This is a genomic window from Streptomyces sp. V3I8 (assembly GCF_030817535.1).
Classification (GTDB): domain Bacteria; phylum Actinomycetota; class Actinomycetes; order Streptomycetales; family Streptomycetaceae; genus Streptomyces.
This window is the reverse complement of record NZ_JAUSZL010000002.1, coordinates 1-230686: the sequence shown is the minus strand read 5'-3', so window position 1 is coordinate 230686 and position 230686 is coordinate 1. Positions and strand designations below refer to the sequence as shown.

The following is a 230686-nucleotide window of genomic DNA, read 5'->3' as shown; positions in this document are numbered from 1 at the left end:
CAGTGGCCGGTGGCGTCGAGCGTGACCAGCGTCGACCCGGGGACCGCACGGTGGACGAAGGCACCGACCTCGCGCGGGGCGATGGCGTCCTGGGTGCACTCCAGGACCAGGGTCGGCACCTGTACGTCCTTCAGCTGGTCCCGCGAATCCGAGGTGAACGTGGTCCGGGCGAAGACGCGTGCCATCTCCGGGTCGGTGGCGCAGAAGCTGTTCGTCAGCTCCTCGCCCAGCTCGGGCCGGTCCGGATTGCCCATGATCACCGGTGCCATCGCGGCCGACCAGCCCAGGTAGTTCGAATCCAGGGACGCCAGCAGCTCGTCGATGTCCTGCTCGCTGAACCCGCCCCGGTAGCCGTCCTCGTCGATGTACCGGGGAGACGGCCCGACCATCACCAGGGCCCCGATGCGCTCCGGGACGAGGGCCGCGGCCAGGACGCCGATCATCGCGCTGACCGAGTGCCCCACGAAGATCGCGTCGCGCAGGTCGAGCGCCTCGCACACCTCCACCACGTCCCGGGCGTAACCGTCCAGGGTGGAGTAACGGTCCTGCGAGAACGCCGACAGGTCCGAGCGGCCCGAACCCACGTAGTCGAAGAGCACCACCCGGTAGTCGTCCGCCAGAGCGGGCACCGTCAGCCGCCACATGTTCTGGTCGCAGCCGAAGCCGTGCGCCAGTACCACCGTCGGTCCCGACGGGTCACCTGTGACGGTGACGTTGTTCCTGCGCTCGACATCCATGGTCGTCACTCTTCCAGACCCCGTTCGTCAATTCGTCGTCCGTCCGCTGCGGCTGCGCATCGGCCAATCCTTCACACCTACCCTTCACTTGCCGCACAAACATCAGGGCGCCACCGCCCTCTCGCAGGTGACCCGGGGGTCGGTGACCCGAATGAGCCGTACGGCGCGGGGCGAAGGCCGCGCTTCCTCGCCCGTTTCACCGCGGCGCGCCCGCTGCAGCGGTGCTTCGTGACCGACGAACCGGCCCACGCGAACGCGTTCGTTACGATCGGCGGGTGACTGAGAGAAGAGAGCCGGCGAGCCGTCGGCAGCGTCCCGCCAAGCCCGCGCTGTCCCGGCAGTGGATCGTGGACACCGCCGTACGGATCATGCGTGCCGAGGGGCTGGAGAAGGTCACCATGCGCCGGCTCGCGAAGGAGCTGGACACCGGCCCCGCCTCGCTCTACGTCTACGTGGCCAACACCGCGGAGCTGCACGCGGCGGTGCTCGACGCGCTGCTGGGCGAGGTCGACCTCGCGGAGGAGGGGAGCGGGGACGGCTGGCGTGAGCAACTGCTGGCCGTGCTGACGTCGTACACCCTCGTGCTGTTCCAGCACCCGCAGCTCGCGCGGTCGGCCCTGGTGGCGCGCCCCAGCGGTGCGCACTACTTCCGGCTGGTGGACCGCGTCCTGGACCTGCTGGCGCGCGGCGGGGCCGATGTCGGGCAGGCGGCCTGGGGGGTCGACCGGCTGCTGCAGATGGCCACCGCCACCGCCGCCGAGCAGTCCACCCGGGACCAGGATCCCGCGGCCCAGGACGACTGGGACACGCTCACCCGGGCCCTGCACGCCGTGGACGGGTCCAGGTACCCCGCGATCAAGGCCCATATGCCTGCCCTCATCAGTGGCGCGGACGGGCGGATGAGCTGGGGTTTCGAGGTACTGATCAACGGCATCACGAGCACCCCCGTTCTCCGCGCCGACGGCTGACCTCCCTCCTCGATCCTCCTCGGGCCTTCTCGAGCGACGCCGGATCCCGCGAACGCCGTTCCGCTCCGGTCCGTGCGTCGCGCCACCCTCGGGCGAACTTGTTCGTGACGAACATGTTCGTTACGGTGAGGGTGTCGCAGAGGCACCGCAGGCACGCACTTCAGGAGGCACCCATGAACACCCATGTCCCCGTCGCGATCATCGGCGCAGGGCTCGGCGGCCTCACCGCCGCCCGCGTCCTGCACGTCAACGGCATCGAGGCGGCCGTCTTCGACCTGGAGGCCTCGGCACAGGCCCGCACCCAGGGCGGCATGCTCGACATCCACGAGGAGAGCGGGCAGGAGGCGCTGCGTGCCGCCGGCCTCTTCGAGGGCTTCCGCGGGATCATCCACGAGGGCGGTGAGGCCATGCGCCTGCTCGGCCCGGACGGCACCGTCCACGTGGAGGAGAACGGCGGCGCCGGCCACGGCCGCCCGGAGGTGGACCGGGGAGACCTCCGCGCGCTCCTGCTCGGTTCGCTTCCCGACGGCACCGTCCGCTGGGGCAGGAAGGTCACCGGCACCCGCACGCTGGACGGCGGACGCCACGAGGTGACCTTCGCCGACGACTCGACCGTCACCACCGACCTCCTCATCGGCGCCGACGGGGCCTGGTCGCGGGTGCGGCCGCTGGTCTCCGACGCCGAGCCCGCCTACACCGGCATCTCCTTCGTCGAGACCGACCTGCAGGAAGCGGATGTCCGACACCCCCGCAGCGCCGCGGTCGTCGGCCGCGGCTCCCTCTTCTGCCTCGGCGGCCCGCAGGCCTTCCTCGCGCACCGGGAGAGCGACGGCAGCCTGCACGTCTACACGGCGCTCAGGGCCGACGAGGGCTGGCTGGACACCGTCGACTTCGGCGACACCGCCAAGGCCAAGGCCACCGTCCTCGGCCGCTTCGAAGGCTGGGACGAGGGCCTGCGCGGACTCGTGGCCGACGCCGACGGTGAGCTGGTACCGCGTCTGATCCACGCCCTGCCGGTCGGACACCGCTGGCCCCGCGTCCCGGGGGTGACGCTGCTGGGCGACGCGGCGCACCTGATGTCACCCTTCGCCGGCGAGGGCGCCAACCTGGCCATGCTCGACGGGGCCGAGCTCGGTCTGGCGATCGCCGCCCACCCCGGCGACATCGAGGCGGCGCTGGCCGCGTACGAAGAGGCCCTGTTCCCGCGCGGCACGGCGTCCGCCGCCGAATCCGCCGCCCATCTGGAGACCATGTTCGGCGAGCACGGGCTGGAGCGCATGGTCGAGTTCTTCACCGCCGGACCCGGCGGATCCGGCGCCGCATAGGGGGGTGCCGAGTTCCCGGAGGGGCCCCGGGAGTCATGGACGGGCCGCCACGGGGAAGCCGACGGGCATGGACGCAACGACAACGACGCGCGCACGGCGCCTGGTTGCCCTGCTGGCGGTGGCCCCTCTGGTTGCTGCGTGCGGTGGGGGCTCCGGCGGGAGCGACGGCGACGACGGCTCATGGGCGGCCGGGGCGCGGCCGGTCGTGCCCCGCGGCGCCGACCTCGTGATCAGCACCGACAACGGGGTACGGCTGCGGCCGGCCGACGGTGACCGGGTCGGTGTCGGGGGACATGTCCGGCACGCGTGGTCACACCGGGACGGCACCTGGGTCCTCGACCTGTCGTGCCCGACGCGGGACGGGAACGGCGCCGGGGACGATGCCGAGGACGGGAGCGGCGACGAAGAGGGCCGGGAGTGTTCCCGTATGCCCGAGGTCGACGTACCGGACGGCACGTCCGTCACGGTCTCCGCGCGCAACGCGGGCATCGACGTGGCCGGGGTCTTTGCGGCACTCGACCTCACGACCGTCAACGGCGACGTGACCGTGACCAGGTCGGGCCGAAAGGACGCGGCCGTCCGGCTGGAGACCCGCAACGGATCCGTGCGCGCGGGCACCCTGCGCGCGGGCGAACTGCACGCCGAGACGGTGAACGGCGATGTGACGCTCGGCTGTGCCACCCCGCCGGACGGCGTCGGCGCCGTCTCCACCAACGGCTCGGTCCGGGTCACCGTGCCGCACGACGCGCCCGCCTACCGGATCGCGGCGACCACCGACAACGGCCGCCCGACGGTCACCGTCCCCACCGGCGGAAAGGACGACCGCAGCATGACGCTCACCACCGTCAACGGTGACGTCACGGCCGGGGTGGAGTAGGCACGTACCGCTCCCGGCGGGTTCACGGCCCGACCGTCAGGGGCGCCGCACTCGTCCTGTCCGACGACGGTCCGGTCTCCAGCAGGATCTCGCCCGCCTCCACGCCCGAGGTGAGGTCGCGCGTCACCGAGGCGAGCGTGTCCGCGTCGATGCCGAACACGGCCTCGGCGGTCTCACCCGGCCGCAGCGGAACACACGTGAACCCGCGCAGTTCCCGCGTCCTGGGCCACGACGAACCGCCCGACAACCGCCGCACGTACAACTGCACGGTCTCGGACACCGGCCGCTCTCCCGTGTTAGTGACGGAGACCGTACAGGTCAGGGTGGGTGCCTGCGCGGACACGGACGTACGCGACAGCCGCGGTGGGCCGTAGGCCACGGTCGTGTACGACAGCCCGTGGCCGAACGGGTGGCGGGCGGACGCCGGTTGGTCCACATAACCCCGGTAGCCGTGGTCCTTGCCGTTGTAGAAGACGGGCAGGTGCGCCGCCGAGCGCGGGACCGAGACGGGCAGGCGCCCCCGCGGTTCGGCCCGGCCGAAGAGGACGTCGGCGACCGCCCGGCCGCCCCACGGCCCCGGGTACCACGCGCTCAGCACGGCCCCCGCCGTACCGGAGAGGTCCGGCAGGGCGTGCGGGCGCCCCTGGACCAGGACCACGACGACCGGTGTGCCGGTAGCGGCCACCGCCTCGATCAGCCGCAACTGACCGGTCGGCAGCGTCAGTTCGGCCAGATCGACGCCCTCGCCGCAGGTCATGCCGCTCGGCGTGGCCGAACCGACCCGCGCCGCGCCGTTGTCGTCGAACGCCGTGGAGCCGTCACGAGCGCTGGAACCGCCCAGCACCAGCACGGCCACCTGCGCCCCGGCGGCCAGGGCGACCGCTTCGGGGATGCCGGAGAGATCGTCGCCGGTCGGCGCGCACCCGGCGGCATGGGTGACCTCGACGCCCTCGGGCGCGGCCGCGCGGATGCCCGCGAGGACGGTGACGCCGGTCCCGGGCCGCTGGGGCGCGGTGTAGTCGCCGATCTGGTGCGGTACGGAGTCGGCGTTGGGCCCCAGTACGGCGATCCGCCGGGTGGAAGGCGTCAACGGCAGGGTCCGTCCGTCGTGTTCGAGCAGGACGACACAGGCCCTGGCGATCCGCTCGCTCAGGTCCCTCACCGGGAAGGGCGGTTCGTGGACGGGGCGCCCGGACGCGTACGGCTGCTCGAAGAGGCCGAGGCGGAACTTGAGCGTGAGGACCCGGGCGACCGCGGTGTCGAGCGTCGCCTCGGGAACGAGTCCACGGGTGACGGCCTCGGCCAGCCGGGCGTAGGAGGCGTCCCACAGGCTCAGGTCGCAGCCCGCCGCCAGGGCCGTGGCGCCCGCGGCCACCGGGTCGCCGGTGAGGCGGACCAGGCGGTCGACGGCGCCGCCGTCCGCCATGACGATCCCGTCGTGACCCCACCGCTCGCGCAGGAGCCCGGTCAGCAGGGACCGGTCGGCGACACAGGGCAGGCCGTCCAGTTCGTTGTACGCGGCCATCACGCCGGCCGCGCCGGCCCGGACGCCCGCGCGCGCCGCCGCGAGGTGGATCTCGTGCAGTTCCCGCGGCCCGAGTTCGGTGGCCGCGCTGTTGCGTCCGCCGACCGTCGCCCCCTGCCCGGCGAAGTGCTTGAGGACGACCGCGGTGTCCGCCCTGCGCATACCGCGCACCAGCGCCTCGGTGAACCGGGCCGCCAGGTACGGATCCTCGCCGAAGCACTCCTCGGCGCGGCCCCAGCGCGGGTCGCGCACCAGGTCGAGGGCCGACACGAGCGCCACATGGCCCCCACGCGACCGCAGTTCGGCGCCCGCCGCCTCGGCGGCGGCCTCGTACAGGCCGGGGTCCCAGGTGGCGCCCACGGCGAGGTTCACCGGCAGGACGGTGCCGTCCAGGGCCTGGTGGCCGTGCGGCACCTCCTCCACGAACAGCACCGGCACCCCCAGGCGGGTGTTCTCCACGACGTACCGCTGCACGTCGTCCGAGACCCGGGCGCCGTCGGCCGCCGTGATGCCGTCCGCGAAACCCACGCCGGACCAGGGGTCGGCGCGCTGGAGCCCGTAGAGGGCGCCCATGCCGTCATGGGCGGCGACCTCGGCACGGAAGGCCTCGGTGAGCCGGTGCCCACCGGACGGCGTCCGCCCGTCATGCCCCTCGGGCGTCCGCTCGTACGCGTCCCAGCCGTACAGGCGCTGGTTGACCTGGCCGACCTTCTCCCGCAGGGTCATGCGGCCCAGCAGGTCGCGCACCCGGGCCCCGGCCGGCGCGTCCGGGTCCCGGTAGAGGGGCCGGGTCATGTCAGCTCCAGGACGACGACCCCGTACGGGGCGAGCCGTACGTCGGTGACCTGCTCACCGGTGGACATGTCGTGCAGGGTGCCGGCCGCCCGCGGGCGTACGGTCAGCTCCTCGGCGCACTGGCTGACCAGCCACACGAAGCGCCGCCCGTCCTCGTGCACGAGCAGGTCGGCGCCCACGTACGGGCTGTCCACGGTGACCGGGCGGACGGCGCCGGCGACGTCCGCGAGCGCCGCGTACAGACGGTGGGTCTGCTCGGGGTTGACGTGCGCGGTGCGGGCGGCCATGTGCTCCAGCGGGTAGGTCGCGAGGACGGTCCGCCCCCGTCCCGTCTCGCGCACCAGCAGGGCCGGCCGGCCGTGCCCGTCCACGGCGACCACCCGGGCGTCGCGCGGGACGACCGGCAGATAGGCGCGGCTGTCCTCGTTGCCCGCCACCGGGAAGGTGAGGGTCTCGCCCGCCGTGAGCGGCCCGAAGTCCTGCGTGAACGTCATCTCCAGCACGTCGTCGGTCACCGGCTCGGCGACCCCGTACGACAGTTGCAGTTCGACCCCGAAGAGTCCGTCGAGGTCGTCGAACCACGGCCCGCGCGTGCCGGGGTGCTCACCGGAGCAGAACGACAGGTAGACCGTCGCCCCCTCCTGCGCCCGGCGGGCCAGTTCACGCCGGGTACGGGTGGTCAGCTGCCGGGTGGCGGGCAGCAGGTAGAGCTTGGCACGGCCGGGCAGGCCGTCGGCCTCGCGGACCAGTCCGGCCGGCAGGTCGGCGGCGCGCGCGGCGACGTACGCCTGGTGCAGCGAGGTGAAGATCAGCGGCCGGTCGGCGGGCCTGCTGTACGGGTATCCGCGCTCCAGGAACGAGGGCACGACCAGGGCGGCGTCGGTGTCGGCCCGCCTGCAGCGGGCGAAGTCCACCGCTTCCAACACGTCGGCGAACGCGGCGAGTTCGAGCAGCGGAGCCTTCGGCGCGCCCTCGCTGTCCGTGATGCCGAAGTGCATCTCGAAGGGGTGGTGGTCGTACGGCGAGCGGTCCCACAGGCCGTCGTAGTCGGTGTTGTTCCAGGCGATCCAGCCCGTGGCACCGCCGAGCAGGCTGTTGTGCAGGGTCTGGCGGTAGTAGATCCCGGCGTTCTCGGCGGACACGGTGTCGGTGGAGAGCCCGAACTCCTCCAGTACGACGGGCTGTTCCGTCACCGATGCCAGCTCGCACTCGAAGGCGGCCCGGTGGTGCTGGCGGGGCCGGTCGGTGTCCGAGCGGTAGACGTGCGGGCCGACGAAGTCGACGTACTCGGCGGTGTCGCGCAGCGAGAAGCCGTTGTCGCGGCCGGTCACCTCGATGCCCCAGGCGCCGTCCCCGAGGGAGACGGGCTGGGTGCCGCCCGCCGCCCGTACGGCGTTGCACATGGCCTGCGCCCAGGCCGTGACGACGTCGGACGAGGGCGGGTTCTCCTGGTAGACACGGCCGTAGCCCGGCATCTCGTTGGTGACGAGCCAGCCGGTGACCGCGGGGTGGTCCTTGAAGCGGCGGGTCATCTGCGAGGCGAACCACGCCTGGCGGCCGACCATCCACACGTCCTCGTACAGGTCCCGTCCGCCGCGCCAGACGGGGTCCCAGTTCTCGCCGGACATGTGGCCGACGATGAAGGTCGGCACGGTGCCCATGCCCGCCTCGGTGTGCGCGTCCAGGAAGTCCGCGAAGCGTTCGCACAGGACCTCGTCGACGCGGTGCGGCTCGGGGTGGAAGTCGGGCCAGTAGAAGAAGGAGCGCGTCATGGTCAGGCCGTGCTCGCGCAGCACCCCGAGTTCCTCGCGGACCGTCTTCGGGTCGTAGTCGCGCCACATCAGGGGACCGCCGGTGCGGGACCAGAAGTTGGCGCCGAGCCAGGGCAGTACGGCGGAGTCGTGGGTCAGGTGGGCGCTGTGGCGTCGCATGGTCCTTCTCGGATCGATCGGGTTCTACGGGCGCGGGTGCGAGTACGGGTACGGGTACGAACGCGGGTCGGCGACGGGGCGGGAGCGGGGACGGGGGAGCGGTCAGCGGGGCACGGGGCCCGTGGACTCGCGGACGACCAGACGGGGCCGGTCGTCGAGCCGTTCGGCCTCGACGTCCTCGCCGCAGCGGGCGAGCAGGACCCGCGCGGCGGCGGCGCCGACGCGTTGCACCTGCTGGTCGACGGTGGTCAGCCGCGGGTGGAGCCAGCGACCCAGGGGCAGATCGTCGTAGCCGACGACCGAGAGGTCGCGCGGGACGCGCAGGCCGGCGCGCTGCGCGGCTCCCATGCCGCACACCGCCATGGAGTCGTTGGCGTAGACGACGGCCGTGGGGCGGTCGGCGGTGGCCAGCAGCGCGTCGGTCGCGGCGACCGCCGACACCTGCGAGAAGTCGGTGTGCAGCACGGCGACCGGCCGTACGCCCGCGGCACGCAGGGCCGAGTCGAAGGCACCGAGCCGCAGCCGGGTGTGCTGCAGCTCCTCGGGACCCGCCACGTAGGCGATGCGCCGGTGGCCGAGCCGAAGCAGGTGGGCGACGACCTCCTCGACGCCGGCCCCCTGCTGCCCCAGGCCGACCCTCGGCACGGCCGCCGCACGGTCGGGGGCGCCGAGCAGCACCGCGGGCAGGCCGAGCCGGGTCAGCAGCGCGGGCCGGGGGTCGTCGGCGCGCGCGTCGGTGAGCACCGCGCCGTCCACCCTGCCCTCGGCGGCGAGCCGCTCGTACAGGACGTTCTCCTCCTGCGCCCCCGCGACCAGGTGCAGCAGCAACCCGTAACCCCGCGGGGCGAGTTCGCCCTCTATACCGGTGATCAGCTCGCTGAAGTGCGGGTCCGCGCCCAGGACGTCGGTGGGGCGCCGCACGACCAGGGCGAGCGTACGGGTGCGGGCGCTGCGCAGCGCGGCGGCCGGCGCGCTCGGCGACCAGCCCAGTTCCAGCGCGGTGTCGAGGATGCGGCGGCGGGTCGCCGAGGACAGCCGGCCCTTGTCGTTGAAGGCCTGGGACACGGCCGCGGTCGACACACCGGCGGCCGCCGCGACGGCCTTGATGGTGGGACGCCTGCTGCCGGGCCTCCCCGGGGCGCCGGGCCCGTCGGTCGGCGTGCTCACATCTTCACCGCCCCGCTGACGAGCGCCTGCTGCATGCGCTTCTGCAGCAGCGTGTAGACGACCCACACCGGTACGAGCGTGAGGACCGTGCCGGCGGTCAGGACACCGTAGTCGGTGCCGGTGATCGACTTCAGGGTGGGCAGGGCGACCTGGACCGTGCGCTGCGCCGGGTCGGGCCCGATGATCACCAGCGAGTACAGGTACTCGTTCCAGAAGGTGAGGAAGTTCAGCAGCAGGACGGTCGCGATGCCGGGCATGCACATCGGGACGTAGACGTGCCGCAGGACCGCGAACGTGGAGGCGCCGTCCATCCGGGCGGCCTCCTCCATCTCCTTCGGGATGGTCCGCATGAACTGCATCAGGATCACCACGGACAGCGGCATCGCGGTCGCGGGCAGGAACAGCACCATGAACGTACGGGTGTGGAACAGCCCGGTCGCCGCGGCCAGCAGGAACGTCGGGAAGAGCGCCGCGAAGGTGGGGACGAGGAAGCCGAGCGAGAAGACCTTCTCCACGGCCGACGCGAGCCGGCCGGTGGACCGGGCGAGGGCGAACGCCGCGGGCAGCGCGAGCCCCAGGGTCAGCACGAGCGCGAGGACCGTCACCAGCGTCGAGTTCACGACGGCGAGCCCGAGGTCGGCGCTGTCGAAGGCGGTGCGGAAATTGCCGAACCCGAACGAGGTGGGCAGGGCGAAGGGGTGCGCGAAGATCTCGTCGTTCGTCTTGAAGGCCGAGGCGAGGAAGTAGTACAGCGGCACGATCAGCAGGACCGCGTAGGACCACACCAGGACGTGCGCGGGCAGCCAGCGCTTGCCGAGCTTCATGGTGAGCGGCTCCGATCAGTAGTTCTGGCGGAATGCGCGGCGGATGGTGAGCAGTCCGGCGAGCCCGGCGAGGAAGAGGACGACGCCGACGGTCTGGCTGTAGCCCAGGTCGGCCGCGATGAACGCCTTCTGGTAGACGAGGAACGACAGGGTGGTGGACGAACTGCCCGGTCCGCCCTGGGTGAGCAGCAGGACGTGCTGGGCGGACCCGAAGAGCGTCCACAGGAACTGGAGCATCGTCACGACGCCGACGTAGTCGCGGATGACGGGGAAGTGGACGAGCCACATCGTGCGCCAGTGCCCGGCGCCGTCGAGCTGCGCGGCCTCGCCGAGTTCCTCGGGCACACTGCCGAGCCGGGCCGCGAACAGCACGGCGGTGAAGCCGATCCCGGCCCACACGTCGAGCGCGATCAGACAGGCCAGGGCGGTGGACGGCGAGGCGAGCCAGGCGTCGGTGAGCGAGCCGAGGCCGACGGACTCCAGGGCGCCGTTGGCGAGGCCGTCCGGGGACAGGGCGGCGTAGAAGACCATGGCCTTCGCCGGGGTCGAGATGAGCCCCGGGATGAAGAGCAGGTAGCGGATCACCCGGTGCCCCGGCGGCTTCTGCGCCACGTAGTAGCCCAGCATGTAGGCGCACACGATCATGACCGGCAGGGCGACGGCGAGCTGGACGGCGGTGTTGCGCACCGCGTCCCAGAAGACCGGGTCGTCCATGACCGTACGCACGTTGCCGAGGCCGGCGAACGACACCGGCTGCAGCATGCCCGGCCAGTGCAGGACGGCGACCACGAAGATCGCGACCAGCGGCCCGACCATGAAGACCAGGTACCAGATCAGGGCCGGCACGGCGAGGACGGTGCCGCCCTGCCGGGGCGGGCGCCGGCCGGCGGTGGCGGACGGCGGGCCGGGGCGGCGGACCGTGGTGTCGCCCGGTGTGGGCGTCAACGTCGTCATGCGGTGACTCCGATGGACTGGGGCGCGGGACGCGGGGGAGGGGGCGGCGACAGGTGCGGGGGCGGGGCCTGGGGTTTCACGCGGAGCGGTACGCGGCTTCGAGCGCGGCCCGCACCTTCGCCGCGCCGGTGCCGCGGGTGAAGGAGGTACTGGTCGCGGTGATGAGCGGCTGGGTCGCCGCGGGCGGCACGTACACGTCGGGCAGCAGGACCTGGCTCACGTCGTCCCCCAGCCGCTGGGCGGCCGCGACCAGCGGGAAGTCCGTACTGACCGTGTCGGAGCGCAGCGCCATGTCGCGGCCGCTCTCCCGGATGAACCGGGACACGGTGTCCGGGCGGTACATGAACCGCAGGAACTTCTCGACGGTGTCGATCTTCTTCGTGCCGTTCGGACTGATCCAGAAACCGATCAGGGTGTACGTCCGCAGGATCGTCGGGCGGTCGTGGGCGGCGCCCGGGGCGAGCGGCCAGCCGCCCACGTCCGTGTGGCGTGCGACCGGCCCGGGCACCTTCGCGAGCGCCGACGACATCGCCGACTGGATGGCGGCGGACCCGGTGTTGTACTGCGTGGTCATCAGGTCCGAGGTCAGACCCTGCGCCTTGTCGACGAACACCCCGGCGTCACGCAGCGCCACGAAGTACTCGATGCCCTCCTTCGCGCCCCTGCTCCCGCTGAAGTCGCCGGTGGAGTAGACGTGCCGCGCCTCGTCCTCGGTGAGGAAGGTCTGGATGATCTGGGCCAGGAGTTTCTGCCCGGTCCAGTCGTTGCCGCCGGTGGTGACGGGGCCGATGCCCTTGGCCCGCAGTCTGCGGGCCGCGGCGATCAGCTGGTCCCCGGTGACCGGGATCTCGTCCACGCCCGCCCTGTCGAGGAGCGAGCGGTTGTAGGCGACCGGCCAGTTGGTGGCGAAGTAGGGGAAGGCCCGCAGCCTCTTCCTGTCGTCGGTCCAGGCGTCCAGGGCCACCGGCAGGACGCGCTCGCGCAGCCCCCAGTCGTCCATGTACCCCTGCACGTCGACCGTGGCGCCGACATCGGTCCAGGCCAGGGTCTTGTCGTAGAGGTTGACCATGACGACGTCCGGCTCCTTGCGGGCCAGCCGGGAGGTCTCGTAGACCTGGGCGAGGTCGTCGCCGTTGACGAGGTTCCTGACCTTGAGCCCCGGGTTCTCCTTGCGGAAGCGGTCCAGGGAGGCCAGATAGGTGGGCGACCCGGGTGCGGTGGTGCCCAGCTGGCTGTGCACCACGAGTGTGTCGGGATCGGAGTCCGCCGCGGCCAGCGCGGAGCAGCCGGACAGAGCGGGCAGGGCGGTCGCGGCGGTGAGGCCGGAACCGGCGGCGAGGAAGCCGCGCCGAGTCAGCGGTGGGCGCACAGCGGGGTGTCTCCAACCATGGCGGTTAACGAGTGGTTAATCGATGTACCTGCGGAAGTGCGAGGACTTTAGGAGGGGTTCCGCGTGCGGTCAAGACCCGGAAGGGACCGGTCGAAGATCCTGGGCGGCTCCGAAGGGTCCCGGAAGGGCTCCGGGGCCTTACCTCAGCGGTGCTTTCTCCTGGTCCGTCCGGCCGTCCGGCCGGCCGTGCCGTCGGTCGCCGTCGGGATCCGGCAGTCCAGCCGCACCAGCGGCAGCAGGCCGCTCTCACCCTCTGGGGAGCCGCCGACACGAAGCCCCACTCGGTCCGGGTGGAGGTCGGGTACGGGGACCCCTGGGTGTGCCAGGAGCGGCCACCAGGCGGTCGCCGCTCCTGGCCCCGGCGCTGGCAACGTGGTCGGGGAGAGCGGACAGGTCGAGATCGGCTGTGGCGGCGGACGGGATCGCCGTCAGTGCCACGAGGGCCGTTCCGGCGGCCGGCAGTCTGTGTCTGCCGGGACGCATCAGGCGCACGGCGTTCTTGATCGGTCGATCGCGAAGCGGGCGGCTGGATCTCAGCCACTCGGTCACCGTCGCGGGAGCGGGTGACCGGGGTGCGCCCTTGACAGGGGCGCCCATCCGCGACGTACTTTCATTCCGCAACCGTCAGGAGCGGCCGACCGGCTGAGCGATCCGGCTCGGCGAAGCCGCAGCAACCACGCGTGGTGATCCACGGCGTCGGCGCCCGCCGACGCCAGGACCGATGGGAGTCACCTTGAGGGCGTCACACGGCGGGCCGGTCCGCAGCGCGGTCGCGCTGCCGGTCGGGACGAAGCGTCGGCACGTGGACCTGTGCCGGACGCACGCCGCGCTCTGTAGCTGACCCCTCGTTCCGGAACGGCCCCTCGTTCCGGCTTCCCCGCCCGGCAGGCCGCGTGCCTGTGTGCCCGGGTGCCCGCGTACCTGTGTGCCCGCGTACCTGTGCGCACGCGTGCCGCCGCAGCCCTCGCCCCGCCGGCCGTGTCCGATCCCGCCGTACCCGGACGACCGCGCACGGCCGGAGTTACCCGCCCTCCCCTGGACGCCACTCGTGACCTGTGACCTGTGATCCATGACCTGTGATCCATGACCTGTCACCCGTCACCCGGTGAGATTGGACGATTCGTGAGCGCAGAACGCCCCAGGACGCTGAAGACCGTGACCGGAGCAGGCGGCACGTCGGAGACCTACGACCTGGCGATCGACCCGACCCGATCCACCCTCGACACCGCCGTGGAAGTGGCGAAACTCGCCGAGGCCGCCAGGATCGACGCCCTGTTCACCGCCGATCTGCTCAGCTTCGACGCGCAGGGCCCCATCGGGTCGCAGGAGCCGCTGGTCTTCGTCTCGGCACTGAGCCAGGTGACGTCGCGGATCGGCCTGATCGCCACCATGTCGAGCACGTTCCAGCACCCGTTCAACCTGGCCCGGCTGTTCGGGACCCTCGACCACGTCAGCAACGGGCGGGCCGCCTGGAACCTGGTGACCTCCTCGATCGGCGAGGAGAACTTCGGACCGGGCGAACTGCCCGGCCCCGAGGAGCGTTACGCGCGTGCGGCGGAGACGCTGGAAGTGGTCAACGCGCTGTGGGACAGCTGGGAACCCGGTGCGCTGACCGTCGGCGCGGACGGGAAGGCGGTACTGCACCGCGACCGGGTGCATCCGATCGGCCACGCGGGCCGGTTCTTCACCGTGGCGGGCCCGCTGAACATCCCGCCGCTGCCGCAGCGCCGCCCGGTACAGATCCAGGCGGGGCAGTCCGAAGCGGGGGCGGCGCTGGGCGCCCGGTACGCCGAGATCGTCTTCACCTCACTGCCCACCCTCGACATCGCGAAGGACTTCACGCGCAGGATCCGCAGCCGGGCGGAGCGGTTGGGGCGGGCCGGCGGACTGCCCCTGATCTTCAGCTCGCTGCACGCCACGTACGGTGCCACCGAGGAGGAGGCGCAGCGGCTCGTACGGGAGAGGCGCGAGGCGATCGACTTCGAGCGGGGCCGCGCCCAGGTGGCGGACATGCTCGGTGGCGGGGTCGACCTGTCGGAGATCCCGCTCGACTCGAAGCTGCCGGAGAGCCTGCTGCCCGATGTCACCTCCGTGAACCGCCGTCGCGGCCGGGTCGAGATCTTCGCCGGGTACGCGCGACAGGGTTACACACTGCGTGAACTCGTCATCGCCGCCCAGGACACCGGACACTGGGCCGCGGCGGGCACGCCCGAGCAACTCGCCGACGCGGTCGAGGAACGGTTCCGCGCGGGTGTCCTCGACGTGATCACGCTGAGCGGCCTGGCGGACCCGCGCCAGCACGACTTCGCCGTGAACGGCCTGCTGCACGAGCTGCGCAAACGGAAGATCGTCGCGAACGACTACACGGGCACGACGCTGCGGGAGAACCTGGGCCTCGAACTGCCGGCGCGCGCCGCGGCGCCCGTCCAGGTCTGACCGGGCCGGGCCCGGCCAAGGTCGGGCCGACGGTGCTGCGGGCGGTACCCGTCGGCCCGCTTACGGGCGTGTCGGCCTGCTCGTCCGGCGGCAGGTGTCGGAGGCGCGCCGTCCCCGAAGGCGGGCTCGGGCCGGTCCGGAGCCCTGGCGCGAACGCGAACGCGAACGCGAACGCGAACGCGAACGCGGATGCGGATACGGCTCAGGGGAGGGGCCAGTTGCGCAGAGCGGCGTCGGCCAGCTCCTGGAGCTCATCGCGGCAGACACCGCTCGCGGCCTGCACGGCGATGCCGTAGCCGATGGTCGTGACGTAGCGGGCCAGCAGCCCCGCATCGGTGCCCGCGGGCAGGTCGCCGTCGTCGACGGCTCGCTGGAACCGCTCGCGGACGTGGGAGTAGCCGTCGTTGCGCCAGGCGACGAGGAGGTCGCGGATCTCCTGCCCGGAGTCGCTGGCGGTCAGGGCGCTCTGGACCCCCAGGCATCCCTGGGGGTCGGTCGGGCGGGTGGTGGTCCGCACGGTGCCGGCCAGGAGCGCGGTGGCGACCTCGAGGGCGGTCGGCTCTTCGAGGGCTCGGTCGAGGTACGCGCTCGGGCCTTCGCTGTAGCGCTCCAGAACCTTGCGGAACAGCTTCTCCTTGTTGCCGAACGCCGCGTACATGCTCGTGGTGGAGATGCCCATCGCGTTCGTCAGGTTGGCGGTGCTGGCTCCCTCGTAACCGTGCTTCCAGAAAACCAGCATGGCGCGCTCGAGGGCCTCCTCGGTGTCGAAGCCCCGCGGTCGGCCGATGGAGCCGCTCTGTCTCGTCTGCACCCGCCCAGCCTACCGCTTCTGCAGCGATCGCTGCAGAAGTGCTACCGTTCGACTTCCGTAGCGATCGCTACAGAATTCGAAGAGGGCGGAACCATCCATGGCAACCATGGGAATCACCGGCGCGGCCCCCTACCCCGGGGAAAGGTTCATCCCATGTCCGACAGTGATCTGAGCGCGTTCTACCTGCGCTACGTCGAGGCGCTCAACGCCCACGAGTTCGACGGTATGGACGAGTTCATCGACGACCGGACCACCCTGAACGGTGAGCCCGCCACCCGGGACGACCTCGTCTCGGTCCAGAAGCATGACGTGGACGCGGTTCCGGACCTCCACTGGGAGCTCAAGGAACTGCTCTTCGACGGTGACCGGCTGGCCGCGCGTCTGGTCAACACCGGTACTCCGGTGAAGGAGTGGCTCGGTGTGTCTCCCACCGGAGCCTCGTTCGAGATCGTCGAGTACGCCGTCTACCAGGTCCGCGACGGGCGGTTCGTGCACATGACCGCCCTGCACGACGCCGGCGAATTGCTCCGGCAGCTGGCCGGCTGACCGACCGGCCGGTTGACCGACCGAACGCCCCAGAGACATGCGGAACACCGCCGACGGCCCGCCCGGGCCACCTGATGCGCAAGGACACACAATGACCATCACACTGATCACCGGAGCCAACAAAGGCATCGGCTTCGAGACGGCCGCACAGCTTCTGGCGTCGGGCCATGTCGTCTACATCGGCGCGCGTGACGTCGAGCGGGGTGAGAAGGCCGCGGCGGCACTCGGCGCACGGTTCGTGCAGCTCGACGTGACCGACGACGCCTCGGTGGGCCGAGCACTGGCGACGATAGATGCGGCCGAGGGGCGGCTCGACGTCCTGGTGAACAACGCGGGCGTCCTCGGGGCCGGAATCACCGACGGCCCCACGGCACTTCGGGCTTTCGACACCAACGCGGTGGGAATCGTACGGGTCACGGAGGCGGCACTTCCCCTCCTGCGCAGATCGTCGAACCCGACCGTGGTCAACGTTTCGAGCAGTGCCGGATCGTTCTGGGCCGTGACGAATCCGGACCGGCCTGAATTCGGTCTGCCGTTGGCGCTCTATTCCGCCTCGAAGGCGGCGGCCACCATGCTCACGGTCCACTATGCCAAGTCCCAGCCGGGCATCAAGTTCAACGCGGTCGAGCCCGGCACCACCGCGACCGACATGACCGCGGCGTTCGGAATCGGCAGGACGCCGCAGGAGAGTGCCGCGGTCGTCGTGCGCTTCGCGACTCTCGGCGCGGACGGCCCGACGGGAACGTTCCAGGACGAGAACGGGGAAGTGCCCTGGTAGAAGCGGTGCGGGGATGAGCACGAGTGAGGGGCAACCCAGGGGGCCGCCCCTCAGCCGTCCGGGACAGGGGCGCGGTGACACCGCCCTGGACGGCGACGACCACGACTGCGGCCCCGCGGTCGGGGCCGGCCTACCTGGCCGCCTACCCGGCCGCCTGCGCGGCCGGGCCGGACCGCCTCCGACGGGCAGGAGGCGGTCCGGCCCTCACGACGACTCGCGCACCACCAGCTCGGTGGGCAGGACCACATGGCGGCGTGGTTGCTCCGGGTCGCCGATCTCCTCCAGGAGGATGTGCGCGATCGTGTTGCCGATCTCCTCGACCGGCTGGCGCACGCTGGTGAGGGACGGGTTGGTGTGGCGGGCGATGATGGAGTCGTCGAATCCGACCACCGCCACCTCGTCCGGAACGCGGCGCCCCTGCCTGCGCAGCTCCAGCAGCGCCCCCGCCGCCATCACGTCCGAGGCCACGAACACGGCGTCCAGTGACGGGACTTGTTCAAGGAGTGAACGCATCGCGGCCGCGCCGCCCTCCTCGGTGAAGTCGCCCGAGGCGGCCAGGTGCTCCGGCGCCTCGTGGCCCGCCTTCTCGAGGGCCTCGCGCCATCCCTGGAGCCGGCTGCGCGTCACGTCCATGTCGAGGGGGCCGCTGATCGTGGCGATGGTGCGTCGCCCCCGCTCGAGCAGATGGGCGACGGCCGCCTCGGCCCCGCCCGCGTTGTCGGAGTGCACGTGGCTGAGCGACTCGTCGGGGGAGCGGCGCCCGGCGAGCACCGTGGGCAGCCCCATGTCCTCCAGCAGCCCCGGCAGCGGGTCGTGCTCGTGCACCGAGACCAGGAGCACCCCGTCGACCCGCCGTTCCGCCACCGACTCGGTCAACTGGTCCCGCTCCAACTGGTCGCGTACCAGGACCAGTTGGAGCTGTGTCCGGGTCTTCGCGAGCGCGGTGCTGACCCCGCGGATGACGGCCGAGAAGTAGGGTTCGGAGCCCAGCCTGCTCTCCGACTCGGGGATCACCAGGGCCACGGAGTTGGTCCTGCTCGTCACCAGGCCCCGGGCGACCGAGTTCGGGACGTAGTTCAGTTCCTCGATCGCGGCGAGCACGGCGGTCCTGGCCTTGTCGCTGACGAGCTCCGAGCCGTTGATGACTCGTGAAACCGTGGTGCGCCCGACGCCGGCGCGCGCGGCCACGGTCTTGATGGTCGGGCGCTGTCTGCCTCCCATGCCGCCTCCTCGCTCGCGCGGTGTCCGAGCCGCTGTCACCTGCGCATTGTGCCAGACCCGTGGGAGGCCGGCGGGGGCCGTCCCGCGGGTCCGCGGACGACGGGGCGCCACGGGCGCGACATCTTTCGGCAACGAAGTCGTTTCAACTTCTTGACAGGACCCTTTTGCGGCGGCCAGGCTTCGGGCCTCTGAGTGGGCACGTTCCCATCGGCATTTGGGAACGTACCCACCGGACAAATCGGGTCTTACGGAGCGGACCGTAGGACTCGAACTCCGGTGCGTCAGCGCCGCCGCTAGGAGGACGAAATGGGCAAGGTCCGAAGGATGTCGCGTACACGAGCCGTGGCCGCCGTATCGGTTGTGTCGGCTCTCGGTCTGGTCGTGGGCTGTGGCAGCAGTGACGGCGGGGGGACCGGCGGGGGGAAGAAGGACGGCAAGGTCACCATCACCATGGGGCTCTTCGGCGTCATGGGGTTCAAGGAGACCGGGCTGCTCGACAAGTACATGAAGGAACACCCCGACGTCGTCATCAAGGCGGACGTCGCGGGCGACGAGCAGACCTACTACACCGCCCTGCAGACCCACCTCGCGGCCGGCAGCGGACTCAAGGACATCCAGGGCATAGAGATCGGCCGGGCCAAGGAACTGTCCGACACGCAGCAGGACAAGTTCGTCGACCTGGCCGGCGCGGCCGGGACGGACCACTTCCTGCCGTGGAAGCAGAGCCAGGTCACCACCGAGGACAAGAAGGTCATCGGCCTGGGCACCGACATCGGCCCGATGGCGGTCTGTTACCGCAAGGACCTGTTCGAGCAGGCGGGTCTGCCCACCGACCGCGACGAGGTCGCCAAGCTGTGGGAGGGCGACTGGTCGAAGTACGTGGACGCGGGCAAGAAGTTCAAGCAGAAGTCCAAGGCCGACAAGGTCGCCTTCATGGACAGCTCCAGCGGCCTGTTCAACGCCATGATCTACGGCGACTCCCAGCAGTTCTACGACAAGCAGGGTGAGCTCATCTACGGGACCAACCCCGTCGTCAAGAACGCGTGGAAGCTGGCCTCCGAGGCGGCCACGTCCGATCTGACCGCCAAGCTCCGCCAGTTCCAGCCCGGCTGGGACCCCGGTCTGGCGAACAGCACCTTCGCCACCACCGTCTGCCCCGCGTGGATGCTCGCGCACATCAGTGAGAAGGCGGGCCCGGCGAACAAGGGCAAGTGGGACGTCGCCAAGGCCCCGAAGGGCGCCAACTGGGGCGGCTCGTTCCTCGGGGTGATGGAGAAGAGCCCCGTCAAGAAGGAGGCCCAGGAGCTCGTCGCCTGGCTCACCGCGCCCGAGCAGCAGGCCTACCTCTTCGAGAAGATCGGCAACTTCCCCTCCTCGCAGAAGGCGCTGGAGATGCCCGAAGTCGTCGACGCCAAGTCCGACTACTTCGCGGGCGCCCCCATCGGACAGATCTTCGGGGACGCGGCCAAGGAGATCCCCGACGAGCAGGTGCTCGGCCGCAAGGACGGCACCATCAAGGACATCTTCTCGCAGGGCCTGACGCTGATCGAAGCGCAGAACAAGACGCCGGACGAGGCCTGGAAGACCACGGACAAGCGCATCGAGAAGGCTGCCGGCTGACCTCGGGCCAGGCCTGGGCCTCAGCCCCGACGGCTGACGCCCGACACCCGACGACCAGCCCCCGACGTCCGCCTCCGCAGCCGCCCGGCGACCCGCTCACCATCCGTGCGGGCCGCCGGGCCCCTGCCGGCCCCGCCCCTTCACCCTCCAGGAAGGACGCCTTCCGGTGGCCATCTCCACCTCGACATCCCCAGACGGTGCGCCCGCCGCCGCCCCGCCGGACGGGACCGGCACCGGCGCGGAGCGCCAGCGCCGCCGCACGCTGCTGCACCGGCTCGACCTGCACGGCGCCCCGTACGCCTTCGTCGCCCCGTTCTTCGTCGTCTTCGCCGCCTTCAGCTTCTACCCGCTGATCTACACCTCGTGGATCTCCCTGCACCGCGTGGAACTGTCCACCCTGAACGTCATGGAGTGGGTCGGCTTCGACAACTACACGGCCCTGTGGGAGGACGACCGCTTCTGGAACGCGCTGCTCAACACCATCACCATCGGCGTGCTGTCGACCGTGCCGCAGCTGATGATGGCGCTCGGACTCGCGCACCTGCTCAACTACCAGCTGCGCGGCTCCACGTTCTTCCGCGTCGCCGCCCTGACGCCGTACGCCACGTCGGTGGGCGCCGCGGCCCTCGTCTTCACGATGCTCTTCGAGCGCGACTTCGGCATGATCAACTGGATGCTGAGCCTGGTCGGCATCGACAACATCGACTTCGAGAACAACAAGTGGGCCGCGCAGACGGCCATCTCCACGATCGTCATCTGGCGCTGGACCGGCTACAACGCCCTGCTCTACCTCGCCGCGATGCAGGCCATCCCGCGTGACCGCTACGAAGCCGCGGCCATCGACGGCGCCTCGCGCTGGCAGCAGTTCCTGAAGGTCACCGTCCCCGGCATCCGCGCCACCATCGTGTTCACCATCGTCCTGTCCACGATCGGCGCCACCCAGCTCTTCGGTGAACCCCTGATCTTCGGCCAGGGCCCGAACGGCATCACCGGGGGAGCGGACAACCAGTACCAGACGCTGGGACTGCTGCTGTACGAGGAGGGCTGGAAGAACTACCAGATGGGCCGGGCCGCCACGGTCGCCTGGGCGATGTTCCTGCTGCTCATCGTCGTGTTCGCCGTCCAGCAAGTCGTCAAGCGCGTCCTGGCGCGCAGGGCCTGACCGGGAGATCCTCATGACCACAGACAGCATCCCGGTCCGGACGGCGGACGCACGCCCCGGGACCGCACAGAAGAAGCCGGGCAAGGGCACCGCGCCCCGCGGCCGCAACCGCATGCTGTTCCGGCACCCGGGCGCCGGACGCCAGCACCACGCGGGTCCCGTCGCCTACATCCTGCTGGGGATCGCGGCGTTGTTCTCGCTCTTCCCGCTGTACTGGACGATGGTGGCGGCGTCGACCGACAACACGCGCGTGACCCAGACGCCCCCGCCGTTCCTGCCCGGACCGCACCTCCTGGACAACCTCGGCAAGGCCTGGCAGGACGCCGCGCTCGGCAAGGCCATGCTCAACAGCCTGATCGTGGCCGGCGTGATCGCCCTGTCCACCGTGCTGTTCGCCACCCTCGCCGGCTTCGCCTTCGCGAAACTGCGCTTCAAGGGCCGCAACGTCCTGCTCATGCTGGTGATCGGCACGATGCTGGTACCGCCGCAGCTCGGCGTCGTACCGCTGTTCATGATGATGACGGAGCTGGGCTGGGGCCAGAAGCTGCCCGCCGTCATCTTCCCCACGCTCGTCAGCGCCGTCGGCGTGTTCTTCATGCGGCAGTACCTCACCGAGGCGCTGCCCGACGAACTCATCGAGGCGGGCCGGGTGGACGGTGCGCACTCCCTGCGCATCTTCTGGAGCATCGTCCTGCCGATCGCCCGGCCGCCCATGGCCGTGCTGTTCATGATCACGTTCGTGCACGCCTGGAACGACTTCTTCTGGCCGTTCATCGTGCTCGACATGACCAACCCGACGGTGCCCGTCGCCCTCACCCAGCTCAGCGCGGGATATGTGCGCGACCAGTCGCTGATCATGGCGGGCGCCCTGCTCGGCACGCTCCCGCTGCTCGCCATGTTCATCGTCTTCGGCCGTCAGATCGTCGGCGGCATCATGCAGGGAGCGGTCAAGGGATGAGCGGCCCGCCGCCCTCCGTCTCCCGTGGCCCTCCCGCGCCCCGGACCCCGCTACGCCCCTCCCGTCCCGCAGTACCTCTGGAAGGACTCCCGTGACCACCGTTACCCGACGCGTCGCGCCCGCCCCGGAAAACACCACCGCCGTCCGTTTCCCGCCGGGGTTCACCTGGGGCACGGCGACCGCCGCGTACCAGATCGAGGGCGCCGCCCGCGAGGACGGCCGCACCCCCTCGATCTGGGACACCTACTCGCACACACCCGGCAGGGTGCGCAACGGCGACACCGGAGACGTGGCCACCGACCACTACCACCGCTGGCGCGAGGACGTCGAGATCATGGCGGACCTCGGGGTGAGCGCCTACCGGTTCTCGCTGTCGTGGCCGCGGGTGCAGCCGACCGGCCGCGGCCCGGCCGTCCAGAAGGGGCTCGACTTCTACCGGGCCCTCACCGACGCACTGCTGGAGAAGGGCATCGAACCGGTCGTCACGCTCTACCACTGGGACCTGCCCCAGGACCTGGAGGACGCGGGCGGCTGGCCGGAGCGCGTCACCACCGACCGGTTCGCCGACTACGCGACGCTGGCGGCCCGCGCGCTGGGGGACCGGGTGAAGACCTGGACCACCCTCAACGAGCCCTGGTGCAGCGCCTTTCTCGGATACGGCTCCGGTGTGCACGCCCCCGGCCGCACCGACCCGGTGGCGGCCCTGCGCGCGGCGCACCACCTCAACCTCGCCCACGGCAAGGCCGTTCAGGCGCTGCGGGCCGAACTGCCCTCCTACGCCCGGGCGTCCATCACGCTCAACATCCACCACGTCCGCGCGCTGACCGAGGCGGCCGAGGACCTGGACGCGGCGCGCCGGATCGACGCGCTGGCCAACCGCGTCTTCACCGGTCCGCAGCTGGAGGGCGCGTACCCGCAGGACCTCATCGAGGACACGGCCGGCCTGACCGACTGGTCCTTCGTGCAGGACGGCGACGTCGCCACGATCCACCAGCCGCTGGACTTCCTGGGCGTCAACTACTACACGCCCACCGTCGTCTCGGCCGCCACCGACGGGGCGAGCCACGGCTCCGACGGCCACGGGGCCAGCGAGCACAGCCCCTGGCCGGGCGCCGACCACGTCGCCTTCCACCGTCCCGAGGGCAGCACCACCGCGATGGGCTGGGCGGTCGATCCCAGCGGTCTGTACGACCTGCTGACGCGGCTGAAGGCGGACTTCCCCGCGATGCCCCTGATGATCACCGAGAACGGGGCCGCCTTCGACGACTACGTCAACCCGGAGGGCGAGGTGGCCGACCCGGACCGCATCGCCTATCTGCGGGGTCACCTGGCGGCCGTGCAGCGGGCGATCGTGGCCGGCGTCGACGTGCGGGGCTACTTCCTGTGGTCCCTGCTGGACAACTTCGAGTGGGGCTACGGCTACAGCAAGCGCTTCGGCGCCGTCTACGTCGACTACCCGACCGGCCGGCGCATCCCCAAGGCCAGCGCACGGTGGTACGCGGGCGTGGCCCGCACCGGCACGCTCCCGGACGGGGGCGCCGAGCAGCGGTGAGTCCGCCGTGACGTGCGACGTCAGCGGTGTGCCCCGGCGCGCAGGCCGTCGATGATGACGGTGAGCATACGGCGGCCGCGTTCCGGGCACGCGGGTCCGCCGTCGTTCCTCCACAGGCAGGACCCCAGGAGCATGACCTCGTCCGCCGCGGCGTCCGGCCGCACCTGCCGTGCCTCCTTCCCCGCGCGGAGCAGCAGCTCCAACGCGGCGACGAGCGGCGGGTGGTGGCGGCCGGGACGGGTGGCGGCGTCCACGGCCAGGGACGCTCCGTGCGCGCCGTCCGCGTCCGCGGCGAGGCGCTCGAACCAGAGCCGGAGCGCCTCCAGCGGCTCGTGCCCCGACAACAGGCGCGCGGCGGCGGCGACGAGCGCCGCCAGCTCCTCCTCGTAGACGGCCAGGAGCAGGGCCTCGCGGTCGGGGAAGTGCCGGTACATCGTTCCCTGGCCGACACCGGCCGCCTTCGCGACGGCCTGCAGGCTCGCCGAGCGGTCGCCGGCGAAGACGGCGCGTCCGGCCTCGATGATGCGGGCGCGGTTCTCCCGGGCGTCCGATCGGGGAGCACGTCCAGAGGGTCGCATCCGCGTCCGCCTGCCTTCCGTCCGGTCCGTGACCCGCCTTCAGGGGGCGCGTCCCCACACGCCGGGGTCCGCACGGAGGGAACCCTGTGATCACGTCACCGGCGCCGCCATTCTGCTCCACTTGTTGGCCGTATGACAAGTTTGTTGTACGGTTCGGCCCATGACCACCGCCACCCGCCGTACGCAGAAGCAGCGCCGTGAAGAGGCCGAAGCGGCGCTGCTCGGTGCCGCCGCCGAACTGGTCGACGAGCAGGGGGTACGCGCACTGACGCTGGCCCGGGTGGGGGAGCGGGCCGGCTACAGCCGCGGGCTCGTGACGCACTACTTCGGGTCGAAGCAGACCTTGATCGAACGCCTGGCGCACGCGGCCCAGGCCGGATTCGTGCCCGGACTGGACGGCCTGCCCCCGGGGCTGGACCGGCTCCTGCGGCTGATCGACGGTTACGTCGCGGGACTGGGCCGTATGGGACTGCTGAACAGGGTCTTCCTCAAACTGTGGACCGAGGCCGCCACGGCGCCCGAACTGGCCCAGGTCTTCCGCCGGCGCACCGAGGCGTTCCACGACGACCTGTGCGAGGACCTCACTGCCGGAATCGCCGACGGCACGATCCGCGCCGACGTGACACCCCGCCTGACCGCGATCGCCCTCGTCGCGCAGCTCCGCGGGATCGGCATGCAGCGGCTGGTGGATCCCGAGCGCGTCGACACGGAACTGCTGCGGAGCCAGGTCACCGGGCACTGGTCCCGGGCGCTGACGCGGACCTGACCGTCTTCCGGGCCCGGTGGGAGCCGGGCCGACGGGGAAGGGACCGGCAGGGGAGGGGTTGGCAGGTTACGGAACCTTGACCCATTCCAGCGTACGTTCCACGGCTCTCTTCCAGCCGGCGTAGCCCTCCGCCCGTCGCTCCTCGGACCATTGGGGCTGCCAGCGCTTCGACTCCTGCCAGTGCGTGCGCAGTTCGTCGGTGTCCTGCCAGAAGCCGGTGGCCAGCCCCGCCGCGTAGGCGGCCCCGAGCGCGGTCGTCTCGGCGACCACGGGACGGCTCACGGGGACGCCCAGGACGTCGGCCTGGATCTGCATGCAGAGGTCGTTGGCGGTGACTCCGCCGTCGACCTTGAGCACGTCGAGGTGGACCCCGGAGTCCTGTTCCATGGCCTCCACGACGTCACGGCTCTGGTAGCAGATGGCTTCCAGGGTCGCCCGCGCCAGGTGCGCGTTGTCGTTGTAGCGGGCCAGCCCGACGATCGCCCCGCGGGCGTCGGAGCGCCAGTACGGCGCGAACAGCCCGGAGAAGGCCGGGACGAAGTACATGCCGCCGTTGTCCTCGACGGTACGGGCCAGCTCCTCGCTCTCGGCGGCGGTCTTGATGATCCTCATCTGGTCGCGCAGCCACTGCACGGCCGAACCGGTCACCGCGATGGACCCCTCGAGCGCGTACACCACGGGCTCGTCGCCGAACTTGTACGCCACCGTGGTGAGCAGACCGTGCTGCGAGCGGACCAACTCGGTACCGGTGTTGAGCAGGAGGAAGTTGCCCGTGCCGTAGGTGTTCTTGGCCTCACCGGGCGCGAAGCAGACCTGTCCGACGGTCGCCGCCTGCTGGTCGCCGAGCACGCCCCCGATGGGGACGGCGGCGCGCAGCGGCCGCGAGGTGCGGGTGACGCCGTACGCCTGCGCGTGCGACGAGGGTTTGATGGCCGGCAGCATGGCCCGGGGGATGCCGAAGAAGCCCAGCAGCTCGTCGTCCCAGTCGAGGGTCTCCAGGTCCATCAGCATGGTGCGGCTGGCGTTGGTCACGTCGGTGGCGTGGATGCCGCCGTCCGGGCCGCCCGTGAGGTTCCACAGGACCCAGGCGTCCGTGTTGCCGAACAGGGCGTGGCCCCGCTCCGCGGCCTCGCGCACCCCGTCGACGTTCTCCAGGATCCACTGGACCTTGCCCGCGGAGAAGTACGTGGCCGGTGGCAGCCCGGCCTTGCGGCGGATGACGTCACCGCGGCCCGAGCGTTCCAGGGCCGCGGCGATCGCGTCGGTACGGGTGTCCTGCCACACGATGGCGTTGTAGTACGGGCGGCCGTCGCGCGGGTCCCAGACGACCGTGGTCTCGCGCTGGTTGGTGATGCCGATCGCGTGCAGGTCGGCCGCCGACAGGCCGCCGTAGCGCAGGGCGTTCTGCATCACCGAGTTGGTGCGTTCCCAGATCTCCACCGGGTCGTGCTCCACCCAGCCCGAGCGCGGCAGGATCTGGGCGTGCTCCAGCTGGTGCTTGGCCACCTCGTTGCCGGTGTGGTCGAAGATCATGAATCGGGTGCTGGTGGTGCCCTGGTCCACCGCGCCGATGAAGTCCGCCATGGTTCGCCGCCTCCGGCCGTCGTGGTCGGTCCGTGCCCTTGTGTTCTTGTGCCTGTGTTCTTGTGCCGCCGTGCTCCTGCGGTCAGTCCTCCGGTGCGGGCACGCGTCCCGGCGGCTCGGTCCCCGCCGAGGGCAGGAAGCGGCCGATGAAGACCTTGTACAGGCCCGCGCCGAGCAGGCCGCCGATCAGCGGGCCGATGATGGGCACCCAGAAGTAGAGGTTCCCGTACTGGTCCCGCCACGCTCCGCCGTAACCGGTGAAGAAGCTGGCCAGGCGCGGTCCGAAGTCCCGGGCCGGATTGATGGCGTACCCCGCGTTCGTCCCCCAGGCCATGCCGATGGCCACCACGACCAGGCCGATGACGAACGGCGCCAGGTTCGCGCCCGGCGGTGTGTTCAGCAGGTCCGTGATGGCCATGATCAGCAGGAGCAGGATGGCCGTGCCGATGACCTGGTCGCGGAAGGCGCCCCACTCGTGGACCGGGAGAGCGGGGTTGCCGTTGCCCGGCAGCGTGGAGAACACGCCCTGGGTCTTGAGGGTGTGCCCCGGGTCGGCCTTCGCCAGCGCCTCGCTGTAGTTCCAGCGGACGAGGAGCGCGGCCACGAAGGCGCCGGCCGTCTGGGCCAGTGCGTACGGGGCCACCTTGCGCCACGGGAATCCCTTGAACGCGGCGAGTGCGACGGTCACCGCGGGATTGAGATGGGCGCCGCTCAGCCTCGCCGCCACGTAGACACCCAGGGTGACACCCAGCCCCCACGCCCAGGAGATGCTGTCGTGGTCGCCGAGACCGCCCGCCGGATCCGTCAGGGCGCCACCCGCGGACACCTGCGCCACCACACCGCAGCCGAAGAGGATCAGAATCAGCGTGCCCGCGAACTCGGCCGACAACTCGCCGACCATACCGGACCGAATGCGCCGCTCAGCCATGGAAGCTCACCCTCCGCCGGCGTTACCGGCCGTCGACCGCTCCAGCGATATCTGTCAGGCTAGGGCGGTTCACGGGAAAGTGCATTTCATGACTTGACGGACCTGCCGCACTCGCTGTGCGCTCCGTGGCCGGGGCCGGCGGCGGGAACGGCCGCCTGTCCCGGTGGCGACGTAGCCGATCCCGAGCGGTCCTGTCACCGTTTCGCGTGCAACTTCCCTGTATGTCGGGGGAGTGCGTCAAGTCAATATGATGCGCACGGTCGCACATGCCTCACGGCGGGGCCTTCGAGCGCTCCGGCCGACGGGGACACCGTGGGGTGGCAGTTCGGTCGGCCCGGCCTGGTGTCGGGGGCCGCACCGTTCGCACTGGTAGCCGTGGTGGCCGCGCTCAGCGTCCTGGTGCCGGACGGTGACGTGCCCTCCTGGCCGGAGTACGTCTCCAGCGTCGTGCTCCTGTTCCTATGTGCGGGAACCTTCCTCCTGCCATGGCGACGGCTGCCGGCGTGGACCCCGGTTCTGGTGCCGCTGATCTGGTCGGTGCTGTTCCACCGCCGGTGGGCGCCGGCATACGTGGTGGTGGCGGTGGTCACCGTCCAGCTGGTGTCGTCCGTCGCCCAGGCCGTGCCCGGTGACGTGGTCCTCAGGCGCGTGCTGCTCTGGAGCGCCCTCAGTGGACTGATCACCGTGGCCGCGCATGGTCTGCGGGACCGTATCGCCGCCGATCTCGGCGAGAGCATCGTGCGCAGGATCTTCGAAGCCGGGCTGGATCTGCACGGCACGGCCGCGATGATCGGCGAGGGGTCGGCGCAGCGGCGGCTGATGCGGGGAGTGGCCGAGCTGGACGCGGTCATCAGGGCGCTACGGGAGAGTGTGTTCGACGTGAGTGACGAGGTCGACGCGGCGACCGACGCCTGTGCCGCCGAGGGGCCCGGTCCCGACGGGCGTTGACCGGCGCCGTCCCTCCCGTGAGCAGGCCGCAGGCCGCCGGTGGGAGGCCGCCGGCCTCAGAGGGTTGCCGCGTGGTCGGGTACGTAGGTCTGCAGCTCGCGCGGTGGCCGCTCGTAGCCGGTCGAGGGCGGGCGCGCCGGCAGCTCCAGCACGGGTGGCGGTACGTCGTGGTAGGGGAGCGAACCCAGCAGGTGGGCGATCATGTTGAGACGGGCCCGCCGCTTGTCGTCGCTCTCGACGACGAACCACGGCGCCTCGGGAATGTCCGTGTGGACGAACATCTCGTCCTTGGCCCGTGAGTACGCCTCCCAGTGGGTGATCGACTCCAGGTCCATCGGGGAGAGTTTCCAGCGCCGCACCGGATCCTCGAGCCGGCGCCGGAACCGCTCCTGCTGCACGGCGTCACTCACCGAGAACCAGTACTTGCGCAGCACGATCCCGTCCTCCACCAGCATCCGCTCGAAGACGGGGCACTGGCGCAGGAAGCGCTGGTACTCCTCTTTCGTGCAGAAGCCCATGACGTGCTCGACACCGGCCCGGTTGTACCAGCTGCGGTCGAACAGCACGATCTCGCCGGCCGCGGGGAGGTGTTCGGCGTAGCGCTGGAAGTACCACTGGGTGCTCTGGCGTTCGGTGGGCCTGGGCAGGGCCGCGATCCGGGCGACGCGCGGGTTGAGGTGCTCGGCGACCCGCTTGATGGTGCCGCCCTTGCCCGCGGCGTCGCGCCCCTCGAAGACGACGACGAGCCGGGCACCCTCCGCCCGTACCCATTCCTGAAGTTTCACCAACTCCGTCTGCAGGCGCAGCAATTCGCGCTCGTACGGTGTGCGCGGCAACTTCGCCGCCGCCTTCTTGTCGGCCATGCCGCCTCCACCCGCCGGGTCGAACGCCGAACGCCAGGACAGCACCGTACTGACCGTTCGGAGGATCGCGCACCCCGGGGAACCGCACGGGCGCCCCGGCCCGGCCGGTTCCGCTGCGGGGTCCACGACCGGTCCTACGTGATACGCCGCTCCATCCGCTCGTACCGGCCGTACCGGCCGTACCGGCATGCCGCGAACAGGCCGGCCCGCAGCAGCCGTCGGGCGGTCTCTCCCGCTTGCAGCGTCTCGCCGTGGACGTACGGCGCCCCCGCGCGTGCGGCCTCCGAGCGGGCCACGGCGGACAGGACCTCACCGGTCCGTCCGGAGCCGCCGAACTGGAAGCCGAGCTGGGTGGCGTAGCACCTCGCCGCGGCGGTCTTGGCCGTCAGGACGGCACCGATGTCGGCCGTCAGCTCGGCCGCCGCTCCGGCCTCGTCCCGGTCCGCCGCCCGGACCGCCGCCCGGGCGATGTAGGGGACGTCGCGCCACCGGCCGACCCGCGCGTACGGCACGGTGGCGGCGACGGCGCGGGCGGTGAGCAGGTGGTCGACGTGGTCCCCGATCCCCAGGGGTGCGAGCACCAGGTCGGCCGCTGCCAGGTGGGGGGCCAGCAGCCGCGGCAGCTCCGTCCCGGCCGGGTCGTCGGGGTGCGGGGGCGTGAACAGTTCCGGCGCGCTGCCGTACCCGCGGTGCGGGGCCTCGGGCAACGGCAGGTGCACCGGGGCCGACGTGCCCAGTGCCCGCTGGGCGGCGCGGTCCTCGGCGCGGCGCAGCGCCATGTAGTCGACGTCGGCCGCAAGTCCCTTGTCGAGCTGGGTCGACAGGGCGAAGGGGCCGGGGTCGTCGACCGACGCGGTGAAGCAGGTGACGACCCGCACCCGCCAGCCGGCCCGGGCCAGCAGCGCCAGGATCCCGCCTGCGGAGAAGACCGCGTCGTCCAGGTGCGGGCTGACGGCCACGGCGGTGGGGACGTCCGGCGCGGGCGGGGGCGCGTTCACAGCAGGTGGGGCTCGTAGCGGAACCGGCAGGACAGGTCCACGGGGGGCGGCGCGGTCCGCTCCGCGGCACCCGCCGTGATCTGTGCCGAGACCTGCTCGGCGACCTGTTCCGCGGTTCGCACCGTGGCGGCGGCCCCCATGGTCCGGTGCACGGCGGGCACCGCGATCCGCGCCGCGGCCGGCCGCGCGCCGGGCTCCGCGACCCGGCCGTCGGACCCGCCGCTCCCGCGACCGGGCAGCCCGGTTGCGTCGTGCCGAGCCCGCCCGGTCCCGTCAACCGGAGCCGTCCCGGTCCGGTCGGCCGGAGTCTGCCCGGTCCCGCGGACCGGAGCCTGCTCGGTTCCACCGGCCGGAGCCTGTCCTGTCCCGCCGACCGGAGCCGGTTCGGGTCCGTCGGCCGGAGCCGTCCCGGTCGGGGCGGCCTTCGTCGCCCATGCGGCGCACACCTGCTCGTACACGGCGCCGATGCGCGCGGCGGCCACCGGCCAGGACCACCGGGCCACCACCTGCCGCAGGGCGGTCTCCGCCAGCCGGTGCCGCAACTGCGTGTCGTCGAGCATCCGGCCGACGGCCGCGGCCAGCGCGTGCGGATCGTGCGGCGGCACCAGCAGCCCGTTGACGCCGTCCCGTACGCAGTCCACCACCCCGACCGTGTCGGTGGACACCACCGGCAGCCCGGTCGCCATCGCCTCCAGGATGGTGTTGGAGAAGCCCTCGGCCCAGGTGGGGCTCACGAAGACGTCGCCCCTGCGGTAGACCTCGGGGGCGTCGTGGTAGCCGGTCGGGCCCAGTACCTCCACCGCGTCGGCCAGGTCGGCCCGCCGGGCCCGGCGCCGCAGCCGGTCCAGGTCGGGTCCGGCACCGGAGACCAGCAGCCGCAGCCGCCTGCCCTCGGCGAGCAGCAGCCCTACCGCCTCCAGCAGGTCCAGCACGCCCTTCCGTACGTCGATCCGGCCGTGGTACAGCAGCACCGGCGGATCACCGGCCGTACCCGGGCGGCGGCCGGGCACAGGACGGAAGCGGTCGGTGTCGGTGGCTCCGGGGACCACCGTGAAGCGCTCGGCCGGCACCCCGTGGCGGGCGGCGACCTCGGCCCGGAAGGAGGGCGAGCCGATCAGCAGGGCCGGGGTGTCCCGCAGCACGCGGCGGATCGCCGCGCGGTGGGTGGTGCAGCAGGTGCCGACCCAGTGGCCGTCGCCACCCTGGATGGAGACCACGGCCGGGACGCCGAGCCGGTCGGAGGCGTCCAGCACGGCCAGCCCCGGCGGATATCCGTACTGCGCGTGCAGCACGTCGAGCGGTTCGCTCGCGTGCAGGCCGGCGATCGTGTCGGACAGCGCGGCCACGTCGGCCTCGAAGTCCGCGGGCAGCCCGGCTCCGACGGCCTGCTCGCCCAGGGACTCCATCGCGACCAGACGCACGCCGTCGGGGACCCGTTCGGGCGGGGGAGGGCCGCCGCCGTAGACCGCGCGGCCCTGCCGGTCGCCGCGGTACTGGGACACCAGGACGACCTCGTGTCCCACCGCGGTCAGGGACCGCAGCAGGTTCTCCGCGTAGGCGCTCATGCCCGACACGGCCGGCCAGTAGCGGCGTGAGACGAAGCAGATCCTCATCGCGCGACCTCCGATGCGGCCACGCCGTGCGGGACGGACGTGCCGGAAGAAATGGAAGGGATGGGAGGGACGGATGCGGAGGGCATGCCGGACGGCGGGGCGGAGGCGCCCGGGACCGTGTCCTGGGCGCCGTCCGCCCAGGTGCGCTCGGCGTGTCGCATCGCCTCCAGCGCGGCGGGCACCAGCGTGTCGGCGCGGTGCGCGTCGCGTGACAGCTCCAGGCTCACCAGACCGCCGTACCGCACGGTGCGCAGCGCGCCCAGGACGGCGGGCAGATCCATGTCGCCCTCGCCCGGCGCGCGGTGCTCGTGCCGGCCGCGGGGCATGTCCTCCACGGCGACCGCACCGAGGTCCCCGGCGTGCCGCCGTACCGCCTGATGCGGTGTCAGTTCGCCGGTGACCAGGCAGTGTCCGGTGTCCAGGGCCAGCCGCAGGCCCGGAGCGAGGGCCGCCAGCCGGGACCAGTGCGCGCAGTCCTCCACGAGCATGCCCGGCTCGGGCTCGAAGGCCGCCGGCACACCCCGCTCGGCCGCGTACGCCACGACGGCGCGCACCCCCTCGGCCAGGTGGTCCCAGGCCGCCGCGCCGGGGGAGGTGTCGGTGCCCGGCGCCGGTACGCCGGCCCAGAACGAGACCGCCTCGCTGCCCAGGTCGGCGGCGATGTCCACGCACCGGCGCAGGAACGACAGCCGGCGGGCCCGCCCGGCCGGGTCGGCGGTGACCAGGGTCGGCTCGTGCTTGCGCCGCGGGTCCAGCAGGAAACGCGCCCCGGTCTCCACGGTGCTGCCCAGACCCAGCCGCTCCAGACGCCGGGCCAGCGCGGCGGTGCGGGACACCAGGTCCGGTGCGAACGGGTCGTGGTGGGCCACGTCCACGGTGAGCGCGACCCCGTCGTACCCGGTGTCGGCCAGCAGCGACAGCGCGTCGTCCAGCCGGTGCGAGGTCATGCCGTTGGTGTTGTAGGCATAGCGCAGGCCGTCGGCGGAGGTGGTCATCGCACGGCCCCCGTCCCCGTTCCCGCTGTCATTCCCGCCGCCGTACGGGCCACCGCGTGGCGGTCCGGTTCGCGGTAGAGGGGATACAGCTCCCCCACCGTCCTGCGGGCGGCGTCGACGTCGAACCAGGCCGGGCCGCCCAGCCGTTCGCGGCCCTCGGCGGTCAGGTGCACCGGCCGTGCCCCGGAGTGCGGGACAGGACCCACCCCGGCCAGCGGATGTCCGCGCTCGACCAGCCGCCGCACACCGCGTTCCCCGATCCGCGCGTACGACATCGTCTCCACCTCCATGCCGGGGACGAGCACCTTGACCGCGTGGGCCCCGGGCCCGCCCGTCGAGACCACCAGGACGTCGAAGTCCGCCAGCCGCAGCAGCAGGTCGTCGAGGAGAGCGGCGGGGTCGTCCAGCGAGCCGGCCGGCACGGTCGGCAGGGACGAGAACGGCACGGTGGAGCGCCGGGACAACACGGTGGGCTCCAGCAGCTTCCGCAGGCGTACGGCGTCCATGGCGGCCCACGCCGTCATCTCCCGCAGCGCCCGGGGTTCCTGCGCCGCCAGGGGGACGGACATCTCGCGCTCCAGGTAGCCGGGCGGGGCGATCCGGGCGACCTCGGTCAACGGGCCGTGCGAGAAGGTCTTGCGCGCCCGGGAGGACATGTACTCCGTGAGCGCCTTGCGCAGCGCGACCTCCCGGTCCGGGTGGGCGGCCTCGCCGCACGCGGTGAGCGTCAGCGGTGTCGAGGATCCCTCCGGGCCACCAGGGGCGTCCGTGCCGACGACGTGGACGTCGGCCAGACCGAAGCGGGTGGCGGCGAGCTTGGGCAGCACCTCGACCCCGGCGTCCCGCAGCCGGTCGAGCAGGGAGAGCGTGACCGGATCGGTCACCGCGTCCAGGCCGATGACCACGCCCTCGTCCATGGCCCGGTGCGCGGTGGCGTTGCCGTCGCGCTGCAGGATCTCCAGGAGCGCGTGGGACACGGCACGCTCGAAGGTGTCGCCGGCGCCCAGCCCGTTGGTGATCGGCGTGGTCAGCCGGCCACCGGGCGGCGGGTCGCCGGGCAGGTCGGAACCGCAGGTCGCGGCGGACTCGGCGGGCACCAGCACCTCCTCACCGGTACGCAGCCGGCGCGCGGGCACCCAGTCCAGAGGGCGCTCGGGGCCGTAGTCGGCGCCCGCGGGCAGGACGAGTTCCACCGGGTCGGCGACCCGGTCCCGGCCGCGTTCGCGCACCAGCTCCGCGTAGGAGGCGCGACGGCGGCCGGTGCGGGCCAGGTGCCGGGCCAATAGGACGGTCTCGGTGAGCTCGCCGTAGGCACCGACGCGGGCCTGGTCGGGATCCGCCCCGTATCCGTAGGCGCCCTTGCGGACACCGGCCGCGTCCAGGTGGTCGGCCGCGACGACCGGCAGACCGGTGCGGTCGGCGGCGCCGATGTCGAAGTCCTGCTGCTCACCGGGGGCGAGCGCGGCGCGGTAGGCCTCCACCACCGGATGTTCCGTGGCGGGGTCCGTCGTGGGGGTCATCGTCCGGCTCCCAACGGTAGGGCGGCCGTACTGGGCCGGCCGGTCAACTGGTGGTCGAACAGGCGCAGCACGTCCGCGGTGGTCACGGGGGCGGCGAACTCGAAGGGCGTGGCCACCGCTTCGAAGTCCAGGCCGGCGATCACCCGCCGGTAGTGGCGCACCTCGTCGTGGGAGAGCGGGATCCGGGCGTGGTAGGCCTTGTGGCAGGACAGGGCGCGGGGCACGGTGCCTGCCAGGTCGACCTTGAGGGTGTCGCCGCAGAACAGGATTCCGCGGCGCGCGTCGTGCAGCACGCAGTGGCCGGGGAAGTGACCGCCGGTGCGGTGGACGGTCAGGCCGGGCGCCAGTTCCAGGCGCTCGTCCACCGGCCAGGTCACCCGGAAGGCCTTCGTCCAGGTCAGGTCCTGTACGCCGACGGCCACCACCGGCGGCTCGAAGTGCTGTTGCAGCTGCCACAGCGCTCCGTAGCCGTGGACGTGGCTCGCGCCGAGCCGGGTGATGCCGCCGAGCCGCTCGATCTCGGCGAGCGCGTCGCGCGAGTAGTGGGGAGCCGCCTCCCAGGCGACGTTGCCGCCCTCGGCCTCGATCAGCCAGCCCGTCGAACCCAGTCCGAAGGACGGAACGGTACGGAACCCGGTGACGCCAGGCACGGGCCGGTCCCAGTCGGCGGCCAGCAGGTCCCCGACCGCCTTCTCCTCACGGAAGTCCCAGCCCTCCTCCGGCAGCGCGTTGCGCACGTCGCAGCAGACCGGGCAGGCGGGCGGGGGACCGAACCACCGTTGCCAGTGGCCGCAGTTGGCGCACGCGTACAGGGTGAGGGTCATCGTCGGCCTTCCTCGACGGTGGACGGGCCCGGTGCCCGTGCCGGCGCGGACACATGTGCCGGTGCGCGTGCCGGCACGTGTTCCGGTGCAGTCGTCGGCGCGGACGAGGGGGTCGCGCGGGACAGTGCCTCCAGCAGCAGGCGGTGCAGCGCCAGGTCGCGCCGCAGCGGCCACGGCCAGGCACGCTCCACCGGGGTGCCGCCCCGCACCGCGGCCACGGCCGCGGAGAACTCCCGCACCTGCTCGGCGAACGGGGACACACGGGTGTCGAAGGGCACCGGCACGCCTTCCCCCGTACGCGCGTCGATGTGCAGCAGCATTCCCCCGGCGTCCTGGCCGAGGGTGTCCGTCGCGGTCAGCTGCCCGCGGGTGCCGACCACTTCGAGGCGCCGCCGGGGCAGGGTGTCGGGCGTGTTGTACGCCAGGTGCAGGGTGGCCAGTACGCCGCCGCCGGTCCGGCCGGCCAGGACGGCGCCGTCGTCGACCGGGTACGGGTGCACCCGGTGCTGCACCAGCGCGGTCAGCTCCGCCACGTCGTCCCCGCCGAGCAGCACACCCACCAGGTCGAGACCGTGCGGCGCCAGGTCGAGCGCCGCCCCGCCGCCCGCCCGCGCCGGATCGGCACGCCAGTTGTCGTACGGCCGGCCGTCCGGCGACCAGGCGGGCGGCAGCCAGCAGCAGTAGGTGATGCGCACCGCGGTGACGGTGCCCAGCACCCCGGAGGCCACGGCGTCGCGCACGGCCCGGTGGGCGGGGTGGAAGCGCTGGTCGAAGGCGGTCGCCGCGAGGGTGCCCGCCCGCCGGCAGGCCGCGACCAGCCGCTCGGCCTCGCCGAGGTCGGCGGCCAGCGGCTTCTCGCACAGCACCGCAGCGCCCGCCGCGGCCGCCGCCTCGACCGCGGAGCGGTGGGCGTGGTTGGGCGTCGCGACGTACACGGCGTCGGGCCGGTAGGCGGCCAGCAGCTCGGCGAGACCGGCGGAGGTCCGGACGCCGGGGGCACGGCCCGCCAGCAGGGCGGCGGCCGCGGGATCGACGTCGGTCACGGCGACGAGCCGCGGTACGGGGCCGTCCGCGCGGCCGGCGCCACCGGCGTCGCTCGGCCCGCCCCCAGGGCCCGCGTCGCGCACACCGCTTCGACCGCGCACACCGCTTCGACCGCGCACGCCGCTTCGATCGCTCACGCCGCTCACGCCGCTCGTGTCGTGCGTGTCGCTCCGGTCACCCGCGCTGTCCGCCCCGCGTGTCCCGCCCGGACCGTCGGCGCGGTCCGCGTCGCGCGTGCCGCGCGGAACGTCCGGGCCGCCGGCGGGGCCGCCCCGGCTGCTGATCCTGCCTGCGCCGGTCGCGTCGACGACGCCGTACGGAGCGCCTGCGCGCCGCGAACCGCCCGTACCGCCCTTGCCGCTGGAGCCGCTCTCGTCACGGGGGCCGCCCGCGCTCGCCGTGCCCGTGGCGTCGCGCGGGCCGTGCGGTCCTCGCGCACCGTCCGCGGTGCTCGCGGCGGCCTCCAGCAGCCCCGGCAGGAAGTGGTCCCGGGCCACCCAGCCGCAGCCGGCGACCGCCCACCGGCACTCGGCCGGGGCGGCGGCCCACCCGTCGGCGTTCACCATCGCTCCGGGAGGTCCAGCAGCACCCGACACCGGGCGAGAGCGGTCACCTCGCACGTCAGGCGTCCGGCCCGCGCGTCGGCGAGCAGGCCGGGGGAGAGGTCGACGCGGTCGGGCAGGTAGGCGGCGGCGCCCGGCCCGTACTCGTCCCGCCACCGGTCGCCCGGCCAGCGCAGCACCCCGTCGTGGTAGAGCGGGTTGGGCCGCAGGGGCCGCCCGGGGACCGGACGGTCGGGTGCGAAGGGGCCGTACCCGGCGGGCGGCGGCGGGGTGGCGACCAGGGCGACGGCCTCGCTGCCGGCCAGCTCCGCGGCCGTGCGCGGCTGCGGCACGCGCTGCTCCAGCAAGGCGCGTGTCAGGTCCGCGTCGTCGTAGCACAGGGCCCCGGGCAGCAGCGACCGCCAGCCGTCCGGGTCCAGCGGCAGCCCGGAAACGGGCCCGGGGACCAGGGAGTTGTGGCAGTGGCCGAGGACGACGCCGCCACCGGCGGCGTACTCCACGGCACGACGGACCACCTCCGCCTTGTGCGGCAGGAAGTACAGCGCGTCGTGGCAGGCCACATAGGCCGGGCGGCCCGGCGGCGGCAGCGGCCAGGGCGCGGTGACGTCCGCGCACACCAGCCGGGCCCGGGGCGCGACGAAGTGCCGGGCCAGCCACAGCTTGGCGAAGACCACGTCGACGCCGGTCAGGTCCCGGTGCCCGCGCAGTTCCAGCTGGCGCAGCAAGTGGCCTGCGCCGCACGCCAGTTCCAGCACCGGCAACGCCGCCGGCCCCGAGCCCGGGGAGTGGCGCGCCGTCAGGGCCAGCACGGCCAGCCAGGTCGGATCGCTCCACCGGTGCAGGAAGTAGTCGCCGACCCTGCCCATGCCCAGCAACGAGACGGCCTCGCGCAGACAGGCCGCCCGCAACGCGCCGCGCAGTGTGCCGGGGGAGGGGACGGGACCGTCCCACCAGTCGTCGGCGTCGGCCAGCAGGACGAGCGCGGCGCTGTCCGGATCGCCCTCCTCGATGCCGCGCACGGCCCGTTCGCGCAACTCCTCGCGACCGGTACGCAGCCAGGGGATGCCGGCCACGACGGGCCAGCGCCGCTCCCCGTCGGTGAGGAGCCCGGGACCGCAGGAACGCAGCGGGGCCCCGTTGCCGGGACTGATCAGTCCGGACGCGACCGGCGCCGGCGAGCGCCCGGCCGCCGTACGCCCCGCCGCGGCCTTCACGCCGCCTCCGCCGCGTCCAGCACGGCCCGGTGGAAGCCTGACACCGCGCAGGGGTGTACCAGGTCAAGGTCGTCCAGCGCCTGTTCGGCGGTGAAGGCGGCGGCCCGTGCGTGATGGCGTACCTGCAGCACGCGGTCGAGGACGTCGGCGGCGTGGAACGCCCGCGCGACCGGTGCCTCGGCGGCCTCCCGCAGGGCGAGCAGTGAGCCGAGGCGCGCGGCGAGGGGGCCGGGCAGCACGGCGAGCTGCTCCTGCGTCAGGCGTGCGACCACGGCGGGCAGGTGCCCGCCGAGCAGTTCCTCCCCGCTGAAACCGGCGTCGGGCAGCACGGCGTTGTGCAGGTGGTGCCCCAGACCGAGCAGGAAGACGTCACCGGGCTCGGCGCCGAACGCCTCGGCCAGCAGCACCCCGTAGACCGCCACCGCCCAGCAGTGGTCGCCGTGGCTCTCGGGCGGTTCCACCATCAGCCGGGGCCGCCCCGGGCAGGTGGCACCCGCGCGGGGCTGGGCGCACAGGGCCGCGGCGAACTCCGGGACCGGGACCTCGCAGGCCCCGCACGGGTCCTGCGTCAGGCTCTGCAGCGCCGCGCTCAGGAGGGCGGACGTCCGCGGACCCAGGCCGTCCGCGTGCTGTGCGACCGAGCGCCCCAGTACGGCCGCCGCCTCGTCCGCCGTGAGCCCGCACCTGCGCAGCACGGGTCCGTCGACCCCGGCCAGACGGGCTCCGGCGACGGCGGCCGCACCCGCGCGCACGGCCACGTCGTGGGGATCCGCGCCGTGCGCCAGCTCCGCCCACGACCGGCGGAAGGCACGCTCGGCCGCCGACGCACCGCTGTCGGCTCCGTCCGTACCGCCACCGTCGGCGGTACGGACCCGCTTGAGGTCACCGATCTCGCGCAGCAGGGGGAGGGCCGCCCGCAGGGCGTCGCGCGGCACCTCCACGACATCCTGCCGTGACGGGCGGGGAGCGGTCTGCGTCATGAGCGCCCACTCCACCCGACCGGGTCGGCGCCGACCCGGTCCGTGCCTACCTGGTCCGTGCCGACCCGGTCCGTGCCGTCGAGCCAGTCCAGCAGGACCTGTTCCTGGCGGTGGAGGGCGTGCTCCGGGGCCTTGCCGTCGGCGGTCATGGGGGCCTTGAAGAAGTACCCGAACTGCTCCTGCACCCCGCGCTCACCGCGGCGGCGCGCCTCGGCCAGCAGCCGGACCAGGTCCAGCACCAGCGGAGCGGCCAGGACGGAGTCCCGGCACAGGAAGTCGATCTTCATCTGCATACGGCGGCCGAGGAAGCCCACGAGGTCGATGTTGTCCCAGGCCTCCTTCTCGTCGCCGCGCGGCCGGTAGTACTCGATGCGGACCTTGTGGTCCTCCACCGGGTACCCGAGCACCTCGTCCAGCACCGACTCCTTGGTGGCCGTCTTGCTGGCCAGCGAGTCGGGGTCCTCCAGCGCCTGTCCGTCGCGGTTGCCCAGCAGGTTGGTGGAGTACCAGCCCTCCACGCGCAGGGCCCGCGAGCGCAGGGCGGGGGCGAGCACCGTCTTGACCATGGTCTGCCCGGTCTTGCCGTCCTTGCCGGCGACCGGCACGCCCTGCCGCTCGGCCAGCAGGGTCAGCGCGGGCACGCCGGCGCCGGAGCTCGGGGTGAAGTTCAGATACGCCATGCCCTCCCGCAGGGCCGCGTAGGCGTAGAGCATGGAAGGCGTGACCGCCTCGTCGCCGGTGTCCAGTGCCGCCTCGAACGCCTCGACGGAGGCGAGGGCGGGCGACGCCGGGTCGGGCAGCCGCTCGGTGGACGCCAGGTTGACCACGACCACCTCGTCCAGGTCCTGGTCGTCCCGGAAACGCCGCAGGTCCTCCCGGATGCGCTCGGTCCGTTCCCGCAGGCCGTCGATGGCGACGACGTTGGCGCCGGTGACCGCGCGGCAGTAGTCGGAGTCGGCCACGGCGGGCCACGGCCGCAGCCGCTGGAGCTGACCGGCGACGGCCTCGATCTGCGCGGGTTCGAGGACCCGGTGCAGATGGGCGGCCTTGGCCAGGTCGTCGGCCGACACGTCCCAGCCGCCGAACACCATCGCCTCGTAGGGCACCAGGTCCGTGCGGGCCGCGAGCGGCAGCCCGTCCTGGCCGCAGACGCCGAGCTTGAGCAGTTCCACCCCGGCCACGGCGGTGGTGGCCACCGCTCCGCCCAGGCCGACGACCGCGGCGCCCAGCCGGCCGGCCGGGGCTCCTGCTCGTCCGTGCCGGGGAGCCCGTGCCTCGATCGGTCCGCTCATTGCTCTCTCCGTTCGACTCGCCCGCTGGACACGGCCGGTCCCCGAGGTCGGGACGGGGGACGGCCGGCAGTCCTTCGCGGTCCGCAGAAGCGGTCGTTCGCGCGGCGGTACGAGCCGCGGCGGTGACGCCCTTCAGACTCCGTGCCACCCCGCGACCACGCATCCGCGAGAAGTCGCTCGAATTCGAACGTTTCGTTCCGCCCACGGGCCCCCGCCAGGCGGGACCGCAGGCCGCACCCCCGCCCACGGCACGCCCCGAGGCGCGGCCGGGCGGGGCCGAACGAGTGAACCTGTCAGAAGACCGAAGCCCACCGGACGGACATCAGCACAGGCAGGGCCCTCCCCCCGACCCCAGCCCACCGATGTCACCGTCCCGCAGGGCACCGGCGTAGGCCTGCACCTCGTCCACGTCGCCGTGCAGGTACTCACCCCAGCCGTCACCGGCCTGGGAGCGACCGATCTGCAGGGCACCGGTGCTCTTCCAGCCGTCCGGCAGGGTCCCGGTCGCCCCGGCATGGGTGTAACCGTCGAGGTAGAGCCTGATCGCGTCGGCCGCGTCGTCATAGACCACGGCCAGACGGTGGCCCTGGCCCTCTCCTCCGTCCGCGCCCTCGATCTGGGACACCACCCTCTCGGGGGCCCCGGCCTCGTCCTTCTCCGGCATCACCAGCTGCCAGGTGTGGGCGGAGGGCTCGTAGCGCACCTTGAACGCGTCGGTGTGCTCGCCGGCCTGTGACAGCACGGTCATCGGGTGGGCGGGCTCGGAGTCCGCGAGGCGTACGACGACGCCGAGGGTGAAGCTGTCCCTGGTGTCCACGACGGGCCCGTCGGCAGCGGCGTACCCGTTCTCGCCGTCCAGACGCAGATGTCCGTCGCCGACGAGGGGCGGCGGTACGTAGGTGCAGTCGGGGTCGAGGTCCGGGATGCAGGGACTGTCGGAGCCCCGGTAAACCGAAGCTCCCGTGCCGAGCCGCAGCGGCGCGCCGCCGGACTGCTCGGGACTCGTACCGTCCGTGGCGCTGTCCAGCGACCAGTGACCGAGCAGCTCCGGCTTGCGGTAGGCCAGTTCGGCCGCCTCGTCCGGCACCACGACCCGGTCGTGCACCTGTACGTCACCGATGTCTCCGTGCCACCGGTCCCGGTAGCCGGCCGACCCGCGGGCACGCCCGATCTGGAAGGCGCCGGCCGCCTCGACGGGGGACGCCTGCGCCGCCGTACCGACCTCGTGCCCGTTGACGTACAGCCGTGCCTTCCCGGTCTCGGCGTCGTACAGGCCCAGCACCTGGGCCCATTCGCCGCTCTCGGGGGCGCCGCCGGTCACTCGCGCGCCGCCGATCGCGAACGACCAGGCGGCACCGGAGTCCTGCTGCCGCAGCCCGAGGGCGAAGCCGGGGGCCCCGTCCGCGTCCTGACTGGCGACAGTCATGTTCCGGCCGGTCCCGGCGGGACGCACCCAGGCGCTCACCGCGAAAGTCTTGCGGATGTCGGCCACCGGGACGTCCGGGGTGAGGAAGCCGTGACCGCTGCCGTCGAGGCGGGCCGTGGCGGAGGCTCCGGTGCGCGAGGGCGCCGGGCCGCCGAAGGCCACACCGGTCCCGGCCCGTGCGGCGGTGCCCGACTCGGCGCCGGCGGAGCGGGAACCCGCCGGGTCGTCCAGCTTCCAGCGGGCGACGGGAGCGCGGCCGGCCTTCACGTTGAACCTGTACAGGGACTCCCCGCTGCTCCGGCCCGCCCGGTCGATCGCGCGGATCGTCAGCGACTTGGGCCCCGAGGAGAGCGGCAGGTAGGGAAGGGTCACGGCCGAGCCCGGTCGCTCCGCGGCGACTGTTCCGTAAGGGCCGCCCGCAAAGCCGTACACGTACGACACCACGTCGTCCGAGGGCGAGTCGACGGTGAAGTGGCCGTAGACACCCACCCCGTCCACCCAGAAGACGTTCTCCGGCTCGGGGTATTCGGGAGAGGTGATCGTCGCCTTCGCCGGGCTCTCGTCGTCGTACACGAACGAGCAGACCGCCCCGTCGCCCTCGTCGCTCCAGGCGGAGGTCGCCTTGCCGTCGTTCGCGCGCACGTGCCAGGAGACGACGGTGTTCGCCGGGACGTCGTCCGGCATCCTCCAGTACTGGTGCGACCCCGACGTCAGCGTGATGGTGGTGTACGTCAGCCGCTGCTCCGCCCCGGCCGCGTCCGTCCACCAGGCCTCGAACTCGCCGCTGACCGGGCTGCTCTCGGAGGGCTGGTTGTCCTCCTCGGGGTCGTACAGCACCGCGTCGAGCCTGGGCGGCGCCGACACGTATGCCGTGTCGTCGCCGGTCGCGCAGGCCTTGCTCCCCGACCGGAGGTCCTGGACGAGCGGCTGCTTCGGCGGCAGGTTGTCCACCGCGTGCGCCGTCCCGGCGGCGGTGACGAGCAGCGCCACCGCACAGCTCCCCACCGCCGTCCGTCTGCGTCGGCCCGTCCTTCTGAACCCTGTCAACTTGTGCCTCCTGCGTGAGCGGTTGAGGCTCGTGGATCACACGAGCGCTCGAAACTAACAGGGGCAACCGACAGCGCCGTAAGGGTTTTCTCCTACGGCCCCTCAGAAGGGCTGGTCCCCGGCGATCGCCACCCGCTCGGCCACGCGCCCGTGCGGTGCGTAGTCGTTCACCGCGTAGTGCTGGGTCGCGCGGTTGTCCCAGAACGCGACGTCGCCCTGCTGCCAGCGGAACCGCACCTGGAACTCGGGCACATGGGCCTGCTGGAACAGCAGGCGCAGCAGGCGGTCGCTCTCCTCCTGGCCCATGCCGACGATCCGCGTGGTGAAGGAGGTGTTGACGAAGAGCATGCGCCGCCCGGTCTCCGGGTGCCGGCGCACCACGGGGTGTTCGACCGGCGGGAACTGTTCCTGGTACGGGGCGAGACGCTCGGCCGGGTAGAAGCGGGCGAAGCCCGGCAGGAAGTCGTGGACCGCGCGGGCGCCGTCGATACGGGCCCGCACGTCCTCGGGGAGGTTGTCGTAGGCCGCGGCCATGTCCGCCCACATGGTGTCCCCGCCGAAGGGCGGCACCTCGCGCAGTTGCAGCACCGCGCCCATCGCGGGCCGCGGCCGGAAGGTGACATCGGTGTGCCAGACGTTCTCGAACGTCGGAGCCGCCCCCGTCGCCTTGTCGAAGCGCACCACCTCGGCGGCGTCACCGGTCGCGAGCAGCGGATTGGTCTCCAGCTCACCCCAGTTGCGGGCGAAGTCGCGCTGGGCGGCGGAGGTGAGGTGCTGACCGCGGAAGAAGAGCACCTTCCACTCCAGCAGGGCACGGTTCAGCTCCTCGCGCAGCTCGTCCGTCAGGGGCCGGGACAGGTCCACGCTCCGCACCACCGCACCGATCGTACGTGCCTGTGGCACCAACTCGAAGCGTTCGTACGGGCGTTCAGGGACCCCGGTGGGCAGCCGTTCAAGGATGCGGGTGCCCTCGTAGAGCCCGTCGGCGGGTATGCGGTGGTCGCGCAGGACCGGGAAGGAGGGAAGGACGGGGGAGACGGGCGGTGTGGTGGTGGTCAACGGGAACATCTCCTGGTGATCGGGGGCGGACACGGCCGTCGAACGGAAGGCGTGGAACACCTGGCGTGGGCCCGCCCTGCGGATCGCAGGCGATGGTGACACCGGTGGCGGGGCGGGGCGGACCTCGAGCGGGGATCGCGGCGCCGGGCAGGTGGGCGGGGCGGCGGATCCGGTGGGGCGTCGGGTCAGTAACAGGAAGAGGCGGGGACCGGGGGAGACCCGACCCGGCCGCGGCGGCGCAGGAAGCACAGGCCGCGGGGAGCGCACACACCACGTGCGACACGGCTCTTCGGCCGGTCGTCACACAGGATCGGGTACGCGGTCATGACCGTCACGCTAGCACCAGCAGCCACGAACGTGGGCTTCCGGTACGGGAAGGATTCACCACAGGCGTGCTCGACACCGCCCGGCGACACGGCGACACGGCGACACGGCGACACGGCGACACGGCGACACGGTGAGACAGGTGGCCCGGTGGCCCAGCTGCCCCGTACGCACGAGAACCCGGGCGTCTCCCTTTGTGTCCCGCCACACCCGCCGCGCCCGGCCGCGCCCTCGGGACGCCGAGCTGGAACCAGGCGGCCCGCGCAAGGCGGCGGCCCGCACCGTGCCGCCGCCCGGTGACGTCCGCCTCACGTGCGGGGCGTCCGGCACGGCCGGCCACCGGCGGCCGGATCCCGGCACGGCACCCCGACGGCAGACAGTACGGCTGAGCCACCAGCCACCAGCCACCAGCCACCAGCCACTCGCGCGGAGCCGGCCCGCAGCGGCGTCCGTGCGGCAGCAGGCGGCCCGACTGCAGGCGTCCAGGCGCCCGGCGCCAGGCCGCGCCCCAGCCCGCCGCTCAGCCCGCGTTGATCTTGTCGACGGCGAAGCGCGCCCCCGTCTGCACGCTGCCGTTGACGTGGTACGTGAGGTGCGCCGTCGTGTTGCGCCCGTTGCCGCACACCGGGTCGCCCGTGTTGCAGAACTCCTTCGCCTTCGGGCCGAAGAGCGGGCTGGCCGAGTCGATGGTCCGGCCCGACAGCCGCAGCGGGTTGCCGAAGACCACGACCGCCTTGACCCGGGGCGCCAGGTCGGCCGGGATGGACCGGCCGCTGCCCAGCGTCGTACGGATGCCGAGGGCGATGTCGGTGACGCTGGCGCCCTGCGAGTAGCCGCCGAGGACGAACGAGGTGTCCGGGCAGTTCGCGGCCACGGACCTGACGTGGTCCGTCATGCGGTGGCGCCCGGCCCGGCGCTGGTCTGCGAGAAGTTCGCCGCGTAGTCGACGGCGTGCGAGGTGACGGTCTTGCCGGACAGCCCGCTCTTGATGTTCCGCACCAGCGGCGCCCCCGTGATGCCGAGCCCCGGGGCCTCGCCGGTACCCCGGGCGAAGACGACCTCGACGTCGGAGCACGGGGCCGCGGACGCCATCGAGGGCAGGAGCGTGAGTCCGGCGGCGCCGAGGGCGCCTGCGGCGGCGACGGACACGAGGGTGAGCCGGCGTCGCGATGCGCGGTGGGACATGGGGGTACCTCTTTCCTGAGCGGAGCGGTGGTACGAGCGCCCTCCGGGGATCCAGTGGGGACCTGTACGGCGAGCGCAACAGCAACGTAGGAAGCTCCGCGCCCCTCGCGTATCAGTGGAATCACCAGTGGCCCACCGGCGGTCCACTGTTGGACAATCGGTCAGTAATACCGGCGATCGCACCCGAGTGCGTCCGTCGCTCGCTACGCTCGGCACAGCGAGGCCACAGGGAACGGTGCTGCACGTGAGCCATGAAGCAACTCGGACGGACTCCGACCACCAGGCCGACCACCGGACCGAACACCCCGGCGGCGAGCCACCGCAGGCGCCCGCCGGTCCGTCCCCGACACCCGCCGAGCTGGACCAAGGGCTCCTGCTGCTGCGGGACGGCCCGGTCGCCGACGCGTACAACCTGCTCCTGCTCACCTCCACGGCCCTGCGTACCGCCGACCCGGCCCTGGCGCGCACCGCCTGCGTGCACGCCATGCTCGCCGCCTGGGCGGCCGGCGACCGCGACGGGTACCACAGGGCCCTCGACGACCTGTGCGCCCCCACCGGCCCGGCCGGCCCGGCCGACGCCCTCTGGCGCGGCTACCGCGACGGGATGCGCTGCGTGGTCGACGGGGACTTCGCCCGTGCCAAGGAGCTGCTGCGTCCCGTGCTCGGCGTGCTGACGACGCGGACCGGACTGCCGGGCCTGATGTCGGCCGGCACGATCGCGCTCATGCTGGGCGACCTCGCGACAGCACGCCAGCTGCTCGGCACCGCGCTGGCCACCGCCCGCGCCGACAGGGCGACGGCCCTCGTGCCGCGCATCCTGGAGCATCTGGCGTACGCCGAACTGCGTGAGGGCAGCTACCACCAGGCCCGCGTACACGCCGAGGCCGGTCTGGCGGCGGTCGGCGAAGACGGGCAGCGGAACGTGGCGGCCGGTCTGTCGGCCGTGCTCGCGCTGGCGGCCTCGATCGCGGGCCGGCCGGCGACCGTCGCCACGCACGCCCAGGCGGCCCTGCGCGTCGCCCACGCCCACGGACTGCGCCAGACGAGCACCCTCGCCGAGTGGGCGCAGGCCCGCGCCGACCTCGGGCACGGCAACGCCGACCACGCCGCGGCCCGGCTCGCTCCGCTCGTCCACGCAGGTCCGCGCCAGGGCCATTTCGGCCTGTGGGTGATGGCGGTGCCCTGCTACGTCGAGTCCGCGGTGCTCGCGGGCCACGACGTCGACGCGCAGGACATGATCGACCAGTACGCCGTGTGGGCGGCCATGGGCGCCGACCCGCAGGCCCCGGCGCTGCTGTCGCGCTGCCGGGCGCTGGTGGCGGGCGACGGGCGGAGCGAGGAACTGTTCACCGAGGCCCTGGCGCGGCACGAGAAGGTCAACGGCCCCTACGAGCACGCCCGGACCCATCTCGCCTACGGCATGTGGCTGCGGCGCAGGCGCCGCCCCGGTGAGGCCAGGACGCAACTGCGCGACGCCGTGCTGGGGTTCGAGCGGAGCGGCGCGGACGTGTGGACCGAGCACGCCCGCGCGGAACTGCGCGCCGCGGGGGAGACGCCCGCCGCCGCCCCCGAACCCGGACCGCTGAACCTGCTCACCCCGCAGCAGTTGCGCATCGCCCGCTGCGTCGCCGAGGGCGCCACGAACCGCGAGGTGGCCCGGCAGCTGTCCATCAGCACGCGCACGGTCGAGTACCACCTGCGGAACGTCTTCACCCACCTGGGAGTACGCTCCCGGGTCGCCCTCACCCGGCTCCTCACGGACTAAGGGTGTTGCAGAAGGCCGTGATCATGCAGGCTGAACTGGGCTGTTGGTGTGTGCTGGTCATGCGGTGAGGCCGAGGTTGTGCATGCGGGCGACGGCCTGGACGGCGTGGTGGAGGCCGTCGCCGCGTTGCCGGCAGTCGCGGAGAATCTTGTAGTTCTTCATGCGGGAGAAGATGTGCTCGACGCGGGCGCGGACCTTGCGGTGCTGCGCGTTGTCCTCTTCCTCGCCTTTCAGCAGGGGCCGTCCGGGGCGTTTGCGGTGCGGGACGATCAGGCCGGTGTTGATGTAGGCGCCGTCGCCGAGGACCGTCACACCTGCGCAGGTGTTGGCCAGGCCGGAGCCCCGCGAGGCTTTCGCGTCCGCCGTGTTGCCGGCACTGGGCGGGCGGTGGCCACGACCAGGCGCGTCTCGACGTCCACAATGACCTGCACGTTCGCCGAGAACCGGTAGTTGCGGGACGAGGCTCCGATCTTGCGGTCGCGGACCGGGACGAGGGTGCCGTCCACTCCCGGACCGCTTTCAGCAACCGGCCGAACTGATCGACCCGCAACCCGGTGAACGTCTCCACCCACACCCGCTCGGCCCTCAACACCCCAGCCATACACCGGATATGCCCAGATCACGGCCTTCTGCAACACCCTTTAGAGCGTGCCCTGTCAGGACACGCCCTAGCTCGGCCCGGCTTAGCTTCCGGCCATGGCGATGACCAGTTTGCCGCCCTTCGGGCGCTGCTCGCGCTCCAGCTCCGTCAGGGCGGGAATCGCCTCGGCCAACGGGACCGTACGGGCGATGGGCAGGCGCAGGGTTCGGGCCACCTCCTCCAGGTCGGCGGTCACCGGCCGGGCCATCATCACCCGGAACGGGCCGGGCAGTGCGCTTCTGATCATTTTGGCCGGGGTCGGGATGATGTCGATGATGGTTCCGCCGGGCTTCAGCAGCGTTCGGGCCGCGGCGAAGGGAAGCATGCCGGGCGTGTCGAGGACGAGATCGAACCGTTCCGCGAGGGCAGCCGGGTCGAAGCCGAAACCTACGACGGGCTCGACGCCGAGCTCGTGGGCCTCGTCGGCCGCAGGGTTGCGGCAGCTGCCGGCGACCGAGGCTCCCCGTGCCCGGGCGAACTGGGCGGCGGCCCGGCCCACCCCGCCCAGGCACCCGTTGACGAAGACCGCCTGCCCGGGCCGGATCTCCGCCGTGGCCTGATAGGCGGTCACGCCCACGGTCGGCAGGGCGGCGGCCTGCTCGTACGAAAGGTCCACCGGTTTGAGCACGACCACCTTCTCCGGGGCCGTCACCATCTCGGCGAACGCCCCCGCCTGCCGGAACCGAGCCTGGCCGAGTACCGCGTCGCCGGCCTTCAGGCGGGTGACGCCGGCGCCGACCGCCTCGACGACTCCGGCGAAGTCGTGCCCCATCGCCCGGGGAAAGGAGCGGCCGGTCATCAGCTTCATCTCGCCGTTGCGCATCTTCCAGTCCAGCGGGTTGGAAGCCGCCGCTCGGACGCGGACGAGAACCTCATCCGGACCCGGGCGTGGTGGCTCGAACTCAGCGAGCCGCATCACCTCCGGGCCGCCGTAGCGGTCGTATTCAAGGCGCTTCACGAGGCGTATTCGTTCGAGATCTCGGTGGCGTAGTTCTTCCAGAGCGGTTGCATGGTCTCGGCGTTGACCGGCTGCCCGGAATCGATCATGGCCTTGAAGTCACGGAAGTACTGCACATACAGATCCGGCGTGAAGGTGTTCAGCATGACCGCGTTCTCGTCGCCGACGTTGGCGAACGTGTGCGGCGCCCCGGTCGGCACGATGACCCAGGTGCCCGGCCCGGCGTCGTAGTGGTCCTCGCCGACGGTGAACCGGAAAGTTCCCGCCAGCACATAGAAGCCCTCGTCATGCTGGGCGTGGCGATGCTGCAACGGGCTCGGGGTGCCCGGCGGAATGGTGACCTCGGCGAACCCCAGCCGGTGGTCGGTGTGTTCGCCGTTCTCCAGGATGCGGATCTGCTGCGCCCCGCTGCCGAGGATCTCGCCTTCACCGGGGCGGACGATGTTTACCTTCGCCACGACTTCTCCTATTGCTCTTGCCTGCCTTGGTCACCACCATCCTTGTCCGGGCCGGCTGTGCGCGTCTTGGTCGTCCGTGCACGGTTGCTGGTTACCAGTGCACGGGCGTTGTAGCCGTACGTCGCCTTGAAGAGCTTGCTGAAATGGGTGGGATCGGAGAATCCCCATCGGGCGGCCACGGCGGTGACCGTACGTCCGCTTCCGGTCAGCTCGGCCCGGCAGCGCTCCAGGCGGCGACGGCGGATCAGGGCCGCGACGGTGAGCGGCTGGTCCTCGAACAGCTTGTGCAGCCGGCGTACGGATATGTTGTGGGTGGCGGCGATGCCGGGCGGGGACAGATCGGGATCGGCCAGCCGGGCCTCGATGTAGCCGGCGATCCGGCTCCGCAGCCACTCGTCCGGGGCCGGTTGCTCGTCGCCGAGCCGGGCCTCCAGTGCGACCGCGATCAGCTCGACGACGGCCGCCGCCGACCGCAGCGCCTCCGCCTCGCGGAACTCGGTCGCCGACCACACCGACTCCCGGGCCAGCACGGAGACGAGAGCGCCCGGGCCGTGGCTGCCGTCGATGCGTACGCCGATGAGCCGGTCGATCTGCGCGGGCCGGATCCGAAGCTCCCGGCGCGGAACCAGGATGGTGACGTGCGTCGCGGCGGTGCTCTCGAATTGGAGCGTACGCGTGGGATCGAGCAGTACCAGGTCGGTCGGCCCGAGTTCGGCGTCGCCGCGCCCTTGCTCGATCCGCGTCCGGCCCCGGGTCATCACCTTGATCGCCAGGTTCTCACCGTCAGAGGCGTCGCGCTCCCGCCCGATGCAGGTGCTCTCGGGCGTGTCGAGGGAGACCAGCCGCAGCGGCCCGAGTTCACGGGTGGTGATCCTGCCCCGGAAGCCGGCCCCGGCCCGCTTGTTGATCAGCGGCGGAAACCCGCTGGCGGCCAGCTCGTCCTGGAACGACTCAAGGTTGCCGATCACCGGTCAATGGTAACGGCGACATTTCTGCTCAGGCACGGTGTTCGGCGGGGGGTTACGGCGGCGCTGACCCGCATCTGCTCCACCAGGCTCTGATGCACGCGGTGGACGGCTCAGTCGCGTCGGCTGTAGCGGTACACGGTCGCGGTCCCGATGCCGAACCCGGCGGTGAGCTGAGCGTAGGTATCACCACACCGCAGGTGGGCCAGGGCGAGCAGGGTCTGACGTGCGGGGGAAGGCGCCGCCAATGCCCCGCCCGTTCGACACGGTGTGGTCCATCGGTCTGCCCGTGGCCCACATCGTGTCTCATCGGATTCTTCGCGGTGATCCAGATCCAGGAGAGGTGGGTGGCGGTCCCCTGTGGTTACTTGCGGCCCACCACCCCCGCCAGAAGCTGCGCCGTGCCCTCGGGCGACTCCACCTGGAAGTGGTGGCTGCCCAGGTCGACGAGGGTGATGTCGAAACGGTCCCCGTAGCGGTCGATCGCTTCCTGCTCTGTCAGTTCTCGTATCGCGAACACGGTGATCGGCTGCTTCGTCTCACGCAGCGCTGCGTCCATGTCCCAGTGCACCAGACCCTCGATGGCCCGCAGGCCGGCGGGCTGCCGTACGGCGACCATCTTTTTGAAGTAGGTGTCCTTGAGGGCTTGGTCGGTCCCGGCGGGCGAGCCTCCCTCGACCAGGCCCCGCACCGTTGCGGCGAAGTCCTCGCGGAACATGTGCTTCATCGCCTTGGTCTGCTCCTCGCTCTGCGCCGGGAACAGGCCCAGGTAGTGCAGCGCGTCGAGGGCGACCACGTGCGAGACCGTGTCCGGGAACTGTCGGCCGGCTTCGACGGCGACCGCCCCGCCCAGGGAGTGCCCGGCCACGACCGTCGTGTCCACCGATTCGGCTTCCAGCACGGCGGCTACGTCACGAGCGAATTCCTCGATCGTCCAGTCGTCCCGCGTCGACCGAGACTCGCCGTGCTCGGCGAGGTCGATCGCGAGGACTCGGTAGGTGTCGGGCAGATGATCGGTGACCGCGTCGAAGTCGTTCCGGCTGCATCCCCATCCGTGGATGAGCGTAAGGGTCGGCCCCGTGGCCGGGCCGCTGACCGTGTACCGGATGGTCGTGTGGTCCCCCCGCTGAACCTCGAGGTTCTCCCTGGTCCTGTGTGCGGTAGTCACAATGTCTCCTTTTTGGGAATGGTGAAGAAACCTATGGGTTGGTGCGGTGACGCCGTTCGGCACCTCAGTTGCACGGGACGCTCTGCGGGACCATGACCTCGTGGCGCTTCGCCCGTACCTGGTTCAGGCGCAGTACGAAGGCGGAGGAGGCGATCACCACGATGGTCAGCGCGGAGATCTCGGCGGCCGGCCTCAGACCGATGTTGGTGACGGCGATTCCCCCGAGTACGGAAGGCACGCTGTTTCCCAGGTAGTTGATGACGTTCGCCATGGCGAACACGGCCCCGCGCTCATGCGGCTTGGCCACGCGGGCCAAGGTGCCGAAGGTCGCCAGCACCGACGCGCCGAAGCCGATACCCGAAACGACGGTGCCGACGGCGGCCAGCCAGGCGAGGTCCTGCGTCACTCCGGCGAGCGATGTCAGGGTGCCGAGCCCGAGCAGTGCGGACGAGGGGGCCAGCAGCGAGGACGCCGGCCGGGAGCGGAGCAGGCTGATCGCGACCGCTCCGGTGCCCGCCAGGAGGGTCACGACGACACCGCCGATCAGGTGGCTGTCCAGTCCCAGCAGTTGGGCCGCGACGGACGGGCCGAGCGAGAGGTATATCCCGGCGAGTGCCCAGGCGGCGATCCCCGCCGGCACGAGTGGGACAAGGTCCGCTCGCAGGTGCGCGGGCATCGCGACCCGCGGGCGCAGGGAGGCGACGGCGCCCGGCCGACGGGGTGACGTCTCGGGGGTGAGGGCGACGATCACCGCTGCCGCCGTCATTCCGGCCAGCAGCAGTGCGTAGATCAGCCGGGTCGGGGACGGGGCGAACTGCACCAGCGCGCCACTGCCCAGAGCGCCGAGCGCGAGTCCGCTCAGGGGCGCTATGGAGGTGACGACGCCTGCCCGCCCGCGCGAGGGTTCGAGATCGACGAGCATGGCGCTCAGGGTGGTGGTCGCCGCCCCGGTCGCGATGCCCTGCAGGACCCGTGCGGCGGACAGGACGAACACGTTCCCGGCGACCAGGAACAGGACCAGTGCGACCACCTCCAGTGCGATCGCGGCAGCGAGTACCGGCCGGCGGCCGAGGTGGTCCGACAGTCCTCCCACGGTGAGCAACGTGGTCAGCAGACCGAACACGTACAGGGCGAAGACGACGGTCAGCGCCCACGCCGCGAAATGCCACTGCTGCTGGTAGATCACGTAGAGCGGCGACGGCGCGCTGGAAGCGGCCAGGAAGAGCATGAAGACGGCGGCTACGGCGAGGAAGGCACCCTTTCCCGGGCGGCGGTCCGAACCGCGGGCCGCTGGTACGTGCTGTGTTCTCGTGCCGTACGCCCTGCCGCCCTTACGGTCCCCGGCAGCGCGGTGTGCGATTGTCATCAGATTTTCCCCTCATATCTCCGGTTGCGACTCTGATCTCACAGGGCGCGGTAGTACTGGTTCGGCCAGGACGAGGGGTCGTCGCGCCGGTGGCGCAGGACGAGGTAGGGATCGCGCAGCCAAGCACGTCCCATCAGCACCGCGTCCGCCTGGCCGCTCGCCACGACCTCGCCCGCCAGCGACAGGTCGCCGATCTGCCCGACCGGGGCGACCGGGAGCCCCGAGGCCTGCTTGAGCGTCTCCGCGAACTCGACGTGAACCCCTTCACGCACCGGCGGCCGGGCCTGTGCGTCCTGCACCAGCACCCCGGAGGTGACGTCGAGGAAGTCGATGCCCACGGCGGCCAGTTCCTTGGCGAATGCCGCCGCCTCCTCGATGGAGACGCCGCCCTCGACCCAGTCCGTGGCCGTGATGCGGACGAAGACGGGCTTCTCCGCCGGGAAGGCCTGCCGAACGGCTCGGGCCACGCGCAGCGGGAAGCGCATCCGGTTCTGCAGACTTCCGCCGAACTCGTCCGTCCGGTGATTGGACAGGGGGGAGAGGAACGCGTGGAGGATGTATCCGTGCGACGCCTGGATCTCGGCCACCTGGTATCCCGCCAGGTGAGCCATCTCGGCCGCGTGGGCGAAGTCCGCGACGACCGCGTCGATGTCGGCGTGGCTCGCCTCCTGCGGAAGGCTCAGGTTCCCGAAGGGAACTGTCGACGGCGCGACCGTCTTCCAGCCGCCGTCAGCCACGCCCACCGGGTCGTTCTGGCCCAGCCCGACCCAGGGCAGCTGGTGCGACCCCTTCCGGCCCGCGGCCTGCAGCTGGATCGCGGGAACCGCACCCTGCTCGGAGATGAACGAGACCAGACGCCGGTGCGCGGCGGCCTGCTCTTCGTTCCAGATGCCGAGGTCCGCCGTCGTGCACCGGTGAGCCGGCCCGACGGCCGTGGCCTCGACCATGACCAGCCCGGCTCCGCCGACCGCCCGCGCCCCGTAGTGCACGAGGTGCCAGTCGGTCGGCTTGCCGTCCGCCGCTGCGGAGTACTGAGCCATCGGGGACATCCACACACGGTTGGCGACCGTGACGTCCCGCAGGTGCAGGGGACTCATCTCGGGGCCCGCGAAAGGTGTACCGGACACAGGGGAACTCACTTCCTGAGACACGCAGACCTCGCAGTGGTCGTTGCGTTTGTGGGCTCAACGTAGCACAAACGCATCTACCACTGCACTAAAAAAGCAGTGATCAATGCGATACTGGTCTCATGACCACGCCGACTTCTCCCGCACCCCACGCCGGCAGCCGTCCCGGCGGCCGCTCCGCCAAGGTCCGTGCGGCCGTCCACCGGGCCGTCCAGGAGGTGGTGAGCGAAGACAGTCTCGACGTACTGACGATCCCGGTGGTGGCCGCCCGCGCAGGCGTCCACGCCACCACGGTCTACCGACGCTGGGGCTCCATCGGCGATCTGCTCGCCGACGTCGCGACCAGCCGCTTCTCCGGCGACATCGTCGTGCCGGACACCGGAAGCCTCCGCGAGGACCTGCAGCGCTATGCGTTCGACCTCGCCAGGGACCTCGGCGACCCGGACACCCTCGCCCTCGTACGCGCCACCATCGGCACCGGCGGAGAACAGGGCGCCGCCGCCTGCCGCGGAGAACGCGAGCGAGGGCTCGAAGCCATCCTGGAACGGGAACAGGCCCGCGACGGCCGGCCCCCGACCCTGGAACACACCACGGACGCCCTGCTCGCCCCCCTCTACTACCGGGCCGTCTTCACCAACGAGCCCCTCACCCCCGAATGGACACGCACCCTCGTGTCACGCCTGCTGCCCGACTGACCACGGCCAAACTCCCAGCTGGAGGCCCCTGCCCCTGCCCGCAGGGTCCCGGGGTTCCCGGACTCGTCCGGATCTCAGCCGGCGAGGGGGATGACGCGGAACGAGCACGGCACCTGTGGGTCATGAAGCTCTTCAGACTTCATGACCCACAGGTGCCGTGCTCACTCGTTGCTCCGCCCTGTCCGTGCCCGCGGCGCCGCCCGTCGCGCTCCGTCCGCACCCCGTCCGCGTCCGGTCCGGCCGTGGGCCCTGTCGCCGGAGTGAGGGTCCGGAGTCCGTCCGGTGCCCGAAGGACCGCTGAACCGTCTGGCCGAGGTGCTCGACCCGCGCTAGAACATCGAGAAGGCCGGGCGCTGGAGCAAGGACGTCACCTTCGGGGACGCAACCCCCAGACGCAGCCGCTCGTGGGAGCGCGTGGCCGAGATGATGATCCGCTTGAGGTGGTGGTGCGGTTACCGGGTCAGGTCGACGCCGGTCGCCTTCGCCAGGTAGCGGGCGATCTCCGACTGATCGGGGTTCTCCTCGCCGAGGTCGGCGAGCACTGTCCGACAGAACTGGACACAGGCCTGCGACACCGTTGGCGACAGGCCCAGCAACATCGACAGGTCCAGGGCGTTGGTGATGTCCTTGACGGGCCTTGACCCTTGATCCTTGATCCTGAACACGGGTTATGCGGCTTTGGCCGGCCTAGTTGATGTTGTTTCGAGTGCTCGCTCGTAAGCGATCGGGCTGTGGTGGCCGAGGCTGGAGTGCCGTCGGGCGGTGTTGTAGCGGTGCGGCCGGCAGAAGAGGTCCGGGTGAGCCTCGCGCTCGGTGTCCCAGGCCCGGTGGCCTTGGAGGATCTCTCATTTGCAGGTCGAGTTGAACGACTCGGCGGGTGCGTTGTCCGCGCTGGAGCCGATCGCGCTCATGGCCCGGGTGACGCCGGCCGCGCGGCAGGCGTCGGCGAAGGCCCGGCTGCAGTACTGGGCCCCGTGATCGCTGTGAAAGACAGCACCGGCGAGGCTCCCACGGGTCCGTCCAGAGGAAGGTAGGTAATGTCGCCGACGTGCTGGATGTTCGTCTGGTCGGCGGTGAAGTCACAGCCGATCAGGTCCGGGACCTTCGCGGCGGCCGGGCCGGGGATGGTGGTGCGGTGCCTGCGGCGCAGGCGGAGCCCGGCCGGCCCGGTCGTCTTCATGACCCGCGCGACGCGCTTGTGATTCACCACCTCGCCGTTCTCCCGAAGCTCGGCGGTGATTCTGGGGACGCCGCAGGTGCCGTCCCAGGCCCGGTGAACCGCGCGTATCCGGGCAACGAGTTTCACGTCGGCGGCCCGGCAGGCCGCCCTGGCGGCTGCTGTCCCGCACCAGCAGTAGAAGCTCGAGCGGGCGATGCCGAGGAGGGTGCACAGCCGCTTCACGTCGTAGCGGCACTGGTGGTCGGCGACGAACTGGAAGCGGTTCACCAGCGCGTCTGGCCGGCGAAATACTTCGCGGCTCTGCGCAGGATCTCGCGTTCTTCCTCCAGCTCGCGGACCTTTTTGTGCAGAGCGGCGTTCTCCGCCTCCAGCGGCATGGGCGACTCGGCGGACGACTCCGCCCTCGGGGTGGAGACCCCGCGGAAAAGCTCGCCTCGGTGAGAACCTCGCTGCGCGGCCCACCCATCCGGTTGCATCATGATGCACCGCCGCCTCGCCCGCGACTATGAGATCAAACCCACCCACTCCGAGAGCATGATCTGCTTCGCGATGATCTCCAACCTCGCAAAACGAGCAACCGGCGAAACACCCATAAATTGGATGATCCATGAATTATCCGGTCTTCAATTGGAACGTCTTCTCACCAGTGAAGTTCGAACAGCAGCACCTGCGAGTGGCTGATGCTGTGACCGCATAGGTTCGCCGGGTGGATGTCTTACAGGTTGTTGACGTAGAAGTTGGTGAGCCTTTCGACGGCGGCGTCGACGTATTCGGGCTCGTCGTACATCTCGTAGTGGCCGGCGCCGTCGATCGTCATGAGGTCGACCGGGTTGGGGGCCAGTTTCCACAGCTGCATGCCCATGTCGTAGGAGCCGGTGTTGCCGATGCGTCCGGCGAGGATGACCTGCAGGGGCTGGGTCATGAGCTGGTCGATGAGGTGGAAGGCGTCGTAGCCCAGCAGGAGGGAGTCGCTGCGCAGGAGGCGCCGGTTCGTGGAGTGTTCGTTACCGCCGCGCTCGGTGCGGTAGTAAGTGACGGCCTGAGTGGTGTCGATGTCGGTCAGGCCCGCTGCCGTGGCGTCCTCCAGGGTGTCGGGCAGCCAGTTCACGCGGGTCGCCTCGCCGGATCGGGCTTCTTCGATGCGCGCGCCGGCAAGGGCGTCGAGTGCTGCGGCCGGACCGTTGGGGGAGAAGCTGCGGAACGCGGCGCCGATGTTGACGGGGACGACGGTTCCGACGGCTTTGATGCGGTGGTCGGTGCGGGCGGTGTGCACGGCGTAGCCGCCGCCGGCGCAGATGCCGAGGACGCCGATGCGCTGCGGGTCGATGCCGGGGGTCGTGGTGAGCGCGTCGATGGCGTAGGAGATGTCCTCGCCGCGGCGGTAGGGGTCTTCGAGGTCGCGGGGCTCGCCCTCGCTCTGGCCCTGATGGGCGGGGTCGAGGACGAGCGCCGCGATGCCGCGGGCGGCGAGGCGGGAGGCGTAGTTGGCGCCGATCTGCTCCTTCACGCTGCTGCCTGGGGTGGAGAGCACCACGGCGGGCAGCGGTGCGCTGCTGTCGGCGTTGTCGGGCAGGTGGAGGTCCGCGGCGAGGTTGATGGGACCGCGCGGGATCGTGAGGTGCTGAAGCATGAGCGGCTTCCTTCGTGAGATTGTTGTTCCGTAGATGCCCAGTACGAAACGCGTACTAGTACGATTTGAAACTAATACAGAACTGTACCACTTGGGAAGGGGAGTCGCATGGCGGTCGACGGGGCGCAGCTGTGGACGCTGAACCAGCGGCTGCTGGCAGTCGTGATGGATGCCTGCACGCAGGAGCTGGCCGAGCTCGGGTTGGAGACGAAGGAGTTTTTCGTCCTGGCCGAGGTGGAGGCATCGCCGTACCCGGCCGAGATCGCGACCGCGCTGCTGCTGCCCAAGGCGAGCGTGACGGTCTACGTCCGCAACCTCGTCGCCAAGGGGTTCATCCGGCGCGAGATCGACGACGCGGACCTGCGGCGTCACCGGCTCGTACTAACCGCTGAGGGCACCGAGGCGCGGGATCGTGCACTTGCAGCCCTCGCGGCGGAGTATGACCGCAGGCTGGCGAGAATCACTCCGCGGGACCGCACCGAGCTGCAGCGCATCCTTCAGGAGATGCTCTCGCCCGCATGAGTTCCATGGTCACGAGCGGTTCGCTCGCCCGGTGAACCCCTGCTCGCCAGTGCTGTGACCGCGTAGATTCGTCGGATCGTTCAGGCTGCGGTGGCGAGGGGGCGTCTGCCCCAGTGGATCCCTCGAGTAGCAGCCGTGGAAGTAGCGCACCCCGTGGGTGGGGTGGTACGTCGCGGGATGCCGCTCGGGTCGGCCTTGCTCGGCCCAGCACGACCCGGCGGTCGGGCGGATGCCCAGGGGCCCGAACTCATCGAACGCGAACACCCGGTCCGGGAAGCGGTCCAGGACGTGCTCGATGCGGCCGAACTTGGCGTCGCGCTCGGGGCCCGGTGACTCTTTCCAGGTCTTGGTGCGCTGGAAGGTGATACCGCGGCGGGCGAGCAGGCAACGTAATGCCTCGCAGCCGATGCATATGACGCGGCCGTGGACTTTCCGCAGGTAGGCGGCGGGGCCCTTGCGCTCGTAGAAGCGCACGGCGGACGACGCCAGTCCGGTGCGCGCCCGCAGTTCGGATATCGACAGCTCACTTATTGACTTGAACCATGGTTCAACCTGGATGTTTGTCGACGTGAAGATCACGCATGCCGCGCCCCGCGGAAAAGGGCGAAGGAGACTGCTATGACGACTTCGAGTACGCGCATCGCCGTAGTGACCGGAGCGGGCCGGGGGATCGGGCCGGCGATCGTGCGGGCACTGGTCGAGGACGGATTCACCGTCGTCGCGGGCAGCCGCACGATCACCGATGACCTGCGGACCGCCACCCCGGACGCGTTCGCTGTCGATCTGTCCAGCGCCGACGGTCCCGGCCGGCTCGTGCGGAATGCTGTCGAGCGGCACGGAGGGATCGACCTGCTCGTCAATAATGTCGCCGGCACGTCGACACCGGCCGGTGGATTCCTCGAACTCGACGACGCCGCATGGCATCACACGTTCGAGATGACGGTCATGTCGGCCGTGCGCACAACGCGCGCGGCGCTGCCGAGTCTCCTGAACCGCCGAGGCGCGGTGGTCAACATCGGTTCGGTCAACGACCGGCTGCCACAGCCGCGTCTGGTCGCCCAGTCGGCAGCCAAGGCCGCGCTGTCGAACCTCGGCAAGGCACTGGCCGAAGAGTTCGGTGGTTGGTGGAGTCGACCGACACCGGCCAGTCGATGTCGTCAACCGCATCCGCCCGGGCCCGGGCCGCCCGGAGCATCCGCTCGAAAGTGCCGTCCAGGGCCCACCGGCGAAACCGGGTGTGCAGCGTGGCCCACGGGCCATACCGCTCGGGCGCATCCCGCCAGGCCGTGCCCGTGCGGAACTTCCACACCGTCCCGTTCAGCACGGTCCGGTCGTCCAGCCGCTTCCGCCCCCGCGACGACTCAGGCGCAACGACTCAGGCAGCAGCGGCCGGACGACATCCCACTCCTCATCGGACAGTTCATGACGACGCATCACCACACCGTGATCCACTACGCAAGATCTTTTGAAGACACTGTTCAGTCCGCCAGTCGGCCGGCCGCCGTCAACGCTCCCAGCGCACTGGCCTGGGTGCGCCAGTCCGACGGGTTCGGGACGGTCCCCGACCAGCGTTGGCCGAGGCGGTTGAGCGTGTCCCGGTCGGTCGTCCAGACCGAGTCGGCCTGCTTCGCCAGGTACGTCCCGTACCTGGCCGAGCCGGTGGCGTCCGCCAGGTCCGCGAGGTGCCGTACGAAGATGCCCTTGAACTGTTTCTGGTTGTCGTCGCAGGAGGCCGTGCCGAGGTCGCAGGACTCCGTCAGCACGCCGCCGCGGGTCAGCGCCGGCGAGGAGATCGCGGTGTCCGCCAGCCGCTCGGCCGTGTCCAGGTACCGGCCGCTCCCGGTGGACCGCCACAACTGGGTGAAGGCGCCGATGGCGAGTCCCTGGTTGTAACTCCACACGGTCTGCCCGTTGTTGGCGCAGCCCGCGGTGATTCCGTCGTTGACCAGACCGGAGGAACCGATCATCCCGCTGGCGAGGTACCAGTCGGCCGCCGCGGTCGCCCGGCCGCCCCACACGGTGTCACCGCCGATCCGCTGGTGCAGCGAGGTCGTGAGCCAGAGGTACAGCCCGTTGGTCACGGCGTTCTTGTAGGTGCGCTCCCGGTCCCACCACACACCGCCGCCGCAGGTACCGGTGTCCCAGTAACGGTGCACGTAGTCCGTGATGGTGACGGCCTCCTCCAGGTAGCGCCGCTCGCCCGTGTGGTCGTACGCCGCCAGCCAGGCCACCGCCCACCAGCCCGCGTCGTCGATCGCCCGGCTGATGAAGTGGCCCTCGATCGGATCCGAACCGCGTCCGCCCGCCGGGAAGGTGCCCCGGTTCTGCTCGTAGGTACGGGCGATCACCCAGTCGTAGTCGTGCCGGCCGCTCTGCTCGGCGAAGTCGATCACCGAGGTGAGCGCGACGGCAGAGTTCCACCAACTGCTTTGCCACCAGCCCTCGTTCGTGTGATACGAGGCCATCAGCGCGTCTGCCGCCGCGCGGGCCCGGGTCGGTGCGGGCCTGGCCCAGGCCGTGCAGCTGCCCTCCTGGTGCGCCGCCTCGCGGCCGCAGGCGCGGACCGCCCCGCCGTACAGCAGACCGCGCGGGTCCCGGGTGGCGAACATCGCGGTCCGGGTGGAGGCGGCTCCGGCCGGCACGCTCGTGCGGCCGAGGGAGGAGCCCTCGGGGTGGCTCGCGCCGCCGTCCCAGGAGCGGTCCAGCCATATCTCGTCGCCCGCGCCGCCGTTCGCCACGACGCCCCAGGCCATGCCGCTCCGGTGGTCGACGTGCAGGCTGATGGCGCGTCCGAAGAGGCTGGTGGCCGGGACGGGGGTGTCGTCACCGGCCGCGGTGGATGGGTCGGCGCCGTCGCAGGACGTGCCGTCGCACACCTTCGGGTACACCCAGTCGGTACAGGTCACGCCGGCGGCGTCACCGCAGGCCCGGATCCAGCCGCGCCGATGCCCGACCGGGTCGGTGATGTTGTGCATGAGGGTACGGGTGCCGGTCCACGAGCCGGGGACGCTCGCCCTGCCGAGCAGGCCCTCCCAGGTGGCGCCCCGGTCCCAGGAGCGGTCCAGCCAGACCGCGTCGCCGGCCGTGCCGCCGTCGATGCTCGCCCAGGCCATGCCGTCCGGGTCGGAGACGTGCAGGCGCACGACCCTGCCGTTGACGGTCCTGTCCGGCACCGGGAACGTGTCCCGTTGTGCCTTCGAGGGGTCGAGGGTGTCGCACGCCAGCGCGCAGACCGGTGTCGCGGCACGGGCGGGGGAGGGCAGGGCGACGAGGCCGGTCAGGGCGAGCAACAGGGCCAGGAGTGCGCCGGGGAGGGGGTGGGGGCGTACCGCCATGACGTATCACCTCTCTGGAGGAGCCGCAGGTGCATGCATTCCCCACATAAGGCGTGCTCATGTCAAAAGGGTGGCTCGGCTCGTCTCCGGATCGGCCGGACCCGGGGCTTCAGGCGAAGGCCGCGGCGAGCAGGTCGAGGAGGAGCGGTGCGCACGGGTGGGCGTCGTGGCGCGGGGTGATCGTGTAGATGCCGCGGGTCGGGGGATCGACGAGGGGCACGGTGGTGACGTCGGCCCGCAGCGCGCTTGTCAGCACCCCGGGGACCAGCGCGATGGCGTGGCCGGTGGCGACCAGGGCCAGCTTGCCGGGCAGGTCGGCCGCGGAGAGGTCGATGCGGGCGTCGACTCCGGCGCGGGCGGCGTGCTGTCCCAGGAGGGCGGCCGAGCCGTCGTTGTCCTCGGCCCAGGTCCGGTCCGCCAGCTCCCGTATGTGCACCGGGCCGTTCCCGGCCCGCGGATGGCCGACGGGCAGTACGACGACCATGTCGTCGAGACCGAGGAACCTGCGCTCGACGCGCGGGTCGTGGAGCAGACCGGGTGGTGCGTCGGTGACGACGGCGATGTCGAGGTCGCCGGCGGTCACGCGGTGGTGCAGTTGCGCGCTCAGGCCGGGCAGCAGGCTCCACCGCCGGGGTCCGGTCCGTTCCAGCAGGGCGCGGACGGCCCCGGGGACGACGCCCGCGGCCAGGGACGGGGGAGCGCCGACGGCCAGCAGCCGGTCGGCGGTCCCGTCGCGCACCTCCCGTACGGCGCGGACGGCACGGTCGGCCTCGTCGAGCGTGGCCAGGGCGTGGCGCCGGAAGACCTCGCCGGCGGGCGTCGGACGCACGCCTCGGGCATGACGCCGGATCAAGGCCGCGCCGAGCTGCCGCTCGAGGCCGGCGATCTGCCGGGAGACGGCCGACTGCGTGTGGTGGAGTTCGGCGGCGGCGGCCGACAGCGATCCGAGCCGGCACACGGTCACGAAGGTCCGCCACACCGTCAGTTCCATGGGGGAAGTATCCCCGTCGACCAGCCGGTATGCGGCTGTCGCAGGGGATCCGTGCGAGATCTGCGCTTGTCGCAGGCATCGGCCTGCACCACGGTGGCGGACATGACCGCACAGCACGCGACCGCACAGCACGCGAACGCACAGCACACGACCGCCGTCCTCGAACCGCTCCGCGCCTACATCCGCGGACACGCCACGGGCGACCCCGTCCACTTCCGGGAGGCGTTCCTGCCCACCGCCCACATCGAGGGGGTCCGGGACGGCGTGTTCGTCTCGTGGTCCCTGGACGACTACTGCGCCCTCTTCCAGGGGGAGCCGGCACTGGACGAACCGGCCCGTACCCGCCGTGTCGACACGGTCGACGCGCACGGCACCGTGGCGACGGCGACGATGACGCTGCGGCACGGCGCGGACACCTTCACGGACGTCTTTCTGCTGGTCCACGTCGCCGACGGCTGGCGCATCGCCAACAAGGCGTACCACCGGCACTCCTGAGGGCCCGGAGAGGTCCGCGGATCAGCCCGTGATGGAGTCGAGTTGCTCGGCCGCGGGCCGCAGGGCCCAGAGGTCACCGCCCGGCGGTTCCTCCAGCCGGGGGACCGCCTTCCTCGCTCCGGCGTCGCCGGCGTCCGCGACCTGTCCCGTCGCCGCGGGGAGCGGATGGCGCACGGCCCTGGAGAGGCTCCGGCCCGGCGGTCCCCGGTAGCGCCACAGGTCCACGCCGACGTGCCGTCCGATCGCCGCCGGCCTGACGTACGCGACGAGGCCGAAGGTCGAGTAGTGCCGGCTCCTGGTCCGGGCGAGTTCCTGCGGCCGGCTCCCGTCCGCCGCGATCTGGGCGGCGACCCGCCGGGGGGCGGCGTCGCGCACGGTCCGGCGGACCAGGTCCCGGTCGCCGGTGGCGGACGCCGGGCCGGCCACCAACAGGTCGTGGAACCTGCCGTGGTTGTTCTCCGCGGCACCCTCCTGCTGATCGTACGAGGAGTCGAAGACCTTCTCGAGATCCTGGCGGCCGGTGCCCGTGTCGGCCTCAAGATTGCGCTCGCCGTCCCGCTGGACGTACGGGCAGCCGTAGGGATCGCCGGTCGGGGGAGTCCGGCTCGGCCACCAGTACGGGGCCTGGCTCGGATAGTCGCGGACGTCGCCGCCCGGCGCGGGCCCGGGCTTGTCGACGACCGTCCAGGGGCCCCGGTCGAGCCTGCGCGAAGGCGCGATGTCAGTGGCGGCTGCGAGGCTGGACGTCATGAACGGCGACGAGCAGCTGCTGCGCGGTCGGATATACGGCCACGACCACGACGATCCCGACCCGGGCCCACGCCCGGGCCGCTCCTACGTCGCCCTGGTCGGCGGGCCCTTGGACGGACTGCTCCTGGACGTCACGGACCGGCCGCCGGACCAGAGGGCGAGCGGTGTCGCCCTGCCCACCGAGCTCGGGCAGTTCGGCGCCGGCGGCCGGGCCCTGTACGACCCGCGCCCGGGAGATCCGGAACGCTTCGACTGGTCGGGCGACAGCCCCTGACGATCCACCGGCGCGGCGTCGAAGCCGAGCCGGCCCCCGCCGGCCGAATCAGCCGGCACCGCTGCGGGTACCGGCACTCGCGTCCGCGGACGCGTCCCCGTCCACGTCCGCGTCCGCCGTGCCCCGAGGCGGGGGTGGACACGCCGCCCGGTACGCACGCCGCCAGCTGCTGACCATGTACCAGCCCACGGACAGGGCCAGCAGCACGTTGCCGACGAGGCTCTTCACGTCGTCACCGGCGGCGGCGTTGTAGAGGGCGGCGCCGGTGACGTAGGTCAGGAAGCCGGCCAGGACGGCCCAGAGTGCGGTTCTCACTTGCGGTCCCAGAGTGGTGCGGTGGAGCAGTGGAGCGCCAACGTAACTACGCACCAACGCTTCTGAGGGCCGCTGAACCTTGTTGGTCGGAGCCTGACCGGGACTGATGGAAAACGGCTGAGGATGGCCGCCGAGCGGATCCACGGTGACGGCCTCGGAGAACGTGCCCGTCAGTCGGCCGGGGTGTCGTCCCACAGGTCCGGTGCGAGCAGGTCGTGCAGGCGGGCACCCCCCGCCCAGCGTTCGAGCGCGGGGCCGTCGAGGAGCCCGGTGTCCGCCTGACGCTGGGCCCACCGGACGTCGCGTTCCCTGAAGGCGCCCCGGTGCACGACCAGCCGGCGGCGCGGCCCCGCGGTGTCCCGGTGCGGCCGGGGACCCGGCAGGTCCTCGTCGGGCAGCGGTTCGGCCACCGGACGGAAGACCACGTCGAGTTGTCGGCCGGCCGCGTCCCGCGCGTACAATCGCGGCCGGTCCGGCGCCGGCAGCAGCCGGACCCGCCAGCCGTCCCTCCGTAACATCCGTGCGACGGCCAGCGCCAGCCCCTGGACGTCGAGTTCGCGCAGTTCGTCCGCGGTGTAACGACCGCGCCGCCGGCGCGCGCCCGGACGCCGGCGCCGGATCTCGAACGCGATGACGAAGGCCACGACGACGACCCCGCCGGCCGGGACGGCGGATCCGGCGGCGCGGTACCCCACGGCCAGGCCGGCGACCACCGCGCACACGGCCACGACCACACCGGCGAACCCGGGCAGGACGTCACGGAATCTTGGCCCGTACCGGCCCTCGGCCCGCAGCCGGCGCACGGTGTGCCGTCTGCGCGAACGGGACGACCGTGACGAGCGGGGAGGGCCGGACGTCCACGACAGGCGTGCCACAGTGCCAGTCCCCCCAACGCCGCAGTTGCCGTCCCCGGGATGGATACCCAGTGCACGGCCTCATCCCCCGTACGTGGCAAGGGAATTGGCGTCCTGCGGAACTCACCTCACCCGTGCGTCACCCGGACCGGGTCGAACGACACCCGTGTACGCGCGCCGTCGTCCGCCCAGACCACCTCGACACCGGTGTCGTCGGCGAGGACGTGCGTGACGGCCTCCGCCGGCGGGCCGGCACCCGGTCCGTCGGTGAGGGCGGCCAGGGAGACGTGCAGGGAGGTACCCTCCGCCGTGCCGGTCAGGCGCGGCATCTCGGCCCACGGCACGTACGCCGTCCCCTGCGGGGCCCGGACCGTCTCGGTCTCCGGGGCCCAGCCGTGCAGGCCGTGCAGCGCCGAGACCAGGGACTCCCGCGGGCCGGTCGCCCATCCGGTGTGGGTGACACGGGCCCCCGGGGGCGCCCCCACCACGCGGTGCACCCGCAGTTCGTGCGGCCCCCGTGCCACGGTCACGCTCTCCACCCGCAGCCCCGGGACCATCGGGGGGCCGCCGGCGAAGACGGGCCGGTGCCACGACGCCGCCCAGCCCCAGCCGTCCCCGTGTCCCGCGCCGAGCGGATGGATCCGGCGCCGCACACCGGGCCGGCCGTTCACCTCCACCGACAGGTGGTTGTCCGCGGTGTTCCCGGCCGCGGTCGGCCCGGTCCGGGTCGAGTAGGCCTGCCGTCCGTAGTGCGGGTCGTCCTCGGCGGCCGTCTCCGCCTCGTGCGGCCGCACATGGTCGCTGCCGTGGTTGTGCAGCCGTACGATCCCGTCCTCGCGCGTCGCCTGGACGAGCAGTCCCGGCGCGGGCAGGGCCAGCACGCGGTCGGCCTCCTCCACCGGCGCGGGTTCCTCGGTCGCGGTCCACAGGGGGTGGCCGGCGGGCGCGAGGAGCGCGACGAACGCCTTCGACGCCCAGTACGGCGAGGACGGGCCGGAGTACGACTGCAGGGTGGCCTCGTGCGGCCCGTACCAGCCCAGGCTCAGCAGACCGTCGTCGGTGAGCGCCCCGCGGTCGAGGAAGTGCCGCAGGCTGCCGCTCGCCAGCCGGCGTGAGGCGCCCGGCGTCAGCGGCGTGTGCCCGGTCACCGCCCCCAGGCCGACGGCCGCGGAGGCGGCGAAGCGGTACGCGAGCGAGCGGCCGAAGTGGAGGGGCGCCCCGTCCGCGCCGAACATCAGCGCGAAGCCGTCGAGGTGCTCGCGCAACCGTCCGCCGTACCGTGCGAGGAGCTCCGTGTCCCCGGCCAGGTGGGCGTCCAGCACCGGATACAGGTGCAGGGCCCAGCCGTTGTAGTGGTCGAAGGCGCGTCCGTCCCCGTCCGCGTACCAGCCGCCGCCCCGGTACCAGCCCTCCAGCAGGTCGAGGGCCCGCCGCCGTACCGCGGCGGTTTCGGCGTCGCCGCGTCCCACCGACTCCAGGAACCCGGCGACCGTGTACGGGAAGAGGTACCAGTTGTTCGGCGCGGGCACGTGCCGCAGCGCACCGCGCAGCCACTCCTCCACCCGGTCCTGGACCCCGGCGTCGAGACGCTTCCAGAGCCAGGGCGCGGTCAGGCGCAGGCCGAGCGCGACCGACGCCGACTCCACCATGGGCTGGCCCTGGACGTCGTGGTCGAGTATCAGCGGCCAGGACTCGGCGTCGTCGCGCCCCGGCGAACGGGTGCCCGAGGCCAGCCCCTGCGCGTACCGCTCCAGCCAGTGGTGCGGGTCCTCCCCGTCGGCGCCCGCGACCCGGAAACCGGCCGCGAGGAACGTCCGGGCGAAGCCCTCCAGACCGTCGGAGCGCACTCCCGAGCGCGACGGCCGCCCCGGCAGGTCGAGCAGGGCGCGACCCGGTGTGCTCCAGTGCCACGCGGCGGCCAGGAGCCCGTCCGCGACGGCCTCCCAATGGGCGCGGGTGTAGCCGGTGTACGGGCTCGACGCACGGCCCTCGGAGGGGAGTTCGAAGGGGATGCTCATGCCAGGAACGCCAGCCTTTCGCGTCGTACGGGATGGAGGAAGCCGGTACCGGACGCCCAGCGGGCGGTCTCGGCGAGCGCGAGGTCGGCCAGGCGCCGCCACTCGTTGCCCTCGGAACCCGCCAGATGGGGGGTGATCAGCGCGTTCTCGCAGTCCCACAGGGGATGGTCCGCCGGCAGCACCTCGGGGTCGGTGACGTCCAGCACGGCCCTGATCCGGCCCGCCAGGACGGCGTCGGTGAGCGCCTCCTGGTCGACGACCGCTCCGCGGGAGGTGTTGATGAGCAGGGCGCCGGCCGGCATCGCGTCGATCAGGGGCCGGCCGACCAGGCCCCGGGTGGTGGGCAGCAGCGGGGTGTGCACGCTGACCGTGTCGCAGCGCGCGAACAGCTCCGCCAACCCGACGCGCTCCACACCGAGTTCGGCGGCGTCCGCGTCCCCGACGTACGGGTCGTGGAGCAGGACCTCGATGTCGTGCGGCCGCAGCAGCTCGACGACCCGGCGCCCGATCAGCGAGGCGGAGAGGATGCCGACGGTGCTGCGGTAGTTGCCGATGCCGTGGGAGGTGCGCAGCGAGTTGCCGCGGGTCCGCGACACCCGGTAGTCGCGGGCGCGCTCCAGGACCCGCTTCCCGGAGAGCAGGATCATGCCGAGGGTGTACTCGGCGACCGGCAGGGCGTTGGCCGCGGCGGCGGAGGACACCTCGATCCCGCGCTCCCAGCAGGCGTCCGTGACGTGGCCGCGCACGCTGCCCGCGGTGTGCACGACGGCCCGCAGCCGGGGCGCCGCGCGCAGCACCTCCGCGTCCAGGACCGGGCAGCCCCACCCGGTGACCAGCAGGTCGACGTCGGCCAGCACCGACCGCGCCCGCGGTGTCGACAGGTCGTCGAGCACCGGGGGCGGGGCGAGGTCGCAGACCTGGCGGAACGCGTCGAGCGCCCGCCGGTCGAGGACGGCCGCAGCGGCGTCCTGGGACATGGCCACGGCGGCACGGGGCCGGAAACCGGGGCCGGGGACGTGCGGGGTCACTTGACGGCTCCGGCGGTCAGTCCGCTGCGCCAGAACCTCTGGAGCAGGACGAAGGCGAGGATGAGGGGCAGCACGGCGAGCAACGATCCCATGATCACCACCGGGTAGTACTCCGGCGACACGGACGCCGAGCTGTTCCACTGGTACAGGCCGAGGCTGACGGGATACAGGTCCTGGTCGGACAGCATCACCATGGGCAGGAAGAAGTTGTTCCAGATCGCGGTCAGCTGGAAGAGGAAGACGGTGACCAGGCCGGGGCCCAGCATCCGCAGGCTGACCCGGACGTACGTGGTCAGCTCGCCGGCCCCGTCCACCCGTGCCGCCTCCAGCACCTCGTCGGGTACGTAGCCCCGGCTGAAGATGCGGCCGAGATAGACGCCGAAGGGGTTGAACAGCACCGGGACGAACACCGCCCAGAAGGTGTTGACCAGGCCGGCCTCGGAGGCCATCAGGTACAGCGGCAGCGCGAGGACCGTCTGCGGCACCATGACCGCCGCCAGGACCAGGCCGAACAGCTTCTCCTTGTGCCGGAAGCGGTACTTGTCGAAGGCGTACCCGCAGGCCACGCTCAGCAGCGAGCCGATCGCGGCGCCGAGCACGGCGTACAGCAGGCTGTTGAGGTACCAGCGGCCGTACAGCCCGCCGTCCATCGCGAACAGGTCCCGCAGGTTGCGTACGGGGGAGAAGCCGCCCAGGGACAGCAGGTCGCTGCTGAACAGCGCGTCCCGGTCCTTGGCGGCGGCCAGCACCAGCCACAGCACCGGCAGCAGGGTGTAGAGGACGGAGACCGCGACGACCGCGTTGACCGTCGCCCGGCCCAGCAGACCGGGGCGGAGCAGGGAACTGCCGGTGGTGCTCATCGGGCCTCCTCGGCGTCGGCGCGGCCGGCGAAGCGGGTGACGCCGTAGGACAGCGCGATCGTGCACACCAGCAGGACCACCGAGGCGGCCGCCGCCAGGCTGTAGTTGGTGCGGGTGAAGGCCGCGTCGTAGATGTACATGCTCGGCGAGAAACGGGAGCTGATCATGGGGGAGGACTGGCTGAGCAGCATCGGCTCGGTGAAGAGCTGCAGCGCCCAGATCAGGGTGAAGATGGCGACCATGACGATCGAGGCGCGCACCAGGGGGGTCTTGACCTGGAGCGCCGTGCGCACCGGCCCCGCCCCGTCGACCACGGACGCCTCGATCACCTCGCGGGGCACGGCCTGCAGCGCCGCGTAGAAGACCACCATGTTGTAGCCGAGGTTGCTCCACAGGGCGATGTTCACGATGGAGGGGATGACCGTGTGGATGCCGAGGAAGTCGATCGTGACGTCCGCGCGGGCGAACAGGTCGATCACCGGACTGATGCCGGGCGTGTAGAGGTACAGCCAGATCAGGGCGGCGATGATGCCGGGCACGGCGTGCGGGAGGAAGAGGCCGAGCTGGGCGAAGGCGCGCAGCCGGACCACCCCGGAGTCCAGCAGCAGGGCCAGGGCGAGCGCCCCGACGACCATGAGCGGAATGTAGATCAGGCAGTAGAGGGCGACCGTGCCCAGTCCGCCGAGGAACGTGGGGTCGGTCAGGACGGCGGCGTAGCTGCGCAGGCCGACGAAGACGGTGCGTTCGGCGCCGAATCCCAGACCGGGCTGGTCGTCACTGAAGAAGCTGAGGTAGACGGCCGTGCCGACGGGGATCAGGAAGACGGTGGTCAGCAGGGCGAAGAACGGCGCCATGAGGACGACGGCCGCGCCGGACCGGCGGCGTCCGGCGGCCCGGCGGGCGCGCCGGCCGGAGGTGGAGAGGGCCGGACCCCCGGCGCTGGACGCGTCGGCCGGTGTCCGGGGCTGAGCGGTGGTGGTCATGCGGTGTCACCTGCCTTCTCGTCGTCAGGTGGAGCGCTGGGTGGTGGACAGGCCCAGGGCCTTGAGGTCGGGCATGGTGCCCTCCTGCGCGGCGCGCAGGGACTCGGCCAGTGATCCCTGGCCGCCGCCGACGCGGGCGAAGGAGTCCTGCATGACCCGCTGGGTGGCGCTCATCCGCGGTCCCCACAGCCAGTCCGCGCCGATCTTCCGTGCCTCCTGCTCGAACAGGCCGTAGATGTCCTGTCCGCCGTAGTACGACCGGTCGAAGGCCTTGCGGCCCACGGCGACCAGGCCGGGGGCGGCCGGGTACTGGCTGCTGGTGCCGCTGGAGAGGCGGGCCCGCAGGGCGTCGGGGTGGGAGACCTGCCACTCGATGAACTCCATCGCCGCCTCGGGGTGGCGGCTGTCCTTGGTCACGGCGAACGTGGAACCGCCGTGCGTGCCCACGGCGGGGTCGGCGGTGTCCCACTGGGGGAGCGGGGCGATCCGCCACAGACCCTTCTGCGCGGGCCGCGCGTTCATCTGCGCGCCGGCGTCCCAGGCGCCGCTGAGCCGGGTGAGGACCAGCCCGTTGCCGATCTGCGCGTCGGACTGCCTGCTCTCGACCGCGTTCACGAACACGTCGTCCCGGTCGATGAGCCGCTGCCAGTACGCCGCGACGCGCCGCGAGGGAGCGTCGGCGAGGGAGACGTTCCAGGCACCCCGGGAGGTGTCGAACCAGCGGGCACCGGCCTGCCAGGCGTAGGCGGCGAACTGCGTCATGCCGTCCGTCGGGAACAGCACGAGCCGCCGGTCGGAGGCCTTGCGGCGTACGGTGGCCGCCTGTGCGGCGAACTCGTCCCAGGTACGCGCGACGCGGAGCCCGTACCGCTCGAAGAGGTCGGCGCGGTAGTGCATCACCATGGGCTCGACGTCCAGCGGGATGCTGAACACCCGCCCCTCGAACGTGGTCTGCCGCAGCGCCTGCGGCAGCAGCTTGCGGCGCAGGGAGTCGCTGACGAGGCCGGTGAGGTCCCGGGCGACCCCGTCGATGGCGAACCCCGGCACCTGCGGGTACTCGATGGTCGCGACGTCGGGCGCGTTGCCCGCCCGGGCGGCGTTGCTGAGCTTGGCGTAGCCGCCCTGCCCGCCGGAGGGGATCTGCTGGAAGTCCACCCGCACGCCGGTGTGCGTGCGGTTGAAGGCGTCGACCACTTCCTGGCTGCCGCGCAGGGCGGACCAGAACGTGATGCGTGTGGTGCGGCCCGTGCCGGCCGACGAGGCTCCGTTCCCCCCGCTGCAGGCGCCCACGGCTCCTGTCAGCGGTACGGCGGCCATCGCGGCGAGCACGGACCGACGATCGGGTCGTCCGGGCATGGCGCCTCCCGCGGCTCCTGCGTGCCCGCGGCTCTGCGGACACGACTGTTCGGGACACGGGAATACTCAATGCTGTCGACCTAAACGGTCAATAGATCGATCAGAAGAAAAACAAACGCTCAAACGCTCACTCGTGTGAGGTGGTGACGCCGACCGCGTCCCCCACCTGACGGGTGGAACCGCGCACCATCAGCCGCGGCAGCAGCTCGACGCGGTGCGCGGGTCGTTCCCCGCTCCCCCCGAGGCGCCGCGTCAGCAGCTCGGCGGCCGTCCGGCCGACCTCCGCCTTGGGCGGGGACACGGCGGTCAGGGGAGCCGTGGCGAGCGCGGCCACCACGTCGTCGTACGCCACGACCGAGACGTCCTCGGGCACCCGCACCCCGTCGTCGGCCAGCCGCTGCACGACCATCAACGCGTCCACGTCGCTGTGCAGCACCACCGCGGTGGCCCGCACCCCGCGCAGCAGCTCCGGCAGGTCCGCCGTCTCGCTTCGGGTGTACGGCCCCTCGCGCCCCGCCTGCTCCGAGATCAGCGCCCACGCCCACTCCTCCAGCAGCGGATGCGCCCCGGCGATGCCGGTGAACGCCGCCCGCAGGGTGCGTGCCGTGGGGCTGTCCTCCCGGGTCGCGAACACCATCCGGCGGTGGCCGAGGCCCACCAGGTGCTCCACCGCGAGATGCGCGCCGTACCAGTGGTCGGAGCACACCGAGTCCAGGGCGTGCGCCGCGCCGCCCCGCCGGGGCCGGCGCTCCATGAGCACCGTGGGCACCTCCAGGGCGGCGAGCCAGTCGTAGTCGCCCTCCTCGGCGGCCCTGGTGTGCCATCGGGGCGCGAGCAGCAGACCGCGGGCTCCGTCGGCCAGCGCCCGCTCCACCAGCGGGCGCTCCGCCCCGGCCACCTGGGGGGCGATGTGCAGCGCCATGCGCAGGCCGGCCTCCTCCAGCGCGGTGCGGGCGCCGTGCAGCGTCTCGGTCAGGTAGGAGTGCCGCTCCGGCACCACGACGGCCACCCGGTCCCCGCCGGCCAGGTCGCCCGCCGGGATCTCCTGGGCCGGCAGCGTCGAGCGCACGACGCCGTGCCCGCGGCGCAGCCTGCCCTCCCGGGTCAGCTCCTCCACGTCCCGGCGCACCGTCACGACCGAGACCTGCAACTCGTCGGCGAGGTCCCGGACCCGCGCGGCCCCGCGTGCCTGGACCGCCGCCAGGATCCGCTGACGCCTGAGATCGACCGGCTCCCGCACCTTGCTTCCCCCACCCTGCGATGTTCGTTTGAGCGATTTCAGGCATCATAACGATCGACGGACCCCGGTGGGCAGGTCCGGAGCGGTGCCGGTGTCGTGGCGGTGCCGTCACCGGCCGGTCCCGGCCGCCTCCCCGCGGTCGAGCGGGATGCCCAACCGGTCGGCCACGGTGGTGAGGGTCGGGCCCAGGGGGAGCGCGATCCGGGTCACGGCGTGCACGTCGCCGCGGGTCGGGTCCCGGTTGACGATCAGGACCGGCTTCCCGTCCTGGGCCGCCTGACGGACGAACCGGAGCCCGGACATCACCGTCAGCGAGGAACCGAGGACCAGCAGCGAGGCCGCCCCGCGCACCAGCTCGCGGCAGTGCTCCACGCGCGGCGCGGGCACGGTCTCACCGAAGAACACCACGTCCGGCTTGAGGACGCCGCCGCAGAGCGCGCAGGGCATCACCTGGAAGTCCCCGACCTGCTCGTCGGTGAGGTCGGCGTCCCCGTCGGGATTGATCGCGGCGGCCACCGGATCGAAGCCCGCGTTGGCCTCCTCCAGCCGCCGGGCGAGTTCACGGCGCGGACTGAGGGTGCCGCAGGACAGGCAGACGACCCGGTCCAGGCTCCCGTGGAGCTCGACGGCGTCCACGCTGCCGGCGGCCTGGTGCAGGCCGTCGACGTTCTGGGTGATCACCCCGCCGAGCAGACCGTGCCGCTCGAAGGCGGCCACGGCCCGGTGCCCGGCGTTCGGGCGGGCGCGGCCGAAGGTGCGCCAGCCGAGGTGACTGCGTGCCCAGTACCGGCGCCGCGCCTGCGGGCCGCCGACGAACTCCTGGTACGTCATCGGGGTGTGCCGGCTCAGGCTGCCGCCCTCGCCCCGGTAGTCGGGGATGCCCGACTCGGTGGAGATGCCCGCGCCGCTGAGCACCAGCACACCGCCGGTGCGCAGCGCGTCGACGACCGGCTGCGGGTCCGTGGTGCCCGGCGGCAGGTCGGGGGTGGGGGTCCAGCTCACAGTGGGACGCATGCGCATGCCACCAGAGTAGGCAGCCAAGACGCGGCCCGCGCACGACGAGGCCGTCGGCACCGGCGGTGATGCCCGCGTGTCCGACCACCGCGCCGGTGCGGGACCGGCGGAGCGGGTGACGGACGGCGGTGGCAGTGGCAGTGGCAGGGCCGGGCGGAGGTCCACCGACGATCGGCGTCCACCTCGCGTGCGATGCGGTGGCACTCGGCCGCCCCGCCGGTCAACGGCCAGTGTCAGGCAGGACGTTGCGCCACGACCGGCTCCCGTAGCTGTCGGGCCAGGAGCGGTCCGGCGAACCGGACCGGCTCGGCCTCGTAGCGGCGTACCGCAGGTGTGGTCCGCGCGGCCATCTCGTCGGCCGGCGCCGTGCGGGGCGGGTACGGCACCGGCGGCGTGACCGACTCGGCGATCGCCGCGGCCGGCCGTGCGTGAGCGTCCAGGACCGGATGGCGGTCCGAGCCGCCGACCCACCACAGCAGGACGGGCGACGGGGTCCCGTCACGGGCCCGCTTGCGGTACGCCCTGCCCCGTCCGTCGTCCGCCTCGGGCACCGGGCGCGGAAGGAGTGTCTTCCCCGAAGTGCCCGTCGGCGGCGGCGTCGGCGGTGTCGTCGGCGGGACGGCCGCACGCGTCCGCCAGAGCGGTACGGGCCCGGGCGCGCAGCCAGATGTGGGCGGGGTCGTTGTCGTAGCGGTGGTGCCACGTCAGGTGGACCGGGATGGGCGGCATCGCCGGCGGCAGGGGGCGGGTGCACAGGCCGAGGCCGTCCAGGAGCGGGCGGCTCATGAGTTCGGGGACCGGCACGACGAGGTCGTGGTGGCGTACGAACTGCAGGGCCGTGGCGATGGTGGGGGCGGCCGCCACCACATGTCTGCCCAGGCCCCCGGCCTCCAGCACGTCGTCGATGGGATCGCGCAGCCGCCCCCGGCGCGAGACGGTGACGTGCTCGGCGGCCGCGTAGTCCTCGAGCGTGAGCGGGCCGCGGGACAGCGGGTGGCCGGAGCGCAGGGCGAGGACGAGCCGGTCGTGGCCCACGATCTCGTGGCGGATCTCGGGCGAGGCGGGTGCACTGGCGCCGGCCTCGAGATCGACGTCCCCCCGGCGCGGGTCGTGGGTGTCGGTACTGGCTTCGGCCAGGAAGCGGACGCGCACCCCGGGCGCCTCGGCGCGCAGGGAACGGAGCAGGGCCGGACCGGCGGCGGCGGCCAAGGCGTCGTGCCATTTGAGGATGAAGGTCCGCTCCAGGACCGCCAGGTCGACCTCCGCGTGCGGTGAGAGGACCGAGTGGGCCTGCTGCACCAGGTCGTGCACCGTCGCGCGCAGGGCGAGGGCGCGGGGCGTAGGGGTCATCGTGCGCCCGGTGCGTACGAGGATCTGGTCCCCGGTGGCCCGCCGGATGCGGCCCAGGGTGCGGCTCATCGCGGGGGCGGAGACATGGAGGCGGGCGGCGGCGTCCGTCACGCTGCCCTCCTCCAGCAGGGCGTCGAGCGCGGTCAGCAGATTCAAATCCAGTTGCATGTGAGTAAATCCAGTCGTAACTAGATTGCATTTGAAGTTAATGATGCCTGGTTCTAACGTCGAAAGCGACCGGCCAGGAGGCCGCGGGAACCACCTTTCTTCCTCAGGAGCGATCATGAACACTTTCTCGAACTCCCCTGCCGTGCCGGGCGCCGCCGCATCGGACGGGACCGCCGAGTTCGAGGCGGTCCTGGAGCGTGTGGTGACCGCGCTGAAGACGGCCGGAGAGCTTCTGCTGGAGCGTTTCGACGTGAGCGCGCGCCACGACGACCTCGAAGAGGTCGTCCGCGCCATCCACGCCAACGACGAGGCGGTCCTGCCCCTCGTCCGGCAGCCGCTGCTCGACGCGCGTCCCGGGTCGCAGTGGGTGGAGGACGAGCTGGCCGGCGGCGTACTGCCCGAGGGCGAGTGGTGGGTGGTCGACACGGCCGAGGGCAACATCAACCACATCCACGGCATGGGCGAATGGGCGGTGACCGCCGCGCTCGTGCGCGACAACGTCCCGGTGCTGGCCGTCGTCCACGTGCCGCTGACCGGCGACACCTACACCGCCCTCCGCGGCGGGGGTGCCTTCCTCGACGGCGAGCGGCTGCGCGCCTCCGCCAAGACCGACCTGCGGGCGGCCCTGGTGGGCACCGGCCAGGCCAAGCCCGGCGAGACCGAGGAGGCCCTGCGCCGCATGGGTGCCTCGGTGACCGGCATGCTGCTCGACGCTCTGGTGGTACGGGTCTCGGTGCCCGCCACCATGCAGCTCATCCACGTCGCGGCCGGCCGCATGGACACCTTCTGGCAGTTCTCCGACGTGCGCTCGGGGCTCCTGCCCGGCGCGCTGCTGGTCGCCGAGGCCGGCGGCACGGTCACCGACACCCGGGGCGAGCCGTGGAGCCTGGCCAGCGCCGACTTCCTCGCCTCCGCGCCCGGCGTGCACGCCCGGGCGGTCGAGGTCCTGGCCGACCGGTCCTGACCCGCATCACCCTCGTGCAGTCGCTCCTCAACTCCCTCCTCAACTCCCTCCTCCTCCTGCGGAACTGGACATCATCGTGAAGATCGCCGTACTCGGGTCCACCGGAAAGACGGGCCGCCTGATCGTGGCGCACGCCCTGGAACGCGGACATGACGTCGTGGCCCTGGCCCGCCGTCCGGAACAGGTCCGGGCCCCGGCCTCCGCGAACCTGCGCGTGGCCCGGGCGGACGTGACCGACCCCGGCAGCGTCGCCGCCGCCGTCGAGGGCGCCGACGTCGTGGTCAGCGGCCTGGGCGTCACCAAGAAGCAGGACCCCTCGATCCTCGTCGAGGGCGCCCGCCAGATCGCCGCTGCCGCGCCCCGCGTCGTCTGGCTCACCTCGCTGGGCATGGGCGCGACCCGAGGAGCGCTCGGCGCGTTCAACGGTGCGCTCCTCAAGCGCGTCCTGCGCCACGAATGGGACGCCAAGGACGTCGCCGGCCGGGCCGTCCGCGAGGCCGGCGGAACCACCGTTCACGCCGGGCCGCTCACCGACAAGCCCTACCGGGGCGACGGGCGGCTCCTGCGCGCCGGGGAGTTCAGGCCGCGGGCGATCCCGCCCATGGCGCCGCGCGCGGGCATCGCCGCCCTCATGGTCGCGGAAGCGGAATCCCCGCACTTCGCCGACGCGGACACGGTCGCCCTGTTCGGCCGCCGCTGAGCGGCGCCGCCCAGCGGCCACCACCACCGGGAGCAGGCGTTACACGTCCGCGGCGAGCGTGCCGGCGCGTTCGGTCCGTGGACGTCGTATACCTCCCGAGGCGTCCGACCGTGTCCGCCGCACAGGGCATAATGAATGGTCGGGAAGTCAGGAAGCGGCTCCGCAAAAGTACCCTTCTGTCCTCAAGGAGAGTTCTGCTGTGAGCCACCGCTTCAGCTTCCGTCCCTGCTTCCATAGCGGTCGGCGCCCTGCTTCGATGCCGTACGGATCCACCGCACGGCGGCGGACCACCACGGCGGTGACGCTTCGGCCCTCGGCCCCGTCGGCCCCGGGCACGTCGTCCGCCTCTCGTCCCCCGTTCGTCTCCTGTTCCCTGTCCGTTCCCCGTCCTGCGTCCGTCTCCCGTCCTCCGTACGGCCCGTGGCTCCGTCCGGACCGCGTGCGGGGCGCGAGCGGGCTCGTCGTGCCGATCGGTCGCGGCGCCTCGCCGGCCTCCCCGCCGCCCGTCGGCTGATCCCCCGCCGCGAGCGCGATCCAGGTGTTCCCCGACGCCTGCGCGCGCGGCTGACGACAGGTAACAGGTATCCGCGGCCGGAGAGAGGCCGCACAGGCTCTGCGCCGCCGACCGAAGCCGGCGGGCACCGCTCAGAACGAGACGAACATGACTGATATGCCTGCTTCTGAGGCATTGAAAGCGCTGGACACGATCACACTGCTCCTGGAGACCGACTCCCTGGACCAGTTCCTCCGTGCGCTGGCCAAGAGCGCGCTCCGGCTGGCTCCCGGAGCGGACGGATGCGGAGTCACCCTGGAGCGGCAGGGGCGGCCCGTCACGGTCTCCAGTGCGGGCGACAGTGCCACCAAGCTGGACGAGGCCCAGTACGGCCAGGACGACGGACCGTGCCTCCAGGCGATGCGCACCGGTCTGGAGGTCAGCGTGCCCGACACCCTCCGGGAGAACCGCTGGGGCGACTATCCCGCGTACGCCGCGGCCTGCGGGGCCCGCTCCTCGCTCTCGCTGCCGATAGCCCCCCGCAGCCACACCGCGGGAGCGCTCAACCTGTACGCGCCCCGGCCGGGCGCCTTCGACGACATCGACCTCACGCCGCTGCGGCTGCTCGCGGCGGAGGCGACCGGTGCCATCGCGCTGGCCCAACGCATCGCGGACGGTGTGGAGTTCGCCGCGGATCTGGAGGCGGCCCTGCGTTCGCGCGCCGTCATCGACCAGGCGATCGGCGTCATAGTGGGCCAGCAGCGCTGCACGCCGGAGAAGGCCTTCGAGGTGCTGCGCACGGCATCCCAGCACCGCAACGTCAAGCTCCGCGACCTGTGCGCCGAGCTGATCACCAACATCGCCGGCGTGCCTCCGGCCGAGGGCCGGATACAGCCACGCGCTTGAGCACACGCACGAGGAGGGTCCGGCCGGTGGGGTGTTGCCCGCCGGCCGGACGGCGTCATCCGTTCCGAAGCGTTGACATGCACAGCGCAATTAACGATGCTTGAAAGCGCTCTCACCCATGGGGACACACCCAAGCGGAACGCAGAGACGCAGACAGGTGGGACCAACGCCGTACGCGGGCGTCGTGCTGTCCGCCCGGCGCCGAAGCGGGGGCCGACCACGGACGGGGACCATGAAGCTCTCTCGTTTTCGCTCCGCCCTCGCGGCGCTGGCCCTGACCTTCGCCCTGGCCGCAGGGCTGTCGCTGTCGTCCGCCGGACCCGCCCAGGCGGGCCGGACCGGTCTCAGGGCCGCGGACCCCAGTGTGCTGCGGGTGGGCGGCACCTACGTCTCGGTGCAGTCGACCGGCACCGGCATCGCCGTACGGCAGGCTTCCTCGACGGACGCCCTGGCGTCGGCCCCGCCCCGGCAGGTCTGGTCGGACACCCGCGACCTCGGTGAGATCTGGGCTCCGGAGATCACCACGGACGGCGGCCGCTTCCACATCTACTTCTCGGGCGGCCGGGGCGCGGCCCACCGCATGTACGTGATCAGCTCCGCCACCGCGGACAGCGGCTACACCGCCGAGACGAAGCTGGCGCTGCCGGACGACAAGTGGGCCATCGACGGAACCCTGTTCACCTTCAACGGGCAGCGCTGGTTCGTGTGGTCGGGCTGGGCCGGCGACACGAACGTGGAGCAGAACCTCTACATCGCCCGGATGAGCAGCCCGACCGCACCGACCGGCGCACGCCACGTCATCTCGCAGCCGCGGGAGAGCTGGGAGCGGGTGGTCGGCAACCGCTTCATCAACGAGTCGCCCGAAGCGATCAAGGATCCCGACGGGAAGCTGCACATCGTGTACTCCGCCAACGGCAGCTGGAGCGACCAGTACTGCCTGGCCGACCTGAGGCTGCGGGCCGGCGGCGATCCGACGTACGTGTGGGACTGGTACAAGTCGAACGGCTGCCTGTTCGGCTCCCACCGCTCCACGATGATGGCGGGCTGGGACCCGACGCTGTACGTCGACGGCCCCGGCCACCACAGCTTCGTCCTGCTCGACGGCGACATCGGTACGAGCCCGCCGGCCGGGCCGAGGTTCCCCCTGATGTTCCACGCGGTCGCGAAGGGGACCCCGTACGCATGGGCGAACCGGTACTGGTACACCGGCAGCTTCGCCTGGTGGGGCGGTACGACCTACCGCCGGACCGGCGTCCCCGGCGCGAACACCGAAACGGGCTGGAGCCTCAAGTTCTTCGAGTAGGCCAAGTGCCCTCGGAGGAGTGGGCCGGATGCCCTCCGGGCAGGTCAGACACCGGTGACCTTGGCGCTTGCCGACATCTCGTAGACCAGGGTGACCGTGCGGCGCCCGCCGGGCGGGACGGCGACGTCCCAGCGGACGATCCCCTCGTCGTCGACGGCGTCGGGCGCGGGGGAGCAGTCCTCCTCGCGCAGGCGGATCTCGACCGCCGAGACCTCGCTGACGGGGACGCGTTCCCGCAGGACCACCGTCCGCTCCTCGTCCTCCCCCGGAGCGGAGAACCGGGACAGGTGCAGCCGCACCGTACGGGTGACCAGGGTGCGCTGGGTCATCCCGGTGGAGGTGCGGGACTCCTCGGTGTGCCGCACCACCCGGTGGTCGTCGGAGCTGCCGAAGGCGAGCTCGACGGGCGTGCCGGGGGCGGTGAACTCCAGGGTGCCGCGTCCGGTGAAGGCGCCCCCGCGGATCAGGTCGACGGGACCGGCGAGCAGCGCGTGCCCGGACCGGTTGTCGAACCGTGCCACCCGGGTGACCAGGGGGGACAGCTCGGGTGCGCAGGCGTACTCGGTGGCCGCCGCCGCGGTGAAGGAGGAGAGCGGCACCCGATGGGCACGGCCGTCGCCGGGGACGGAGACCGGCACGGGGGAGTGGAACACCCGGGTCTCGCCGGCGTCGTCCACGCCGGGCAGGCCGAGCACCGGAGCCGGGCCGAGGTTCCCGATCTCCTCCTCCCGCACCTCGACGTCGACCGTACGGCGTTCGGCCGCCGAGCGGTCCCGGAGGGTCAGCCGGTCCTCGGCCAGCCGCGGTGGCTCGGTGGCCAGCGCCGACCGGGCCGTCGACAGCGTCAGGCGTACGTCCGACCAGTCCTCGCCGGTCCGCTGCCAGACCATCGCGTCGGTCTCCAGCGTCAGGGAGCCGCCGTCCAGTACGGCCCGGTAGGCGGGACGCCACAGCGCGCACGGCAGGAGGTGGCTCAGGCGCAGCTCGGCCGGTCCGGCGGCGGTGGCTTCCACGGTCAGCTCGACATGGCCGACCAGCTCGGCGGGTTCGCTCTCGCTGAGCCGCAGGGCCTGCTGCGCCTCGGCGAGTTCGCCCGTGAGGGTGCCCAGCCGGTGCTCCATGGCCCGCAGTTGTTCGCCGTACGTGTCGCGCTCGGTGTCCACGCGGTCCAGTTCGCCGGACCAGCGGGAGCTCTCGGTCTCACCGGCGCCGGCCCTCTCCCCGATCTCCCGGAGCAGATCCGCCGCGAGGCGCCCGAGCAGGTCGAGGCGTGCGTGCAGCCGCTCGCGGCGCCGGCCCAGCTCGGCCTGTTCCTCTTCGAGGAGGTGCAGGCGCAGGCGGAGCGCCGAGTCCTCGTCGGGGGACGGCAGGGGCCCGCGCGGCGTCCAGTTGCGTACGATCCGCGCGTCGAGGACCGTCGCCGGGTGCTCGCCGGTCAGCTCGGCGTGGAGGGTGCGGTCGACGGCCAGTGCGCTGACCGGACCGAGCCGCAGCCGCTGGACCCCGGACCGCAGGCCGAGCACGGCGGTGCGCTCGATGTGGGTGCGGTCCTCCAGGCAGGTGACGGCGGTCACGGGGAGGGCGGTGACCGGAACGGCGGTCGCGGGGGCGTCGGTCACGGGGACGGCGACCGGTTTCGGATCCGTGGACATGGCGTGTGTCAGCTCCTGCGGTTGCCGTCGACCAGGGCCTTGCCGGCCGGGATGCGTATCTCGTAGCCGCCGTCGAGCACGGCGGTGCCGCCGGCGGGCAGGTCCACCCGCCACACGCGGGTGCCCGGGGCGAGCCGGTCGGGGCCCGCGCCCTCCTCGGGGACCGTCCAGTCGGCCCGTTCGTCGATCCTGACGTCCGGATCGGAGGTGACCGGCACCCGTTCACGGACCTCGACGGTGACCGGCCGTGCCAGCCGGTTGGCCAGCTCCACGTGGACACGGTGGTCGAGCACGGTGGTGCCCCCGCGCAGGCCCGCGGACGACTCGCGCAGTTCGGTACGGCGGGTGACCCGGACGGCCTCGGCGGGACCGAGCCCCACCCGGCGCCCGCCGCCCGGCGCGAGGGTCGGCAGAGCGGTGGTCAGCAGGAACTCGTCGTCGACGGTGACCTCCACCGGTCCGGCCAGCAGGGCCTGTCCGGTGGCGTTGGAGAGCACCAGCGTCGCGTAGACGGTCTCCTCGACGGCCGGCACGCACAGGTACTCGGTGCGCAGGCCGACCGGGATCCCGGTGACGGTGACCGTGTGCCAGGTGCCGTCGGAGGGGATGTCGGTACGGGCGGTCGCGTCGAAGCGGTGGTCGAAGGAACCGGCCGACTCGCGGGGCCGTACGGCGTGGCCGGGCAGCGGCAGCGCGGCGACCGCCTCGGCGCGGCGGCGGTGCTCCGCCGCCACCGGATCGAAGGACGAGTCGGGGAAGAGCAGGCCCCTGCGCCCGGCCGGCTCCCCCGGGCCCGCCAGGACGAGCGCCGCGTAGTCGAGTTCGGCGCCGCTGGGCTGCGGCGGACCGGCAGGAGGCGCCGCCGGCGCGGGGGCGGCCGGTACGGCGCCGGCGGGGGCCGTCGCTCGCGCGGGGCCGCCGGGAGCCGGGGGCGGCCCGGCCACGGAGGTCTCGAAGGAAGCGCCGCCACCGCGGGGCGGAGCGCCCCGTCGTGAGCGGGTCGGCTGTGCGTGTCCGGGCGGCGCGCCGGTGGCGCCGGGCGCCGGGAACGGGGGAGGCGGAGCCCCGTAGGCCTGCGGTGCCGCGGGCGGAGGCATCGGAACCGGACCGGCCGCGGCCCGGTCGGCCCTGGGGCCCGCGGCGGCTCCTGCCACGACCCCTGCCACGGTTTCCGCCGCGGAGGCCTGGCGCGCGGCGGCCGGAGCGGGACGGGCCGCCGAGGCGTCGTATCCCGTGAACAGGCCGGAGAGCCCGGCGGGGGGCTCGCGCCAGCCGGCGGGCGCGGGAGCCGGCTGACGGCGTCCGATGCGGATCGAGCGGAGCCGGGGCAGATCGGTGCGGCGGTGGAGGTCGGCGGTGGCCAGGGCGATGCGTACGCCGTTCCAGTCCTCCCCGGTGCGCTGGGCCACCGAGGCGCGCAGCACCAGCCGGCCGCTGTCGTCGCCCTGGCGGTGGTCGAGGCGGTAGGCCGGGGCCCAGACCGCGCCGGGCACCCCGTACTCCACCTCCACCTCCACCTCCGGCCCCGGGTCGTCCGTGCCGTGGAGGGTCACCAGCGCCGAGACCGTGGTCGCCACGTGCGCCGACGGCGCGTCGGTGGAGGCACGGGTGAGCGCGTCCGCCGCGACCATGAAGTCGTGCTCGACACGGAGCAGCGCTTCCTCCAGCCGGGCCAGGCGGTCGTGCAGGCCGGTAAGCCGCGCCTCGACGAAGTCGGCCAGCTCCAGCCAGGCGTGGACCGGGGTGCGGCGGGGCAGGTCCTCGCGCTCGCGGCCCGGCGGGATCGGGCGCAGCGCCCGGACCTCCTCGATCAGGCCCAGCTGCCGGTCCCGGCGTGCCCGCGCCGCGGCGCACTCCTCGCGCAGCCGCTCCACCTCACGGTCCAGTTCACGCGGTGCGCCGGCGCCGGCCGGTTCGGCGTCGACCTCGATACGGGCCTCGACGACCCGCACCCCGGAGGTGCCCACGACACGGGCCCGCAGCGAACCGGGGTCCACCGTCCGGGGCAGCCCGGGGATCCGCACCCTGCCGTCCGGCGGCACGCTGCCGCGCGCGAGACGCCGGCAGAGCGCGCCCTGCGCGTGCACCACGACCGAGTCGAGGGTCGAATCCCAGTCCTGAACCGTCGCAGCCTTCACGTGCTCCCCCTGGCCGTGTCCGTACTGCGCACAGGGTACGCCGGACGGCACACGGGCCCGCAACGCCCGTCCGGCACCGGTCGGAGCCGCTCGTCGCGTGCCCGGGACGCGGGCGGATGAGTACGACGGCACCGCACGGCGAGGCGGCGCACGGGACCCGATGAGTACGGCGACTCAGGTCCTCGGACCGTCCCGGCGCGACGATGGAGTCCGCCACGCGCCGTTGCCGCGCCCCGCCTTTGCCGCACCGCCACAGCGCACCGGAACGCAGGAGTCACGTGCTCAGTCGCATCGCCGCCGCCGTCGTCCCCGCCCTCGGGCGTCTGACGACCTCCACCGAGCTCACCGGGCTTCCGGCCCCGGGCATCCTCGTCGCCAACCACACCTCCCTGGCGGACCCCGGCATCGTGCTGGCCGCCCTGCGCTCCCTCGGCATCGAGCCCGTGGTCCTGGCCACCGCCGGACTGTGGCGCGTCCCCGTCCTGGGGTACCTGCTGGACCGTGGCGGCCACGTTCCCGTCCACCGCCGTACCGCCCGGGCGGCCGACGCCCTGGACGCGGCCGCGGCGGCCCTCGACGCGGGCCGCCACGTCCTCGTCTACGGCGAGGGACGGCTGCCGCGCCGGGCGGACGCCGCCGAAGCGGCACCCGAACCGTTCCGCAGCGGCCCCGCCCGCCTCGCCATGGCCTCCGGCGCCCCCGTCGTGCCGGTCGGCCAGGCAGGGGCGCGACGGGTCACGTCCGGCAGCCGCGCCCAGCAGATCGCGGGTCTCCTGACCGCTCCCGTCCGCCGTCCCCGGCTCCACGTCCATGTCGGCGCGCCGCTCCACCTGCCGGCGGGGACCGCGACAGCCACCGCCGCGGCGCATCGGGCGGTGGTGGCCGCGTGGCAGGTCGCGGCCGGGCAGCTGCGCGACCGGAATTGTTGAACTTTCAGGCATTGGATAGAGTCGAGGAAGCTTGAACCTTCAAAGACTCGATCCTGTTCAGGAGGGCCCCCATGACGTCCACCCTCAACCCCCCGCGCCCCACCGCCGGTTCCGGCACCGTCCCGGCACCCCTGCACGCCTATGACGTCGGCCTGCTGATCCTGCGCGTCACCATCGGCCTCACCGCCGCCGCGCACGGCACCCAGAAACTGTTCGGCTGGTTCGGCGGCGGAGGTCTCGACGGCACCGGACAGTTCTTCGCCATGAGCGGCTACCCGTCCGGCAGGTCGATGGCTGTCGTCGCCGGGCTGAGCGAGACCCTCGGCGGACTCGGCCTGGTCGTCGGCCTGTTCACGCCGCTGGCCGGCGCCGCCGTCCTCGGGACGATGATCAACGCGCTCGCCGTGAAGTGGGGCGGCGGCTTCTTCGCACCCGACGGCGTCGAGTACGAGCTCGTCCTCGCCGCGGCGGCCGCCGCCCTGGCCCTGACCGGACCCGGGCGCCTGGCCGTCGACCGGCACCTTCCGGTGCTGCGCGCCCACCGGCTCGTACACGGCGTCGCCGCGGTCGTCCTGGCCGTCGTCCTCGCCGCGCTCGTCCTGCTCGTACGCGACTGACCGGGCCGGCCGCCGGGCCCACGGTCCGGATCCCGTCCCGTCTCGTCGGAGCCGTAGCCCGGCGTCCCTCCCGACCGGTCACCGGCCGGTCATCGATCAGCCACCGATCAGCCACCGACCAGCCCTGGAGCCGACCCATGACCGCATTCGCGCCGCCCACCGTCATGACCCAGGGCGATCCGGACGGGCCGCTCGTCGTCCTGCTGCACGGTCGCGGGTCGCGGGAGAGCGAGATCATCGCACTCGCCGACGCCCTGCCGGCCGGCTTCCACTACGCCGCGGTGCGCGCGCCCATCGCCGAGCACGGCGGGTTCGCCTGGTTCGCCAACCGTGGCATCGGCCGTCCCGTGCCCGACTCGCTGCGGGAGACCATGGACTGGTTCCGGTCGTGGCTCGACGAGGTCCGGCCGGCGGGCGGGCCGGTGTTCCTGGTCGGCTTCAGCGGTGGCGCCGCCTTCGCCGGGGGCCTGCTCCTCGACGATCCGCACTGTTACGCGGGAGCGGCCGTCCTGTACGGCACACTCCCCTTCGACGCCGGGCTGCCCACCGGCCCGGGGCACCTGGCCGGTGTGCCTGTCCTCGTCGCGCGGGGCGATCGCGACCAGGTCATCCCGCGCGACCTCCTCGACCGGACCTGGCAGTACGTCACCGCCGGGTCGGGCGCGCGCTCCACCGCCCGCCGCGACCCGGTCGGGCACGCCCTCGCGCCCGCCGCACTCGCCGCCCTGTCCGACTGGCTGCGGGCGGAAGCGGGAGGGGACGCCGCCGCCTGAGCGGGGATCCGCCGGCCGGCCGGCTTCCCGCCCTCGCGGCGGTCACGGCCGGCCGGCCGTGCTGCGCGCCTCCGGGCGTGGTGCCGCCGGACGTTCCCGTCCCGTACGCCGGCCGACCCCGGCGAAGGCGGCGGGGCGGAGCGGCTTCCTGTCCGTCCGGCCGGCCGAGCGGTCCCACACGTGCCGCGCCGTCGTGAGCGCCCGGCCCCGGCAGGTGCGCAGCTGGCTGCGGGAGAGGCGGGCACGCTGTCCGCCGCCCGTCATCAGGGCGTTGACCGACGCCATCGGGTCGCCGCCCGCCGCCCGGGAGGCCAGCGCCCCCACCACCAGGGGAATCAGGACCACCGCGAGGGCGGAACCGGTGGTGGCCGCCCTGCTGCCGGCGATGCGGAACGGGCGGGGGCGTGGCTGCTCCTGGGTCATGACGGCAGTTCAGCAGCCGCCCGGCCGCCACGGCATCGGGTGACGTACTCAGCCGGCCCGGCCGAGGTACTCAGCCGCGGGCGGAGTAACGGCGCGGCCGTCCGCCCACCGAACCCCGTACGCCGCCGGGGTTCAGGAGCGGGTGAAGATCCACTCGTGGTTGTTCTGGCCTTCCGGGGCGCAGGGCCAGATGATCAGGTCGCGTGTCCCGTCGTCGCGGCCGTAGGAGTCCAGGCACTGGTTGTCGCTGGCCGCGTTGCGTATCCAGAACTTCCCGTCGGCCTGCTTGTCCAGCCACCACAGCTGGTTGTCCTTCGTGGTGCCGTTGCAGGGGAACTCCGTGACCTTGGTGGCGCCTCCGACGCCCCCGTAGCCGGGCAGGTCCAGGCACATGCTGTCCATGACGTTGCGGATCTGGAAGAGCGGCGCTCCGCCGGGTCCGGCCTTGTCGTAACGCTTCTCGACGTTCCACAGCTGGTTGTCGTCGGTGTTGCTGTTGCACGTCGCGTGCGTGACCGGCCCGTCCCGCCTGCCACTGGTGAAGCCGGGGACGTCCACGCAGGTGCCGTTGGTGTTGTTCTTGATCAGCACCCTGGTCAGGACGGCCGGCAGGGTGCTCACCGTCTTCTTCGCGGCGGCCTTCTTCTTCGTCTTCGGCGTCCGGCTCGGCGAAGGGCTGGCGCTGGGGGAGGGCGCGGTGGCCTTCTCGGCGGCGGGCGGCGCGGGCTCCGCCTTCTTCGCCTCCTTCTTCTTCGCCTTCGTCTTCGAGGGGGAGGGAGCCTGGGTGACGAAGACGCCGGCCGGATCGTCCGCCTTGTTCAGTACGGTGTCGGAGGCCGCCGTGTCGACGGTCTTCTTCTCCTCGTCCTTGTCGGTCGCCGTGATCAGCAGCGGTACGGCTACCAGGATGGCGCCCGCCAGCGCGGCACCGGCGAGGACCGGCTTGCGGGGGCGGCCGATTCCGCTCGCGGTGGAGCTGTTGGCGCCGCCGCTGTCCACGGCGGCCGCGATGGCCTCGGGCCGGCCCCTGGTCGCAGCGGCGGAAAGCGCTCGTGCGCCGTTGTCCGTACCGCCCTCGCCCTGGGCTCCGTCGGTGTCCCCGGCCTGCTCGCCGGCGGACGCGCCCTCGGCCCCGCCCGCCCCGCCTGCTTCGCTCGCCGGACCGGCCGCCGCGGTACCGGCCTCCGACGCGCCCGTCGCTCCGGCGGACCCGGCCGCCTCGCCCGTGCCGGTGTCGGCGCCCGTACCCGTCTTCGTACCGGTACCGGTGCCGGTGTCGGCTCCGGCTTCCGGTCCGCCCTCGGCAGCCTTCCCCGCGGCGCCGCCCTGCTGCGCGGAGGTGGTCGGCGGCTTTCCGGTGCCGGTGATCTGGGCCGCGACGGCCTCGGCGTCGGGCGTGGTGGCTGCCGTGTGCGGGGCGGAGGTCTCACCTGACGCCCGCTGCTGGTCGGACATGGACTTCCGTACCTTTCCTCGCGGTTCAACTCGGAAGTTGCGGTAGATCGGCAGAGGCCGCTGGGAGCTGCGCCTGTGGGCTGTTCGTAAAGGTGTTCGCCGTACGATCGGGGCCAGCGTAATTGATGTTGCGTGCGGTGCTGTCCCGAGGGCGGCAGAACTTCCCGCGCGGCAGGAGGGGTTGCCGGTCGGCAGGGTCCGAGGGCGGTCGAGGAGGGTCCGTCGGCGCGCCGACGGGGGCCGCCGGCCGCGTCGCAGCGGTGGCGGCCCCCGTCCGGGTCACGGGCGGCGCGCGTGCGCGAAGCCCCGTCGGTGCCAGAGCAGGCCGCCCGAGTGTGCGGGCTCACCGCCCACACCGGTCACCCGGCCCACCAGGATCGTGTGGTCGCCTCCTTCCAGGACGTCGTGGCGGACACAGCGCAGGGTCAGGGAGGCGTCCCTGATGACGGGCGCCCGGTGGAACTCCGTGGCCAGCGGGATGCCGTCGAAGCGCTGCTCGGCCGGCCGCATGAAACGCTCGACGAGGTGTTCCTCGCCGGGCCCGAGCAGATGCACGGCGAAGTCCTCGGCGCCGGTCAGCGCGTCGTGCGTACGGGAGTTCCGGTCGAGGCAGACGAGGAACAGCGGCGGGGCCAGGGAGAGCGAACTGACGGCGCTGGCCGTCAGACCGCGCGGCCTGCCCAGTTCGTCGTAGCAGGTGACGATGGTGACGGGGGCCGCCAGGGCCGACATCGCGGTCCGGAAGGCGTCGGCCAGATCCTGCGAAGCCGCGGGAGCGGGTGCCGGCACAGGCACAGGTACGGGCGTACGGGCGTGCGACGACTGGGACTTGAGCAGCGTCGACGTCATCGGGCCACCTCCAGGGGCCGGGCCGCGCCCTGCAGCCAGCGGCCCTCCGGAGCCCCGGTGAAACCGTCGCGGAAGTCCCAGGCGACGCGGCCCGCCTTCACCGTGCTGGTGAAACGTCCGGTGAAGGTCCAGCCCTCGTACGCGGACCAGCCGCACAGCGCCTGTACGTCACGGGAGGAGAACTGCCAGCGTTCGGACGGGTCCAGCAGGGCCAGGTCGGCGTCCGCGCCCGGTTCGAGCCGTCCCTTGCCGTGCAGGTCGAAGAGCGCGGCGGGTCCCGCGCCCATCAGCCGGGCCAGGTGCGCGGCGGCCTCGTCCGGGCCGATGTCCCTGGTGCGCAGGCCCGTCCAGACGGCCGTGGCCAGCTCCTGCACACCGGGCAGGCCGGGCGGCGCGTCGGCCGGCGGACGGTTCTTCTCCTCCACGGTGTGCGGGGCGTGGTCGCTGCCCAGGGTGGCGACCTCCCCGCGCAGCACCGCCTGCCACAGGCGCCTCTGGTCACGGGACTCGCGGATGGCCGGGGAGAGCCGCGTACGGGGACCGCGCCGGGTGGTGTCGTCGTGGGTGAACGACAGGTGGTGGCCCGTCACTTCGTACGTCAGCGGCAGTCCCTCGGCGGCGGCCGCCGCCAGCAGGTCGGCCTCCTCCGCCGACGACACGTGCAGGATGTGCGCGTTCGTGCCGAACTCGCGCACCAGCCGGACGACCTGGGCGACGGCGACGATGCCTCCCGACCGCGGCCGGTGCGGCTCGTACCCGCCGTACGAGTCCGGGGTGCCCGCGCTCGCGTCGAGGAGGTCGAAGACGTGCTGGTCCTCGGCGTGCAGCACGAGCCGGACACCGCCGCGGGCGGCCGCGGCGAAGGCGCGCCGCAACTGCTCGCCGTCCCGGAACACCACCGGAGCCGTGTGGTGGCCGGCCATGAAGACCTTCGCCGAGGACGCTATCCGCGGGTCGAGCTCGGCCAGCAGCTCGGGGCGGTCGGGATCGGCGCCCATGTGGAAGCGGTAGTCGACCCGGGACGTGCCCTCGATGACCTCGGCCTTGGCGAGCATGCTGGACTCGTCGAGGGACGGCGGGCGGGTGTTGGGCATGTCCATCACGGTCGTCACACCGCCGACGAGGGCGGCCCGGCTGCCGTGCTCCCAGTCCTCCTTGTACTCCAGGCCAGGAGTGCGGAAGTGGACGTGGGAGTCGATGAGTCCCGGCAGCACGTAGCGGCCGCGGGCGTCGAGACGGGGACCCGGGGGCACCGGCTCACCGGGTGCGAGCAGGGCCGCCACCTTGCCGTCACGGACGACGACCGTTCCGTCGCGGACACCGTCGGGGGTGACGAGCCGGCCGCCGACGACGCTCAGTTCGGCAGGGCCGGCCGGATCGGTGGGAAGGCCGGCGGGCAGGGGATTCAACGGTTCCACGTCAGACTCACCAGTTCCTTGCAGAGGTCGTTGGTCGGTCCCATCAGGGCGACGGCGCGGGCGTCGCGTCCGTAGCGGTTGATCTCGTTCGAGGCGACGTAGCCGGCCGAGCCCAGGAGCCGCTCGACGGCGTTGACGACGCGCTCGGCGGCCGAGGAGGCGACGAGCTTGGAGTGCAGCGTGGCGATCCCGGGGTCGGGAGCGGTACGCCGGCCGGCCCGCTCGACGACCGCACGGGCCGTCTCCACCTCGCCGGCGATGTCCACCAGCCGGTGACGTACCGCCTGCTGGGCCAGCAGGCCGCGGCGCTCCGCGTGCCGATGGGCCAGGTCGAGGGCGGCCTGGGCCAGGCCCACGGACACGGCGCCGAGCGTGGCACCGCTGTCCCGGACGCCGGCGATGATCGAGGCGGCCGTGCCGATCGGCCCCAGCCGGGCGGTGTCGGGGACGTGGCAGTCGTGCACGGAGACGAACCCCGTCGCCGAACCGCGCATGCCGGTCAGCCGCAGCGAGGTGTCGGGCACCAGCCCCGGGGTGTCGGCCGGTATCAGGAAGAAGGTCTGGCCGACGGAACCGTAGCCGGTGTCCGGGGCGGCGTCCGGCGCCGGTTCCTCCGTCCGGGCCAGCACCAGGTAGATGTCGGCCAGACCGGCGCTGGTGGTGAAGGACTTGGCGCCGTTCAGGACCCAGCCGCCGTCGGGCGTGCGGCGGGCGGTGGTGGACAGCTGCTTCTTGTTCGCGCCGGCCCCCGGCTCGCTCCAGGCGGAGGCGGCCAGCCAGTCGCCCCGGGCCAGCCGGGGCAGCAGCCTGCGGCGCAGGGCCGGACTGCCGTGTTCGAGGATGCGCCGGCTGACCGCGTAGTGCTGGAAGAGCATGATCGAGGCGGAGGCGTTGACCTGCGCCACCTCTTCGACGGCCGTGTTGAGCCCTTCGGCGTCCGCACCCGCGCCGCCGTACTCGAAGGGCAGCGCCAGACCCAGCAGGCCGCTCTCGCGCAGCACCGCCAGGGCCGGCCGGTCGGGTTCGCCGCTCTCGTCGGCGTCCTGGGCATGGGCGGCCAGCAGCTTGCGCACGGGCGCGGTCAGAGCGGCGGCCGACGGGGCGGGCGGCAGGCCGGTGAGCGTCGGCGCGTCGGGCACCGTCAGGCTGTCAGCGGAAGCCATGACAACTCCTCGGAGGCTGTGGCGGGCAGGAAGGGGCCGCGGTAGTCGACCTGCTTCTCCGCGACGGAGATCCAGGCCAGCCGGCGGTCGTGGGGGCCGCCCGTCGTACGGGCCGAGGCGCGGACCGTGGCGCCCGGCGTGCGCAGGGCGAGCATGCCGCTGTCCGACTGCTCCGAGACACCGGACAGGAGGTAGGGGATCGTGCCCTCCACGGCGGCGCCGGCGGCGAGGCAGGTGGCGCCGGTGAGCGCCACCGTCGGATGCCAGGACGGGACGGAGATGGCACGGACCGCGAGGGAGCCCACACCGTCGGGGAGCAGCGCGGCCACCTTGGGGAAGGCGCCGGTGGTGTCCCACCCCTGGGCCCGGCAGACCGCCAGACGCAGCCTGGTCATCCGGTCGAACAGCACGAGGTCGTCGGCGAAGAGGTCCTCGACGGTGTGGACGCCCAGTTCGGCGGCGTGCACGAAGAGGTACGGATTGCCCATGGAGACCAGGGAGACGGGGACCGTGCTCCCGTCGAACCGGACGCCGGTGACGGGCTCACCGGTGATCAGGAGCTCGTTCACCGGCCGCGGCGGCGAGCAGAGGAAGTGCGCCGTGAAGCGGGTGCCCCCGTCCGTGGTCTCCTCCGCCTCGCACACCACGTTGTCCCCGTTGTTGAGCACGTTGACCCGGACCCGGCAGCCCGGCACGAGGGGCTGGATCATGCCGGTACGGGCCGCCGCCTCGACCGCCGCCAGGATCGAGTGTCCGCAGGAGCCGCGCAGGTCGAAGCTGTCGAGACGGTCCGGCATCGACTGGACGAAGCGGTAGTCCAGGTCGAACAGGGGGTGCCGGGAGGGCTGGACGAGGGCGTTCTTCAGGACGTCGGCGGCTCCCTGGTCGGCGAGGGCCGCCCGCAGTTCGGTGAGCCGGGCGAGCAGTTCGGGTTCCGATTCGGGCATGGTGCGCGCGTCCACGACGGCGGTCGGGCACGGGGTGCCGTGCGCCCGGGCGAGGCTGATGGTCATGCCGCCTCCTGCAGGACTCGTACCGGGGTGTGCAGGGTGAGGGGCGCTCCCGCCGCGCCGAAGAACTCCTGGCGCCACAGCTGGTGCGACATCAGGGACCACAGGGCCAGGGACACCGTGTCGCCCGGCCGGGCGGCCTGCTCGTCGAAGAGGGCGTCGACCCGCTCCGGGCGGATCCGGCCGTCGGCGCGCAGCGCCTGGGGGGACAGGACGTCCCGGGCGAGGGTCCACAGCCGCTGGCCGGGCGCGAGCATCGCGGTGACCGGGAGGGTGAAGGGCTGCTTGGGCCGTTCCAGCACGCTGCGGGGGATGAGCCCCTGCGCGGCCTGGTACAGGGCCCGCTTCACGCCCACGCCCGGTACGAGCCGCTGCTCGTCGGTGAGACCGGCGGCGAAGCGCACGACGGACGGCTGGGTGAACGGCAGCCGCACCTCGACCGAGCTCGCCATCGACAGGTGGTCGACGCGCCGCAGGTGGTAGGCGGGCAGCCGGTAGCGCTGCTCCACCGCGCCGATGCGCTGCAACCGGGTGCCGGGGCTGCTGTGCAGGATCCGCCGGACGCCGGGCGGCAGGGCCGGACCGACCGCGTTCACGGCGAAGGCGTACTCGTCGGTGTAGAGGCTCTCGCGCAGGGCCCGCGGGACGGCGGCGAGGTGGTCGAGGTAGCCGTCGATCCAGTGCGAACCGTGGTGCGCGGCGACCGCCTGGGTCATCCGGGAGTATCCGCTGAACAGTTCGTCGGCCGCGTCGCCGGTGAGGGCGACCTTGAAGCCGGCGTCACGGACCGCGCGGAAGAGGGAGAACGTCGACAGGGTGATCGGGTCGGCGTTCGGCTGCCCCAGGTGGCGTACCACGTCGGTCATCAGGTCCGGGAAGGTGGCCGGATCGACCTCGACCTGGTGGTGCGTGGTGCCGGCGGCGCGTGCCACCTCGGCGGCGTAGGCGCGCTCGTCGCTCGGCCAGGTGCCGGTGTAGGCGATGTTGAAGGTGTGCAGGCTGCCACTGCCGCCGCCGTCGCGCAGCGCCCGGGCGGCGAGCGCGGTGACGAGACTGGAGTCGAGCCCGCCGGAGGTGACCGCCGCGACGGGGGCGTCCGCGATCAGGAGCCGCGACACCTCCTCGGACAGCAGGTCGCGCAGCTGGTCGCCGGCCTCGGTGAGGGTGCGGTCCCTGTCGGGGCGCAGGCCCAGCTCGTGGGCCATCGGACGCTGCCTGAGCCGCAGCCCGTCCCGGTGGCTGAGGACGGCGGTGGTGGCCGGCGGGAACACCTGGATCCCGCGGAACATGGTGCGGTTGCCGAACGGCGTCTTGGAGGTCAGGTAGGCGTCCAGACCCGCCTCGTCCTCCTCGGCCCTCACCCCGGCGAAGCCCAGGAGCGCGGGCAGTTCGGAGGCGAAGTGGAAGCGGCCGGCGGCACGGTCCCAGTGGTAGTACAGCGGCTTCATGCCCGAGTCGTCGGTGGCCAGCACCATGCGCGGGGTCTGCCGCAGATCCATGATCGCGACGGAGTACATGCCGTCCAGGTGCTCGGCGAACCGGTCCCCGTACGTGAGGTACAGCGCGGGGAGCACGGAGCCGTCGCACTGGTCGTCGAAGTGGAAGCCGAGGCCGGTGAGGCGCTCGCGCAGCTCGCGGTGGTTGTAGATCTCACCGTTGAAGACCACGGTGACCCGGCCGAGGTGGTAGGGCTGGGCGCCCCCCTCGGGGTCCATGATCGACAGACGGTTGTTGCCGAGCGCCCAGTCGGGCCGGTGCGCGACGCCCTGGGCGTCGGGACCGCCGTGGTGCATCAGGTCGGCGACGCGGCGCAGCTCGGCCCGGTCGGAATGGACGTTGAAGGTTCCGTATATGCGGCACACGCTGCGTTCACCTGACCTGTGAGGAGTAGCCGGCGGCGGAGTAGAGCGCCGGGTCGTAGGGGCTGGGCCCACCGCAGGTCACGAAGCGGCGGGCGGTGGGACCGGTGTGCGGGTTGCGGGCGCCGTGCAGGACACCGGGGGACGCGTACAGGACGTCGCCCGCGCCCACGTCGATCCAGCGGTCGCGCAGGTACATCTGGCCGACGCCCTCGAAGGCGATGAACGCCTCGTCGCTGTCGGGGTGGAGATGGACGTTGAAGGTCTCGCCCGGCTGCTGGATGCCGCAGTGCAGGCACAGCCGGCTGCTGCCGTTCCCGGGCCAGAAGACGAAGTTCATGGTGGCCCGGCGTTCCGCGGCGCCGACCTGGCCGGTCCCGCCGAAGCCGCGCAGCTGAGTGGTCTCGTCCCAGAGGGAGGAGTGCAGGACGGGATCGCTCCCGACGGGTGCGTTCGCGAGGGGGGTGCGCCACACGTAGGCGGTCATGCCCCTGGCGTCCGCGGTGAGGGTGAGGGAGCGGCCGGTGGGGGCGTAGGCGGCGGACCCGCGCTCGACGGGGAGGGCGAGGTCGCCGACGGCGGCCGAGCCGGTGCCCGAGAAGATCACGGCGGTGTTCTCCTCGGCCGCGCTGTGCTCGGGGACGTACGACTCGCCGGCGGCGATCCGGACCACGTGGAGGGTGACGTGGGTGGCACCGGCGGCCGGGCTGACCGGGGTCGCGATCGTGGTCCGGGCGGCGGGGGCGGCGCCGGTGACGGGGTGGAACTCGAATTCGGCCGCGGTGATGATGCGGGCGTCACCGAGGGCGGTGGTGGTGGCGGTGGCTGTGGCGGGTGCGCTGGATGGGGGCATGCCGGTGACTGCTTCCTGTGTTCGAAGGCCGGTGCGGTGGCGCCGGCCTGCTGGTGCCGTGGGGGACCGCGGGCGGGTGCGAAACCGTGCGGCCCGTCGTACGAGGACGGGGTGGCGCCGAAGCGCTCGGTGCACCGGTGCTGGTGCTCGGTACTCGGTGCACCGGTACTGGCCGTGGACCGTGGGCCGTGGCGCGTGAGCCGGTGGCCCGGCGGGGGAGGGGCATGGTGGCCGGAACGGCTTCCGTGGCCTCTCTTCCGCTTGCCTCCGTAGGTTCGCGCGGCGGGTTCCCGGTCGTGTCCCACGTCGCTCCCGCCCCACGAGGGGACACGGGAACCGTGCGGGGAACGGTCCGCGCGAGCCGTGCCGCGGCGGGCCGTTCCCCGCCGGGCCCGGGAACGCCCGGTAGACACACGAACGCCGCACGGCGCGCCCCGGGAAGCGGGGCGCGCCGTGCGGCGTTCGTCTCGTACGGACTCTTCAGGCCCGTACGGGCTCGTGCGGAAGGTTCAGCAGACCTCCCGGGCGACCGCGGTCGAAGCCGGAGAAGAAGCCGGAGCTGGAGCCGGAGCGGCAGGCGTCGGCGCACCCGCGTCCGCGTCCGCGCCGCGGCGCGCCGGCAGCGGCAGCCGCCCCTCCGCGAGGGCGAGCGCGGCGATGACCACCGCACCGCCCACCGGCACGTTCCAGGTGACGCTCTCGCTGAGCGCCACCGCTCCGACCAGCACGGAGAACACGGGGACCAGGTAGTTGACGCCGGAGGCCGTGGTCGGGCCGGCGTCCGCGATGAGCCGGTTCATCAGGACGAAGGCGATACCGGTGGAGGCACCGCCCAGGACCAGGAGGGACAGCAGCGGGCCGGCCGTCAGCTCGCCCGGCAGGTCCCAGCCGATCGAGAAGGTGGTGATCAGACCGGTGATGACCATGGCGGAGGTGAGCTGTGCCGCGGTCACCGCGAGCGCCGGGATCTTGTACGGGGAGATGAAGCGACGGAGGTAGACGAAGCTGATCGCGTAGCTGACCGCTGCCCCGACACAGGCCAGCTGACCGCCGAGGGAGCCGAAACCATGGGTCCGCCACGGCCCGACGACGACGATCAGTCCGACGAACCCGATCACGAGCCCGGTCACCTTGCGGGCCGTGGGCTTCTCCGTGCGGATGGCCACGGCGGCCAGACCGAGGGTGACCAGGGGCGTGGCGCCCTGGATGACGCCGGCGATGGTGGCGGTGGTGTGCTGCTCCCCGACGGCGAAGAGGGTGAACGGCACGACGTTGCCGAACACCGAGGCGACGACGATGTGTCCCCAGACCGCGCGCCGGGGGAAGGCGCCCTTGGTCACGGCGAGGATCAGGGTGACGACGAGGGCGCCCACGAGGAGCCGCCCGAAGGCGAGTTGGAGGGGCGCGAAGGCGTCCAGCGACACCTTGATGAAGGCGAAGCTGCACCCCCACAGGGCGGCGAGCAGGCCGAAACGGGCCCAGTTGACGGGATTCATGTGATGACTCCTGGAAGTTCTCGAGCGGAACGAGGAAGGAGGAACAGGGAACAGGGAACGGGGAACGGAGGAGGGGGGGGGAGGGCGGGCGACGGTCGGGTCAGGGCTCGTCGACCTCGAACTGGTCGTACTTCTCCATGAGCGCGACCATCTCGGCCCGGGACGGGGTGTTGCCGTCGGCCAGGAGCTCCGCGAGACCCGTGAAGAAGGCTTCGCGGTTCTCCGCGGGCGTAAAGATGATCAGCATCTCCGCCGGTGCGTCGCTGTCGTTGCGGAAGCCGTGCACGGCGTTCTCGGGCACGTGCATGAGGTCGCCGGCGTGGGCCTTGTGCCAGCCCGTGCCGTCGTGGACGGTGACCTCCCCGGAGATGATGTAGAACGACTCCGCGATACGGGTGTGGTAGTGCGGGGCCGCTCCGGCGGCGCCCGGCAGCATGTGGTGGTGGAAGATCCCGAGGCGGCCGTCGGTGGTCGCGGCGACCGCGAGATACCGGGTGGTCGTCGTCTCCCCGATCCGGACCTTCATCGCGTCGCCGAACTTCCTCAGGCTCGACACCAGCAGCGTCATGACGGGTCTTCCCACATGCTCAGGTACCGCTCGCCGGTGTCCGGCAGGACGGTGACGACGGTCTGGTCGCGGTATTCGGGCCGGGCGGCCACCAGACGCGCGGCGTGCACGGCCGCACCGGAGGAGACGCCGACGAACAGGCCCTGCCCGGCGGCGAGTCGACGGGCGGTGTGCAGGGCGTCGGCGTCACTGACGGCGATCACCTCGTCGATCAGGGAGACATCGGTGGTCGGGGCGATGAACCCGCCGTTGAGACCGGGGATGCGGTGCCGTCCGGCCTGCCCGCCGGACAGCAGCGGGGAACCCTCCGGCTCGACCGCGACGACGCGTACCGAGGGATCCTGCTCCCGCAGGTGGCGGGCGATGCCGGTGAGGGTCCCGCCGGTGCCGACCGCGACGACCAGGGTGTCGACGCGGCGTCCGGTGGAGGTGAGGGCCGCGGTGATCTCGGGGCCGGTGGTGGCGTAGTGGGCCTCGACGTTGTCCGCGTTCTCGTGCTGGCAGGGGAACCAGGAGCCCGGGGTGACCGCGTGGATCTCCTCGGCCTTCTCGATCGCTCCCGGGTACCCCAGGTCGGCGGGCGTCCGGACGACTTCGGCGCCCAGCGCCGCCAGCAGACGCACCCGCTCGGTCGTCGCGTTGTCGGGCAGCACGATGACGCAGCGGTAACCGCGGGCCGCGGCCAGGGCGGCGAGTGAGATGCCGGTGTTGCCGGAGGTCGCCTCGACGATCGTGCCGCCCGGCGCCAGGTCGCCCCGTGTCTCGGCGGCCTTGAGCATGTACAGAGCGGCCCGGTCCTTGCTGCTGGACATCGGGTTGGCCGCCTCCAGTTTGGCCAGTACCTCGGCGCCCTGCGCCAGGCCTTCGAGCCTGAGGCGGACCAGGGGGGTGGCGCCCACGAGGTCGTCGATGCCGTCGGCGACGGCGGGCCGGACCATGGGCGGCTGCAAGGTGTTCGGTGCGAGGGTGCGCATGGTGTGCTTCCTTCTGGGATCCGGTGCAACGGAAGGGGCGGAGCGGGAGCTGCTCCGGTGGCGCGGGGGAGGGGAAAGCGGGGGAGGGGAAAGGGGGGAGCGGCTACCAGGAACCGGCCGAGGCGATGCTCGCGATGACGTCCTCGGACGTACGGCGCGGCGTGCGCCCGGTGGCGGTGGCGGCCAGCATCCGCGCGCCTGCCGGCACGTCCTTGTTGACCAGGGCCTGGGCGCCGATGACGGCGTCGTCGCCGACGGTCACCGGACCCAGCACGGTGGCGTTGGTGCCGAGGATGACGCCACGGCCCACCACCGGGTGCCGCCGGTCGCCCGCCGGCCTGTCGTTGTCGCTCCACCAGCCGACCGCGCCGAGCGTCACCTGGTGGTAGATGGTCACGTCGTCGCCGACCGTGCAGGTCTCGCCGATGACCACCGCGGCTCCGTGGTCGATGAACACCCGGCGGCCCAGCACCGCTCCGGGGTGGATCTCGACGGCGGTCAGCCGCCGGGCCCAGCGGGCCAGCAGACGTGCCGTCATCCTGCGGCCCCGGGTGTGCAGGCGGTGGGCGACCCGGTGCGTCCACAGCGCGGTCAGCGCGGGGTGCAGCGCGGCTTCGAGACGACCGCGGACGGACGGGTCGCGCTCGACGACGACACGCAGGTCCTCCCGCATCAGGCGCAGCAGACCGGCACCCGTGGTGTCGGGAGGGGTGGCCGTCGGCACGGTCCGCGTGCCGGCGGCCTCGGTCCGCCGGAAGGGCAGGACGGAAGCGGGCTCCTTGTCGGTGGCGCTCATGGGGGCTCCAGTCGGTGAAGGGGAGCGGCCGTGCACAGGTCCGGGAGGAGGGCGTGGACACACGGTCCGCTCCCGGTGGTGAGGGGGGATCCTTGACGGCCGCCACGGTGGTCGAGGTCCCTGGAAGACGGTGGCCCACCGCGTTCCCGCTCTCTTCCCGGCCCGTTCCCCGCCCGGCCGCGCCGGAGAGCCGCGCCGGGACCCGGACCGGGAACGCACGGGGAGGGATCCGGGAACGGCCACGGGAACACTGTCGTCGAGCGCCGCTCCGCGCGGGGACGCTCCGCGTGGAAGTGCTCCGCGCGGGGACGTGTGAGTGTGACCGGTACAGCCGGTCCGGCGCGGCTACGGACAAGGAAGCATCCAGACATGTACGAACCATCGGTTGTCCGGGGCACGGGGGACATGGGCGAGCGCGACAGCCGCCGGATCCCGCCCTCCGCCGAGGAGACGAGGAGCCAGCCATGAACGCGACGGCCGACCACGACCGGGAGCACCACCCCCCGGACAGCACTCCGCAGCGGCTGCTGCTGCTGTGTCCCTCCGCCCGTCTCGTGCACGAGGCCCTGTCGGCGGGCTTCGCCGTGCGCGTGCTCGCGGACGGGCGGCTGCCCCGGGACGACGGATTCCCGCCGGGAACACCGGTGGACCTCGTCGACCTCGCGGACGGGACCGCCCTGGCCGAGGCGATCGAGGTATCGGTCCGCGTCCACGGGACGCAGCGGCTGCTCGCCTGCGGGGGGACGGCGGACCTGCCCGCGGTCGCCGCGACCGCGGCCCGCCTCGGCGTGACCCCCAACCCGGTCGACGCGGCCCGCCTGCTGAGCGAGCCCGCGGCCATGAGGGCCCTGCTCAACGGCAGCCGGCACTCCTACGTGGCCGCCGCCCGGGCCCGTACGGCCCAGGAACTCCCCGCGGCGGTCGAGGAGATCGGCGCCCCGGTCACCGTACGCACCCTGCCGCCCTCCGCGCGGATCTCCGTCCCGCGGAGCGAGTGCGCCGGTGAGCGTTCCTATCTGGTGGAGCAGTACCTGGAGGGCCCGGAGTACGGCGTCGTGACCCTCACCGTCGACGGCATGCACCGGGTGGTCGGGGTCGTGGCGCTGCACGGCGCCTGGCACCCGAGCAGTCACCTCTTCCCGGCCCCGCTGGAGGAACGGGACGAGGCGGAGGCCCGTGCCATCGCGACCGAGCTGCTCGACCTCGCCGGATACGAGTTCGGCTACGCCTACACCGTGGTCGTGCTGACGGCCGACGGTCCACGCGTGGTGCGCTCGCAGGCCGACTACCCGGACGAGCCCCTGGCCTCGCTGATCGAGCTCGCCACGGGCTTCAGCGCGGAAGCGGAACTCGTACAGGCGTTGACCGGCAAACCCATGGACGTACCGACGGCCGACCGGTACGCGGCCGTCGCGTCCTACCGCCTGCCGGTGGGGCGGCTGTTGTCGGTGTCCGGGCTGGAGGCGGTGTCCGAGCTGCCCGGCGTCCACCGGGTGCACTTCCCGTACGTGTCCGGGGACGACATACCCGCCCACGGCGACGCCGCGGAGGGCTACGTGATGATCAGCGCGGAATCCACGCAGGAGGCCGCCGAGACGGTCGCCGCGACCGGGCGGCTGCTGCGCGCGGAGGTGAGCCGGCGTCCCGACCACATCTGAGGTCCGGCACATCGCTGTCCCCGACCGCCCGCACGGCCCGGAGAGGGCCGTGCGGGCGGTCCGCGTCGTCCTTAGTGTCGTCCTCCGCCGACGTGCGGCGGGCCGTGCCGACGGGGTTCCCGGGTGCTTCCCCGCACCGCCCGGCGGGCCGGTAACGGAAGCGGAACGTGCTGGGAGCGCCTGACGCGACCTTTCTTTCTGTCAGCACCGCAGACCGTGACGACAGAAGGCGGACATCATGCTTCTCAAGGGCTTCGGAACCTCGGCCGCTCACCTCGCCCACGCGGCGATCACGCTGGCCCTCGCGGCCGGTGTCGCCGCCGGAACGGCCGCCGCGAGCCCCGCCTCGGACGAGGGGCCGAACGTCGTCCCCGGCATCTCCCTCGCCTGGGACGCCCCTTCGCACCGCGCCCCGGCCCCGACGCCCGCCTCCGACGAGGGCCCGAACGTCACCACGACCGCCACCGAGGGCGACGAGGGCCCGAACGTCGTCACGGCCGGTGCGGAAGGTGATGAGGGCCCGAACGTCGTCGCGATTGGCGCCGAGGGCGATGAGGGCCCGAACGTCGTCGCGGCGGCCGGTGTCGAGGGCGATGAAGGTCCGAACGTTGTCGCGGCCGGTGCGGAAGGCGACGAGGGCCCGAATGCCGTCACGATCGGCATCGAGGGGGACGAAGGTCCGAACGTCGTCACGGCCGGTGTGGAAGGTGATGAGGGCCCGAACGTCGTCGCGATCGGCATCGAGGGGGATGAAGGCCCGAACGTCGTCGCGGCGGCCGGTGTCGAGGGCGATGAAGGTCCGAACGTCGTCACCGCCGGGACGCAGGGCGACGAAGGGCCCAACTTCCTCGCCGCCTGAGCGCGTCCGCCCCACCCGCCGAACCGCGCTCCCCCTGCCGATGCCCGCCGTGACGAACGGCGGGCATCGGCATGTCGCGCTCCCACCGCCCCACAGGGCAAGGCGGTTGCTCCGAGGAGGGTGAACGGGTCACTCCCCCCGGCGGAAACGCCCGGGAATCCCCATGGCGAGGAACGCCTCCTCGGCGGCGGCCCCCTGCTCGGCGGCGCCCGCGGTGTCACCGAGGGCCGTCAGCGCCCGGGCGATGCCGTCCAGCGCGTAGGCCTCCTCCACCCGGTGGCCCAGCCGGGCCGCGGACGCGAGCGCCTGCCGGTGCAACCCCAGCGCCCGCTCGTCGTCCCCGGCCCGGTGGAAGAACCGCCCGGCCGTGTTCCATACGGTGACCTCCCGTACGGGCGCGTCCTCCAGCCCTTTCGTGGCAAGGGCCTCCTCCACCCAGTGCAGGGCCTGCCGCTGCCGCCCGAGCCGGCCCTCGGCCTCCGCGGAGAGGACGAGCTGCAGCGCCCGGTCGGCCGGGGCCAGCGCACCGGGAGCGCGCTCACGGGCGCCCGCGAGCGTACGGGCCGCCGCCTCCACGTCGCCCATGGCCAGCCGGACCTGCGCCAGATCGCTCAGCCCGACGAGCTCCTTCTCCGACGCCCCGAGTGTGCGGGCGAGTTCGATGGACCGGGTGGCCGCGCGCACCGCCTCCTCGAAGCAGCCGCGCTCCATGTAGACGCCGCTGACGTTCGACAGCGACTCCGCCTCCGCCCGTTCGGCGCCGAGTTCGCGCTTGAGGGCGATCGACTGCTCCAGCCGGGGCAGCGCCTCGTCGAAGCGGCCGGTGGTGGCGAGCAGCAGGCCGAGGACACCGGTGTCCTTGGCCTGTCCCCGCAGGTCGCCGAGCTCGACCGCCAATTCGTGGGCCTCGACCGCCGCCGCTATGCCGTCCTCGAACCTGCCGCGCTTCCAGCAGGCGACCGCCAGGTTGGACAGGCTCAGCCGCAGCAGATCGGCCTCGTTCAGGCGGCGGGCCGCGGCGAGCGCGGTGCGGCACAGGGCGAGGAAGTCGTCCAGCCTGCCCCGCAGGTCGAGATGGAAGACGACGTTCGCCGCGAGCAGGGCGACCTCGCGGTCCAGACCCCGCCGGAACGCCAGGGTGATCGCCGCGAGGAGACCGTCCTGCTCCCGTTCGAACCAGTCACGGGCGGCCTCCGGCGAGGCCAGCGGAGCCAGTTCCGGCTCGAACGAGGGGGCGGGACGCGTCATCCGGACCCGACCGGGGAAGAGCAGGTCGCAGGCGGCGTCCGAGGCGGCGAGCGAGAACTCCAGCAAGCGGCGCACCGCGCCCTCGGCCTCCTCGGAGAACTCGCCGGTGCCACCGGAACTGCGGGTCCGCGACAGCATCAGGGCGAAGCTGCGCACGAGGTCGTGGAACGCGTAGCGGCCCGGCTCGTGCTGCTGCACGAGGTGCATGTCGAGCAGGTACTCCAGGACGTCCTCGGCGTCCCTGATGCCCGAGTCGAGAAGAGCCGCCGCCGTGTAGACGTCGAGGTCCGAGCCCGGGTACTGCCCCAGCAGCCGGAAGGACTTGCGGTAGTCGGCGCCCAGTCCCTCGTACGACAGCCGCAGTGTGACCTCCACGCTGCGTTCGCCGGCGCTGAGTTCCGCGAGGCGGTGGGCGTCGTCGCGGAGCCGGTCCACGAGGTAGCGCACGGTCCAGCGGGGCCGTTTGCGCAGCCGTGCCGCGGCGATCCGCAGGGCGAGCGGCAGATGGCCGCTGAGATCGGCCAGATCGGCGACGGCCGTGGGTTCGGCCTCCGCCCGGCGTTCCCCGATGATGCCGACGATCAGGGCGACGCTGTCCGGCGGTGCCATGGTGCCGAGGGAGACGGAGTGCGCCGCGTCCAGGTCCACGAGCAGGGCTCGGCTGGTGATCAGGACGACGGTGCCGGTGGGGGAGGCGAGGAGCGGTTTCACCTGCGCTTCGCTGACTACGTTGTCAAGCAGCAGGATCATCCGGTGTCTGGTCATGGTGGAGCGCCACAGGGTGATGCGGCCCTCCGGGTCGTCGGGGATGCGCTCGCCCGGGACGCCGAGCATGCGCAGCAGGGCTTCGGCCGCGGCGGCCGGCGTGAGGGGTTCCTCGCCGGGGGTGTAGCCGCGCAGGTCGAGGTGGAGCTGGGCGTCGGGGTACCGGTCGGCGAGACGGTGTGCGGCGCGCACGGCGAGGGAGGTCTTGCCGCTGCCGCCCATACCGTCGATGGCGACGATGAGGGGGCCGGAGCCGGTGGCGCCCTCGACGAAGCCGAGGAGTTTGTGCAGCTCCTCCTCGCGGCCGGTGAAGTCGCGCAGGTCGTAGGGCAGCGTGGAGCGGCTGCCGGTCACCGCCGGGGCCGCCGCGGAGGGCGCGGCGGCGACGGTCAGCGAGGGTTCGTTGCGCAGGATGGCCTGGTGCAGTTCACGCAGGGAGTCGCTCGGCTGGATGCCGAGTTCCTCGTCGAGCAGATCGCGGATGTTGCCGTACTCCTCCAGCGCCTCGGCCTGGCGGCCCGAGCGGTACAGGGCGAGCATGAGCTGACCGCGGAGGGTCTCGCGCAGCGGGTTGCCACCGATGGCCTCGCGGATCCCGGCGACCAGTTCGGAACCCTCCCCGGCCTCCAGCCCGAGTTCGAAGAGCTGCTCCACCGCGGTCATGCGCCGTTCCTCCAGCGCGGCGGAGGCGGCGTCGACGACCGCGCCGCCGCTGCCGGACAGCACCGGCCCGCGCCACAGGGCGACGGCTTCGCGCAGCAGCGCCGTCGCCTCGATGGCCAGGCCGGCGGCGGCGTGGTCGCGTGCCCGCCGCAGGGCGTCGGTGAACTGCAGCAGGTCGAGCTGCCCGGTCGTGACGGCGGCACGGTACCCGGGCCCGTCCGTGACGATGAGATCGCGTCCGCCGGGGATGCGCTGGCGCAGCTCGGCCACGGCCTTGCGCACCTGGTGCGCCGCGGTGGCGGGGGCGTCCTCGTCCCAGACGGCTTCGACGAGCCGGTGCACCGGCAGGACGCGCTGGGGTTCGAGGAGCAGCATCACCAGGACCCGTTCGCTGACGGGCCCTCCGACGTGGACGCGCTCGTCCCCGTCCCAACATTCCAGGGACCCGAGGATACGAAAGCGTATGGGCGCTGATTCGTGCATGGCGCGTGCCCTCTCCTCGGTACGGGGGCGGCCGTCACCGCGCTGCTCACCTGCAGGGGGCACCTCACGGCGGGGCCGGAGACCGTTTCCCGTTCCTCGATGCTCCGCAGGGAACCGCGCTCGGCGGCCGTCGTCGACGTATACATCTTCGCCCACGATGTGCACCGGTCGGCGCGGGTTCCGGCCTCTCGTGCCGCTGACGGAGGGCGCGCTGGCGGATATCGGACAAGTTTTCGTAGGGGTTTGGGCTTTGCGCAGCTCGTGGGGTTGCACCCCCACAGGACCCGACGGACGTGCCCGGACTGTGCGCAGGCGGTCGGTCGCCGCCGCCGTGCGGAGCGCCGGGCCGCGGTGCGGCGGCCGGACCCGGCGGGCGTCGTCCCCGTACGGACGTCGTCACGTGGCGTAGCAACCGGTTCCGTTTCGGTGCGTACGGGCGCGGGTCCGCGGCGTCGCCGAGCGGAGCGCGGGGCCGGACGGTGGACGTGGTGCGGCGAACGCGGGGCGCCGCGGGCACGTGTCCGCCGGCTCCGCCACGCGCACACGGCCGGTGGCCGGCGGTCCTCTGCCGCCGGCCACCGACCGTGTGCGTCGGGCTTTGTCAAGGGCGCCTCGACAGTACGGGTTCGGCGTCGTCCGGCACCGGTGCCGGGCCCGCCGGTTCCTCGGCCGGCGTGTCGGCCAGCACGCCGCCACGTCCCCAGTGATCCTGCTCGACGTCCCGCACCAGTACGGTCACGGCATCTCTCGGGCATCCCGCGATCCGGGCCACCGTCGTGGTCAACTCGCCCACAAGATCGGCTCGTTTCTGTCGGTCGTTGCCCTTCCACCAGTCCACGGTCACCACAGGCACAGTGCTCTCCTTGCTTGTCGGGTTGTTCGCCGGATTGTTCGGCCGGCTGTCCGCCGGTTGTTCGTCGATCGCTTTCCGGTCCGGTTTCCCGGTCCGGGCGAGGCGGTCCAGCGGGTGCCCGGCCGGGCGGTCACGGCAGGGCTCCGGCCGGTTGCGGGCGGTTCCCGCCGAGGGCCCGGGCGGTGGACGCCGCCCCGCGCAGGAGCACCTCGGTCACCGAGGTGAAGTCGGCCACGACGTGGTCGGCACCGGCGGCACGGAGCGCCTCGACGGGGTCGGCGCCGTAGGCGCCGTAGGAGACGCCCACGGCCCGGAGACCGGCCGCACGGGCCGTCGTCATGTCGGTGGCGGTGCCGCCGACGTACCAGGACCGCGACGCCCGTGCGCCGAGGTCGGCCAGGACCCGCACCACCAGGTCGGGATGCGGCTTGCCGCGTCCGACCATGTTGTGGCCCACGACGGTGTCGAACCTGTTGAGGATGCCGGTGGCGTCCAGCAGCGCGTGGGCGTCGGCGTACACCTTCGAGGTGGCGACACCGAGCGGGTGCCCCGCCGCCCGCAGCCGGTCGAGCCCTTCGGCCACGCCGGGCAGCAGGAGCGCCGGGCCCCGGCCCAGGACGTCCGTGACGAAGCGGCGCCGGTACCGGGCGACGGCCTCGGCGGTCACGGTGTCGTGGACGCACGTGCCCAACAGCCGTGCGAACAGCGCCTGCGGGGGTTTACCCAGCACCGCCGACACCTCCGTCCGCGTGGGACGGGCGCCGAGGTCCCGGGCGACGGCGCCGATCAGCTCGACGGTGGCGGCCGGGGTGTCGGTGAGGGTGCCGTCGATGCCGAAGACGAACACGGAGGTCATACCGCGGCCTTTCCGTCGTGCCGGACGACGCGCGGCGTTCCACCGGTGCGCGGTGACGGGTCCATGGGGGTCTCCAAACCGGTTGCCGGAACGAAGGCGGGGACTGCAGCGGGGAGTACGGCACGGGCGGCGGCGGACCTGCCGCCGTCCGGGTCACCAGGACTGTCCCGGGCCCCGTTCCCGTTCCGTTCCCGCCGGGTGACCGTCTCGCCGGGCGCGGCGGCCCTCACGTGCGCAGGGACCTACTGTTCGCCCAACCTGGTGGCGCGCTGGTCGGCCTGCGGGCCCGGACCCCGGCCGCCGGTGAAGCGCGTGGGCCGGAAAGCCGCGAGGAGACCCTGTTCCCGGCCGGTCGTGATCTCGGCCGCCACCAGGCGTCCCAGGACGGGTGCCAGGGTGACGCCGCTGTGCGAGACGAGGCAGTAGACGCGGGGATGCCCCGAGGCGTGACCGGCGATGGTGCGGCCGTCCGCGGGCAGCGACCGGACACCGACGCGCAGGTCGATCTCCGGTGCCCGGCCCCGCCGGGTGACCAGTGCGGAGAACCGGCGCGCGAAGGTGCCCGCGACGTCTCCGTCGGCGGACGGGGGGTCGGCCGGATCGACGTCCGCGTTCAGGTCGAGGGCCTGCAGGACCGCGCACCCGTCACCGGCGGGCCGGAGGTTGAGGCCGGGGCTGTGGACCACGCAGCGCAGGGCGAGCCCCGGGTGGCGTACGTATCCGAGCAGACCGACGGCCGGCGATCCGCGCCCGGTGTCCGTCACCATGGGAACGTCGATCCCGGCCCGCGCGGCGAGCCGCCGCGTCCAGCGGCCCGCCGCCAGCACGACCCGGTCGGCCGGCCTGACCTCGCCCCCGGCCAGGGTGACGGTCACCCGGTCGGGCCCCTCGTCGATCTCCACGGCCTCGCCGACCACGTACTCGGCACCGTGCCGCTCGGCATCCGCGAGCAGGCTGCGCACGAAGAGGCCGGGCAGCACGTATCCCTCGCCGGGGAAGTGCGCGATGCGCGTGATGGTCGTCGGGATCCGCAGCGGACCCGAGATCCGTGCCGCTTCGGCGGGCGTGACCCACCGTGCGGGGTAACCGAGGGACTGCAGGCGTTCCACGTTGTCCGCGAGCCACTGTTCGTTCGCGGCGTCCGCCCACTGCAGCGCCCCGCTGGGGAAGTACGACGGCGCACCGGGCAGCTGTCCGGCGAGCCGGGCGTGTTCCTCCATCCCCGCGAGGCCGAGCCGGTGGTAGTCGGGGTCGAGCCTGCGGTACGAGTTGGTCCAGGCGAAGGTGGTCGCGCTCGTCCCCGTGCCGGCTCCCCGCCGGTCGAGCAGGAGGACGTCCTCACCGGCGACGGCGAGCTGCCTCGCGACGCCCACGCCCAGCACACCGGCCCCTATGACAATGACCCTCATGGTCCGCCCGGCTCCTCTCCGGCGGCGGCGCCGTCAGGCGCCGCCGACACCACGTGTGGACCGGACCATGCCACGCGAACGCCGATCCGTCACCGGTGTCGGTCACCTCCGCACGGGCGGTGTCGGTCATCCCCGCGGGCGGCGAGGAGATCGTGGCGCCCGCGCGGGTCATCGTCCCGTCATCCGGCGGCCAGCGAGGCCAGCACCGTGGCCGCCGGCGCCGAACGTGCCACCATGCCGGACACCGAGGTGTTCTCGGAACGGGCGTGCGCGCCCGAGCCGACCGCTCCGATGCCGTCCAGGACGGGCGTACCCGCGGCCACGACGAAGTTGCCGTCGCTCGCCCCGCCGACGGACACCTCCCGCAGATCCTCTCCGAGCAGCGCCGCGCACCGGCGGGCCGCCTCCGCGAGCGCCGCGACGACCGCCTGCTCCAGGGCGGTGAGCGCTCGTGGCGTCCCGTCCCAGTCGGCGCGGTCGCAGGAGGAGGCCGGTGAGCCGGGCCGCAGGTCGGCCGCCGCCTCGGCGGGCAGCGGATCGGTGTCCCACATCGACGCCGAGGTGAACGCGCGGATGACGGGTACGGCCTCGGTGCTGGTGATGAGGTCGGCCGCCGGCAGGTCGGTGAAGAGGATCCGCATCACCTCCTCGTTGTCGCGGGCGACGAAGTCGACGACGAGATCGGCGGCGCCGGTGACGACGGCCACGAACCGCACGTCCGGGCTGGCGGTGAGCCGGTCCGCGACGTCCAGACCGCGGCCGGGCCTGGCCCGCACCCGGACGAGCATGGAGGATCCCTCCCGCGTCCGGTCCAGCTCCAGGGTGCCGACGACCCGCAGCAGCCCCCGCTCGCGCAGGGACCGGTAGCGCCGCTGGGCGGTCGTCCCGCTGGCGTCCACCCAGCGCGCCACCGCGCTCCACGGGGCACGGCCGTCGAGCTGGAGCGCGGCGATGATGCGCCGGTCCAGCTCGTCGACGGCGGCCACGGGGGCTCGGTGGTCCATGACGCCGACGCCAATGAGCGCCCGGCCCCGTCAATGAAGGAATCCTGCATCATCGCTGGTCAGAACCGTGTCATCCGGCAGCCGCGGAGTTACGGAGGCGTAAAGAACCCAGTTGGGGCCGGTATCCGGGGATGGCTGGAACGTGACGGATTACGCCATTGAGTGTCTGAAAAAGTTCACCGTGCGTCCGTCCGGGCGGGCCGCACAGCGGTGGCGCCAGTGACGGCGGCACGGGGAGTCTCGTCGACGTGGAGGCTGAAGACGTCGGGGCGGGCGTAGTGGCCGGTGGGGTCGAAGTCGAAGCGGGCCCGGACGAGGTCGTCCAGGTCGAGCCGCGCGCTCAGGATGCCCTCGCCGTCACGCAGCGGGCCCGCCAGGACGTCGCCGAGCGGGGAGACGATGACCGAGCCGCCGCCGATGAGGACGGTGTCGGGGGTGTCGCCCTGGACGGGGCGGACGTCGGCGGGCAGCCCGTCGCGCCGCAGGTACTGGGCCGCGCCGAGAACGAAACAGCGGCCCTCCAGCGCGATGTGGCGCATGGTGGCCTGCCAGGCGTCGCGGTCGTCGACGGTCGGGGCACACCACAGGTCCACGCCCTTGGCGTACATCGCCGTGCGGAACAGCGGCATGTAGTTCTCCCAGCAGATGGCCGCGCCGAGACGGGCGGAGCCGGTGTCGACCACCGGGAGGGTGGAACCGTCCCCCTGGCCCCAGAGGTAGCGCTCGGCGGCGGTCGGCATCAGTTTGCGGTGCAGGCCCAGGAAGCCGCCGGGGCCGAGGAGGAGCGCCACGCAGTAGAGGCTGCCGCCCTTGCGTTCGACCGCGCCGACGACGGCGTGGCAGCCCAGCTCACGGGTGAGCGCGGCGAGAGCGTCCACCTCGGGACCGGGCACCTCGACGGCGGCCGCGTGGTAGCGGCGGAACAGCTCGCGGCCCTCCGCGGTCCGGCTGCCGACGGTGACACCGAAGTCCAGGCCCTTGGGATAGCCCCCGAGGAACGCCTCGGGCAGGACGACCACCTCGGCGCCGTGCTCGGCCACGGCCTGCCGGATCAGCTCCCCGGCACGGACCACGGCGCCGGGCGTGTCGAACAACGGGGCAGCGGCCTGCACGACGGCGGCGGTGAGGAGACGGGGTTCCGCGGCGGGCGGGGGAGACGCAGTAGTCATGGGGCGAGGCTAGGACCTGGCATCCGGAGCGGACGCCCGGCCGGCCGCCGGCAACCGTGTACGGACGACGGCGGCCGGCGGCGACGGGCGCGCACTGCCCCGGCGGTGCGGCGGTCAGCGGCCCCGGCGTGACAGCCAGGCGGCTGCGAGGGCGCCGGAGATGTTGTGCCAGACGGAGAAGACCGCGGCGGGCAGCGCGGCCAGCGGACTGAAGTGGGCGGTGGCCAGCGAGGCCGCGAGCCCCGAGTTCTGCATGCCGACCTCGAAGGCCATGGCGCGGCTCGCCGGCTCGCCCATCCCGGTGAGCCGGCCCGCGCCGTAGCCCAGGACCAGGCCGAGGCCGTTGTGGAGCACGACGGCGACGAACACCAGCAGCGCGGCCGACTTGATGGCGTCGGCGCTGCCCGCCACGACGACGGTCACGATCACACCGATGGTCATGGCGGACAGCCAGGGCAGCACCGGCAGGGCCCGCTGCACGTAGCGGCCCGCGAGGAGCCGTACGCCGAGACCCGCCAGGACCGGCAGCAGCACGGTCTTGAGGATGTCCGTGACCATGGAGCCGGTGTCGACGGGCAGGTACTCGCCCGCCAGCAGCAGCGTCAGCGGCGGGGTGACCAGGGGAGCCACCAGCGTGGAGACGGTGGCCACGGAGACGGACAGGGCGACGTCACCGCGCGCCAGGTACGTCACCACGTTGGAGGCGGTACCGCTGGGGGCGCAGCCGACGAGGATGACGCCCGCCGCGAGCTGCGGCGGAAGCTGCAGGAGGTGGGCGACGGCCCAGCCGAGGCCCGGCATGATGACGTAGTGCGCGACCAGTCCGAGGGCCACCGCCCAGGGCCGTTTCGCGACGCCGCGGAAGTCCTGCGGAGTCATCGTGATGCCCATGCAGAACATCACCACCCCCAGCAGGTACGGCACCGACTCGCCCCAGCCGGAGAAGCTGCCGGGGAGCAGCAGCCCCAGGGCGCCCGCGGCGAGGACGAGGATGGGAAAGACGGTGACGGCGCGGCGCGCGGAGCGGTCGCCGGCGGCGTCCTCGGCGTGGTCGTGGGGTTCGAGCCGCTCGGATCGCTCGGGTTGTTCGGTACTCACCGTGCGAGACAACGCCTGGTCAGAGGCTGATGCAAGCGCGTCTCGCGATGTGATCACGGCCCTGGACGGCCTGGACGGCCTGGACGCGCAGGGCGACCGTGAGCGCGATCTGGCCCCGGATGCGACCGTGGGCGGCCCGCTCGTGCGCCGCCCGGGCATCCGCGAGCTGCGTGCCGTTCGAGCGGACCTGGACGCTCGAGACCGTGACGCCCACTCCACCTGGAAGGGCGACGGGGGGTCGTGCCCGGGGGCGATCAGGGCCGGCGTCCAGGTCCCCGACACGATGACCGAGGACACCCTCACCTCCGTCATCGAGGGCGCCGAATGGATCCGTGCCGCTCCGGGACCCCGGTGCTGGTCCTTACGCCGCCCCGCGGATCGGGCTGCGCCGGGACCGACTTCGGCGCACTCGGCGACTTCAGGCACTCCGGGCACTTCACGGCCGGACGGCTGAACGGGCGCTGCGGTCCTTCTCCACCCCATCCGCACCACGGCTCCGGCTCTTTCCGCGCGACATAATTCGGATCATGGACGTTGCTCTCTGGTGGTGGGCCGTTCCACCGTGTAGCGTCATCCCCAGATGTCGTGGTTCGCAGTACCTGCCCGCGCTCCGGCGCGGGCATATTGCTGTGCAGTGCAGGACCAGGGCGATCACCTCCGGGCTCGCGCGGTGCGAGGCCGATATCGACTGGAAAGGCACCAGCATGGCCAAGGGAACTGTCAAGTGGTTCAACGCCGAGAAGGGCTTCGGCTTCATCGAGCAGGAGGGCGGGGGCCCCGACGTCTTCGCGCACTACTCGAACATCAACGCCTCCGGCTTCCGTGAGCTCCAGGAGGGCCAGGTCGTGAACTTCGACGTCACGCAGGGCCAGAAGGGCCCGCAGGCGGAGAACATCACGCCCGCCTGATCCACGGCCGGACACAGCAGGGGCGCCGGAACAACTGTTCCGGCGCCCCTGCGCGTTCCGTCCAGGACCCGGGGTTCAGCCCCGCGACGCCGGCGATGCGGATGCGGGCACCGACGACGCCCGGGACGCGGCAGGCTCCAGACGGACCACGACCGCCTTCGACGTGGGCTGGTTGCTCTTGTCGGCCACGCTGTCCAGCGGCACCAGGACATTGGTCTCGGGGTAGTACGCGGCGGCACAGCCCCGGGTGGTGGGGTAGGGGACCACACGGAAGTCCTCGGCGCGGCGCTCGGTGCCGTCGGTCCACACGCTGACCAGGTCGACGTGCTGGCCGTCGGCCAGGCCCAGTTCGGTCACGTCCTCCGGGTTGACGAGCACCACCCGGCGGCTCCCGTGGATGCCCCGGTAGCGGTCGTTGGACGTGTAGGGAACGGTGTTCCACTGGTCGTGGGAACGCAGCGTCTGCAGCAGCAGATGCCCTTCCGGGGCCCGCAGCATCTCGAAGTCGTTGGCGGTGAACAGCGCCTTGCCGACGTCGTTGTGGTAGACGCCCTCGTTGACCGGGTTCGGCAACTGGATGCCACCGGGCCGTGTCACGCGCCGGTTGAAGTCGTGCAGTCCCGGGACGATGTGGGAGATGCTGTCACGGATCGCGCCGTAGTCCGCTTCGAACTCCTCCCACGGAATGTCCGCCGTGCCGTCGAGGGTGTGACGGGCGAGCCGGCACAGGATGGAGATCTCGCTGAGCAGCAGCGGCGAGGCCGGCTGCAGGCGCCCCTGCGAGGTGTGCACCTCGCTCATGGAGTTCTCGACGGTGACGAACTGCTCCCCGTCGGCCTGGACGTCCCGTTCGGTGCGGCCGAGGGTCGGCAGGATGAGCGCGGTCTCGCCGCACACGGTGTGGGACCGGTTCAGCTTGGTCGAGATGTGCGCCGTGAGACGGCAGTTGCGCATGGCCTCCTCGGTGACCTCGCTGTCCGGAGCGGCCCGCACGAAGTTGCCGGCCAGACCGAGGAAGAACTTGATACGTCCCTCGCGCATCGCCCGGATCGAGTTCACCGAGTCCAGCCCGTGGGCGCGCGGCGGGTCGAAGCCGAACTCCTCCTGGAGCGCGTCCAGGAAGTCGTCCGGCATCTGCTCCCAGATGCCCATCGTGCGGTCGCCCTGCACGTTGCTGTGCCCGCGCACCGGACAGGCGCCGGTACCGGCCCGGCCGACGTTCCCGCGCAGCAGCAGGAAGTTCACGATCTCCCGGATGGTGGGGACGGCGTGCTTGTGCTGGGTGATGCCCATCGCCCAGCAGACGATGACGCGCCGGCTGCGCAGCACCTCGTCCCGGACCTGCTCGATCTCCTCGCGGGCCAGGCCGGTCGCGGCGAGGATGTCGTTCCAGTCGATGGTGCGGACGTGTGCGGCGAACTCCTCGAAGCCCTTGGTGTCGCTGCTGATGAAGTCATGGGCGAGCACCTCGCCCGGCCGGGCGTCCTCGGCCTCCAGCAGCAGGCGGTTGATCCCCTGGAACAGGGCCAGGTCGCCGCCGTTGCGGATGTGCAGGAACCGGTCGGCGATCTCGATGCCCTGTCCGATCACCCCGCGGGGCTTCTGCGGGTTCTTGAACCGCAGCAACCCGGCCTCCGGCAGCGGGTTCACCGCGATGATGCGGGCCCCGTTGAGCTTGGCCTCCTCCAGCGCGGACAGCTGGCGCGGGTGGTTGGTCCCGGGGTTCTGCCCCACCACGAAGATCAGGTCGGCATGGTGCAGGTCGTCGAGGCTGACCGTTCCCTTGCCCGTGCCCAGCGTCTCGTGCAGGGCGAAACCGCTGGACTCGTGACACAGATTGCTGCAGTCGGGCAGGTTGTTGGTGCCCAGCGCCCTGGCGAACAGCTGCAGCGCGAAGGCGGCCTCGTTGCTGGCCCGGCCCGAGGTGTAGAACACGGCCTCGTCGGGGGAGTCGAGCGACTTCAGCTCCGACGCCAGCAGTCCGAAGGCGTCGCTCCAGCTGATCGGCTCGTAGGAGTCGGAGCCCGGCCGCTTGACCATCGGCTCGGTGAGCCGTCCTTGCTGGTTCAGCCACTTGTCGGAGCGCCGCCCCAGCTCGGAGACCGTGTGCTTGCGGAAGAAGTCGGGGCCGATGCGCCGCAGCGTCGCCTCGTCGTTGATGTGCTTGGCGCCGTTCTCGCAGTACTCGTTGACATGCCGGTGGCCCGGCGAGGGGTCCGCCCACGCGCACCCGGGACAGTCGATGCCGCCCACCTGGTTCATGGTCAGCAGCGTCTCCCCGGTACGCCGGGGAGAGGTCTCCTGCAGCGAGTACTCCAGGGCGTGCACCACCGCGGGCACGCCCGCGGCCCACTTCTTCGGCGGGGTCACGGTCAGAGCCTCGTCGGGCTCGTCGCCGGGCGCCTTCTTCATCAGGTTGCCTCTCGCTCACTGTGCTGCCACTTAACGCTGCTGCCGTGCCCAGGATCAGCCGACGGGCCAGTGGGCCACCCGGCTCCTGTGCGGCCGCTCCTCCTCGGGCCGTACGCGTCCGTCGCGGATGGTGCCGCGCCAGGCGCCGCTCTCCGCGCCCAGCCCCTCGACGTACGCCTTGAAGTGCGTCAGCTCCCGCTGGACGATCCGGCCGACCAGGTTGGGCAGGCGGCCGAGGATGCCGGCGGCGCGCGAGTCGATCTCGATCCGGACGGCCACGGTCGTGCCGCCCGTCGAGGTCGGCCGAAACGTCACTTCACCCTGGTGGACGGTGTGCCGTTCAAGGCTCCGCCACGTCAGGTGGGAGTCGGGTTCCTGTTCCACGATCTCGGCCTGGAACTCGTGGCGCAGGGGGCCGACCGCGAGCTTCCAGGTGAGCAGCGCGGGCCTGACCTGGTCGACCCTCTTCACCACCGTCATGAAGCGGGGAAAGCTCTTGAACTGGGTCCACTGGTTGTAGGCGGTACTCACCGGAACCGCGACCTCGATCGTTTCCTCAACGGTAAACATGACCCACCCATCGTCAGGCGCCGCTCGCCCCAGTCTCACCGCACGTCCGGCCGGTCGCCACACGTCGTCCCGCCGGGCCGACTGCAGGTCCCGGCCCTGCCCTGTCCATTGCCGGGCGGCGAGTACCCGTCAGCGGGATTCCCTAACGCGCGGTGGGGCGGCGCGCCCGATCCGGCCGCGACCAGGAATGGGTGGCGGGAGCAGGGCGTTGTGGTGACAGCGTTGCGCGACGGGCGAGTGAGTGGGGAGCGGAAGCGACATGCACGGCGAATACAAGGTCCCCGGCGGCAAACTCGTGGTCGTGGACCTCGACGAGACGGACGGCGTCCTGCGTGACGTCCGTGTCGCGGGCGACTTCTTCCTCGAGCCCGACGAGGCGATCCTCGCCATCGACGGCGTCCTCGAAGGGCTTCCGGTCACCACCGACGCGGCGGAACTCGCCGCGCGCGTCGAGGCGGGCCTCCCCGAGGGCACGGTCATGTACGGGGTCACCCCGGAAGGTGTCGCCATCGCCGTGCGCCGGGCCCTCGCCCAGGCGACGGACTGGACCGACTACGACTGGCAGCTCATCCACGACGAGCCCCAGTCGCCCGCACTGCACATGGCCCTCGACGAAGTCCTCACCGCGGAGGTCGCCGCGGGGCGACGGCCACCGACCCTGCGGGTGTGGGAGTGGGGCGGGCCGGCTGTGATCATCGGCAGTTTCCAGTCGCTGCGCAACGAGGTCGACGCGGAGGGCGCCCGCCGGCACGGCACGACCGTCGTGCGGCGCATCTCGGGAGGCGGCGCGATGTTCGTGGAGCCCGGGAACACCATCACCTACTCGCTCTCGGTCCCGGCCTCGCTCGTCTCCGGCCTGTCGTTCGCCGACTCGTACGCCTACCTGGACGACTGGGTGCTCGAAGCGCTCGGGGACATGGGCGTCAAGGCCTGGTACCAGCCTCTCAACGACATCGCCACGGACGTCGGCAAGATCGCCGGAGCCGCGCAGAAGCGCATCGTCGGCCCTGACGGCGGCCCGGGAGCGATCCTGCACCACGTGACGATGTCGTACGACATCGACGCGGACAAGATGCTCGAGGTGCTGCGCATCGGCCGGGAGAAGCTGTCCGACAAGGGCACGGGCAGCGCCAGGAAGCGTGTCGATCCCCTCAGGCGGCAGACCGGCCTGTCCCGCGAAGCCGTCATCGACCGTATGGTCGCGTCCTTCCGCGCACGCTACGGCCTTGTCACCGGCGGCGTCACCGAAGAGGAACGCGAGCGGGCGGAGGAACTGGCCACGTCGAAGTTCGGCTCCCCGGAATGGACCGCCCGCGTACCGTGACGGCGGCGGCCTCTGTCGGCCGACGGGAGCCGCGTGCCGCCGCGGTCCCCGCCGAGCGTGCGTAGGCACAGGGACAGGCAGAGACGGGACAGTCATGGCCGATCTCGCCCATGGCACCGCGCGCGTTCGGTGGGAGAATTCTCCGGCGGTCCGGACCCGGTAAGAACGTGTCCCCGGTCCGCGCCCGACGAAGGGTACGAGGACGGAGTACGAGCAGTGATCGAGTGGATGCGGCTGAGCACAGGAGCCAGGGCCGTTCCCCGGCCCGTCGCCACCCCGTTCGTCTGGTTCGCGGCCTTCACCGGCGCGCTGCTGCTGGTGGCGATCACCAACCACCTCGGTGCGCACGGGCGGCCCACCGCGGCCCTGATCGCGCTCTCGCTCCTCGCCACCCTGCTCGGCGCGTGCGCCCGCTTCACGGCGGCGCCCGGCACCGCCCTGCTGTGCTGGCTGTTGCTCAACGGCTTCGCCGTCCCGCCCGCCGGACAGCTCACCTGGGCCGGACACCGCGACACGGCCTGGTTGGCCTGCCTGCTCGCCGCGACCGTCGCCGGAACCGTCTTCGCCCGCATCGTCAACGCCCGCGCCGCGTACCGACGCGTCAACTGAGACAGATCGTTTTCCGCCGTCGCCGGGGCGGAGGACATGTCACCGGAGGCCGGTGGGCGCGCCGGTGTCGTCCCGGCTGCCGTCGGAGGCGTCGGTCAGGGCGATGTGGGCGGTGATGCGTTTGCCGGACGGTTCGAGGCGGACGCGGAACCTCTCGGCGACGGCCGTCACGATCTCCAGACCGTGCTGGCCGACCCGTCGGGGATCGGCGGCGCGGACGACGGGCCGTCTGCGGGCGCTGTCCCGCACGGTCACCTCCACCGAGGTGCCCGTGATGCGCAGTTCCAGCAGGGCGGGGCCGGGGGCGTGTTTGCGGGCGTTGGTCACCAGTTCGCTCACCACCAGCTGCGTCAGGTCCACGGCGTAGGCGGACACGACCACGTTCCGCTCGGCGCGGGCGCGGCCGAGGAAGCCGACCGCCAGGCGACGTGCTTCGGCGATGCAGGAGCTGCCACCGTTCAACGGCATGGCGGTGGACATGCCGGCACGGGCGTCCGGCCTGCCGCCGCTGTCGCCGCCCACGCCCACCGACCGCACTTTTCCCTCCGCCTTCGCGATTGCCCGTCCGCCCTGGTGCCCGGCACGGTCCACTCCGTGCGACTCTTGCTGTGCGGGCCCACCGTCCGAGCATGCACCCTGGCGCCCGCTCGTGGCAGACCCGCGGTACGTACGCGGGCCTGAACCGCATCGGCGAACGCAGTGAGGACACGGTGACCCAGTCGCATCCGGCACAGCCCGGCCCTCTTTCCACCAGCTACACCACCGCCGACGGCGTACGTGTCGTCACCCTGTCCGGTGACCTGGACCATGACGCGCGTGGACGGGTCGGGGACGTGCTGACGTCACCGGCCGGCGACGCGCCGCTGCGGACCGTCGCGGACCTGACCGAGGTGACCTTCATGGACTCCAGCGGCGTCAACCTGCTCATCATCGCCTACAAGGCCGCGGTGGCCACCGAAGGCTGGGTGCGTGTGGCCGGTGCGCAGGCGCCCGTACGGCGCGTGATGGACATGGTCGGCCTCGACGCGATCATCCAGTGCTATCCCACGGTGGACCAGGCCCTGGGGAACTGACGCCGGGTTCAGGCGTCGAGCCCGGCGTGCCGCGTCACCGTCGTACGGCAGGCCGATTCGACGGCCTCGACGAAGGCGGTGACGTGCGGGGGCACGTCGGTGCCCGCACGCCGGGCGAGACGGAGCGAGGTCGGCGGGAGATCGTGGATGGGGACGATCCTGAGCGCCGGGGGCGCCATGTCGGCCAGGGAGATCACCGAGATGTGTACCGCGTTGTCCCGAACGACCAGGCCCATCATCTCCTCGATCGAGGTCGCCCGGTGCCGCCTGTTGATCACGCGGCCACCGGGGGTACGGGGCGGTACGACCTCGTCCCAGAGGTAGGCGGGAAAGGAACCGGGGCATTCGAAACCGTCGTAGTCGGCGAGTTCCTCGATCGAGAGGGAGTCCCGGCCGGCGAGGGGGTGAGCGCTGCCGAGGACGGCGGCGCGCTGCTCGGTGCCCAGGACCCCGCTGACCTCGAGGTCAGCCTCGTCGGGGTCGAACTTGACGATCAGAACGTCCAGTTCACCCTTGCGCAGTGCTGAGAAGGGGTCGTTGAGGTCGTACGGGGCGAGGAACGCGTCCTTCGGGGAGAGCCCCACGGTCGCGAGCAGTTCGTGTGCCGTCCGCGGAGAGCTGGGGTAGCCGAGACGGATGCGGCCGCCGGCCGGCTCGGCAGGGGTGTCGGACACGATCGGGTCCTCTTCTCTTCGACGAGTGCTGCACGGGCGGACGGGCGGACGGTAAAGGGTCTGCCGCGGGGTGCGCGGGTCGTCGTCTACCCGGCTCCCCCGGACGACGCGAGGATGCCCAGCAGCTCCTCCCGGGTCGGCGCCGACGGGATCAGGGCGGGGTCGACCGGCGGTGCCTGCCGGACACGGGCGAGGAACTTCTCGTCGCCGAAGACCTCGGCCGGCGGTCGCAGCCCCATGACGGAGCGGGTCATCGCACGCCACACCCAGGCGTCCGACAGCATCGCGTCGCGCAGTTGCACGGGTCCGGAACCGGCCGCGGGACCGGGGGACGGTGCGGACCCGGAGGACGGCGCGGGTTCCGCGGGGCTGATCCCCCTGGACGCGTCCCAGAGCGCCGAGCGCCGGCCGTCGTCCCGCGCGGCGGCCTCGTACCAGGGCAGGTACACCCGCTCCGCCAGCCGGGCGGCGGCCCGGCTCGTGGCATGGTCCACCCGGCCGGTGCCGATCAGGTCGGCCAGCTCGAAGGCGTGGCGCAGGGCGAGCGACATGCCGCGCCCGAAGAGCGGGTTGGTGACACAGGCGGCGTCACCGACGGCGAAGAGGCCCGCGACGGGCTCCTGCCGGTCGGTGACCGTGCCCCGCAGGGTGTTCGGCGGGCAGGCGATCACGTTGACCGGCGTCAGGGCTTCGCTCACCCCGGGCTCCAGCCACGGGCCGAGGCCGGGGGTGGCCCGGGCGACGGCGCCGAAGGCCGCCGGGTCGCGCAGCGAGGCCGTCTCCCGGTCCCCGGTGGGCATCATCAGCGCGATGGCGAAGGTGCCGTTGTCACCCGGGTGCAGGGCGGCGGCGTAGTGGTCCCAGACCCCCGCGGTCGCGTTGCCGCGGTTGAGCGGAGCGGGCCGGCCCGGGGAGCGGAGCCGGTAGTGGCGGCTGAAGCCGGTCATGGCGCTCGGCACCGTCAGGTCGGGGGCGAGCGGTACGCCCGCCGCCTCCAGCCAGGACCGGGACTCCGTACGGCGACCGGTGGCGTCGACGACCACGTCCGCCGGGACACGCCTGCCGTCCGCGTCGGTCACCGACCGGATGCGGGCGCCCGGTGCCGGGTCGAACTCCGCGCCTCGGACGGTGACGTTGTGCTCGATCCCGACGTGGGGCAGCTCCTGGGCGGTGCGGTACAGGAGCAGTTCGAGGACGTTGCGGCGACAGGCCAGGGCCACCAGTTCCTCGTCGCCCACCTCGCGGGCGCGATCCGTCACCAGCGGCGGCAGGGCGTCCAGCAGGTCGAGGAGTTCGGCTCCGTTCTCCGTCAGCCGCTCCAGCAGCCGGGGCACCCTGCTGCGCAGTACGGCCACGGCGGACGAGGAGATCGTGTGGGAGTGCACCGCCTGGGGCACGGTGGGCCGGTCCCAGTCCAGTGCGACCTCTCCCGGGGGTCCCTGGGGCGGGGCGTCGGCACGTTCCAGCACCCGGACCCGGTGGCCGGCTCCGCCCATGGCGAGCGCGGTGGCCAGGCCGGCGATGCTGGCGCCGACGATCACGACGTCGGCCATGTCAGCTCCTGGTGCCGTGGACGAAGAAGACACGACGCACACCGGTCTCGCCGCGCGGCGGCACCGGGTCGGGCCAGCGGCCGTAGTCGGCCTCCGGATCGCCGGGCTGCACGGCCCGGACCTTGTAGCCGTGGGCGTCGAAGAGGGTTTCCGGCTCGTCGGTGCCGAAGACCCAGGGGCAGCCCCATCCGGCGAACACGTCGAGCAGGGGCCGCATGCCGGGCAGCGTCAGGGCGGAGTCGTTGACGATGTCCGCGGCGATGCGGCTGCCCGGTGCCATGACGGCCGCCACCCGTTCCAGGATGCGGTGTGCGTCGTCCTGGGCGATGTAGTAGAGGAGGCCTTCCAGCAGCCACACCGACGGGGCGTCCGGCGCGTAGCCGGCCGCGATCAGTGCCTCTTCCCAGTCGGGGGAGGTGAGGTCGACGGCGACGGTGCGGTGGTCGACGCGCGGCTCGGCGTCGTGCAGCCGCTTCTTCTTGAAGGCGAGCACGGCGGGGCGGTCGACCTCGAAATAGCGTGTGTGCGCGGGCCAGTCGAGGCGGTAGGCGCGCGAGTCCATGCCCGCCGGGGCGAGGACGATCTGCGGCCGGTCGGCGGCCGACGCCTCACGCTGGAGGAAGTCGTCGAAGAACCGGGTGCGGATGGCGTTGTAGTCGGGGGTGCTCGGCACGCTGCGGGCCGAGGCTGCCGGGAAGGTGGCCGCCCGCACCTCGCTCAGCAGACCGGGGCCGACGGCACCGACCAGCTGCGCCGCGTACGGATCCGTGTAGAGCCGGTCCTCGCGGGCGGTCTCCGCGGCGCGCAGGGCCGCGGTCAGGAGCGCGGTCCGCTCGACCGCGTCCAGTGCGTCCGGTGTGCTGGTCATGGGTTCCCTCCTCGGCCCGTGCCCGCGACGCCGGCCGATTCCGCGGCCCGGTCGCGCGAGCACTGTGGACTTGCCGGTGGGCCCCGGCAGACGCCATTCTCAGCCGCAAGTCCTGCGCGATCAACGGAACTTGTGCACGTTAGGGGTGCCCCACGGCTGCCCGGGCCCGAGTAGGGGGTGCCCCGGGTCCGTCGGCCGCTACGCGACGGAGGCGGCGCTCGCGGAGCAGGTCCCCGCAGGTGACACCGATGATGCCGGAGACACCGGCGACGCGGGTGACACCGGCGATGTCGGAACCGCCGGAGGGGGGCGGCGTCAGGTGCGCTGCGGCACCGTGTCCTCGCCGGCCGGTGTCGAGGCTTCTCCCGTGGAGGAGGCGATCGTTTCGGAGCGGGAGCCGCCCCGGTCCATGAGGCCTCCCGCGAAGGCCAGGCCGAGGCCCGCCACGGCGAGAGCCGCGCCGACCAGGTTGGGCGCCGCCCAGCCCCAGCCCGCGGAGATGACCAGGCCGCCGAGCCAGGCGCCGCCCGCGTTGGCCAGGTTGAAGGCGGAGTGGTTGGAGGCGGCCGCCATGGTGGGAGCGTTCTTGGCCTTGGCCATGAGGAGCATCTGGACGGGCGTGGTGATGAGGGAGCCCATCGCACCGATGAAGGTGATCGTGACGAGGGCGGGCACGGTGCTGTGGACACTGAAGTAGAACGTCACCAGCCCCGCGGCGAGCAGGACGAGTCCCCCGTACAGCGTCGGTCGCAGGGCGCGGTCCGTGAGCGGGCCCGCGAGCAGCGTGCCGGCGGTCATGCCGACGCCGTAGAGCGCGAGGACCAGGGTGGTCGACGAGTCCGAGATGCCCGTCAGGTGCGTCAGCATGGGCACCAGGTAGCTGTAGACGGCGAAGAACCCGCCGAACCCGACCACCGCCGTGGCCAGGCCGATCGCGACCTGCCTGTTGCCCATCGCCCGCAGTTCGTGCCGGATGCCGGACTGCTGCGCACGTGGCTGGTGGGGGACGAAGAAGGCCAGCGCGACGAGGGCGAGGAGACCGATGACGGCGACCGCCCAGTAGGCGGAGCGCCAGCCGAGCTGCTGTCCCAGGGCCGTGCTCGCCGGTACGCCGACGATGTTCGCGACGGTCAGGCCGAGGAACATCTTCGACACGGCGCGTGCCGCCCGCTCGGGAGCGACCAGCCGTGAGGCGACGACCGCGCCGACACCGAACAGCGCTCCGTGCGGCAGACCCGCCAGGAAGCGGGCCGCGAAGAGCGGACCGTAGGTGGGTGCGAGCGCGGACGCGGCGTTGCCGATCACGAACAGCCCGGCCAGGAGCAGCAGCAGCCGCTTGTGGGGTATGCGCGCGCCGATGCCCGTCAGGACGGGGGCGCCGACGACGACGCCGAGCGCGTAGGCGGAGACGAGGTTGCCGGCGTGCGGCACGGACACGCCGACCCCGTCGGCGATCTGGGGCAGCAGCCCCATGGTGGCGAACTCGGTGGTGCCGATGCCGAACGCGACGACGGCCAGGGCGAGCAGTGCCAAGGGCATGGTGCGGGGAGCCTTTCAAAGACGGCGGTCCGGACAAGGGAGGCGATCGGGCCCGGGGAATTCCGCTCCCCGTGGGACGACCCGTCGCGCTGAGCACCATTGCCCGGCAGCCCCAGAACGGACCAAGCCTATAAGAGGCGCCAACAAGGACAGAACGGCCGGGCGCTTCGGGCGCCGGCCCACGCAGCGTGCTCTTCGGCTGCTCGACTGCTCGGCGCCCTGGCATCGTGATCGTCCGCAGGGGCGCGTACACCCTGCTGGAAGCCCCTTGACGGCCGACGGACACGCGGGTGCCCAGGTGGCCGCGGCCCGCGCGGTCACCGGCACCGCGGTCTGCGCGCCGGCAGGTCCGAGGTGGTGGCCGCTCCGGTCCACTGCGGGACGGAGCGGCGGGCGCGGGGCCCCGGGCAGGGCGGGGGCGGCTGCGCGGCCGGAAAGCCTGCGTCGAGCCGGACCCGCCGCCCGGGGCGTGAGCGCTACTTCTCCACGACGCCCGAGGAGGCGATCACGATCTTCGCGCGGGTGGTACCCGACTGCGAACCCAGGGACTCGATCTTCTTCACCAGGTCCGAGCCCTCGACGACCTCGCCGAAGACCACGTGCTTGCCGTCCAGCCACGACGTGACCACCGTGGTGATGAAGAACTGCGAGCCGTTGCTGTTGCGGCCGGAGTTCGCCATGGACAGCAGGAACGGCTTGTCGTGCTTGAGCTTGAAGTTCTCGTCGTCGAACTTCGCGCCGTAGATGCTCTTGCCACCGGTGCCGTCGCCACGGGTGAAGTCGCCGCCCTGGAGCATGAAGTCCGGGATGACGCGGTGGAAGCCGGAGCCCTCGTACCCGAAGCCGTGCTGGCCGGTGGCCAGCTCACGGAAGTTCTGCGCCGTCTTGGGGACGACGTCGTCGTACAGCTTGAAGACGATCCGGCCCGCGGCCTCGCCGTCGATGGTGATGTCGAAGAAAACGTTGGTAGACATGAGGGAATCCTGTCACGTCGCCGCGTCCGTTCCTGCAACCGCCCTGGCGTCTTCGCGTACGGACGGCGTGGCGCCCGTACGCTGACCTGGTGCACACGGTGGAACTGCTGCCCGACGAAATGACCGAGCGGGCCGTCCGCGACGTGTGGCGGCGTCTGCTGGACGCGGGTCTGCCCAGCCAGGCCACGCATCGGCATCCGACGAACCGTCCCCATCTCACCCTCGCCACGGCCGACGGTCTCGGGGCGGAGGTACGCGTCCGGCTGAATCGGGCCCTCGCCGTCCTGCCGGTCCCGCTGCGCCTCGACGGAACGGTGCGATTCACCGGGCGCAGGCATGTGCTGGCCTGGGCCGTCCGGCCCGACGAAGCCCTGCTGGACCTGCACGAGGCGGTGTGGCGGACACTGCGCGACGCCCCGGCCTGCGGACCGCTGAACCCGATCCACGCCCCCGGGCGCTGGAAGCCGCACGTCACGCTCGCCCGCGCCCGTGACGCGGTGTGGCCCGAACCGTGGCCCGAACCGGACACGGAGCCGTTCTCCGGTGTGCCGGGCGGCTCCTCGGGTGTCCTGACGGGCCGGTGGGTGGGCGCGCGTACGTATGACTCGGTGACCCGCTCCACCGACCCCCTGGGGCCGTGACCTCGCGAGGAGCCGGGACCTCAGAGCGAGAAGATGCGGGCAATGAAGAAGGCCGCCACGATCACGGCGCCGAGGACGATCAGCCAGAGCCAGACGCCGGGATGCTCCCACATCCCCCCGTCCGCGCGTTCCTCGTGCGCCTCGGCGATGGAGCCCTCGACCGGTGGTGTCTCCTCCGGGGGCACGTGCGGATCTGTCATGACTCCAGGCTCGTGCAGTTCCCGCGTCCGCGCATCCGCAGACCGGCCGGAGCGGCAGGAGCGGCAGGAGCGTCCGCTCGGGTTCCTCTGCGTGTTCCTCCGCGGATTTCGGGGTGAGGTGCGCGAAGGAGGGTGGGTACCCGCGGTCCGGTACGGCTTGAACACGCCACGGGCGGCGGCGCGAGCAGGCTCCGCCCGGATCGGCGCAACCGGGCTCGTCCAGACCGGCGGCGTGACCGGCAGCCACAGGGTCGTGGCGGCGGACAGGCAGTCGGCCACGGCGTCCTGGCTCCGGACAGCCCGGGCCCGGGACAGGGCGGCGACGTCGCGGCCGGCCAGGTCCGCCGGTGCCGACTCCGTCCGGATGCCCTCGTAGGCGCCCGGCGCGGGGCAGCCGTCACGGGTGCCCCGGCAGGGGGAGAAGCCGCGCCCAGCGCTGCAGCAAGGGCGCCGGCGCGATCGCCGTACACAACCCGACGACCAGGGCGTACGCCGCCAGTGTTCGCATGCCCGGCGCGGTGGGCGTGCGGACACCCCGCCTCCGCCCCGGGACGCGGCCTGATCGGCGGCAGCACCCCTCCCGTCAGCCGGCGTGCGCGAACGCGGTCCCCTTCGGACGGTGGCGGCGCAGGTTGGCGGCGAGGACGCGGTCCAGCATGCGGTCGGACAGCATCGGGCCCAGACGCATGATCAGGGCGGCGTCCCGGCCCGCGGTGTAGCGGGCGCGGGGTCTGCGGATCGTCACGGCCTTCACGACGACCTGGGCGGCGGCGTCCGGGGTGAGGCCCGACGCGGTACCCGTGGCCATCAGCTCGTTGTTCGCCAGGACCAGGCCGCCGTAGCGCTCGGCCTGCTCCGGTGTCATCCGCGCGGCCAGGTCGTTCGCCGTCGCGATACCGCGGGCGGCGATCTTCGTACGGACGCCGCCGGGCTCGACCACGACCACCTGTACGCCCAGCGGAGCGACCTCCCGGCGCAGCGAATCACTGACCGCCTCCAGTGCGAACTTCGCACCGGCGTACGCGCCGTACGTGGCCATGGCGTACTTGCCGCCGACCGAGCTGATGTTGATCACGCGCCCCTTGCTGCGCAGCAGTGCGGGCAGCAGCGCCTGGGTGACGGCGATGTGCCCGAACAGGTTGACCTCGAAGACCCGCCTCCACTCCGTCAGCGGCAGGGTCTCGACCGGCGCGTTCACCTGGATGCCGGCGTTGTTGACGAGCGCGTGCAGGGGGCGCGGGTCGTCGGCGACCCGCGCGGCGAGTGCCTCCACGTGCCCGGAGTCGGTGATGTCGAGGATGACCGGCTCGATCCCGGCCGCCCGGACGGTGTCGGCGTCGCTCTCGCGCCGTACGCCCGCCAGGACGTGGAATCCCCGGCGAGCCAGTTCGCGGGCGGTCGACGCGCCCATGCCCGTGGAGGCGCCGGTCACGACGATCAGTTTCTCTGCTTCAGATGACGTTGTCACCTTCGTTACGGTACCGGTTCAGGTGACACTGTCAACTGTATGATGGGCGTCATGGTCACCCGCGCGGAATCAGCCGCCGTCACCCGCCGTGCCCTGCTCGACGCCGCCGCCGAACTCCTGGACCTCGGCGGCCCGGAGGCCGTCACCCTGCGCGAGGTCGGTGCGCGGGCAGGCGTGAGCAGGGGAGCGCCGTACCGGCACTTCACGGGCAAGGACAGTCTGCTGACGGCCGTGGCGGCCGAGAGCTGGCAGGGGATCGCCGACCGGATCCACGCCCTGCGCGCCGATCCGGCGCTGCCGGCCGCCGACAGGCTGGGCCGCGCACTGCGCACCCTCATCGGCGTCGGCCGGGACCGGCCGCACCTGTACCAGATGCTGTTCAGACGCCCCGGGCACCGCCCCGAGGAACTGGGTGAGGGGCTCGACCACGTCCGGAGCCGGCTGTGCGGACCGGCGAGCGACCCGGTCGCGGACCGCATCCGTGCGGCGGGACGTTTTCAGGAGGAGTTCCTGGCCGTCGTCGCCGGCCTGGTGGGGGAGCGGAACACGCGGCACTACGGCGCCCTGCTGCTGGCGGGCGCCCACGGCATCGCGGAGATGGAGCTGATCGGCCACCTCGGTGGGGGCGGGTTGCACGCCACGGCGGACGAGCTGGTCGACACCCTCGTACGCATGGTCGCGAACGCGGGCGACGCGGTCTAACGGCGACGTCCACGCCTGGCGCCCTTGCCCGTCGGCATCCTCCTCCACGCCTCGGCGTGGTACGGGTGACGGCGGGCGCGGGGCCGGTGGCGCCGACCGGTCCGAGGAGGCAGACCTCGCGGATGCCGTACGCGGCGGCCGTCGGCACCCGCGGACGACGGTGGTGCCGACCTGACCGGCTCACACCACGCGAGTCCATACCGCACGAGTCTCACGAGACGAACCGACGAGGATGTCACCCGTGCGGCGAGCCTTCCGATCGCGCCGGCCCCGGAACGCGCCGTGCATGCCGCAACCGATGTGTCACGACCCCCAGGTCTCCAGCCGCCACCAGCGCGAGCGCCGCGCACACGGCCGCGAGAACGATCAGCACACCACGGCCGGGACTGTCTTCCGTACCGGAATTCGCCGCCCACACGGCGAATATCACGCTCGCCGCGACGAACAGCGGCAGAAAGCCGGCCGAGAGCAGCAACCGCAGACGCAGGGGACTTCGAGCGGTGGCCGGCTCGGTTCCGGTTCTGGCCCGCCGAAGGCCGAGCGGTCCGGATCGCGCTCGCGACACCGTCCTGTCGGCTTCAGGCTCCTCGGGTCCTTTGCTGCTCATGCGATGCCTCCGTCACTTGTTGGGGATCTGCCCTCCGAAGCCGTGGAACGGGGCTGGGCGCTCGATATCCTGAGACGGGCCGGATCCACCGTCCGTAACCGGTGGACAACGGCTGAAGCCGTGCGCGAGAGCCGTGCGCGAGGCGGTCAGCCCAGGGAGCCGATCAGTTCGTTGCACGCTCGTTCGCAGGTGCGGCACGCCTCGGCGCAGATCCGGCAGTGATCGTGCATGTCGGCGTGGCTCGCGCACTCGTCACCACAAGCTCTGCAGACGGTGGCGCATGCCTGCAGGACCGCCCGGGTGACGTCGGCGTCGTAGCCGGTGTGACGGGAGAGCACCGCAGCGGTGGTGGTGCAGATGTCGGCGCAGTCGGCGTCGGTACGGATGCACTTGGTCAGCTCGGCGACCATCTCCTCCGACAGGCAGGCATCCGCGCACGCGGTACACGCCTGGGCGCAGGCGATGCACGCTTCGATGCAGCGGGCGAGTTTCTCGCGGTCCACGCCGCCCAGGTCGGCGGGGTAGGCCTTGAGCATGTCCTTGACCGCGGTGGTCACGAGTGCCTCCAGCGTGGTGACGTCGACGGGCGGGTGTCAGCCCTTCACGCGTAACACGCATGTGGGGCGTTCAAACGCACCGCACCCACCGTTGTCGGCGGCCCCCAGCTCAATGGAGTGGTCGTGGGAAAGCTCGATGGCAGAGCAGCGGTGATCACCGGCGGATCGACCGGCACGGCGCCGGCCGGCGCCCGACTGTTCGTTGATGAAGGAGCTCACGTCTTCATCGCGGGTATGGGTGAGCAGGGCCAGCTCGGCGAGATCACCGAGGAGCAGTTCCACCGCGCCTCCTCGCTCGACTCGCTCGACGCGCGCTGTGTGGGGCTCCAGGAACTCATGATGCTTCTCTTTTGAGGGGTGCGGTGGGTCAGAAGTAGGTCGGCTCGCGGGGCACGTAGTGCTCCTCGAGGGCTTTCGTCTCGTCGTCGGTGAGGGTGACGCCGAGCGCGGCTGCTGCTGCGGGCAGGTGGTGTTCCTTGGTCGCGCCGACGATGGGGGCGTCGACCACCGGGCGTTTGAGGACCCGGGCGAGTGCGATCGTGGCCATGGAGACGCCCCGGTCGTTCGCGATGCGTTCGACGGCGTCGATGGTCGGCTTGTCGCTGTCCTGCCACAGTGGCCGGCCGTCGAAGTTCTGGTCGGCCGGCAGAGGAAACATCTCCTGTTCCTCTCCTCGCTGGACCAGGTGGTACTGGTCCTGCATGGAGACGAACCTGGTCCATCCGTGCAGTTCGGCGGTGTGCTGCATTTTGGCGAACTGCCAGGCGTACATGCCGGAAGCGCCGAGGTAGCGGGCTTTGCCCGCCCTGACCACGTCGCCTTGCGGGACAGGCCGGAGCCGCCGGGGCCGTCGTGCATGTGCTGGTGGACCTCGGTCGCCAGCACGATGTCGTCGCGCCGTGCGAACTGCGTGATCGCCTTGCCGACGATCGTCTCCGAGGTGCCGAAGCTGTAGATGTTGGCGGTGCCCCAGAAGGTGATGCCGAGGTCGAGCGCCTGCTGGAGGAACGGCGCGGCCTCGTCGTGGTGGAGGGCCCACTTTTCGCGGGAGCCGTCGCCGTAGCTCGTGGTTCCCAGGGCGATGCGGCTGACGGTGAGGCCCGAGGACCCCAACCGGGTGTACTCCTAGTTCCTTGTCCGATCACTCGGTACGGTCGGCGGGTCAGCGGTCGATGCTGGCCATGTTCGCCTCGTCGTGGCGTTCGCCCGCGGCGGGGGTGAGGTTGTTCAGTCGCTCCAGCTGGGCCGGGGTGAGTTCGATGCCGTCGGCGGCGGTGTTCTCCTCGACGCGTGCGACCCTGCGGGTTCCGGGGATGGGGGCGATGTCGTCGCCGCGGGTGAGGATCCAGGCCAGTGCGGTCTGGGCCGGCGTCGCGCCGATCTCGGCGCCGATCGCCTGCACCTCGTCGACGATCGCCAGGTTGCGGTGGAAGTTCTCGCCGGTGAAACGCGGGTTGGTCTTGCGCCAGTCGTCGTCGGGGAAGTCGTCGACGGTGCGGATCTGCCCGGTGAGCAGACCGTGCCCGAGCGGCGAATAGGGGACGAAGCCGATGCCGAGCTCGCGCAGCAGCGGGAGGATCTCGTCCTCGACGTCGCGGGTCCACAGCGAGTACTCGGTCTGCAGCGCGGCCACCGGGTGGACGGCGTGCGCGCGGCGGATCGTGGCGGGGCCGGCCTCGGAGAGCCCGATGTGGCGGATCTTGCCCTCGTCGATCAGTTCCGCGAGGGCGCCGACGGTCTCCTCGATGGGCGTGTTCGGGTCGACGCGGTGCTGGTAGTACAGGTCGATGTGGTCGGTGCCGAGCCGCTTGAGCGAGCCCTCGACGGCGGCCTTCACGTTGGCGGCGCTGCTGTCGGTGACGCCAGGGGCCGGGCTGTCGCCGGAGTGGGAGACCAGACCGAACTTGGTGGCCACGACGACCTGTTCGCGCCGGCCCTTGATGGCCTTGCCGACAACCTCTTCGCTGTGGAAGGGGCCGTAGATCTCGGCGGTGTCGATGTGCGTGACGCCGAGGTCCAGTGCCCGGTGGATGGTGCGGATCGACTCGGTGTCGTCCAGTTCCCCGCCGGTGGTGTAGGTGCCGGCCATGGTCATGGCGCCCAGGCCGATGCGTGAGACGTCCAGTCCGCCCAGTTGTACGTGCTTCATCAGGTACTCCCTTGTCGTGGTGGTGGTCAGGCCTGGTCGGTGGGCATGGCCCAGAGTTCGGCCACTGCCGCGTGCCGGGGCCGGGTCACCATGAAGGCGATCCCCTCGGCGATGTCTGCAGGCGCGAGGCGCTCGTGCTGCTCGTTGAACGGATCGAGCATCTCGGCGTGGATCGTTTCGTTGTTGTGCGAGTTCAGCTCGGTGTCGACGGCGCCCGGCTCCAGGACACCCACCCGTACGTGCCGGCCCGCCAGCTCCTGGCGCAGCGACTCGGTGAACCCGTTCACGCCGAACTTGGTGAGGTTGTAGACCCCGTAGTTCGCCCACGCCTTGCGGCCGGCGATCGAGCTGATGTTGACGATGTCAGCGACCCGGCGCGGTCCCTCCTCGGCGGCCGTGAGCAGGTGCGGAAGGGCGGCGTGGGTGGTGTGGAGCAGGCCCTGGACGTTGACGGCGATCATGCGCTCCCATTCCTGGGGATCCGCGCCGACGACCGGGCCCAGCAGCATCAGGCCGGCGTTGTTGACCAGGATGTCCAGCCGCCCGAACCGTTCCACCGTCTGGTGTACGGCTGCCTCGGCCTGGCGACGCCCGGTGATGTCCGCCTCCACCGCGAGCGCGGTCCCGCCGTCCTGCGTGATCTCGGCGGCCAGCGTTTCCAGGCGGTCCTTGCGACGGGCCACCATGACGACCGCGGCGCCCTGTCCGGCCAGTTCGCGGGCGGTAGCCGCTCCGATACCGCTGCTCGCGCCGGTGACGAGCGCGACGGTGCCGGTCAGTTTCAAAGCCATGGATCTTCCTTCTGTGTCTGCAGGGCAGGCGGTGTCGTACCAGGTCAGGGGGCCTTCAGCCCGCCAGTGCCATGATCGGTGCGGTGGAGCAGGCCCGCCATCCAGGCAACCACCCGCCGGCCCGCCGCGGAGGCCCGTACGGGGGCGCGTTCGTCCGGGGGTCCAGCAGAACCCCTCTGGCTACCCGGACGGTCCACGGGGCCGCCGTACGGTTAACCCATGGACCGCAGCAGCGAGATCCGTGAGTTCCTGCGCACCCGCCGGGCCCGGATCACCCCCCAAGAGGCCGGACTGACCCCCCATGCCGGGCCTCGCCGGGTCCCCGGACTGCGCCGCGAAGAAGTCGCCCAGCTCGCCGGAGTGAGCGTCGACTACTACATCCGCCTGGAACGCGGCCGCACCCAGGGCGTCTCCGAAGCGGTCTGGGAGGCCGTCGCCCGCGCCCTGCACCTGGACGACACCGAACGCGCCCACCTCTTCGACCTCGCCCAGCCCGCAACGGCCGCCCGGGCCCGCCGCAAGCACCCCCTCGCCCCGCAGCGGGTCCGCCCCGCCCTCTACCGGGCCCTGGACGCGCTCAGCGTTCCCGCCGTCGTCCAAGGCAGACGCATGGATGTCCTGGCCGCCAACCGGCTCGGCTACGCCCTGTTCGTCGACTTCGCATCCCGCCCGCACCGCGAACGGAACTTCGCCCGCTTCGTCTTCCTCGACCAGGCCGCTCCCGCCCTCTACACCGACTGGGAAAGAGCCGCCCGCGACACCGTGGCCGGCCTGCGCCTGTACGCCGGACGTCACGCCGACGACCCGCAACTCACCGAACTGATCGGTGAACTGTCCCTGCACAGCGACGCCTTCCGCCGGCTCTGGGCCGACCACGACGTCCGCGCCCACACCACCGGCACCAAACGCCTGCACCACCCCATCGTCGGCGACCTCACCCTCGACTACGTCGTCCTCGCCGCCGAAGACGACCCCGAACAGAGCCTGGTCATCTACACCCCCGAACCCGCCTCCCCCTCCGCCGAAGCCCTCGGCATACTCGCCAGCTGGACCCACACCGCCACCGGAGCGCCCACCTCCACCGACAGGTCACACGACTCGGCCGGCTGACGCCGAGGTGGCCCCGGCCGACGCCGGCGTGGTGAAGGCGTTCAACACCGTCTTCCGTCATGTCCTGGAGAAGGGTCGGCCCGACGTCTTCGTCGCCGGCGACAGCGCGCAGGCCAAGGTGGACGCAGGGATGTTCGTCCTACCCGGGGCCGAAGCGGCTTGATCAACCTCAATCGGCTTGTGAATCACGCAGGTTGATAGGTTCAGTTCGACTTGAACGATCACGGCTGAGGGAGTGAAACGTGACCGGTGCGACCGACCTGCGTCAGACATTGCGGGACATCGAGGTATTCGCCGGCGAGCTCCCCGGGTTCGACCCATCGATCACCCCGGACACGCCGTCCGAGCTGTTCACCGAGTGGTTGCTCAACGCGTTGAGCGCGGGGGTGAAGGAGCCGCATGCCATGACGCTGGCCACGGCGGACGCCGGCGGTGATCCGACCGCCCGCGTACTCATCCTCAAGGACGTGAGCCCCGAGGGCTGGCAGTTCGCCTCGGACGCGAGCAGCGTCAAGGGCCGCGACCTCGCTGTCCGCCCCTATGCGGCGCTGACCTTCTACTGGGCACCGCTCGCCCGCCAGGTCCGGGTGCGCGGACGAGTCGTGCGAGAAACCCCTGAACTGTGCGCTGCGGACTTCCTCGCCCGCGGTGCGGGGGCACGGGCGGAAGCCCTGCTCGGCCGGCAATCGCAACCGCTCGCGGACCTGGCCGAGAGGGATGCGCAGGTGGAGGCGTCGCTCACGCGGGTCAGGAGCGAGCCGGATCTCGTGGCCCCGGGGTGGACGCTGTATTCGGTGCGCCCGGAGTCGGTGGAGTTCTGGCAGGGCGACAAGCAGCGCCGCCACACCCGGCTCGTCTACCTGTCTTCACCAGAGGGGTGGACCAAGCAGATGCTGTGGCCTTAATTCCTGTCCGATCCACGAGTTGGTCGAAGAGCGGACGGGAAGCAGTTGTCGAAGACGATCGTCCGCCGCGGCCGCGTCCTACCGCCTCGCCCCTACCGAACCCCAGGCCGAACGAGCCGCCGCTGGTTGGGCGCGGTGGGAACGACCGCCTACGCGGTCGTTCCCACCGCGAATCCGTATTTCACACCCCGGCGACTCCATCGATACGCTCTCGGATCGAATCGGCATGGCCATTGTGACGTGCGTACTCCTCGAAGACTGCGCGAATGTCCTGGCCTGCGAACACACGCTGAAACCAATTGCGCTCCACCAAGGCCATGTGCTGGACGAGGCCCGGCAACGTCATCGACGGCGGCGCGGCCGAAGCCAGCCGTAATCGATCATCTTTGAGGCCCGAGCACTCCGGAGCAGCCCACCGCCTCCGCGGGAACACCACGCCACGCGACACCCGTCCTCAGCACGTACATGACGCCGGCCAGGACTCGGTTCGGTCGCGCGGATGGGTGCGTCGCCGTCCTTCGTGCGGGCGATCAGTGCTGACGAGCGTGCACAGGGCTGTGGGCGACTTCCTCCGGGCACTTGTCGTGCCGCTTTTGAGCCCGTCGGTCGCGCTGCCAGTCGAACGTCGCCAGCGCCAGGGACGCCGCCATCCCGATGAGGGCGGTGGCCAGTGCGGTGACGACGGCGCCGCGGTAGTCGTCGCCACCGCCGAGTGTCAGGTAGAAGAGACCGGGCAGTGCGGCGGTTCCCACCGTGGCGCCGAGCCGCTGCCCGGTCTGAAGGGCGCCGCCCGCCGCGCCCGCCATGCGCACGGGTACGTCCCGCAGGGTCATGGTGATGTTGGGGGAGACCACGAAGCCGCCGCCGACACCGCCGACGAACAGAACGGGCGCGGCCACCCAGGGAGCGATGTCGAGGGGGACGAAGCGGAGCAGCAGCGCGGTGCCGCCGATGCCCACGATGACCGCGGTGAGGCCGCAGACGGTGAGCAGGCGGCCGAACCGGTCCACCAGCCGGCCGGCGACAACCGCTGCGAGCGCCGAGCCCAGGGCGAAGGGGGTCACGGCGAGGCCGGACCGCAGTGGGGAGAAGTTGAGCCCGTGCTGGTAGAAGAGGGCGAAGACCAGCCAGACACCGCTGAAGCCGACGAAGTACAGCGCGCCGACGCCGGCACCGATGGCGTACCCGCGCACGGTGCTGAACAGGCGTGGGTCGAGCAGCGGTTGAGTGCCTCGGGCGACAAGGCGGCGCTGCCACTGGACGAAGAGGACCAGGAGGGCGGCGCCCACGAGGAACAGCCACCACAGACGGCTGATGCCGCCGGAGTCCGCTTGGACCAGCGGGTACATGAACGCGAGGACGCCGAGACCGAGGAGCAGCACGCCGGGCACGTCCACATGTCCCCAGCCGGACCGCCGGGTGCGGGGGAGCAGACGGCGGCCGAGCAGGACGGCGAGGATGCCGATGGGGACGTTGACGTAGAAGATCCACCGCCAGCCCATGGTGTCCGAGGCCAGGGCGAGGATGGCGCCGCCGGTGATGGGGCCCGCGGCGGAGGAGATGCCGACGGTCGCGCCGAAGAAGCCGAAGGCCCGGCCGCGTTCGGCGCCGCGGAACATCTGTTGGATAAGCGCGGAGTTCTGCGGGGCCATGAAACCGGCCGCGAGGCCCTGGGCGAGGCGGGCCACCACCAGCAGCGTGATGTCGGGGGCCGCTCCGCAGGCCGCGCTGAAGATCACGAAGGCGCTGAGGGACAGCAGGAAGATGCGGCGCCGGTCCAGCGCGTCACCGAGCCGCCCGGCGGTGACGAGGGCGAGGGCGAAGGTGAGGGCGTACCCGGACACCACCCACTGCACCTGAGCGGGGGAGGCGTGCAGGTCCCGCTGAAGGGTGGGCAGGGCGACCGCGACGATCGTCACGTCCAGAAGGCTCATGAAGCCGGCCACCAGGGTGACCCACAGGGCCCGCCACCGGTTCGGGTCCGGCTCGTCGCCGGTCTGCTGAGCGCCCGGCTCACGGCCGCCTGCTGACGTCGGCGTTGTCACATCGGCTCCTCTCACCCGGGCGGATCGAGTTCCCCACCGGTGCACGGCACACACCTCGGCGCACACCTGGGCCCGCGATGCGGTCAGACCGGGGAAAGTCCCGTCCGGGCCGTCACCCGGGGCGTACGGGGAGCGGCGCCGGTGACAGCCGGGCCCCTCCTGTACGGCGGCGCCGCGGGTGCGCCTAGCGTGGGCCCGCCACCGGCCGTCTCATCCGCAGTGCCACTCTCTCCTCGTCCCGTCCGGGCCGCATGCGGTACTGCTCCGCCGGGTGGCGCTCGGCCAGATGCCGCGGTCGGACGAGCCCGGTCTTGTGGCGTGCCGATGCCTGACGGTACGTGGATGCGGTACGCCGTACGCGGTGCGCGGTCGGACGCTCGCCGCCGGGCTCGCGGCATGACTTCAGGCTCGCGTACCGGCGGGCTGCAACTTCCGGATGCCCCGTCGAGTTCGCGCTGATGGAGCTCGATGAGGCCATCGGGGCCAGGGCTGACGTTCTACATGACCAGCCGGTCGAGGTCCGCGTCCACGAACGACTGCACCACCTCGACGTACCGGGCCGGATACCGTGCTGCGGCGGACGGGACTCGCCTCCGCCCGCCCTGAACCGCTCCGCGTCCCGTCCTGTCGCACGGCGGCCTCTTGAGCTGCCCCCTACTGCTCCTGCGAGCGGTGAGCAGGTCAGCGGCGGCGCAGCATCATGACGACGGCCACGATGATGATGATGACGACGATGGTGCCCAGGCCTATGTACATGGGATTCCTCTTCCTCTCGGAACAGCGGCACCCCATCGGTGTCGCAGAAGGTCGTGTGCCCTCGTTGTGGTCGTTCAGCCGGTCCGGGCCGATGTTCTGTCCTGGACGAGACTTGGTAACAGCTGTTACCGTAGGCGCATGGCGAAGACACAGCTGGGTGCACGAGTGGATGAGGACGTGGCGGAGCTCGCGCGCAAGCGCGCCGCCGACCTGGGGGTGAGTGTCGGGGACTACCTCGCCCGGCTCGTCCAGGACGATGCCAGCGGTCTGCGTGCCCGCGGTGTGGAGGCGGCCGCCCGCTTCCTGGCCGATCACCAGGCGGTCTTCGACGAGGCCGAGGACGCTCGGCAGCCAGGGGAAGTGCGCGCGGCCTGATGGAACTGCACATCGATGTTCCCTGGATCCTGCAGGTCGCCGAGGCGGCCGGAGCGGACGATCCCGCCCCCGACGACTACGGCGTACCGGTCGCGGCGGTCGCCCGGCACCGGGCCGAGCTGTTCGAGCAGGACGTCTACGGCGGCCCCTACGCCAAGGCCGCCGCGCTGGTGCACACACTGGGCCGGTGCCGCTGGCTGGAGCGTTCCAACCTGGCCGTGGCCGCCGCGACCGGAGTGATGTACCTCGACGCCGCCGGAATCTCCGTGAAACCCGTGCGTGCGGACGCCGTCGCTCTCAAGGACCTGCTGCTCGACCCCACCTGCACGGCGGGGAGGATCGCGGCGCTGCTGCGGACCTGGCCCACCACCACCTGATTCCGCGCGTCCGCCGTCGCCCGTCGGCGGTGCGCCGTCCGGACCTGCGCCGTCCACCCCTGCGCCGTCCGGTCCTGCGCACGGGCCGTCAGAGCCCTTGAGGTCACCAAGGTCACCGAGTCTGTCAGGAGACCGAGGGCGTGGGCGGGGTCCACCGCCGGGTGCGGGGGACCGTGCTGGAGATGCCGTAGTCCTTCTTGAGCTGTTCGGGGATCGCGTAGTGCATGACGCGCCCTCGGGTGAGGGAGGACAGCTCGAGCACGGTGGTGAGGTGTCCGAGCCGGTCCAGCGCCCAGGCGCCGAGCGGGGAGCGGTCCTCGACGGTTTCCAGGACGCCGAGAAGGTGCGGCACGGCCTTGACGACGGTGTCCCAAGGAGTACGTCGTACCTGGAGCCAGTCGGCGCAGGTGTCGCCGATGAGGTGGCGGATCAGCGCGGAGACGATCGGGTCGAAGAAGGTCCCCGGCACGACCTCCTCGTACAGGTCGACCAGCTGCCGGGTCAGCTGCGCGCCCTCCGCGGAGGGCCCCATGTGCCGGACCATGTACAGGTCGAGGAAGGCGCGTGCCTCGTCGAGGGTCCTGGGGACGGCGTCCTGGTCGACGCCGAGCATGGCGCCGACCACACGCCAGGCGTAGTAGTAGGCCTCCGCGCCCTCCGTCGACATGTGGATGCCCAGACGGTGCAGGCTGTCCAGCACCAGCAGGGAGAAGAACATCTGCCCGCCGATCAGGTCCTCCTGGCAGATCGGTGCTCCCAGCGCGGCGGTGTCCCACCGGTCCTCGCGCCTGAGGTGGTGGCGGATCGAGGCGTGCAGGAGGCGGACCTTCTGCGCCGCCGGAACGAAGCGGCTGCCGGCCTCGAAGGCGTCGGGCTGCATCAGATGGACGGTGAACTGGCCCGTCTCCGCCATCCGCTTGGAGGGATAGTCCAGCCCGTGGGTGGCGGACAGCAGCTTCGCCACGTGCGGCACGAGATAGCAGGCGGGCATGGCGGCGAAGGACAGCGCGGTGGAGATGTGCACGTTGTTGTCGATGAAGAACAGTCGGGCCTTCTCCATCTCCGACCAGTCCACCCAGGCCGGCGGCGCGCTCGTGGCCCGGAGGTACTCCCGGGCGACAGCGGGCAGCCCGTCGGGCAGGGGAGCGCCGGCGGTGGACACGTACCGCATCAGGGTGTTGAACGTACCGACTTCCCCGCGTTCGAAGAGCGTGGCGACCGTGGCGTCGGCGAGTTCGTCGCCGTTCTCGCGCAGCGCGTCCAAAGACCGTGCGGTGTGGGGCATGGCAATCTCCTTGTCGTCGCGGGGATCCGTCGCGGGGATCCGTCACAGGAATCCGCCGCGGGACTTCGTTACGGCAGTCAGGTCCGGCGGACCGCCGCCGAATGCGCCAGCGCGGTCAGGGCGAGGGCGGCGGGCGCCGGCGCCCCCCACTCGTGGAGGGCCGCCAGGGCTTCCTCGACCCGCGCGGTGATCATGGCCTCGATGCGATCGGGGGACTTCAGCCGGCGCATCGTCGCGCGGACCGCGTCCAGCGCCTCCGCGTCCGCGTCGCGCCGGCCCAGGAAGGTGCGCAGCAGGTCCCGGTCGTCGTCGTCGGCGAGGCGCCAGGTCTCCGCGAGCAGGGCCGTGGGCCGGTGGCCGCGCAGGTCGTCGGCGTTGGCCTTGCCCGTGTGCCGCGGATCCCCGAACAGGCCGAGCAGGTCGTCCCGCAGCTGGAACGCCTCACCGAGCGGCAGTCCGTAGGCGGAACAGCCCGCTCGCTGCCTCGCGTCGGCCCCGGCCAGCGCCCCGCCGATCAACAACGGCTGTTCGACCGTGTACTTGGCCGTCTTGTAGCGGATCACCTTCAGCGACGCCGAGGTGTCCGGTCCGGCTCCGGTACGCAGGATCTCCAGGCACTCGCCCGCGATCAGTTCGCGTGCCATCACCGACCACAGCGGGCGGGCCCGGGCCAGGTAGGCGGCGGGCAGCCCGCTCGTGGTGAACAACTGCCCGGCCAGAGCCATCAGCAGGTCCCCGACCAGCATCGCCAGTGACCGTGCGGCGGCGAGGGCGCGCGGACGGCGGCGTACGGCACCTCGCAGGGCCATGTGCGCGGTGGGCCGGCCGTGCCGCAGAGGGCTGTCGTCGATGAGGTCGTCGTGCACGACCGCGGCGGCGTGCACCAGTTCCATGGACGCCGCCGCGCGGACCAGGGCGTCGCTGTCCGGCTGTCCCACCGCACGCCAGCCCCAGTAGCAGAACGCCGCCCGCAGCCGTTTGCCGTCCGCGACCGCCGCCTCCACCTGCTCGGCCACCGGCGCCAGGAGCGGATCGATCGCCGCGAACCGGTCGGCCTCCTCGGCGACGACCTGACGGAGCACGGCGTCCACGCGGATCTTGAACGCCGCCGGATCCCAGTGCCCGGACGTCATCGACGGCCTTCCGCGCCATGACGTGCCATGACGTGCCGGGCGAGGATCTCCAGGTGGGCCGGGGGAGAGTCCGCGTACCGGTCCAGCACCAGTCGCCCGCGTGCCCTCAGATCCCGCTCGGCCTCCGCGGCCAACTCCGTGGCGTCGGAGCGGCGTAACAGCCCGCGCACCGTCCCCAGGGCCGAGCCCAGCGTGCTCACCGTCAGATCGGCCAGCCCGGCGACCAGCAGTACCGCCTGGCTGTCCGAACCCTCCCGCCGTCCCGTTTCCCTCGTCATGCCATCTCCCCACACCCCGTACACCGGGACGGATGCGATCCCCGCCGTCCTGATGAGCATCACGTCACCGCGGACACGGGGCGCAGGGAACTCACGATCGAGTGATCACATCGCTCGGCCGTACGGATCATGGGTGCGTGGTGCGTGGTGCGTGGTGCGTGGTGCGGGTCGCGGAGGCGAACGGAACCGCCCTGTACGTTTGTGCATATTTACTTCTCGGGGACGACCACGTCCTCGGCTGCCACACGTCTGGATCGAGCCCGCAGTGATAGACCCGGCCACACGCCGCCGCCGCACGGCACTGTTCCTCTTCTTCCTCATGCCGGGCCTGTCGATCTCCTCCTGGGTGACCCGGACGCCGGACATCAGGGACCAACTGGACGCCTCGACCGCGCAGATGGGCATCGTGCTGTTCGGCCTCTCCGTCGGCTCGATGCTCGGCGTCCTCGGCTCCGGAGCGCTGGTGGCGAGATTCGGGACCCGGCCGGTCATGGGGTGGGGGACCGCGCTCGTCGTCTCCAGCATGGTGGTGATCGGCTGCGGAGCGCTCTGGTCGTCCGCGCCGGTTGTCATGGCGGGACTCTTCCTCTTCGGCGCGGGCATGGGCGGCGGCGAGGTCGCGGTCAACATCGACGGCGCGGAGGTCGAGCGGATCACCGCCCGCACGGTCCTGCCCACACTCCACGGGTTCTTCAGTCTCGGGACCGTCGTGGGCGCCTCGCTCGGCATCCTGTGCACCGCCGTCGGCTTTCCCGTGCACTGGCATCTGGCGGCCGTCGCCGTCGTCACCACCGCCATGTTCGCCCACGCCCTGCGGGCCGTCCCCCGCGGAGTCGGCCGGACCCGCGGCAGCCGGCACGGTGCCGCCGAGGGCAAGCCGCGGCATTCCGCGGTCTGGAAGGACCGGCGCCTGCTGCTGATCGGCGGGATCGTGCTGACCATGGCCCTGGCCGAGGGCGCGGCCAACGACTGGCTTCCGCTGCTCATGGTCGACGGACACGACATGGACCCGGCCCTCGGGTCGGCCGTCTACGCCGGCTTCGCCGCCGCCATGGCGATCGGCCGGTTCGGCGGAGGTTTCTTCATCGACCGCTACGGCCGCGCGCCCGTCGTGCGCGCCAGCGCGGTCTCCGCCGCGCTCGGCCTCGCCGTCGTCATCTTCGCCGACAACGCCTTCCTCGCCGGAACGGCCGTGCTCCTGTGGGGACTCGGAGCGTCGCTCGGCTTCCCCCTCGCCCTCTCCGCGGCCGGGGACTCCGGACCCGACGCGGCGGCCCGCGTCAGCCTCGTGGCGATGATCGGCTATGTCGCCTTCCTCGTGGGGCCACCCGGCCTGGGCTTCCTCGGCGACCACTACGGCCTGCGCGCCGCGATGACCGTCGTCCTGGCCTTCGTCGCCGTGGCGGTCCTCCTCGCCCCCGCGGTCGGCACCCGCCGCGCGACACCACCGGCGGCCTCCGCGCCCGACTCGCGGCCGGCACCGGCGGACGGACCCCGACGGCCCTCGCAATGAGGCCGCCCGAGCCCCGCACGTACGCCTGAGGCCGGCCGGCAGGTGGCCGGAACGGCTCGTGGTCCCGCCGGGGAGGCGACGTCCGTGACGATGATCACCGACGTCGGCGCCCTCCTGGCCGACGGCTTGTCCGATAATCTCGTCGATGGAGGGGTCGGATGCCATGGCATCCGCTGTGAGGAGGCGATGGTGTCCAGGAGGCGTGCGCGTGTGCTCGCGGGCGCTCTGGTCCTGGCCTGCCTGGTGCTCCTCGGCCCCAGCGGGCCGACCGGTTCCCTCTTCGGCGACACGTCGCTGTCCGTCGAAGAGCCCGTGGACGTCGTGCCGAACCGCGTCATGACGTGGAACATCTGCAACCCCTGCGAGGAGAGCAACGTCAACCGGGCGGCGGAGATCGCCGCGTCCGCCCCGCAGGTCGTCGGTCTGCAGGAAGCGTGTGTACGGGACGTCGAGCGGATCCGGGACCATCTGCGGTACCGCTACGGGCTGGTCTACCGCGTGGAGTACGGCACGGTCCTGCGCAACTGGGGCCGCTGCGGGGGACTGCCGTGGAGTCCGGGAGCCTACGGCCAGGCCGTTCTCTCCGCGTCACCGATGACGGACGTCGTCGACGTCGAGTACCCCGACGGCGGATCCGAGGACCGTGGGTACATGGCCGTCACCACCACGGTGGGCGACAGGTCCGTCCGGGTCTTCAACACCCATCTCGCCGAACGGCGTCAGGAAGCGGTCCGGGCGCAGCAGACCGGAGTGCTCGCCGCGGAGGTGGCACGGCACGATCGCGCGATCGTCCTCGGCGACTTCAACGCCGTGCCCGACACCCCCGAACTCGCCCGGATGTGGACACTGGCCGCGGACGCGGACCCCGAGTGCGGTCCCTCGCCCACCGGTGACTGCGAGGTGACCACCGACTGGCAGAGCAAGTTCGACTACATCTTCCTGCGAGGCGTGGTCGCGCTCGGACACCGCGTCCGTCCGACCCCGTACTCGGATCACCACCCGCTGCGCGCCGACCTGAACTGAACTCAACCGGAGCGAGGGGACGGGCACATGGGCGATCAGGTCCGGCCGGCGGATGCCGAACCGCATATCGGAGTGGTGGGCGTCGGCCGGCGCGCTCCCCTGGCCACACTCGCGAACCGGCCGGGCCGCTCCCGGGTGGTGTCTCCTGCGCCGACCCCCACCCCAGAGGGCAGGACGACGCCAGACGCCTGTCCGGAGCGGACGTCGCGGTGCGCGAGCGGTACGAGGACATGCTCGACGACGGCCTGGACGCGGTGTTCGTGGAGAAGCCCCTCGGGATCTCCGTCGACGACTGCGACACCCTGCTCACCGCCGCCCTCCGCTCCCGCACCCGCCTGTACGCCGGCCACAACCTGCGCCGTCTACCGGTGCTGCGGCGTATGCGCGAGCCGATCGACGACCCCACAGGACGACGGTCCGCACGGCGGCCCGGACCGACCCTCACCCGTGCTTGTGGGCGGGGCGGGACCGGGCGTTACGATGGCGCGGACCCTGTCGGGCGACAGACCGTGACGAGTGGAGTCGCAAGCTGAGGGAGGGTGAAGTCGGTGGGACCAGCATGATCGCGTACGACACCCGGGAGCGCGCGGTCGGCGAGACCGGCCACGGCGACCACCTGTGTCTGGCGTTCACCGACGATGCCGAACAGCGACGGGTGGCCGTCGCCTATCTCCTGGACGGTCTGCGACGCGGCGAGCGGGTCATGTACTTCGCCGACCGGAGCACGCCCGAGCAGGTGCTGGACTGGCTGCGCGGGGCCGGGGCGGACCCGGCGCCGGCGCTGGCGAAGGGCCAGCTCACCGTGACCACGGCCGGCGGCAGTTACCTCGCCGGGGGACCCTTCGACCCCGATGCCATGGTGGCCACCCTCCACCAGGAGGTCGCCGGCTCGCTCAGGGCCGGCTACACGGGCTTCAGGGTCAGCGGTGAGATGGGCTGGGTCCTGCGGGACACGCCGGGCGCCGAGCGCCTGGGCGAGTACGAGACGAAAGTGAACGAGGTGTTCACCGGGCGTCCCGCCTCGGCGATCTGCCAGTACGACGCCCGTCGCTTCGACCCCGCCGTCCTGCACGACTTCGACCGGCGGCATTCCGGCTCGGTGGAACAGGAACCCCTCCACACCGGCTCCATGCTCAGACTGGTGCCGTCGTTCCGCGACGGGCAGCGTTCCCTGCGCGTGGTCGGCGACGTGGACCACCACTCCGCCCAGGCGCTGGCCGCGGCGCTGGAGACCACCCTGGACTGGCCCGGTGACATCATCGTCGACATGAGCGGCCTGCAGTTCATCGACCTGGCCGGAGTACGGGCACTGGTGCGCGCCGCGGAGCGGCTGCCCGCCGGACGGTGCCTGCACGTGGTGGATCTCGCGCCGATGCTCAGCCATGTCATGCACGTGGTCGGCTGGGACCAGGTCCCCTCCCTGACCGTCACCGCACGGGAGGTTCCGGCGTGACGGCGGACACGACGACCCCGCGCCCGCACGCCGGGTCCGCACCACGTCTGACGCACCAGGCACTGGTCTACGACAGTGAAGAGACGTTCCTGTCGTCGACGGTGCCGTTCTGCCTCGACGGCCTGGACGCGGACGACGCCGTCCTGGCGGTGACCACCGGGGCCAACATCGGCCTGCTGCGCCAGGCGCTGGACGACGCGGCCCGGGAGATCGAGTTCGTCGACGCCGACGACTGGTACCACGCGCCCGGACACACCCTGGGGGCGTACCACCGCTACGTCGACCGGCGCACCGCCGGCGGCCGGCACCGGCGGGTGCGGGTGATCGGCGAGCCGGTGTGGCGCGGGCGCGACGCGCTGGAGACGCTCGAGTGGACCCGCTACGAGTCGGCGATCAACGTCGCCTTCGCCGACTGCCCGGCGTGGATCGTGTGCCCCTACGACACCCGGTCCCTGCCCGAGGACGTGGTGGCCGGCGCCCGGCGCACCCACCCCGAACTGGTGGCGGACGCCCGCGCACGGATCAGCGAGCACTACGCCGCACCGGCCGGCCGCCACGGGCCCTGGCGACGCCCGCTCGAGCCGGTGCTCGCCGACGGCGAGCACGCCGTGACGGACTTCGGGACCGACCTGTCCGTGCTGCGGGGCTTCGTCGCCCGGACCGCCGACACCCTGGGCGTCCACGGCGACAGGGCGCAGCGACTGGTGTTCGCCGTCAACGAGGTGGCCACCAACGCGCTCCAGCACGGCGGCGGCCACGGGCAGGTGACGCTGCGGCGGTCCGGACACCGCGTCGTGTGCGACATCACCGACCCCGGCGACGTCCTGGGCCCGGACTGGTACCTGGGCTACCTGCCACCCGGCGCCGGACAGCGCAGCGGGCACGGCCTGTGGGCGGTGCGCCAGCTGTGCGACCTGATGGAGGTCGACGCCACCCCCGGCCGGACGACCGTGCGCCTGCACCTGGACCTGCGGCCGCCGTCCCCGCCCAGGGTGTAGCCGGTACTCGCGGCGGGCGGTCAGCCGCCGTCGGCCAGACCGTGCACGGTGACCAGCTCGGTGATGCCGGACACGGCCAGGACCGGTTCCAGCAGGGGCGTCGCGATGAGCTGGATGCGGTCGCTGTGGGCGAACAGGGTGCTCAGCCCGGCGCTGTCGAGGTACTCCACGCCTGTCAGATCGACGACGAGCGGCCCCTCGATCCCGCCGAGCGCTTCGCCCAGAGCGGCGGTGTTCGTCATGTCGATCTCACCGACGACCGTCAGCAGCGCGCTGCCGTCCGGCTGTTGACCGGGGATGAGAGTGAGCGGGGTGGTCATCAGGCGATCCTAGTGTGCATGGCGACGGTGGTGCCGGTCGTGTCGGCCGTGATGGTGACCTGCTGCATCAGCGCGTTCATCAGACCGATCCCGCGGCCCCGGTGGGTGTTGAGATGGGGTTGCGGTTTCTTCCAGCGGCCGCTGTCGGCCACGGTCAGGTGCAGGGCGTCGACGAGGGCCTCCGCGCGCAGCCGCACGCTTTCGCCCGGGGCGTCGCGGTGTCCGTGTTCCACGGCGTTGGCGCAGGCTTCCCCCGCGGCGACCAGCACGCTCTGCACCATGTGCGGCGGCAGGTCGCACTGGCCCAGCCAGCTGCGCAGGGCCTTGCGGACCGGTGCCAGTTGCGAGGACTCGGCGGGGAAGGTCATCTCCAGCGGCGCCGGGTGCCGGTACAGCAGCAGGGCGACGTCGTCGTCGTAGCCGTTCAGCGGGGCCAGCCGTGCCATGACCTGGGTGGCGAGGTCGTCGACGGGGGTGTCGCGGCCGTCCTGGACGGCCTCGCCGGCCTGGCCGATGCCGACGGTCAGGGGCCGGCGCCGGCGCTCGACGAGCCCGTCGGTGTACAGCAGGAGGGTGGCGCGGGCCGGGACGGTGCAGCTCGCTTCGGGGCGGTGCCGGCCGGGCCGCACGGCCAGCGGGATGGAACGCCCCTGTTCGAGGAGTGCGGTGGTGCCGTCCGGACGGGCGAGGATGCCCGGCGGGTGGCCGGCACTGGAGTACGTCAACTCGCCGGTCCCGGGGTTCAGGACGCCGCAGAAGACGGTGGTGCACAGGGCGCCCGGGATGCCGGCGGCGAACTGGTCCAGGGCCATGAGCGTCTTGGCCGGACCGGCGTCCTGCAGGAGCAGGGCGCGGCAGGCGCTGCGCAGCTGCCCCATGACGGTGGCCGCCTGGAGGCCGTGCCCGACGCAGTCGCCGACGACGATGCCGATACGCCCGTCGGACAGGATGACGGTGTCGTACCAGTCACCGCCGACCTCCAGCGGACGGGCCGCCGGCTCGTAACGGACGGCGAACCCCTCCGGCAGGTGGGAGGGGCCGAGGATGGCGCGCTGCAGCGCGATGGCGGTCTCGCGCTGCTGGTCGATCTGGTGGGCCCGCACCAGGGCCTGGGCGAGCTGTCCGGCCATCAGGGACAGCAGGAGCTGGTCCTCGTCGGTGAACGGGCGGTTCTCCCCGAGGCTGACGTGCAGCACCATCGGACCCTCGGGATGGTTCACGGTGATCCCGGTCCCGGTGGCGTCCGAGACGGCCGTGAGGGAGGGCTGCCGTAGCCAGGCGCCGAACCGCTCACGCCGCTCGGCGGGGAGGGCTTCCCACGTCAGGTCGGGGTCGGTGGAGGTCACCTCCGGGTCCCGTCCCTCGGGACGCACCACCGCCAGTACGCACTGCGCGTTCCACAGGTCCCGCAGCTCGGTCAGGGCGCCCCCGAGCGCCTCGGGAAGGCTGGTCGCCCGGTTGAGCCGCATACCGAGGGCGGCCTGGGCGCTCTCGCGTTGGATGGCGTAGTGCTCGGCGGTGACATCGCGGAAGGTGCCGACGATGACCTGGCTGCCGGTGTCCGGGTCCTGTGCCTCGCTGAACATCGCGGTCACCCACAGCCGGTGGCCGTCCCGGTGGCTGACGGGGATGGTGTAGGAGCCCTTGGCGTTCCCCGTGAGCAGGGAGAAGGCCGCGGCGACCTGGTCGTGGGCGCCGGCGTCGGTCTCGGCGTCCGGCCACCAGGGGTGGATCGGCTGGTAGGGGAGTTCTTCCGGTCCGTAGCCGAGGATGTCGGTGAAGGCGGTGTTGATCTCGATGACGGCGCCGTTCTCGTCGCACACGAAGAACGCCTCCTGCAAGGAGTCCACGAGTGCGGCGCGCCAGCGGGCCTGGTGGTTGCGCAGTCGCGCCAGCTCCATGTTGGCCCGCACCCGGGCCAGCAGTTCGGCCGCGGCGAAGGGCTTCACCAGGTAGTCGTCGGCGCCGGCCTGCAGTCCCTCGATCGAGGCATCCTGCCCGGCCCGGGCCGACAGGAGCAGCACGGGCACGGAGGAGGTACGCGTGTCCTCGCGCAGTTTCGCCACCAGGGACAGGCCGTCCAGCTCCGGCATCATGACATCGCTGATCATGAGGTCGGGGGCCTGGGCGCGTACGGATTCCAGGGCCTGCACCCCGTCCCCGACGGTGTCGACCCGGTATCCGGCGCCGGTCAGGATGCGTGTGAGGTAGTCCCGCATGTCGGCGTTGTCGTCCGCCACCAGCACCCGCGCCGCCACCTCCCGCCGGACGGAACGGTCCTCGGCCGGGTCCGCGCCGGTGTGCGGCACCGGCGGCCGCCCGTTGTCGGCGGGCAGCCAGCGCAGCGCTTCCTGCAGGTAGGGGTTGGTCGGGGAGATCGCACGGGTGTCCTGGCGCGGGGCCACCGATTCCGGGGGCAGGTGGGCCGTGCCGAAGGGCAGGCGGATGGTGAAGCGGGTGCCCTCGCCCTCGACGCTGTCGGCGGTGATCGTGCCGCCGTGCAGGCCGATGAGTTCCTTGACCAGGGCGAGACCGATGCCGCTTCCCTCGTTGGAGCGGGAGCGGGCGTTCTCGATGCGGTGGAAGCGCTGGAACAGCCGGGGCACCTCGTCGGCCGCCACGCCGATGCCGGTGTCGGCGATCGTCACCACCGCGTGGGCGTCCTCGGCGCGTACGGTGACCCGGATGCCGCCGTCGAAGGTGAACTTCAGCGCGTTGCTCAGCAGGTTGAGGACCACCTTCTCCCACATGCCGCGGTCGAGGAGGACCGGCTCGTCGAGCGGCGGGCAGTCCACGTCGTAGGCGAGGCCCGCCCTCTCCACGGCGGAGCGGAAGACGCTGGCCAGTTCGGCGGTGAGGACGGACAGGTCCACCGGCTCGTAGGTGGCCTGCATCCGGCCCGCCTCGATGCGGGAGAAGTCCAGCAGGGTGTTGACCAGCTTGCCGAGCCGAAGACCGTTGCGGTGGACGACCTCCAGCTCCTCCCGTACCCGTGGGTCGCCGTCCGTGAACTGCGTACGCAGTTCCTCCAGCGGTCCCATGATCAGCGTCAGGGGGGTGCGGAACTCGTGGCTGATGTTGGAGAAGAAGGTCGTCTTGGCGCGGTCGAGCTCCGCCAGTTCCTCCGCCCTGCGCTGCTGCGCCTCGTAGCTGCGGGCGCTCGCGATGCCCGCCGACAGGTGTCCTGCCAGCAGTTCGAGGAACCCGCGGTAGCCGTCGTCCAGGGCGCGGAACGGATTCAGTCCGGCCACCAGGAACCCGTACGGGGTGTCGCCCTGCTGCAGCAGCGGCATCACCAGCGCCTGTTCGGGCGGTTTCCTCCAGCTGCCCCGCGGCAGATCGGCGAACGGCGTCTCCCGCAGCGGCGTCACCAGCGACTCGCCTGCGGACACTTCGGCCAGGGGCCAGACACCGCCCCCGGGCGGCAGGACGACCGGGGCGGCGGGGTGCCCGGGCGGCATCCCGTTGCCGCCCGCCAGCGCGGCGGAGCCGTCCGGCCGGAAGAGGTAGGTCAGGGTGAAGGGCAGATCCTGCGGATTACGGCTCAGCTGCTGGTCGGCGAAGGCCAGGATCTCCTGCTCGGTGCGCACCACGCTGGGGTCGGAGCCGAGGTCGCGCAGTGTCGTCATACGGCGTTCGCCGATGACCCGCTCGGTCTCCTCGCTCACCACGCACAGCATGCCGACCACCGCGCCGTCGTCGTCGCGCAGCGGACTGTAGGAGAAGGTGTGGTAACTCTCCTCCGTGTACCCGGACCGTTCGACGAACAGCAGCAGGGCCTCGTCCCAGGTCGCCACGCCCGTGGTCATCACGGTGCCGATACGGGGGCCGATGTCGTCCCAGATCTCCGTCCAGACCTCGCTCGCGGGCCGCCCCAGGGCCCACGGGTACTTCTGGCCGAGGGTGGCGCGCCGGTAGGCGGCGTTGCAGAAGAAGGTCAGCTCCTCGCCCCACGCCATCCACATCGAGAACCGGGACGACAGCAGGATGCTCACCGCCGTCCGCAGACTCTGCGGCCACCGGTCCGGCGGGCCCAGCGGCGTCCTCGACCAGTCCACCCGCGCGAGGTCGCGGCCGACCTCCGCGTCGGCGGCGAACACGCCGGCTCCGGCGCCCGCGGCGCGCTCCTCGTCGGCGTCCTGCGAACGGACCACCGGACACACCTTCTTCCTCCGCGTGTACCTGTCGAACACGACGCCGGCCGGACCGGGACGGGGATTCACGACGCGTACGACGCGCGTTGATCACATGGGGGCAGGGTAGTCGACCGGAACAACTTCGTAGGATAAGTCAGTCGGCCGGGACTCCATCGCTCGGGCGGAGCACCGGACCGAGCAGCAGGGGGAGTGGAACGCAGATGACGACGACTCCGCCGGAGGTCTCTCCGGCACGGCGGGTCGACGAGGAGGCGCGACTCGCCGCGGTCCACCGGTACCGTGCCCTCGACACCGCTCGGGACGGCACGTTCGACCGGATAGCGGCCCTGGCCGCCCGCATCTTCGACGCCCCCATGGCCACGGTGACCTTCGTCGGCTCCGACCGGGTCTGGTTCAAGGCGGCCCACGGGCTCGCCGGTCCCGCGCAGGCCGCCCGTGTCCCGGGACTGTGCGCGTCCGCCGTCCTGCAGGACGAGCCCTACGTGATCACCGACGCGCGGTCCGACCTGCGCACGCTGGGCAACCCGCTGGTCGAGGGAGACCCCGGCGTCCGCTTCTACGCGGCGGTCCCCCTCACCACCGCCCACGGCCTGCGCCTGGGCACGGTCGACGTCCTCGACACCGTGCCGCGCCTGCCGACCGACGCCCAGCTCGACTCCCTGCGTGACCTGGCCGCCCTCGTCATGGACGAACTCGAGCTGCGGCTGTCCGCCGTCCGCACGATCGCCGCCGAACGCGAACGGCGGACCGAGGCCGAGCGTCTCGCCGGCGCCCTGCAGCGCACCCTGCTGCCCCCGACCCTGCCCAGGGTGCCGGGCCTGCGGGCGGCGGCCGCCTACCACACGGCCTCTCCGCACGAGGTGGGAGGCGACTTCTACGACCTGTTCCCCCTCGACGACGGCCGGTGGGCCTTCTTCATGGGCGACGTCTGCGGCAAGGGCGCGGACGCCGCCGCCCTGACCTCGCTGACCCGGTACGCCCTGCGCGCCGCCGCCATCTACGACCCCGATCCGTGTGCCGTACTGGCCAACCTCGACCTCGTCCTCAAAGGCGAGTACCAGGGCAGCGACCCCCGCTACTGCACGGCGGTCTTCGGCGTGCTCCAGCCGGTGGCCGACGGTTCCTTCACCGTCACCCTGGCCGGCGGCGGCCACCCCCCGGCGCTCGCCCTGCGCGCGGACGGCACCGTCCAACCGATCTCCACCATGGGCGGACAACTCGTCGGCATGCTGCCCGACCCCCGGTTCGTGCAGGCCACCACCGCACTGTCCCCGGGCGAGAGCCTGCTGCTCTACACGGACGGCCTCACCGAAGCCCGCACGGCCGACGGCTCCCTGCTCGGCGAGGACGGCCTCGCCCGGTACCTCACCGCCACCGCCGCCGCCCGTGCCGCCGCCGACCCGCAGCACGCCCTGCTGCGCCGCGTCCAGGCATTACTGGACGATCTGGGTGAAGGCGTCAGCGACGACACCGCCCTCATGGTCCTTTCCGTACCCACACCCCCCGCAACCTCTTAGGAGAACAGGTGACCGAGCCCGAACGCCTGCTGACCGTGATCCCGCGCCATGTGGCCTCAGGAGCCTTCCTCCTGGAAGTGACGGGGGAGCTGGACCACCACACCTCCGGCGTCCTGACGGAGGCCGTCAACGAGGCGCCGTTCGACGACGAGAGCGTCATCATCGACCTGTCGGGGATGGCCTACTGCGACTCCACCGGCATCTCGGTGCTCATCACCGCGTACAACCGGTCTCTCGCCGCCGACTCGCAGCTCACCCTCACCGGCGTCAGCCCGGAGCAGATGCGCATCTTCGAACTGATCGGACTCGACCAGGTCTTCGTCTTCCACGCCACCCCCGAGGAGGCGGTCTCCGCCCTGCAGCAGCGGACGTGACCGCTCTCCCGCGGCGACGGCGCGCGGTGGCTCCCGTGACGGCCGCGGCCGCGGGCTGAAGCCCCGTCCGGCCCGGGCCCCGCGCGCGCGGGTGCGGCGTTCCCGGCGGCCCTGCGCGCCCCGCGACCACCCCGTCAGGACGTGCAAGACGCGAAGGCACGGCGGACCCCGGTCCGCCGTAACCGCCTCCTGTGTTCAATCTATTGACACGTGTATTACAAAGCCTTTACGTTTCGGCCATCTGAGAGCGCTCTCAGCCACCCCTCACGTGAGACTTGAGGTGTCGCATGGCATCCCCCCGCACCAGACCGGCAGCCGTACTGCTCCTGGCCTCGGCCCTCGTCGCGATAGGCCTCGGCCCGGCCGCCGTACCGGCCGCGGCCGCCACCGTCCCGGTGGGCTCCGGCAGCTACTCCGACACCCGGCCCGCCGGTACGTCGGGTCCCACCACCAACACCGGAACGCCGGTCACGCCCAAGCTGACCGCCGCCGCCAAGGACCGGCCCGTCCCCACCAACGACTGGTGGTCCTCCCTCGCCTTCCAGCGCTACGGCGACAACCCGTACTCGACCCCCATGTACGGGCACCCCCTCACCTACCAGGCCGCGGCCGGCGGACTCGACGTCGGCTACCCGACGAGCGCCGCGATCGTCGGCGACGGCCGCCAGTACGAGTACGCCCACAAGCGCGACCTCACCATCGGACTGACCGGCCTCGACTCGCCCGACACGAAGGCCGACAGCTGGTCCGACTGGACGGTCACCCCCCTGTGGTCCGACGGCATCCGCACCCTGCGCACGACCATCGGCCACGGCTCCCCGTTCGTATACGCCAGGGGCACGGGCGGCAGTGCCCGGATCACCACCGCCGGCGCGCCCGCCGTCTTCGCCGACCAGGGCAACGTCCTCGGCGTCACGGTCGCCGGACACCACTACGCCCTCTTCGCGCCGACCGGCAGCGACTGGGACGTCGCCGGCTCCACCGTCACCGCGGGGCTCGGCTCCAAGGACTACTTCTCCGTCGCCGTGCTGCCGTCCACCGACGCGCTGGCGACGTTCAAGAAGTACGCCTACAGCTTCGTCACCGACTCCAAGGCCACCTGGGACTACACCGGCGGCACCGTCAAGGCCACCTACACGCTCACCACCGAGGCGAAGGAGGGTACCGAGCGCGGCACGCTCCAGGCCCTCTACCGCCACCAGTGGCTGAACACCACGGACGCGCTCACCCCGTACACCTACGTCTCGCCGCGCGGCACCATGAAGGTCCGCGAGTCGGCCTCCTTCACCACGAGCCAGAAGGCGTCCGCGGTGCTGCCGGGACTGCCCAGGTCCAACGGTGTGGACACCGCCCGACTGCGTGGATACCTCGACGAGGTCGTGAACGCCGCCGACCCCTTCTCCGGTGCCTCCGACACCTACTGGACGGGCAAGGCGCTCGGCCGGCTCGCCCAGCTCGTACCCGTGGCCGACCAGATCGGCGAGACCGGCACCCGCGACAAGCTCCTCGGGCTGATGAAGGGCAAGCTGCAGGACTGGTTCACGGCCGGCGGCGCGAACGAGTTCAGCTACGACAAGGACTGGAAGACGCTCACCGGTTACCCCGCCTCCTACGGCAGCGACACCGAGCTCAACGACCACCACTTCCACTACAGCTACTACGTCTACGCGGCGGCGGTCGTCGCCCAGTACGACCAGGGATGGGCCGCCGACTCCGCCTGGGGCGGCATGGTCAAGGCCCTCGTGCGCGACGCCGCCAACCCCAGCCGCACCGACACCGCCTTCCCCTTCCTGCGCGGCTTCGACGTCTACGCGGGCCACAGCTGGGCCTCCGGCCACCAGGGTTTCGCCGCCGGCAACAACCAGGAGTCCTCCTCGGAGTCCACCAACCTCAGCGCGGCGCTCGTCCTGTGGGGTTCCGCGACCGGCGACACCTCGCTGCGTGACCTCGGCACCTTCCTGCTGACCACCGAGTCGGAGGCGATCGCCCAGTACTGGTTCGACGCCGACGAGCAGGTCTTCCCGTCCTCGTTCGGTCACGACACGGCCGGCATGGTGTGGGGCAGCGGCGCCGCGTACGCCACCTGGTGGACCGCCAACCCCGAGGAGATCCACGGCATCAACGTCCTGCCCGTGACCGGCGGATCGCTCCACCTCGGCGGTGAGAAGGCCGCCGTCCGGCGCAACCTGGCCGAGATGGAACGGGAGAACGGCGGCCCGGCCGTCGAATGGCGGGACATCCTCTGGGAGTTCCAGTCCCTCGCCGACCCGGGCGCGGCGAAGGCCAAGTGGGACGCGGGCAACGCCGGCTACACCCCGGAACAGGGCGAGTCGAAGGCGCACACCTACCACTGGATCGGCACCCTCGACGCCCTCGGCGCCCCGGACGCCACCGTGACCGGTGACATCCCCACCTCCGGCGTCTTCACCAAGGGGACGGCCCGGACGTACGCGGCCCACAACTTCGGATCGACGGCCCGTACCGTCACCTTCTCCGACGGCAAGACCCTCGCCGTGCCGGCCCGTTCCACCGCGACCGGCACGGGGACCGGTTCGGGCGACCCCGATCCCGACCCGGATCCGCCGACCGGCAACACCTTCCAGCTGCGTACCGGTGGCGCGCTGACCACGGCGACCGGCGGCACGGCGGGCAGCGACACCATCGCCTCCGGCGGCGGCGCCAACCACGACGGCACCCCGTACCAGCCCCTCGTCTACGAGGTCCGCGGCGTCAACGGCACGCTCACCCCGGGCGCACAGAGCGCGTTCCGGCTCCAGCTGGACGCGGGTACCTCGGTCGGGCTGGGCCAACAGGCCCGGGTCAGCTACGACTTCACCGGTGACGGCAGCTTCGACCGCACCGAGACGTACAACTACTTCGCGACCGACCCGGTCGCCGGCTGGGAGGAGTACTCGCAGGCGCGCGGCCTCAAGGCGTCCACGGGTACGCCGGGCAACCTGGCCGGCGGCACCGTACGCCTCGAGGTGTGGAGCGCGATCGGCAACGGCACGTCGAGACTGCAGACGGGCACGGACAAGTCCGTGCTGGTGATCCCGTACGGCTGAACCGGCGGCCGGAGGGGACTCCCCTCGGAAGTCCCGGAGGTTCCCGGGACTTCCGAGGGGAGCTCCACATGCTTGACGCCGTCCCGTTCCAGTTCCGGATCATCGAGCACGCCGACCACTACGCGCGACGGTCGGGGCCGGCCGTCGGCATCGTGCTCGCGCAGCGGCTGCTCGTGACGGACAGCGGCGACATCACCCTGCCCGTCGTGTTCGCCCTCACCGCCTTCGGCCTCCCCCGACCGTGAGCGGACCGGCTGGGCGGAGCATGCCGTCACCCGACGACGAGCCGCACCACGACGAGCGCCTGCCGACCGTGCGCCAGCTCGCCACCGGCCTCGTGCCGGCGCCCGGCTCGGCACGCCGGCACGGGACTTTGCCTCCGCCGCCCGGGCGCTGGGCGCCGGGACCGAAGACATCCTGGCCGCCGTCCACGACGCCTTGGACCTGGGGTCCGGCCCCTCCTCGTCGGCCACTGCCGCCGGTGGGAGCGGAGCGGACAACGCCGGGACGTCGGGCGCCGGCGCCGACTCGGCAGCGGAGGTCTTCGTCCTGGCGGTCGGTGCGCGCAGTCGTCAGGATCCGTGGAGGGGGGCCGCGCCGACCCACCGGCGGTAGGCGTCCATGTCGACGTTGCTGCCGCACACGATGGTGACGACGTGCCGGCCGGCGAAGCGGTCCCGGTCCTCCAGGACCGCCGCGATGCCGAGCGCGGCCGACGGTTCGACGACGAGGCCGGCCCGGTCGAACAGCATCCGCATACCGGCGATGATCGATGCCTCCTGGACCAGGACGGCGTCGTCGGCGACCAGGAGGAGGTCGTCCAGGACGGCCGGGACGGGATGCCGGCCGGCGACGCCGTCGGCGATGGTGTCGGTCGGACCGGTACCGACGACACGCCGCCGGTGCCACGAGAGCGTCAGCGCCGGTGCGCCCGACGGCTGCACGCAGATCACCTCGACCCCGGGTGCCAAGGCCTTCATCACATGCCCCACGCCGGTGGCCAGCGCCCCGCCGCCCAGAGCGATCAGGACGGTGTCGAACGACGCTGCCGCGTCCACCAGTTCCAGGCCGATGGTCGCCGCTCCCTCGCACGTCTCGATGTCCAGACTGTCCTCGACGAGCCGGATGCTGTCGTGCCGCGCGATGGCCGCCGCCCGCTCGCGTGCCGTCTCGTGGTCGCCGTCGACCAGCTCCAGCTCGGCGCCCCACGCGCGGATGCGGTCGAGCTTGGCCCGTGTCGCGTAACGGGATGCCACGACGGTGACGTCCAGCCCGCGATCGCGGCCGGACCACGCGAGGGCCATGCCGAGGTTGCCCGCGCTCGCGCACACCGCGGCCCGCGAGGCGCTGTCGGCGAGCAGGCCGGCGACCACCTCGGTGCCCCGGGCCTTGAAGCTGCGGACCGGGTTCGCCGTTTCGAGTTTGATGCTCACCCCGCATCCGAGGACGGGCTCCAGCGCCTCGCAGCGGTAGAGCGGAGTGTCCAGGAAGACCGGGTCGATCACCCGGCGGGCCGCCCGGATCCGGGCGGTGTCGAGACGCGTCTTCCGCACGGCACAGCAGCCTAGCGCCGCCGGCGCCGCTCAGACGGACTGCTGCGCCACCAGCACGGCCGCGCCGGCGACCGCCACCGTCAGGGCGGCGGGGGCGAGCGGCGCGGTGCGCCGCAGGGGATGCGCGCCGACGGCACCGGCCGCCGTCAGCGCCGCCGGACTCCTCAGGGAGCCGACGAGGAAGAAGGCGCCCGTCGTGGCGCACAGCCGCACCCCGCCCAGCCGCTGCCACACCATCGCCGTGGGCGGACCGCCGATGGACGTCGCCGTGCCCATCAGCCCCGCCGCCACCCCCCGGCACCCGCCCGCCCGGCCGGGGCCCGGCCGCAGCCGCGCAGGTCCGCCCCGTGGTGCCCGCGCGCCACGACCGTCGCCGTCACGCCGGTGGCGAGCAGCGGCACCACCGTCGGGGCGAGGGACGGGTCGACGAGGGAGAAGACCGGCGCCGCGAGCAGCCGGGGCCAAGGCCGACGGACACCTGCAGCAGCGTGCCGACGCCCACCGTGCGGGAGAGCGGGGCGAACTCCGGCCCGCTCACGCGGTCTCCGCCTCCAGCGGGAAGTGGCACAGCGCCGTGTGGGTGCCGGCCGCACCCGGTGTCCGCCGTACGACGGGCGGCGGCGCCTCGGTGGCGCACCGGTCCTCGGCGCGCCAGCAGCGGGTGCGGAAGCGGCAGCCGGAGGGGATGTCGAAGGGCGAGGGTATCTCTCCCCGCAGCAGGATCTCCCGGTCGACGGTGGCGTGGGAGGCGTCCAGGACCGGGGCGGCCGACATCAGGGCCGCGGTGTAGGGGTGCTGCGGCCGGTCGAACACGTCCTCGGTGTCGCCGTGTTCGATGACCTTGCCCAGGTACATCACGGTCACCCGGTCGGCGATGTACCGCACCACCGAGAGGTCGTGGGAGATGAACACATAGGCCACGCCGAGGCGTTCGCGCAGTTCCGACAGGACGTTCAGGACCTGCGCCTGCACCGACAGGTCCAGGGCGGAGACCGGCTCGTCGCAGACGATGAGGTCGGGGTCCAGGGCCAGCGCCCGGGCGATGCCGATGCGCTGACGCTGGCCGCCGGAGAACTCGGCGGGATAGCGGTGGGCGTCGTTGTCGCGCAGCCCGACCAGGGACAGGAGTTCGCGGACGCGCTTCTCCCGGGCCTTCGCACCGGGCACGACGTCCCGGTGCGTGCGCCACGGCTCGCTGATCAGGTCGGCGGCCGACATGCGTGCGTTGAGCGAGGCGAAGGGGTCCTGGAAGACCATCTGGACGCGGCGGCGCCAGGCCAGCAGGTCCTTGCCGCGCAGGGCGAAGGGGTCGGTGCCGTCGAACCGCACCGTGCCCGCGTCCGGACGTTCGAGGCCGAGCAGCACCCGGGCGAGGGTGGACTTGCCGCAACCCGACTCGCCGACGAGCCCGAGGGTCTCGCCCTTGCCGAGCCGTACGTCCACCCCGTCCAGGGCGGTCAGCCGGCGGCGGCCGCTGCCGAAGGTCTTGGTGATGCCGCGGACCTCCAGCAGGGGCGGGAACTCCTCGGATCCGCCGGCACGGGGGTCGTCGGCGGCGGTCGTGGTGGCGCTGGTCTCAGGCACGGATGAGCTCCTCGGAGAAGTGGCAGGCCGCCGTGCGTCCGTCGCCCGACGCGCGCAGCGGCGGCCGTTCCCGCACGCAGCGTTCGCGCACCAGCGGGCAGCGGTCCTGGAAGACGCACCCGGACGGCACCGCGCTCAGCTCGGGCGGGCTGCCGGGCACGGCGGGCAACGGACGCCCGCGTACGGCGTGTTCCGGAACCGAGTCGAGCAGTCCCCGGGTGTAGGGATGGCGGGGAGCGGCGAAGACGTCGCGCACCGGCCCGCTCTCGACGACGGTTCCCGCGTACATCACGACCACGTCGTCCGCCCGCTGGGCCACCACGGCCAGGTCGTGCGTGATCAGGACGAGGGCCATCCGCCGCTCGTCCTGGAGGTCCCGCAGCAGCCGCATGATCTGCGCCTGCACGGTCACGTCCAGCGCGGTGGTGGGTTCGTCGGCGATGAGCACATCGGGGTCGAGGGCGACGGCCATTGCGATGAGCAGCCGCTGCCGCATCCCGCCGGAGAACTGGTGCGGGTAGGAGCGGGCCCGCTGCCGGGGCTCGGGGATGCCCACCCGGGTCATGAGTTCGATCGCCTTCTCCCGGGCTTCGCGCCGGGAGAGTCCGCGGTGGATGCGGAACGGCTCGCCGATCTGCCGGCCGACCGGCTGCACCGGGTTGAGTGCGGTCAGGGCGTCCTGGAACACGATCGACAGCACGGGTCCGGCGAGTTCGCGCCGTTGCGCCGGGCTCATCCGCAGCAGGTCGCTGCCACTGACCCGGACGGCGCCGCCGGTCACGTCGGCCGCGGGGTCGAGCAGCCCCACGACCGACAGCGCGGTCATCGACTTGCCGCAGCCCGACTCGCCGAGGAGGGCGAGGGTGCGGCCGCGGCGGACGCTGAAGCTGACGCCGTCGACGGCGCGTACCCGCCCCGACGGCGTGCTCAGATCGATGCAGAGCCCCTCGACGTCGAGGGCCGGGGTGTCCGCGGAGGGCGGCGAGGGCACGGCGGTGGTCGTCACGGGATCAGCTCCGGGGGTACGGCGGCGGAGGCACGGCGGCGTGCGGCGGGCAACGTCAGCCGCCAGCGCTGTGCGGGGTCGGTGGCGATGCGGGCCCAGGCGGCGAGGACCGTGGCGGACACCGTCGTGAGCACGATGGCGAGACCCGGGAGCACGGTGATCCACCAGGCGGTCTGCAGGTACTGCCGTCCCTGGGCGACCATCAGGCCCCAGCTGACGTCCGGCGGCTGGATGCCGATGCCGAGGAAGCTCAGGGAGGACTCGGTGAGCATGACGAAGCAGAAGTCGAGGGTGGCGACCGTCAGCAGCGTCGGCAGCGCGATCGGCAGGATGTGCCGGTGGATGATGTGCCGGGCGGGGGTGCCGAAGGTGCGGGCCGCGTCGACGAACAGCCGGCTGCGCAGTTCGGCGGCCTCCGCCCGCGCGGTGCGCAGGTACACCGGGACGCGCGCCACCGCGAGGATGAGGACGAGGTTCAGCGCGCTGGGCGAGAAGACGTACAGCACGACCACCGCGATCAGCAGCGAGGGGAAGCTGAGGATGACGTCCGCGACGCGCAGGGCGACGCTCTCCCGGCGGCCCCCGTGGTAACCGGCCCACAGGCCCAGGGCCGCGCCGACGAGCAGTGAGCACAGCACGGCCGGGACGGCCACGGACAGGGTCGTGGCGGCGGCGTCGACCAGGCGTGCCAGCACGCTGCGTCCCAGGACGTCGGTGCCGAACAGCCCGTACACGCCGTGGTCCAGGGACGGTGGCCGCAGTGAGGCGTCCAGGTCCTGCCGCCGAGCGCGGTCACCGATGACCAGCCGGCCGAAGAGCGCCACGAGGACGACCAGGGTGAGGACGACGGCTGCGACGGCCGCCGCGCGGTCGCGGCCCAGCATGCGCCACCAGCTCGCCCGGTGGGGTGCGGGGGCGGTGCCGTCCGCGGGGGAGGTGCCGTCCCCTGCGGTGGCGGTCTCTTCTCGGGTCACGGTGCTTCCTTCGCTCACGCCGGTACCGCCTGTCGCACACGGGGGTCGGCCAACGCGTGACAGACGTCGACCAGGATGTTGAGCGCGAAGATCGTCACGGCGGTCAGGAGCACGGCCGCCTGGAGGACCGCGAAGTCGCGCTGGAGGATGGAGTCGATCATGAGTTTGCCGATGCCGGGCCAGCCGAAGATCGTCTCGACGATCACGGCGCCGTTGACCAGGCCGACCGCCAGGTCGCCGGCCACGGTCAGCACCGGTGTCACGGCGTTGCGCAGGGCGTGGCCGAAGATCACCCGGCGGGGCGTGGCGCCCTTGCTGCGGGCGATCTTGACGTAGGGCGCGGAGAGCGCGGAGACCATGCTGCCGCGCACCACCTGGACCAGCACCCCGAAGGGACGGATCAGCAGGGTGGCGACGGGCAGGACCCAGATCTCGGGTCCGCCGAGGGTGCCGGAGGTCGGCAGCCACCCGAGGCTCACCCCGAAGACGAGTACGCCCATGATGGCGAACCAGAAGTCGGGGATGCTGGCGGCCGTCATCGACAGCAGGCTGGCGACCCGGTCGGCCGGGGAGTTGGGCCGGTAGGCGGCCAGGCTGCCGACCAGCACCGCTCCGGTGATCGCGAGCAGCATCGTCACACCGGCCAGCTGCAGGGTGACCGGGAAGGCGTCGAGCACCATCTCGGTCGCCGGCTGCCCCGTCCGCAGCGAGGTGCCGAAGTCCAGGCGTACGGCGTCGCTGAGGTAGTTCCACAGCTGCGCCGGGATCGACAGGTCGAAGCCCTGGGCGGCGGAGAACTCCGCGCGCTGCTCGGCGGTGGCGCTGAGGGGGAGGTAGAGGTCGACCGGGTTGCCGGTCATGCGGGCCAGGAAGAAGACGCCCAGCACCACGCAGAAGAGGGGGACGGCGCTGGAGACCATGCGTTTGCGCAGGAAGGGGATCATGTCAGTGCTTCACCGCCTCGGCCTGGCCGACCTCGGCCAGCCGCAGTTCGTCGCCGGTGGCGGAGTTCGGCTCGTACCGGATCGACGGTGACAGTCCGAGCAGCCCGCTCATGTGGGCGATGTGGGTGTACTGGACCACCTTCTCGTTCTGGCGGGCCAGGAGATCCGCGAACGCCTGCTGGCGTCTGTCGCCGGACAGCAGGCCCGCGTCGGAGATGCGCCGGTCGAGGTCCCCGGTGCCGAAGGTGGACTGCGGGCCGTCGCCGAGCAGGTACTGGCTGGCGGTGAAGGCCGCGTCACCGGCCTGGTTGCCGTGCATGATCAGCAGGGCGATGGGGCCGACGTTCTTCGGCAGCGGCCTCAGCTGGTACTGGAGCTGGGTGGCGGTGTCGGCCATGCGCACGCGGACGTTCAGCCCGATCCGCTCCATCTGGTACTGGAGGGCCTCCGCGGTCTCCGACACCCCGGCGAACATGCCGTTGCGGGCGACGAGGGTGATGGTGCGGCCGGTGGGCACGCCGTCGGCCTTCGCCTGCGCCACCAGGGCCCTGGCCTTCGCCACGTCCTGCCGGGTCGGCTCGATCTCCTCGCTGTGCCCGACCACTCCGGGCGGCACGAGCTGTCCGGCCGGTTCGGCCAGTCCGCCGAGCAGGGCGTCGACGATGCCCTGGCGGTCGACGGCCAGGTCGATCGCCCGGCGCACCCGAAGGTCGTCGAGCGGTGCCTCGCGGCCGTCGAGCCGCAGCGCGGTCGTCTCGTTGTTGGGATAGGCGACGGTCGTGTCCTTCTCCGCCTCCATCGGGTCGAGCGCGACGGCGATCTCCGCCTCGTCCTTGTCGATCATGGCGGCCCGGACACTCGCGTCGCTGCGCCAGACGTAGCGGGCCCGGGGGAAGTCGGGGGCCTTGCCCCAGTAGTCGTCGTAGCGGTTCAGGTCGATCGCGGCTCCGGCCTGCCAGGAGCGTACGGCGTAGGGGCCGGTGCCGACCGGGACGCGCACCTTGGCCTCGGTGTCGGTGGTGCGCGGCACGATCTCCACGAAGCTCAGCCGCAGCGGAAGGATCGGGTCGGGCTCGGCGGTGGTGACGGTCAGCCGGTCGTCGCCGACCGCCTCCACCTCGAGGTCGTCGTCGCCGAAGACGTAGCCCTCGACGTTGCAGGCGAGGTCGGAGTTGACCGCCCGGTCGATGGAGAAGGCGGCGTCCTCGGCGGTGAACGGCTCGCCGTTCTGGAAGGTGACCCCGTCGCGTGTGTCGAAGCTCCAGGTGCGGGGCCCGGTCTGCTTCCAGGCGGTCGCGAGCAGGGGGTGCAGTTCGCCGGAGGCGGGATCGCGTTCGACGAGGGGCTCGGTGATGTTGGAGCGGACGACGACGCCGGTACCGGTCAGCGAGGCCTCGCAGGGCTCCAGCGTCGGTGGCTCCTGGGTGAGCACCACGCGCAGGGTGCGGCCGTCGGCCTGCCCGGCGTCGCCGCCGGCGCTGTTGGCCACGGCGCAGCCGCTGGACACCAGCACCGTGCCCGCCAACAGCATCGCGCGCGTCGTTCGGGACCGCCGTCGTCCGGGCGGAGGGGAGGAAACGGGGGACTTCATCGTCGGCGTATCTCCGGGGGAGTGCTGGTATGGCGCGGGCCGAGTGCGGGCCGGCCTCCTGAGCTGTTTACACTTACGTATTCGGTCCGCATCTGTGAACGCCGAAGCTAAACCGGCACCGTGGCAGCGTCAAGACATGCGCAAGGACGGATCTTCTCCGGTCCGTCGCCGCGGGACCGCCCTCCGGTCCCGCGCGACCACGTTCCGGTCCCGCACGACCGCCTTCCGGTCCCGCCCGGACGTCACCGGACGCCGTGCGGCACCGCACCCTCGACCACGACAGGAGTACCACCATGTCCCACCCCTCCGCCGCCGGTGACCCGGCCGCCCCGGGCACCGTCCTCCAGGTGTCCCCGCTGCTCCCCGCCCTGGAGGCGACACTGGCCGAACGCCACGGTGCCGTCCGGCTGCACGAACTGCCCGACCCCGCCGCCTACCTGCGCGCGGAGGGCGGCAACGTGGTGGCCGCGGTCACCAGCGCGCGGTTCGGAGTCGCCAACTCCTTGATGGACGCGCTGCCGCGGCTCGGGGCCATCGTCCACTTCGGCGTCGGCTACGAGACCACGGACGTGCGCCACGCCCGGGCGCGCGGCATCGACGTCAGCAACACCCCCGACGTGCTCACGGACTGCGTGGCCGACCTCGCCGTCGGCGGGCTGATCGACGTCATGCGGGAGCTGTCGGCCGCCGACCGGTACGTACGGGCGGGCCGGTGGACGACGGCGCCCTACCCGCTGACCTCGCGGGTGAGCGGGAAGCGGGTGGGCATCCTGGGGCTGGGCCGTATCGGCCGGGCCGTCGCGCGACGGCTCGAGGGCTTCGGCACGGACATCTCGTACTGCTCGCGGGTCCCGGTGCCCGGCGTCGGCCACCGCCACCTGCCCACCGCGCGGGAGTTGGCCGCCGAGTGCGACGCGGTGGTCGTCACCGTCGCCGGCGGCGCGGACACCCGGGGCATGGTCTCGGCGGAGGTGCTGGACGCGCTCGGCCCCGACGGCTACCTGGTCAACGTCGCGCGCGGCAGCGTCGTCGACGAACCGGCCCTGGTCGCGGCGGTGCGGGAGGGGCGCATCGCCGGCGCGGCGCTGGACGTCTTCGCCGACGAACCGAACGTGCCGCGGGCGCTGCTGGAGTCGGACCGGGTGGTCCTCCTCCCGCACATCGCCAGCGGGACGCGCGAGACGCGCCGGATGATGGGCGACCTGGTCCTGGACAACCTTCGGAGGTTCCTGGCGGAGGGGGTCCTGCTCACCCCCGTTCCGTGACCTGCCATTGACAGCCGCGAGGATGGCTGTCTACAAATGAGAACGCCGACTACATATGGGGATGGCCTGATGGCAGGGAACGCAGCACGCATCGCCGACGTCACCGTGACCCCCGTGGCCTTCCGGGATCCTCCACTGCTCAACACGGTCGGGGTCCACGAGCCCTACGCGCTGCGGACGATCGTGGAGATCACCACGGAATCCGGTGTCACCGGCATCGGCGAGAGCTACGGCGGCACACTCCACCTGGCACGGCTGCGCCGTACCGCCGGGGAACTGACCGGCCTGGACGTGTGGAGCCTCAACGACCTGGTCGCCCGCACCACCCGCGCGCTGGGACCGGACACCTCCGGCGGTGACGGCATGTCCGGGATGGTCACCGGCAGCAGCGCCGTCGACCGGGTCATGTCGCCGTTCGACGTCGCCTGCCTGGACATCCAGGGGAAGCTGATCGGCAGGCCGGTCAGCGACCTGCTGGGCGGAGCGGTGCGCCCCTCGGTCCCCTACAGCGCCTACCTCTTCTACAAGTGGGCCGGACACGCCGGGCAGGCGGACGACGACTGGGGCGCCGCCCTCGACCCGGCGGGCCTGGTCGACCAGGCCCGCCGCATGATCGACACGTACGGCTTCTCCTCCATCAAGCTCAAGGGCGGGGTCTTCCCGCCGGACGAGGAGATCGCGGCGGTCAGGGCCCTGCGGAAGGCATTCCCCGACCTGCCCCTGCGCCTCGACCCCAACGCCGCCTGGAGCACGCGGACGTCACTGCGCGTCGCCCGCGAACTGGACGGGGTCCTGCAGTACCTGGAGGACCCGACCGAGGGCGTCGACGGTATGGCGGCCGTGGCCGCGGGGACACCGACACCGCTGGCGACCAACATGTGTGTCGTCTCCTTCGACGACCTCGCCCCGGCCGTGGCCCGCGGGTCCGTGGGCATCGTCCTGTCCGACCACCACTTCTGGGGCGGACTGCGGCGCTGCGGACAGCTCTCCGCGATCTGCGACACCTTCGGCCTCGGCCTGTCGATGCACTCCAACTCCCACCTGGGCATCAGCCTCGCGGCGATGACACACCTGGCGGCGGCCACCCCGCGCCTCACCTACGCCTGCGACACGCACACCCCCTGGAAGCGGCCGGACGAGGACGTCGTCGACACCGGGGTGCTCCGGTTCAGGGAGGGCCGCGTCACCGTCCCGACCGCTCCGGGCCTCGGTGTGGAGCTGGACCGGGACGCGCTCGCCCGGCTCCACCGGCAGTACCTCGACTGCGGGCTGCGCGACCGCGACGACACCGGCTACATGCGCCGCGTCGACCCCTCCTTCCCGACCGAGACCCCCCGGTGGTGACCCGACCATGCGCATCATGCTCAACCACCGCATCCTGAGCCGCTTCCACGAACCCCTCAAGGCCCGCGCGCAGGGCCGGCACACCTGGCTGGACTCCTTCGACTGGAGCGCGGCACGCCTCTCCGAGGCCATCGACGACGTCGAGGTGTACGTCGGTTCGCAGCTGCGTGCCGAGGACGCCCGGCGCGCCGGACGGCTCCGGCTCGTCCATGTCGTCGGCGCCGGCTACGACGGCATCCCCCTGGACGCGCTCGGCCCGGACGTGTCCGTCACGACCACCCACCACCACGGCCGTTCCATCGCCGAGCACGTGCTCATGTCCGTGCTGATGCTCTCCCGTGACGTCCTCGGCGCCGACCGTGCACTGCGGGCCGGCCACTGGCGCAACGTGGCCGTCGATCCGCACCTGCCGTTCGGGCGGACGCTGGAGGGCCGCCGGGTGGGCGTCATCGGGTTCGGCGAGACCGGCACCGAGGTCGCCCGGCTGTGCCAGGCGGTGGGCCTGCGGGTGCGCGCCGTGCGCCGCGACCCCTCCGCGCCGGTCCCCGGCGATCTGCGCACCGACTGGATCGGCGGCAACGACCGGCTGCCCGACCTGCTCGCCGAGTCCGACGTCGTGGTGGTCACGGTCCCCCTCGGCCCCGCGACCCGCGGACTGATCGGCCCCGCCGAACTGGCGGCCATGGGGCCCACGGCCCTGCTGGTCAACGTGGCCCGCGGCCCGGTGGTCCAGGAGGCGGCGCTCTACGAGGCGCTCGACTCCGGTGCCATCGCGGGCGCCGCACTGGACGTGTGGTGGTCCGGACCGCCGCAGGCGCCCAGCCGGCTGCCGTTCCACCGCCTGCCCAACGTGCTGATGACCCCGCACCACTCGGGCCACACCGGCGACACCTTCGCCGCCCGCGCGGCGGAGATCGCCGACAACATCAACCGGCTGGAGCAGGGGCGGCCGCTCACCAACGTGGTACGCGCCGCCGTCCCTTCGGCGACCTGACCCGGCGCCCGCCCACCTGTCCGCCCCACCCGCCCGTTCCGCCGATCCGCCGTTCCAGGAGTTGGAGACACTCATGCTCGAAGGCGTCCTCTTCTTTCCCGTCACCCCCTTCACCGACATCGGCGAGGTCGATCTCGACGCCCTGCGCCGGCACGTCGCGGCCGGGGTCGACGCCGGCCCCGGCGGTGTGTTCGTCGCCTGCGGCACCGGCGAGTTCCACGCCCTGGACGTCGAGGAGTTCACCGCGGTGGTACGGACCGCCGTGGACGCGGCGGCCGGACAGGTCCCGGTGTACGCCGGGACCGGCGGCGCGCTCGGACTGGCCCGGCGCTTCGCCCGGGCCGCGGCGGCGGCCGGTGCGGACGGTCTGCTGCTCATGCCGCCCTACCTCGTCGAGTCGCCTGCCGACGGACTCGTCGCGTACACCCGCGCGGTCGCCCGGGAGACCTCCCTCCCGGTGATCGTCTACAGCCGGGCGAACGCGCGGTTCGACGAGCGCACGGCGGCGGAGGTGGCACAACTTCCCACGGTGACAGGCCTGAAGGACGGCACCGGCGACCTCGATCTCGTGGCCCGCATCGTCCCCGCCGTGCGTGAGGCACTGAGCGCGTCCGGCAAGGACTTCCAGTTCTTCAACGGCATGCCGACCGCTGAGGCGAGCCAACCGGCCTACCGCGCACTGGGAGTGGAGCTGTACTCCTCCGCCGCGTTCGCCTTCGCCCCCGACCTGTCGCTCGCCTTCCACCGGGCGATGGAAGAGGGCGACCGGCAGCGGGTCGACGCCTTGCAGCGCGCCTTCTTCCACCCCCTGGTCCGCCTGCGCAAGCGGGTTCCGGGGTACGCGGTGGGCCTGGTGAAGGCGGGGGTCACCCTGGAGGGGATCAAGGCCGGGCCGGTCCGCCCGCCCCTCACGTCGCTCGACGCGGGCGAGGTCGAGGAACTGGCGGCCATCATCGCCGAGGGGCGCGCCGTGCTCGCGTCCTGACCCGGGCGGGGAGCCGCGCGACGGGCGGCGGGCGGCTCCCCGCGTCCAGGTGTGCGCAAGGCGGGGCTCCTCGGACGCCGGCCGGCGCGGTGCGGAAAACCGCGTGGCCACCGAGTTCACGGTGCCGGTATCGTCCGGTCTCCCGATCTTCCCGTCTTCTGATCCGCCGTGGTGCCGGTCACCGTCCGGAGAGTGCGCACATGACCAGCAGACAAGCGACGACGACCCTGTGGCGCCCCACCGGCCCCAGGGAACTGGACCTGGTCCGGGAGCTGAACTGGCGTGCGTGGCCGCCCCGGCTGCCCGAGCAGCCGATCTTCTACCCGGTCCTCGACGAGGACTACGCGATCAGGATCGCGCGCGACTGGAACGTGAAGCACGACGGCGCCGGCTTCGTCACCCGTTTCGAGGTCGAGTCGGCATTCGTGAACCGGTACCCCGTCCGGCAGGCGGGCGGTCGGACGATCCTCGAACTCTGGGTCCCGGCCGAGGAGCTGGATGATTTCAACGCCCACATGATCGGCGAGATCCGGGTGGTCCACGAGTTCCGCTGAAACGGGAGAGGCGCGCAGGCCGGCTCCGACGGCCGTACCGCGCAACCGGCGTGATCCGGCCGAATTCGTGCCGGAGCGGTCCGGTGGCCGAGGGCGCCGGAAGCCGGTCGCGGCCCCCCGCGGCGATCGACTCAATGCGCTCGGGCCCTCTTTGAATGGGGTGTTCCGCTTTTCGTGTCCGCCTTTGCGGAACTGTCGCGGGCAATCTCTGCGCAGGTGAGAGGAGTTGCCCGCCGGTGTGTGCTCAACAGCATCCCCAGGTTCTGCGTACATGGCTGTTTAGCCGTCTGATACCGGGGCACGCGTGGGTCCGATGAAGCAAGTCGCAGGCCTCACAGGCATCGGCGACGGGTTTGTTTCAAGCTGAACGCAGACAATGCTCGGTGGCTTGTCGATATACCTTCCTTTAATCTTCGGGGGGTTGCTCGCGATCGACGCACGATGAAGACTGTCGCCGGGTTCGCCCGGGCCGGAGTTGATCGGCCCGTGTATGGCCCGTGTATGGACCGACCCGCCCGGCGGGATACACGGCCTCGCATGTGGTGCCGGCTGATGCGGCCTCACGTGAAGAGCTGATGTGCACAGAGGAAAAGGGAAGTCGCCGTGCGACGGACGCGCGGTAAGTTCACTGGAGATCTGTGATGTCTGTTTGGTGCACACGACGAGTACCCCGGTTGTCCGTGGGCGGGCGCCGAGCCGACGCGGTCCGCGACGTACAGGGCGACGCGTACGACTGAAATCCTCGTCCGCGGTACGCGACGTGTACCGGCCGGCACGGGCGGCGCCCGTGCGGGAGGCCGGTCGTCGGCGACCGCGGCCCGGTCGCTCCGCCACCCGGACAGGTCCGGGCCCGTCAGGAGCGCACCAGGTCGCGCCATGGATCCGGGCCCGAACCGAGGGCCCGAGGTCAACCGTCCCGCCCGTGTTCTCGCTGTCCCCGCGTCCCGCACGAAGGAGCTCAGGTGATCGGCAACGCATCGAAAGAGGACCACTTACCTCTCGACCTGCCCTTCGACGTGCTCAGTGATCGATGGCAGTCCTTACGCGCATTGAGACCGGTGCATTACGAAGAACGGCAGGGCGCCTGGCAGGTGGTGGATTACGAGGCGGTGGCCGCGATTCTGGCGGACCCGGCGACGTATTCCTCCGACTTTTCGTCCGGCGGCCCCACCCAAGAGGACTTCGAGGTCTTCCGGCAGGGCAATTTCGTCGGTATGGATCCGCCGGAGCACCGTAAACTCCGCACTCTCGTGAGTCAGGCATTCACCCCTCGCGTGGTGAACGGATTGGGGCCGCGTATCGAAAGTGTGTGCGGCCGACTGCTGGACGACGTGGCGGACCGCGACCGGTTCGATCTGGTCGACTCGCTCGCCTACCCGCTGCCCATCATCGTCATCGCGGAACTGCTCGGCATACCGGCGGCCGACCACAAGCTGTTCCAGGAGTGGGCGGCCACCCTCTTCGGTGGCGACGAACTCGGCGAAGCACCCGACATGGCCGATCTGGAACGCGCCCTGAATGCCATTGCCCCGACCGTGCGGGAGATGAACGGCTACGTCCTGGACCATATCCGGCGGTGCCGCGCGAATCCCGGGAACGATCTCACCAGCAAGCTGCTGGCCGCCGAGGTGGACGGGGTCCGGCTGGAGGACCAGGAGATCGTCGGGTTCGTCGCCCTGCTGCTCGTCGCCGGGCACGTCACCACCACGGCGCTGCTGGGCAACGCCGTCGTCACGTTCGACCGGCACCCCGGCACGCTGCCCGCCCTGCGCGCCGACCCGGACCGGCTCCCCGACGCCGTCGAGGAGGTACTGCGCTGGCTGCCCCCCTTCGCGGAACTCGGCCGGCGCACCACGCGGGACGTGGTGATCGGCGAGCGGGCGATCCCCGCGGGCGCGATGGTGGTGGCCCACCTGGGCGCCGCCAACCGCGACCCGGCCCGCTTCGAGGCGCCGGACGTCTTCGATCCGGCCCGCAGCCCCAATCCCCATCTGACCTTCGGTCACGGCATCCACTTCTGCTTCGGCGCGCCCCTGGCCCGGCTGGAGGCGCGCATCGCGCTCCGGATGCTGCTTGAACGTTTCTCCGATCTGGCTGTCCCCGCCTACGACGAGGTCACGTTCCAGAACCCGGCCGTCATCGTCGGCGTACGCCACCTGCCGGTCCACGTCACAAGGGCCTAGCGAGCAAGAACACACCACCCGCACCGACGCGCCGGGCCGTTCCGCTCATCCCCATCGGCCCCTCGTGTCACGTTCACGGAACGCAGCCACCGGGAGTCCCCCTCACATGCCGTACCCCACCACCGCTCAAGTCGCCCCGCGGCCGTCCCTCCTGCGCCGCACTCTGCAGGACGGTCTCGACGCCCTCGCCCGCACCCATCGCGTACCCGGCGCCCAACTGGCCGTCGACACCGGGACGGAGGTCGTCAGTGTGCACACCGGCACCGCCGACGCCGTCCACGGCACCCCGTTCACCGCCGACACGGCCGTACCGCTGGGCAGCGTCACCAAGGCGTACACGGCCGCCACTGTCATGCTCCTGATCGACGACGAGGATCTCGACCTGGACGAGGCCGTCGCCGACCTCCTGCCGGAACTGCAGGATCTGCCCAAGGTGACCGTGCGTCACCTCCTCTCCCACACGGCCGGTCTGCCGACCGGGCCCGACTCGGACACCGCGGCCGGACTGACGGCCTCCCGTTACCTCTCGGCGGTCTGCACCGCCGAGGACGCGCTGTTCGACCCCGGGACGGACTTCTCCTACTCCAACGCCGGTTACGTGGCGGCCGGGCGGCTGATCGAAACCGTCACAGGCATGACATGGCACGAAGCCGTCCGCGTCCTGCTCCTGGAACCGCTGGGCATCACGCCCTCCTTCCTCGGCGACACCGCCCCCGGCCGCCCGACCGCCGGCGGACACGCCCTGAACACGGCCACGGGAGCCGTGCGGCCGGCCCGGCAGAGCCTGGCGCCCGTCGAGGCCCCGGCCGGCGGACTGCAGGCGAGCGCCCTCGACCTGCTGGCCCTGGGCAGAGCGCTGATCGGCCGGTCGGCCGTCGTCCCGTCCGGCACCGCCGCGCTGATGAGGCGCCCCGAACAGGGAGCCGAGGCGGGCACCCTGGCGGACGCCTGGGGGCTGGGCACGGCCCTCCACCAGCAGGACGACCGCTGGTGGTGCGGTCACGACGGGAACGCCCAGGGCACCTCCTGCCATCTGCGCGCGGAGCCGCGCAGCGGTGTCGTGGCCGCCTTCACCGGCAACGCCGGCGGAGCCACCGCACTGTGGCGGGACCTGGCCGACCTGCTCACCCGGCTCACCGGCATGCGGGTGCCGACCGCTGCGGCGCGCCCGGACCGGGGCGCCCCCCTCGCCTTCCCCGCGTGTGCGGGGACCTACCGCAACGGGACGAGCGAGTACCGGATCAGCCTCGGCCCCGACGGCTCGCCCGCGCTGTCCATCGACGGTGACCTGCACCTGCCCCTGGTCTGCTACCCGGATCTGACCTGCGATCTGGTCGACCCGGCCACCGGCCGGCGGGAACCCGGCGGACGCTTCCACCGCGATCCCACCGACGGAAGCGTCGACCGCGTGCAGATCTCCGGTCGCACGGCCCGCCGCGTCGGCGCCGCCTGACGCCCGGCCGTCCCGCCGCACCCCTCCCCGCGCCGAAGGGCCGCCCCATGGCCCCGGCGCGCCCGGGCGGCTCTCCGCGCACCCGCATCGCCACCGCTTTCGAAGGACCCCCCATGACGGACCTGCACGACGAGCCCGCGTCGACCTCCCCTTCCCCCGGGACGGCAGACGTCACCGCCGGCGGAAGCGGCGCGAACGGCGCCGTGGACCCGCTGCCGCTCGGTGACCTGTTCGAGGCATGGGTGCGGCGCACACCGGACGCGCCGGCGGTGACCGACGGCCGGCGGACCTGGTCCTACCGGCAACTGGCGGAGCGGACCGGGCGCCTGGCCGCCGATCTCGTACGGCGCGGGGCCGGGCCGGAGCGGACGGTGGCACTGGTCCTGCCGCGCTCGCTGGAGCTGATCGCCGCCGAACTGGCCGTGGCCCGGGCGGGTGCCGCCTTCCTGCCCGTGGACCCCCGGTACCCGGACGAGAGGCGCGCGCTGATGCTGCAGGACGCGGCGCCCGCCGTCGTCCTCGACGATCCGGCCGGCCTGCGCACCGTCCTGGAGGCCGCCGAACCCGTTCCCGGGCCGGGCCCGCGGGTGGACGCCGACCAGGCCGCGTACGTCATCCACACCTCGGGCTCGACGGGAACGCCCAAAGGGGTGGTCGTCACCCACCGGGGCATCGCCGCCTTCACCGCGGCCGCCGCCGGACAGTACGCGGTGGGCCCGGGCGACCGGGTGCTGCAGTTCTCCTCGCCCAGCTTCGACGCCTCCGTGCTGGAGCTGTTCATCTCCGTCCTGTCCGGCGCCACCCTCGTGGTACCGCCCGACGGACCCTGGCTGGGCGACGAACTCGCCGCGGTGGTCGACGAGCACCGCATCACCCACGCACTGATCCCGCCGGCCGCCCTCGCCACCCTGCCCGACCCGGCGCGGATCGGCCCGGGCCGGCTGCGCACGCTGATCGTGGGGGCCGAGGCGTGCCCGGCGGAACTCGTGGACCGCTGGGCGCCGGGCCGCCGGATGATCAACTCCTACGGCCCCACCGAGACGACCATCGTCGCCTCCTGGACCGGACCGCTGTCCGCAGGCCGCGGCACACCGAGCATCGGCCGCCCCCTCACCGGCACCGAGACGCACGTACTGGACGCGTCCCTGCGGCCGGTACCCGCGGGGACCGACGGCGAACTGTACGTCGGCGGCGCCGGAGTGGCCCGCGGATACCTCGGCCGGCCCGGCCTCACCGCCGGACGCTTCGTCGCCAGCCCCTTCGGCCCGCCCGGCGCCCGGCTCTACCGCACGGGAGACCGGGCACGCCTGAACACGGACGGCGAACTGGAGTACCTGGGCCGGGCCGACCGCCAGGTCAAGGTGCGGGGCTTCCGTATCGAGCCCGGCGAGATCGAGGCGGCGCTGCGGTGCCACGGCGGCGTGCGCGACGCCGTCGTCGTGGTGCGCGAGGACGAGCCCGGACGGCGGCAACTCGTCGGCTACGTCACCCCGGCCGGCCCCGGACCCGGGCCGGACCCGGACGAGTTGCGGGCGGTCGCCGCCGCCGTACTGCCGTCGCACATGGTGCCGTCCGCCGTGGTCGTCCTGGACGCCCTGCCGCTCACCCCGCAGCACAAGATCGACCGGCGTGCCCTGCCCGCACCCGTGCGCGCGGCCGGTCCGGGACACGTGACGCCGCGCACCCCGCAGGAGCGGGTGCTCGCCGGCGTCTGGGCGGACGTCCTGGGGACCGGCACCGTCGGCGTCGAGGACGACTTCTTCGACCTGGGCGGCGACTCGATCCTCGCCGCCCGCGCCCTGGCCCGGATCCGCGAGGAACTCGGGGTCCGGCTGTCGATCCGGGACGTGTTCACCGCGCGTACCGTCGCCGCTCTGGCCCGGCTGCTCGGCGAACCGGCCTCCGCGGCACCCCCGGACCCGATCCCGGCCGTTCCCCGCGACCGGCCGCTTCCGCTCTCCAGCGCCCAACGGCGCCTGTGGTTCCTGGACGACCTCACCCCGGGCGGCACCGAGTACAACACCGGTCTGGCGCTGCGGCTGCGCGGCGAACTGGACACCGGGGCGCTGCGCCGTGCCCTGGACCGGCTGACGGCCCGCCACGACTCCCTGCGCACGACCTTCGCCACACAGGACGGCCAGGGCGTGCAGCGCGTCCACACGCACGGGCAACTGCCGCTGCGCACCGCCGACGTGACCCACCTGCCCGCCGCCCGGCGCGACGAGGCCGTCGAACGGCTGCTCACCGAGGAACTGGGCCGCTCCTTCGACCTGGCGGCCGGTCCGCTCACCCGCGCCCTGCTCGTCCGCCGCGGAAGCGACGACCAGGTGCTGCTGCTGGCCCAGCACCACATCGTCACCGACGGCTGGTCGGTGGGCGTCCTGACCCGTGACCTGACGGCGCTCTACCGGGCCGAGGCGTCCGGCACGGCGGACGGACTGCCCGCGCCCGGTACGCAGTATCCGGACTTCGCCGTGTGGGAGCGGCGGCAGCGCTCCGCGGACGGCGACGCGTCGGACCTGGCGTACTGGAAGCGGCACCTGACCGGCATGTCCCCGCTGGAACTGCCGACCGACCGGCCCCGGCCGGCGGTGCGCACCACCGGCGGCGAGGCCCACCGGCAGCACCTTCCCGCCGAGCTGGTCGCCCGGCTGCGGCACCTGGCCGGAGGCCGCGGCACGACCGTCTTCACCCTGTTCGCGGGGGCCGCCGCCGTGCTGTTCTCCCGGTACTCCGGGCAGCGGGACATCGCCTTCGGCACCGTCACCAACGGACGGGGACGCCGTGAACTGGAGGACGTGACCGGGTTCTTCGCCAACACCGTCGTACTGCGCGGCGACGTGGACGACCGGATGACCGTCGACCGGTTCGTGGAGAGCATGCGGGCCACGGTGCTGGACGCCTTCGCCCACGAATCCGTGCCGTTCGACCGGGTGGTGGAGGAGCTGGCGCCGACCCGCGACCCCAGCCGTACCCCGCTGGTGCAGGTGCTCGTGGTGCAGCAGACCGCCCTCGGCGACCCGCCGCAGGCCGGCGCCGTGCGCGTCGAGCCCCACCCGCTGCCCCGCCCGGCCGCCCGGTTCGACCTGGTGCTGGAGTTCCTGCCGCACGCCGACGGCGGCTGCGAGCTCACGGTCGAGTACAACACCGACCTGTTCGAGGCGCGGACGGTGGCACGGATGAGCCGCCATCTGCACCGGCTGCTGGAGGGCATGGCCGACGGACCGCACCGCACGGTGGGCGAACTGGCCCTGCTGTCCGAGGACGAACGGCACGCGGTACTGGAGCGGTGGAACCCGCGGCCCGGGAACGCCGGCCGCGCACCGGCCCGTACGCTGCCCGCGCTGTTCGAGGCGCAGGTGGCACGGACACCTGACCGGACCGCCGTGATGTGCGGACCCGAACGTCTGGACTACGCCGAGGTCAACCGGCGCGCCAACCGGTTCGCCCGGCTGCTGGCCGCCCGCGGGGCCGGCCCCGAGACGCTGGTGGCGCTGTGCCTGCCGCGCACGGCGGACCTGCTGCCGGTGCTGTGGGGCGTACTGAAAGCGGGCGCGGGCTACCTCCCGGTGGACCCCGGTTACCCGGTCGAGCGCGTGCGCCTCATGCTCGACGACGCCGCGCCCGCCCTCGTCGTCGCCACCCGCGGGACCGCCGGGGCGCTGCCCGCGGACTGCGCCCCGCTGCTCCTGGAGGACTGCCTCGCGCAGGAGGCCACCGCCGACAGTGATCTCACCGACGCCGACCGGGTGCGGCCCCTGCACCCGGAGCATCCCGCCTACGTCATCTACACCTCGGGCTCGACCGGCCGCCCCAAGGGCGTCGTGATCACCCATCGCAGTGTCGCGGCGCTCGCGCAGTGGGCGGCGGAGCACTTCGGCCCGCAGGGGCTGGCCCATGTGGTGGCCTCCACCTCGCTCAACTTCGACGTGTCGGTCTTCGAGATGCTCTGCCCCCTGCTCGTGGGCGGCGGCGTCGAGGTGGTTGCCGACCTCGTGGCCCTCGCCGACACCACGCAGACCCGGCGGGCCGGACTCGTCAGCGGCGTGCCGTCGGTGATCTCCCGGATGCTCGCCGAGGGCGGCGCGCCCGTGGCGGCGGACACCGTCGTGCTGGCCGGCGAGGCGCTCTCGGCGCAGACCGTGCAGGACCTGCGGCGGGCCGTGCCGGGCTGCGCCATCGCCAACATCTACGGCCCGACCGAGGCCACGGTCTACGCCACCGCCTGGTTCGCCGGCGGCACGGCACCGGACCAGGCCCCGCCGATCGGCAGGCCCGTGGCCCGTACCCGGGCCTATGTCCTGGACCGCCTGCTGTGCCCCCAGCCGCCGGGCGTGACGGGGGAGCTGTACCTGGGCGGCGGGGGCCTGGCACGCGGATACCTGGGGCGCCCCGGGCTGACCGCGTCCCGGTTCGTCGCCGACCCCTTCGGTGCGCCGGGGGACCGCATGTACCGCACCGGGGACCTGGTGCGGTGGAGCGCCGACGGCGAACTGGAGTACCTGGGCCGCACCGACCAGCAGGTCAAGGTACGCGGCTTCCGCATCGAACTGGGCGAGGTGGAGGAGGCCCTGCGCCGTCTGGACGGGGTGGCGGAGGCGGCGGCCACCGTCCGGGAGAGCGAGGGCCACCGCCGGCTGGTCGGCTACGTCGTTCCCGCCCCGGACGCGCGCGTCGAGGCGGAGGAGGTGCGCCGGACCCTCGGCCGCACCCTGCCCGACCACATGGTGCCGACGGCCGTCATGGTCCTGGCCGGCCTGCCCCTCAACCTCAACGGCAAACTGGACCGCGGCCGCCTCCCGGACCCCGGCCCCCTGCGCAGCGGTACGCACCGCGTGGCCCCGCGCACGCCCACCGAGCGCATCCTCGTCGCCGTCTGGGCGGACATCCTGCGCGTGGACCGCATCGGGGTGGACGACAACTTCTTCATGCTGGGCGGCGACTCCATCCTCAGCATCCAGGTGGTGGCCCAGGCCCGGCAGGCGGGCCTCACGCTGACCTCACGGGACGTCTACCGCCACCAGACGATCGCGGCCCTCGCCCGCTGCGCCGACGCGGCCGTCGGCCGCGGGCCCGCCGCCCCGGCCGCGGTACCCGCCACCGGCGCCGCGCCGCTGACGCCGATCCAGCGCTGGCTGTTCGACACCGCGGGCGAACGCGCGGGCCGCTTCGCCCAGACCCTGTCGTTCCACGTCCCCGACGACCTGGACCCGGCGGCGCTGGAGGACGCCCTCAACGACCTCGTCACCCACCACGACGCGCTGCGCTCGCGGTTCCTCGGCGCAGGGACCGGCGACACCGGAGGGACCGGCGACACCGGAGAGACCGACGACGGGACGGACGGCCGGGGCACGGACGCGGAGCCCGCCGCCTGGCTCATCGAGGACCTTTCACCCCGGCTGCACCTGGCCCACCACGCCGGCCCGGACACCGACACCCCCCACCACGGCGCCTTCGACCTGCGCCACGGCCCGCTGCTGCGCGCGGTACTGCACGACCGCGGCCCCGGCCTGCCCCGCGTGCTGCACCTGGCCGTCCACCACCTGGTCGTCGACGGCGTGTCCTGGCGCGTGCTCCTGGAGGACCTCGACCGCGCCTACCTCGCCCGCCGGGAAGGCGCGGACGGACAGGCCGCGCTGCCCCCGAAGTCCTCGCCGCTGCGGCACTGGTCCAAGCGTCTGTCGGCGTACGCCGCGGACGGCGGCTTCGACGACGAGGCCGCGTACTGGACCGGCGCCGTCGCCGGCGCCCGGGCGGACCTGCCCACCGACGGCGACGGCACCCGCACCTACGCCTCCGCGCGCCAGGTGACCGTCCGGCTCACGCCCGAGGACACCACCGCCCTGCTGCGCACCCTGCCGGACACCTACCGCACCCAGGTCAACGACGTGCTGCTGAGCGCGCTCGGCCGGGTGCTGTGCGCGTGGAGCGGACACGAGCGGGTGCTGGTGGACGTGGAGGGGCACGGCCGCGAGGACCTGTTCGCCGACGTGGACACCAGCCGTACCGTCGGCTGGTTCACCACCCGCCACCCGGTCGCCCTCGCCGTCCCGCCCGACGCCCCCTGGGACGTCGTGCTCAAGCAGGTCAAGGAGCAACTGCGGGCGGTGCCCCGGCACGGCCTCGGGCACGACGTCCTGCGCCACCACACCCGCCCCGGGATTCCGCCCGAGGCACCGCGGGCCCAGATCAGCTTCAACTACCTGGGCAGGTTCGGGCTCCCGGACACCGCCGGGGGCCTGTACGCGGGCCCGTTCCGCACCCTGGAACTGGACGCCGACCCCGAGGCCCCGCGCCCCCACCCGCTGGAGGTGGTGGGCCGGCTCGACGGCGACGCCCTGGAGTTCACCTGGTTCCACTCCGAGGGCCTGCACACCAGGAGGACCGTCGACGGCCTGGCCGCACGCTTCGCCGACGCGCTGGCCGCCATCGCACGGCACGCCGGCCGGACCGGCAGCGGCGGACGCACCCCCTCGGACTTCCCCCTGGCCCGGCTCGACCAGCCGGCCGTGGACCGGATCGTCGGGGACGACCCGGGCGCGGTGGAGGACATCCACCCGCTCACCCCCACCCAGGCCGGCATGCTCTTCCACGGGCTCTCCGAGGACGACCGGGGCGTCTACTTCCAGCAACTGACCTTCGACCTCGACGGGGTGCCCGACCCGGCCGAGCTCGCGGCGGCCTGGCAGCGCGTCACGGACCACACGCCCGTGCTGCGTGGCCACGTCGTCTGGCAGGACGTCCCCGAACCGCTGATGGTGGTGCGGCGCCACGCGACCCTGCCCGTGACCCACCTGGACTGGCGCGGCCTGGCCGAGGAGGAGCGCGGGAACCGGCTGCGGGACCTGCTCGACCGGGACCGGGCGCAGGGCATCGACCTGGACCGGGCCCCGCTCCAGCGGCTGGCGCTCGCCCGGATCTCCGACACCGGCGTACGCGTGGTGTGGTCGTTCCACCACCTCGTCCTGGACGGCTGGAGCCTGTTCCAGGTGCTGTCCGACGTCTTCACCGGACATGCCACCGCCGGACGGGAACCACTGCCCGACCGGCGGCCCTTCCGCGACTACGTGGCCTGGCTGCGCGACCGCGACGGCGCTCAGGCCGGCCGGCACTGGCACCGCCGCCTGGCCGGCCTGAGCGAGACCACCGCGCTGCCGTACGACCGGGAACCGCGCGAGAGCCACCGCGCCGAATCCACCGCGGCGGTACGCGGCGCCGTGGACGCGGCCACCACCCGGGCCCTGGAGGAGCTGGCCAGGACGGCCGGGCTGACCGTCAACACCCTCGTGCAGGGCGCCTGGGCGCTGCTGCTGAGCCGGCAGGCCCGCCGGGACGACGTCGTGTTCGGCACGACCGTGTCCGGACGGCCCCCCGAGCTGCCGGGCGCCGAGACCATGACGGGACTCTTCATCACGACCCTGCCCACCCGGGTGACGGTGCCGCACGACAGGCCCCTGCTCGACTGGCTGCGCGACCTCCAGCAGGAGCAGAGCGAGGACCGCCGCCACGACCACGTACCGCTCACCCGGATGAAGGGGTTCACCGAACTCCCCGAACGCGCCGCCCTGTTCGACAGCATCGTCGTCTTCGAGAACTACCCGGTCGACGACGGCCCGGCCGCCGCGCACGGACTGCGGCTGAGCGCCCTGGACGGCATCGAGACCACCAACTACCCGCTGAGCCTGGTGGCCTACCCGGGCACCGAACTCGGCCTGCGGCTCGGCTACGACCCGCGGCTGTTCGACGCGGACACCGTCGCACGCATGGTCGAACACCTCACCGTCCTGCTGGCGAACATGGCCGCCACGCCCCAGCGGCCGCCCGCCCGGCTGCCGTTGCTCACGGCCGCCCGCCGCCGTCAGGTGGTCGAGGAGTGGAACGACACGGCCACCGGCACGTCCGAGGCCACCGTGGCGGAGCTGTTCGCCGCACAAGTGCGCCGCACCCCGCACGCCGTGGCCCTGGAGACGGAGGAGGAGCGGCTCACCTACCGGGAACTCGACGCCCGGGCCGCCCGGCTGGCCGGCCGGCTCGCCGCGCTCGGTGTGGCGCCCGAGGTCCCGGTGGGCGTGCTGATGGACCGCTCGGCCGGCCTCGTGGTCGTCCAGCTCGCCCTGGTCCGCACCGGCGGCGTGTACGTACCGCTGGACGGCAGGGCACCGCACGAGCGGCTGCGCCGGATGCTCACCGAGGCGGGCGCGCGGCTGCTGCTCACCGACGCCGGCCGGCAGGGCGCGGCGGACGAGGCACTGCCCGACGGGACCGTGCTGCGCGTGGACGGCCTCCTCGCGGCCGACGGCCCGGCCGCGGCCGGCGAGGACGCCCGCTTCCACGACGGAGAGACCGCCCGCTTCCGGGAGCTCCACCCGGACAACGTCCAGTACCTGATGTTCACGTCCGGCTCCACCGGCACCCCCAAGGGCGTCGCGGTACGCCAGCGGGACGTCGCCGCGCTCGCCCTCGACGGCGCCTTCGCCGGGCACGACCGGGTCCTCGTGCACTCCCCGCACGCCTTCGACGCCGCCACCTACGAGGTGTGGGTGCCGCTGCTGCGCGGCGGGACGGCCGTGCTGGCCCCGGCGGCCGACGTGGACGCCGCCGTCGTCCGCCGCGCGATCACCGAGCGGGGGGTGCGCTGCCTGTGGCTGACCGCGGGTCTGTTCCGGCTGCTCGCCCAGGAGGATCCCACCTGCCTGCGCGGCGCCCGCGAGGTGTGGACCGGCGGCGAGGCCGTGCCGGGCGCGGTGGTGGGCCGCGTGCTCGACGCCTGCCCCGGCCTCACCGTCGTCGACGGCTACGGACCGACCGAGACCACCACCTTCGCGACCCGGCGGGTCTTCAGGGCCGGTGACCCGCTGCCGCCGGTGCTGCCCATCGGACGGCCGCTCGACAACACGCGCGTGTACGTGCTGGACGACGCCCTCCAGCCGCAACCACCCGGCATACCGGGGGAGCTGTACGTCGCGGGCGCCGGACTGGCCCGTGGCTACACCGGGCGGCCCGGTGCGACCGCCGCCCGCTACCGGGCCGATCCGTTCGGCCCGCCCGGCGGACGGATGTACCGCACCGGAGACATCGTGCGCTGGAGCGCGGACGGTGAACTGCACTTCGTGGGACGCGCGGACGACCAGGTCAAGATCCGCGGGTTCCGCGTCGAACCCACCGAGATCGAGGCACGGCTGACCGCCCACCCGGACGTGGCCGAGGCGGTGGTCTCGGTGTACGAGCACTCCGGACGCAAGCGGCTGGCCGCCCACCTGGTGCCCGTGTCCCCGCCCACCGTGCCCTCCGCGAGCGAGCTGCGCGCCCACGTCGTGGCCGAACTGCCCGACTACATGGTGCCCGCCGCCTTCGTCACCGTGGCCGAACTGCCCCTGACGGCCAACGGCAAGGTGGACCGGCGCCGGCTGCCCGCACCCGACTGGACGGCGGCCGGTGACGACGCGTACCGCGCGCCGCGCACCGAGGCCGAGCGCACCCTCGCCGGGATCTGGGCGGAGCTGCTCGCAGTGGAACGGGTCGGCGCCGACGCCAACTTCTTCATGCTCGGCGGCGACTCGATCCTCAGTATCCAGGTCGTCTCCCGCGCCCGTGCCGCCGGACTCGCGCTCACCCCGCGGGACCTGTTCCGGCACCCGACGGTCGCCGCTCTGGCCGCCGCCGCGGACACCGGCGGCGCCCCGCCCGTCGCGGGGACCGGCCCGGTGAGCGGCGAGGTGCCGCTCACGCCGGTCCAGCACTGGTTCCTCGACCCCGGGCCGCGACGGCCGGAGTTCTTCAACCAGTCCGTCGTCGTGGAGACGCCCGGCGACGTCGACCCGGCGGCCCTGCGCCGCGCCCTGGCGGCCCTGTACGCCCACCACGACGCCCTGCGCTGCCGTTTCGTCCGGTCCGCCGACGGTTCCTGGCACCAGGAGTGCCCGGGAGCGGACGAGGAGCCCCCCGAGCTGCTGGAGGTCGACGACCTGAGCGGGCTCGGGGAGGCGGCGGCCGAGGAGACCGAAGCCCGTGCGACGGCCGAGGCGCACGCCTCCTTCCGCCTCGCGGACGGACCCCTGCTGACGGCCCGCCTGTTCACCGGGGCCACCGGTTCCACCGGTCCCGCGGACGGAACCCGGACCGCCCGGCTGCTCCTGGTCGTGCACCACCTGGTCGTCGACGGCGTCTCGTGGCGCGTCCTGCTGGAAGACCTCGAGACCGCCTACGGACAGGCCCGTGCCGGGGAGCCCGTACGCCTGCCGGAGCGGACCACCTCCGTGCGGGAGTGGGCGCGGCGCCTGCACGCGCACACCGCGGCGGGCGGTTTCGCCGCGCAGCGCGAGCACTGGGAGACGGTGGCCCGGCACTGCGCCGCGCCCCTGCCGCTGGACGGCGACGGCGGCAACACCATGGCCGACGTGGACGCGGTGACCGTACGACTGGACCGGCGCCGCACCGACGCCCTGCTGCGGAAGGTGCCCGGCACCTACCGCACGCGCGTCGACGACGTCCTGCTGACCGCCCTCGGCCGGGTGCTCGCCGGGTGGACCGGACGGCGGACCGTCACCGTCGGCCTGGAGGGCCACGGCCGCGAGGACCAGCTCTTCGACGACGTGGACCTGTCCCGTACGGTCGGCTGGTTCACCACCCTGTTCCCCGTTGCCCTCGCTCTGCCGGACGGGGACTGGGGCACCGCCCTGAAGTCCGTCAAGGAGCAGCTGCGGGCCGTGCCCGGACGGGGCCTGGGCCACGGCGCCCTGCGCCACCTCGCGGGGGACGGGCGGCTCGCCGACGCGCCGATGCCCGGCGTCAGCTTCAACTACCTGGGCCGCTTCGACTGGTCCGCCCGGGGCGGCGCGCTGGTGCGTTCCGTGCCGGGCGGCCTGGGCGGCGCCGAGGCGCCCGGGTCGGTGCGTCCGCACCTGCTCGACGTGGTCGCCCGCGTCGAGGACGGCGAGCTGGAGATCACCTGGCACCACAGCCGCGACCTGCACCGGCGGGAGACCGTGGCCGGCCTCGCGGCGGGCATGCTGCGGGCACTGGAGGACGTCGTCGCCCACTGCGCCGACCCGGCGGCGGGAGGCCGTACGCCGTCGGACTTCCCGCTGGTCCGGATCGACCAGACGGCCGTGGACCGGGTCGTGGGCGACGGCCGTGCGGTCGAGGACCTGTGCCCGCTGACGCCGATGCAGGCGGGCATGCTGTTCCACAGCCTCCTGGATCCCGACAGCCGCACCTACGTCAACCAGGTGCAGCTGGTGCTGTCCGGCGTCACCGACCCGCAGGCCCTGGCCGAGGCGTGGCAGCGGACGGTGGACGCCAACGCGATGCTGCGCGCCCGCCCGGTGTGGCAGGAGACCGCCGAGCCGATACAGGCCGTGCGGCGACGGGCGACCGTGCCCGTCACCCACCACGACTGGTCCGGACGGTCCGCCGGGCGGTGCGAGAGGGAGCTCGCCCGGCTGGTCGAGGAGGACCGGCAGGCCGGCATCGACCTGGAGAGCGCCCCGCTGATGCGTCTGGCCCTGATCCGGCTCTCGCCCGGACGGGTGCGGATGCTCTGGACGTTCCACCACCTGCTGCTCGACGGGTGGAGCGCGGCCCAGGTCTTCGACGAGGTGTGCGAGCGGTACGCGGCGCTCACCGCCGGGCGCCCCGCCGAGGTTCCCGTCCGCGCCCCCTACCGCGACTACCTGGACTGGCTCACCCGGCAGGACACCGAGCGGGCGAAGGCGTACTGGCGCGAGACCCTGGCCGGTTTCCCCGCCGCCACCGCGCTGCCGCGCGACCGGCGGCCCGCCGAGGCGCACCGCACCGCGTCCTCGGGGTCGGTCCGGGTGACGCTCGACGCCGAAGTGTCGGCGCGGCTGCGGGAGACGGCGCAGGCGGCCGGTCTGACCGTGAACACCGTCCTGCAGGGCGCCTGGGCGCTGCTGCTGTCCCGCTACGGCGGCGGGGACGACGTGGTGTTCGGCACCACCGTCTCCGGCCGTCCCGCCGACCTGCCGGGCGTGACCTCCATGGTCGGCCTGTTCATCAACACCCTGCCCACCCGGGTGCGCGTCGACGGACGGCGCCGGCTGCCGGAGTGGCTGGGCGAGCTGCAGGCCGCCCAGTCGGAGTCCAGGCGCCACGACGTCGTCTCCCTCGCCGAACTCCAGACCTGGAGCGAGATACCGGGCGGCACATCCCTGTTCGACAGCATCGTGGTCTTCGAGAACTATCCGTTCGACGCGGACGCCCTGGCCCGGCACGGCCTGGCCATGGAGCAGGAACGGGACGTGGAGCCGACCAACTACCCGCTCAGCGTGGTGGTCGCGCCCGGCGACACCCTGACGGTCACCCTGGACTACGATCCCGCCGCCTTCGACGCGGCCACCGTCGACGGCATCGGCGCGAGCCTGCGCACACTGCTGACCGGGATGGCCACCGACCCGGACCGCACTCTGGACGACCTGCCGCTGGTGTCCGCCCAGGAGGGCCGCCGGCTGCTGGACCGCTTCGGCGGCCCGGTGAGCGCGGCCCCGTACCGGACCCTGCCCGACGCGTTCGGCGTCCAGGCCGCGCGCACCCCGCACGCCCCGGCCGTCCTCGGCGCCGACGGGGAACAGCTCACCCACCGTCGGCTCGACGAGCGCGCCAACCGACTGGCGCGGCTGCTCATCGAGGCCGGGGCCGGACCCGAACGGTTCGTCGCGCTCGCCCTGCCGCGCACCCCGGACCTGATCGTGGCGCTGCTGGCGGTCCTCAAGAGCGGCGCCGCCTACCTGCCCGTCGACCCGGGGTACCCGGCCGAGCGCATCGCGTTCCTCTTCGACGACGTACGGCCCGAAGCGGTCGTCACCTGCGCGGAGACGGGCGGGCGGCTGCCGGACGGGCCGTTCACCCGGATCGCCCTCGACGACCCCGCCTGCGCCGCACGCCTGGCCGCCCTGTCCGGCGAGGCCGTCACCGACGACGAACGGCGCGCAACGCTACTGCCGGACCACCCCGCCTACGTCATCCACACCTCCGGCTCGACCGGCCGGCCCAAGGGCGTCGTCGTCGCCCAGTCATCGGTGCTGGCCCTGACCGACTGGGCCGCCGCCGAGTTCGGCGGACGCGCTCTGGAGCACGTGGTGGCCTCCACCTCGCTCAACTTCGACGTGTCCGTGTTCGAGATCTTCTCGCCGCTGCTGGCGGGCGGCCGGATCGAGATCGTCCGTGACCTGCTGGCCCTCGCCGAGCGCGCGGAGCCCTGGCGGGCGGGACTGCTCAGCGCGGTGCCCTCCGCGCTGGGGCGGCTGCTGGCGGAGGACACCGTCCGCGTCCACGCCGACACCGTGGTCCTCGCCGGGGAGGCGCTGCCGGCACAGACCGTGCGCCGGGTCCGCTCGGCGGTTCCCGGCGCACGGGTGATGAACATCTACGGCCCCACCGAGGCCACCGTCTACGCGACCGCCTTCACCTGCGACCCGGCCGAACCCGACCGCGTCCCGCCCATCGGCAGGCCCGTCGGCGGAGCCCGCGCCTACGTCCTGGACGCCCGGCTGCGCCCGGTGCCCGCCGGTGTGCCGGGCGAGCTGTACCTGGCCGGGACCGGGGTCGCCCGCGGCTACCTGAACCGGCCGGGACTGACCGCGTCCCGCTTCCCGGCCGACCCGTTCGGCCCGCCCGGCGGCCGCATGTACCGTACCGGCGACCTCGTACGGTGGACGGCCGACGGCGAACTGGTGTACCTCGGCCGCTCGGACGACCAGGTGAAGGTCCGCGGCTTCCGCATCGAACCCGGCGAGGTCGAGGCCGCGCTGACCCGCCACCCCCGGGTGTCCGCGGCGGCCGCCCGCGTGGTCGAGCACGACGGCCACAAACGCCTGGTGGCGTACGCGGTCCCCGACGGCGGCCCCGGCCTGCCCGACCCCGCCGACCTGCGGGCCTTCCTCGCGCGTACGCTCCCCGACCACCTCGTCCCCGCGCTCCTCGTACCGCTGGAGCGGCTGCCGCTCGGGGCCACCGGCAAGCTCGACCGGCGCGCGCTGCCCGACCCCGTGTGGTCGGCGTCCCGCGGAACCGGTGACCGCCCGCCGCGCACCGAGGCCGAGAAGACGCTCGCCGCGATCTGGTCCGAGGTGCTGGGCGTGCCCGAAGTGGGCGCGCGGGACAACTACTTCGCACTCGGCGGCGACTCCGTCCTCGGCATCCAGATCGTTTCCGCCGCCCGCCGGGCCGGTCTCGCCCTGACCCCCCGGCACCTGTTCCGCCACCAGACCGTCGCCGAACTGGCCGCCGCGGCCGAGGACCCGGCGGCTCCGCGGACCGTGGCGGAGCAGGGTCCGGTCGTCGGGGAGGTGCCGCTGACCCCCGTCCAGCACTGGCTGCTCGACACCCTCACCGGCGACCCCGCCCACCTCACCCAGACGGTCTCCTTCCACCTGGCCGCCGACACCGACGAGAGCCTGCTGCGAGCCGCCCTGGCCGCCGTCCTGGAGCACCACGACGCCCTGCGCCTGCGCTTCGAGCCGTCCGGCGACGGACGGTGGCGGCAGCACGGCACCGCACCGGGACAGGAGCCGCACCTGGAGGTGCACGACCTCCCGGACGACCACGGCGAGGCGGTACGGGAACTCGCCGCCCGTCTGTCCGCCGGGTTCGACCTCGCCGAGGGCCCCCTGCTCCGGGCCGCCCTGTGCCGCACCGGCGACGACCGGCGGCCGGTCCTGCTGCTCGCCGCCCACCACCTGGTCGTGGACGCGGTGTCCTGGCGCGTGATCCTGGAGGACCTGGACACCGCCCACCGGGCACTGCGCGCCGGCGAACGGGCCGGCCTCGGCGCGAAGAGCACCTCCTTCCGGGCATGGGCGCGGCGGCTGGCCGCCCACACCGCGTCCGGCGGCTTCGACGGCGAGCTCACCCACTGGCGGTCCCTGTCCGCCGACGCCACCCCCCTGCCGGCCGACCTCACCGGCGCCAACAGCGCCGCCTGCGAGGAGACGGTGACGGCGGGCCTGGACGCCGAGGACACCCGCCGGCTCCTCCAGGACGTGCCGGACGTCTACCGCACCCGCGTCAACGACGTCCTGCTGTGCGCCCTGGGCCGGGTGCTGGGCCGCTGGACCGGACGTGACCGGGTCATGGTGGCGCTGGAGGGCCACGGCCGCGAGGAACTCTTCGACGACGTCGACCTGGCCCGGACCGTCGGCTGGTTCACCACCCTGTTCCCCGTCGCGCTGGACGTGCCCCGGGACGCCGGCACCGGGACGGTGCTGAAGTCCGTCAAGGAGAGCCTGCGGGCCGTGCCGGGCAACGGACTGGGCTACGGCGCCCTGCGCCACCTGCACCCCGACGGCGACCGGCTCGGCCTGCCGGACCTGCCGCAGATCGGCTTCAACTACCTCGGACAGCAGGACCGGACCACCACCGCGGACGGCCTCCTGCGCACGCCGTACGCCGGACTGACCGGCGGCATCGACCCCGCCGCGGACCGGCCGCACCTCCTCGACGTCCTCGGCCGGGTCACCGGCGGACAGCTGCGGTTCACCTGGTCGTACTCGCGCGAGGTGCACCGGCGGGACACGGTGGCCCGGCTGGCCGCCGAACTGGCCGCCGAACTGCGGCACATCGTGCGGCACTGCGCCGAACCCGGCGCCGGGGGCCGTACCCCGTCCGACTTCCCGCTGGCACCGCTGGACCAGCCGGCGGTGGACCGGCTGGTGGGCGCCGGCCGCGACATCGTGGACCTCTACCCGCTGACCCCCACCCAGACCGGCATGGTCGTGCACGGCCTGGACGAGCCGGGCCGGGGCATGTACGTCGAGCAGATCACCTTCGTCGTGGACGGGGCGCGCGACCCGCGCCTGCTCGCGGCCGCCTTCCAGCACGTGGTCGACCGCACGCCCGTCCTGCGTACCACCGTCGCCCTGCACGGTGTCCCCGTACCGCTCCAGGCCGTCCACCGCACCGCCGTGCTGCCGGTCACCGAACACGACTGGAGCGCCCTCACCCCCGACGCGCGGGACACGGCACTGGAGCGGCTGCTCGCCGAGGACAAGGCCCGCGCTCTGGCCCTGGACCGCGCCCCGCTGCTGCGCCTGGCCCTGATCCGGCTCGGCCCGGACCGGGTGCGGGTCATGTGGACCTTCCACCACGTCCTGCTGGACGGCTGGAGCGTCTTCCACGTCCTGGCCGACGTCATGGCCGCGCACGCGGCGTTCGCCCGGGGAGAGGAACCGCGGCTGCCGGAGCGCCGCCCGTTCGCCGACTACGCCGCCTGGCTCGCCGCCCGGGACACCGCACCGGCCGAGGAGCACTGGAGGAGCGCCCTCGCGGACCTCACCGCCCCCACCCCGCTGCCCTACGACCGCAGGCCCGTCCAGAGCTCCGCGGCCCGCTCCGACACCTGGCTGACCCAGTACCTGGGAACGGAGGAGACCAAGCGTCTCGAGGACTTCGCCCGCCGGGGCCGCCTGACCCTCAGCACCGTCGCGCAGGGTGCCTGGGCGCTGCTGCTGTCGCGCTGGAGCGGCGAACGCGAGGTGTGCTTCGGCACCACCGTCTCCGGACGGCCCGCCGACCTGCCCGGCGCCGACACCGTCACCGGCCTGTTCATCACCACCCTGCCCGCCCGGGTCACCGTGGACGGCGCCGCCGCCTGCGACGCCTGGCTGCGGGACACCCAGACCGTACGGGCCGAGGACCGCCGCTTCGACCACGTCCCGCTGACCGACCTCCAGGCGTGGAGCGGCCTGCCCGCCGGGACGCCGATGTTCGACAGCCTGCTGGTCTTCGAGAACTACCCGGTCGGCGACGCCACGGCCGGCGCCCACGGCGTCCACGTGACCGACCTCGACGCCCGGGAGGCCACCAACTACCCGCTCACCGTGGTCGTCTCGCCCGGCGAGCGGCTCGGCGTCGAACTCGGCTACGACCCGCGCCACTTCGACGCGGCCACGGCCCGCTCCCTGGCCGCCCAGCTCCTGCACACGCTCGGTGAACTGGCCACCGCCACGGACGCCGACCGCCTGGACGCCATCGACATCCTGCCGCCGGAGGAACGGGCCCGGCTGCTGCACGGCCCCGCCCGCCCGCAACTCGCCCCGGTGGCCCCGGCGACGCTGCCCGCCCTGATCGAGGCGGCGGTGGACCGCCTCCCCACGGCCACGGCACTGAGCGCGCCCGGCCTGTCCCTGTCCTTCGCGGAGGCGGAGGCACGGGCCAACCGCCTGGCGCACCGCCTCATCGCGCGCGGCGCGGGCCCCGGCACCCTCGTCGCCCTGCTCCTGCCGCGCTCGGCGGACATGGTCCTCGCCCAGCTGGCGGTCGCCAAGACCGGCGCCGCCTTCCTGCCGGTGGATCCCGACTACCCGCGGGAGCGGGTGGCGTTCATGCTGCGGGACGCGGCGCCCGCCGTCACCCTCGACACCGCCGAGGTCTCCGCCCTGCTCTCGGACGGGCAGGACGGACATGGCGGACGTGACGGGCAGGCTGGGCAGGAGGGGCAGGGCGCAGGCGTGGGCCCGGACGGCGCACCCAACCACCGGCCCACCGACGCCGACCGCCACCGCCCGCTGGACCTGGACGACCCGGCCTACGTCATCTACACCTCCGGCTCTACCGGCACCCCCAAGGGCGTGGTGGTCACCCACCGGGGCCTGGCGGGCTTCGCCGCCGCCGAGGCCGCGCACTACCGGGTGGCGCCGGGCGACCGGGTCCTGGCGTTCGCCACCCCCAGCTTCGACGCCTCGGTGCTGGAACTGTGCATGTCCCTGCCGCAGGGCGCCTCCCTGGTCGTCCCGCGGCCCGGACCACTGCTCGGCGCCGAACTGGCCGACGTACTGCGTGCCGAGCGCATCACTCACACCCTGCTGCCTCCGGCCGCGCTCGCCACCCTGCCGCCGGACACCCCCGGCACCCTGCCCGACCTCAAGACCCTGACGGTGGGCGCCGACGCGTGCGGCGCCGACCTGGTCGCCCGCTGGGCCCCGCACCACCGCCTGGTCAACTCCTACGGGCCGACCGAGGCCACCGTCGTCGCCACCTGGTCGGACCCCCTGGTGCCGGACGGCACCGCCCCGCCGATCGGCCGCCCGCTGCCCGCCACCGGGGCGTACGTCCTGGACGCCGGGCGGCGGCCGGTCCCCGACGGCGTGGCGGGCGAACTGTGGCTGAGCGGACCGGCGCTGGCCCGCGGCTACCTGGGCCGGCCCGGCCTGACCGCGGCCCGGTTCACCGCGGACCCGTTCGGGCCGCCCGGCGCCCGCATGTACCGCACCGGCGACCTCGTACGGCGCGACGCCCGCGGCGAACTGCACTACCTGGGCCGCACCGACCACCAGCTCAAACTGCGCGGCCACCGCATCGAGGCGGGCGAGGTCGAGGCCACGCTCGTACGCCATCCGGCCGTGCTGGACGCCGTGGTGGGTGTACGGGAGGACGAACCGGGTCCGCCGCGGCTGGTGGCCCACCTGCTGCGCGCACCCGGCGAGCAGACCCCCACCGCCGCGGAACTGCGGACGCTGGCCGCCGCGACCCTGCCGGGTCCCATGGTGCCCTCCGCGTACGTCGTCCTCGAGCGTTTCCCGCTCACCGAGAACGGCAAGACCGACCGGGCCGCCCTGCCCGCGCCCGCACCGGACGCGCCGCGGACGGCGGAGCGCGTCGCGCCCCGCACCCCCACCGAGGAGGTCCTGGCCGCCCTCTGGGAGGAGGCCCTGCACACCCCGGCCGGTGCCGAGGACGACTACTTCGACCTCGGCGGCGACTCCCTGCGCGCCCTGCTCATCTCCTCGCGGGCCAACGACGCCTTCGGCGTGGCCCTCACGCCCCGCGACGTCCTGGTCCACCGCACGGTCGCCGCCCTGGCGGAACTGGTGGAGGAACAGGTGCTCCGCGAACTCGAAGACGCCGCACGCGGCGACAGCGACCACGACGAACGGTGAGGACCGGCAGACCATGACGTCTTCGAAGCGAGACCGCACCCAGGCCCTGCCGCAGGACCTCCAGGAGGCGCTGCGCCGCCGCCTCGCCGGCCGGACCGGGAGCACCCCGGGCGCCACCGCCCGCCTGGGCATCCCGCCCGCCGACCGCAGCCGGCCGCTGCCCCTGTCCTTCGCCCAGCAACGGCTGTGGTTCCTGGACCGGCTGCGCCCCGGCGACGCCCGCTACAACAGTGCCGTCGCCCTGCGCCTGACCGGCCCGCTCGACCGCACCGCCCTCTCCCGCGCCCTGGACACCGTCGTCGAGCGGCACGAGGCACTGCGCACCACCTTCGAGGAGAGCGACGGGCGGCCCGCGCAGGCGGTACGGCCGGCGGCCCCGGTGCCGCTCCCGGTGACCGGCACACCGGCGCACGCCCTGGAGACGGCCCTGCTCGCCGAGTACGAGCGCCCCTTCGACCTGGGCGCCGGCCCGCTGCTGCGAGCGCTGCTCCTGCGCGAGTCGGACGCCGCGCACACCCTGCTGCTGACGGCCCATCACATCATCACCGACGGCTGGTCGATGGGGGTCGTGCTGGAGGAACTGTGCACCGCCTACGACGCCCTGGCGAGCGGTGCGGCGCCCGCGCTGGAACCGGTGGCGACGCAGTACCCGGACTTCGCGGCGTGGCAGCGCGAACAGCTCTCCGGTCCCCGACTGGAGCGTCGACTGGCTTACTGGTCCCAGCAGTTGGCGGGCGCCGTCCCCTCGCGGCTGCCGCTGGACCGCCCCCGCGACGGTGCGGAGTCCGGTGCGGGCGCCGTGCACACCTTCACCGTGCCGGCGGCCATCGCCGCACGGCTGCGGGAGCTGGCGGCCGAGCAGCACACCACCCTGTTCACCTCCCTGGTCGCCGGCTGCCAGGCCCTGCTGGCCCGCTGGTCCGGTCAGGACGACATCACCGTCGGCTCCCTGACACCGGGCCGCTCCCGCACCGATCTCGAACGCACCGTCGGCTTCTTCGCCGACACCGTCGTCCTGCGCACCCCCGTGGACACCGACGGCTCCTTCCGCGACCTGCTCGGGGCCGCCGCGACCACCGTCAACGACGCCTTCGCGCACGGCGACACGCCCTTCGAGCGGCTGGTGGAGGCCGTGGGCGTGACCCGCGAGGCGGGCCGCAACCCCCTGTTCGACGTGATGGTCCTCCTCCACCCGGCGCCGCCCGCCGCCCCCGCCCTGCGCGGCCTGACCGCCTCTCCGGTCGCCGTGCCCCGGCAGGCGGCCACCTTCGACCTCAGCATCGAGTTCGTCCCCGACGGCACCGACGGCACCGACGGCACCGACGGCACCGACGGCACCGACGGCACCGACGGCACCGACGGCACCGACGGCACCGACGGCACCGACGGCACCGACGGCACCGACGGCACCGACGGCACCGACGGCACCGACGGCACCGACGGCACCGACGGCACCGACGGCACCGACGGCACCGACGGCACCGACGGCACCGACGGCACCGACGGCACCGACGGCACCGACGGCACCGACGGCACCGACGGCACCGACGGCACCGACGGCACCGACGGCACCAGTGGCACCGGCGAGCAGGGGCTGACCGGGCTGCTGGAGTACCGCACCGACCTGTTCGACCCGGCCACCGCCGAACGGATGGCCGACCAGCTGCTGCGCACCCTGGAGGGCGCCGCCACCGCACCGGACCGCCCGCTGGACTCACTGCCCCTGCTCGGCCCGGACGAGGCCCTGCGCATCACGCGGGAGTGGAGCGCCACCGCGCCGGCCGTCCCCGTCACCCCCGTCACCCCCGCCGTCCCTTCCGTCACCTGCCCGGAGCTCTTCGCCCGGCAGGCGGACCGCACCCCGCACGCCACCGCCCTGGTCGCCGGGGACGACCGACTCGACTACGCGACGCTCGACGCCCGGGCCAACCGGCTCGCCCACCACCTCCTCGCCCGGGGCGCCGGCCCCGAACGCCTGGTCGCCCTACGGCTCGCGCGCACCGCCGACATGATCGTGGCGATGCTCGCCGTCTGGAAGTCCGGCGCCGGCTACCTGCCCCTCGACCTCGCCCTGCCCGAGGAACGCGTCCGGTTCCTGCTCGACGACGTCCGCCCCGCCCTGGTGCTGGACGAGGCCGCGCTGCGCGCGGTGCCCGGGACCCTGCCGGACAGCGCTCCGGCAGTCGCACCCGCGGACCCGGACACCGTCGCGTACGTCATCCACACCTCCGGCTCCACCGGCCGCCCCAAGGGCGTCGCCGTGACCCACCGCTCGCTCGCCCACCTGCTGGCCGCACACCGCGAGGGCTTCGTCGCCGACGCGGGCGGCGGCCCGCTGCGGGTGGCGCTGACCGCGTCGTTCTCCTTCGACACCTCGCTGGAGGGCGTGCTGCTGATGGCCGACGGCCACCCGCTGCACCTGGTCGACGAGACGACCCGGCTCGACGCCGCCGCGCTGGTCGAGTACGTCGTCGAGCACCGCATCGACTTCCTCGACCTGACCCCGTCCTACCTGCGCCAGCTGCTGCCCGCCGGACTGCTCACCGACCCGCGCCACCACCCGCGCGTCCTGATGCTCGGCGGCGAGGCGATCGGCCCCGGCCTGTGGCGCGAGCTGGCCGGCCACCGGGACGTGGCCGCGTACAACTTCTACGGCCCCACCGAGTGCACGGTCGACGCCCTGGTCTGCCGTATCGAGGGCGACGGGCGTCCCCTGGTGGGCCGGCCGCTGCCCGGCGTCCGCGCGTACGTCCTCGACGGCTTCCTGCGGCCGGTGCCCCCCGGCGTCGGCGGCGAACTGTACCTGGCGGGCGAGCAGGTGGCCCGCGGGTACGCGGCCCGGCCCGGCCTGACCGCGACCCGGTTCACCGCGGACCCGTTCGGCCCGCCCGGGACCCGTATGTACCGCACGGGCGACCTGGCGCGCTGGACCGCCGACGGGCGTCTCGACTACCTCGGGCGGGTCGACGACCAGGTGAAGGTGCGCGGCCACCGCATCGAGCCGGGTGAGGTGGAGGCGGCCCTCCTCGACCTGCCGGACCTCACCGGCGCCGCGGTCGTCGCGGTCGCCGACGCGCACGGCCATCTGCGGCTGGCCGCCTACGTCGTACCGGGCGCGGGCGCGGAACCGCCCACCGCCACGCGGCTGCGGGACGCCTGCCGGCGCGTCCTGCCCGCCCCCATGGTGCCGTCGTCGTTCACCGTCCTCGACGTGCTGCCGCTGACCACCAGCGGCAAGCTGGACCGCCGGGCCCTGCCCGTCCCCGACCTCGACGCGGCCCCGCGCGAGCGGGAGTTCGTCGCGCCGCGCACCCCCGACGAGGAGCGGCTGGCCGGCATCTGGACGGAGGTGCTGGGCGTCACGCGCGTCGGTGTCACCGACAACTTCTTCGAACTCGGCGGCGACTCCATCCTCAGCATCCAGGCCGTCTCCCGCGCCCGCGCGGCCGGCCTGCACCTGACCTCGCAGGACGTCTTCCGCCACCAGACCGTCGCCGACCTGGCCGCAGCGGCGTCCCGGCGCACCGCCGCGGCGCCCGCCCCCCGCCCGGTGCGCGAGGACGGGCCCGCCCCGCTGACCCCGGTCCAGGAGTGGTACGCCGCCACCCACGGCGACCCGCACGGCGGCCTGCGGCCCTTCAGCATGTCGATGCTGCTCGACCTGCCCTACGACGTCGACGCACCCGCCCTCGAACGCGCCGTGGAGGCACTGGCCGCCCACCACCTGGCGCTGCGCACCCGCTTCGCCCGCACCGGTGACACCTGGCGCCAGCACCCCGGCGAGGGACCGGCCACCGGACTGATGACCCGTCATGACCTGTCCGACGCGGCGGACTTCACGCACACCCGCCGCGCGGTCGCCGACGCCGCCCGCGCCGCCCTGGACCCGGCGACCGGTGCCCTGCTCCGCGCCGCCCTGTTCCTGCCCCCGCCCGGTGGACGCCCCCAACTGTTCCTCACCGCCCACCACCTGGCCGTGGACAGCGTGTCCTGGCGGATCCTGCTCGGCGACCTGGAACAGGCCTACCGGCAGGCGTCGGCGGGTGAGCCCGTCCATCTGGAGCCCGTCGCCACGCCGTTCACCGGCTGGGCCGCGCACCTCTCCCGCCTGGTGCGGGACGGCGGCCTGGACGACGACCTGCCGTACTGGACCGCGGAGACCGCCGAACCCCGCACCCCGCTGCCGGTGGACCGCCCCGGCACCCCGCTCGCCGGGACCGTGCGCACCGTCCACACCCGGGTGGACCGCGCCACCACCGCGGCGTTGCTGCGCCGGGTGCCCGCCGCCTACCGCACACAGGTCAACGACGTCCTGCTCGGCGCGCTGAGCCGGGTTCTCGCCGACTGGACGGGCACCGAGCGCGTGACCGTCGCCCTGGAGGGCCACGGGCGCGAGGAACAGGCGGCGAGCGGGGGACAGGAGTCCGGCGACGGGCCGGACCTGTCCCGCACGGTGGGCTGGTTCACCTCCCAGTACCCCGTCACCCTCACCCCGGCCGGAACACGGGAGACACCCGACTGGGGCGGCACGCTGAAGGCCGTCAAGGAACGGCTGCGGGCCGTGCCCCGGCGCGGACTGGGCTACGAGGCACTGGCACGGCTGGGCTCGCCCGACCCGGCCGCCCGCGCCCTGCGGGACCTGCCCCTGCCCCAGGTGTGCTTCAACTACCACGGCCGGTGGGAGACGACCGCCGGGGCGGACTTCGCACCGGCCGCCGACGTGCCCGGCCGGGACATGGCGGCGGACGAACCCCTGGACCACCTGCTCGACATCTCCGCCGTGGTGGCCGACGGCGAACTGGAGCTCACCTGGCACTACAGCGACCAGGTCCACGAGCCGGACACCGTAGGGGAGCTGGCGCGGGGCATGGTCGCGGCGCTGACCGCGATCGCCGACCACTGCGCCCGCCCCGGCGCGGGCGGCCGCACCCCCTGCGACTTCCCCCTCGCCCGCCTGGACCAGAGCGCCGTGGACCACCTCGTCGGCGACGGCCGCGCGGTGGAGGACCTGCTCCCGCTCACCCCGCTCCAGGAGGGCATGCTCTTCCACCGCCTGGTCGGCGGCCCCGACGACGTGTACGTGGACCAGGCCGCCCTGCTCCTGGAGGGTGTGGCCGACCCGCACGTCTTCGGCCTGGCCTGGCAGCGGGTCACCGACCGCACCCCCGCGCTGCGGACCTCGGTGGTGTGGCAGGACGTGCCCGTGCCGCTCCAGGTCGTGCACCGGGACGTGCGCGTGCCCCTCACCCACCTCGACTGGCGGGACACGGACCCGCGGGAACGCGCAGGCCGCCTCGACCGGCTCCGCGCCGACGACCTCGCGCGGGGCATCGACCTGGCTTCGGCACCGCTGATGCGGCTCACCCTCGTCCGGCTGCCCGACGCCCGGCTGCATCTGCTGTGGACCTCCCACCACCTGGTCCTCGACGGCTGGAGCCTGGCCCAGGTGCTGACGGAGGTGTGCGAGGAGTACGCGGCGCTCACCGCAGGGAGCGAGCCGGACCCGCCGGTGCGCCGGCCGTTCGCCGACTACGTGCGCTGGCTGGCCGGCCAGGACGCCGAGGCCGCGTGGGCCCACTGGCGGGAATCCCTCGCCGGGTTCGCCACTCCCACCCCCCTGCCCGTCGACCGCCCCCTGACCGGCGCGCACGAGACGCGCTCGGCGGACGTCCACACCACCGAGCTGTCCGACGCGGTGTCCGCGACGCTGGCCCGCACCGCGCGCGACGCCGGACTGACTGTGAACACCGTGGTGCAGGGCGCCTGGGCGCTGCTGCTGTCCCGGTACAGCGCCGAGCCGGACGTGGTGTTCGGCACCACCGTCTCCGGCCGCCCCGACGACCTGCCCGGCGTGGAGTCGATGGTGGGCATGTTCATCAACACCGTGCCCACCCGCGTCCGCGTCGACGGCCACCGCCCGGCCGCCGCCTGGCTGCGCGAACTCCAGGAGACGCAGGCCGAGTCACGACGCTTCGCGGCCGCCTCCCTGGCCGGGCTGACCGCCCTGAGCGACGTGCCGTCCGGCACCCCGCTCTTCCACAGCATGGTCGCCTTCGAGAACTACCCCTTCGACGCGGCCCGCACCTCCGGCTCCGGAGTGCGGCTGGTGGACGTCACCTCCCGGGACGCCACCAACTACCCGCTGGTGCTGCGCGCCTACCAGGGTGAGCGGCTCGGCTTCGACCTCGCCCACGACCCGGAACTGTTCGACACCGGCACCGTCCGCGCGCTCGCCGGCCGGCTCCGCCTGCTCCTCACGGAGATCGCCGAGCACCCCGACCGGCCCCTGCGCGCCCTGGCCTGGACGACCGCCGCGGAACGCCGCCGGATGACGGCCGGCCTCAACGGCACCGAGCACGGCCGGCCGGCGGACACCCTGGTGGACCTGTTCGAGGCCCAGGCGGCCCGCACCCCCGGCGCCCCGGCCGTCACCTGCGGCACCGACCGCCTCGACTACGCCGCGCTCGACGCGGCGGCCGGCCGCCTGGCCCACCGGCTGGCCGCGGCCGGCGCCGGACCCGAGCGGTTCGTGGCCCTCGCCCTGCCCCGCTCGGCCGACCTCGTCGTGGCGGTCCTGGCCGTGCTGAAGACGGGCGCCGCCTATCTGCCCATCGACCCGGAACTGCCCGCCGAACGCGTCGCCCACCTGCTGCAGGACGCCGTTCCGGTCGCTCTGGTGACCACCACCGGGGCCGCCGGCCGCCTCCGGGCCGCCACCGTCCCGCTCGTGCCGCTCGACGACCCCGGCGTCCGGGCCGACCTCGCCCGCCGCCCGGCCACCGGCCCGGACCACCCCCGCCGCCCCCTGCCGGAGAGCCCGGCCTACGCCATCTACACCTCCGGCTCGACCGGCCGCCCCAAGGGCGTGGTCGTCCCGCACGCCAACGTCGTACGCCTGTTCACCCGGACCCGTCCCTGGTTCGGCTTCGACGGGAGCGACGTGTGGACGCTGTTCCACTCCTACGCCTTCGACTTCTCCGTGTGGGAACTGTGGGGCGCCCTGCTGCACGGCGGCCGGCTCGTCGTCGTCCCCGAGGACACCGCACGCTCCCCGGAGGACTTCCTGCGGCTGCTCGCCGACGAGCGCGTCACCGTCCTCAACCAGACCCCGTCCGCCTTCTACCCGCTGGCCCGCGCCGACGCCGAACACCCCGAACTCGCCGCACGCCTGGCCCTGCGCACGGTGGTCTTCGGCGGCGAGGCCCTGGACGTCGGCCGGCTCGCCGAGTGGTACGCCCGCCACCCCGACACCGCGCCCCGCCTGGTCAACATGTACGGCATCACCGAGACCACCGTCCACGTCACCTACCAGCCGCTGGACCGCACGACGGCCCGCACCGGCGCCGCGAGCCCCATCGGCACCGGCATACCCGACCTGCGGGTCCACGTCCTCGACGACACCCTGGCCCCCGTACCGCCCGGAGCCGTCGGCGAGATGTACGTGGCGGGGGAGGGCCTGGCCCGCGGCTACCTGAGAAGGCCCGGCCTGACCGCGACGCGTTTCCCCGCCGACCCGTTCGGCGCGCCGGGGACGCGGATGTACCGCACCGGCGACCGGGCCCGCCGACGGGCCGACGGCACGCTGGAGTACCTGGGCCGCGCCGACCAGCAGGTGAAGATCCGCGGCTACCGCATCGAACCCGGCGAGATCGAGGCCGCCCTGCACACCCACCCGGACGTCGGCGACGCGGCGGCGGGCGTGTACGAGGACGGCTCGGGGACCCGTCGGCTGGTCGCCCACGTCGTCGGCCGGGCCGGTGACGAACCGCCGTCCGCCGCCGGCCTCCGCGCCCATCTGGAGCGGCTGCTGCCCGCGCACATGGTGCCCGCCGCCTACGTGCCGATGGCGGCGCTGCCACTGACCGCCAACGGCAAACTGGACCGGCGCGCCCTGCCCGACCCCGGACCGGACGGCTTCGCCACCGATGCCGGGCGCACCGCGCCGCGCACGCCCGCCGAACGCGCGGTCGCCGCTGCCTGGACGGACGTCCTCGACACCGACGAGGTGGGGGCCGACGACGACTTCTTCGCCCTGGGCGGCGACTCGATCCTCGCCGTCCGGGTCGTCTCGCGGCTGCGTACCGCCTTCGGCACGGAGGTCTCACCCAGGCTGCTGTTCACCCACCCGACGCTGTCCGCACTGGCCGCCGCACTCGGCGACCCGCCGCAGGACGGCACCGCACCGGCCGGCGTCATCCCGGCCGCGGACCCCGGCACCCCGGCGCCGCTGTCGTACGCGCAGCAGCGACTGTGGTTCCTCGACCGCTTCGAGCCGGGCGGCACCGAGTACACGACCCTGTCCGTACTGCGCCTGCGCGGCCCCCTCGACACCGACGCCCTGCGCGCCGCCCTCGACGGACTGGTCGCCCGGCACGAGGCGCTGCGCACCACGTTCGCCGAACAGGACGGCCGCGCCCGGCAGACCGTGCACCCGCCGTACCCGGTGGACGTACCGCTGGACGACCTCACCGGCGCCCGCGACCGGCTGGACGCCCTCGTCGGACGCGAGGCCTCCCGCCCCTTCGACCTGGGCACCGGCCCCCTTCTGCGCGCCCGCCTCGCACGCCTGGCCGAGGACGAGCACGTCCTGCTCCTGGCCGTCCACCACATCGCCACCGACGGCTGGTCGGCCGGCGTGCTCGGCCGGGACCTGGGCGAGCTGTACACGGCCGCCCACGAGGACCGCGCACCCCTGCTGCCCCGGCTGCCCGTCCGCTACGCGGACTTCGCCGCCTGGCAGCGCGCCCGTGCCGACGAGGTGGAGGACCAGCTCTCCTACTGGCGCGACACCTTGCACGGGATCACCCCGCTGGAGCCGCCCACCGACCGGCCGCGTCCCGCCGTACGCACCCGGGACGGCGCCCTGGTGACCTTCACGCTCCCCGCCGCGCTCACCGAACGGCTGCGCGCGACGGCACGCGAGGCCGACGCCACCCTCTACATGACGCTCCTGACGGCCTGCACGGTCCTGCTCTCGCGCTGGACGGACCAGGAGGACATCGCCGTCGGCACGGTCACCGCGGGCCGTGAACGACCCGAACTCCACGACCTGGTGGGCATGTTCGTCAACACCCTGGTGCTGCGCAACCGGGTGGAGCCCGGACTGTCGTTCCGGGCGCTGCTGGAGCGGGTCCGCACCACCGTCCTGGACGCGTTCGCCCACCAGGACGTGCCGTTCGAGAAACTGGTGGACGCCCTCCAGCCGGAACGGGACACCAGCCGCACCCCGCTGTTCCAGGTCATGGTGGCGCTGCACAACCTGGGCGCCGAGGCACCCGGCCTGCCGGGCCTGGACGTCGAACCGCTCATGCCGCCCGTCCGGCACGCCGCCTTCGACCTCGCCTTCGACTTCGTCGAGAGCGACGGCGGTGTGACGGGCCACCTGGAGTACGACACGGCTCTGTTCGACGCGGACACCGCCGAACGGCTCGCCGTACGGCTGCGGTTGCTGCTGGAGGCGGCGACAGCGGATCCGCACCGGGACGTCCGCGCCCTGCCCCTGCTGACGACCGCCGAACAGCGGCAGGTGCTCGACGCGTGGCAGGGCGGCCACCTGCCCACGCCGGACACCGGCCTCCCCACCCTGTTCGAGGCACAGGCGGCACGCACGCCGGACGCCACCGCCCTGGTGGCCCGGGACGCGACGCTCACCTTCGCGGCCCTCAACGAGCGGGCCAACCGGCTGGCCCACCACCTGATCACGCTGGGCGTCGGCCCCGAGCACGTGGTCGCCGTCCGGCTGCCGCGCACCTCGGAACTGCTGGTCGCCGTGTTCGCCGTGCTCAAGGCGGGCGGCACCCTGCTCTGCCTCGACCCGGACCTGCCCGAGGAGCGCGTCGCGTTCCTCCTCGCGGACACCGCGCCGCGCACGGTCCTGACCGCCGACGCCCTGCGTGGGACGCCGTGGGACGAACTGCCGTCCCACGACCCCGCCGACGCCGACCGGCTCGCTCCGCTGCACCCGGACAACGCCGCCTACATCGTCTACACCTCCGGCTCCACCGGCCGCCCCAAGGGCGTCACGGTCGCACACCGCCACCTGGCCAACCTCTGCCACGACCACCGGGAAGGACTCGTCGCCCCGCACACCGCCGACGGGCGACAGCTCAGGGCCGCGCTCAGCGCCTCCTTCTCCTTCGACACCTCCTGGGAGGGGCCGCTGCTGCTCGCCCTGGGCCAGCAGGTCCACCTCGTCGACGAGGACGTACGCCTGGACCCGGAGGCGTTCTGCGCCCGGATCGACCGGCGGGAACTGGACCTGGTGAACGTCACCCCGTCCTTCCTGCGCGAACTCCTCGCCGCCGGACTCCTCGCCCCCGGCCGCCACCACCCGCGCCTGCTGCTGGTGGGCGGCGAGGCGGCCGGCCCCGACATCTGGGCCGAACTGTGCGCCGCCCAGGACGACCTCGGCGTCACCGCGTACAACATGTACGGCCCCACCGAGACCACCGTCGACGCCGTCTACGGCCGCTGCGCCGACCATCCCGGACGCCCGGTCATCGGCCGCCCGGGCCGCAACCTGCGCGCCCACGTCCTCGACCGCACCCTGCGCCCGGTCCCGCCCGGCGTACCCGGCGAGCTGTACCTCGCCGGGGCGCAGGTCGCCCGCGGCTACCTGAACCGGCCCGGCCCGACCGCCGCCCGCTTCGTCGCCGATCCGTTCGGGGCGCCCGGGGAGCGGATGTACCGCACCGGCGACCGTGCCCGCTGGAACACGTCGGGGCTGCTGGAGTTCCTGGGCCGGACCGACGAGCAGGTCAAGATCCGCGGGTTCCGCATCGAGCCCGGCGAGGTCGAGGCCGCCCTGCTCGCGCTGGCGGACGTCACCGACGCCGCCGTGACCGCCCGCGAGCACGCCGGGCGCACCGTGCTCGTGGCGTACGTCGTACCCGCCGCGGGACACACCCCCTCCGGCGACGACCTGCGGGTACGCCTGCGCCGGACCCTGCCGGACCACATGGTGCCCGCCGCGTTCGTGCCGCTGGCGCGCATACCGCGCACCAGCGGCGGCAAGACCGACCGCCGCGCACTGCCGGCACCGCCCTTCCGGCCCGACAGCGACACACCGTACGTGGCACCCCGCCCCGGCGCCGAGGAGCGACTGGCCGCCATCTGGGCCGAGGCGCTGGGCGTGGAACGGGTCGGCGCCCGGGACAACTTCTTCGCGCTCGGCGGCGACTCCATCCTCAGCATCCAGATCGTCTCCCGCGCCCGCCGGGCGGGCCTCGCCCTGACCACCAAGGACGTGTTCCGTCACCAGACCGTCGCCGAACTCGCCCTGCGCATGGCCGAGTCGGCGCCCCGGCCGGAGGCCGGCACGGACGACACCGCGCCCACCGAGGCACCGCTCACCCCCATCCAGCGCTGGTACCTCGACGGCCGCCGCCCCGGTGACGCGATGCGCTTCACCATGACCCAGCGTCTGGAACTGGCCGCCGGCACCGACCTGCCGGCACTGGAACAGGCGGTCCACGCCCTCGTGGGCCGCCATCCGGCCCTGCGGACCCGCTTCCGGCACTCCGGGGACGGCTGGCGTCAGGAAGTCCTGCCGCAGGCCCCGGACGGCGTACTCACCCGCCACGACGTGGCGGACGCGGACGCGTCGGCACTGGAGGCCGGGGTGCAGCGCGCGGCGGACGCCGCACAGGCGTCGCTCGACCCCACCGAGGGCCGGGTCGTGCGCGTCCTGCTGTTCGACCGGGGCCCGGAGCGCCCCGCCCACCTGCTGATCACCGTCCACCACCTGGTCGTCGACGGCGTCTCCTGGCGCATCCTGCTCGGGGACCTGGAGACCGCCCACCGGGCCGCCGCCGCCGGGCGTCCCGCCGAACCCGCCCCGGCGGGCACCGCGTACGGCCGCTGGGCCCGGCGCCTGGAACAGCACACGCGGTCCGGCGCCCTGGACACCGACCTGCCCCACTGGACGCGCACCGCCGGCGCCCCCGCCGGCCTGCCCGCCGGACGGCCCGGCCCCAACACCCACGCCACCGCCGCCACCGTCACCGTGGCGCTGGAACCGGACGAGACCGAGGCACTGCTGCGCCGGGTCCCCGACGTCTACCGCACCCAGGTCAACGACGTGCTGCTCAGCGCCCTGGGCCGCACGCTGGCCCGCTGGTGCGAGCGCGACACGGTCCTCGTCGGGGTGGAGGGCCACGGCCGGGAGGACCTGTTCGACGACCTGGACCTGTCCCGGACCGTCGGCTGGTTCACCGCCGAGTTCCCCCTCGCCCTGACCGCCGCGCCCGACGCCGACTGGCGCACCACCCTGCGCTCGGTCAAGGAGCAGCTGCGCGCGGTGCCGCTGCACGGCCTCAGCCACGGCGCCCTGCGCCACCTCCTGCCGGACAGCCCGCTCGCCGGCGCCCCCCGGCCACAGGTCGGCTTCAACTACCACGGGCGCTGGGACGCGGGCGGCGGCACCGGGGACGGGCTGTACCGGGCGGCGCTCGCACCGGCCGGCCGCGACACCGACCCGGACGAGACCCGCCCCTACCTGCTGGACATCACGGGCGTGGTCCAGGAGGGACGGCTCGAACTGGGCTGGACCTATCCGGCCGCCGTCTACGACGAGTCCACCGTGCGGCACCTGGCCGAGGAGATGTGCGCGGCGCTGCTCGACATCGTGGCCCACTGCGCGGACCCCGGCGCCGGCGGCCGTACCCCGTCGGACTTCCCCCTCGCCGGCCTCTCCCAGCGGCAGCTCGACCTGCTGGTGGGCGACGGACGGCAGGTGGCGGACGTCCTGCCGCTGACACCCCTGCAGTCCGGCATGCTCTTCCACGGCCTGGTCGACACGGCCGGGGCCTACTTCGACCGCACGGCCGTACGACTGACCGGAGTCGCCGACCCGGTGGCGTTCGCGGCGGCCTGGCAGCAGGTCGCCGACCGCACCCCGGCGCTGCGCACCAGCGTTCACTGGCAGGGCCTGCCGCACCCCGTCCAGGTCGTCCACCACCGGGTGGAACTGCCCGTCACCCACCTCGACTGGCGGACCCTGGGCGCCGAGGAGCGCGCCGTTGCCACGGAGCGGCTGCTCGCCGAGGACCGGGCGGCCGGCCTGGAACTGACGAGCGCGCCCCTCACCCGGATCACCCTGGCCGCCCTGCCCGGTGACGAGGTCCTGCTGCTGTGGTCCTCCCACCACCTCGTCCTCGACGGCTGGAGCACCGGACAGCTGCTCACCGAGGTGTGCGAGCGCCACGCCGCGCTCACCGGCGGCCACGACACCGCCCCGCCCGTCCGGCGGCCGTTCACCGACTTCCTGCACTGGCTGCGGGAACAGGACGAGAGCGCGGCCGAACGCCACTGGGCCGGCACCCTCGCCGGGGTCACCGAGCGCACCCCGCTGCCCTACGACCGCACCCCCGCCGAGGCACACCGGGCGCGCTCCGCCGAGTCCGTCCACCACGAACTCGACGAGGACGCGTCACGGCGGCTGCGGGAGACGGCCGCCCGCGCCGGACTGACCGTCAACACCGTGGTGCAGGCCGCCTGGGCACTCCTGCTGGCCCGCTGCGGCGGGCGCGACGACGTGGTGTTCGGCACGACCGTCTCCGGACGGCCCGCCGAACTGCCCGGCGTCGACACCATGATCGGCATGTTCATCAACACCGTGCCCACCCGGGTGCGCCTTCCCGCCGGGAGCACCCTGCGCCGGCTGCGCGACCTGCAGGAACGGCAGAGCGAGGACCGGCGCTTCGACTTCCTCTCCCTGGCCCGCATCCAGGCACTGACCGAAGTCCCGGCAGGGCAGGCCCTGTTCGACAGCATGGTCGTGTTCGAGAACTATCCGGTCGACGAGTCGGCCGCCGCCCGGACGGGCGTGGGCGTGGCCGAGGTACGCGCCGACGACGCCACCACCTTCCCGCTGTGCCTGCGCGCCCACCTGAGCGACCGGCTCGGTTTCGACCTGGCCTACGACCCCGCGTTCTTCGACCGCGCCACGGTGGAACGGGCCACGGACCGCCTGGCCGTCCTGCTCACCCTGCTCGCCGACAGCATCGACGCCGACGGCGACATCGGCGATCTCGATCCGCTCACCGCCGACGACCGGCGACTGCTGCGGGAGTGGAACACCACCGCCCGCCGGACGGAGCCGCGCAGCCCGGTGGACCTGTTCGCCGAGCAGGCCCGCCGCACCCCGGACGCCCTCGCCCTGAGCGACGGCGACCGGCGGGTGACCTACCGCGAACTCGCCGACTGGTCCGACCGGCTGGCGTCCCGGCTGCTCGACGGCGGCCTGGCCGCCGAGGACGGGGTGGCCCTCCTCATGGACCGCTGCGCCGAACTCGTCGTCGCCCAGCTCGCGGTCCTCAAGGCGGGCGGCGCCTACGTGCCCATGGACGGCCGTGCCCCCGAGGAGCGGCGCCGGACGATGTTCGCGCAGGCGGGTGTCCGGGCCCGGCTCACCGCCGAGGAGGTCGCCGCGGCCCGCCACGCCCCCCTGACGGGAACGGCCGTCTGGCCGGCGGATCCCGACCGGCTGGCCTACGTCATGTTCACCTCCGGGTCCACCGGACTGCCGAAGGCCGTGGCCGTGCGCCACCGCGACGTGGCGTCGCTGGCCTCCGACAGCCGCTTCGCCGACGGCGTGTGCGAGCGCGTACTGCTGCACTCGCCAGTCGCGTTCGACGCCGCCACCTTCGAGGTGTGGGCACCCCTGCTGACCGGCGGCCGCGTGGTCGTGGCCCCCCGGGGGACGGTGGACGCGGCCCTGCTGCGGCGGCTGACCGCTGCGGGCACGAGAGCCGGTGACGGCCGACCGGGCGGACCCGCCCACGCCGCCGAACCGGCCGGCGTTGTCGGCGGCGCCGAACCGGCCGGACCCGCAGACGGCGGGCTGACCGCCGTATGGCTGACGGCCGGTCTCTTCCGGCTCCTGGCCCAGGACGCGCCGGACTGCTTCGCGGGCCTGCGCCAGGTGTGGACCGGCGGTGACGTGGTCCCCGCGACGGCCGTACGCCGGGTACTGACCGCCTGCCCCGGCCTGACCGTGGTGGACGGCTACGGGCCGACCGAGACCACGACCTTCGCCACGTCCCACACCCTCGACGACGCGGCGGCCGTCCCCGACACCGTCCCCGTCGGCCGACCGCTCGACGACAAACGGGTCCACGTCCTCGACTCCCGGATGCGCCCCGTCCCGCCGGGCTGCACGGGCGAGTTGTACGTCGCCGGCGAGGGCGTGGCACGCGGCTACCTGGGCCGCCCCGGTGAGAGCGCACGCCGCTTCCTCGCGGACCCCCTCGGTCCGCCCGGCACCCGGATGTACCGCACCGGCGACCTGGCCCGCCGCCGCCCGGACGGCACGGTCGAGTTCCTGGGCCGCGCCGACGACCAGGTGAAGATCCGCGGCTTCCGGGTGGAGCCCGGCGAGGTGGCGGCCGCACTGGCGGCCCACCCCGGCGTCGCGGACGTGGCGGTGGTGGTCCGCGAGGACCGGCCGGGTGTCCGCCGCCTGATCGCCTACGTCGTCGGCCCGGCCGGACCCGACCCCGAGGAGCTGCGCGCGTACGCTCGCCGCTCGCTGCCCGACTACCTGGTGCCCTCCGCCTTCGTCGCCCTGGCGGCCCTGCCCTTGAGCGGCAACGGCAAGGTGGACCACGCCGCCCTCCCGGCACCGGAGGCGGACACCGGCCCGGGACGGGGCACGCGCCGCGCACCGCGCACCGACGCCGAACGCCGCACCGCCGAGGTCTTCGCGGACGTGCTCGGCGGGGAACTCCCCGGTGTGGAGGACGACTTCTTCACCCTGGGCGGCGACTCCATCCTCAGCATCCGCCTCGCCTCCCGCCTGGCCGAGGAGTTCGGCACCGCCCTCTCCCCGCGCGACGTGTTCACCCACCCGACGCCGGCCGCGCTCACCGGACTCCTCACCGGGGACCGGAGCGCCGACAAGGCGCGCTGCGCCGTCGTACCGGTGGCCCGGGACACGGCCGCACCGATGTCGTACGCGCAGCAACGCCTCTGGTTCCTCGAGGAGTTCGCGCCCGGCGGCACCGAGTACGTCACCGCCCTGGCGCTGCGCCTGCGCGGCCGGCTCGACGCGCGGGCCCTCGCGGCGGCCCTGGGCGGGCTGGTGGCCCGGCACGAGTCGCTGCGTACCACCTTCGACACCGTGGACGGCCGGGGCGTGCAGATCGTCCACCCGCCGCGGGAGGTGCCGCTGCCGCTCGACGACCTGTCCGAGCTGCCCGGGGCCGACCGCACGGCCCGGCTGGAGAAGCGCCTCGCCGCCGACCGCGCCCTGCCCTTCGACCTGCGGGAGGGCCCCCTCCTGCGGGCCGGCCTGATCCGGCTGGCCGACGACGAGCACGTCCTGACCCTCACGCTGCACCACATCGTCACCGACGGCTGGTCGACCGCCGTCCTCACCGGCGACCTCGCCCACCTCTACCGGGCCGAACTGGACCCGGCCACCGAGCCGCTGGCGCCGCTGCCGGTGCAGTACGCCGACTACGCCCACTGGCAGCGCACCGCGAGCGGCAGCGGGCGACAGCTGACGTACTGGAAAGACCAGTTGAGCGGCATCGAGCCCCTTGACCTGCCCACCGACCGGCCCCGGCCGCCGATCCGTACCCGGTCCGGCGCGACCGCCCGGCTCACCCTGCCGCCCCGCACCGCGCGCCGTCTCGGACAGGTGGGCCGGGACCGGGGAACCACCCTCTTCACCACGCTGGTCGCCGCCGCCCAGACCTTCCTCGCCCGGCTGTGCGGCAGCCGGGACGTCGCCGTCGGCACCGTCACCTCGGGCCGCGACCAGGCCGAGATCCAGCAGTTGATCGGTTTCTTCGTCAACACCCTGGTGCTGCGCTCGCGGGTCGACACCGAGCGTCCCTTCACCGAGTTCCTCGACGACGTCCGGCGGACCGTGCTCGACGCCTTCGCCCACCAGGAGGTGCCGTTCGAACAGGTGGTGGACGAGGTGCGCCCGGTGCGCGACACCAGCCGCACCCCGCTGTTCCAGGTGATGGTCGTCCTGCAGAACACCCCGGCCGCCGGCCTCGAACTGCCGGACCTGGAGGTGTCGGGCGTCGAGACGGAGCTCCAGCACGCCGCGTTCGACCTCACCCTGGAGTTCGCCGAGACGGACTCCGGCGCGCTGGACGGCCTGCTGACCTACAACACCGACCTGTTCGACGCGGCCACGGCCGAGCACCTGGCCGACCAGCTCGCCACCCTGCTGACCGCTGTGGCCGACGACCCGCGGCGTCCCCTCGGCGCCCTGCCGCTCGCCTCCGACGAGGAACTGAAGGCCCTGCTGGAGCAGGGGCACGGCACCGCCCGACCGGTACCGGTGGCGACACTGCCGCAGTTGTTCGAACGCCAGGCGGCCGCCACGCCCGACGCCGTTGCCCTGGAGGACACCGGACGGCAGCTGACGTACGCCGAACTCGACCGTGCCGCCGACCGGCTCGCCCACCGCCTGATCGCCCGCGGAGCCGGCCCCGAGGACGTCGTGGCCCTCGCCCTGCCCCGTACCGCCGAGACGCTGGTGGCGCAGCTCGCCGTCGCCAAGGCGGGCGCCGCCTTCCTGCCCGTCGACCCGGACTACCCCGAGCAGCGCAAGGAGTTCATGGTCCGCGACGCGGGCGCCCGGGTGGTCCTCGACGACCCGGCGCAGGTGTGGGTGGCGGACGGCCCGGACACCGCGCCCACCGACGCCGACCGCACCACCGCCCTCACCCCCGACCATCCGGCGTACGTCATCTACACCTCCGGGTCCACCGGGACCCCGAAGGGTGTCACGGTGACGCACCGGGGCCTGGCGGGTTTCGCCGCGGCCGCCGCCGAGCGGTACGCGGCGGGGCCCGGCGACCGGGTGCTGCAGTTCGCCTCGCCCAGCTTCGACGCCTCCGTCCTCGAACTGTGCGTCTCCCTGCTCAGCGGCGCCACCCTGGTCACGGGGGAGGAGGGGCCGCTGATCGGCGAGCGGCTCGCCGAGGCGCTCGCCGAGCGGCGCATCAGCCACACCCTGATCCCGCCGGCCGCGCTGGCCACCGTGGCACCGGAGACCGCCGGGAACCTGCCGCACCTGCGCACCCTGATCGTCGGCGCCGAGGCGTGCCCCGCCGATCTCGTGGAACGGTGGGCGCCCGGCCGCCGGATGATCAACTCCTACGGACCCACCGAGGCCACCGTCATCGCCACCTGGACCGGTCCGCTGGTCCCGACGGACGGCGCCCCGCCGATCGGCGGCCCGGCCGGCGCCACCCGCGTGTACGTCCTCGACGCGGCCCTGCGGCCCGTCCCGCCCGGCGTGACGGGGGAGCTGTACGTGGCGGGGCCCGGACTGGCCCGCGGCTACCTCCACCGGCCGGGTCTGACCGCCCGGCGATTCGTCGCCGACCCGTTCGGCCCGGCGGGAGAACGCATGTACCGCACCGGCGACCAGGTGCGCTGGGGCGCCGACGGCGCACTGCGCTTCGTCGGCCGCGCCGACGACCAGATCAAACTGCGGGGCTTCCGCATCGAACCGGGGGAGACGGAGAGCGCGCTGCGCCGCAGCCCGCACGTGCGTGACGCGGTGGTCGTCGTACGTACCGACGGCCCGCACGGGCAGCCGTCCGCCGGCCCCGGACGGCTGGTGGCGTACGTGGTCCCCACCGCCGACGCCACCGGGGGACTGCCTGTCCCCGCACTGCGCGAGCACCTCGGCGGGCTGCTGCCCCCGCACATGGTGCCGGCCGTGTTCGTACCGCTGGACCGGCTGCCGCTCACGCCCAACGGCAAGACGGACCGGCGGGCCCTGCCCGCCCCGGGACCGGAGCACACCGCCGCGACGGGCCCGCGCACCGCACCCCGTACGGACACCGAACGACGCATCGCCGGCGTCTGGGCGGATGTCCTCGGCGTGGCGGACGTCGGCGTGGACGACAACTTCTTCCACCTCGGCGGCGACTCGATCCTGAGCATGCAGGTGGTCTCCCGGCTGCGGCGCGAGGGCCTGCACCTGGCCACCCGGGACCTGTTCACCCACCAGACCGTCGCCGAGCTGGCCACCGTCGTCGGCACGGCTCCCGAGCACACCGGCGACGGCCCGGCGACCGGTGCGGTGCCCCTCACCCCGATCCAGGAGTGGTTCCTGACCACACCGCGCGCCGACCACACCCACTTCAACCAGTCGGCACTGCTGGAACTCGACGGCGCGCCCGACCAGGCCGCCCTGTGCACCGCCCTGGACGCCCTGCTCGAACACCACGACGCGCTGCGCATGCGCTTCACCAGGGACGCCGACGGCTGGCACCAGTTCAACCCGCCGCCGCAGGAGACCAGGGGGCTCCTCGTCCGCCACGACCTGTCCGGCCTGTCGGCGCAGGAGACCGACGCGGCCATGAAGCGGGCCGCCGACGACCTGCACACCGCTTTCGACCTGGGCCGGGGCCCGCTGCTGGGGGCGGCCCTGTTCACCGGCGCGGGCGGCGGGAACGTCTCCGACGCGGGCCGGGGGAACGCCCCCGCGGCGGAAGAACGCGGCGGCGGCGACGGCTCGACGTTCCTTCTCCTGGTCGCCCATCACCTCGTGGTGGACGCCGTGTCCTGGCGCATCCTCGCCGACGACCTGGAGGCCGCCTACGGGCAGGCCGTGAGCGGCGGCCCCGTCCACCTGGGGGAGCGCACCACCTCCTTCCGCGACTGGGCCCACAGACTCGCCGGGCACGTCACCGAGGGCGGCCTGGACCACGAACTGGCTTACTGGGAGGAGGCCGTGACGGCCGAACAGCTCCCGGTCGGTGCCGGGTCCGGCGCGGGCGCGTGGGAGGCGGGCGCGCTCACCGTCGAGCTCGGGGAGGAGGACACGGCGGCACTGCTGCGCGCCGCGCCGGCCGCCTACCGCACCCGCGTCAACGACGTCCTGCTGGCCGCGCTGGCCCTGGCGCTGTCCCGCTGGACCGGAAGCGACCGCGTCCGCCTGGACCTCGAAGGGCACGGCCGCGAGGACCTGCTCGACGACGTGGACCTCTCCCGCACGGTCGGCTGGTTCACCACCATCCACCCGGTCGCCCTCCAGGTGTCCGAACCGCACCGCCCCGGGCCCGCCCGCGACTGGCGCGCCCTGGTGAAGTCGGTACGCCGCCAACTGCGTTCCGTACCCGGCAACGGGCTCGGCTTCGGCGCTCTGCGCACCTTCGGACCGCCCGAGGTACGCGAACGGCTGGGCGCCGCCGCGCACGGGCAGGTGGTCTTCAACTACCTCGGCCAGTGGGACGCCCGCCCCGCCGGCCCCGAAGGCGGCCTGGTGCGTGCCGAGCACGGCTCCTTCGGCCAGGACCACGACCCCCGGGACAGCGGTTCGCACCCGCTGGAGGTGGTCGGCGCGGTGAGGGACGGGCGCCTCGCCTTCACCTGGCACCACCGCTCCGGGACGGCCGACCCGGCGACCGTACGACGTGTCGCCGAGGAGTTCACCGAAGCACTGCGCCACATCGCCCGGCACGCCCGGGAAAGCCTGTGACCACGACAGCCCACCCACGACAGCCTCACCCACCGGAACCCGTCACGACAGGAGAGAACGACATGGACGAGAACACCCGCCACCAGGTGCTGCGCAACGACGAGGACCAGTACTCCCTCTGGCCGGTCGACGTCGAGGTCCCCGCGGGCTGGCAGCCCGTCGGGAAGGAGGGCACCGAGGAGGAGTGCTCCGCCTACGTCGACGAGGTGTGGACCGACATGCGCCCGCGCAGCCTGCGCGAGCGGATGGAGAACGCGGAGTCCTGACCGCCGTCCGCTGCGGAGCCACGGCCCCGGTTCCAGGGGGCGCCGGTCACCGCCCTCCTGGGACCGCGGCCGTGGCGTACCGACCGATCACTCACCGATCACTCCACCGATCACCCACCGGACACCCCCGTCCCGTCTCAGAAGTCCACCGCAGAAGTCCACCGCAGGAGTCCACCGATGACGCCCACCCTGAAAACCGAACGGCTGGATTTCAAGCCCTACCGCTTGGAGGACGAGAGCCACTTCGTGGCCCTGCTGCGCAACGAGGAGGTGTGCCACTGGATGGGCCAGGACATGGTGCCCGAGGCCGATCTGCGCACCGCGTTCCGCGCCCTGCTCACCGACGTCTACCCCACGCGACGTTTCGACGTGTGGGGGGTGTGGTGGCAGGAGACGTACATCGGCCACGCCGAGGTGAAGAAGACCGGCAACGTCGACGGCCACGAACTCATCGTCGCCCTCGCCCCCGCTTACTGGGGGCAGGGCATGGGCACCGAAGTCGTACACGGCCTGCTCCGCCATGCCGCCGACAACCTCGGGCTGAAGGAGGCCTACGGCATGGTGGGCGCCGGGAACACGGCGAGTCTCGCCCTCTGCCGGCGACTGGGTTTCCGGCCCGTGCGGGAGGTGGTCGGCGAGGACGGCACGGTGACCCAGATGGTCGTCATCTCCACCACGGAGGCGACCTGACGGCATCGGCGGCTTCCTCCGGTGGTCCTTACACCGGGTCGATCCGGAAGACGCTGCCGCCGATGGCGAGTACGTACAGTTCGCCACTGCCGCCCTGAGCGAAGGAGATGACCTCGCCACCGTTGACTCCGAGGTCGTTCACGCCCGTAACCCTGCCGTTCTTCAACCGCAGGGAGCGAACGGTGCCGTCGCAGTAGTCGCTGAACACGTACTGCCCCCTGAGGGCGGGGATCGCCCTGCCCCGGTAGACATAGCCGCCGGTCACCGAGCAGCCGAGGCCGGTGCGGTCGTACTCGTGGATCGGCCGCACGTGGTTCGCGGGTTCCGTGCGGCCACGGAAGGGATGGCTGCCCTCCATCTGGGCCCAGCCGTAGTTCTCCCCGCCCCCGCTGCTCGCCGGGGCCCAGTCGATCTCCTCCCAGTCGCTCTGGCCGACGTCACCGATCAGCAGGTCGCCCGTGCGCGCGTCGAAGGAGAACCGCCACGGGTTGCGCAGTCCGTACGCCCAGATCTCGGCTCTCGCGTTCGGGTCGTCCACGAACGGGTTGTCCGACGGGATGGCGTACGGCTTGCCGCCCCTCGGGTCGATCCGCAGGAGTTTGCCGAGCAGGGTGTCGAGGTTCTGTCCGTTGCCGTGCGGGTCACCGCCCGAGCCGCCGTCGCCGAGCGCGATGTAGAGGTAGCCGTCGGGGCCGATCTTGATGTCGCCGCCGTTGTGGTTCGCGTAGGGCTGCGTCTGGGTGAGGACCGTACGCCGGGTGTGCGGCTGGATCCTGCCGTGCCGTACGGCGAACTCGTCCACGGTGCTGGTGCCTTCCAGATTCGTGAACGAGATGTAGAAGTGCGCGAACTTCTTGTCGAACGCGATCCCGAGCAGCCCGCGTTCGCCGTCGGTGGTGGTCTCGGCGCTGATGTCGAGGACGGGCCCGCCGAGACCCTTGTCGTCCAGGACCCTCACCGTGCCCGCGCGTTCGGCGATCCAGAGCGTTCCTCCGGGGCCGGCGGCGCCGGCCGTCGGATTCCGGGCCGTGGCCACGTTCGTGAGGGCGATCTTCGCCGCCTGTGCCTGCCGTGGGGCGACCGGTTCGTCGGCCGACGCCGCGGTCAGGACGAGGGAGGCGACGAGACAGATGGTGCCGACGATCGCCGAGCTTCTGGTGCGAACTCTCACCGTGTTCCTCCTGGAGGCGGTGCATCGACAGGTCGCGCGGCTGCTGCTGACCACGGATGAGGATAGTGGGACGGAGTCGCTTGGTATAGACCAGCCGCGCCGGATGCCAGGGGGAGATGGGGCGCCCCCTCGGCCGGCAGCGATCTCGGTGCCCGCGAAAGCGGGGAAATGGCGGGCCTGTTCGCGTGCCTCGGGGGCGGGGCGCAGGACGACGCGTCGGCGGTCGTTGCTCTCCCTCCGGCGGACCCGGCTCGGACTGATGCCGCGCAATCTGCTCGGCAAGGCCCCCACCTCGTTGCTCCTGGCCCCCTTGACCCGAAGCTCACCCGGGTCGCCGACGGCGACGGCCTCGATGCCGGAACCTGAGAACGCGTACGCCCCGCACCCGCACCCGCACCCGCAGGTGATCGCCCGCAGAGGGGCGCACCCGTCAGCGTGTCCAGGCGGGCGCCTCTCCCCTCCAGCTCAGAACGAGCAGGATGTCGTCGAGCGTGCCGGAGTCGAACAGGGCACGGGCGTCGGCGTCGAAGCGGAGCTGCCAGTCGCCCGCCGGGCCGGTCCCCAGGAATCCGGTCCACGCCGTGGCATTGCCGCGCCGGGTGCCGGCGATGCCGTCGGTCGCCGTCGCCGTGCCGCCGATCGCACCGCGGGACAGCGAGATCACGGTGTCGGGAACCGTCGTGCCGCTCGCCAGGCGAACGGCGACGGCCGAGGTGGTGAGCTTGTCGATCCCGGTCGGGAAGTCGACGTCACGCAGCGGGAGCGTCACCGACCTGGTGGCCGGATCGGCGGGGCCGGCCGGGTTGTTGAGGTCGTACCACTGGTCGGGGAAGTCCCTCGCCAGGCTGAACACACAGTCGGCGCCACGGTCCCGGTCGGCGTTGAGCCTGGTGACCACCTGGTCGCGGTAGGTGTCGTCGTACGCGGCGGTGTAGTCCACCGTGACCAGCAGGTCGACGATGGTGGAGTAGTCGAGCGGATTGGCGGCGGGCGGCAGCCGGAACTCCCAGCTGGTGTCCACACCGCTGCCCTCGAACGGCAGCAGCATGTCCGACTGGGCGTCGAACTCGAACACCCCGCTGGCGTTGACCGGAGACGTCAGGGCGACGACGCCCGGGTCGCTGCGCACCACGACCTCCTGGAACGTGCCGTCCCGGCCGGTGGTGACCCGGGAGATCCCGTTGGAGTAGAGAGTGGCGCGGATGCCCCTGTCCGGCGGCACCAGCGCGACGAGACTGGTACGCATCTGGCGGACCAGCCGCAGGTAGTGACCCGGGAAATCGGCGTCGAACAGGGCCGTGGGAGTGGTGAAGGCGAGTGTGCCGGTACGGCGGAACCGGAGGAACTCCACCGGCATCAGACGGGCCAGGGAGAAGGTCTGCGAGAGGTTCAGGCGCCGCCGCGCGGAGCTGAACGCGTACTCGTCGAGACGGGCGAGGTCCTGGGCGAGTTGTTCCGCGCCGGTGAGTCCGTGCCGGTCGGGGCCGGCGTTCGACGTCATCTCGGCCGGCGACTGACCGTAGTCCTGACGGATCAGGACCCGGGCGGCCTCCGCCCGCTCGAAGGCGAGCTGGGCCTGCGCCTGCCGGGCGGTCGCGGTGGCCTGCTGCAGGAAGTACCGGTACACCCCGCCGAGGGTGTTGCTCATCCAGAGGTACAGGTCGGCGTTGGTGAACTGGCCGTTGAGGAAGGTCAGCGTGGCCGTCGCCTGGTCGTGCTGGAGCGTCGCGACGTCCTGTTCCCGCCGGGCGATCGTGACCTGGTCGTTCGCCACGGTGATCTGCGCGGCGGCGATCTGCGTGTCCTGCTGGGCGGCCACCTGCTGTCGCCGCCACTCGTCCTTGCGCTGCTCGATGCCGGCCTGCAGCTGGTTGGCCTGCAGCTGTGCCTCGAGGTGGTTCTGCTGGATCTGGAACCCGCCCTTGACGGCCGCGGTCGCGCTCATCGCGATGGCGAGGGCCTGCCGGGCGCCACCGCTGAAGATCGCGTCCATCATGCTGGCGCCGGACGACGCCGCCTGCGCGACGGCGAGCGCCGTGTCCGCCACGGTGATCGCGTCCCTGATGTCGCGCATCTCGCCGTAGTCGTCGAGCAGGTCCTGCTCGTACTTGTTCGTCGGCGCGTCGAGAGCGGCGGCATAGGACGCGGTCATGGTGACGGCTTTCGTCAACTGTGCCGTGGCGGCCGTGACGGCGTCGTTGGCCTCGTCGAGCCGGCCGAGCGCCACCCTGGTCTGCGCCGCGCTCAGGTCGATCGCCTTGAGGGCGTCGTACACACGCAGGTTGCGGTCGTCGTACTTCTCCAGGGCGGAGAGGTAGCCGGCCTCCATCTGGGCGGCCTGGGCGACGAGTTGCCCGGCCCGCTCCAGCAGCACCTTGAAGCGGTACGGGGTCGGCCGGCTCACCGTCGCGGCCGCCAGACCCTGGGTGCGCGGCATACCCGCGATGTTGCGCCCCTGGCGGAGCTTGGCCAGCTGCATGTCCACCCTGGTGCGCAGCGTGCGGACCTCCGGGACCGGAAGCGCCGGTTCGCCGAGGTTCGTCGGCGTCTGCGGTACCAGGGCCGCGGAGCCGAGCAGCCGGCGAGCGGCGACGTAGAGACTGCGGGCGTGCGCGACCGATTCGTCGGTCTCCCGGCTGAACTCCGCGTCGGCGTAGTCGAGATGGCATCCGATGATCGACAGCAGCGTGTACCGGGTATAGGGCTTGGGACGCTTCGCGGACGCCGAGTCCGCCAGCGCGAACGGGTCGAGGTTCGCGGTCCAGTTGGCCGGAAAGGCCAGGTCGGGACCGGACAGCGTCTCGCTGTTGATGCGGCTGTAGATCGAGGTCGGCGCGGTGAGGTCGTAGGGGTGGACGATCCAGTACCAGTCGAGTGCGGCCCGGTGGTCTCCGGCCGCCTGCAGGCGCTGCGCGAGCAGCATCGGAACGGCCCAGAAGATCTCCCGGTTGTCGGCGTGGCCGGTCGTCGGAGTGCTCTCGACACCGGCCGACAGGTTCGCGAGGGCGGTCTGGTGGGCACCTCTGCGCTGCGGGTCGAGATAGGTGTACGGGGAGGGGAAAGTGATCCTCTTCGCCGCCAGGTAGTCGGCCGCCAGCTTGACGGCCGTGCCCGCGGTGAACGTGGTTCCCGGCGCGCTGACCTGCGCGAAGAGAACGTCCAGCGGCAGCGTCGGGGTGCCCGGCGTCATGGTCCTGGCGCTCGGGACGAGCAGGGTGGGATCAAGGTGCCGCTCGGGGAACAGGAAGGCCGTGGTGGCCGCCTGCCAGGTGCCCTGCTCGCCCATCCACGCCCAGGCGGCGGCGAACGTGTCGGGTCCGTTCTTGAGCGTCCAGCCGGCCGCGGGATGGTCCGGGGCCAGCTCGCCCGACCGCTTCGCCGACAGCAGCGACTGCACGCTCTCGACCGCTTGCCCGATCCGGGTCGTGCGCAGCGTCCCTCCGGCGAGCATGTCGACGAAGAACCGCGCCGACATCGACTCGCCCGCATCGCCCGCCGTGGTGGCGGTGGCGGCCAGGTCCGCGAGCAGCGCGTCGCGCAGGACGGGCAGCGCGGCCTGTTCGGCGGCCGCCACGGCCTGGGCGCTGGCTTCGCCGAGCTCCTCGCGCTGCGCGATCCTGGCACGCAGCACGGACTGCCACTCGGCCCGGGCCTCGCCCCCGGCGCGGTAGGGGTCGGGCGTGGGACCGGCGCCGCCGGCGACGAAGAAGTCCGGCGAGAGCACGAAGCCCGACTCCGCCACCCGCCAGGCCGGGTACAGCTGCCGGCGCTTGTACGCACCGGTGAGAACGGCCAGGCCGTCGTCCCACTCGGCGGTGGTGACCGTTCCGGCGGCGGCCAGCGCGCTCAGCCGCTTGAGATACAGGAAGCCGGCCCGGAGCAGGCCCCGGGCGGCCAGGGCGCCGCCGATGTCGACGCCCTGCGCGTCCTGGGCGCCCAGGGCGGCCAGATCGAGGCCGGGCTGCGCCAGCGTGAGCATCGCGGTCAGTGCGGCCGCCGGGGTCTTGCCCGTCCTGAGGGCCGACAGGGTCGCCCGGTACGTGGCGAGCGCCTGGGCCCGGTCCGTCAACAGCTTGCGGATGGGGTCGCCGGTCGGTCCGCCGATCACGTCACCCGCGTTGATCACGTCGGGGTCGGCGAGCACGGCGAAGGCCCGCGGCGCATCCGGGTGCTGGTCCTGTCCGGCCCAGGCCAGCGACTGGGCGGCCAGCCGCCAGCCGAGCAGCAGTGGCACACCGGGGACGCGCAGCGGGTCGGACGCGGTGGTCGACGGAAGGCCGAACAGCGTCTCCAGCGCCGCCTCGGTGATGGCGGGACCGTCGATGAGCAGCTGGTCCAGTTCGTCGGGCGCCGTCGACGAGAGCGGGATGCCCAGCCGGGCGGCGAGGGCCCGGCGGGTCGCGGTGTCGGCGCCCCGGACCAGCCGCAGTTCCGCGTACGACGTTCCGGCGGCGGCGAGCAGCGACGCGTAGGCCGTGGTGCGGTACCGCAGTTCCAGGCTGCCGCCCGGGGCCGTGGGGGTGCCCGTGGCCGCGATGCGGGCCCGCAGGACCTCGACGGGTATCCGCAGTTGGTTGACCTCGTGGCCGCCCAGGTCGGCCTCGGCCGACAACGGCTGGCTGAGCCGGTCGAGAGGCTGCCCGAGCGCGGCGACCAGGGTGGCGGTGTCCAGCGGCGCCGCGGGCGGGCCGGGCACGGTGACCTGCTCGTGCGCGAAGGACAGCAGCGCGGCGAGATACTCGCGCTCGTCCAGCCGCTGCTCCAGCGTCCCGGGCACGTACGAGCTGATCACCGTCGCCTGTACGTCCTTGGCGGCGACGTTGCCCACATTGTCGGTCGCCCACAGGTAGACGGTGTGCGCACCGAACCCGGTCAACGGGACGTCCGCGGTCCAGTTCCTCCAGTCGTTGCCGGCCCCCGGCTTCGCCGGCGTCCTGGTACCGGTGGGGGACAGCGCCCACTCCACCTTGGCGCTGCCGCCCGTCATACCGCTCTGCGCGTCCGGCGCCGTCCCCTGCAGAGGTGCCGTCGCGCCGCCCTTGCTGTCGCCGAACACGGTGACGGGTGCGACCTGCAGGTTCGGCGGTGAGGCGTCGCGGCCGGTGACCGTACGGGTCTGCGTGGCGGTGAGGCCGTCGGGATCGGTGCAGGTGATCGTCACGGTCCGCGGCCCCAGCGGCATGGGCAGCAGGCTGACCGGTATCTGGTACGAGGTGACGCCGGCGTACGTCACCGGCATGGTCGTGCCGTCCCGCGTGACGGAGACGGTGAGCGGAGCGACCTGGGCGCGGGTGACGTTGAACTGGAGGTTGACCTGGCCGCTCCCTTCGAACAGGTCGACCGTGCTGCCGGCGGCGGGGGCCGTCCAGGTGAACGCCGGCGGCAGGGCGGCCTGTGTCTGCACGGTCTGGGAGCTGCTGAGCGCGACGGAACTGGCGGACCACACGTCGGGCCACTGCTCGGGGTACGGGACGTAGAAGGAAATCGCGTGGTAGTTGACGGTCACCTGGACCGGGACCTGCGCGCCCGGCGCGACGGACGCCGACAGCGGGACCTGGGCCGTCCACGCCCCGCCCGAACCGGTCGCCTGCACCGCGGGCTGCCCGGCGACGGACACCATGACCGAGTTGAGGATGTCGTAGGGGTCGTGGTCACCGCTCTGCGCGACGAGCCCGTTCACCTGGGCGGTCACCACCACCGTGCGCCGTACCACCGCGTTCGCGGCCGGTCCGTTGATCTGTACGGTAACGCTCACGTTCGTGTCTCCATCTGCTTGTTCACGCGCCGGGTCGTGTCCGGACGGTGGCGTGACGGCGGGCGGGGATGCCGGTGAGCCGGCTAGCGGTGTCCCTTGAGGTTGGGCGGACTGGACGGCGGCGCGATGGGCGGCACGGCCGTGTAGTCGGGGAACCCCACGAACCTGACGGTGAAGCTGTCGCCGGGCCGCACGCCGAGCCTGTTCAACTCGTTGCCCAACTGCGAGCCGAAGGACGCGTTCACCCTCGCGTCGCCGAAGTAGTAGGTGGTCCCCACCGGCCCACCCGGAGTCAGGTGCTTGTTGGCGACGGAGTCGAGCGGGTGCATGGCCTGCAGTCCGGTCCTGTCGAAACCGCTCCTGTCCATGTGGTTCCTGGCCGTCCTGCGCAGCGCGCCGTCGTTCGGAAGCCGCTGACCGCGGATCAGGGGGCCGTCGGTCTGCGCCCATTCGATGTTGAAGCGCCCGAACTGGGCGTCGCTGGGGGAACTGGCCATGGCGGACGTATAGGTGACGCTCACCACGGGCGGCCGCGCGGCGGCGGGCGGGGTGGCGGTGCGGGTGGCCGTCGACCGTGGCGACCGCATCCCGGAGAGGCCGTCCGTCATGGTCTTGGCGCCCAGCGCGGACTCCACGACAGCGCGTGAGTACATGCTCATGCGGGCGAAACGGTCGAAACCGTCCGTGTTGATCGTCCAGTCGAGCGGGAGGTTGTTCTGCGGGTTGACGCCGCCGGACCCCCAGGTGTTCCACACCTGGGTGGTGACGTGGCAGAGCGTGCAGCCCCACCGTTTGTCCATCAGTTCGCGCGCGAACGTCTGATCCGGCCCCAGGGTGTCGTAGCGCCGGTTGCCCGCCGCGCCACGCCCTCCGGTGACGATCGAGGCGAAGAACCCGCTGACCCCCTTCTGGTAGGGGATGTCCTCCTCCCGCAGGGAACCCGCAGGGCTCTGCGCCGCCTTCGCCGGCGCGGCCGGTGCCCCACCCTGGCCGGCGGGTTTCCTGTCGTCGGTGCCGTTCGGGTCCACCAGTCCCGTCGGGTTGTTCGACACGTAGCCGTAGCTCGACGCCCCATGGGGTGAGGTGAGTGGGTCGCAGGACGTCCACCGGGCCAGCCACGGTGCGTAGAAGCGGGCCTGATGGTGGCCGAGCCCGCTCTCCTCGTCGCGCTCCCGGCCGGTGAAGCGGTAGCGCTTGCGGGCGTAGCCGCCGAAGCTGGTTTCGCCGTAGGGGGTGTACTCCTCGCGGTTGACGAATGCGCCGGTGCCGTCCACGACGGTGGTGCTGGAGCCCAGGTGGTCGGCCAGGTGGAAGGCGGTGGCGGGGCCGCGGTCGTCGGGGTGGGCGGCGCCGACCCGGACAAGAACCGCTCGCTGGAGCTCGTCCGTCACATGGATGTGGTTGTTCGTGCCGGGTTGCGGTCCGCTCCAGCGCCGGTGCTCGAAGATGCCGTCCAGGTAGTGGGTGACCTCGACCGCGCCGCCCTGCCGCCGGACCAGCTTCTTCACCCGCTGCCCGCCGGCGTCGTAGAGGTAGTGGGCGTGTACCGAGGGTTCGGCGCCCGGTGTCTGCGTCGCGAAGGCGACGAGCCGGTCGGCGTGGTTCCAGGCGAAGTACCGGCTGCTCGTCTCGGTCGTCAGATTGCCGTTGGGGTCGTAGCCGTAGTCGTACGGCAGTGCGCCGACGGTCATCCGGTGCAGCCTGTTGCCGCCGGCCGAGGTGGTGAAGTCCCGGGTGAAGCCGCCGGTGCCCGCGTGGACGAGTCGCACGATGCCGCCGACGGGATCGTGGCGGTAGGTCTCGGTGTAGGGCTGGGCCCTGGTGGCGTCGCTGCCGCGCGGCAGGTCGATCCACGGGTGCCCGGTCGGCGGCGCCTGGTGTTCGCGGCCGGTGGCGGCCACCAGCCGGTAGGTGGGGTCGTAGGTGAAGTGCCGGTCGAGGGCGTCGCCGCTGCCGAGCAGGGCGCGCAGTCGCGCGGAGGCCGTGGACAGTGCTTCGGGGTTGCCGGGGACACCGCTGCCGGGCGTGCGGTCGCGCAGGGTGGTGAGGTTGCCGGTCAGGTCGTAGTCGTGGCCGATGTCCTGGAGAGCGGGTCCCGTGGGCCGGTAGGTCGCCGCGTCGACGACGGAGCAGCGCTCGCTGCGCAGCCGCACCAGCCGGAGCGTGTACGGATCGTAGGCGCAGCGGGTCATCACCCCGTTGCCGTAGACGATCAGTGATCGCTGGCCCTTGGCGTCGTAGGCGATGCGCCTGATGTGCACGGCGCTGTCGAGCTGCACCTGCTCCAGCGCGCCCGCACGGTCGTAGGCGTGGTAGAGCACATGCCGGTTGCCCTCCACGTCGACGGGCAGGAAGCGTCTCTTGACCCGGTTCAGGGCGTCGTACTGGGCGGACGTGACGTAGGCGGCCGGCTCCAGCAGCTGCGCGTCGCGCTGGGCCTGGGTCTGGCCGGGGCCGGGCGTCCAGTCGGCCCGGAAGGGCCGCACCTGCCAGCCGGCCGCGGCCGCTCGTTCGTAGGTGGCCAGCACGGGCGCGTCGGCGATCACCGTACGGGTGAGCTGCACCACGTTGCCCTTGAAGTCGACGGACCCGGTGGCGACGCACCCGGCTTCGTCCCGGTGCTGGACCACCCGGCCGAGCAGGTTGCGGCCGCGGGCCCCTTCTCGTTCGGCGGGGCGCTGGGCGGGCGTACCGGCGTCGCCGTAGTCGATGCGTTGGCGCAGGGTGACCGTGTCCTCGGAGTCGTCCCTGGCCCAGACCCGGGTCGGCCGCTGCAGAAGGTCGAAGGCGCCCAGCGTGAGGGCGCCCTTGCTGTCGCGGCTGTCGACGACGTTCCCCAGGGCGTCGGGGACGGTGTCACGACGGCCCGCGTCGGCGCTGTCCGTCCGCCAGCGCCGCCCGGCCAGGTCGAAGGAGTACCGGAACGCCTCCCTGCCCAGCGCGTCGGTGACCGCCACCAGGTTGCCCCGGATGTCGTACGACGAGCGGGTGGTGAGACGGTCGGACGGCTCCCGGCCGTTCCGGGCGACCGCGGTGATCGTGCGGCCGAGCGCGTCGGTCCCGGCACTGGCCGGAGTGTTCCAGTGTTCCGCGTAGGGCTGTGCCTGCGCCGGATGCGTGCGGCCTGCGTTGTCGTTCGCGTCGTAGGTGTAGGACTCCCACGGGGTCGGCAGACAGCGGCCGGGATCCGCGAGGTCCGCCGGGATGCCGAAGACGGTCCGTTTCTCGCTGCTGTCCGGGTTCACCGTGCGCTCGACCCGTCCGCACGGGTCGTGGAACACGGTCGCCTTCCGCCCGAGCTGGGCGTCGGAAGGCGGCGCGAAGTCGTACCCGGTGGAGAAGAACGGCTCGAACTTCCATACCGCCCTGCCCTTGTTGTCGTACACCTGCCAGCCGGACACGACCACGTTGTCCGGGCCGCCCGGCGCCCTGGTCCGGCCCGCCGCGTCACCCACCGGCGTGAGGTCGTCGGCCGGAAGGGTGCCACCGCCGTGGGCCGGGTCGCCGAAGAGGGTGTCCTCGGCCTGCGACCGGGTCTGCAGCACCCGGCCGAAACCGTCGCAGTACACCACCGAGGCGATCACCTCGTCACGCTCGTCGGCGGCGACGTCGGGTTCGGCGACGTGGTGCGTGCGGCGGAAGCTGCGCACCGAGGCAGGCCGGCCGCGCCTCGCGAACGCGTGCAGGTCGTAGACGGTACGCACGCTCGGCACATCGAGGTCGCCCTCGCCGTTCTTGCCGCGCACGAACTGGGCGACGACCAGCCCGGCCGGGGAGAACGTCACCGAGGTGGAGTTGCCGTTGACGTCGGTCACCTCCCGCGGGAGCAGCATCCGGTGGTCGTTGACGGCCGAGACCGCCAGGCCCGCGGCGTCGGTGGTGCGCACCGCCAGCAGGTCGTGCTCGTCGTAGTCGGTCGTGCTCGGTGCGCCGAACGGATCGAGGACGGCCACGGGCATGCCGCGCGGCACGCGGCCCGGGACGTGCACGTCGTAGCGGTGGCGGCCGGACACGATGTAGAAACCGCCCGGCGATCCGGGCACGTCGCCTTCGGCGTAGCGCCGGTACCCGGCCAGGGCCGGCAGCGCGGTACGGAACTCGGCCGGGTACTCCGCCGGCCACCGGCCCGTCGGCCCGGGTCCCAGGAAGACCGGCCGCGGCCCGACCGCGAGGGGGTCGCCGGTCCGGTACAGGCCGTCCAGGAAGGCGTCGGTGAACGCGAGGGACTCGGTGCGCGTCGGCAGGCCGTACTCGCCCAGCACCCCGAGCGCGAGCCCGACGAACGCCTCACCGTCGAAGTGCGTACGGGTATGGCCGATCACGCGCAGTGAGACCCCCGTGCCTTCCGCCGGGCCCGCCAGGATCGCCTCCCGCAGGGCGGGCACCGGCAGGCGGCCGTCGTTGACGACTTCGTGGTCCGTCGTCCTGGCGACCCGGTCGACGAGGTAGTGGCCGGCGTCGTCCCGGCGGGCGTACTGCGTGGTGGTGCAGGTGGCCAGGTAGGGCTCGACCACCGCGGAGGGCGCGGCGACCGCCAGCGGGTCGCGGCCGCGCGGCACGGCGACGGAGACCGCCCCGGTCGCGAACCCGTACGCGTCGTACCCGGTGGGGTAGGCGAACTGCGTCATCGGCTCGGGGCCGCGTTCCCACCGGGTGGTGCGCGTGCCCAGGGAGAACGGGAAGAAGACACGCTGCCGGTCCGGCGGGCCGGCCGTCTCCTCCTCCCGTACGCCCGACAGGTTCTCCGTCACGGTGTAGGGACGGTCGGACAGCGCGCTGTCGTCCAGCGCGAACACCTCGGTGCGCAGCGCCTGCCCGCGCAGGGTGCGCAACGCCGAGCGCCGGGCGTCCCGTGGCAGCCCGGCCAGGAACGCGACCTGGTCGGCCGGTCTGGACAGCATGGGCGCGTCGCCCCGCCAGTACTCGTGGCCCAGGTCGAGCTCGCTCCAGTCACCGCTCTCGCCGGCGGCGACCGGGCCGCAGTGGAACCAGCTCCGGGTGAGCACGGGCGGCGCGTGGTGGCCGTCCGGCACACCGGCTCCCGCCCCCTCGCCGAATGTCTCCGTGTCCAGGTGCTCGACCAGGGCGAACCCGCGGAACTCCCGCTCGGCGCCGTCCCAGTAGCCGTGGCGGTAGCGGTACCCGGTGCTCAGCGTGCCGCCGGAGATCCGGTCGGCGACCTCGGTCCTCGTCACCACCTGTACCGGGAAGGGCAGCGTGGTGCGCCAGCGGGTGGCGGGGTCGGCGAAGTCGCGCAGGTACTCCTGTGTCGACGGCGCGTACGTGATGCGCGTGACGGCGCCGAGGCTGTTGTCCACCGCCGTGAGCAGATGGGGCTTCACCCCGCCGGTGAAGTCCAGGAAACGCACATGGGGCCCGCCGGAGACGCTCGCCGGCCGGCTCAGCAGCAGCCCGGCCATCCCGGTGCCGTACAGGTCGGACAGTTCGAACACGTCGGTGCCGGACACCGACGGGGTACCGCGGACGACGACCGGGGCGACCGTCCAGCCGTTGCCCGACCGGTTGCCCCACAGCAGCACCCGCCCGTTGTCGAGGTAGAGCAGGTCGGCGGCGCCGTCCCCGTCGACGTCGCCGAGGAGCACCCGGCGCGGGTCGTAACCGTCGGGCAGGCGGGGCGCGTCGCGCATCCGCACCTGTGCGCCCCATCGGTTGTGCCCGAGGTTCGGCCGGTACGACACGTTCCCGTTGCGCAGCAGCACGAGGTCCTGGAGGCCGTCGCCGGTCATGTCGGCCAGCCGCACCCGGGGATCGGCGAGGTCGACCGGCGGACCGCCGGCGCCCACCGCGGAACGCCGCCATGCCGTGCGGGGATCGCGGTCGTTGAACCACGCCTGCAGACGGCTGCCCGACCGCAGCACGTCGGTCAGCCCGTCGCCGTCGAGGTCGACCAGCTTCACCCGCGGGTCGGCGGCGCTCACGGCGGGGGAGTGCGGATAGCGGGTGAAGCCGCGGGAGCTCCATCCGCCCGCGAAGGCCATCGGGAAGTAGCCCGCCGTGGGGCCGGCTTCCTGGCCCGGGGTGCCTGCCGCCGGCGCGAACAGATCGGGCCGGCCGTCGCCGTCGGCGTCCAGGAACCGCACGCCCGGCTGCGCGAGCGAGAGCGGGGGCGCCTGGGCCATCGAGCGGGGCGGTTCGAACCGGCCGCCGCCGGCGTTGCGCCACACCCGCGCCGCCGCCCCGAGCTCGACGATGTCGGGCAGCCCGGCGCCGTGCAGGTCCACCAGGGCGAGCGTGGGACCGTTCAGCGCGGTGGCCGGGAAGCCGGGCCCGCTCACCGGCGAGAACCTGCGTCCGGCCGGGTCGAAGTCCGAGTACCCGAAGGTCAGGGGCGGCAGCGGTTCCTCCGGTGCCGGTGCCGGTGCCGATGTCGGTGCCGATGTCGGCGTCCCTGACTCGCCGATTCCCACCTCGGTCACGCCCGTGAGCAGCGACACCCCGTTGAACTCCGCCTGCCGGTAGGCGAGTCGGTACTCCCGCGCCACCCGTGCCACCCCGTCCGCGGCGTGGGTCGTCACCCGGACCGTGTCGCAGCGCACGGACGTCCGCACCTCGAAGCCCGCGCGGTACTCGGAGAACGGATCGGGGCGCGGCGAGTACACGAAGTCGACGGAGACCAGGAACGCCGGGTCGGCCCGGTCGCCGTAGTCGGCGTAGGAGATACCGGCCAGCAGCGGCTGGGACCAGAGCCGCCCCTGCTCGGTGCCCGCGTCGGCGAGGTAGGCGTACCTGACCGGATTGCCGAGCGGGTCGACGGTCTCGGTGATCCGCCAGCCGAAGACACGGCTCGCGTCGCGCGGGTCGGCGGTCACCGCCGGGTCCCTCCAGGTGTCCGCGGCCTCCGCGGGGCGCCGCGTTCCGTATCGGGTGAGTGAGCCGTCCTTGCTCCGGACCTCCCAGTAGTCACCCGTCGCGTCCCTGACGTGCTCGATCCGGGCGAACAGGCCCTCCGTACGGGGCCGGTACCGCACCCGGCCCGGATACGTTCCGGCGACCGGCACCAGATCCTCGGCCCCCGACAGCAGGAACACATCGGCCGGACCGCCTCCCGGACCGGCCGCGTCGAGGTACCTCGGAACACCGTGCGACGTCTTCCGCGAGACACCGGGCAGGCCCAGCTGCCATCCGAGCCCGAACACCCCGGTTCCGTTGCCGCTGCTGTAGCCGAGGGAGAGCGAGGGTGCCGCTCCGTGGCGCCCTGCGGGCACCGTCAGCGGCACGGACATGTTCCCCGTCCCCGTGAACAGGTCGGGAGCGAATTTCTCCCCCAGCCCCTGGACGGCGCCGCCCCCTTGTGGCAAAGAGATCGCCGAGCCCGCCGCCGTGCCCGCGGTGTCCGTGGACGTCATGGTGCCTCCCCGTAGGTCGAGCCTCGGCGGCCGCCACCGCTCATCGACGGAATACCGAACTGCTTCGTCAGCGTGGGCTCCGTGTGTGGATGGAAACGTTGTCGATAGGTTGTCGCCGGGCACGAACATGCGTGGGGTGGGCGGGGCAGATCTGTACGGGGGTGCGGATTCATGATCCAACTACGGCTGCTGGGTCCGGTGGAGCTGGTGGTGCGGGAGCGGACCGTCGAGATCGGACCGCCACAACGCAGGTCCGTACTGGCCGCGTTGGCGGTGGACGCCGGCCGGCCCGTGGCGGCCGACGTACTGGTCCAGCGGGTCTGGGGGGTGAACCCTCCGGACGGGGCACGACGGGCGTTGCACGCCCACATCGCCCGGCTCCGCCGCCTGTGCGAGCAGGCCGCGAAGGACAGCGGGGACGCCCAGTTACGCCTGGTACGGCGTTCGGGCGGGTATCTTCTGGAGGCGCTCGCGGACCAGGTGGACGCGCTCCGCTTCCGTCGGCTGGCCGACCGGGCCCGGCAGACGGCACGGGCGGACGGCGAACGGGCGGCACTGCTGACCGAGGCGCTGCACCTGTGGCGCGGAGAACCCCTGGCGGGTTTGAACGGACAGTGGGCGGAGCGGGTGCGGGAAGCGTGGCGGCGTCAACACGTGGACGCCGCCGTCGGGTGGGCGGCCATCGAGTCGCGCGTCGGCGATCCCGTCGCCGTGATCGGTCCGCTCACCGACCTGTTCGACGAGTTCCCCCTGGCGGAACCCCTGGCCGAGGTCCTGATGCGGGCCCTGCACACGGCCGGACGCGGTGCGGAGGCGCTGGACTGCTTCGCCACCGTCAGACGACGGCTGGCGGAGGAACTGGGCGCCGACCCCGGTCCCGGACTGCGGGAAGCGCACCGGACGATCCTTCGCGGAAACCCGCCCGCCCCCGTCCGGCGGCCGGTCCGGCAGAAGACGTCCGGGTCCGTCCCCGGCACGCTCTCCCCGACGCCCTCCTCTCCTCCGCCGCCGCCCCCGTATCCGTCCCCGCCGACGACGGGACCGTGGCCGGGGGTGGTTCCCGCTCAACTACCCATGGGTGTGAGGGGATTCACCGGACGTGGCGACGAGCTGGCGCAACTCGGCGGGATCCTCGCGTCGGTGGCGGTCCAGCCGTCGGCCGTGGTGATCTCGGCGCTGTCGGGTACCGCGGGTGTGGGCAAGACCGCGCTGGCGGTGCACTGGGCACGTCACCGCCACGTACGACAGGCTTTTCCCGACGGGCAGTTGTACGTGAATCTGCGCGGGTTCGGTTCCGGCGGATCGGTCATGAACCCGGCGGAGGCGGTACGGGCGTTCCTGGACGCCTTCGGGGTGTCGCCGGCCCGCATCCCGGCCGGCCTGGAGGCACAGACCGGCCTGTACCGCAGCCTGCTGGCCGGACGGCGGGTGCTTGTGGTGCTGGACAACGCCCGCGATGCCGAGCAGGTCCGTCCCCTGCTGCCCGGGGCGCCCGGCTGCCTGGCGCTGGTGACCAGCCGGAGGCTGCTGACCGGCCTCGCCGTGGCCGAGGGCGCCCATCTGCTGACCGTCGGCCTGCTCACCCCCGGCGAGGCCCGGCGTCTGCTCACCGGCCGACTGGGCGCGGACCGGGTGAGCGCGGAACGCGCCGCCGTGGGGGAGATCGTCGGACGGTGCGCGGGGCTGCCCCTGGCCCTCGCGATCGTGGGGGCCCGCGGGTCCGCCCGGCCCCGATTCCCGCTCGCCGCGCTCGCCGAGGAACTGCGCCGTGCCGACAACCGCCTGAACGCCCTGGACGGCGGGGAGGCGATCAGCCAGGTGCGAGCCGTGTTCTCCTGGTCCTACGACGCGCTGAGCCCCGACGCGGCCAGGCTGTTCCGACTGCTGGGCCTGCACCCCGGACCCGACGCCGCCCTGCCCGCCGTCGCCGCCCTGGGCGGCATACCGGCGACCCGCGCAGCCGCCCTGCTGGCCGAACTCGTCGGCGGACATCTCCTCACCGAGGGCGCTGCGGGCCGGTACACCTTCCACGACCTGCTGCGCGTGTACGCTGCCGAACTGGCCGCCACGCTCGACGGCGACCTGGACCGGCACGCGGCGCTGCACCGGCTGCTCGACCACTACCTGCACACCGCCCACACCGCCGACGTGCTGCTGACTCCGCAGCCCAACCCGGTCCCGTTGCCACCCGCCCGGCCGGGCGCCGCCCCCGAGGCACTCGCGGACCACGAGCAGGCGCAGGCCTGGTTCGCCGCGGAACACACCGTTCTCGTCGCCGCGGTGGAGCAGGCCCGCGCCAGTGGATTCGACAGCCACAGCTGGCGGCTCGCCGCGGCCCTCACCACCTTCCTCGACCGGCACGGGTACTGGCGGGTGCTGGCCGCCCTGCAGACGACCGCCCTGGCGGCGGCACGCCGCCAGGGCGACCGCGCGGGCCGGGCGGGTGCCCACCGGGGACTCGGGCTCGCCCAGGACCGGCTGGACCGCGGCGACGACGCGCGTGGTCACTACCTGCTGGCGCTCGACCTGTTCGCCGAACTCGGCAGTGACGCGGGACAGGCCCGCACCCACCAGCATCTCGCACGGATGTCCGGCGCACGGGGCCGTCACCAGCAGGCACTCGATCACGCCGGCCACAGTCTCACGCACTACCGGGCCGCCGCCGACCGCGCCGGGCAGTCCGCCGCCCTCAACCACATCGGCTGGCTCCGCGCCCAGCTCGGCGACCACCACGAGGCCCTCGCGCACTGCCGTCAGGCCCTCGACCTGGCCCAGGAGACCGGAGACCTCAACGGGCAGGCCCACACCTGGGACAGCCTCGGCTACATCCAGCACCACCTCGGCAGACAGTCCCGGGCCGTCGACTGCTACCGGCAGGCCGTCGACCTCTTCCACCGGACCGGCGACCGCCAGAGTGAGGCCGCCGGTCTTCTGTGCCTGGGCGAGATCCACCGCGTCACCGCTCGCCCGGACACCGCACGCACCGCCTGGACACGGGCCCTGGCCGTCACCGACGAACTGGGCCTCCCGGACACGGATCCGCTCCGCAGGGAACTCCTCGCCCGCCTCGGCCACGGCGCGGACGTCGGCAACGGCCCGCCGCCCCGGGTCAGGTCACGGTGACGCGGTCACCCAGGAACCTGCCGTCACGCTGACGAGGTCCGGCCCCGGCTGCCCCTGCCCGAGGGGACGGCTTGAGCAGATGCGTGCCCGGTCGCCCCACGACATCGCGTTCGGACCCCGGCCCAGCGTGCTCCGGATCGGCACACCCACCGGCACGGCCGTCGAAGGCGGCCTCGAAACCCGGCGTGCCGTCGAGCACGACGTGCTGTCCGGCACCCCGGTGTCCGCACTGGACGCGACCACGACAGGCGTACTCGCCCTCGCCACGGCATCAGGCCCCCTCCGACCCCCTCATCCCGGAGCCGTGGCACGAGGTCCGGTCCGGTCCGTGCCAGGGCCGAACCCTTTCTACAGCTCGTCGGCGAACACCTCGGAGAGCTCGCGCCATACGGCTCGCGGCAGGCCGGCGCCGCCTTCGTCAGCGGTCAGGACCTGGAGGGCGACGTGGTCGGCTCCGGCGTCGAAGTACTCGCGGGTCCGTGCTCGTACGCGCTCGGCGTCGCCCAGGGCGAAGAGACCGTCGAGCAGACGTGCGCTGCCACCGCCTTCGAAGTCGCTCTCCGTGAACCCCAGACGCAGGAGGTTGTTGGTGTAATTGGGCAGTTGAAGGTACATGCCCAACATGTTCCGTGCGGTGGCGCGAGCCCGGTCGAGGTCGGTGTCGAGCACGACGGAGACCTCCGGGGCGAGGACGGCGTCCGGGCCGAGTGCCTCGCGTGCTTCTGCCGTGTGCTCGGTGGTGACGAGATAGGGGTGCGCTCCTTGCGCCCGGTCGGTCGCGAGCTTCAGCATCTTCGGTCCCAGCGCCGCCAGTACCCGGCGTGCGCCGGCCGGACGGTCGGCGGCGGCGTCGAGGGCGTCGAGGTAGGCCACCATCGCGCTGTACGGTTTCGCGTACTGGGGTGCCAGCCGGCTGTGGCTGACGCCCAAGCCCAGGACGAATCGTTCGCGCGCGTTCGCGTCGAGGGCCGCGATCTGCGCGGCCACCAGTTCGGCCGTGTGCTCCCAGATGCTCAGGATGCCGGTGGCCACGGTGACCGTACGAGTGGCGGTGAGGACGGCGGCGGCGTCGTCGGGTGAAGGGTTGCCTCCGAGCCAGAGGGTCCCGTAGCCCAGCTCTTCCAGTTCGGCGACCGCCTCGGCGATTGCCTTCCTGCCCGCGTCATCCGCCCGCGATCCGTGCAGAGCAGCGCTCCAGATGCCGATACGTCCGAGTGACTGGTGTGTCTGCGAAGTCATGCCTGGTCAACTTTGTTCCCGTGCCTTCTGTTCCTGCGGGGGTCGTGATTCAGCCGAACGGAGCTTTGCGCTCCTCCCGCAGACCGGCCCCAGGTGCGGCGGGGGACTCGCTGACGCCGCACCGGACCGAAGGCCCGGGAGTCGTGGTCCCTGTGGTCGGAACGGAACACGCTCCGTCCGGGCCGCCGCAGGTCGCGGCAGCCGGCAGCCGGCAGCCGGCACGGTCGCGAGACGGCGGAACTCCCCGCCGGTGACGGGGAGAGGCATGATGCCGCCCCGGTATGTGGGCCCCGGTCCGGTGGAGACGGCCTCGGCGTGCTCGATACCGATGATGTTGAAGGCGCCGACGCCGGTTCGTGCGCGGCGCGCGGCGGGGAGGAGGTCGGCGGGGTGGGCCAAGGTCATGGTCAGCTCGCTCGGGTGTGCTGGAGGCGGTCGTAGGACGCGATGAGCCGCTGATAGGCGGCGGTTTCCCCGGCCCCTACAGCCTCGCCGACGCCTGCCAGGACCACTACCTCGGCCTGGTCGTGGCGGAGGCAGCGCGCACCGGCAGGCCGGTAACCACCGAACGACAGTCCTGGGCCTTCCCGTTCACGTCCGGGCCCTCGCTCTGACGAGGGCGGATGAAGCAGTCGCCAGGAGCGGCGCGGACCGCGTGTGCGGCGGCCGGGCGCCGCTGCCCCGCGGGCGGCAGCGCGGCACCGAGCACGGTGCCGGTCACCACGCGTCCCGCGGACCGGGCTGTCCCCGGCCACGGTGGAGGCGATCTCATCGGAGCCCAGGTGGGTCTGCGGAGCGCAGTCCGGGGCGGACGCCGTTTTGCCGGAGCGGCAACAGCAGTGGCGTGATCAGGACGTGATGGGTGACGGTGGGCCCGTGACTGACAACACCACGCGATCGCCCGCGTCCGACGCCCCCTTGCCCGCCGACGAATACGTCGGGGACCCCACGGTACGGGCGGAGTGGGACAACCGATACGCCGACCGACAACAGCTGTGGAGCGGCCGGCCCAACGGCGCACTCGTGGCCGAGGTCGCCGGGCTCGAGCCCGGACGAGTGCTCGACGTCGGCTGCGGGGAGGGTGCGGACGCCGTCTGGCTCGCACGCACCGGCTGGGACGTGACCGCGCTCGAAGTCTCAGGCGTGGCGTTGGAGCGGGCGGCGAGGCACGCGCGAGACGCCGGCCTCACCGTTCGCTGGGTACACGCCGCGCTGACAGAAGCGGCGCTTCCGCCTGCCTCCTTCGACCTGGTCTCCGCACAGTACCCAGCTCTGCTGCGCACCCCCGACGCGGCAGCCGAGCGAGCGCTGCTCGCGGCCGTCGCCCCCGGTGGCGTGCTGCTGCTCGTGCACCACGCGGGGATGGACACCCAGCAGGCCCACGACAGCGACTTCGACCCGGCCGACTACGTCTGGCCCTCGATGGTCACCGCTCTGCTCGACGACGACTGGACGGTGGAGGTGGACGAGCAACGGCCACGGCTGGCACCTGATGGCGGCGCCGGCGCGCACCATACCGACGACTTGGTACTACGGGCACGTAGGCTGCACTGAAGGCCCCTCGTCCTCCAGCAAGCCGGGTAGCCGGGTCGCCGGGCAGCCGGGAAGACTGATGGCCTGGGCGTGCTGTCACCTGTGGTGGTGAGGGGACAGTCGCGAAGGGTCTCCCAGATCCTCTGACTGTGTACCTGCCCGTGTACCAGGCCAGTGTGGATCTACAGGAGATCACGGCGGCCGATGAGGTCGATGAGGTCGATGAGGTCGATGAGGCCAGGACGGCGTTGACCGGCCTCGCGCAAGCGGACCAAACGATGCTGGAAGTCGGCGTGTCGCCCTGTGTGGGCGTAGGCGCCGCGCAGTTCTGGTTCTGGGCCTGCGGCAAGTCGTAGCAGCAGTGCGATCTTTTCGGGGCTGAGGCGGGGCGAGGGCCCGGCTCTCGCGTCGGATGGGCGCCGGGCTCCACCTCACCGGTGTGGTGGTGCAGGTCGTCGGGACGGTTGATGTGGCTGGTCAGCCAGCGTCCTGCAGGGTGTGGAGTCCGGCGATCGCGTGAGTGATGACGGCGGGCCAGGGCTAGGGCCAGGGCCAGGACCATCGGGCGGACAGGCGGAGCCGGCGATGACGGGCCGGTGTTCACGAGCTGTGCGATGCCTTGTTCGCGTGCCGGAACCGACCCGGTGAGACACCGTATTCGCGACGGAACGCCCCGGCGAAAGCGAATTCCGTGCAGCCGCGCGGCACAACCCAGTCGCCAGTCCCTCAGATACGTCATGGGCGGCTTGCCGACCACTGAAGTGAAGCGTCTCGTGGACGCCGCCTGCAGCAGCTCGGCGAAGCCGCCGGGATGTCGCGAACCGCATTCGCCAAACGCTTCACCGCGCTGGTGGGCCAGCCACCGATGACCTATCTGACCGGTTGGCGCCTGGCCAACGGAGCCCGCCTGCTCCGGGAAACCGACGCACCTCTGGCCACGATCGCCCGCGAGGTCGGCTATTCGACGGAATTCGCTTTCAGCGCCAGTTTCCGCCGCGAGTACGGCATCTCACCCGGCCGTTTCCGCAATGTCGAGCGAGACGGGTGCTCCGCGGGCTGACCAGCGAGCACAGGTGAGGCCATCGGAGAGGCTGTCACCCATGGGCGCCCCACCCTCAACAACCGACAGCTCAGACCCCTTTTACCACTGCCGCATTTGAGTCGGGTGCGGCGACTGCCGAGGCGGAAAAGCGAAAGTGCCTTACTCGTCTGTGGCGGGGT

Annotated in this window: 161 protein-coding genes and 12 pseudogenes (1 of these 173 cut by a window edge); 65 read left to right on the top strand and 108 right to left on the bottom strand. The window is 72.8% G+C overall.

Features of this window, described 5'->3' with window-relative positions; genetic code table 11:
* Positions 1–737, bottom strand: the 5' portion of a protein-coding gene (locus tag QFZ75_RS01180; protein WP_307544162.1) for an alpha/beta fold hydrolase. The gene continues 67 nt to the left of window position 1, outside the view; the window shows 737 of its 804 coding nt (coding positions 1–737); its start codon is at positions 735–737; the stop codon falls past the left edge of the window.
* A gap of 275 nt (positions 738–1012) precedes the next feature.
* Here QFZ75_RS01180 and QFZ75_RS01175 point away from each other — a divergent pair, with 275 nt between their 5' ends.
* The 3 genes from QFZ75_RS01175 (at position 1013) to QFZ75_RS01165 (ending at position 3907) form a co-directional block, all read left to right on the top strand.
* Complete coding sequence (locus QFZ75_RS01175) at positions 1013–1705, top strand: TetR/AcrR family transcriptional regulator (protein ID WP_307533359.1); 693 nt, start codon at positions 1013–1015, stop codon at positions 1703–1705.
* A 173-nt stretch (positions 1706–1878) separates the two neighbouring features.
* On the top strand, positions 1879–3030 hold the full coding sequence (locus QFZ75_RS01170; RefSeq protein ID WP_307533358.1) for an NAD(P)/FAD-dependent oxidoreductase: 1152 nt from the start codon (positions 1879–1881) through the stop codon (positions 3028–3030).
* A 67-nt stretch (positions 3031–3097) separates the two neighbouring features.
* Positions 3098–3907, top strand: a complete 810-nt coding sequence (locus tag QFZ75_RS01165) for a DUF4097 family beta strand repeat-containing protein (RefSeq protein WP_307533357.1) — start codon at positions 3098–3100, stop codon at positions 3905–3907.
* Between the two features lie 22 nt (positions 3908–3929).
* Here QFZ75_RS01165 and QFZ75_RS01160 read toward each other — a convergent pair whose 3' ends face one another.
* The 6 genes from QFZ75_RS01160 to QFZ75_RS01135 all read right to left on the bottom strand — a co-directional run bounded on the left by QFZ75_RS01160 (position 3930) and on the right by QFZ75_RS01135 (position 12472).
* Positions 3930–6227, bottom strand: a complete 2298-nt coding sequence (locus QFZ75_RS01160) for a glycoside hydrolase family 3 N-terminal domain-containing protein (RefSeq protein WP_307533356.1) — start codon at positions 6225–6227, stop codon at positions 3930–3932.
* Positions 6224–8158 carry a cellulase family glycosylhydrolase gene (locus tag QFZ75_RS01155; RefSeq protein WP_307533355.1) on the bottom strand — a complete coding sequence of 645 codons (1935 nt, stop codon included), beginning with the start codon at positions 8156–8158 and terminating at the stop codon, positions 6224–6226. The genes QFZ75_RS01160 and QFZ75_RS01155 overlap by 4 nt, the downstream gene beginning before the upstream one ends.
* Positions 8159–8260: 102 nt before the next feature.
* The gene (locus QFZ75_RS01150; protein ID WP_307533354.1) at positions 8261–9325 is read right to left on the bottom strand and encodes a LacI family DNA-binding transcriptional regulator; all 1065 of its coding nucleotides are present in this window, start codon (positions 9323–9325) and stop codon (positions 8261–8263) included.
* Positions 9322–10149 carry a carbohydrate ABC transporter permease gene (locus tag QFZ75_RS01145; protein WP_307533353.1) on the bottom strand — a complete coding sequence of 276 codons (828 nt, stop codon included), beginning with the start codon at positions 10147–10149 and terminating at the stop codon, positions 9322–9324. Before QFZ75_RS01145 ends, QFZ75_RS01150 begins: the two co-directional genes overlap by 4 nt.
* 15 nt (positions 10150–10164) lie before the next feature.
* Positions 10165–11103 carry a carbohydrate ABC transporter permease gene (locus QFZ75_RS01140; RefSeq protein ID WP_307533352.1) on the bottom strand — a complete coding sequence of 313 codons (939 nt, stop codon included), beginning with the start codon at positions 11101–11103 and terminating at the stop codon, positions 10165–10167.
* 76 nt (positions 11104–11179) lie between these two features.
* Complete coding sequence (locus QFZ75_RS01135) at positions 11180–12472, bottom strand: ABC transporter substrate-binding protein (protein WP_307533351.1); 1293 nt, start codon at positions 12470–12472, stop codon at positions 11180–11182.
* Between the two features lie 1143 nt (positions 12473–13615).
* Between QFZ75_RS01135 and QFZ75_RS01130 the strand changes: the two genes are divergently transcribed.
* Positions 13616–14929 (top strand): NtaA/DmoA family FMN-dependent monooxygenase, encoded by a 1314-nt coding sequence (locus QFZ75_RS01130; RefSeq protein WP_307533350.1) that lies wholly within the window; start codon positions 13616–13618, stop codon positions 14927–14929.
* Positions 14930–15131: 202 nt separating this feature from the next.
* Here QFZ75_RS01130 and QFZ75_RS01125 read toward each other — a convergent pair whose 3' ends face one another.
* Positions 15132–15740, bottom strand: coding sequence for a TetR/AcrR family transcriptional regulator (locus tag QFZ75_RS01125; protein WP_307533349.1), 609 nt, complete (start codon positions 15738–15740; stop codon positions 15132–15134).
* Positions 15741–15893: 153 nt separating this feature from the next.
* On the opposite strand from QFZ75_RS01125, the gene QFZ75_RS01120 reads away from it, so the two are divergent.
* Together QFZ75_RS01120 and QFZ75_RS01115 are read left to right on the top strand one after the other, a co-directional pair.
* Complete coding sequence (locus tag QFZ75_RS01120) at positions 15894–16286, top strand: ester cyclase (RefSeq protein ID WP_307533348.1); 393 nt, start codon at positions 15894–15896, stop codon at positions 16284–16286.
* Positions 16287–16377: 91 nt separating this feature from the next.
* Positions 16378–17064 (top strand): SDR family NAD(P)-dependent oxidoreductase, encoded by a 687-nt coding sequence (locus QFZ75_RS01115; protein WP_307533347.1) that lies wholly within the window; start codon positions 16378–16380, stop codon positions 17062–17064.
* A 204-nt stretch (positions 17065–17268) separates the two neighbouring features.
* On the opposite strand, the gene QFZ75_RS01110 is transcribed toward QFZ75_RS01115, so the two are convergent.
* On the bottom strand, positions 17269–18285 hold the full coding sequence (locus QFZ75_RS01110; RefSeq protein ID WP_307533346.1) for a LacI family DNA-binding transcriptional regulator: 1017 nt from the start codon (positions 18283–18285) through the stop codon (positions 17269–17271).
* 324 nt (positions 18286–18609) lie between these two features.
* Between QFZ75_RS01110 and QFZ75_RS01105 the strand changes: the two genes are divergently transcribed.
* The 4 genes from QFZ75_RS01105 (at position 18610) to QFZ75_RS01090 (ending at position 23577) form a co-directional block, all read left to right on the top strand.
* Positions 18610–19905 carry an extracellular solute-binding protein gene (locus QFZ75_RS01105; protein WP_373465791.1) on the top strand — a complete coding sequence of 432 codons (1296 nt, stop codon included), beginning with the start codon at positions 18610–18612 and terminating at the stop codon, positions 19903–19905.
* A gap of 166 nt (positions 19906–20071) precedes the next feature.
* Entirely contained in the window at positions 20072–21067 is a 996-nt protein-coding gene (locus QFZ75_RS01100; protein ID WP_307533344.1) for a carbohydrate ABC transporter permease, read from the top strand.
* Positions 21068–21080: 13 nt separating this feature from the next.
* On the top strand, positions 21081–22025 hold the full coding sequence (locus tag QFZ75_RS01095) for a carbohydrate ABC transporter permease (protein ID WP_307533342.1): 945 nt from the start codon (positions 21081–21083) through the stop codon (positions 22023–22025).
* Positions 22026–22116: 91 nt separating this feature from the next.
* Positions 22117–23577: a GH1 family beta-glucosidase gene (locus tag QFZ75_RS01090; RefSeq protein ID WP_307533341.1), complete on the top strand. Its 1461-nt coding sequence runs from the start codon at positions 22117–22119 to the stop codon at positions 23575–23577.
* 20 nt (positions 23578–23597) lie between these two features.
* On the opposite strand, the gene QFZ75_RS01085 is transcribed toward QFZ75_RS01090, so the two are convergent.
* Entirely contained in the window at positions 23598–24155 is a 558-nt protein-coding gene (locus tag QFZ75_RS01085) for a TetR/AcrR family transcriptional regulator (protein ID WP_307533339.1), read from the bottom strand.
* Positions 24156–24315: 160 nt separating this feature from the next.
* Between QFZ75_RS01085 and QFZ75_RS01080 the strand changes: the two genes are divergently transcribed.
* Positions 24316–24921, top strand: coding sequence for a TetR/AcrR family transcriptional regulator (locus tag QFZ75_RS01080; RefSeq protein ID WP_307533337.1), 606 nt, complete (start codon positions 24316–24318; stop codon positions 24919–24921).
* Positions 24922–24987: 66 nt separating this feature from the next.
* Here the strand turns inward: QFZ75_RS01080 and glpK are convergent, their stop codons facing one another.
* Together glpK and QFZ75_RS01070 are read right to left on the bottom strand one after the other, a co-directional pair.
* Positions 24988–26505, bottom strand: a complete 1518-nt coding sequence (glpK, locus tag QFZ75_RS01075) for a glycerol kinase GlpK (RefSeq protein WP_307533335.1) — start codon at positions 26503–26505, stop codon at positions 24988–24990.
* An 82-nt stretch (positions 26506–26587) separates the two neighbouring features.
* Entirely contained in the window at positions 26588–27433 is an 846-nt protein-coding gene (locus QFZ75_RS01070; RefSeq protein ID WP_307533334.1) for an MIP/aquaporin family protein, read from the bottom strand.
* A gap of 312 nt (positions 27434–27745) precedes the next feature.
* Here QFZ75_RS01070 and QFZ75_RS01065 point away from each other — a divergent pair, with 312 nt between their 5' ends.
* A complete protein-coding gene (locus QFZ75_RS01065; protein WP_307533333.1) occupies positions 27746–28381 on the top strand; it encodes a hypothetical protein in 636 nt (211 codons plus the stop codon).
* A 56-nt stretch (positions 28382–28437) separates the two neighbouring features.
* On the opposite strand, the gene ppk2 is transcribed toward QFZ75_RS01065, so the two are convergent.
* The 13 genes and pseudogenes from ppk2 to QFZ75_RS01000 all read right to left on the bottom strand — a co-directional run bounded on the left by ppk2 (position 28438) and on the right by QFZ75_RS01000 (position 45235).
* On the bottom strand, positions 28438–29244 hold the full coding sequence (gene ppk2, locus QFZ75_RS01060) for a polyphosphate kinase 2 (RefSeq protein WP_307533331.1): 807 nt from the start codon (positions 29242–29244) through the stop codon (positions 28438–28440).
* A gap of 134 nt (positions 29245–29378) precedes the next feature.
* Complete coding sequence (locus QFZ75_RS01055; RefSeq protein ID WP_307533329.1) at positions 29379–30242, bottom strand: PIG-L deacetylase family protein; 864 nt, start codon at positions 30240–30242, stop codon at positions 29379–29381.
* On the bottom strand, positions 30239–31855 hold the full coding sequence (locus QFZ75_RS01050) for a glycosyltransferase (protein ID WP_307533327.1): 1617 nt from the start codon (positions 31853–31855) through the stop codon (positions 30239–30241). The genes QFZ75_RS01055 and QFZ75_RS01050 overlap by 4 nt, the downstream gene beginning before the upstream one ends.
* On the bottom strand, positions 31852–32850 hold the full coding sequence (locus QFZ75_RS01045) for a sugar phosphate isomerase/epimerase (protein WP_307533325.1): 999 nt from the start codon (positions 32848–32850) through the stop codon (positions 31852–31854). The genes QFZ75_RS01050 and QFZ75_RS01045 overlap by 4 nt, the downstream gene beginning before the upstream one ends.
* The gene (locus tag QFZ75_RS01040; protein ID WP_307533324.1) at positions 32847–34370 is read right to left on the bottom strand and encodes a YcaO-like family protein; all 1524 of its coding nucleotides are present in this window, start codon (positions 34368–34370) and stop codon (positions 32847–32849) included. Before QFZ75_RS01040 ends, QFZ75_RS01045 begins: the two co-directional genes overlap by 4 nt.
* Positions 34367–35194 carry an MBL fold metallo-hydrolase gene (locus QFZ75_RS01035; RefSeq protein ID WP_307533322.1) on the bottom strand — a complete coding sequence of 276 codons (828 nt, stop codon included), beginning with the start codon at positions 35192–35194 and terminating at the stop codon, positions 34367–34369. The genes QFZ75_RS01040 and QFZ75_RS01035 overlap by 4 nt, the downstream gene beginning before the upstream one ends.
* On the bottom strand, positions 35191–36804 hold the full coding sequence (locus tag QFZ75_RS01030; protein ID WP_307533320.1) for a Gfo/Idh/MocA family oxidoreductase: 1614 nt from the start codon (positions 36802–36804) through the stop codon (positions 35191–35193). The genes QFZ75_RS01035 and QFZ75_RS01030 overlap by 4 nt, the downstream gene beginning before the upstream one ends.
* Complete coding sequence (locus QFZ75_RS01025; protein WP_307533319.1) at positions 36798–38015, bottom strand: trans-aconitate 2-methyltransferase; 1218 nt, start codon at positions 38013–38015, stop codon at positions 36798–36800. Before QFZ75_RS01025 ends, QFZ75_RS01030 begins: the two co-directional genes overlap by 7 nt.
* Positions 38012–38995 (bottom strand): hypothetical protein, encoded by a 984-nt coding sequence (locus QFZ75_RS01020; RefSeq protein ID WP_307533317.1) that lies wholly within the window; start codon positions 38993–38995, stop codon positions 38012–38014. The genes QFZ75_RS01025 and QFZ75_RS01020 overlap by 4 nt, the downstream gene beginning before the upstream one ends.
* Positions 38992–40287, bottom strand: a complete 1296-nt coding sequence (locus QFZ75_RS01015) for an inositol-3-phosphate synthase (protein ID WP_307533315.1) — start codon at positions 40285–40287, stop codon at positions 38992–38994. Before QFZ75_RS01015 ends, QFZ75_RS01020 begins: the two co-directional genes overlap by 4 nt.
* Before the next feature lie 322 nt (positions 40288–40609).
* Entirely contained in the window at positions 40610–42703 is a 2094-nt protein-coding gene (locus tag QFZ75_RS01010; protein ID WP_307533313.1) for a LamG domain-containing protein, read from the bottom strand.
* A 159-nt stretch (positions 42704–42862) separates the two neighbouring features.
* Positions 42863–43828, bottom strand: a complete 966-nt coding sequence (locus QFZ75_RS01005; RefSeq protein ID WP_373466017.1) for a TauD/TfdA dioxygenase family protein — start codon at positions 43826–43828, stop codon at positions 42863–42865.
* 835 nt (positions 43829–44663) lie between these two features.
* Positions 44664–45235 (bottom strand): annotated as a pseudogene (locus QFZ75_RS01000) (cutinase family protein).
* Between the two features lie 337 nt (positions 45236–45572).
* On the opposite strand from QFZ75_RS01000, the gene QFZ75_RS00995 reads away from it, so the two are divergent.
* On the top strand, positions 45573–47093 hold the full coding sequence (locus QFZ75_RS00995) for a LuxR family transcriptional regulator (RefSeq protein ID WP_307533309.1): 1521 nt from the start codon (positions 45573–45575) through the stop codon (positions 47091–47093).
* A gap of 57 nt (positions 47094–47150) precedes the next feature.
* Here QFZ75_RS00995 and QFZ75_RS41015 read toward each other — a convergent pair.
* The 8 genes and pseudogenes from QFZ75_RS41015 to QFZ75_RS00955 form a co-directional block, all read right to left on the bottom strand.
* Positions 47151–47694: pseudogene (locus QFZ75_RS41015) on the bottom strand (transposase family protein).
* Between the two features lie 82 nt (positions 47695–47776).
* Positions 47777–48691, bottom strand: a complete 915-nt coding sequence (locus tag QFZ75_RS00985) for an NADP-dependent oxidoreductase (RefSeq protein WP_307533307.1) — start codon at positions 48689–48691, stop codon at positions 47777–47779.
* The gene (locus tag QFZ75_RS00980; RefSeq protein ID WP_195888700.1) at positions 48688–49149 is read right to left on the bottom strand and encodes a cupin domain-containing protein; all 462 of its coding nucleotides are present in this window, start codon (positions 49147–49149) and stop codon (positions 48688–48690) included. Before QFZ75_RS00980 ends, QFZ75_RS00985 begins: the two co-directional genes overlap by 4 nt.
* Positions 49150–49157: 8 nt before the next feature.
* A complete protein-coding gene (locus tag QFZ75_RS00975) occupies positions 49158–50117 on the bottom strand; it encodes a helix-turn-helix domain-containing protein (RefSeq protein WP_307533305.1) in 960 nt (319 codons plus the stop codon).
* 125 nt (positions 50118–50242) lie between these two features.
* A pseudogene (locus tag QFZ75_RS00970) lies at positions 50243–50382 on the bottom strand (transposase family protein); the annotation flags it as partial.
* A gap of 96 nt (positions 50383–50478) precedes the next feature.
* Positions 50479–51282: an alpha/beta fold hydrolase gene (locus tag QFZ75_RS00965; RefSeq protein ID WP_307533303.1), complete on the bottom strand. Its 804-nt coding sequence runs from the start codon at positions 51280–51282 to the stop codon at positions 50479–50481.
* A gap of 64 nt (positions 51283–51346) precedes the next feature.
* Positions 51347–52648, bottom strand: coding sequence for an MFS transporter (locus tag QFZ75_RS00960; RefSeq protein WP_307533301.1), 1302 nt, complete (start codon positions 52646–52648; stop codon positions 51347–51349).
* A gap of 38 nt (positions 52649–52686) precedes the next feature.
* Positions 52687–53775 (bottom strand): NADH:flavin oxidoreductase/NADH oxidase, encoded by a 1089-nt coding sequence (locus QFZ75_RS00955; RefSeq protein WP_307533299.1) that lies wholly within the window; start codon positions 53773–53775, stop codon positions 52687–52689.
* Between the two features lie 122 nt (positions 53776–53897).
* Between QFZ75_RS00955 and QFZ75_RS00950 the strand changes: the two genes are divergently transcribed.
* Positions 53898–54470, top strand: coding sequence for a TetR-like C-terminal domain-containing protein (locus QFZ75_RS00950; RefSeq protein ID WP_307533297.1), 573 nt, complete (start codon positions 53898–53900; stop codon positions 54468–54470).
* Between the two features lie 452 nt (positions 54471–54922).
* On the opposite strand, the gene QFZ75_RS00945 is transcribed toward QFZ75_RS00950, so the two are convergent.
* From QFZ75_RS00945 to QFZ75_RS00935, 3 genes are all read right to left on the bottom strand, one after another.
* Complete coding sequence (locus QFZ75_RS00945; protein ID WP_307533296.1) at positions 54923–55135, bottom strand: hypothetical protein; 213 nt, start codon at positions 55133–55135, stop codon at positions 54923–54925.
* Positions 55136–55377: 242 nt separating this feature from the next.
* Positions 55378–55917, bottom strand: a complete 540-nt coding sequence (locus QFZ75_RS00940; RefSeq protein ID WP_307533295.1) for an IS3 family transposase — start codon at positions 55915–55917, stop codon at positions 55378–55380.
* Positions 55914–56129, bottom strand: coding sequence for a hypothetical protein (locus QFZ75_RS00935; protein WP_307533292.1), 216 nt, complete (start codon positions 56127–56129; stop codon positions 55914–55916). The genes QFZ75_RS00940 and QFZ75_RS00935 overlap by 4 nt, the downstream gene beginning before the upstream one ends.
* Here QFZ75_RS00935 and QFZ75_RS00930 point away from each other — a divergent pair.
* Positions 56119–56250 (top strand): annotated as a pseudogene (locus QFZ75_RS00930) (IS5/IS1182 family transposase); the annotation flags it as partial. The gene QFZ75_RS00935 and the pseudogene QFZ75_RS00930 sit on opposite strands and share 11 nt — an antisense overlap.
* A 115-nt stretch (positions 56251–56365) precedes the next feature.
* On the opposite strand, the gene QFZ75_RS00925 reads toward QFZ75_RS00930, so the two are convergent.
* Positions 56366–57280 (bottom strand): alpha/beta hydrolase, encoded by a 915-nt coding sequence (locus QFZ75_RS00925; protein ID WP_307533290.1) that lies wholly within the window; start codon positions 57278–57280, stop codon positions 56366–56368.
* Positions 57281–57388: 108 nt separating this feature from the next.
* On the opposite strand from QFZ75_RS00925, the gene QFZ75_RS00920 reads away from it, so the two are divergent.
* Positions 57389–57802, top strand: coding sequence for a MarR family winged helix-turn-helix transcriptional regulator (locus tag QFZ75_RS00920; RefSeq protein WP_307533288.1), 414 nt, complete (start codon positions 57389–57391; stop codon positions 57800–57802).
* Positions 57803–57925: 123 nt separating this feature from the next.
* Here the strand turns inward: QFZ75_RS00920 and QFZ75_RS00915 are convergent.
* Positions 57926–58291 (bottom strand): annotated as a pseudogene (locus QFZ75_RS00915) (hypothetical protein); the annotation flags it as partial.
* A gap of 129 nt (positions 58292–58420) precedes the next feature.
* On the opposite strand from QFZ75_RS00915, the pseudogene QFZ75_RS41010 reads away from it, so the two are divergent.
* Positions 58421–58861, top strand: a pseudogene (locus tag QFZ75_RS41010) (SDR family NAD(P)-dependent oxidoreductase); the annotation flags it as partial.
* Here QFZ75_RS41010 and QFZ75_RS41005 read toward each other — a convergent pair.
* From QFZ75_RS41005 to QFZ75_RS00905, 3 genes and pseudogenes are all read right to left on the bottom strand, one after another.
* A pseudogene (locus tag QFZ75_RS41005) lies at positions 58827–59150 on the bottom strand (transposase); the annotation flags it as partial. The pseudogenes QFZ75_RS41010 and QFZ75_RS41005 overlap by 35 nt on opposite strands.
* 130 nt (positions 59151–59280) lie before the next feature.
* A complete protein-coding gene (locus QFZ75_RS00910) occupies positions 59281–61137 on the bottom strand; it encodes a glycoside hydrolase family 76 protein (RefSeq protein ID WP_307533286.1) in 1857 nt (618 codons plus the stop codon).
* A 109-nt stretch (positions 61138–61246) separates the two neighbouring features.
* Entirely contained in the window at positions 61247–62128 is an 882-nt protein-coding gene (locus QFZ75_RS00905; protein ID WP_307533284.1) for a LysR family transcriptional regulator, read from the bottom strand.
* A 153-nt stretch (positions 62129–62281) separates the two neighbouring features.
* Here QFZ75_RS00905 and QFZ75_RS00900 point away from each other — a divergent pair.
* A pseudogene (locus QFZ75_RS00900) lies at positions 62282–62623 on the top strand (nuclear transport factor 2 family protein); the annotation flags it as partial.
* A gap of 21 nt (positions 62624–62644) precedes the next feature.
* Here QFZ75_RS00900 and QFZ75_RS00895 read toward each other — a convergent pair.
* A complete protein-coding gene (locus QFZ75_RS00895; RefSeq protein WP_307533281.1) occupies positions 62645–63373 on the bottom strand; it encodes an alginate lyase family protein in 729 nt (242 codons plus the stop codon).
* On the opposite strand from QFZ75_RS00895, the gene QFZ75_RS00890 reads away from it, so the two are divergent.
* The gene (locus QFZ75_RS00890) at positions 63372–63647 is read left to right on the top strand and encodes a hypothetical protein (RefSeq protein WP_307533279.1); all 276 of its coding nucleotides are present in this window, start codon (positions 63372–63374) and stop codon (positions 63645–63647) included. The genes QFZ75_RS00895 and QFZ75_RS00890 overlap by 2 nt on opposite strands.
* A 48-nt stretch (positions 63648–63695) precedes the next feature.
* Here QFZ75_RS00890 and QFZ75_RS00885 read toward each other — a convergent pair whose 3' ends face one another.
* The 11 genes from QFZ75_RS00885 to QFZ75_RS00835 all read right to left on the bottom strand — a co-directional run bounded on the left by QFZ75_RS00885 (position 63696) and on the right by QFZ75_RS00835 (position 74833).
* Positions 63696–63962 (bottom strand): hypothetical protein, encoded by a 267-nt coding sequence (locus QFZ75_RS00885; protein WP_307533278.1) that lies wholly within the window; start codon positions 63960–63962, stop codon positions 63696–63698.
* Positions 63963–64132: 170 nt separating this feature from the next.
* Positions 64133–64765: a hypothetical protein gene (locus QFZ75_RS00880; RefSeq protein WP_307533276.1), complete on the bottom strand. Its 633-nt coding sequence runs from the start codon at positions 64763–64765 to the stop codon at positions 64133–64135.
* A 179-nt stretch (positions 64766–64944) separates the two neighbouring features.
* A complete protein-coding gene (locus tag QFZ75_RS00875; RefSeq protein WP_307533275.1) occupies positions 64945–66834 on the bottom strand; it encodes a DUF2264 domain-containing protein in 1890 nt (629 codons plus the stop codon).
* Positions 66831–67862, bottom strand: a complete 1032-nt coding sequence (locus QFZ75_RS00870) for a hydroxyacid dehydrogenase (protein ID WP_307533274.1) — start codon at positions 67860–67862, stop codon at positions 66831–66833. The genes QFZ75_RS00875 and QFZ75_RS00870 overlap by 4 nt, the downstream gene beginning before the upstream one ends.
* Positions 67859–68722 carry a carbohydrate ABC transporter permease gene (locus QFZ75_RS00865; RefSeq protein WP_307533273.1) on the bottom strand — a complete coding sequence of 288 codons (864 nt, stop codon included), beginning with the start codon at positions 68720–68722 and terminating at the stop codon, positions 67859–67861. The genes QFZ75_RS00870 and QFZ75_RS00865 overlap by 4 nt, the downstream gene beginning before the upstream one ends.
* Positions 68719–69705 (bottom strand): carbohydrate ABC transporter permease, encoded by a 987-nt coding sequence (locus QFZ75_RS00860; protein ID WP_307533271.1) that lies wholly within the window; start codon positions 69703–69705, stop codon positions 68719–68721. Before QFZ75_RS00860 ends, QFZ75_RS00865 begins: the two co-directional genes overlap by 4 nt.
* Positions 69706–69729: 24 nt before the next feature.
* Positions 69730–71061 (bottom strand): ABC transporter substrate-binding protein, encoded by a 1332-nt coding sequence (locus QFZ75_RS00855; protein WP_307533269.1) that lies wholly within the window; start codon positions 71059–71061, stop codon positions 69730–69732.
* A 127-nt stretch (positions 71062–71188) separates the two neighbouring features.
* A complete protein-coding gene (locus QFZ75_RS00850) occupies positions 71189–72301 on the bottom strand; it encodes a substrate-binding domain-containing protein (RefSeq protein ID WP_307533267.1) in 1113 nt (370 codons plus the stop codon).
* Positions 72302–72409: 108 nt separating this feature from the next.
* Positions 72410–73321: an NAD-dependent protein deacetylase gene (locus QFZ75_RS00845; RefSeq protein WP_307533265.1), complete on the bottom strand. Its 912-nt coding sequence runs from the start codon at positions 73319–73321 to the stop codon at positions 72410–72412.
* A 227-nt stretch (positions 73322–73548) separates the two neighbouring features.
* Positions 73549–73866, bottom strand: coding sequence for a hypothetical protein (locus QFZ75_RS00840; protein ID WP_307533264.1), 318 nt, complete (start codon positions 73864–73866; stop codon positions 73549–73551).
* Positions 73814–74833, bottom strand: a complete 1020-nt coding sequence (locus QFZ75_RS00835; RefSeq protein ID WP_307533263.1) for a LysR family transcriptional regulator — start codon at positions 74831–74833, stop codon at positions 73814–73816. The genes QFZ75_RS00840 and QFZ75_RS00835 overlap by 53 nt, the downstream gene beginning before the upstream one ends.
* A 115-nt stretch (positions 74834–74948) precedes the next feature.
* Here QFZ75_RS00835 and QFZ75_RS00830 point away from each other — a divergent pair, with 115 nt between their 5' ends.
* The 4 genes from QFZ75_RS00830 (at position 74949) to QFZ75_RS00815 (ending at position 79199) form a co-directional block, all read left to right on the top strand.
* Positions 74949–75797, top strand: coding sequence for an inositol monophosphatase family protein (locus QFZ75_RS00830; RefSeq protein ID WP_307533261.1), 849 nt, complete (start codon positions 74949–74951; stop codon positions 75795–75797).
* A gap of 76 nt (positions 75798–75873) precedes the next feature.
* Positions 75874–76497, top strand: coding sequence for an NAD(P)-dependent oxidoreductase (locus QFZ75_RS00825; RefSeq protein ID WP_307533259.1), 624 nt, complete (start codon positions 75874–75876; stop codon positions 76495–76497).
* Positions 76498–77158: 661 nt separating this feature from the next.
* On the top strand, positions 77159–77896 hold the full coding sequence (locus tag QFZ75_RS00820; protein WP_307533258.1) for a GAF and ANTAR domain-containing protein: 738 nt from the start codon (positions 77159–77161) through the stop codon (positions 77894–77896).
* A gap of 232 nt (positions 77897–78128) precedes the next feature.
* Positions 78129–79199, top strand: a complete 1071-nt coding sequence (locus tag QFZ75_RS00815) for a glycoside hydrolase family 43 protein (protein WP_307533257.1) — start codon at positions 78129–78131, stop codon at positions 79197–79199.
* Positions 79200–79243: 44 nt separating this feature from the next.
* Here QFZ75_RS00815 and QFZ75_RS00810 read toward each other — a convergent pair whose 3' ends face one another.
* Together QFZ75_RS00810 and QFZ75_RS00805 are read right to left on the bottom strand one after the other, a co-directional pair.
* The gene (locus QFZ75_RS00810) at positions 79244–80851 is read right to left on the bottom strand and encodes a mucoidy inhibitor MuiA family protein (protein ID WP_307533255.1); all 1608 of its coding nucleotides are present in this window, start codon (positions 80849–80851) and stop codon (positions 79244–79246) included.
* 8 nt (positions 80852–80859) lie between these two features.
* Positions 80860–82989, bottom strand: a complete 2130-nt coding sequence (locus tag QFZ75_RS00805; protein ID WP_307533253.1) for a DUF4139 domain-containing protein — start codon at positions 82987–82989, stop codon at positions 80860–80862.
* Positions 82990–83267: 278 nt separating this feature from the next.
* On the opposite strand from QFZ75_RS00805, the gene QFZ75_RS00800 reads away from it, so the two are divergent.
* The 3 genes from QFZ75_RS00800 (at position 83268) to QFZ75_RS00790 (ending at position 85308) form a co-directional block, all read left to right on the top strand.
* Positions 83268–83918, top strand: coding sequence for a lysophospholipid acyltransferase family protein (locus tag QFZ75_RS00800; RefSeq protein ID WP_307533251.1), 651 nt, complete (start codon positions 83268–83270; stop codon positions 83916–83918).
* 71 nt (positions 83919–83989) lie between these two features.
* Positions 83990–84535 (top strand): DoxX family protein, encoded by a 546-nt coding sequence (locus tag QFZ75_RS00795; RefSeq protein WP_307533249.1) that lies wholly within the window; start codon positions 83990–83992, stop codon positions 84533–84535.
* A gap of 137 nt (positions 84536–84672) precedes the next feature.
* Complete coding sequence (locus tag QFZ75_RS00790) at positions 84673–85308, top strand: alpha/beta hydrolase (RefSeq protein ID WP_307533248.1); 636 nt, start codon at positions 84673–84675, stop codon at positions 85306–85308.
* Positions 85309–85350: 42 nt separating this feature from the next.
* On the opposite strand, the gene QFZ75_RS00785 is transcribed toward QFZ75_RS00790, so the two are convergent.
* The 12 genes from QFZ75_RS00785 to epsC all read right to left on the bottom strand — a co-directional run bounded on the left by QFZ75_RS00785 (position 85351) and on the right by epsC (position 98061).
* Positions 85351–85731, bottom strand: a complete 381-nt coding sequence (locus QFZ75_RS00785; protein ID WP_307533247.1) for a hypothetical protein — start codon at positions 85729–85731, stop codon at positions 85351–85353.
* A 132-nt stretch (positions 85732–85863) separates the two neighbouring features.
* Complete coding sequence (locus tag QFZ75_RS00780) at positions 85864–87186, bottom strand: RICIN domain-containing protein (RefSeq protein ID WP_307533245.1); 1323 nt, start codon at positions 87184–87186, stop codon at positions 85864–85866.
* Between the two features lie 279 nt (positions 87187–87465).
* Entirely contained in the window at positions 87466–88035 is a 570-nt protein-coding gene (locus tag QFZ75_RS00775) for a flavin reductase family protein (RefSeq protein WP_307533243.1), read from the bottom strand.
* The gene (locus QFZ75_RS00770; RefSeq protein ID WP_307533241.1) at positions 88032–89453 is read right to left on the bottom strand and encodes a dihydroorotase family protein; all 1422 of its coding nucleotides are present in this window, start codon (positions 89451–89453) and stop codon (positions 88032–88034) included. Before QFZ75_RS00770 ends, QFZ75_RS00775 begins: the two co-directional genes overlap by 4 nt.
* Entirely contained in the window at positions 89441–90616 is a 1176-nt protein-coding gene (locus QFZ75_RS00765; protein ID WP_307533239.1) for an acyl-CoA dehydrogenase family protein, read from the bottom strand. The genes QFZ75_RS00770 and QFZ75_RS00765 overlap by 13 nt, the downstream gene beginning before the upstream one ends.
* Positions 90595–91629 carry a PrpF domain-containing protein gene (locus tag QFZ75_RS00760; protein WP_307533237.1) on the bottom strand — a complete coding sequence of 345 codons (1035 nt, stop codon included), beginning with the start codon at positions 91627–91629 and terminating at the stop codon, positions 90595–90597. Before QFZ75_RS00760 ends, QFZ75_RS00765 begins: the two co-directional genes overlap by 22 nt.
* Positions 91626–93488, bottom strand: coding sequence for an asparagine synthase (glutamine-hydrolyzing) (gene asnB / locus QFZ75_RS00755; RefSeq protein ID WP_307533235.1), 1863 nt, complete (start codon positions 93486–93488; stop codon positions 91626–91628). Before asnB ends, QFZ75_RS00760 begins: the two co-directional genes overlap by 4 nt.
* Before the next feature lie 7 nt (positions 93489–93495).
* Positions 93496–94338 carry a cupin domain-containing protein gene (locus QFZ75_RS00750; RefSeq protein ID WP_307533234.1) on the bottom strand — a complete coding sequence of 281 codons (843 nt, stop codon included), beginning with the start codon at positions 94336–94338 and terminating at the stop codon, positions 93496–93498.
* Positions 94339–94847: 509 nt separating this feature from the next.
* Complete coding sequence (locus QFZ75_RS00745) at positions 94848–95834, bottom strand: DMT family transporter (RefSeq protein ID WP_307533232.1); 987 nt, start codon at positions 95832–95834, stop codon at positions 94848–94850.
* 100 nt (positions 95835–95934) lie between these two features.
* On the bottom strand, positions 95935–96402 hold the full coding sequence (locus QFZ75_RS00740) for a cupin domain-containing protein (protein WP_307533230.1): 468 nt from the start codon (positions 96400–96402) through the stop codon (positions 95935–95937).
* A complete protein-coding gene (locus QFZ75_RS00735) occupies positions 96399–97376 on the bottom strand; it encodes a PLP-dependent cysteine synthase family protein (protein ID WP_307533228.1) in 978 nt (325 codons plus the stop codon). Before QFZ75_RS00735 ends, QFZ75_RS00740 begins: the two co-directional genes overlap by 4 nt.
* A gap of 103 nt (positions 97377–97479) precedes the next feature.
* Positions 97480–98061 carry a serine O-acetyltransferase EpsC gene (gene epsC, locus QFZ75_RS00730; RefSeq protein WP_373466016.1) on the bottom strand — a complete coding sequence of 194 codons (582 nt, stop codon included), beginning with the start codon at positions 98059–98061 and terminating at the stop codon, positions 97480–97482.
* Between the two features lie 575 nt (positions 98062–98636).
* On the opposite strand from epsC, the gene QFZ75_RS00725 reads away from it, so the two are divergent.
* Positions 98637–99830 carry a hypothetical protein gene (locus QFZ75_RS00725; RefSeq protein ID WP_307533227.1) on the top strand — a complete coding sequence of 398 codons (1194 nt, stop codon included), beginning with the start codon at positions 98637–98639 and terminating at the stop codon, positions 99828–99830.
* A gap of 238 nt (positions 99831–100068) precedes the next feature.
* Positions 100069–100689 (top strand): hypothetical protein, encoded by a 621-nt coding sequence (locus tag QFZ75_RS00720; RefSeq protein WP_307533225.1) that lies wholly within the window; start codon positions 100069–100071, stop codon positions 100687–100689.
* Positions 100690–100818: 129 nt separating this feature from the next.
* Here QFZ75_RS00720 and QFZ75_RS00715 read toward each other — a convergent pair whose 3' ends face one another.
* From QFZ75_RS00715 to QFZ75_RS41000, 8 genes and pseudogenes are all read right to left on the bottom strand, one after another.
* A complete protein-coding gene (locus tag QFZ75_RS00715; protein ID WP_307533223.1) occupies positions 100819–103740 on the bottom strand; it encodes a BTAD domain-containing putative transcriptional regulator in 2922 nt (973 codons plus the stop codon).
* A gap of 709 nt (positions 103741–104449) precedes the next feature.
* Positions 104450–104695, bottom strand: a complete 246-nt coding sequence (locus QFZ75_RS00710) for a 4-oxalocrotonate tautomerase family protein (RefSeq protein WP_307533221.1) — start codon at positions 104693–104695, stop codon at positions 104450–104452.
* 136 nt (positions 104696–104831) lie between these two features.
* Complete coding sequence (locus QFZ75_RS00705) at positions 104832–105557, bottom strand: HAD family hydrolase (RefSeq protein WP_307533219.1); 726 nt, start codon at positions 105555–105557, stop codon at positions 104832–104834.
* A gap of 242 nt (positions 105558–105799) precedes the next feature.
* The gene (locus QFZ75_RS00700; protein WP_307533218.1) at positions 105800–106966 is read right to left on the bottom strand and encodes an FAD-binding oxidoreductase; all 1167 of its coding nucleotides are present in this window, start codon (positions 106964–106966) and stop codon (positions 105800–105802) included.
* Between the two features lie 179 nt (positions 106967–107145).
* Positions 107146–107970, bottom strand: coding sequence for an Lrp/AsnC family transcriptional regulator (locus QFZ75_RS00695; protein ID WP_307533216.1), 825 nt, complete (start codon positions 107968–107970; stop codon positions 107146–107148).
* Between the two features lie 176 nt (positions 107971–108146).
* Complete coding sequence (locus QFZ75_RS00690) at positions 108147–109139, bottom strand: nitrilase-related carbon-nitrogen hydrolase (RefSeq protein ID WP_307533214.1); 993 nt, start codon at positions 109137–109139, stop codon at positions 108147–108149.
* Between the two features lie 114 nt (positions 109140–109253).
* Positions 109254–110237 carry a bile acid:sodium symporter family protein gene (locus QFZ75_RS00685; protein ID WP_307533212.1) on the bottom strand — a complete coding sequence of 328 codons (984 nt, stop codon included), beginning with the start codon at positions 110235–110237 and terminating at the stop codon, positions 109254–109256.
* Positions 110238–110328: 91 nt separating this feature from the next.
* Positions 110329–110451 (bottom strand): annotated as a pseudogene (locus QFZ75_RS41000) (NADP-dependent oxidoreductase); the annotation flags it as partial.
* A gap of 490 nt (positions 110452–110941) precedes the next feature.
* On the opposite strand from QFZ75_RS41000, the gene QFZ75_RS00675 reads away from it, so the two are divergent.
* Complete coding sequence (locus tag QFZ75_RS00675; protein ID WP_107014587.1) at positions 110942–111145, top strand: cold-shock protein; 204 nt, start codon at positions 110942–110944, stop codon at positions 111143–111145.
* 75 nt (positions 111146–111220) lie between these two features.
* Here QFZ75_RS00675 and QFZ75_RS00670 read toward each other — a convergent pair whose 3' ends face one another.
* Entirely contained in the window at positions 111221–113557 is a 2337-nt protein-coding gene (locus QFZ75_RS00670) for an FdhF/YdeP family oxidoreductase (RefSeq protein WP_307533207.1), read from the bottom strand.
* Positions 113558–113611: 54 nt separating this feature from the next.
* A complete protein-coding gene (locus QFZ75_RS00665; RefSeq protein ID WP_307533205.1) occupies positions 113612–114127 on the bottom strand; it encodes an SRPBCC family protein in 516 nt (171 codons plus the stop codon).
* 259 nt (positions 114128–114386) lie between these two features.
* Between QFZ75_RS00665 and QFZ75_RS00660 the strand changes: the two genes are divergently transcribed.
* Entirely contained in the window at positions 114387–115451 is a 1065-nt protein-coding gene (locus tag QFZ75_RS00660) for a lipoate--protein ligase family protein (protein WP_307533203.1), read from the top strand.
* A gap of 216 nt (positions 115452–115667) precedes the next feature.
* Positions 115668–116060 carry a hypothetical protein gene (locus QFZ75_RS00655; RefSeq protein ID WP_307533201.1) on the top strand — a complete coding sequence of 131 codons (393 nt, stop codon included), beginning with the start codon at positions 115668–115670 and terminating at the stop codon, positions 116058–116060.
* A gap of 39 nt (positions 116061–116099) precedes the next feature.
* Here the strand turns inward: QFZ75_RS00655 and QFZ75_RS00650 are convergent, their stop codons facing one another.
* A complete protein-coding gene (locus QFZ75_RS00650) occupies positions 116100–116597 on the bottom strand; it encodes an ATP-binding protein (RefSeq protein ID WP_373465790.1) in 498 nt (165 codons plus the stop codon).
* 92 nt (positions 116598–116689) lie between these two features.
* Between QFZ75_RS00650 and QFZ75_RS00645 the strand changes: the two genes are divergently transcribed.
* Positions 116690–117133 carry an STAS domain-containing protein gene (locus tag QFZ75_RS00645; RefSeq protein ID WP_307533200.1) on the top strand — a complete coding sequence of 148 codons (444 nt, stop codon included), beginning with the start codon at positions 116690–116692 and terminating at the stop codon, positions 117131–117133.
* An 8-nt stretch (positions 117134–117141) separates the two neighbouring features.
* On the opposite strand, the gene QFZ75_RS00640 is transcribed toward QFZ75_RS00645, so the two are convergent.
* The 5 genes from QFZ75_RS00640 to QFZ75_RS00620 all read right to left on the bottom strand — a co-directional run bounded on the left by QFZ75_RS00640 (position 117142) and on the right by QFZ75_RS00620 (position 122741).
* The gene (locus QFZ75_RS00640) at positions 117142–117807 is read right to left on the bottom strand and encodes a LysR substrate-binding domain-containing protein (RefSeq protein ID WP_307533198.1); all 666 of its coding nucleotides are present in this window, start codon (positions 117805–117807) and stop codon (positions 117142–117144) included.
* Positions 117808–117893: 86 nt separating this feature from the next.
* Positions 117894–119360, bottom strand: a complete 1467-nt coding sequence (locus QFZ75_RS00635) for an NAD(P)/FAD-dependent oxidoreductase (protein ID WP_307533196.1) — start codon at positions 119358–119360, stop codon at positions 117894–117896.
* 1 nt (position 119361) lies between these two features.
* Entirely contained in the window at positions 119362–120228 is an 867-nt protein-coding gene (locus tag QFZ75_RS00630) for an SAM-dependent methyltransferase (protein ID WP_307533195.1), read from the bottom strand.
* A gap of 315 nt (positions 120229–120543) precedes the next feature.
* A complete protein-coding gene (locus QFZ75_RS00625; protein ID WP_307533193.1) occupies positions 120544–121767 on the bottom strand; it encodes an MFS transporter in 1224 nt (407 codons plus the stop codon).
* A gap of 476 nt (positions 121768–122243) precedes the next feature.
* Positions 122244–122741 (bottom strand): peptidylprolyl isomerase, encoded by a 498-nt coding sequence (locus QFZ75_RS00620; RefSeq protein WP_307533192.1) that lies wholly within the window; start codon positions 122739–122741, stop codon positions 122244–122246.
* Positions 122742–122830: 89 nt separating this feature from the next.
* Between QFZ75_RS00620 and QFZ75_RS00615 the strand changes: the two genes are divergently transcribed.
* Positions 122831–123382 (top strand): 2'-5' RNA ligase family protein, encoded by a 552-nt coding sequence (locus QFZ75_RS00615; protein ID WP_307533190.1) that lies wholly within the window; start codon positions 122831–122833, stop codon positions 123380–123382.
* 20 nt (positions 123383–123402) lie between these two features.
* On the opposite strand, the gene QFZ75_RS00610 is transcribed toward QFZ75_RS00615, so the two are convergent.
* Together QFZ75_RS00610 and QFZ75_RS00605 are read right to left on the bottom strand one after the other, a co-directional pair.
* Complete coding sequence (locus QFZ75_RS00610; protein ID WP_307533188.1) at positions 123403–123582, bottom strand: DUF6480 family protein; 180 nt, start codon at positions 123580–123582, stop codon at positions 123403–123405.
* A gap of 583 nt (positions 123583–124165) precedes the next feature.
* On the bottom strand, positions 124166–125050 hold the full coding sequence (locus QFZ75_RS00605) for an SDR family NAD(P)-dependent oxidoreductase (protein ID WP_307533186.1): 885 nt from the start codon (positions 125048–125050) through the stop codon (positions 124166–124168).
* A gap of 51 nt (positions 125051–125101) precedes the next feature.
* On the opposite strand from QFZ75_RS00605, the gene QFZ75_RS00600 reads away from it, so the two are divergent.
* Positions 125102–125752, top strand: a complete 651-nt coding sequence (locus QFZ75_RS00600) for a TetR/AcrR family transcriptional regulator (RefSeq protein WP_307533184.1) — start codon at positions 125102–125104, stop codon at positions 125750–125752.
* 235 nt (positions 125753–125987) lie between these two features.
* Here the strand turns inward: QFZ75_RS00600 and QFZ75_RS00595 are convergent, their stop codons facing one another.
* Both QFZ75_RS00595 and QFZ75_RS00590 read right to left on the bottom strand, forming a co-directional pair.
* Positions 125988–126359 carry a DUF6343 family protein gene (locus QFZ75_RS00595; RefSeq protein WP_307533182.1) on the bottom strand — a complete coding sequence of 124 codons (372 nt, stop codon included), beginning with the start codon at positions 126357–126359 and terminating at the stop codon, positions 125988–125990.
* A gap of 146 nt (positions 126360–126505) precedes the next feature.
* Positions 126506–126916 (bottom strand): four-helix bundle copper-binding protein, encoded by a 411-nt coding sequence (locus QFZ75_RS00590; protein ID WP_307533180.1) that lies wholly within the window; start codon positions 126914–126916, stop codon positions 126506–126508.
* A 123-nt stretch (positions 126917–127039) separates the two neighbouring features.
* On the opposite strand from QFZ75_RS00590, the pseudogene QFZ75_RS00585 reads away from it, so the two are divergent.
* Positions 127040–127150, top strand: a pseudogene (locus QFZ75_RS00585) (dehydrogenase); the annotation flags it as partial.
* 133 nt (positions 127151–127283) lie between these two features.
* Here QFZ75_RS00585 and QFZ75_RS00580 read toward each other — a convergent pair.
* The 3 genes and pseudogenes from QFZ75_RS00580 to QFZ75_RS00570 all read right to left on the bottom strand — a co-directional run bounded on the left by QFZ75_RS00580 (position 127284) and on the right by QFZ75_RS00570 (position 129856).
* Positions 127284–128029 (bottom strand): annotated as a pseudogene (locus QFZ75_RS00580) (aldo/keto reductase).
* 49 nt (positions 128030–128078) lie between these two features.
* Positions 128079–129065: an aldo/keto reductase gene (locus QFZ75_RS00575; protein WP_307533179.1), complete on the bottom strand. Its 987-nt coding sequence runs from the start codon at positions 129063–129065 to the stop codon at positions 128079–128081.
* A gap of 26 nt (positions 129066–129091) precedes the next feature.
* Positions 129092–129856 carry an SDR family NAD(P)-dependent oxidoreductase gene (locus QFZ75_RS00570; protein ID WP_307533178.1) on the bottom strand — a complete coding sequence of 255 codons (765 nt, stop codon included), beginning with the start codon at positions 129854–129856 and terminating at the stop codon, positions 129092–129094.
* A gap of 219 nt (positions 129857–130075) precedes the next feature.
* Between QFZ75_RS00570 and QFZ75_RS00565 the strand changes: the two genes are divergently transcribed.
* From QFZ75_RS00565 to QFZ75_RS00555, 3 genes and pseudogenes are all read left to right on the top strand, one after another.
* Positions 130076–130966, top strand: a complete 891-nt coding sequence (locus tag QFZ75_RS00565) for a helix-turn-helix transcriptional regulator (protein ID WP_307533175.1) — start codon at positions 130076–130078, stop codon at positions 130964–130966.
* A gap of 1 nt (position 130967) precedes the next feature.
* A pseudogene (locus tag QFZ75_RS00560) lies at positions 130968–131105 on the top strand (NADP oxidoreductase); the annotation flags it as partial.
* Positions 131106–131208: 103 nt separating this feature from the next.
* Positions 131209–131871 carry a pyridoxal 5'-phosphate synthase gene (locus tag QFZ75_RS00555; RefSeq protein WP_307533174.1) on the top strand — a complete coding sequence of 221 codons (663 nt, stop codon included), beginning with the start codon at positions 131209–131211 and terminating at the stop codon, positions 131869–131871.
* A 181-nt stretch (positions 131872–132052) separates the two neighbouring features.
* Here QFZ75_RS00555 and QFZ75_RS00550 read toward each other — a convergent pair whose 3' ends face one another.
* Positions 132053–132319 (bottom strand): DUF664 domain-containing protein, encoded by a 267-nt coding sequence (locus tag QFZ75_RS00550; protein ID WP_373465789.1) that lies wholly within the window; start codon positions 132317–132319, stop codon positions 132053–132055.
* A gap of 82 nt (positions 132320–132401) precedes the next feature.
* Positions 132402–133916 carry an MFS transporter gene (locus QFZ75_RS00540; protein WP_307533173.1) on the bottom strand — a complete coding sequence of 505 codons (1515 nt, stop codon included), beginning with the start codon at positions 133914–133916 and terminating at the stop codon, positions 132402–132404.
* An 894-nt stretch (positions 133917–134810) separates the two neighbouring features.
* Here QFZ75_RS00540 and QFZ75_RS00535 point away from each other — a divergent pair.
* Together QFZ75_RS00535 and QFZ75_RS00530 are read left to right on the top strand one after the other, a co-directional pair.
* Entirely contained in the window at positions 134811–135047 is a 237-nt protein-coding gene (locus tag QFZ75_RS00535) for a hypothetical protein (RefSeq protein ID WP_307533171.1), read from the top strand.
* Positions 135047–135424, top strand: coding sequence for a fic family toxin-antitoxin system, toxin component (locus QFZ75_RS00530; protein ID WP_307533169.1), 378 nt, complete (start codon positions 135047–135049; stop codon positions 135422–135424). Before QFZ75_RS00535 ends, QFZ75_RS00530 begins: the two co-directional genes overlap by 1 nt.
* A gap of 124 nt (positions 135425–135548) precedes the next feature.
* Here the strand turns inward: QFZ75_RS00530 and QFZ75_RS00525 are convergent, their stop codons facing one another.
* From QFZ75_RS00525 to QFZ75_RS00515, 3 genes are all read right to left on the bottom strand, one after another.
* Positions 135549–136709, bottom strand: coding sequence for an oxygenase MpaB family protein (locus QFZ75_RS00525; RefSeq protein WP_307533167.1), 1161 nt, complete (start codon positions 136707–136709; stop codon positions 135549–135551).
* Positions 136710–136786: 77 nt separating this feature from the next.
* Positions 136787–137842, bottom strand: coding sequence for a polyprenyl synthetase family protein (locus tag QFZ75_RS00520; protein WP_307533165.1), 1056 nt, complete (start codon positions 137840–137842; stop codon positions 136787–136789).
* On the bottom strand, positions 137839–138120 hold the full coding sequence (locus QFZ75_RS00515; RefSeq protein ID WP_307533163.1) for a polyprenyl synthetase: 282 nt from the start codon (positions 138118–138120) through the stop codon (positions 137839–137841). Before QFZ75_RS00515 ends, QFZ75_RS00520 begins: the two co-directional genes overlap by 4 nt.
* Before the next feature lie 268 nt (positions 138121–138388).
* Between QFZ75_RS00515 and QFZ75_RS00510 the strand changes: the two genes are divergently transcribed.
* The 5 genes from QFZ75_RS00510 to QFZ75_RS00490 all read left to right on the top strand — a co-directional run bounded on the left by QFZ75_RS00510 (position 138389) and on the right by QFZ75_RS00490 (position 143107).
* Positions 138389–139633: an MFS transporter gene (locus QFZ75_RS00510; RefSeq protein WP_307544157.1), complete on the top strand. Its 1245-nt coding sequence runs from the start codon at positions 138389–138391 to the stop codon at positions 139631–139633.
* A 186-nt stretch (positions 139634–139819) separates the two neighbouring features.
* On the top strand, positions 139820–140656 hold the full coding sequence (locus tag QFZ75_RS00505) for an endonuclease/exonuclease/phosphatase family protein (RefSeq protein WP_307544156.1): 837 nt from the start codon (positions 139820–139822) through the stop codon (positions 140654–140656).
* Between the two features lie 209 nt (positions 140657–140865).
* Complete coding sequence (locus QFZ75_RS00500) at positions 140866–141189, top strand: hypothetical protein (RefSeq protein WP_307533161.1); 324 nt, start codon at positions 140866–140868, stop codon at positions 141187–141189.
* A gap of 26 nt (positions 141190–141215) precedes the next feature.
* Positions 141216–142109, top strand: a complete 894-nt coding sequence (locus tag QFZ75_RS00495; RefSeq protein ID WP_307533159.1) for an MEDS domain-containing protein — start codon at positions 141216–141218, stop codon at positions 142107–142109.
* Positions 142106–143107, top strand: coding sequence for a sensor histidine kinase (locus QFZ75_RS00490; protein WP_307533157.1), 1002 nt, complete (start codon positions 142106–142108; stop codon positions 143105–143107). Before QFZ75_RS00495 ends, QFZ75_RS00490 begins: the two co-directional genes overlap by 4 nt.
* Before the next feature lie 20 nt (positions 143108–143127).
* On the opposite strand, the gene QFZ75_RS00485 is transcribed toward QFZ75_RS00490, so the two are convergent.
* Both QFZ75_RS00485 and QFZ75_RS00480 read right to left on the bottom strand, forming a co-directional pair.
* Positions 143128–143427: an STAS domain-containing protein gene (locus QFZ75_RS00485; protein WP_307533155.1), complete on the bottom strand. Its 300-nt coding sequence runs from the start codon at positions 143425–143427 to the stop codon at positions 143128–143130.
* The gene (locus QFZ75_RS00480) at positions 143427–147581 is read right to left on the bottom strand and encodes a SpoIIE family protein phosphatase (protein ID WP_307533153.1); all 4155 of its coding nucleotides are present in this window, start codon (positions 147579–147581) and stop codon (positions 143427–143429) included. The genes QFZ75_RS00485 and QFZ75_RS00480 overlap by 1 nt, the downstream gene beginning before the upstream one ends.
* 203 nt (positions 147582–147784) lie before the next feature.
* Here QFZ75_RS00480 and QFZ75_RS00475 point away from each other — a divergent pair, with 203 nt between their 5' ends.
* The 4 genes from QFZ75_RS00475 (at position 147785) to QFZ75_RS00460 (ending at position 152785) form a co-directional block, all read left to right on the top strand.
* On the top strand, positions 147785–149101 hold the full coding sequence (locus QFZ75_RS00475; protein WP_307533152.1) for a PP2C family protein-serine/threonine phosphatase: 1317 nt from the start codon (positions 147785–147787) through the stop codon (positions 149099–149101).
* 8 nt (positions 149102–149109) lie between these two features.
* Positions 149110–149475 carry an STAS domain-containing protein gene (locus tag QFZ75_RS00470; protein WP_307533150.1) on the top strand — a complete coding sequence of 122 codons (366 nt, stop codon included), beginning with the start codon at positions 149110–149112 and terminating at the stop codon, positions 149473–149475.
* Between the two features lie 287 nt (positions 149476–149762).
* Positions 149763–152540 (top strand): glycosyl hydrolase, encoded by a 2778-nt coding sequence (locus QFZ75_RS00465; protein WP_307533148.1) that lies wholly within the window; start codon positions 149763–149765, stop codon positions 152538–152540.
* Between the two features lie 68 nt (positions 152541–152608).
* Entirely contained in the window at positions 152609–152785 is a 177-nt protein-coding gene (locus tag QFZ75_RS00460) for a hypothetical protein (protein ID WP_307533147.1), read from the top strand.
* Positions 152786–153112: 327 nt separating this feature from the next.
* Here QFZ75_RS00460 and QFZ75_RS00455 read toward each other — a convergent pair whose 3' ends face one another.
* From QFZ75_RS00455 to QFZ75_RS00425, 7 genes are all read right to left on the bottom strand, one after another.
* Positions 153113–154093 carry a threonine/serine dehydratase gene (locus QFZ75_RS00455; protein ID WP_307533146.1) on the bottom strand — a complete coding sequence of 327 codons (981 nt, stop codon included), beginning with the start codon at positions 154091–154093 and terminating at the stop codon, positions 153113–153115.
* Between the two features lie 30 nt (positions 154094–154123).
* Entirely contained in the window at positions 154124–154369 is a 246-nt protein-coding gene (locus tag QFZ75_RS00450; RefSeq protein WP_307533144.1) for a hypothetical protein, read from the bottom strand.
* A gap of 258 nt (positions 154370–154627) precedes the next feature.
* Complete coding sequence (locus QFZ75_RS00445) at positions 154628–155677, bottom strand: ABC transporter ATP-binding protein (RefSeq protein WP_307533142.1); 1050 nt, start codon at positions 155675–155677, stop codon at positions 154628–154630.
* Positions 155670–156683, bottom strand: a complete 1014-nt coding sequence (locus QFZ75_RS00440; RefSeq protein WP_307533139.1) for an ABC transporter ATP-binding protein — start codon at positions 156681–156683, stop codon at positions 155670–155672. The genes QFZ75_RS00445 and QFZ75_RS00440 overlap by 8 nt, the downstream gene beginning before the upstream one ends.
* The gene (locus QFZ75_RS00435; protein ID WP_307533137.1) at positions 156680–157657 is read right to left on the bottom strand and encodes an ABC transporter permease; all 978 of its coding nucleotides are present in this window, start codon (positions 157655–157657) and stop codon (positions 156680–156682) included. The genes QFZ75_RS00440 and QFZ75_RS00435 overlap by 4 nt, the downstream gene beginning before the upstream one ends.
* 14 nt (positions 157658–157671) lie before the next feature.
* A complete protein-coding gene (locus QFZ75_RS00430) occupies positions 157672–158601 on the bottom strand; it encodes an ABC transporter permease (protein WP_307533135.1) in 930 nt (309 codons plus the stop codon).
* A 1-nt stretch (position 158602) separates the two neighbouring features.
* A complete protein-coding gene (locus QFZ75_RS00425; RefSeq protein ID WP_307533133.1) occupies positions 158603–160132 on the bottom strand; it encodes an ABC transporter substrate-binding protein in 1530 nt (509 codons plus the stop codon).
* A 353-nt stretch (positions 160133–160485) separates the two neighbouring features.
* Between QFZ75_RS00425 and QFZ75_RS00420 the strand changes: the two genes are divergently transcribed.
* From QFZ75_RS00420 to QFZ75_RS00370, 11 genes are all read left to right on the top strand, one after another.
* The gene (locus QFZ75_RS00420) at positions 160486–161457 is read left to right on the top strand and encodes a 2-hydroxyacid dehydrogenase (protein WP_307533131.1); all 972 of its coding nucleotides are present in this window, start codon (positions 160486–160488) and stop codon (positions 161455–161457) included.
* Between the two features lie 69 nt (positions 161458–161526).
* Positions 161527–162801 carry a glucarate dehydratase family protein gene (locus QFZ75_RS00415; protein ID WP_307533129.1) on the top strand — a complete coding sequence of 425 codons (1275 nt, stop codon included), beginning with the start codon at positions 161527–161529 and terminating at the stop codon, positions 162799–162801.
* Between the two features lie 7 nt (positions 162802–162808).
* The gene (locus QFZ75_RS00410) at positions 162809–163795 is read left to right on the top strand and encodes a 2-hydroxyacid dehydrogenase (RefSeq protein ID WP_307533126.1); all 987 of its coding nucleotides are present in this window, start codon (positions 162809–162811) and stop codon (positions 163793–163795) included.
* Positions 163796–163856: 61 nt separating this feature from the next.
* Positions 163857–164780, top strand: a complete 924-nt coding sequence (locus QFZ75_RS00405; protein ID WP_307533124.1) for a 5-dehydro-4-deoxyglucarate dehydratase — start codon at positions 163857–163859, stop codon at positions 164778–164780.
* Positions 164781–164980: 200 nt separating this feature from the next.
* On the top strand, positions 164981–165334 hold the full coding sequence (locus QFZ75_RS00400; RefSeq protein ID WP_307533122.1) for a hypothetical protein: 354 nt from the start codon (positions 164981–164983) through the stop codon (positions 165332–165334).
* A gap of 962 nt (positions 165335–166296) precedes the next feature.
* Positions 166297–167517, top strand: coding sequence for a cytochrome P450 (locus QFZ75_RS00395; RefSeq protein WP_307533120.1), 1221 nt, complete (start codon positions 166297–166299; stop codon positions 167515–167517).
* Between the two features lie 106 nt (positions 167518–167623).
* Entirely contained in the window at positions 167624–168970 is a 1347-nt protein-coding gene (locus tag QFZ75_RS00390) for a serine hydrolase (protein WP_307533118.1), read from the top strand.
* A gap of 113 nt (positions 168971–169083) precedes the next feature.
* Positions 169084–187863, top strand: a complete 18780-nt coding sequence (locus QFZ75_RS00385) for a non-ribosomal peptide synthetase (protein ID WP_307533116.1) — start codon at positions 169084–169086, stop codon at positions 187861–187863.
* A gap of 13 nt (positions 187864–187876) precedes the next feature.
* Positions 187877–208321, top strand: a complete 20445-nt coding sequence (locus QFZ75_RS00380; RefSeq protein ID WP_307533114.1) for a non-ribosomal peptide synthase/polyketide synthase — start codon at positions 187877–187879, stop codon at positions 208319–208321.
* A gap of 62 nt (positions 208322–208383) precedes the next feature.
* Positions 208384–208587: an MbtH family NRPS accessory protein gene (locus QFZ75_RS00375; RefSeq protein ID WP_307533112.1), complete on the top strand. Its 204-nt coding sequence runs from the start codon at positions 208384–208386 to the stop codon at positions 208585–208587.
* A 177-nt stretch (positions 208588–208764) separates the two neighbouring features.
* A complete protein-coding gene (locus QFZ75_RS00370; RefSeq protein WP_307533110.1) occupies positions 208765–209277 on the top strand; it encodes a GNAT family N-acetyltransferase in 513 nt (170 codons plus the stop codon).
* Between the two features lie 28 nt (positions 209278–209305).
* Here QFZ75_RS00370 and QFZ75_RS00365 read toward each other — a convergent pair whose 3' ends face one another.
* From QFZ75_RS00365 to QFZ75_RS00355, 3 genes are all read right to left on the bottom strand, one after another.
* Positions 209306–210448, bottom strand: a complete 1143-nt coding sequence (locus tag QFZ75_RS00365) for a sorbosone dehydrogenase family protein (protein WP_307533108.1) — start codon at positions 210446–210448, stop codon at positions 209306–209308.
* A 430-nt stretch (positions 210449–210878) separates the two neighbouring features.
* Positions 210879–216203, bottom strand: coding sequence for a neuraminidase-like domain-containing protein (locus QFZ75_RS00360; protein WP_307533106.1), 5325 nt, complete (start codon positions 216201–216203; stop codon positions 210879–210881).
* An 83-nt stretch (positions 216204–216286) separates the two neighbouring features.
* Positions 216287–223570, bottom strand: a complete 7284-nt coding sequence (locus tag QFZ75_RS00355) for a SpvB/TcaC N-terminal domain-containing protein (RefSeq protein ID WP_307533104.1) — start codon at positions 223568–223570, stop codon at positions 216287–216289.
* A gap of 171 nt (positions 223571–223741) precedes the next feature.
* Between QFZ75_RS00355 and QFZ75_RS00350 the strand changes: the two genes are divergently transcribed.
* Complete coding sequence (locus QFZ75_RS00350; protein WP_307533103.1) at positions 223742–226693, top strand: BTAD domain-containing putative transcriptional regulator; 2952 nt, start codon at positions 223742–223744, stop codon at positions 226691–226693.
* Between the two features lie 348 nt (positions 226694–227041).
* On the opposite strand, the gene QFZ75_RS00345 is transcribed toward QFZ75_RS00350, so the two are convergent.
* On the bottom strand, positions 227042–227932 hold the full coding sequence (locus tag QFZ75_RS00345) for a TIGR03620 family F420-dependent LLM class oxidoreductase (protein WP_307533102.1): 891 nt from the start codon (positions 227930–227932) through the stop codon (positions 227042–227044).
* Between the two features lie 422 nt (positions 227933–228354).
* On the opposite strand from QFZ75_RS00345, the gene QFZ75_RS00340 reads away from it, so the two are divergent.
* From QFZ75_RS00340 to QFZ75_RS00325, 4 genes are all read left to right on the top strand, one after another.
* Entirely contained in the window at positions 228355–228546 is a 192-nt protein-coding gene (locus QFZ75_RS00340) for a hypothetical protein (RefSeq protein WP_307533100.1), read from the top strand.
* Between the two features lie 244 nt (positions 228547–228790).
* Positions 228791–229486, top strand: a complete 696-nt coding sequence (locus QFZ75_RS00335; protein WP_373465788.1) for a class I SAM-dependent methyltransferase — start codon at positions 228791–228793, stop codon at positions 229484–229486.
* Positions 229487–229614: 128 nt separating this feature from the next.
* Positions 229615–229821 (top strand): hypothetical protein, encoded by a 207-nt coding sequence (locus tag QFZ75_RS00330; protein ID WP_307533096.1) that lies wholly within the window; start codon positions 229615–229617, stop codon positions 229819–229821.
* A 455-nt stretch (positions 229822–230276) separates the two neighbouring features.
* Positions 230277–230525 carry a helix-turn-helix transcriptional regulator gene (locus QFZ75_RS00325; RefSeq protein WP_307533094.1) on the top strand — a complete coding sequence of 83 codons (249 nt, stop codon included), beginning with the start codon at positions 230277–230279 and terminating at the stop codon, positions 230523–230525.
* The last annotated feature ends 161 nt before the right edge of the window (positions 230526–230686 follow it).

Coding starts and splice junctions, on each gene's coding strand:
- QFZ75_RS00705 (WP_307533219.1), bottom strand. CDS start 105,557: ATGACCTCCGTGTTCGTCTTCGGCATCGACGGCACCCTCACCGACACC.
- QFZ75_RS00575 (WP_307533179.1), bottom strand. CDS start 129,065: ATGAAGCACGTACAACTGGGCGGACTGGACGTCTCACGCATCGGCCTG.
- QFZ75_RS00430 (WP_307533135.1), bottom strand. CDS start 158,601: ATGATCCCCTTCCTGCGCAAACGCATGGTCTCCAGCGCCGTCCCCCTC.
- QFZ75_RS00890 (WP_307533279.1), top strand. CDS start 63,372: ATGAACGGCGACGAGCAGCTGCTGCGCGGTCGGATATACGGCCACGAC.
- QFZ75_RS00835 (WP_307533263.1), bottom strand. CDS start 74,833: ATGCAACTGGATTTGAATCTGCTGACCGCGCTCGACGCCCTGCTGGAG.
- QFZ75_RS01005 (WP_373466017.1), bottom strand. CDS start 43,828: ATGTTCCCGTTGACCACCACCACACCGCCCGTCTCCCCCGTCCTTCCC.
- QFZ75_RS01110 (WP_307533346.1), bottom strand. CDS start 18,285: ATGGGAGGCAGACAGCGCCCGACCATCAAGACCGTGGCCGCGCGCGCC.
- QFZ75_RS00610 (WP_307533188.1), bottom strand. CDS start 123,582: ATGACAGATCCGCACGTGCCCCCGGAGGAGACACCACCGGTCGAGGGC.
- QFZ75_RS00845 (WP_307533265.1), bottom strand. CDS start 73,321: ATGCGCATGCGTCCCACTGTGAGCTGGACCCCCACCCCCGACCTGCCG.
- QFZ75_RS00875 (WP_307533275.1), bottom strand. CDS start 66,834: ATGAGCATCCCCTTCGAACTCCCCTCCGAGGGCCGTGCGTCGAGCCCG.
- QFZ75_RS00820 (WP_307533258.1), top strand. CDS start 77,159: ATGACTGATATGCCTGCTTCTGAGGCATTGAAAGCGCTGGACACGATC.
- QFZ75_RS00745 (WP_307533232.1), bottom strand. CDS start 95,834: ATGAATCCCGTCAACTGGGCCCGTTTCGGCCTGCTCGCCGCCCTGTGG.
- QFZ75_RS00725 (WP_307533227.1), top strand. CDS start 98,637: ATGAACGCGACGGCCGACCACGACCGGGAGCACCACCCCCCGGACAGC.
- QFZ75_RS01050 (WP_307533327.1), bottom strand. CDS start 31,855: ATGAGGATCTGCTTCGTCTCACGCCGCTACTGGCCGGCCGTGTCGGGC.
- QFZ75_RS01170 (WP_307533358.1), top strand. CDS start 1,879: ATGAACACCCATGTCCCCGTCGCGATCATCGGCGCAGGGCTCGGCGGC.
- QFZ75_RS00670 (WP_307533207.1), bottom strand. CDS start 113,557: ATGAAGAAGGCGCCCGGCGACGAGCCCGACGAGGCTCTGACCGTGACC.
- QFZ75_RS00635 (WP_307533196.1), bottom strand. CDS start 119,360: ATGGCCGACGTCGTGATCGTCGGCGCCAGCATCGCCGGCCTGGCCACC.
- QFZ75_RS00660 (WP_307533203.1), top strand. CDS start 114,387: ATGCACGGCGAATACAAGGTCCCCGGCGGCAAACTCGTGGTCGTGGAC.
- QFZ75_RS00775 (WP_307533243.1), bottom strand. CDS start 88,035: ATGACGTCGACGCTGCTCAAGTCCCAGTCGTCGCACGCCCGTACGCCC.
- QFZ75_RS00715 (WP_307533223.1), bottom strand. CDS start 103,740: ATGCTGCTCCTCGAACCCCAGCGCGTCCTGCCGGTGCACCGGCTCGTC.
- QFZ75_RS00905 (WP_307533284.1), bottom strand. CDS start 62,128: ATGGAACTGACGGTGTGGCGGACCTTCGTGACCGTGTGCCGGCTCGGA.
- QFZ75_RS00530 (WP_307533169.1), top strand. CDS start 135,047: ATGGAACTGCACATCGATGTTCCCTGGATCCTGCAGGTCGCCGAGGCG.
- QFZ75_RS00795 (WP_307533249.1), top strand. CDS start 83,990: ATGACGTCCACCCTCAACCCCCCGCGCCCCACCGCCGGTTCCGGCACC.
- QFZ75_RS00475 (WP_307533152.1), top strand. CDS start 147,785: ATGACGACGACTCCGCCGGAGGTCTCTCCGGCACGGCGGGTCGACGAG.
- QFZ75_RS01070 (WP_307533334.1), bottom strand. CDS start 27,433: ATGGCTGAGCGGCGCATTCGGTCCGGTATGGTCGGCGAGTTGTCGGCC.
- QFZ75_RS00495 (WP_307533159.1), top strand. CDS start 141,216: ATGATCGCGTACGACACCCGGGAGCGCGCGGTCGGCGAGACCGGCCAC.
- QFZ75_RS00515 (WP_307533163.1), bottom strand. CDS start 138,120: ATGACGAGGGAAACGGGACGGCGGGAGGGTTCGGACAGCCAGGCGGTA.
- QFZ75_RS00815 (WP_307533257.1), top strand. CDS start 78,129: ATGAAGCTCTCTCGTTTTCGCTCCGCCCTCGCGGCGCTGGCCCTGACC.
- QFZ75_RS00860 (WP_307533271.1), bottom strand. CDS start 69,705: ATGACCACCACCGCTCAGCCCCGGACACCGGCCGACGCGTCCAGCGCC.
- QFZ75_RS01165 (WP_307533357.1), top strand. CDS start 3,098: ATGGACGCAACGACAACGACGCGCGCACGGCGCCTGGTTGCCCTGCTG.
- QFZ75_RS00385 (WP_307533116.1), top strand. CDS start 169,084: ATGACGGACCTGCACGACGAGCCCGCGTCGACCTCCCCTTCCCCCGGG.
- QFZ75_RS01155 (WP_307533355.1), bottom strand. CDS start 8,158: ATGCGACGCCACAGCGCCCACCTGACCCACGACTCCGCCGTACTGCCC.
- QFZ75_RS01105 (WP_373465791.1), top strand. CDS start 18,610: ATGTCGCGTACACGAGCCGTGGCCGCCGTATCGGTTGTGTCGGCTCTC.
- QFZ75_RS00700 (WP_307533218.1), bottom strand. CDS start 106,966: ATGAGGGTCATTGTCATAGGGGCCGGTGTGCTGGGCGTGGGCGTCGCG.
- QFZ75_RS00780 (WP_307533245.1), bottom strand. CDS start 87,186: ATGTCCGACCAGCAGCGGGCGTCAGGTGAGACCTCCGCCCCGCACACG.
- QFZ75_RS00620 (WP_307533192.1), bottom strand. CDS start 122,741: ATGTCTACCAACGTTTTCTTCGACATCACCATCGACGGCGAGGCCGCG.
- QFZ75_RS00595 (WP_307533182.1), bottom strand. CDS start 126,359: ATGAGCAGCAAAGGACCCGAGGAGCCTGAAGCCGACAGGACGGTGTCG.
- QFZ75_RS00895 (WP_307533281.1), bottom strand. CDS start 63,373: ATGACGTCCAGCCTCGCAGCCGCCACTGACATCGCGCCTTCGCGCAGG.
- QFZ75_RS00750 (WP_307533234.1), bottom strand. CDS start 94,338: ATGCCCCCATCCAGCGCACCCGCCACAGCCACCGCCACCACCACCGCC.
- QFZ75_RS00465 (WP_307533148.1), top strand. CDS start 149,763: ATGGCATCCCCCCGCACCAGACCGGCAGCCGTACTGCTCCTGGCCTCG.
- QFZ75_RS00485 (WP_307533155.1), bottom strand. CDS start 143,427: ATGACCACCCCGCTCACTCTCATCCCCGGTCAACAGCCGGACGGCAGC.
- QFZ75_RS00690 (WP_307533214.1), bottom strand. CDS start 109,139: ATGACTACTGCGTCTCCCCCGCCCGCCGCGGAACCCCGTCTCCTCACC.
- QFZ75_RS00355 (WP_307533104.1), bottom strand. CDS start 223,570: ATGACGTCCACGGACACCGCGGGCACGGCGGCGGGCTCGGCGATCTCT.
- QFZ75_RS00785 (WP_307533247.1), bottom strand. CDS start 85,731: ATGACCCAGGAGCAGCCACGCCCCCGCCCGTTCCGCATCGCCGGCAGC.
- QFZ75_RS00400 (WP_307533122.1), top strand. CDS start 164,981: ATGACCAGCAGACAAGCGACGACGACCCTGTGGCGCCCCACCGGCCCC.
- QFZ75_RS00335 (WP_373465788.1), top strand. CDS start 228,791: ATGGGTGACGGTGGGCCCGTGACTGACAACACCACGCGATCGCCCGCG.
- QFZ75_RS01095 (WP_307533342.1), top strand. CDS start 21,081: ATGACCACAGACAGCATCCCGGTCCGGACGGCGGACGCACGCCCCGGG.
- QFZ75_RS01020 (WP_307533317.1), bottom strand. CDS start 38,995: ATGACGCAGACCGCTCCCCGCCCGTCACGGCAGGATGTCGTGGAGGTG.
- QFZ75_RS00420 (WP_307533131.1), top strand. CDS start 160,486: ATGTCCCACCCCTCCGCCGCCGGTGACCCGGCCGCCCCGGGCACCGTC.
- QFZ75_RS01120 (WP_307533348.1), top strand. CDS start 15,894: ATGTCCGACAGTGATCTGAGCGCGTTCTACCTGCGCTACGTCGAGGCG.
- QFZ75_RS00600 (WP_307533184.1), top strand. CDS start 125,102: ATGGTCACCCGCGCGGAATCAGCCGCCGTCACCCGCCGTGCCCTGCTC.
- QFZ75_RS00425 (WP_307533133.1), bottom strand. CDS start 160,132: ATGCTGTTGGCGGGCACGGTGCTGGTGTCCAGCGGCTGCGCCGTGGCC.
- QFZ75_RS00765 (WP_307533239.1), bottom strand. CDS start 90,616: ATGGCTTCCGCTGACAGCCTGACGGTGCCCGACGCGCCGACGCTCACC.
- QFZ75_RS01030 (WP_307533320.1), bottom strand. CDS start 36,804: ATGGTGAACGCCGACGGGTGGGCCGCCGCCCCGGCCGAGTGCCGGTGG.
- QFZ75_RS00925 (WP_307533290.1), bottom strand. CDS start 57,280: ATGCTTCAGCACCTCACGATCCCGCGCGGTCCCATCAACCTCGCCGCG.
- QFZ75_RS00325 (WP_307533094.1), top strand. CDS start 230,277: ATGTCGCGAACCGCATTCGCCAAACGCTTCACCGCGCTGGTGGGCCAG.
- QFZ75_RS00570 (WP_307533178.1), bottom strand. CDS start 129,856: ATGGCTTTGAAACTGACCGGCACCGTCGCGCTCGTCACCGGCGCGAGC.
- QFZ75_RS00630 (WP_307533195.1), bottom strand. CDS start 120,228: ATGACCAGCACACCGGACGCACTGGACGCGGTCGAGCGGACCGCGCTC.
- QFZ75_RS01080 (WP_307533337.1), top strand. CDS start 24,316: ATGACCACCGCCACCCGCCGTACGCAGAAGCAGCGCCGTGAAGAGGCC.
- QFZ75_RS00735 (WP_307533228.1), bottom strand. CDS start 97,376: ATGCGCACCCTCGCACCGAACACCTTGCAGCCGCCCATGGTCCGGCCC.
- QFZ75_RS00450 (WP_307533144.1), bottom strand. CDS start 154,369: ATGGGCACGGCGACGTCCATCGGCGGTCCGCCCACGGCGATGGTGTGG.
- QFZ75_RS00370 (WP_307533110.1), top strand. CDS start 208,765: ATGACGCCCACCCTGAAAACCGAACGGCTGGATTTCAAGCCCTACCGC.
- QFZ75_RS00935 (WP_307533292.1), bottom strand. CDS start 56,129: ATGATGCAACCGGATGGGTGGGCCGCGCAGCGAGGTTCTCACCGAGGC.
- QFZ75_RS00645 (WP_307533200.1), top strand. CDS start 116,690: ATGCACCCTGGCGCCCGCTCGTGGCAGACCCGCGGTACGTACGCGGGC.
- QFZ75_RS00520 (WP_307533165.1), bottom strand. CDS start 137,842: ATGACGTCCGGGCACTGGGATCCGGCGGCGTTCAAGATCCGCGTGGAC.
- QFZ75_RS00720 (WP_307533225.1), top strand. CDS start 100,069: ATGCTTCTCAAGGGCTTCGGAACCTCGGCCGCTCACCTCGCCCACGCG.
- QFZ75_RS01035 (WP_307533322.1), bottom strand. CDS start 35,194: ATGACCCTCACCCTGTACGCGTGCGCCAACTGCGGCCACTGGCAACGG.
- QFZ75_RS00950 (WP_307533297.1), top strand. CDS start 53,898: ATGACCACGCCGACTTCTCCCGCACCCCACGCCGGCAGCCGTCCCGGC.
- QFZ75_RS00810 (WP_307533255.1), bottom strand. CDS start 80,851: ATGTCCACGGATCCGAAACCGGTCGCCGTCCCCGTGACCGACGCCCCC.
- QFZ75_RS01160 (WP_307533356.1), bottom strand. CDS start 6,227: ATGACCCGGCCCCTCTACCGGGACCCGGACGCGCCGGCCGGGGCCCGG.
- QFZ75_RS00410 (WP_307533126.1), top strand. CDS start 162,809: ATGCGCATCATGCTCAACCACCGCATCCTGAGCCGCTTCCACGAACCC.
- QFZ75_RS00695 (WP_307533216.1), bottom strand. CDS start 107,970: ATGGACCACCGAGCCCCCGTGGCCGCCGTCGACGAGCTGGACCGGCGC.
- QFZ75_RS00790 (WP_307533248.1), top strand. CDS start 84,673: ATGACCGCATTCGCGCCGCCCACCGTCATGACCCAGGGCGATCCGGAC.
- QFZ75_RS01145 (WP_307533353.1), bottom strand. CDS start 10,149: ATGAAGCTCGGCAAGCGCTGGCTGCCCGCGCACGTCCTGGTGTGGTCC.
- QFZ75_RS01015 (WP_307533315.1), bottom strand. CDS start 40,287: ATGAGCGGACCGATCGAGGCACGGGCTCCCCGGCACGGACGAGCAGGA.
- QFZ75_RS00665 (WP_307533205.1), bottom strand. CDS start 114,127: ATGTTTACCGTTGAGGAAACGATCGAGGTCGCGGTTCCGGTGAGTACC.
- QFZ75_RS01115 (WP_307533347.1), top strand. CDS start 16,378: ATGACCATCACACTGATCACCGGAGCCAACAAAGGCATCGGCTTCGAG.
- ppk2 (WP_307533331.1), bottom strand. CDS start 29,244: ATGGCCGACAAGAAGGCGGCGGCGAAGTTGCCGCGCACACCGTACGAG.
- QFZ75_RS00345 (WP_307533102.1), bottom strand. CDS start 227,932: ATGACTTCGCAGACACACCAGTCACTCGGACGTATCGGCATCTGGAGC.
- QFZ75_RS00380 (WP_307533114.1), top strand. CDS start 187,877: ATGACGTCTTCGAAGCGAGACCGCACCCAGGCCCTGCCGCAGGACCTC.
- QFZ75_RS01140 (WP_307533352.1), bottom strand. CDS start 11,103: ATGACGACGTTGACGCCCACACCGGGCGACACCACGGTCCGCCGCCCC.
- QFZ75_RS00855 (WP_307533269.1), bottom strand. CDS start 71,061: ATGCCCGGACGACCCGATCGTCGGTCCGTGCTCGCCGCGATGGCCGCC.
- glpK (WP_307533335.1), bottom strand. CDS start 26,505: ATGGCGGACTTCATCGGCGCGGTGGACCAGGGCACCACCAGCACCCGA.
- QFZ75_RS00625 (WP_307533193.1), bottom strand. CDS start 121,767: ATGCCCTTGGCACTGCTCGCCCTGGCCGTCGTCGCGTTCGGCATCGGC.
- QFZ75_RS00375 (WP_307533112.1), top strand. CDS start 208,384: ATGGACGAGAACACCCGCCACCAGGTGCTGCGCAACGACGAGGACCAG.
- QFZ75_RS00505 (WP_307544156.1), top strand. CDS start 139,820: ATGGTGTCCAGGAGGCGTGCGCGTGTGCTCGCGGGCGCTCTGGTCCTG.
- QFZ75_RS00865 (WP_307533273.1), bottom strand. CDS start 68,722: ATGAGCACCACCGGCAGTTCCCTGCTCCGCCCCGGTCTGCTGGGCCGG.
- QFZ75_RS00830 (WP_307533261.1), top strand. CDS start 74,949: ATGAACACTTTCTCGAACTCCCCTGCCGTGCCGGGCGCCGCCGCATCG.
- QFZ75_RS00960 (WP_307533301.1), bottom strand. CDS start 52,648: ATGACAATCGCACACCGCGCTGCCGGGGACCGTAAGGGCGGCAGGGCG.
- QFZ75_RS00910 (WP_307533286.1), bottom strand. CDS start 61,137: ATGGCGGTACGCCCCCACCCCCTCCCCGGCGCACTCCTGGCCCTGTTG.
- QFZ75_RS01040 (WP_307533324.1), bottom strand. CDS start 34,370: ATGACCCCCACGACGGACCCCGCCACGGAACATCCGGTGGTGGAGGCC.
- QFZ75_RS00535 (WP_307533171.1), top strand. CDS start 134,811: ATGGCGAAGACACAGCTGGGTGCACGAGTGGATGAGGACGTGGCGGAG.
- QFZ75_RS00565 (WP_307533175.1), top strand. CDS start 130,076: ATGGACCGCAGCAGCGAGATCCGTGAGTTCCTGCGCACCCGCCGGGCC.
- QFZ75_RS00675 (WP_107014587.1), top strand. CDS start 110,942: ATGGCCAAGGGAACTGTCAAGTGGTTCAACGCCGAGAAGGGCTTCGGC.
- QFZ75_RS01085 (WP_307533339.1), bottom strand. CDS start 24,155: ATGCGACCCTCTGGACGTGCTCCCCGATCGGACGCCCGGGAGAACCGC.
- QFZ75_RS00460 (WP_307533147.1), top strand. CDS start 152,609: ATGCTTGACGCCGTCCCGTTCCAGTTCCGGATCATCGAGCACGCCGAC.
- QFZ75_RS00390 (WP_307533118.1), top strand. CDS start 167,624: ATGCCGTACCCCACCACCGCTCAAGTCGCCCCGCGGCCGTCCCTCCTG.
- QFZ75_RS01045 (WP_307533325.1), bottom strand. CDS start 32,850: ATGACCACCTCCGCCGACGGCCTGCGCTATGCCTACAACACCAACGGC.
- QFZ75_RS00415 (WP_307533129.1), top strand. CDS start 161,527: ATGGCAGGGAACGCAGCACGCATCGCCGACGTCACCGTGACCCCCGTG.
- QFZ75_RS00350 (WP_307533103.1), top strand. CDS start 223,742: ATGATCCAACTACGGCTGCTGGGTCCGGTGGAGCTGGTGGTGCGGGAG.
- QFZ75_RS00920 (WP_307533288.1), top strand. CDS start 57,389: ATGGCGGTCGACGGGGCGCAGCTGTGGACGCTGAACCAGCGGCTGCTG.
- QFZ75_RS00740 (WP_307533230.1), bottom strand. CDS start 96,402: ATGACGCTGCTGGTGTCGAGCCTGAGGAAGTTCGGCGACGCGATGAAG.
- QFZ75_RS00760 (WP_307533237.1), bottom strand. CDS start 91,629: ATGACCATCAGCCTCGCCCGGGCGCACGGCACCCCGTGCCCGACCGCC.
- QFZ75_RS00525 (WP_307533167.1), bottom strand. CDS start 136,709: ATGCCCCACACCGCACGGTCTTTGGACGCGCTGCGCGAGAACGGCGAC.